This is a genomic window from Paraburkholderia bryophila (assembly GCF_013409255.1).
Lineage (GTDB): Bacteria > Pseudomonadota > Gammaproteobacteria > Burkholderiales > Burkholderiaceae > Paraburkholderia.
Genome location: NZ_JACCAS010000002.1, coordinates 1 through 230,686, shown reverse-complemented (window position 1 = coordinate 230,686; position 230,686 = coordinate 1). Strand labels below are relative to the sequence as shown.

The following is a 230,686-nucleotide window of genomic DNA, read 5'->3' as shown; positions in this document are numbered from 1 at the left end:
AGGGGAATCGCTTCCGGCAACGCAAACTGCTCGCCCGCGAGTCCGTTGACGAAGCGTCCGCCGCGAATCACGCCGCGCGCTTCGAGGCGTTGGAATACGCGCAGCAGATCTCGCCACGGCGGCAGCCAATCGGCCTCGCGTTCGAGCAGGCGCCAGAACACGATGCCATAGCGGCGCAGCAAGGTCATTGCGACATATTCGAGCACGTCGGGCGGCAATTGCCTGCGCCGCTCGGGCGCGGGTGCCGATGTTAACGCTGGCTCGGCGGCGGCCGCCGGGCGGCTGACCAGCGCCCAGCGGCCCGCATCGTCCATTCCTCCGATCAATGCGCTCGACCTCGCGCGCCGGTTGCTGGGGAACGCATTGCGTTTGGCCACCGGCTTCAGCAACGCGCGCAGGCCCGCGAAACTGTCCGAGTTCACGAGACCGGCGGCCACGAGTTCGCCTAATGCGTTCTCCAGTTCCATCCGCAAAACGCGGACTTCCGTCAGTACCTCGTCGAAGAACATCGCGCCATGTTGCGCCAGCGTGTCGTAGACGCTTTGCGCGCGCGCCGACAACGCCGGTTGCTTCGACGGATCGATCAACGCGTTCCACATGCGCACCTGGCCGCGTGGCAACAGCACGATCGGCGTGCTGCGAATCGGTCCCGCGCCGCTGCGTGCTCGGTCGCTCAGACGGGTCCAGACGATTTTGCCGGCCCGGCATAGTTCGTCGAGCGAAGTGTTCGAATAAGCTTTTACGCGGGCCGGCAGAATGTCGTCTTCCCATGCGCCCGCGGCGGCCTGGAAGCCTTCCATCTGGTCGAGCACCGCGGCGAGTGCGTCGCGGCCCTCGCTGCGCGTGTCCGGTGTCAGGTGCTGCCATGCGAACAGGAAGCGCATGAAGTCGTGCCGTTCCACCGGCTCGATTTCGCGGCGTAAGCGTTTCACCGTGTAGCGATGGATGCGTGCGAGCAGATGGCGTTCGCACCATTCCTCTATGTCGGCGTGAGGTGTAAAGCGGCCGCGCATCACGTAGCCTTCCGCTTCGAGGCGCGTCAGCGTCTGTTCGATCGATGCCGCCGGCAACGCCAGCGCCTGTGCAATCGTTTCGACAGGCAGTGGGCCGAAGCCGGTCAAGCGCGCGCGTAGAACGTCGAGCAGGGCGTCGTCGGCGCTCCAGGTTTCGGCGTAGCCTTTGGGCGCCACGAGCGGCGGCGCGTAGCGAGCGGCCGGGACGTCGGGGTAGAGCGCCTGAAAGCAGGTGAGGCGTTCGGCGGGCAGCCACAGTGCGACGTCTTCGCTGACCTGCAGGCGGGTCGCGCGGCCCGACCCGGCCAGCGCGGCGAGCCACGCGGGCCAGTGTTCGTGCGCCTGCGTCTCGGCCTCGGTGATGCAGGCGAGGCCTGTCAGCGCTTCGTGCATCTCGTCGGCGTTGCGCGCCTGCGGCCAGGCTTCGTCGCGCACGCTGTCGATCGCGTCGGCGTCGAGCGCGCCGAGGTCGTCGGCGCTGGCGGGATCGGTCCAGCGGCGATTCATCACCGCCTGCGTGCGACGTTCCTCGATCGGTGCGTCGTCCAGATACGCGTACGGTTTCGCGGTCAGGATTTCGGCGGCCAGCGGCGACGGTGCGGGCAAATCGCGCGCCACCAGTTGCACGTCTCCCTGTTCGATACGGCGCAGCAGCGCCAGCCAGGCGTCACTATCCATCGCGTCGTGCAGGCAGTCGTCGACGGTCTGGTCGACTAGCGGATGACGCGGCAGTTCGCGCTCGCCGACGATGTTCTCCAGACACGCCGCCTGCTCGGGAAACACGCTCGTGAGCAGGTCTTCGCTGCGCATGCGCTGTAATTGCGGCGCGGTTTTGCGGCCGCCGGTGTAACGCGGCAAACCGAGCGCGGTGGTCGCGTTCCAGCGCCAGCGCACGCCGAACAACGGCGCGTCGAGCAGCGCCTGAATCAGCAGATGCTCGGCGCTGTTCGAATGCAGATAGCGCCACACTTCGTCGAGCACGAACGAGTGGCTGCCGGTCAGCGACAGGACGATCGCGTCCTCGGTGGCGGCGGCCTGCAGTTCGAAGTTGAAGGTCCGGCAAAAACGCTTGCGCAGCGCGAGGCCCCATGCGCGGTTCACGCGGCTGCCGAACGGTGCGTGAATCACGAGTTGGGTGCCGCCGGATTCGTCGAAGAAACGCTCCATGACCAGCGTGTTTTGCGTCGGCAGCACACCGAGCGCGGCGCGGGCGCGGGCGAGATAGTCGACGATCTGGCGCGCGGCGGCTTCGTCGAGACCGAGGGTGTCGATGAGCCAGTCGATCGCTTGGTCGAGGCGTGCGGGGTGGGTTTCGGTTTCGGCCGTGGTTTCGGTTTTCGCGTCGAGCAAATGCCCGATCTGCTCTCTTAGCCGCGCCACGCCGAATGACAGTTCGTCGCTGCGCCCCGGTGCCTCGCCGAGCCAGAACGGAATATTCGGCGGCTGGCCTTGCGCGTCCTCGACCCGCACGCGGCCGCTCTCGATCCGCAGAATCCGGTACGACGCGTTGCCGAGCTGGAACACGTCGCCGGCCAGACTTTCAACCGCAAAGTCTTCGTTGACCGTGCCGATGTTGATCGCCTGCGGTTCGAGCACGACGGCGTAGTCGGCATTCTCGGGAATCGTGCCGCCCGAGGTCACGGCCACCAGCTTGCCGCCGCGCCGGCCGCGCAGCGTGCCGCTCACCACGTCGCGGTGGATATACGCGCCGCGCGGACCGTTGCGGCTTGTGTAGCCTTCGGCGAGCATGCGCAGCACGGCGTCGTATTGCTCGCGTTCGAGGTCCGCGTAGGGCGCGGCGCGCCGCACCATGTCGAACAGCGCGTCTTCGTCCCATTCGGCGCTGGAGACTTCCGCGACGATCTGCTGCGCGAGCACGTCGAGCGGCGCGCGCGGAATCCACAACGCGTCGAGTTCGCCGCGCTGCACGCAATCGAGCAGCGCCGCGCATTCGATCAGATCGTCGCGCGAGGCGGGAAACAGCCGCCCTTTGGGCATGCCGCCGACCTGGTGGCCCGAGCGTCCGACGCGTTGCAGGAACGGCGCGATCGCGCGCGGCGAACCCATCTGGCAGACCAGTTCGACATCGCCGATATCGATACCGAGTTCCAGCGACGCCGTCGCGATCAGCACGCGCAATTCGCCACGTTTGAGGCGCTGTTCGGCATCGAAACGATGTTCTTTCGCGAGGCTGCCGTGATGCGCGGCGACCGCGTCCTTGCCCAGACGCTCGGTCAGATGACGCGCGGCGCGTTCAGCCATGCGGCGCGTGTTGACGAAAACCAGCGTGGTGCGATGCATCGCCACCAGTTCAGCGAGACGGTCGTAGACGCGTTCCCACACTTCGTTCGACATGACCGCTTCCAGCGGCACTGGCGGGATTTCCAGCGCGAGATCGCGGGCGCGGATATGGCCGACGTCGATGATCGCGCAGTCGGCGGGCTCGCTGCTCGCGAGGCTCGCACCGCCCACCAGAAAGCGCGCGACCGCGCTGACCGGCTTCTGCGTGGCCGACAGGCCGATACGCGGCAAGCGACGCTGGCACAACGCGTCGAGCCGTTCGAGGCTGAGCGCGAGATGGCTGCCGCGCTTGCTGCCCGCGAGTGCGTGAATTTCATCGACGATGACCGTGCGCACGGTGGCGAGCATGCGGCGGCCGGAGTCGGAGCCGAGCAGCACGTAGAGCGATTCGGGTGTGGTCACCAGAATGTGCGGCGCGCGCTTTTTTAGCGCGTTGCGCTCTTGCTGGGTGGTGTCGCCGGTGCGCACGGCCGTGCGGATGTCGAGCGGCGGCAGGCCGAGCGCGGTGAGTTCTTCGGCGATGCCTTGTAACGGGGCTTGCAGGTTGATGCGGATGTCGTTGGAAAGGGCTTTCAGCGGCGAGATGTAGACCACCAGCGTTTCATCGGGCAGGGCGCCGCCGTTGGCGAGGCCTTGCTGGACCAGATCGTCGAGTGCCGAGAGGAAGGCGGTGAGGGTTTTGCCCGAGCCGGTCGGGGCGGCGACCAGTGTGGAGCGGCCGCTGCGGATTTGCGGCCATGCGGCGGTTTGGGCGTCGGTGGGCGCGGGGAAGGTTTTTTTGAACCAGTTGGAGACGGCGGGGTGGAAGGGGGTTAGAGCGGTTAGCGCGGTGGACGTGGTCGGGGTGGTCGACGTGGTCGATTCGGCCGTGGCCGTGCCCGCCGCTTTGCGCGACGCTTTGGAAGGGCGAGCCGCGTTTAGCGCGGCGGTGGGCTTTGTCTTTGCCGAAGTCATGGAGGCTTAGATGGGGGCGTGGGGGGCCATATCTAGAGGCGGGGTTTCGGGTCAGTCTGGCAGGTTTACGCGGGGTTTGCTGAGGGGGCGTGACGCGAATGACCGTGTGTGCGAGCGAGCCGGGTGGTCGATGCAATCAATTGCAATGAAGCGATTGCGGCACGAAATAAAAACCCCGCGCTAAGCGGGGCTCAATTGGGCAAGGAAGGGAGATATCTACGGCTGCCGGCGAAGGCCGATATTGCAAGTTGCTTCGATCTCGTCGGTGTCCCATCTCCCGCGTCGCATCGCTTCGGCGAGCATGCCCAAGGTAAGCGGCACGAGTTCTGGATCGCGGAATTTCTCCGAGAACACGCCGAGAACTGACTTGATCACGTCGAGGCTGTCCGGGCCAAAGTAGCGACGATACGGGAAACCACAGGCCATGACGTGGAAAGTCTCGGCCCATTTGTCGATAAATTCGACAGCATCAAGCCCAGTTAGCCGGAGGTCTTCTTCAAGCCTGCTAGCCGGTGTCAATTTAAGTGGACCGCCGAAAATCGGTCGCCCCAACTCTTTGCGGGCAAACGCTTCAAGTTGATCCCAAGTTTCATCGGCCATTTCAGAATATCCGGTCTTCGGGTTTTACCAGCCTGTTAAACATCATCACCGAGTGTCTCATGATAAGAAAGACATCGCGAGCCAGCACCACCACACCGATCACCGGAATCGCTCTCCCAACGAACGCCCCAAGACTTCTGGTCATCGCAATCCGAAGACCGCCGATTCCGGCACGGGTAATGGTAGGTAAACGGATTGCCACGTTGAAGGGGAGGAGTTGCCGCGCTGCTAGCGAAGCGACTGAAGTACCTGTCACCGCACCGCCAAGCTTCCCTGCAACGGGCACATCATTGTTACCCAGCAAGATAGCTGCCGCACTGGCAAGGTCATCGAGACCAAGTTGCTTTCGGGTTTCGTCCAAAGCCACGAAGACAAACAGGTCCACGGGGCGAAGGTTGGTATGGAGGCCATATCTGTAAATGTTGTGATTATCACTCATCGCATTCTCCGGCAGAAGGTCGCGATTTTAGCGGGCCAATTATTCCAATTTATGCGATTTCGATATTGGGATGACCGTTATGTGTGATGGGTGCTTGGTAAGCAGCGGGACGATATGGTGAATTTGTTGGTGAGGTTGTTTTTTCGGGTTTAGATGGCGCTTGTTAGTATTGATTTTAAAGAATTTTGACAATTAATCGTCGACCTCAACTTTGGCCGCAACGACGAATCTTTTTGTTGATTGAACGCCAGGTAAAGATTAGAGGCGACGAGAAATTTGCCTCGACAGATTGAACCAAATCTCGCCGCGTTCGTGACAACCTCTAACACCGAGCCCCTAGCCCCGATCCGCCCCCAGCCGACTTCTCTCAATTGCCGTAACCTCCATGCTTCACCCATCCACCCCTTCACGGCGGAGTCTTGGCAATGCGGTGTAATCGGTTAGTTCGCATCGGTGTGTTTGTTTCAGAAATACGAGTATCAGCCATCGTTGCTGCTGAACCGACTGTAGCCAGAGCTCGCTGAAGCTCCGAAGAATTCATCGCGTGGTCGGGGACACTGTCGAGGCTTCTCGGCAGAATTTCTCTCCCGCGTTGGCATACGGTCGGTGTGAGAGGCCGTTCGTAATATGGTCTGCGTCCCAACAAGCGACACAATTTGATCGGGGGAAATATGGAAGATGACGAATTTGTGCAGGCGGTTGTGAACCGCCCCGGGAATCGTGGAGGCTGGTTGGTTTAAGTTAATGCGGGTTCGGCGACCGGTGTTTCAAGTTGCCGATAGTAGTTTGCCTCAGCTTCAGCAGGCGGGATGTAGCCGAGGGGTGCCATCAATCGATGATGATTGAACCAGGCCACCCATTCCAGCGTTGCCAACTCGACGGACTCCCGTGTTTTCCAGTTGCGGCGATGAATCAGTTCGGCCTTGTACAAACCGTTGATTGTCTCGGCCAGTGCATTGTCGTAACTGTCGCCACGGCTACCAACCGAGGGCTCGATTTCTGCTTCGGCCAGTCGCTCGCTATAGCGAATGCTAACGTATTGCGAGCCTCTGTCGGAGTGATGTATCAACGTTCCATCGCCGCCTGGGCGCCGCGCACAAAGTGCCTGTTCAAGTGCATCCAGAACGAAGTCTGTAGTCATCGACGAACTGACGCGCCAACCGACGATCCGTCGGGCGAACACGTCGATCACGAAGGCCACGTAGAGCCAGCCCTGCCACGTCGATACATAGGTGAAATCAGAAACCCAGAGCTCGTTTGGCCGGTCCGCCCTGAACTGCCGGTTGACCCGATCCAGCGGGCGAGCGGCCGCCGCATCGGCAATCGTCGTGCGAGCACGTTTGCCTCGCATTACGCCACGCAAACCCAGTTGCTTCATCAGCCGTTCGACCGTGCAGCGAGCCACCGCGATATGCTCCCGGTTCATCTGCTTCCAGACTTTATCCGCTCCGTAGACACGCAGGTTGGCTTGCCAGACACGCTGGATCTCGGGCCGCAGGCGTTCATCGCGTATAGCGCGAGCGCAGCGGCGCGACGGATCGCGAAGCTGCGCAGCATGGCGCCGGTAGCCCGACGGGGCAATCCGCAAGACCTTGCAGATCGGCTCGACCCCGAAGGTGTCGCGATGCTGATCGATGAAGGCCTTCAGGACTTCAGGCGGCGGTCGAGCTCCGCCTGGGCGAAAAACGCGCTCGCCAGTTTCAGAATCTCGTTGGCGCGGCGCAGTTCCTTGACCTCGCGCTCCAGTGCTTTAAGACGTTCGCGTTCCGACGTGCTCACGCCCTCGCGCTCGCCACTATCGACTTCATCTCGTTTGACCCACCCCAGCAATGTCTGGCTCGTGCAGCCGATCTTCGGGGCGATGGATTCGATCGCTGCCCACTGTGACGGATACTCGCCCCGATGCTCTTGCACCATGCGCACTGCACGTTCCCGGACTTCAGCAGAAAATTTGTTCGACTTGTTCATGGCTCCATTCTCTCAAGAGTTGGAGCCTCCACCAAATCCGGGGCGGTTCAGTTGAGGCCTCGCAGAAGCATCAACAAAAAGTTCTCGCGGACGTGCTTAGGAAAGGGCCCTACGGGCAAAAGGTTGTCGGGAAGGCATCGCAGATGGCCTCAACATTCGCGGAGGACGACGGCCTGCACCCGACGCTTGATGTCGAGAATCGCGAGTGGCGATATACGCTCAAGCAAGGACTGCGGGCCGCGTGTGTTGGGCGCGAGGATGCCGCCGCTGTGCTAATCGTGATGTCGACTGTATATATCAGCCTGATCAACTTCTTCAATTCCTTGCATCTTAACAATCGCAAGGTTGACGAGCTTGAACTGACGAACATTACCTATAAGGACCCGGATAGAGATCTTGTGATTGAGCGCCGCCTTAAGGCGTTACGCACATTTGCGATTGGCCTCAAGGATGAGGATAACGCTTTGGATGACCGGATTGAAGCGTTGCTAAAGAGCATCGATGCATGGCTGGGAGACCATTGCCATGGATCGTGCTAAACCGAAGCAGCAGTGAGCGGCCACGGGCCGAAAATGAAATTCGGGGAAATAATGATGAAAAAAATACTACTTCTGACCATGCTGTTAGCCGGTTGTGCGAGCGTTTCGGATATCGACACCAGCAAGATTGACGCGAGCTGCGCCCAGTCCTGCACGTCTACCTATTCGGAGTGCCTCGGTAAGTTCACGCTGTTTCCATTGATTGCGCAGCACCAATGCACCGATGCCATGCATCTGTGCGCGGCCGCATGTCCTTCGAGGGGAGCTACAGCACCCGCCCCTCCTGTGAGCGCAACGCAGCGGCTTCAGGACCTGGCCGACCTTTATAAGCATGGTTTGATCACCAAGGAAGATTACGATGCGAAGCGCAGCGAAATTCTGAAAGGCATTTAGGCCAACACATGCGCTTGGGTTGTCTCCTTCCGATATCCCGAAGACGTGACAGGCAAAATAAATTGATTGCATTGAAGGCCGCCCTTGTCGTGGGCTTTTTTGTCTAGGTCCGCAACGCTCATCGTCACGTCAATTGGCATGGCATTTTTCGCCCGAATGACCTTGGTCATGCGGTCTGTCTCATCGGCCTCGCAGGTGGCAATTCTCATCGGAACGATCGAGCCGCCGCCGTTTTCTTCCTCTACCGACTTCTTGCATTTTGCATCGCGGCGCTTCTTCCACGCGGTGATTTTCTTTTCGAGTCCTGTCTTGCAGGTAGCGGGTTTCTCGTCCAACGCATCTTGTAGTTTCTGCTCGGCCACCACCTGATCGCGCCATGCGCAAAAGTTCAGACTGGTCTGGTTGGCGTCGCAGTTCGCCAGCATGCCCTGCACTTCACTTGCGGGTAATCCGCTTTGTTTCGAGATCACGTCAGCGGGGTCAGGGGCGGTGGCGAATGCCGATGAGCATACGACTGCCAACAGCACGGACGCGCGCTTCATTGCGCACCGTGCCTGAAGGGCTCCGCCTCTTTGCAGCGTCGACTGATGAGTCCGTTCACCTTGCGTGATGGCTGGCGCCTGCCATGTGCGTCCCGACGCTGTGCGCGGTAGTGTCGTGTGCCGATGTTGACGAGCGACATAACCAATCCGACGACGATCAGGCAGGCGAAGAAAATCACGACCCCGACGAGATCAAACATATCGTCAGGATTGTCGTACGCGTGGATGCCAGGCAGACGCAGCGCGAACCGGATGGACCCGGTCAACCATGGCCATTCGACAGGCAGATTGGCAATGTACCGGGCGAGCAGCACGCCTGGCACCAGCGTTGCTGCCACGTTTGCAATGTATCGAGCGATCCGCATCGCTTTATGGCTTCGCCAACTCCGCCAGACACGCATCCCTCACGTTTTGCAACGCCGGGTCATGCACGTCGCGCAACGCGGCTTTGGCGCGCCTGATGTACGCCGGAATATCTTTAACCGTGTCTTCGATGAACGGAGCAGAGCAGACGCGACGAACGCCAAGCACCGGCCCGTTATTCGGATCAATGGCCTTGAGTACCGCTTTGGGGTTCTTTGGAAGAGCGTACGCCAGCCCGATTCCAAGGTCTTCGGAATTTCCGCCGTCCGTCCCTTCGGCCAGCTTCGGCGCAAGCGCAACCCATGCCGTGTTACCGGAATCGATGCGAGTCAGGACGTTATCCCACTCTGACTCCGACATGCCGCTCACCGTAGCCTTTGCACCTTTGTCATCAAGCTGCTTTGCCAGAACGGACGCGTTGGGTTGAGCCGCAATTGTCGGCGCGGCCGAGCAAGCCAGTACGAGTGCCAATGTGAAACCAGAAGCGCGCTTCATTGGATGACCTCTAAGCGTCGGTCACCGCTCGACCATATACGGTGGCGAGTATGAACGCCCATGATGATGCATCCGTCAGATGCCTGTCCCGGATGAGCCGTGCTGTCGCCGTGGATTCGGAAAGCGCTTCGCCCGAAAGTATTCGTTCCCACCATGGGCGCGAGGTTGAGCGTGAAGCTCCCGGTGTGTGGCGAGCTGTGAGGCGCACCGATTTGCCAGCTACCGCGTGGGATCGGTCCGACGTTTTGAATTGACTGCATGGCCGGATTATTTTTACCGGACCTATCCGTGATTTTGTGGGCGAGGCATATCATGAAGGATGAAAATCATGGATATGCCGATCATGAAAAAGAAACGTACCGTCGCCTCCCAGGCAGCGGCCCGAGGGCCGCTGCCTGAGCTGCCTGAAGGTCTGCTTGATGAACTGGTGAAGGGTCCGATGACGCCTGTCCAGGTTCAGGACCTGATGCTGGCGTTCAACAAGGCCATCATCGAGCGCGCAATGGGCGCCGAGATGAACATGCATCTGGGCTACCCGCCGGGCCAGCCCAAGCCTGACGGCCAGGCCAACGAACGCAACGGCGCCAGCGGCAAGACAATCATCACCGAGCGCGGCCCCGTCAGGCTCGATCTGCCGCGCGATCGTGAGGGCAGTTTCGCGCCGATCCTGATTCCCAAACACGAGCGCCGTTTCACGGGCTTCGATGAGCGCATCATCGCCATGTACGCCCGCGGCATGAGCGTGCGCGAGATTCAGGCGTTTCTGGCTGAAAGCTATGGCACCGAGGTCTCACCCGACTTCATCAGCTCAGTCACTGACGAAGTGATGGCTGAAACGCTGGCCTGGCAAAACCGCCCGCTCGAGCCGATGTACCCGGTGGTGTTCTTCGACGCGCTACGCGTGAAGATCCGTGGCGACGGCGTGGTGAGCAACAAGGCCGTCTATCTGGCGCTGGGTATCCAGGCCGACGGCCAGCGCGACGTACTCGGCCTGTGGATTGAACAGACCGAGGGCGCGAAGTTCTGGCTCAAGGTGTTCAATGACCTCAAGACCCGCGGTTGCCAGGACATCCTGATCGCGGTGGTGGACGGTCTGAAAGGACTGGCCGAGGCGATCGGGACGGCGTACCCCCGCACGGCGGTGCAGACCTGCATCGTGCATCTGATCCGAAACAGTCTGGAGTACGCCAGCCACAAGGACCGCAAGGCGGTCGCCACGGCGCTGCGTCCGATCTATGCAGCCGCGAGCGAACAGGCTGCACAGCAGGCCTTGCAGGACTTCACTGAAGGACCCTGGGGAACGAAGTATCCGACCATCGTGCAATCCTGGCAGCGCGCCTGGGAACACGTCACACCGTTCTTCGTGTTTCCTCCGGAGATACGCCGGGTCGTGTACACAACAAACGCCATAGAGAGTCTGAACATGCAACTGCGCAAGATCATCAAGACCCGAGGCCACTTCCCCAACGACGAGGCCGCCATCAAGCTGCTGTGGCTGGCGCTACGTAACGTGCTGGCAAAGTCCGTGAGAGCGGCATTCGACTGGAAAGCGGCGATGAACCAGTTTGCTATCCTGTTTGGCGAGCGCTTCACGCTCGCACGTGGCTAGAAATCTTTAACCCGCCTCGCACACAAAAATGCGGACAGGTTCTTTTTACCGGTCGCAGCACCCGAGTAACCCGTTTCGACAGAGTCGCCATTAAACGAAAGTTTTCCGGTGCTTTGCTGAAATGTCCAAGGCATAAGGCCGACCCAAAAGCTGAAAACGCCAATTCTATATGAGGAATAGGGTTGATTTTATGCCTCGGGAATCTGATCCTGATGCCGTAGCAAAATTTTACATATGCACGTTCTAGCGTTGAATCCGCCGCCTGCCCTGATATCGCCAGGAATTAATTTAGTCGTTGTACGAACTCCTGCTTATGTCGTCAAAAGCCTCTGAGCCAGGAATACATCACGACTAATCCCACAGCCCCCGCTGTTTGTCAAAATCCCACACAATCGACAGCGCCAATGTTCGGCCGGTCATTGAACGTACCGGATGACCATTGCCGCCCCCCCAGCCGACTTCCCCCAATTGCAGTAACCTCTACGCCTCACCCATCCACCCCTTCACGATGGAGTCTCGGCAATGCGTTACAACCAGTTAGGCCGCACCGGTATTTTTGTTTCAGAACTATGTCTGGGCACGATGACTTTCGGCGGCGGCGAGGGCATCTGGAAGCAGATCGGCGATCTGCAGCAGGCCGACGCGGAGCGGCTGGTCGGCCGGTCGCTCGACGCGGGCATCAACTTCATCGACACGGCCGACGTCTACGCGGGCGGCCTGTCCGAACAGATCACCGGCCAGGCGCTGAAAAACCTCAAGGTGCCGCGCGACAAAGTCGTCGTGGCGACCAAAGTGTTCGGCCAGACCGACGAGTTTCCGAATGCGCGCGGCGCGTCGCGGTATCACATCATCGACGGTGTGAAGGCGAGCCTGAAACGCCTGCAACTCGATCACGTCGACCTGTACCAGATCCACGGTTTCGATCCGGCCACGCCGATCGAAGAAACCGTGCGCGCGCTCGACACGCTGGTTCAGCACGGCCACGTGCGCTATGTCGGGGTGTCGAACTGGGCCGCGTGGCAGATCGTCAAGGCGCTCGGTATCGCGGAGCGGCTTGGGCTCGCGCGTTTCGAATCGCTGCAGGCGTATTACACGCTGGCCGGGCGCGACCTCGAACGCGAACTCGTGCCGATGCTGCACAGCGAAGGTTTGGGCCTGATGGTGTGGAGTCCGCTCGCGGGCGGTTTGCTGAGCGGCAAATATGGACGTGAGCAGCAGGGCGAGACGGGCAGGCGTCGCACGACGTTCGATTTTCCGCCGGTCAACCGTGAGCGCGCGTACGACTGCATCGACGTGATGCGCGACATCGCGGAGGCCAAGCACGTATCGGTCGCGCAGATCGCGCTCGCGTGGTTGTTGCACCAGCGGGCGGTGACGTCGGTGATCGTCGGCGCTAAAAAAGTCGAGCAGCTCGACGACAACATCGCCGCGACCGCCGTCGCGTTGACCGCGGATGAACTGGCGAAGCTCGATCAGGTCAGCACGCTGCCGGCCGAGTATCCGGGCTGGATGCTGGAACGGCAGGGTGAGGCGCGTCGCAAGCAGTTGGAGGAGGCGCGGCACGCGGTGTAATCGCAGCGAAAGATGATCTGCACGGGGGGCGTTCAGAATGTGAAGATGCAGACGGAGCTATCTGCTTTGTTCGCAGGACATGTCTTGGTTCACCGGGCGAGCATCTGACGTTCGCTAGTCCATTTGACGGCACAAGCCCGCTCTGGCAGCGGGCTTTTTTGTCCTCACGGTTTGTTCGATAGCACGACGGGAGCTATTTATGACGGATTGCACGAACAATGATGCCGTCCCACCCAAAGACGATCCGCTGCTCGTCCATCCGGAAAACCGCGAAGCAATTATCGCTTGCTACAAAAGCGGTCTTTGCCGGCAATCCGGTTTCGTTAACTCTAAGGTCAAACTGTTTCGTCAATTCCGACTGGGTGTTGACTTCTTTAACGCTAAATCCCGTATTAGGTTTGCACATCTCCTTATCGAAGCTCATCGATGTCGGCGTAATTCTCATGGTCATGCCAAGAATTCGCTTCGCCTCGGGGATGCCGCCGGAAACATCGGCGTAGTCGACCACATCTGTCACGACCCAATTCCCGACGAAATCGCCGATCGCGGCGTGTGGCGTTTGCGCGGCACAGACGGACATCCAGGCGGTCAACGCGAGCATTGCACAGGAAAGCTTTCGAACGATCATTGTCCGACCTGCAGGAAGGGTGCGGATTCACGTTGACGGCGGTTTCTCAATCCTCCGCTCGCCCGCGCCGGGCCAACTCTTCGTCCGCTGCTATCGCGCGGCGTGATCATGACGTTGAGCATCATTTTCGCCGCAACGGCCTTCATGTTCCCTGTATTCGCGGGCGTTAGCGCGTCGACCGTATTCTGGCGCGACGAGTTATAGGCAAAAGACACTGCGGCATCGAACTGTGCCTGGGTCAACTCATGCTGTGTGACGACAGCTTTGACCGCTAGCTCTGCGTCACGAACCCGACTTTGAAGGACTGCGTTCGCCTGTTCGGGTAGAACTGTGCGCGCGAGTTCCTCCTGCGTACACGGTCCCAAATAAGCCAGCGTGCCAATGCCCCATGTGCAGTTTCCATGCTTCGGCGCGTCGTTGTAGTAGCGCATCACAACGCCTTCATTGAAGCGCAGAGCGCTGTAACCCGCCTGGCTCATGGTTTTGTCGGCATTCGCATTTGGAATGGCTGGATCCCGCGTATAACAAAAGTACGAGGAATATATCAAAGCGGGCGCCGCGTTGAAACACCGTTTGGCAAGTCGGCATTGTATTAATGCATTATGAATGCCAGCCTGCTGGGACGCCTCGACATTGCCATGCGTTGTAAATGCCCGGTGCCAGTACACCCCGTTTTCCGGCCGACGTCCGATGTTCTGAATACGCGCAGTGCGTTATCACATCATCGACATCGTCGGCCGTATCCGTCAGCCGTTACCGACCCGCATCCACCGCGTCGCTCGAATAAGCCGCGACCGCATCCATCGTCCGGGCCGAGTACACCATCGCCGCGCCGGCATTCATCGCCACTGCCACGCCCAGCGCTTCGGCGATTTCATCGCGCGTCGCGCCATGCTTCAGCGCTTCGGCCGTATGCACCGTAATACAACCGTCACAACGCAAGCTCACCGCGACAGCCAGCGAAATCAGCTCACGCGTTTTCGCGCCCAGCAGATCGCTTTTCTGACCGGCGCTCGACATCGTCTGATAGGCCCGGACGGTATCCGGCGACAGTTTGCCGATTTCGCCGATGCGGCCGAACAGTTCTTTGCGGTATTCGATCCAGTTCAACATGGCCATGCTCCTTCGTCTTTATTGCGCGTCGGCGGGTGCCGGCGTCGTGAGACAAAGTATTGCGCTGTACCGCGATATCCTGAATACTCGATTCGATCAACTTTTAGCGCGATCGTCTCATGGACATGCTCAGCCGATTGATCGACCTTGCCCGCCCGCAAGCCAGCCTCGATCTGCGTTGCCTGCTCTCGGGCGGCTTCGACATCGATCACGCGCCAATGGAGACGGGTATTGCGCCGTTTCATCTTGTGCTCGGGGGCGCTTGCCTGATCGAAACCACCGGCGGCGGGGAAGTGGCGCTGCGGCCGGGCGATTTCGTGCTGTTTCCGCGCGGTGCGGCGCATCGCGTGCGCAATGTGGCGCGGACCAGCGCCACGGCGCCGCTGACGCTAGGTCACGACGGCATGCTGCCCGTGCGACGCAACGACGGCAACGACGGCAACAATGGCGACACCGGCAACGCGCCCGCGGCGCAGCCCGACGTCGATCTCCTCTGCGGCCGCTTCGTCTACTCGCCGGGTTCATCCGCGTTACTGCTGAATGCGCTGCCCGATCCGTTCCACGTCTCGCTCGGCGGCGCGCAGGCGCTCGGGCCGTTGCAAACGGTGATCGCGCTGATGCGCGCCGAGGCGGAGCATCGTCAACCGGGCGCGCTGGCCATCGTCACCGCGCTGAGCCACGCGCTCTTCGCGATGGCCTTGCGCGTGCATGGCGAGCAGAACACGTCGACCTCCGGCGTGCTGACGCTGCTCGCTGACGCGCGTCTGGGCGCATCCGTACAAAGCATGTTGAGCGCGCCGGAGCGTGCATGGACCATCGCCGAACTGGGCGACCTCGCCGCGATGTCTCGGGCCACTTACGCGCGCCATTTCAACGAGCGCGCGGGCATGACGGTAATGGACTTTCTCACGCAGATCCGTATGACGATCGCGTGCGATCTGCTGTTGCGCACGCAGCGCAGCGCGGCGGAGATCGGCGAGATGGTGGGCTATCAATCGGAAGCCGCGTTTGGCAAGGCGTTTCAGCAAAGCGTCGGCGAGACGCCGGGGCGTTATCGGCGTCGGCCGCAGGAGGGTGATGCGGCGCAAAGTGAATGATTTAGTGCGAGGAGAGCGACGCACCGCAAAGCAAAAAAGCGGGTGAAAAGGCCGCCATTCCCCGCGAAGCGAACTTCCCTCACGTATTCCGCGGCTTCCCAAACCACCGCTGTTCAACCTTCGACATCAACCACGCCATCAACAACGCGCAGACCGTGCCCAAGGTCACCTCACCCAACCGCAGCAACGCCTTATCCCAGGGCGGCCCCATCCCCGGCACCAGCAGCATGATCGTCGCGGTGATCCCGCCCAGCCGCGCCGCGCTACCCACATTCAGAATCCAGCACACGACAATCGCGACGCCCACCGTCGCCGCATAAGCCGCGAAATAGCCGCCACCAAGCAGCGCTCCCGCCAACCCGCACACGCCACCCACCATCGCGCCAATGAACTGATCGCGCGACAGATTGCGCGTGTCGATATAGCTATGCTGGCTGACCGCGATCGCGGTGATTGCGGCCCAGAACGCCTGCTCGGTATGCAGCAGGCGGCCGATCCCGAACGCGAGACTCGCGCCGGCCACCGCCTGCACCGCCATGAAACCGCCTTCGATCAGCCGCTCGCCGAGCGGCAACGCCTTCAGAAAGGCAAACAGCGAGTTGGCTGCGCTCGCTCGCGCATTACGTGTCGATTCGTCGGGTAAGGTCATCGAAAGAGGAGGCCTTATTGCAGCATGAAGGTCTCGTATTCTAGCGATTCCAATTTACGATCGAGCAGGTAAAGGCTCGCCAGCACGACCACCAGCAGTGCGCTCGCGAAACCATAGCCGTAGAAAGCAGGATTGAGCGCGAGCGTCAGCGCCGTGAAAATCACGTTCAGCGCGACGAACCCCGCCACCAGACACAGCACGATCTTGCGTTTGTCGAGATAGAAGAACACGTTGATCGTGCCCATGAACACGACCTGCATGCTGGCGGCGATTACGTCGATATAAAGCAGCGGCAGATACAGCGTCGAAATTTTCAGCCACGACAGCAGCACGGTGCCGGCGGCGAACAGCACCATCGCGGCGATGGTCTGCACCTTGATGATTTCCCAGATGCCGTTGCGTAGCGCTTCCACCATCGCGTTGCGCATGCGTTCGATATGCTGCAGCGACGCACCTTCGCGCACCGCGTCGTAGAAGGCATCGTAGTACTCCACGAAGTCGGTTTCGATCCGCATCAGAAACACCGCCATGCCCGGAATGATCGCGAGATACGCGAGAAACACGGGAATGTCGTAAATGAGCGACGCTCGCAGTGGCCCGATCACCTGCTGGCCGGTACCGGGCGAGTACCAGAACATGAACTTGTCGACCCAGATCGCGAGGTTATAAAGCAGACCGGTGAGCATCAACGACGGATAACGGTACTGCTTCCAGAACATTTCGAACGAGATGAAATGATCGCTGCGGTAATCGCGGTAGATCAGCGAGAGCAGCCCGACCAGCAAGATCGTCTGGCCGGTCACGAAACCCGACAGCAATCCGGTCAGGCCGAAGCGGTTGAGCGCGAGAGCCGCGCCGGTGGTGAAGGTATAGCCGATAAAGAACACCACGATAATCGACACATACTGCTTCATGCCCGACAGAAAAATCGTCGCGATCCAGATGTTGCACATCACGACGAAGCCGGCCAGCATCAGCAACCGGTAGGCGACGGTCTGCTGCGGAAACAGCAGCACGATCGCCAGCGTGCCGAGCACCGCCGCCGCTACCGTCACGACGAACGCCACTGCGTGGTAGTTCGGCAGCACCAGGTCGTCGCGCTTTTCGAACAGACGGTCCGAGGTAAAACGCGTGTAGGCGAGTTGCAACGGACCGGTGAGGATCAGCGACAGCGAGATCAGATACGTCACCGAAACCTGAAACTGCGTGATGAGCCCAGTGGGCAAGACGAACGGCAGGCTCAGCACACCGATCAGCAGAATGCCGACGATCGACAGCACCCACGGTCCCGCGCCGATCAACCCGGCGTACGTATAAGCCTGCATCAGCCCCAGCAGCGTATCGCGGCGAAGCATCTTGCGCAGTTCGAACCCGATTCCGGCCATGGCGATCCGTTCCGTTTGCGTTAAGTGGGTGGGTGGTGGCTCAGTGCGACATCCGCGTCGTGTCAGCGCCGCTTCAGGACAGCGCCTGCTGAGGCGTCGGCTCCAGATCCGCCAGCGCGGTGAGCCGCGCATACAACTCGCGATACGAGCCGACCATCTGATCCTGCGTATAAAACCGCTCGACCCGTGCAATGCCCGCTTTTTGCGCCGCGTGCCAGTTGCGTTCGTCGAGCAGGTCGAGCGCCGCTTCGGCGAGTGCGCGCGGATCGGCGATCTGCACCACGCGGCCCGCCGTGCCGAGCGCCGCGTCCTCGCCGTCGAGTCCGTAGATCAACTGACGGCACGAGCCGACATCGGTCGTCACGGACGGCACGCCCGCCGCAAACCCTTCAAGCACGACGAGCGGCAGCGCTTCGGAAATCGAACTCAGCACGAGCACGCCGCATTTAGGCAGCAACTCGTCGATCTTCTGGAAGCCGAGAAACTTCACCTTGTCCTGCAAGCCGAGACTCTCGACCAACGCGCGGCATTCGTTCGCGTACGACTCGTCTTCGTCTTCCGGACCGGCGATCCAGGCTTCGGCCTCCGGCATCTGGCGCACCACGGTCAGCATCGCGCGAATGAAGGTCTTGATGTCCTTGATCGGCACCACGCGGCCGATCAGGCACAGCGTCTTCGGCACCTGCGCGCCGCGTTGCGCGCGCAGCGGCGCGAGCCGCGGCAGGTTCACGCCGTTGGGAATATTGGCGGTCTTGGATTCGGGTGCGCCGTCAACGATCTGACGTCGACGGTTACCCTCGTACAGCGCGATGATGTCCTCGGCGGCGTCGTAGCAAACGTGGCCCAGCGTTTCGAAGAAACGCACCCACAGGTCGCGGAAATAGCCGATCTGCGACACGTCGCGTTCGAAGATGCTGCGGTTGTCGCGAATCCATTGGCTCTGGAACAGATCGATCTTGCGTTCCTTCGTGTAGATGCCGTGTTCGGACACCAGCAGCGGACGGCCATGCCGGTAACGCAGCAACGCGCCGAGAAACCCCGCGTAGCCGGTCGAGACGGTATGGAACATCTTCACCTTGGGCAGTTCCTCGGCAATGCGGGCCAACTGCCACAGCGGCTTGTGCATGATGCGCACGGTCCAGAAATAGTCGACGAACGACGGGTCCGTGCAGAACTGCCGGTATTGATCGGTCAGGTAAGTCCACGATTCCTTCGAATACAGAAACGCTTCTTCACCGAGCGCGCCGCCGGGACGCAGATCGTCGAGCATGTCCCTGAGCATCCGGCCGGCGGCCTGGCGCATGGCGGGGTTGCGCAGCTTCTCGTGCATCTGGCCGGCCTGCATGAAGGCGGCGGGGTCGCCGGCCTGGCGGCGGATCATCGGCGGCGGCGCGAAGTCGTAGAGATAGTGATTCTCCAGGTGCACGACGTTGTCGGGCAACGCATACGACATCTTCGGATAGTCCTGTGGACGACTACCGAGAAAGCACAGCGCGAACGTGTACTCCGGGAACGCGCGAATGATCTGGTTGACCCAACTGGAGACGCCGCCGCTCACATACGGGAACGTGCCTTCGAGCAGCAGCGCGATGTCGGCGGAGGCCGCGCGCGGGAGGTTGGCCGGGGCGTGCGGGGTTTGCGCAGCGTGTGCAACGGTAGCGGTGGCGGTTTTGGGCGCGTTCATGTTGAGCGTCTCGGCGGGGCGTCCGGCGCGGACGGATGGTCGGGCATGGCACGGCGCATGGCGCCGCGGGCCGATGAGTCGGAGGAATTAGACGAGTTGGAAGCGTCGGGCGCGTTCGCGTCGGCGCCGGCCGCGCGCGGGTCGGAAGCGGCGCTCGCCTTACCCGCTTCACGCTCTTGCCAGAACGCCAGCACCGCATGCAGCGTCGAGCCACCCGCGTGACTGTCCATCTCGCGCAGCAATCGGCGTACGCGCGCGAAATCGCGCCGCAAATAAGCGGCTTCGGCGAGATACGGCAGCATCCGTTCGCGCGGAAAACCGCAGTCGATAGCGCGTTGCAGCATCGTGTCGGCGTTGTCGAGTTCGCGGCGGTCGAGCGCGAGGCGGCCGCGCAGACGCCAGAGCGAGGCGTCGTCGGGATCGGCGTCGAGCGCGGCGATGGCGAAGCCGTCGGCCTGATCGGCGGCGTTGCGATAGACGTCGCCGGTGACCAGGTGTTCGTAGATCAGTTCGCTGTATAGCTCGGCGAGAGTTTTGTTGGCGCGTCGCCGGTCGGTGTCGTTCAGCTCCGGATGCAGCTTGCGGTCGAGCTTGGGTCGTTCCACCAGAATCCGCTGCGTGAGGGCTTTCTCGCGATTGTCGAGAATCCCATACGCCAGCAGGCGGATGTCGTCGAGCGGGTCGGCCAGCATGCCTTGCAGCAAGGGGGAAACGGTGCGCGCGGGCATCGATTGCATGGCCAGCAGGGCGGTCATGCGAAACGCGGTGCCGGCGTCGGCATTCTGCAATTCCGCCTTCAGACGCGCGCCACGGCCGTACGACACGTTGCCGATCAGGTTGGCGGCGAATTCGGGCTCGTCGATCTGCGTGACCGGCAAGCGCTCGGCCGGACGCGGCAGGATTCTCGCGATGGCCAGCGCGCCGAGCGTGCAGGCCACGCCGCCGATCGGCAGCGCGAAGTTCAGGAACCACAGCGCGGCGAGTACGCTTTTGCGCGGCGCGCGGTAACGCTGCGGCAGCGCGCGTGCAATGCCGAGCGAGATCAGCAGGGCGGCCAGCGCCTGCATCAGCAGGCAGAGCAGCAGCGTGTGCGTGTTCAGGCGCGCGGCGTCACCGGCCGGTGCGTCGTCGGGGAGGCCGCCGAGCCATTGTGCGGACGTATCCGGCGCGCCGTGGGTGGCGATCAGGAAAACCGCGAGTTGCAACGCGACGCCGCCGAGCCCGGCGAGCAAAGCCAGCGCCGCGCCGACGCCTCCCGTCCCCCGCGCCGAATCCGCGTCAGGCTCGCGCATCGCAGCGCTCCAGCAAACGCCGCAATTCATTCACCGGATCCGCGTCGGCGATCAGCATCGCGTGCACGGCAATCCGGGCCGACTCAAAATCGACGCCATATTGCGCGCGCAAATTGTCTTCGATCCGCAGCAGATAACCATCGATCGAGCCTTCCCCCGACAGCGGCATCAACGTCAGAATCGCGCGCTGCGGCCCGTTGTTACGCGCCCATTGCACGTCGAGCGCGCGTCGCGTGCGCAGCACGTGGTCGTACCAGGTGGTGCTGGCCGTGCGCTCGTCGAACACCAGCGCAACCAGCGACGAGCGCACCTGCGTATCGCGATACAGATGCACGAGCCGCGCGTAATCGAGCGCGAAATCGTACGGACAATCGGGAAACGCCTGCAACATGTCGCGCGTCACGTCGGCATGTTGCACGCCATCCGCGTAGTAGTTGCACAGCACCAGCAGGAATTGCAGGTTGTCGCGCGTCAACGCGAGAAACGGCATGCGTTCGATCACCAGCAGGCCGACCGGTTGCTTCAGCGCGTCGATCAACGGCACGCAGGCGATATAGCGGCTTTGCGCGGCCTTTTGCTGGGATGCCGATTCGATATGCACCAGCGTGCGGACCTCGAGTGCTTCGCGCACCAACGGGTCGTCCGCGTCGAGCTCGAACGTGGTGCCGATCCACGCGGCGGCTTCGTGATGCGGATGGCCGTCGCGCCACGCGTAAAGACGCGCGCCTTCGAGCTGACAGGCTTGGGCCGCAGTGTCGAGAAACTGTTGCGCGCCGCGCAGATCCACCACGCCGAGCTGCGCGTTGCTGGGCTCCTGGGTCAGCGTCACCGCCCGCATTCGCGCCAGCGAATCGCGCAACGTGGCGGGGCGGCCTAGCAGATCCTGTTCGAGGCGCTCATGCGAGAGCCGCAGCAGAAACTGATTGCGCGTGAGGATCGAAAGCCGCTCGGCGAGGTAGTCGTTGGCCATGCGCGCCTGGCCGAGCCGCGTGATCCACACGTCGCCGAATTGTCCGCACAGCAGCGTGAACGCAAAGCCGCCGAAGAAGAAGCCGACCGGAAACGGCTGCGCCTCCATTCGCGGCTCGCTCAGCGCATGCGCGATCGAACCGAGCGACGACGGATCCGCGCCCGGATACAGCACGTACCACGCGCCGAGCAGAATCAGCCCGGAGAACGTCCCAGCAATCGATCCGTAACGCAACGCGAGCACGATCGGCACGCTCCAGATCCACACGAAGCCGACGTGAATCAGCAGCGGGTTGTGCGGCCGGAACAGCCAGCACAGGCCGATCGCGAGCAGCGTCGCGAGGACCGATTCGAACGAGGTGATGGCGCGGCGACGCATCGAGCCGCGCGGTGGCGCGATCAGCCGCGCCCACCACGAGCCCGCGCCGACGCTTTGCGCCTGGCGGCGCCTGAAGCGGGAGCGCGGCGCGAATGGATCCGGAGCACGCGTGTTCATGGCGAGGACTTCCTGATATCGGTTGAAAGACCACTGGCGTGAGCGCCGGGCCCGCGCGTTCGCTGTGAATGCTGCGAAGGCTCACGGGGGGGCAGGCGCGTCGGCATGATCTCGACTCAGCGCGCCAGCGGGCTCAGCAACTCGCGTTCGAGCTTCTGCGCAACGCCCGACACCGCGTCGCGGCTCCAGCCGGTGCGGCTGCCGGTGCCGGTCCAGACGACCTTGCCGCTCTGCACGTCGAGCACGTCGAGCGTGATGCCGACAGCCGGTTCGCCATCCACGCCGACCTTGTAGCGCCACTCGTTGACCGCGCCGCTCAGCGCATAGTGCGCGTTCTGCTGACGCGCCCAGTTCAGCGCGTTCTGCTGCGCGTCGGGCTTGGCCGGATCGAACAGCGTTTCGTCGTCGGCGCTGGTCGGATAGCGTGTCAGATTCGCGTAGCCATACGCACTCAACAGGCTTTGCGCGATCGATGCCGCTCGCTGTCCGGCTTGCGGCGTCTCGGTGTTGTTGGCGATCGGCAGGATCACCCACGTATCGCTCTTCGAGAACGCCGGCGCGGTGCTGCGGTCGATCACCGAGCAACCGCCCAGCGTTGCACCGAGCGCGGCGCCGAGCACGATCGACAGCATCGCGGCGCGCACGCGCGGCCGCTTCGTTTGAGCTTGTTTTGCTTGGTCCATCTTGCTCTCCAGTCAGACAGGCTTGATTCGCGAGGCAAGCCGCGGCTTGCCGACGTCTTCTAGTACAGCCACTGATACCGCGCGCCGATTTCCTTCACCGAGGTCGAGTGATTCGACGACGCCCCCTGATACAAGCCGTAGATCAGCATCTGATCGCCGCCGAACAGGCTCCCCACGAGGCCGGTCATCACCTGGCCCGACCAGCCCGCGCGCGAGTCGCGCAACGGACCGGCGGAGAACATCGGCCGCCAGCCTTTCGAGTAGTTCTCCGGCAGGTCGTCGCCGAAAGAAAGCAGCAGGCCACCCTGCGTGAAGGTTTGCGGCATGAAGGCCTGCGCGTTGAACGGAGTGCCGGCCGGCAGCAGGTTCTGCAGCGCGGCGCCGGGTGTGCCGTTGGCGCTGTACTGGCCGTGCGAGAACACCGCGCGGATGGTGTAGTCGGGATAGTCGGCCTTGATCTTGTAGCCGGCGTTCAATTCGACCAGATGGCCGTCGCCGAGCGACGAACGGTCCTGGCCGTGAAAACGGTCGTACTCGTAACGGCCGCCGCCGAACCAGTGCGAATCGAGCCGGTAGTTGAAGCCGACCGACGCCATGTCTTTCACACCGGCCACGGTCAGTTGCGTGGTTTCGGTGGCGGACTGGTTGTAGCCGGCGGCATACGTGAGCGTGAGTTTCGGGTTCACCGCGTAGGTACCTTCCACGCGCGCGGTCACGAAATCCTTCAACGCTTCGCGGCGGCCGACGATCACGTGTTCCTCGTCGTATTGCCCCTTGTGCGAATAGACGCCTTCGAGCAAGCGGTCATGATTCGGCGCGTTGGGCAGCGACCCGGCGTCGGTGCTCTGATCGCGTTGCCGGTAGCGCAATTGCAGCGCCTGCGACGGCGTCAGCCGCACGCCGCCCGTGATCGATTCTTCGCTGAAGCGCAACGGCCCCTGGTCGCTGTAACGCACCGACGGCGCGACCGCCTGCGCGTTGCTGAGCAGCCGGTCGTGCAACTGGCCGTGCATCACGCTGTCGTTGGGCAGGCTCGTGAGCGACTCGAACGCGGTGGTTTGCGCGTCGGCGTTGCGGCCGGTCAGCGTCTGCGCATCGACCTTGTTTTGCCGGGGAATCAGATCGGGCAGGGTGTCGAGCAGGCGCGACAGTTCGTTGACGTCGCCCTCGTTGATCGCCAGTTGCGCCTCGGCGTACACCGGCCGCGTGCTGCGTTGAATGTATTGTTTTTCCAGCCACGCGCGTTCCATGTCGGACGCGTCCTGCACCTGGGCCCACGAAATCGCCGCCTCGCGCGCGATAGCCGTATAAAGGCGCCGCTCTTTGCGGATCGCGTCCTGTTGCGCGGGCGGCAGCAGGCCGATGTCGCCGAGTTCGGAGGTCTGCGCCGACTGCGCGTCGGCCTGACTCGCCTGGTCCGCGCGCAGCATCTCGATCAGCACGGCGCGCGAGCGGTCGCCGTTGTCGAACAGCGCGGCCAGCGCGACGTAGCGGCCGCGCAAATCGTCCTGCTCGGCGGCGGGCAGCGCGTTGGCCTGGTTGGGATCGCGACGGCGTCGCGCGAGTTCGAGCCAGACGCTGCGGCGCAATTGCCACGCCTCGTCGATGCGGCTGTTCAACTCCAGCGCGTCCGCATAGGTCAGCCGCCACAGCGGACTCTGCGCGGCCTGCGCCGACTGCTTGTGCAGATATTGCAGCGCCGCGCGGCCGTCGCCGAGACGCATGGACGCCGCAGCGTAGGGCGCCCACAGTTGCGGGTCGTTTTCGGCGTCGCCGGCCTCGTTGCGCATCGCGTTGCGCAGTTCGGCGTCGGTGCCGCGGTCGGTCAGCATCCACAGATACGCGGCGCGCGCTTCGACGTTGTCGGGCGCGAGGCTGGCGGCGCGTTTGATGTCGCGCTCGGCGTCTTCCACCGAGCCGGTTTGCCGCTCGTATTCGGCACGCGCCAGCAGGAAGGTGGCCGACTGTTCGGCGGCGCTGCGGTCCTCGGGCGAGAGCGATGCAAGCAGCGCGCGAATCCTGCCCCACGCCCGCGCGCGCTGATAGTTGTAGAGCGCCTGCGAGAGAGCGCGCGGCGGCCCGCCATGGCGGTACGCGTATTCGGCGAGGCGGCCGGCGTCGAGCGGCGAATCGTTGTAGAAACCGGTCATGGCTTCGTAGTCGTCGGCGTCGGCCTTGCCGCCGGCAATCAGCGCGCGATAGCCCTGGTTCGCCTCGTGCGGATGCTGGACTGTGTTGGCGAGCAGCGCGTAGAAGCGCCAGAAATCGCCGTCGGTGTTCGGCGCGGCGGGCTTGGCTTCATTCATCGCGGCGAGCGCGGCGTCGAACTGGGTGCGCGTGTAGAGCAAGGTGGCGATTTTCAGGCCATAGGCGCTGTTTGGGCCGAACTCGCGTTCGAGGTCGCGCCAGGTGCGCAGCGCGAGATCGTCGTCGCCTTTGCGCTCGGCGATCAGCGCGTAACGCTCCATCACCGCGCGACGCTGCGCGCCGTGCATGCGCGCTTGCAGAAAGCGCAGCGCGCTGTCCGGGTCGGCGAGTTGTTCGTAGGAGAACACCACGGCGTCGATCAGCTTCAGATTGTCCGGTTGCTGTTCCGACTGATGCAACGTGACGGCCAGCACGGCGGCGTTGTCGTTCAGACCGGGCGCGAGGCGCGCGACCTGCTGCCAGGCGTTGGCGTCGCCGTTGGCCTGCGCCTGCGCGAGGTAGTTGCGCAGCGCCACCTGCGGTTGATGATTCCATTCCGCGACCTGCGCGAGACGGCCGCGCCACAGGGTGGATTGCGGGTCTTGGTCGAGCGCGGCCTGGGCAATGCGCTGTGCGTTGGCGACGTCGCCATTGGCGAGGAACACGCGGTAGGCGAGTTCGTTGTCGGATTCGGTGGGGGCGTTGGGGGGAGTTGGGGCGATGGCAGCTGTTGTCGCTGTCGTGGCGATTTTGATGAACCCGCCGCGCTGGTCGACTGGTGCGTTAGCGTTTCGCGGCGCACGCGCGTGCTTGTCGTTGCAGACTTCGGTCGTGTTTGCGCATGCATCGACGGACAGCACTGCGCTTTGCAAACCACGCGCCTGACGCGCGGGCCGATACCACGCGGCGCGTAACCAGACGCCCTGGGCATTGCGATATTCAGCAGGCGCACGATCGGCAAGCGCTGCAGGCCGCACTGAGCGCATCTCGCGCGGCATCACCGCCGACATCTTGAGCAGCCGCTTCACATACTGCTCGGCCAGATCGGGCCGGCCAGCCGCGAGCGCCAGATTGGCGAGATAGCGCAGCGTATCTGGATCGTCGGCCAAATCGCCGAGATGCGCGTTCGCCGCCTGAATCGCGGCGAGCGGATCGTTGCCCGCCTGCAGCGCCTTAACGCCCGCAAGGAAACGCGCGCGCCGCTGGTCCCGATCGTCGGCATGCTGTTGCGCCTCGAACCACGCATTCGCCGCCGCCGCATAGCGGCCGTTGCCGAGTTCGGTTTGCGCGAGGTCGACCAGCCAGCCGCTCGCATGCGCAGGATCGCGCTGGATCAGCTGCCGGTAATACCGTGCCGCGAGTTCGCTGTCGTTCAGTCCACGCGCCTGACGCGCCAGCAACGCAAGTTGCTCGTTGTCCCAGGTGTACGCGGCGGCCTCGTGCAGCAGCGCGTCGAGTTCGCGCAGTCGCGCCGCCCGCGCGGGATCGCCGGCCTTCAGCGCGTACAGCCGCTGCTGGGCGATCGACACGCGAATCGCCAGCGCGCCTTGCCGTGCGGCCGGATCGTGCGACTGCTGCAAGCGGTCGAGCACGCGCGACGCCTCCGCGATCCGCTGTCCCTTCAGATACTCGCGCGTGAGTTCGGACAGCACGTCGGGATTGTCGGGATCGATCCGCAGCCACGCTTGCAGATACGCGATCGTCAAACCGTCCGCGTTGGCGCCGCCCAGCAGCCGCGCTTCCAGCTTGTCGCGCGGATAGGCGAGCACCAGCATCAGCGCGATGAGCGCGCCGAGTACGAGGATCACGGCCGGCGAAAACAGCCGTTGCCGTTCAGGTGTCGCAGGCGACGTCGACATGCAATTGATGAGCGTCGTTGGAAAGAGGTCGGCGGCTCACACGGCAGGCGCCCGCATTCGCGAGGCGCCATTGCGGCGCGATCCGCGAGCGCAGATCGAACGAGAAACCGCCCGACGTGCGTTCGAAATGGTCGATACGGCCGTTCGCGTCGGCGAGATACGGCACGCGTCGTGCGCTGGCCGCGTCGATCACCGTGAAGCTTGCTTCGCCGCCGGTGAGATGCACATAGGTGCCGCCCGGACCGGGCAGATAGCCGGCCACGCCGGTCGCGCTCGACATGTCGGGCACTCGGCCGACGGGCAGCCGCACGGTGCGCAGTTGACCGGCGTCGCGCACCACCCAGCGTGCGCCGTCGCGTGCAATGCTCATGTCGAGAAAATCCAGCACCTTGCGGGCGTATTCGGAGGAGAACACCGGATTCACCGGCTGCCGCAACACTGTGTCGAAAATCTGCTGCAACGCCTGCACGGACGCGAACTTGGTGCCTGAGAACATGTGGTAGTAAATGTCCATCGGCTTGAAGCGGATCGGCTGGTCCGTCATCGCGAAGGTTTCGAGCACGCGCGTGAAGCCGTAGTACGGTCCATGCCACAGGTCGGTGTACAACTCCTCGTTCTGGTTCGGCGCGAACACCTGGAAGTAGCCGTCTTTCATCACGCCGAGCGGCGCGATCGCGGTCCAGCTCGGATAGCTCTTCGTGATCAGCGTGTCGCCGCCGTTCATGTTCAGCACACCGGCGTCATACGCGGCCTTGAGCACCGGCGCGGGCACCTGGCAGTCGCCGCTCCACAGCACCATGCGCACCGGCTTCGAGAGCGGTGTGATCTGTTTGTCGATATAGCCGATCGACCCACCGATCTCGCGGTCGATATTGAAGCGGTAGCCGGGAATGTCGATCGACAGGCCGGTGTTGTTGGTCTGGCTGCCGCCCTCGGTCGGCACGTCCTTGTCGTTCGAGATGCCGAGTCCGGTGACACGCATCCATTGCAACGGATGCGTGTAAGTGTGGGTTGCCACTTCCACGTTCGGCAGTTCGAAGATGCGCCGGCCGAGCAGCCGCAAATGCGCGGCGAAGGCTTTGTACGGCCCGTCGTCGCTGACTTCGCCTTCGATCAGCGAGACCGTGGTCGGCATGCCCGAATCGCGCAGCAGCCGGAACAGCACATCGCCGGAATACTGCGGCGACGCGTCGGTGTTCGGCGTGCCGTGGTCGCTGAATTCGGCGCGCGACGCGAAACCGTCGCCGTCGATATGCGACATCAGCAGACGGCGGCCGTTCTCCGTGGTGGTGTCGGGCACCGGCATGTCGGCGGGCAAGCGCAACGCCGCTTGCAGAAACGCGATCGGCTGCGTGACCCAGCGCGCCTGGTTGACCGCGCCCAGATCGAACACGCCGAACGGCCGCATCGCGTAGCCGCCCCATGGCGTGAGCGCCGCGCCGTCGATCACGAAGTTGCCCGAGCGCAGCCGCAGCAATGAACGGCTATGCGGGCCGACGCGCACGGCGGTGTAGTCGTGCGGGTCCGGGCGCGGTTTCATTTCGAAGCCCATCAGCTTCGGATCGAACGACTCGACGTCGAGTTTGCCGTTCGATGGCTGGCCCGGCACGACCTGCAAGTCGAGCTTTTGCGCGAGCGCCGGGTCGAGTTGCGCGCCGAACGACGTGAACACCGCGATCGGCAAGCCCGCGTCGATTTGCGCCGAGAGCCACGCGCGATATTCGGTGGCGCGCGGCACGTCGTTGTTCATCCACAGCACGATGCCGGCGTAGCGGTCGCGTAGATTGCCTTGCGGCAACGGCTCGCGCGCGTCGGCGTAATCGATCCGGTAGCCCAGATAGTTCAGCGGCATGGCCAGAAAGCGCACGCCGGGCGACACGTTCAGATCGGTTCGCGCCGGCGGGTCCTGGATCACGAGAATGCGGCGGCGCAGCGGCTCGACCGCGCCCGCGCCCACGGTGACGAGCGCGCCGTCGGTCACGTACGGCACGACGCCTTGCGCGCGGATTCTGCTGACGGCGTCCTGCGCGCAGGCGCGATCGGCGGGCGGGCAATAGTCGATCGAAATGACCGGCAGAGAGTATTGCTCGCGGATCGTCTTCGCCTCGCCCAGCAGCCAGTCGCGATCGGCTTGCGGGACTTCGGTATAGCGTTGCTGCGCCTGATTCCAGCTGCGATATAAAGACTCGAATGCGACCGCATAAGCGAGATCGTGAATTTGCGGCAGAATTTCGAAGCCGCGATTCAGGATCAATTTCGCATTGGGATAACGCTGTTTGATGGCGCGAATGACCGCCACCAGTCCGGCTTGTTGAGCGGCGCGATCGGCGTCGGTTTTGGCCACCAACTGCCATGAATCCAGTGTATCGAGAAAAAAGCCGCGATAGCCTTTGTTCCAGAGCGGCGCAATGACATGTTCCACATACCAGGCGGGCCAGCCCGGCTGACTTTGATCGACCACGCGCGAGGCCCAGGCTTCGTTGTGGCCCGCGAGCCAGGCTTTAGGCAACGCCGCGTAGTAGCTGCGCGAAGGGAGCACTTCGCCGACGCTCGCGTAAGCAAACCAGGTGGTGTGCGGCAGCGGGTGAGCCAGCGGGTTGAAACCGCTGTCGGGTTCGACCACCGCGGCATCGTAGGCGGACAGCAGTTCGACCGGCGGGTTCTTGCCGTAGTACAGCGCGAAGGAAGGCTGGCGCAGGGTTGCGGCTGAGGCCTTCGCAGCGGATGAGGTCTGGGACGCGAGCGCGCCCGGCTCTATCGCGGTGCCGGTATCCGTCGCGGCGTTTGCGGCGCCGCCATGCAACCCGACTGAAACCGTAACGAGCGCGAACAAGGCAAACCGCGATGCGAACCGCACGACGTGCGACGCCGCGCGTTCAGGCCGCGCGGACATCGGCTCACGTGCTGCTGGCCGAAGCCAAACCCTGGGCGAGTAACGCGAGCCACGTTGCGTCATTGATACGTGGCATTCGCCTGGAGCGGCAAATTGACCCGGTACGTTCGCATCGATGTTGTCGCGCTCTCGGCAATGAGTTAGCGGCTATCTTAGTTAAGAATGTTTAAAGCGACTAGACTCGATTTGGGGTTTTTTGCTTTCGTCCAATGCCGATTGGCGGTAATTATTTTCAAAAAATGCACGGCGCATTGGTAGTCGGATCGAGCGCCGATGCTTTAGTAATTTGTTTGAAATGCGGCGTGTGATCGGCAGGGCTTTGCCGGCCGCTACGCCTGCCGTTTGCATTGCGGCCGGGGCGTGTTCGCTTCGCTTCAGTGTCCAGCGTGATGCGCTCATCAAGTTTCGCGGCTGCGCAAGCGGTGATACCAGTTCATCAATGGCGTAGCCGATACACCATGAATCACTACAGAGGCTGCAATCACCGCGAGCGTTAGCGGCACGAGTCGCGTGACGTCGGCGGGGGCGCCGTTTTCGAGCGCATACGCGAGGTAGTAAAACGAGCCGATGCCGCGAATGCCGAACCAGCTCATCAGACGCCGTTGCGTGGGCGTCGCGCTCGAGCCGAGCAGCGACAGTTCCACGGCAGCCGGCCGTACGATCACGAACAGCGCGGCGCACAGCGCGACCGTTTGCCAGGTGAAGAGTCGCCCCGGCAGGTTGGCTAGCACGTTGCCGACCATCGCCATGACGGCCACTTCGGCAATGCGTTCGAGTTCGATCGTGAAGCCGAGCACCGACTCCGTCATATACGCGTGGGCTTTGTCGGGATGCGCGGCGGTGGCTTCGACGTCTTCGGAGTCGACCGTGCCGATCGCCTGGCGCGGCGAGATACCGCCGCTCGCGCGATGCTCGACGCGGCGCATCGCGACGCCCGCGGCGAACACGGCCAGGAACCCATACGTGTTCGCGAGTTGCGCGGCGCCGAACGACAACACGATCAGACCCAGCGCGAAAAAGCCTTCCAGTCCGAGCGCCTGCGCGTGACGTGTGCGCAACCAGGCGACCGCATGCGTGGTGGCCCAGCCGAGCCCGCCGCCGATCAGGATCGCGCCCGCCACGCCCCACACCATGCCGCCGACGAGCGCGAGATCCAGTAAGCCGGCCGCGTGCCCCGCCGGCGTGGCGCAGACCGCGAGTCCGAGCGCGGCGAAGGGCAGGGCAATGCCGTCGTTCAAGCCGCCTTCGCCGGAGAGCGCGAAGCGCAACAGGTCGTGATCGCCGGGGTTGTGGACTTGCACGTCGTGCGCGAGCACGGGATCGGTCGGCGCGAGGATCGCCGCGAGCAGCAAGGCCGGTCCCCAAGCTAATTGCAGAACGTAGACGCCGAATAGCGTCAGCAGCGGAATGGTCGCCAGCATCGCGACGAAGCCGAGCCGGAGCGGCACGGTCCAGAGTTTGTCGAATACGCCGAGCCGCAGGCGCAGACCGATGGCGAACAGCGAGACGAGCAGCGCGATTTCGGTGACGACACGCAGCACATGCGCGTCGGCGACCATATCGAGGCGCAACAGATCGAAGCCGGGCGGTCCTAGCAGGTAGCCGGTCAACAGGTAAAACATCGCGGCGCTGACGGGCAGCCGCTGCAGGGTCGTCGCCGCCACGCCCATAAAAACGAGCACCGCGCCGACGATGAGAAACCACAGTGTTTCGTGCATGAGCATCCGGTCGAGGTCGGCATGCGGGGAGTGCATGCCGACCGGTTGAAGAGGAGCGCGAGGCCGGACGCGTGGCGCTAGAACCTGCTGGCGGCGCGGCCTAGAGCTTCAACCCACCCGCTTCGGGCGCGTCCGACGATCCCGCCGGAATATCGCCGACGCCCAGGTCGTCGCGTGTGTCGTACGCACCGCGGCCCCAGTACGGTTCGCTGCCGTAGTACTGATGCACGGAGGTGGCCCAGGTCTGATCCGCCATGGCCGGCCAGTGATCCTTGTCGAATCCCGGCGCGTTCTTGACGCGCTCGGCGGTCATGTTCAGCGTGAAGCACTTCTGCTCGGTATCGAGCGTCAACGCGTGCCATGGAATGGCCATCAGCTTGTCGCCGATACCGAGAAAACCGCCGCTCGACAACACCGCGTACGCCACGCGGCCCGAGCCCACGTCGAGCATGATGTCCTTGATTTTGCCGATGTCTTCGCCGTCGCTGCTGAGCACCTTGTTGCCGTCGAGGGTGGCCGCAGCCATCACGTCCGGACCGGGACCGTCCGCGGTGGCGCTGCCTTTGCCGACGATGCGGGCGCCCTGGCCCTGGCCCTGGCTCATGCCGGCTTGCGTCTGTGTCTGGTTGAGCATGATGTAACTCCTCTACAGGTTGGATGTACTCAAGGTGCAGCAACCGGCGTTCCTCGGTTTCTCTGTTCCTCGGTTTCTTTCCTGCGCACCACGCGCGACTTCTTCAGCAAACTCGTCAGCGTATCGTCGACGCTATCGGCTACCGCCGCCTCGCGCGTCTTGCGGCCCTTCGCGCCGGCCTGACGCGCCAACCGCGCCGCACGTTTCTCCGCGTGCGCGAGCAACGCGGCAAACGCGATTTCATCCACACGCAGGCCACGGCGCGTCTGACCCGGCGGCAGCGTCTGCAACTCGTCCGCTTCAAATGCGCCGATCACCGCCGGATGAATGTAGCAACGCCGGCACACCGCCGGCGTGTTGCGCAACAATGCCGCCACGTCCTTGACGGTCGCCACCAGATGCCGGCGCGCTTGCGCCGCGTCGCCGCAGATCAATCGCCGCAACGCGGCCAGTGCATAGACACTGCCGGCCCACGTTCGATAGTCCCTGGCCGTGAAATCCGCGCCGCTCGCACGACGCAGATAGTCGTTGATATCGGCCGAACCGACCGTGCGGCGCGAGCCGTCGTCGTCGAGATACTGGAACAGGTCGTGGCCCGGCAGTTCCGCGCAGCGCCGCACGATCCGCTTGATGCGCGGATTGTTCACCGTGACGTCGTGCTCGATGCCGCTCTTGCCGCGAAACCTGAAACGCAATTGCCCGGCTTCGATTTTCATGTGCTTCTTGCGCAGCGTCGTCAAACCGTACGACTGGTTCTCGCGCGCGTATTCAACGCTGCCGATACGGATCAGCGTCGTGTCCAGCAACTGCACGATTGCGGCGATCACTTTGTCGCAGGGCATGCCCGGTAGCTTCAGATCGCGCGCCACACGGGCGCGGATCTTCGGCAGCGCGCGGCCGAACTCGGCCATGCGCTCGTATTTGTCGGCATCGCGTGTTTCACGCCAGCGCGGGTGATAGCGGTATTGCTTGCGGCCGCGTGCGTCACGGCCGGTCGCCTGGATGTGGCCGCGCGGGTCGGGGCAGATCCACACGTCTTCATAAGCCGGTGGAATCGCGAGTGCATTGATGCGTTTGATTTGCTCTTCGTCGTCGATACGCTTGCCCGCCACGTCGAAGTAGGTGAAGCCGTCCTTATCCTTACCGCGCTTGCGTGTGTAGCCGGGTTTGGAGTCGTCGGCGTGGCGCAGGCCTGGCGGCATGGGTGGCGGCGCGGCTTGGGTTGCGCTTTGCGCTGCGCTGTCGCGGAGACGCTCTGCGCGGCGCGGGTTCGAAGTGGGCGTGTCGGTCATGGTCGCAGGTAGAAGTTTCAAGCATGGGGCGCCGATGGGGCACTGAGTCGCCGATGCCTGCGCATCAAGCAAAGGCGGTGCCCGGCGCATGCTGCGGTGCACTGCGCGCACGCGAGCGGAACGGTCCTTGCGCAGACTCTCACTACGGACCTCAACACACGAAGGAGCACGCCATGAGCAGCACGCTAAACCCCGATGAAGAGCCGCAACAGGTGGTCAAACAAACGGCGGGCACGACCGGCGCGCTCGGTCCGAGCGATTCGTCCGACAGCGGCAGCGACGTCGCCGGCGCGAAGCGTCATGCGTTCGACGTCGATTCCGAACTGGACAACCACGCGCTCGAAACCGGCGACAGCGAACTCGGCAGCGATACGGATCGCGCAGGCACGGGCGAGCGCGCCGCGGCCGACGGCGACTCGACGCTCACCCCGGACCGCGATATCGAACCGGACCGCGTGATCGACCCTATCGACCCATTGGCCCGCGACGACGATGGTCTCGACGACGATCCGCACGGACTTTGATGCGCCACGGCGATATAGGCCACCGGCATAGGCACACCTTTTGCTGATATTCGGTGGTGTCGCGTGGCCACGCTGCGCGTCGGTGAACCCGTGGACCAGGGAGAAAATGTATGAAACTCCGGTATTCCCTACAAGTGATGACGACCGCGCTGGGGCTAGGCGTGGCGTCGATCGGCGCGGTGTACGCGCAAGCCAGCGACGCCCCGGCCAGCGATGCGCCGGTGGGCGGCACGCACCTCTCGCCGGCTGACCAGCAATTCGTGCAGGACGCGTCGCAAGCCGACGCCACCGAAATCGCCGCCAGCAGGATCGCGCTGAAGAATGCCAGCGATCCACATGTGAAGAAATTCGCGCAGCAGATGATCGTCGATCACACCAGGCTTTCGCATGGCATGGCGGCGCTGGTCGCGAAGAAGGGCTTCACGACGACGCCGTCCGCGGATGCCGCGCTGGTCGGCAAACTGCAAACGCTCAAGGGCAGCGCGTTCGATCAGGCGTACGTCGAGCAGATCGGGCTGGAAGCGCATCAGCGCGCGGTCGACCTGTTCCAGCAGGAAGCGCAGAGCGGCACCGACTCGCAACTGAAGGCCGCTGCCGCGCATGCGTTGCCGACCATCAAACATCATCTCGCGATGGCGCAGCAACTCGCCGGCGCCTTGAAGGGTTCGTCATGAACGCGATCCTGCCGCGTCCGGCCTATGAGGACTCCCTGATGCAGATCACTTTTTCCGACGACAAGCCGGCCTTCGACGGCGCGAATCTGGTGGTGCGCTTCATGGCGCGCGTGGACGGCGAAGCGGTGTCGTGCGCGATCACCGCCGAAGCGCTCGAAGATCATTTCGGCGCCGATTCCGCGCTCGAATCCGCGTTGATGTCCGCGTTCGACAAAGGCCGCCATCGCATCCGTTCGGTTTGCGCGGAAGCGCTCGACCTGAATGCCGGCGAAGGCGTAGTGTTGCATAGCGGACTGTTCAGAGTGGAAGGCATGGAACCGGATCGCGGCGCCACGGCGTAGCGCTGACGTTGTCGTGTGCCTGCTTGCGCGTCGGCTTGCACGTCTTGCAGCGCAGCAATGCATGGCCACGCAGTTCGCGAACGTCAATCAACGATGCAAGGAGGCCTTATGTCACTCATCGTCGCAGCACGTTTCACGACGTTTCCAACCGCGGAAGACGCGGCACAGAAGCTCTTCAACGCAGGTTTCGTCGAAGAAGACGTCACGCTGTTCTTCGTCAATCCGCGCGGCCAGCACGCGCGTTATCCGATTGGCGGCGACACCGCTACCGATCCGAGCGCGCGGGAGGCGCCGAAGGGCGCCGGGCTCGGCGTCACGATCGGTGCCGTGGTGGGCGCGGTGGTGGGCGTCGGTATTTTCGCGGCGTTCTCGGCACCGATTCTCGTGTCGCTGATCGCCGCCGGGGTCGGCGCTTATATCGGCTCGCTGGCCGGCGCCATGATGCGTATGCGGGGCGGGGGTGCGCCGGGTCATCGCTCGCCTTTCCACGAGGAAACACGCGATTCGGGCGTGCTCGTCGCGGTGCATGTGTCGCCGGACAATCAGTTCGACGCCGCGCGTGTGCTGCGCGAGGCGGGCGGGGTGGCGATCGAGCGGGCGAGCGGACGCTGGCAGCAGGGACGGTGGGCGGATTTCGATCCGTTGAAGCAACCCGAGCCGCTGAACGAGTTCACGGAGAGACACGCTTGATGCAGCGAATGTGAGCTGTTTCCGGCTTCGTTCTGGAAGCGTTGGATAGCAAACGGCCCGACAAATGTCGGGCCGTTTTGCGTTGATTTACCTGACGCTGACGCGCCGCATTCACACCCATATTCGCGGCGCATCATGCGACGGTACCGGCGCACGATCCACCTGACGATGGTCGCCGGTCGCTTCGCAGCCAGCGGGCACCAGACCTTCGTGCATCGCGCCGCACGACGCCGACATGTTTTGCATGCTAGCCGGCGTTGTTTCGTGCTGCACGAAATGTTCGCGAATCTGCATCACGGTCGCTGACGTGACGATTGCAATGGCAACCAGATATTCCGCGCGCCTGATTTTCATGGTGACACTCCCTGTCGTTTTTGCCTGCCTGTTGTTCTGAATTCCTTCGCGCGAATGGCCGGATGTTTTGTGTTGTCGGCGTCGTGCGGGCGCAGCTTATAAAGCAACCGTCGTGCCATTGAGGAAAGCGCCGTGCAGCGAGGCGTTCAGCGCATGCGTGACGAACGCGGCGCGCAACATTTACTTCGGTTGGCAAGATTGGCAGCGACCACGAAAGTTTCTTTCGCGCTGATTCGCCTGATCTTTCGCCTTTGCATGCCGGGCACGCGTCATGCGGATATCTCAACGAAGGCCGTCGCTGGCTCGCACCTGCCGGCTGACGGATTCCACGATCAACGAAACCCCTGGAGGTATTGCATGGCTACGAACGTTGTTTCCGTACTGAACGATCTGGTCGAAACGTCGAAGGACGGCGAGAAGGGCTTTCGCAAAGCGTCCGACGACGCGCACGACGCGCAGTTGAAGACGATGTTTCTATCGCGTGCCGAAGACTGCACGCGTGGCGCGCGTGAGTTGCAGGACGCCGTGCAGGCGTTGGGCGGCAAGCCCGACACGGGCGGCAGCATGAGCGGCGCGTTGCATCGCGGCTGGGTCGATCTGAAGTCGGCCGTCACGGACCGCAGCGACCACGACATCCTGGCCGATTGTGAAAAGGGCGAAGACGTCGCGAAGAAGCACTATCACGACGCGCTCGAAAAGGATTTGCCGGTGGACGTCCGCGCGATCGTCGAGCGGCAGTATCAGGGCGTGCTGCAGAACCATGACCGCGTGCGCGATCTGCGCGATCAGTACGCGGCGGCGAAGCGTTGATAGCGGGTGAATGGGCGGCCGCGCGTTAGTGGCTGCATGAAATGGTTGTATGAGCAGTTCAGCGGCCTGGTGCTTGTAAAAGCGCCAGGCCGTTGTGTGTGAGGCGTGGCGCTCCGCAATGATCGCATTGCGCATCGCAGCGAAAGTCGCACGCATAAAAAAAGCCGCTCCGTAGAGCGGCTTCGACACGAACGGGCCCGCAGCCCGCCGCAGGATCAGTCGTCCAGCAGCGACAGATCGCGCACCGCGCCCTTATCGGCCGACATCACCAGCTTGGCGTACGCCTTCAGCGCCGCGGACACCTTGCGCGGACGCGGATTCGCAGGCTTCCAGCCCTTCGCGTTCTGCACTTCGCGACGGCGCGCGAGTTCCTCATCGGACACCAGCACGTTGATCGTGCGGTTCGGAATGTCGATACGGATCTTGTCGCCGTTACGCACCAGGCCGATCGCACCGCCGGCTGCCGCCTCAGGCGAGCAGTGGCCGATCGACAGCCCCGAGGTGCCACCCGAAAAGCGGCCGTCGGTCAGCAGCGCGCAAGCCTTGCCCAACCCCTTCGACTTGATATAGCTCGTCGGGTAGAGCATTTCCTGCATGCCGGGACCGCCCTTGGGGCCTTCGTAGCGCACGATAACCACGTCGCCGGCCTTGACCTTGTCGTTGAGAATGTCCTCGACCGCTTCGTCTTGCGATTCGGTCACATGGGCCGTGCCCTCGAACACGTGAATGCTCTCGTCGACGCCCGCGGTCTTCACGACGCAACCGTCGAGCGCGATGTTGCCGGTCAGCACGCCGAGCCCGCCTTCTTTCGAGAACGCGTGTTCGTACGAACGGATGCAGCCTTCGGCACGGTCGAGATCCAGGCTCGGCCAACGCGTGTTCTGGCTGAACGCGATCTGCGTCGGAACACCGGCGGGGCCTGCCATGTAGAAGGTCCGCACGGCTTCGTCTTGCGTACGGACGATGTCCCACTGGTCCAGCGCATCTTTCAGCGTGGCGGTGTGCACGGTGGGCACGTCGGTGTGCAGCTTGCCCGCGCGGTCCAGCTCGCCCAGGATCGCCATGATGCCGCCCGCGCGATGCACGTCTTCGATGTGGTACTTGTTGGTGTTCGGCGCCACCTTGCACAACTGCGGCACGATGCGCGACAGGCGGTCGATGTCGGTCATCGTGAAGTCGATCTCCGCTTCGCGGGCAATCGCCAGCAAGTGCAGGATCGTGTTGGTCGAACCGCCCATGGCGATGTCCAGCGTCATGGCGTTTTCGAACGCCTTGAAGCCCACCGCGCGCGGCAGGATCGACGCGTTTTCTTCTTCGTAATACTGGCGTGCCAGTTCCACCACCTGGCGGCCGGCGCGCTTGAACAACTGCTCGCGGTCGGCGTGGGTTGCCACCACCGTGCCGTTACCCGGCAGCGACAGACCGAGCGCTTCGGTCAGGCAGTTCATCGAATTGGCCGTGAACATGCCCGAGCACGAGCCGCAGGTCGGGCAGGCGGAACGTTCCACTTCGGCGACGTCGGCGTCGGAATAGCTCGGGTCGGCGGCGATCACCATGGCGTCCACCAGGTCGAGCTTCTTGAACTCGATGGTACCGGTCTTCGGATTCGCGAGGCGCGTCTTGCCGGCTTCCATCGGGCCGCCCGAGACGAAGATCACCGGAATGTTGAGCCGCATGGCGGCCATCAGCATGCCCGGGGTGATCTTGTCGCAGTTCGAGATGCAGACCATGGCGTCGGCGCAGTGCGCATTGACCATGTATTCGACCGAGTCCGCGATGATGTCGCGGCTGGGCAGCGAATACAGCATGCCGTCGTGGCCCATGGCAATGCCGTCGTCGACGGCAATGGTGTTGAATTCTTTGGCGACGCCGCCCGCGGCTTCGATTTCGCGCGCGACGAGCTGGCCCAGGTCTTTCAGGTGCACGTGACCGGGCACGAACTGGGTGAACGAATTGACGACCGCGATGATCGGCTTGGAAAAGTCTTCGTCTTTCATGCCGGTGGCGCGCCACAGCGAGCGCGCCCCTGCCATGTTGCGGCCGGCGGTGGAGGTTTTGGAACGGTATGCGGGCATGGTGGTGGTTGAAAAGTAACGCGGAAAAGGTAGCGGGCCACGGGAGTAAAGGCCCCTCACGCGCCCGTGCGAACAGCCTTTTGAGCCGCGCTTCGGGCAAACTTTGTGATTATCCCACGCACCGCGAAAACGGCGCGGCAAAGAAAAAGCCGTTCGCGCAGGGCGAACGGCTCAGACTGCTGACCAACCCCACGTTTTTCGGAGCGTGGGGTTTTGTTTTTCAGGCAAAGCAAATCTGGCAGTGAAGCACGACGTGGCGGTTGAAACGGGCCAGAAGTGCAGCGATGAGCCACTGCAGGCGATTGCCGGGCCGCTGGCGCACGCATAAACACGCCCGCAGGCGTGCCACCAGCAGCGCGATCTTCTTGATGTTCTGCGCCGCAGCGCCGAGCAGGCACTGCTCGGCCACCTTGCGCAGCCCGCGCATCCTCGCGTAGCGATGCCCATGCAGCTGCTTGGCATCCGCGAAGCTGCGCTCCACCGTTTCCTTGCGCCGTTTGTAGATCGCCTTGCCCCAGTCGGTCAGGCGACGCGCATCGACGCGCTCCTTCGCGCGCTCCCATACGTGCCGGATGACCACCTTCACATGGTTTGCGCTCGTCGTGCATTGGCCGCGCGCCTCACAGGTGCCGCAGCGCGACGGATCGGACCTGAACTCCTGATAGCCCGCGCGGTTTGTCGTGCTGTAGCGCAGTACCTGCCCGCGTGGGCACGTGTATTCCTCGCGATACCGGCTGTATCTGAACTCGCGTTTGTAGAAGAACCCGGGCTTGTGATTCGGCGTGCGGTAGCCCATCACGCCCTCAATGCCGCGATCCTCCAGCCCCTGGCAGATTGCCGGCGTGAAGTAGCCCGCATCCAGCCCCACCGCCTGCACCTGGAAGCCAAAGCGTTCGCGCTGCCGGTCCAGCCGCGCCAGATACGGCTGGCTGTCGTGCACCGAGGCGGGTGTCACATGCGTGTCGGTGACGATTGAATAGCGCGCATCGACCGTGCGGTGATCCAGGTAGAAGAAGCCCGTGGGCTTGTCGTCGCGCACCATGTAGCCGCTGTCCGGGTCGGTGCGGCTGACCTTCGTTTCCTTGCGCTCCGGTGTGGCAGCCGACCTCGAGCCCTCATCGTCGTCGGGGCCTTTGCGTTCGTCGCGCCGCAGCGGCTTCTTATCGTGCGCTGCCCGGTCCGCATCGACCGCAGCGTCCAGCGCCGCCAGATAAGCCGAAGGCGCCTGTTCGAGCTGCACCAGATCAAACTTGCGCTTGTTGGCGTTCGCCTTCAGGTGGGTGCTGTCGGTGTAGAGCACCCGTCCCTCGACCATGCCGCGCCCGATCGCCTGCTGCACGATTGCGTCGAAGATCTCCTGGTAGACCGTCGTGTCGGTGAAGCGCCGTCGCCGGTTCTGCGAGAACGTCGAGGCGTCAGGCACCCGGTCCGTGAGCCGAAAGCGTGCAAACCACCGGTAGGCCACGTTGACCTGCACCTCGCGCATGAGCTGGCGCTCACTGCGTACCCCGAACAGGTAGCCGATGAACAGCAATTTGAACATCACCACCGGATCGAGCGCTGGGCGCCCGTTGTCCGCGCAATACAGGTGCGCCACCTTCTCACGGATGAATTCGAAATCCACCGCCGCGTCGATCTGGCGCAGCAGGTGGTCCTTCGGCACGAGTTCCTCGAGCGTCACCATCTCGAGTTCGTGCTGCATGGGCGTCGGTGTCTTCAGCATGCCCCAATTAAACGACAAAGCCCGACGCAAGGCCAGGCTTTGGGGGTACTTTGTCAGCAGTCTGAACCGTTCGCGCAGGGCGAACGGCTTGGCTGTGTTCCGCTGGAGCGCAGCGGGAAGGGACCGGTGCTAACCGGCGCCCGCCCGTCACATCGCCCAATCTTATTCGGCGGCGATCTTCAGATGGTTCTTCACGCTCGACACGCCCTTGACGGCTTCGACCACTTCGCCGGCCGCGGCCTTGTCGTCGGACGAAGGCACCGAGCCCGTGAGCCACACCACGCCCTTGCGGGTCTTCACGTGGATATGGGTCGACTTGACGTTCTTGGCCGCGAGCAGATCGGCCTTGGCCTTGGTGGTGATGGTGCCGTCGTCGACGTGCTGGCCGATGGTTTCCGACGCCGCCGACGGCGCCGAGGCGCTGGTCTGCGCCGTAGCGTTCAGTGCGAATGCGACACAAGCAATGCTACCTGCTGCCTTGAGAAATTGGATCGTCTTCATATGGTTTCTCCTTCGGGTGTTGATGAAAATGGCGGTCTTGTTGCCTGCGAACGATCGCGACCGAAGCCGCTGATGACTCGCGTGGGGTCGTTGCCGCTACGGTTCCGTCACGGCCCGTTATCGACACCGGACGAAGGTGCTTGCCTGGCGATTCGCTGCGTTGCCGCGTTCACTGCCACTGCAAAAACCGGCGTCCGTCCACATAGTGCTCATCCGCAAGGGGTGTGCCTGCATGTGGCCGTATCGGCCTGGTATCAGCCTGGGAACGCGGCAAAACCGTTACGGGGCGGATATTTCGGCTGAGGAATAGCGATGAATGGCGATGCAACGCGGTGTCAGGCAGGCTGCGCCGACAGGGTCCGGAATTTGCCGGGTGGTTGTAAAAAAGGCCGCGCGGCGCCTGCGCAATTGGCGGGCCTGAAAACGCAAACCATATAAAAAACAGCGTGTTGCGCGAGCTGGTACGACAGTTGCTCTAAGGAGGTCACGAACCATCTTTCGGCCACTAACGGGACCTCACTACAATGCCTTCCATCGAACTTCGCACAAGGCAGTCTCTCGCACTCACGCCGCGTCTTCAGCAATCGGTGCGACTGTTGCAGTTGTCGTCTCTCGAGTTTCAACAGGAGTTGCGCACGGCGCTCGATACCAATCCGTTCCTCGAGTACGACTCGTCGGAAACGGAAGACGTTGCGCTGGCAACCACCTCGCCGGGCGAGGACGCCGGCGCGCTGCCCTCGACCGACGCCGTCGCGAGCGCCGAACCCGACGCCATGCCCGCCGAAGCGGCCAGCGGCGACTCGATGGAAAGCGCGGGCCAGGACGACATGCCCGGCGACGCGGGCGACTTCGGCGGCGATTTCTCGGGCGACTACGGCAGCCGTAGCTCGGCCCGTCAGAACGGCGATTCCGACAGCAGCGATCCCGCCGAATGGGCGCGTTCGCAACCCACGTTGCGCGAGCAACTGCACGATGCGCTGCGGCTGTATCGCCTCGACGATCGCGATCGCGCGGTGGCCCGCTTCATCATCGAGGCGCTCGACGACGACGGCTATCTGCGTCAGGACCTCGCGGATCTCGCCGACAGCGTCGATCTCGAACCGGAACTGACCGAAGATGAATTGCTGGTGGCGCTGCGTCTCGTGCAATCGCTCGACCGTCCGGGTTTGGGCGCGCGTTCGCTGTCGGAGTGTCTGTCGCTGCAGGTGAATGCGTTGCCGGACGACACGCCGGGACGTGAGGTGGCGCGACAGATCGTCGATCATCATCTGGAACGTCTCGCGCGCCGCGAGCAGGCTGAATTGCAAAAGCAGATCGGCTGCAGCGCGGATGAATTGCGCGTGGCCTGCGCACTGGTGCGTAAGCTCGACCCGAAGCCGGGCAACTGCTACGGCCGTACCGAAGACAACTACGTGGTGCCGGACGTGATCGTGCGTCAGGTGCGCAACAAGTGGGCGGTGGCGATCAATCCGGCGGTGCAGCCGCGGGCGCGCATTCACCGCATGTATGCGGAGCTGTTCGCGCAGTCGGCTGGCGCGAGCCGTTCGCCGCTCGCGCAGCAATTGCAGGAAGCGCGCTGGCTGATCCGTAATGCGCAGCAGCGCTTCGACACGATTCAGCGCGTGGCGGAGTGCATCGTCGCGCATCAGAAAGCGTTCTTCCAGTACGGTGAAATTGCGTTGAAACCGATGGTGCTGCGCGATGTCGCCGACGAACTCGGTCTGCACGAGTCCACGATTTCGCGTGCCACGGGCAACAAATATATGGCCACGCCGCGCGGTATTTTCGAATTCAAGCATTTCTTCCCGCGCGAGCTCGGCACGGAAAGCGGTGGGACCTGTTCGGCCGCCGCGGTGCGGGCGCTGCTCAAGGAAATGATCGCTGCGGAAAACGCGCGCGATCCGCTGTCGGACGTCTCGCTCGCCAGGATGCTCGCCGATCAGGGCGTGCTGGTGGCGCGTCGTACGGTGGCGAAGTACCGGCATCTGATGAAGGTGCCGCCGGCGGAATTGCGTCGGCAGATGTGAGCGGTGCGGGACGCATTCGCGCACGTTGAGCGTTAGCGTCAGCGCCACCAGGCGGCGCGCGCTTCCCGCGCAAAGACTCTGCTGAACCGATGTAAAAAGAAGCGCCACGCGAACTGTCCGTTCGCGTGGCGCTTCTTCGTATCTGGACGTTTGCTGTTTGCCCCATTACATTGGCGGGTCCAGTAAAAACGGGGTGAACGCAATGAAGTACTCGAATCTGGTGGAGCGCTTGCAGGGCAGGCGCACGTCGGCGTGGGAGATTCATCGCACGGCGCAACAGGCGCTGGCCAACGGTGAAGACGTCATCGTGCTGAGCGTGGGCGACCCCGATTTCGCCACGCCCGCGCCGATCGTCGAGCGCGCGGTCGAGGCATTGCGCGGCGGCGACACGCACTACAGCGCGGTGTCCGGCCGCGAACCCGTGCGCGTGGCGATCGCCGAAGAACACGCGCGCATGACCGGCGTCGCGACCAATGCGGCCAACGTGATCCTGACCGCCGGCGCGCAGAACGGCGTGTTCGCCGCGTCGCTGTGCCTGCTGCAAGCCGGCGACGAAGTGATCGTCCCCGAGCCGATGTATCTGACCTACGAAGCCTGCGTGCGCGCGGCGGGCGCCACGCTGGTGGCCGTGCCGGTCGACGCGGCGCGCGCCTTTCATATCAACTGCGACGTGCTCGAAGCGGCGATCACGCCGCGCACCCGGGCCATTTTCTTCGCGACGCCGTGCAATCCCACCGGCGTGGTGATGCCGCGTGCCGATCTGGAACGCATCGCACGGCTCGCTTGCGAGCATGATCTGTGGGTGCTGTCCGACGAGGTGTATGCGGAGCTCACGTTCGAACGCGAGCATGTAAGCATCGGGGCGCTGCCCGGCATGGCGGAGCGCACGGTGACGCTCGGCAGTCTGTCGAAATCGCATGCCATGGCGGGCTGGCGCGTCGGCTGGGCGATTGGACCGACGGAGTTGATCGAGCATTGGGGGCGGCTTGCGCTCGCCATGCTCTATGGTTTGCCGGGCTTTATTCAGCAGGCCGCGTTGACGGCTTTGCAGCACAAGGCGCAAATCGCCGCTGAAATGCGCGAGATTTATCGGCGTCGCCGCGACGTGGTGTTCGAGCGCCTGCATCGCGTGCCGGGTTTGCGCTGTCTGCTGCCCGAAGCGGGCATGTTCATGATGGTCGACGTGAGCGGCACCGGCCTCGATACGGTCGATTTCACGTGGCAACTGTTTCGCGCGAAAGGCGTGTCGCTGCTCGACGCGAGCGCGTTCGGCGATACCGCGAATGGCTTCGTGCGGCTCGGTTTCGTGGTCGATGAAGTGCAGCTGATCGATGCGTGCGAGCGGATCGCGGCGTTTGTCGGCGGATTGAAGGCGGCGCACTAGGCCTCGAAGGCGGGTTCGGCGCGAACCGTGGACCGGTATAATTCAATGCTTCGACGCACTCGCATCAGGCCTCGCTCGCGCGGTGGCAGGGTGCGTTGAGTCCCGCCTTATAACCCGGCTCTCCCCACTGTTCCACCGCTGCCCATGCCATTTCGCCCGATCCAGTCTTTCACGCGCAAACGGCTTTCCGACGTGGTGTCCGACCAGATCAAGCAACTGATCTCGGACGGCACGCTGATGCCCGGCGACCGCTTGCCGGCCGAACGCGATCTGGCCACGCAACTCGGCGTCTCGCGGCCTTCACTGCGCGAAGCGCTGATCCGGCTCGAAGCGGACGGTTACATCGAAACCTCGGGGCGGGGCGGCTTCACGGTGGTCGACGTCACCGCGCCCATCATCTCCAAGCCGCTAGCCGAACTGCTCACGCAGAATCCGCGCACCAGTGCCGATATTCTGGAACTGCGCCAGGGGCTCGAAGCGATTTCCACGGTGTATGCGGCGGAGCGCGCCACGGCCGCCGATCAGCAAAAGATCACCCAGGCGTTCGAGGCATTGAAGGCCGGTTCGCAGTCGCAAGACCGCGTGAACCTCGCGGAACTGGATGCCGCGTTTCATCTCGCGATCGCGGACTCCACGCACAACATTGCGCTGGCGCATGTGATGCACGGCATCCATACGCTGATTCGCGAGGGCATGCGCCAATACCATCGGCTGATCGACTACGACGACGCGATGGAAAAGCAGTTGATGACCCAGCATCAGGCGATCTACGACGCCGTGATGGCGCGCGACGCGCAAAAAGCACGCAAGGCGGCCGAGCGTCATTTGACCTTTGTCCGCGAAATCTACAAGGACGACGCCGCGAATCCTGCGGCGAATGTCGTTTCGTAATCGCCGTTGAGGTAAGGCGGCCACGCCGCCTCGCACCCACCCAAGCCCATTCGCGGATTGACACCGCCCGCGGACCTCTTTATATTTCGTGGTCAGACCAACATTACCAAGCTGACCAACAGATCAAAACCCACGCCCCAAAACCCGCAGTCCGGTTCATCGGCATGATTCCGCAGTAAAGTAGGTGAATCGCCGGCTGCCGATTTTCTTTCAAAAAGCTTATGAAAGTCGCTCTGTTTATCCCGTGCTTTATCGACGCGTTCTATCCCGAAGTGGGCATCGCCACGCTCGAATTGCTCGAACGTTTCGGCATCGAGGTCGACTATCCGCAGGAGCAGACCTGCTGCGGGCAGCCCATGGCCAACAGCGGCGCGCATACCGACGCGGCCGGCGCCGAGCGCGTGTTCGCGCGCAACTTCGCGGGCTACGACTACATCGTCGGGCCGTCGGCGAGCTGCATCCACCATGTGCGCGAACATCTGACCGCGCTCGAACAGACCGACGAAGTGAAACAGGTCCGCGCCAACGCGTATGAACTCGTCGAGTTTCTGCACGACGTGGTCGGCGCGCGCGAGTTTCCGTGGGCCGAATTTCCGCATCGCGTGGGTTTGCACAATAGCTGCAGCGCGTTGCGGCATCTGAAGGAAGCGTCGATTTCCGAAGTGGCGGGCACGCCGTTCTCGAAGCCGCGCACGCTGCTGGAAGGCGTGAAGGGCATTGAATTCGTCAAGCCGGCGCGGCCCGACGAATGCTGCGGTTTCGGCGGCACGTTCTCGGTGACCGAGGAACCGGTATCGGTGCGCATGGGGCAGGACAAGGTCCGCGATCATCTGCAGGCGGGCGCCGAATACATCGTCTCGGGCGACATGTCGTGCCTGATGCATCAGCAAGGCTGCGCGGAGCGCATGAAGGCCGAGGCGCGCTTCATCCACATCGCGCAGGTGCTCAACGGAGCACGCCCATGAGCCGCGTCGATCACGCGAAAGCCGCCGGCGCTTTCATCAAGAAGACCGAGCACGTGGCGTTTCACGACAAGCGTCTGTGGGACTTGCGTGAGAAGCGCGACGCGCAGGCGCATGGCATCCCCGAATGGGAGACGATGCGCGAGCTGGCGTCGGGCATCAAGGAACACACGCTGTCGCATCTGTCCGGCTATCTGGAACAGTTCGCTGCGGCGGCCGAGGCGAACGGCGTGACCGTGCATTGGGCCGCGACCGCCGAAGAACACAACGCGCTGGTGCACCAGATCATGTCCGGGCGCGGCATGACCACGCTCGTCAAAAGCAAGTCAATGCTCACCGACGAATGCAAGATGCGCGAGTATCTGGAGCCGCGCGGCATCACGGTAATGGAGACGGACCTGGGCGAGCGCATCCAGCAGCTCGATCACCAGGACCCGAGTCACATGGTGGTCCCGGCGGTGCACAAGCTGCGTGCGGACGTCGCCGAACTGTTCGGCCGTACCATCGGCACCGATCCGAAGAACAGCGATATCCACTATCTGGCGGAAAGCCAGCGGATGAACACGCGGCCGTACTTCGTGCGCGAAAAAACCGCAGGCATGACCGGCTGTAATTTCGCGGTGGCGGAAACCGGCACCGTGGTGGTGTGTACGAACGAAGGCAATGCGGATCTGTCGGCGAACGTGCCGCCGCTGCATATTGCGTCGATCGGGATCGAAAAGCTGATTCCGAAAGTGGCCGATCTCGGCGTGTTTATCCGCATGCTGTCGCGCAGCGCGCTGGGTTCGCCGATCACGCAGTACACGTCGCATTTCCGCGCGCCGCGTCCAGGCACGGAGATGCATTTCATCCTCGTCGATCACGGCCGTTCGGAACGGCTCGCGATGGAAGACTTCTGGTACTCGCTCAAGTGCATTCGCTGCGGCGCCTGCATGAACACCTGTCCGGTGTACCGGCGCAGCGGCGGGCTCTCCTATGGCGGCACGTACTCGGGGCCGATTGGGGCGATCATCAATCCCACCTACGATCTGAAGCGCTATAGCGCGTTGCCGTTCGCGTCGACGTTGAACGGCAGTTGCACGAACGTGTGTCCGGTGAAGATCAATATTCACGAGCAGATTTACAAATGGCGCACGGTGATCGCCGAGCATCATGAAGTGCCGTTCGTGAAGCAGGAAGTGCTGAAAATGGCGGGGCGCTTGCTGGCGAGTCCGACCTTGTATCGTGCGACGGTGTCGTCGATGGGTAGCGCGTTGCGCGGGCTGCCGAATTTCGTGCTGTACAACCCGCTGAATATCTGGGGCAAGCAACGGGAGTTGCCGGAGGCGCCGAAGCTGACCTTCCACGCCTGGTACAAGAAGAATCGTGGAGCTAAAGATGGCAACGCGTGAGGCGTTTCTGGAGAAGGTTCGGCAAGCGCAACCGGCTGCGCGGCCGCGGCCCGAAGTGCCGTTGTTCGACTCGGTGGGTGGCGATCTGCGTGCGCGTTTTACCGCTGCGTTACAGGCGATGGGCGGGACTTGCGTGGAAGTCGCCTCCGCTGCCGACGTGAGCGCGTTGATCCGCGAGCGCTTCGGCGACGCGGCGTCGGTGGCGTCGGCTACGCCGGAAGTTGCGGGCACGCGTGCGTTGACAGCGGAGACCGAACCGGCGTCGCTGCAGGATATCGATGTCGGCGTGGTGCGGGCGCGTTTCGGCGTCGCCGAAACCGGCTCGGTGTGGTTCAGCGAACGTGAGTATGTGGTCAACGCGCTGGGCTATATCGTGCAGCATCTGATCGTGTTGCTCGACCCGGCGGAGTTGGTGGACGGCTTGCAGGACGTCTACCGGCGCGACGATTTCCGCGACGCGCGTTATGCGGCGCTTGTCACCGGACCCTCGGCGACGGCGGATATCGAAGGCGTGCTGATTCGCGGCGCGCAAGGGGTGCGCTCGCTGATGGTGGTGTGGGTGGCCGCGCGCTAGCACACGGCGCACGCGTAGTCAGGCACCCGGCAACGTGGGCTTCTTTCTGCTGCGACGCGGTTTCGGCTCGACGCCGATTCGCGGGTCGCGTGCGAGCACCAGCGCGGTCATGCCGTCGGCGACGGCTTCGAATGCCGGGTCGTCCTGCGCGATATAGAGCCATTTCCCCAGCACCGGATGCGGTTGCAAAGCGGGAAACTCGTCGATCAACGCCGCGTGACGATCGTGCGATGTGCAGATCAGCAGACCGTTCCATGGCTTGGTGCGATCGGCGGCGATCAGGCACAGCAGGCCGTCGAGATACGCGGCGTCGCTGCCGAACATCCGCTTGGTGATGTAGGTCGGATCGCGCTCGAAGGCATCGAATATCCAGACCAGCGAGTTGCGAACGGAAGAGGGCATGGCAGTGAGTTCCTGTCGATGAGTCTTGTGCGTATTTCAAGTCACAACACAGTATGGGTATTGCTGGCGGACCGCGCAAACCGCCCCAAGCAGCCTCGGCGCGCTCATCTCAAACCCACAGCCGGTACAACCAGAACGATTCATCTTCGGCAAAACGCTGCGCGAATTCGCCCGGCGAAAATCCGGTGATGCGTTTGGCCGTGCGGCTCAAATGGGCCTGATCGGCGAAGCCTTCGTCGAGGGCCAGCGCGGCCCAGTCGACGGATTCGCCTGCATCGTAACGGTCCCGCGCGTTGAAGAACACGCTTTCGGTCTTGACGAGCAATTGCCATTCACGCAGTGATCGTCCGCTATGCGCCTTGATCCGGCGTTCGACCTGGCGCGCGCTGTGCGTATTGCGCCATTCATGCGCCTGCAGGCCGAGACGTTCGACCCAATGACGGCCGATCTGCCGCAACGACGGCATGGCCGACGCGCGACCCTGCAACGCTTGCCAGTGTGTGGCCAGATGCTGCTGTAAGACCGCGAGCGTGGCCGCGTCGTCGGGGGCGTCGAGCAGCGCTTGCAGCAGCGGCTGCCAGAGCTCGCCGAGCACCGTTTGCGCGGGGACGCAGCGATCCTGCACGGCGGCCAGATCGAGCCCGAACAGCGACCGCGCGGTGTCGGCGGTGAAGCAGATCATGCAGCCACGGCCACCCGCAGGCGACCAACTGACGGTTGGCTGGGACTGGCTGCCCGACAGCATCACGGACGCACTAAACGGCTGCCATCGCGGCGCGTCGGCGGTGCGCTCCACGAGTCCGCCGTTCATATCCTGAAACGCCGACAGACTCACCAGCGGTGACGCCGGAAAATGCGTCAGACGTTGCGCGTCATTCAGTGCCAGGCCGCGCGTGTCGCGAGTGATAACCGCGACGATCGCGCCTTGCAAGACGGCGGGCGCAAGATGAATCCGCCCCTGCGCGGTGTCGCTCTCACGGGAGAGTCGCGTGGCGCGCGCGAACGGATCGGGGCAAGACGCCTGTTGCGGAAGCAAGTCGAGTGTCATGGCGGCAGAGTTTAAGTAAAACCGGTGCAGGTGTCAGCAATCGTCGCGCGTCACGGCGGGGCATTTACGTCGACAGCCGCGCGATGTCGTTTGCGTTCAAGACGAGGGCGGCGCGCTGGCCAACAATGCGCGACATGACCACCTCACCTTCCTCCCAGTGCCCCTTCCACGCGGATGAGCCGCCTCCGCCGCCGGTCCCTCACGCTCCCGGCGTCTGGCCGCCCGGGCCGTCCGTCGGCCTGACCGGCTGGGGCGCGTTGCGACGCATGTCGCGCGATCTGCTGGCGACGGTGGCCGAGTGGAGCCAAGCTTTCGGCGACGTCGTCTATCTGCGGATCTGGCCGGAGCATCAGCTTGTCGTCAGCGATCCGCAGTGGGTGCGTGAGCTGCTGGTCAATCACCATGACGAGCTGATCCGGTGGGAGCACGGCATGCGCGTTTTCGGGGAAGTGCACGGACACAGCGTGCTGATCGCCGAGGGCGACGCGTGGAAAGACAAGCGGCACACGTTGCAGCCGGGTTTCTCGCGGGCATCGGTGCATGCGTTCGTGCCGACCATGGTCGCGGCGGCCGGCGCGGCGTTCGCGCGTTGGCCGCAGAGCGAGGACGCGTGGCCGATCGAGAGCGCGATCACGTCGCTGGCCATGGACGTGATCATGCGGATGATGTTCTCGAGCGAGATCGGCAACGATGCGCGGCTGGCCGAGCAAGCCGCGCATAGATTGATCGTGTCGACTTATAGCAGCCTCTACTGGCCGATAAGTTCGCCGCGCTGGGTGCCGTGGAAGCGCGCCAAGCGGCAGGCGCAGGCGATGCTGGACGGCTTGATCGAACGTCATCTGCAAACGAGATTGCGCCTGGCGCGCGACGCGTGGCCGGACGATCTGTTGTCGCGTCTGCTGAAGCTGCATCTGTCCGACCCGGCGGCATGGCCGTTGCAGGCCGTCCACGACGAATGCATGACGACCTTCCTCGCGGGCCATGACACGAGCGCGGCTACGCTGACCTGGTGGGCATGGTGCATGGCCGCCAATCCGGCCGCGCAGACGGCCGCGCGCGACGAAGTCCGGCGAGTGCTGCAAGGCGCCGAACCCGACGCGGACGCGTTGGCGTGCTTGCCGTACCTGACCCAGGCATTGCAGGAAACGCTGCGGCTTTACCCGGCCGTGCCGGTGCTCAGCAGCCGCCGTTCGACGCAGCCGTTCACCCTTGGCCGCTGGCAATTGCCCGCCCGGACGATCTTCATGGTGCCGGTGCAATTGATGCATCACGACCCGCGCTGGTTTCCCGAGCCGCTGACGTTTCGCCCCGAGCGCTTCGGGCCGGACGCGCCGAAGTGGCCGCGCGGCGCCTATATGCCGTTCGGCGCGGGGCCGCGAGTGTGCCTCGGACAGCATCTGGCGATGACCGAGCTGACCGTGATCGCGGCGATGCTGTTGCAGCGCTTCGAGCTGAGCGTGCCGCAAGGAATGACGGCGCCGCGGCCCGTGCTGAACGTGTCGCTCAGGCCTGAAGAGCCGCTGCGCTTGCGGCTCAGCCAGATCGCCGGCTAACACGAAGGTAGTGAAACTGCGGTGGACTTTGCTATGATCACTGTATAAACATACAGGTATCGTGAAAGCACCTTGGCAACCGGCGCCCGGTCAGATCTGCGGTCTGACGTCCCTTACTATCTGCTGAACTTCGAGCGTGCGCTGGCGTGGCTGGCCGAGCGCTACGACGACCTGCTCGATGTCGAAGAGCAGGCGTTTCTGCGTGCTTTCGCGGGTTTGCCGCAGGCGTCGCGTGCGCTGTTGGTGCGCATGCTGATGCGCCAGGGCACGTTGTTCCGTGCAAGCCGGCTTGCTTACGACGAGATCGGCTGCCCGTTGCTCGCGGCCGAGCCGATGACGGCGCTCGGCTGGATCGATACCGAACCCGGGCTCACGCTTGAGAACCTGTTCGCGCTGACTACACGGCCCGAGTTGCTGGAGATTTTTGCGGAGGCGATTGCGCTGGTTCCTGGCGCGAAGGCGTTGCGTAAAGCCGATCTGCTGGAAACGTTGCGGCCGTTTTATGAGGGTGAGGGCGACTCCGAAGGCACCGCCGCAAACCCGACCGAACGTCCACTTTCCTCGTGGCACAGCGCCACCTCCGATCGCATCCTCCACGTCGCGATCGCGCCGCTCTGCGAGCGTCTGCGGCTGATGTTCTTCGGTAATTTGCAGCAAGACTGGTCGGAGTTCGTGCTCGCCGATCTCGGCGTGTTCCAGTACGAAAAGGTGCCGTTCGCGCCGTCATCGCGCGCATTCCAGCAGCGGGCCGACGTCGATGTCTATCTCGCGCTGCATGCGTGCCGTGAAGCACTGGACTGGCTGCCGGACGGCGACGCGGAGCCGGCGGCAATTGAAACGCTGGTCACTGCCGTCCGCGAAATTGCAACATCGAACGCGTGGCTCGAAACGCGTCGCGCGAAATTGCTGTTCCGGATCGGGCAGCATTGCGAGCGTCGGCAGAACTGGGCCGCCGCGCTCGCCGTTTACGCGGCTTGCGCATGGCCCGGCGCGCGTCACCGGCGGGTACGCTTGCTTGAACGCAGCGAGCGTTTCGGCGAAGCGTTCGCGCTGGCTGGCGAGGCCTGCGCCGCGCCGGAAAGCGAAGAAGAAGCGCAGCGTGTCGCGCGGATGATGCCGCGTCTGCGGCGCAAGCTCGGCGAGCCGATGGTTCGCGTGGCGGCGGCGCGTCCGGTGGAGCGCAGCACGCTGGCGTTGCCTAAACCTGACGACGCGCTACCGGTCGAATACGTCACGCGCGACCATCTCACCTGCGAAGCCGCGCCCGTGCATTACGTCGAGAATGCGCTGATCAACTCGCTATTCGGCTTGCTGTGTTGGGAACCGGTATTTGCCGCGTTGCCCGGCGCGTTTTTTCATCCGTTCCAGCGCGGTCCGGCCGATCTGCACGCGCCGGATTTTCAGGCGCGTCGTGCGGGGCAATTCGCGGCGTGTCTCGCGCAACTCGATAGCGGCGTTTATCGCGAGACGATTCTGCGGCATCTGCAGAGCAAGACGGGGTTGCAATCGCCGTTCGTGTTCTGGGGACTGCTGACGCCGGAACTGGTTGCGCTCGCACTCGACTGTCTGCCCGCCGCGCATCTGAAGCTGTGGTTCGAGCGTTTGTTGCGCGATATTCGTAGCAATCGTTCTGGGTTGCCGGATCTGATCCGTTTCTGGCCGGCCGAACGTCGCTATGAGTTGATCGAAGTGAAAGGACCGGGCGACCGTTTGCAAGACAACCAGATTCGCTGGCTCGCGTACTGCGTGGAGCACGGCATGCCGGTGCGCGTGGTCGATGTGCGTTGGGTGGGGGATGAAACCACCGCGACCGCCCTCAGCCTCCACACCACCGAGTCCCCCACATGACCTACGTTGTCGCCGTGCGGGCCATGTGCGAATTCACCGCGAAGCGCGGCGATCTCGACCTACGCTTCACGCCCGCGCCGACATCGCTCGAAGGCATGGCGGGCCACGTCGCGGTGGCCGGCCGTCGCGCGAGCGGCTACCAAACCGAAATCACGCTGACCGGCACGCATCGCGGCCTGACGGTGCGCGGCCGCGCCGACGGTTTCTATCCGCTGGCGAACCGGCTCGAAGAGATCAAGACGTATCGCGGCGACCTCACGCGAATGCCCGACAATCACCGCGCGCTGCATTGGGCGCAGGCGCGGGTGTACGGACATCTGTTGTGCCGCGCGCGCGGGCTTGCCATGCTAACGGTCGCGCTGGTGTACTTCGACATTGGCACTCAGAAAGAGACGCTGCTGGAGGAGTTCCATACCGCACGCGATCTGGAGATTTTCTTCGTCGAACAATGCGAGCGCTTTCTCGATTGGGCCGTGCAGGAAGAAGCGCATCGCGCCGCGCGCAATGCCGCGCTCGGCGCACTGCAGTTTCCGCACGGGCAATTTCGCAGTGGGCAGCGCGAGCTGGCGGTGTCGGTCTATCGCGCGGCGCGCGACGGTAAACCGTTGATGGCGCAAGCGCCCACCGGCATCGGCAAGACGCTTGCGACGATTTTTCCGCTGCTGAAAGCGTGCGCGGAGGATCAGATCGAGCGCATCTTTTTCCTCACTGCGAAGACGCCGGGCCGCGCGCTCGCGCTCGATGCCATCGACACGCTTCACCGCAGCGCAGCGGCGTCCAGCTCGTCCGGTTCAGCGCTGCCCTTGAGAACCCTCGAACTGGTCGCGCGCGACAAAGCCTGCGAGCATCCCGACAAAGCCTGCAACGGCGAGTCGTGCCCACTCGCGCTCGGCTTCTACGACCGGCTCGACGCGGCGCGCAGCGCAGCGCTGGCCGGCCCGAAGCTCGATCGTGCTGCGGTGCGTGAAGTCGCGCTCGCGCACGAGGTCTGTCCGTACTATCTGGCGCAGGAACTGGCGCGCTGGGCCGACGTGGTGGTCGGCGATTACAACTACTACTACGACAGCAGCGCGATGCTGTACGCGCTCACGCAGATCAATCAGTGGCGCGTCGGCGTGCTGGTGGACGAGGCGCACAATCTGCTCGACCGGGCGCGGCGCATGTACAGCGCGTCGCTCGATCAGGCGGCGTTGCGGCTCGCGCGTAAAACCGCGCCGGCCACGTTGCGCAAGCCGCTGGAGCGCCTGCAACGCGAGTGGAGCGCGCTCAAGCGTGCGCAGACCGAAACGTATCAGGTCTACGGTGAGGTCCCCAGCAAACTGCTGTTCGCCGCGCAAAAGCTGATCGGCGAAGTGACCGATCAACTCGCCGACGCGCCGCTTTCCATCGACGAAGCCTCGCTGCGGTTTTTCTTCGACGCCATGCATTTCGTCGCGCTGGCCGAACAGTTCGGCGAGCATTCCATTTTCGACATCACGATCAGTGACGATCGTTTCGCACCGCGCGATAAAACCGCTGCCACGCTGTGCGTGCGCAACGTGATTCCCGCGCCGTTTCTTGCGCAGCGCTACGCTGCCGCGCGCACCACGGTGATGTTCTCCGGCACGCTGAATCCGTATCACTTCTATCGCGATACGCTGGGTCTGCCAGAGTCGACGTCATGGCTCGATGTCGAGGGACCGTTTCGCGCGGAGCAATTACAGGTGCGCGTGGCCGGCAACGTGTCGACGCGCTGGCGCGACCGCGAGCGTTCGCTGATGCCGATCGTCGATCTGATCGCGCGGCAGTACGCGGCGCAGCCGGGCAACTATCTGGGCTTTCTGAGCAGCTTCGACTATCTGCAACGTGTGGTCGAGCTGATGCGCGAACGGCATCCCGACGTGCCGGTCTGGGCGCAGGAACCCGGCATGGACGAGGCCGCGCGCGACGCGTTCCTTGCGCGCTTTCGCACGCACCGTCAGGGCGTTGGCTTCGCGGTGCTCGGTGGGGCGTTTTCGGAAGGCGTCGATCTGGTCGGCCAGCAGTTGATCGGCGCGTTTATCGCGACGCTCGGCTTGCCGCAAATCAACGACGTCAACGAACAGATGCGTCGCACGATGGACGCGAAGTTCGGCAGCGGCTACGACTACATGTATCTGTATCCGGGCTTGCAAAAGGTGGTGCAGGCGGCGGGGCGCGTGATCCGCACGGAGCAGGATCAGGGCGTGGTGCATCTGATCGACGACCGCTACCGGCGAGCAGAGGTGCGGCGCTTACTGCCGCGCTGGTGGCAGGTGGATTGAACCCGCGATGCGAAAACGCCGGGCCCGCCCCGCAAGCGCATCCGGAAGCCAATTTCTTTACCTCCCACGTAATCGACCCGCGTCCGGCCGCCCGGCACAGTGACGCCATCGCATCACGAATTCCCATCCACGGACCACGAGGCCGCCATGAACGCAACCGCACCGCATCTCGCCGACGAACCGAACACCATCCGCGCGGCCGACAACACGCGTCTGTTCTACCGCGACTGGGGCCAAGGCACGCCGATCGTGTTTCTCTCAGGTTGGACGCTGAATTCGGACATGTGGGCGTATCAGATGGAACCGCTGGCGCGGCTGAACTGCCGCTGCATCGCTTACGATCGGCGCGGCCATGGCCGTTCGAGCGACCCGGGCCGCGGCTACGACTTCGATACCCTGGCCGACGATCTGAACAGCGTGTTGAGCACGCTCGATCTGCATGACGTCACGCTGGTCACGCATTCGATCGCCAGCGGCGAAGCGGTGCGCTATCTGACGCGGCACGGCTCGTCGCGGATCGCCCGGATTGCGTTCGTGGCGCCTGCGGCCACGCCGTATCTGCTGAAAACCGCCGACAACCCGAACGGTATCGACGGCGTGTTGTTCGAACAGGGCCGAGCCACGCTACGTCGCTCGTTTCCCGACTGGATCGAAGCGAATGCGGCGCCGTACTTCGGCGCGGGCGTGTCGCGCGCGCCGTGCGACTGGACGATCCGGATGATGCTGCAGACCTCGCATCAGGCCATGCTGGAACTCGCGCATCTGCAGACCATCACCGATTTCCGCGAGGAGTTGAAGCGGGTCGATGTGCCCTCGCTGGTGGTGCATGGCGAGCGCGACGTGTCGGCGCCGCTCGAATTGACCGGGCGGCCCACGGCGCGGCTGATCCCCGGCGCGTCACTCTACGTCTATGAAGACGCCGCCCACGGTCTTTACTTCACGCATGCGGAGAGGTTGAACCAGGATTTGCTGGCGTTCCTGGACCGTCGGCCGGCTTAGGGTCGACAGGCAACTGATCTTCTACGGGCGCATCGCCTTTGCGTGCGGCGGCATCGGCATCGGGGGCCTTCTTCAGGGCCTCAGCGGTCTCAGCAGCCTCAGCAGCCTCAGCAGCCTCAGCAGCCCCAGCAGCCTCCGCACCGGAAGACGGCTCATCCCGCCGCGCCGTCTTCGGCGCATCGCCCGCTTCAACCTGCGCGGGCACGCTCTCCGGGTCCCACGTCAGCAGATGGCGCTGCGGATTCGCGATCGCGATGCCCAGTTCGCTGAAGCGGTTCAGAATGCGTCGGTTGAATTCGCGCTGCACGCCCCAGCGCGCGCTGTCGCGGCACTGAATCTGGCCGGCCAGCGTGACCGCCGACCCATCCAGCCCATCGACGCCCCAGAAGCTGAAGTCGGACAGGATCCCGTCCTTGAATTTCTCGTCTTCACGCAGCGCGGCGCCGATTGCCTTGAGCGTATCGATCGCGAGATCGACGTCCTCGCCGAACACGATATTGACCTTCACCGCCGCGTTGCCGAGCCCGCGATTGGTGTTGTTGACCGTCGATACCGAACTGAACGGCACGGTGTACAGCGAGCCGTCGCCGCCGCGCAGCCGCACGGTGCGGATCGACAGATATTCGACCGTGCCGGACACGCCCGCGAGCGTGACCCAGTCGCCGACCTGCATCGCGTTTTCCATCAACAGAAAAATGCCGGTGATGAAATCCTGCACCAGTTTCTGCGAGCCGAAGCCAAGCGCCACGCCGAAGATGCTGGCGCCCGCCAGCAGCGGCCCGATGTTCACGCCGAGTTCGCTGAGGCCGGTGAGCACCACCACCAGCGCGATCACGCAGAACAGCGCGCTGCGCAGCATCGGCAGCAAGGTGCGCAGGCGCGCGGCGCGCACCAGGTCGCCGCTGGTGGTCCAGCGCTCCAGCCGCTGTTCGACCGACACGTTGACGCCTTCCCACACCAGCAGCGCGACGACCGCCGCGACGCCGATCGTTACCAGCGCCGACGCGAGCCGGTGGCCGATCGAGCCGGCGCGGAACAGATCGATCACGTCGACGCCCCACACCTGCAGCAGCGCGAGTACGGTAACCACGCCGATGATCCACGACACCACGCGCCGCAGCAGCGGGTAATAGCGGTAAGCGTGCCGATGCACGAGCGACCTGTCGGCGTCGTCCTGCACGTTGAAGAGCCGCGCCAACGCGCCGAAGATCACGATCGACGCCACCCGCGCGCCCACCAGTACCGCCAGCGAAATGCCGCCGAGATGCAGCAACTCGTGATAGCCGTTGCGCACGTCGAGCGCCCAGATGAACCACAGCGCCATCACGACGAACACGGAGAGCCACGCCCACATGTCGGCCAGCGCGTTGCCGAACATCGCGAGCGAGTCGCGCGCGGCAAAGCGCTGGCGGATCAGTTCGCCGACCGGTGTCGCGCATTGCAGGATCAGGATCGAGATCATCACGTGGCCGGCGAGCGCGACCACCTTCATCAGCGCAAGATGCGCCGCGTCGTTCAGGCCGAGCGACTGCGCGATCTCCGCGATCGCCGAACCGGCCGCCACCACGCTGACGATCCGGACGATCCAGTGCTGCATGAAGGCGGCCCACGCATCGCTCATGCGCAACAGACGCAGACGCGGCGCGCCCGGCTGCAGGAAAAAGCCGCTGACGATCACGATCACGCGGCTGAGTACGTAGAGGTCGATCAGCGAATCGAGCGCGCGATCTTGCGGCGTGCCGTCGTCGGTGACGATCGACATCAGTCCGCTGGCCGCGCCGACGAACACCGCGAGCGGGATGAAGCGCAGCACCAGCGTCAACAGTCCGCGCGGCAGACGCTGCAGCAGCGTCCAGTGATGCACGGCGCGTTGTTTGCCTTGCGCTTCGTCGAGCTTGCCTTGGGCTGATGGCGCGGTGGCGGGACTCGCCGTCGCGGCCGCCGCGCCGGCTTTGGCCTCATCGTCCGTTACCGGCATGACGGGCAGCGGCGGCGCGGCGTTCGGCGCGTCAGCGGGTTGCGGCGTTACGTCGACCGGCAGGCCGGCTTGCGGCGAATCGTCTTCCGTGCCGAGTTCGCGGCGGGCGGCGAGCGCTTTATAAGCGCGGCGCAACAGACGTCGCGCGAGCCATTCGATCACGAGCGCCGGCACCAGCGCGGCCAGCAGCGACCACGCGACGTGACCCAGCACGGCGCGCGCTTGTGGGCTGGTCAGTTGCCAGTTCCACCATGCGCGCACCGACGTCGTATCGAGCAACGCAGCGACCGACGCGCGCAGGGATTCGCCGAGATGGATCGCCCAATGCGCGCCCTGGCGAGCCAGTTGCGACGCCAGTCCGTTGGACTGGAACGCGGTCGGGACGAGGGCGGCGGCGCTGGCCGCCGCCGGGGCCGAGGCAGCGGATGCGCTGGACGCCGCAGGTGGTGCGCTGAGCGCGCCGGCGGCGGCGATGGCTTGCAGCGTGTCGGCGACTTGCGCACGGCGCTTGGGGTCGTTGAGGACGGCGAGCGCCTGGCGGGCCTGCTCGGGCGTCAGCGTGACGCCGGCACCGGAGGCCGACGAGGCGGGCGCGGGTTGCGCCGCGGCGGCAAAGGCCGGCGACGCACCGACGATGAAAAGGAGGACCAACCAGACGAGTAGTAATTTGCGCATAGGGTGTAAGGCGGGGTTCCAGGTGCGGACGGCTGGGCCGGGACGCGTGGACCGGTTCGGCGGCGTGACCTTGAACCGACACGGTTCAGGTCATACAAGTTCCTCGCGGCGGGTGTCGTTGGCCGCCTCGGGCAAGCTGGGCGGGCGTCGACGCCGGGCGGGCGACAAGCGGTAGCCGACAGGCTAGCACGGGCAGCAAAAAACCTGCCTGTCGGACGGCGCAGGGGTGGTCGACGGTCTTGGGGCTTTGGCGCGCAGAGGGGCGCGCGCGATATGCGGGGACGGTGCGCGCCGTCTCCGCATACCGCGTTTAGCCGCTTGCCTCTTTACTGCGGCGCGACCCCGAACGTGCCGTCGACTACTTCGGTAAAGGTTCGCTCTTCACGCAGAATGAAGCGCCGGGTCTGCGCGAACTGGAAATTGTCGCGTGCCTCGGGATCGGCGCGCAGCCTGGCTCGGTAGGCTTCGTAAGCGGCGAGGCTGTCGAACGCGATCAAGCCCCATGCGATGTCGTTGGTGCCCTCGTGCGGCAGGAAATAGCCGACCAGATGACCGCCGCAGCGCGGAATTATGCGGCCCCAGTTGCGCGCGTATTCGTCGAAGGCGTCGCGTTGGAACGGATCGATCTGGTAACGGATGAAGCAGGTGATCGTCATGGTGAAGCTCCCGGTGGAGTGAGGGGCGTGTGGACTGCCATGACGTGAGTATGGAGATCGGCGCGGGGGCGACGTTTCAGGGTGTTGTGAAGTGTCGAACGCGGGGGTTTGCGGCGGGTTGGTAAGTGCTATGGCGCTGCGTTGCGCCGGCCAACGAGCACTACGCCGAGATCAGTGCCACGGACGCGCTAAGGCTTGCGCTGCGTGCGCTGGATGGTCGTCGCAGCCAACGCTGCGCCGATCAGTGCGCACAATGCCGACATCAGTGCCACGGCTCGTAATGCGGCGCCTAGCGCGTCGGCTTGCGCTGCTGCCACGACGGTTCGGGGAGGCGCGCCCAGCGCGCCGGTCTGCGTTTGTGCCGAGGGGGCTTGCGGACCCGAGTCCGAAATCGAAGCCTTGCCCGCCGCAGGCACAGACCCGGACGACCCATCGCCCGCCTCTCCGCCACTCCGCGCAAGACTAGCCGCCTCGCGCTCCGCTCGCGGCACATGCAACGCATCGAGCCGAGCATCGAGCGCGGCATCGTGCGACCACACGAACACGATCCCCAGCACCGCGATCGCCAGCAAGCTCGCGACCCGCGCCACCGCGTTGTTGATCCCCGACGCGACGCCAGTGCGTGCCGCCGGGACCGAGGTCATCACGGTCGTTGTCAACGGTGCGACGGTGATCGTCATGCCGAGGCCAAGCACCGTCAGCGCGGGGAAAAACCCACGCCAGTACTCGCCGCGCACCCACGGCAACGCAATCATCGCGAAACCGGCTGCGGCGATCACCGGGCCCACGGTCAGCAAGGCCCGCGCACCATAACGGCTCGTCAGACCGCCGGTAAAGCGCGACAACAGGCCGATCGTCACCGGCACCGGCAGCAACGCCGCGCCGGCCTGGGTCGCGCTGTAGCCATAAGCGCGGATCAGCGTGAACGGCAGGAAAAACAGCGCACCGCCGAGCCCGAAGTAAACCAGCAGCGTGACAAGGTTGGCGCCGACGAAATCGCGTGAACGGAACACGTCGAGCGGCATCATCGGATTCGACGTTCTCGCTTCAAGCGCGATGAATGCGCCCATCACCAGCAAGCCGCCGACTATCGCGGCCAGCACCCAGCGGTCGCCGAAACCGTGCACCGACGCGAGCGTCAGGCCATAGGTCAGCGCGGCAAGCCCGACGGTCGCGGTGGCCGCGCCCAGCCAGTCGAGTTTCATCGCCGTAGACGCAGGAACTCGCGCCGCGCTGTCGGCCGGCTCCTCCGCAGCGGCATCGTCCTGTCGGCTGTCCGGCACGGCGATCACCGCCAACGCAACCGTCGCGCACGCAATCGGCACGTTCAGGAAAAAGATCGCCCGCCACGAAAACGCATCCACTAGCCAGCCGCCTGAGACCGGTCCGAGCGCCGACGTGATCGCGCCGACGCCCGCCCACGTGCCGATCGCCTGACCGCGTTCGCGATCGTCGAACACCGTGCCGATGATCGCCAGGCTGCTCGGCACCAGCAGCGCCGCGCCCACGCCTTGCACGGCGCGCGCCGCGATCAGCGCGGCGGCGCCGGGCGCGAGGCCGCAACCGATCGACGCCAGCGTGAACAGCACGATGCCGGTGATAAACACCGTGCGCCGGCCGAGTTTGTCGCCGAGCGAGCCGCCCACCAGCACCAGCGCGCCGAGAAACAGCAGATACGCGTCGACGACCCATTGAATCGCCGCTACGCTCGTGCCCAGTTCGGTCTGGATCGACGGTAACGCGACGTTGACCACGGAACCATCGATGAACGCCATGCTGGAGCCGAGGATGGTCGCGGCCAGCGCGAGTTTCTTACGTCGGCAGGGCGAGCCGGCGCTGAGCGATTGAGCGCGGATGGTCAGCGCGTCGCACGGACTGGCTTGGGCGGGAAGCGTGGAGGAGGGACGGCGCTCGAGCGCCGGAATCTGCTGATCGGCCAAGTCCGCACCGGGTTGGATGAACGGCTTTCAGCATAGCAACGCCGGCGGGCATCGGAAAGGCGCGAATGACAAGCAGGCGAAGACGGGCGGGCGCGGCAGGCAGATGAGATAGGCAGGCGAGGCCGGCGAAACAAACAGACGAGACAAACAGACGAGACAAACAGACGAGACAACCGCAGCCGTCAATCAAAAAAAGCGGCCCTTCAAGGCCCGCCCGCACTCAAACCATCGAACTCGTCTGCCGCTCGGCCTCGTCGTCGGCATCCGCACCGCCCGCACCCGACGCGCGCCCGGCCGCCGGTTCCTGATGCAACCGGTTCGCATGCATCAGCCGATACAGCGTGGCCCGCGAAATACCGAGTTCGGCCGCCGCTTCGGACAGCTTGTAGCCATGCCGCTGCAGCGCATGTTCGATCGCGTCTTTCTCGGCCTTGCTGCGGATTTCGGCGAGCGTCACCGCCGGGCCGTTGTCCGCTTCCGGCAAGCCGAGATCGCTCGCCGTGATGAAACGGCCTTCGCTCATCACGACCGCGCGACGCACGCAATTGATCAGCTCGCGCACGTTGCCCGGCCACGGATAGTTCGACATCGCGACGATCGCGTCGCTGGAGAGCCCGCGCAGTTTGCGCGCGCCGTCCTGCTTGTACATGCTGAGCGCGTAATTGGCGAGCAGCTTGATGTCGCCGCCGCGCTCGCGCAGCGGCGGTTCGATCAGACGCAGCACGCATAAGCGGTGATACAGGTCGGAGCGGAAGCGGCCGTCTTCGACCGCTTTGTCGAGATCCACGTGGGTCGCCGAAATGACCCGCACGTCGACATGAATCGGGCCGTTGCCGCCCAGCCGTTCAATGGTGCCTTCCTGCAGGAAGCGCAACAGCACCGCCTGGCATTCATGCGGCATATCGCCGATTTCGTCGAGAAACAGGGTGCCGTCGTGCGCGCCTTCGATCCGGCCGATCTTGCGCTGCAATGCGCCGGTGAACGCGCCGCGCTCGTGGCCGAACAGTTCGGCTTGCAGCAGGCTCGGCGGAATCGCCGCGCAATTGATCGCGACGAACGCGCGCCCCGCGCGCGGCGAGCGATCGTGAATGGCCCGCGCGGTGAGTTCCTTGCCGGTGCCCGATTCACCGGCCACGAAGACCGGGGCGTCGGTCACGCCGCATTTGTCGATGCGCCGGTACAACTGCTGCATCGCTTCGCATTGTCCGACCATGCCGTGCCGGCCGAGCGACGGCTCGGGGACGACCTGGGTATGCCGCAGACTGGAGAGGCCGTGCGCATGGCCGAGCGCGAACACGAGCCGGTCGTTCAGCCACGGCCTGGTCACGAAGTCGAAGCAATAGTCGAGGATGAAGCGGCTGACCAGTTCGTTTTCCGCCTGGCCCGGCGCAATCTGGGCGACCCAATTGGTTTCGACGCGCCGCATGCACGAGGCCAGCGCGGACAGATGCTGCGACGTGCAGTCGCCGGGCAGTTCGACGAGCCCGACCTTGATGTTGCCGCGCTCGATCAGCCGTTCGGCGATCGCCGTGCTTTTAGCATGCACAGCTTGCCAGCCGGACGCCGCGAGGAAATCCGCGAGCTTGTGATCCGGCGTATTGGACACGTACAGAACGGTGCGTTCAGTGTCGACAGGCGTGCTGGTAGTCATGTTCCCCCCGGTTCGATGCTGCTCTCAGGACTGCAGTTCAACGTACTGGACAGACCGGCAACACGCACCGGTCTTCGGCCAACTGAGCCAGCCGGTCCGTTTTCACGAACTCGACCTGGGTTTCGCCGCCGCTTGCGGTTTCTCTAACCGAGTAACCGGGCGATGACGGATTCACGATGGCGGCAACGGCGGGGGCATGAACAGGCGGCGCGAGCCGCGAGGTGCTACATATCGGACAGATGGCAGAACAGCAGTTCACTGCTGAAACCCGCCAGACGTTTTCATCCCCGAACGACAACCGTTTGTTACCTCGTTGGCCTGATACAGGCGCTCTAGGTGGCGCATGGCTTAACCATAAGCGAAACCGCCTGGGAGCGCCATACAAACAAATCTGGATTCAGAGGCTAACCCACACGGCGCGCGCCGCGCTGGCCGTTCAAAAATCATCGGTCAATCCCGGCAATGCGGGGGATCCCACATACCGGCGTATTCCGCCATTTCGTCATCCTGAAACACATGCGACGTTCGTCATGCGTCGCGTCTCAAGCTTGCGACAACTTGGGCATGTCGCGACGAGCGCTGCTTTGTGCTCCTTCGTGCCCCGAAGCAGCGGCACATTTGACCGGCACGCGACGTAATCCCTTGGCTGCAAGGCGTCTCTGTGGACGATCGGTAAGACTCGCCGCAGGCACATCTTTCCTGAGCGGGTCGGCGGCCGGTTGCGGCGCGTGTCGAATCCGAAACAACAGGTGCGCTCAGGAGGGGGCTAATACGGTGCAATGCAGCAAAAATCACGGTGCCATCAGGGTTTGAGGGCACATGGCATAGCCGTTGCAATAGATGGCTCATACAGAAAGAATGCGTTGCCGCCCGGTTCGCAACGGGGAAGCAGAGTCCACAAGAGACCGGCGGCAAACACAGACTTCGTAGGCACGGTCGGGGAAGCGAATGTGACTTACGAGGGTGCGGCGGGGCCAAAAGAAGCGGATGTCAAAAAAAACGGCGCGAATGATCGGTACGGGGTACCGGTCATTCGCTGACCGGACAACGTGACGCGTTGACCTCGCCACTTTTTCCGTCCGAGATGACGGAGTTGAAGCGCAGGCAACGACGACACGTACCGAGTTCGCGCAGTCGGCGAACCAGCGACGCAAAGAAGTAGCGGCGGGGAAAGCAGCGCACGGTGAGGACCGGCCGGCGCGACGAAGCGGGGAGCCAGGGCCCGAGTCTCCTTAGAGAGACCAGAGTACGAGGTGAGCTGGGCGCCGTGTCCGCGTGGTGGCGGACACGGTTCCTGGTGAAGATCAACAGGCAGTCGCGCAGCAGCAGTCGTGCAGCGGATCATCACTCGGGGGTTGTCATGAAAACACAGACTAGCAAGCCGGTCGCCGCAGCGCGGCTGGATCGTGGGATCACCGGACGGACCGACGCCTTGTCATGGCGGCGGCTGCAGGACGCGCCGCGTGCGTTGTTCGCCGCGCCGCCGCCGGATCTGTTGACGCTCGTGATCGCGGACCAGATCAAGCGCCGGGCGCAGGTGGAAATTCAGCGCGACGCCTTGCGCGAGGCGCTCTACGACATGCCGGTGCGGCCCGAGCGACGCGAAGAACGTGGCACGGACGTCTATCCATCCGACGCCGACGAAGAATAAACCCGACCCGAACGTCGATCGTGATCGACACGGCCTCGCCGGCCGAACGGCCCAAGAACGGCGGAGACTCGACATGATCGACATTTTGCTGATTTCGTCCAGCGCGCAACGCGCGTCGCAGATTGCCGCGCGCCTTGAAGAAAGCGCTGTGCCGCATCGGCTGCGGATTGTTTACGGCACCGCGCGGCAATTGCTTTTGCACGTACGCGCCTTCCGGAGCGCGGATCTGCTGGTCGTCGACGACATCGATCTGAATGTCCGCGAACTGGAAGGCGTGGAAGAGGCGTTGGCCTGCACGCCGGCGCTGCATTGCATGCTGGTGACGCCGGAGCCGTCGACCGCGCTGCTCGGCGCGGCGATGCGCGTGGGCGTGCGGCATGTGTTCGCGTGGCCGCTCGAAACCGGCGAGATCACCGGCGCGCTCGCACAGATTCACGCCCGCAAAACCGCCCGCAGCCGCCGTGCCGGACGGATCGTTTCGCTGGCGTCATCGAAGGGCGGCAGCGGCACGACGCTGATCGCCGTGAATCTCGCGTATTCGCTGGCCGCCGCGCGCAACCGGCGCGTGCTGCTGATCGACCTGAGCCAGCAATTCGCCGACGCGAGCCTGCTGCTCGCCGATAAACCGCCGCCTACCACGCTCGCCGATCTGTGTTCGCAGATCGGCCGGCTCGACGCGGCCTTGCTCGACTCCTGCCTGATGCACGTGCATGCGAATCTCGACGTGCTGGCGGGCGCCGGCGATCCGTTGAAGGCTGCCGAATTGTTGCCCTCGCAACTGGAGCGGATTCTTCTGCTGGTGCGCGAGCGTTACGACGCGGTGCTGATCGACGTCGGCCAAAGCCTCAATCCGCTGACGATCCATGCGCTCAATCGCAGCGACTCGATCTGCATGGTGGTGCGGCAAAATCCGCTGTACCTGCATGGCGGACGGCGCATGCTCGATATTTTTCGCGAGCTGGGCTATCCGGCGAGCAAGGTGCGGGTGGTCGTGAACCAGTACGACAAGAACGCGCAGATCAATCTGCAGACCCTCGAAAAAACGCTCGGCGCGAAGGTCGCGCATCAGCTTCCCCGCGACGAACAGTTGACCAACGAGGCGCTGAGTCGTGGCGTGCCGGTGGTGACGTCGGCGCGCGATAGTGCGCTGGCGCAGGGCATCAGGTTGCTCGCCGACATGCTGTGGCCGCCGTTCGTCGAACGTCGCAAGGGTGTGCTTGGGCGGTTGTTCTCGACACGACCGAGTATCCCACCGCAGTTGAAGCCGGGGCATTGAGCGGGGCGCTAGCTGCGACGACGCCCAGCGATTCCGCACGAGGTGTCGCGGCGGTGTATGGTAAAAAGACCACCACCCGCCCGATCACTATCGAGAGCGCCTTCGGGCGCCGCATCGTCCATGCACAACGTTAGCCACGGTCTCAACGACATCGCGTCGATCCTGTCGAATCCGATCCTCAACACGGATTCGTACAAGGCCTCGCATTACCTGCAATATCCGCCCGAAGCGTCGGCGATGTTCTCGTACATCGAGTCGCGCGGCGGACGCTATGGCCGCACGCTGTTCTTCGGCTTGCAGATGCTGATCAAGGAGTATTTGTGCCGGCCGATCACCCCGGCGATGATCGATCAGGCCAAGGCCTTTTTCACCGCGCACGGCGAGCCGTTCAACGAAGCCGGCTGGCGCTATATCGTCGAGCAATTCGGCGGCTATCTGCCGGTGCGAATTCGCGCGGTGCCGGAGGGATCGGTCGTGCCGACTCACAACGTGCTGGTCACGGTGGAATGCGACGATCCGCAGGTGTTCTGGCTGGCCTCGTATCTGGAGACCATGCTGCTGCGCGTCTGGTATCCGATCACGGTGGCAACGCAAAGCTGGCATTTGCGCCAGACGATCCGCGCCGCGCTGGAACAGAGCAGCGACGATCTCACGCAATTGCCGTTCAAGCTGCACGATTTCGGCGCGCGCGGCGTGTCGAGTGCGGAGTCGGCCGCGATTGGCGGCGCCGCGCATCTGGTCAGTTTCATGGGCTCGGATACGGTGCTCGGCGTGGTCGCGGCGAACCACTACTACAACGAAACCATGGCGGCGTTTTCGGTGCCGGCGGCGGAGCACAGCACGATCACGTCATGGGGCCGCGAGCGCGAAACCGACGCGTTCCGCAACATGCTCGCGCAGTTCGGCAAGCCGGGCGCGATCGTTTCGGTGGTGTCCGACTCCTACGATCTGTTCGCCGCGCTCGACGTGTGGGGCACCGAGTTGAAACAGGCAGTGCTCGATTCCGGCGGCATGCTGGTGATCCGGCCGGACTCCGGCGATCCGCAGACTATCGTGTTGCAAACCTTGCGCGCGCTCGATGCGTCGTTCGGTTCGACATTGAATGGCAAAGGAAGGCGCGTGCTCGACAACGTCCGCGTGATTCAGGGCGATGGTGTGAATCCGGAATCGATCGCGGCCATTCTTGCGGCGATGGACGAAGCCGGTTTCGCGGCGGACAACATCGTGTTCGGCATGGGCGGCGCGCTGTTGCAGCAGATCAATCGCGACACGCAGCGTTTCGCGATGAAGTGCTCGGCGATCCGTCTCGGCGACGACTGGCACGACGTGCTCAAGGATCCGGTCACGGATGCCGGCAAGCGCTCGATGAAAGGGCGCCTCACGCTGCTGCGAAATCGCCACACTGGCGAGTATCGAACCACGACGCTGCCGCTCGAGTGGGATGAGCGTACCGCTGAAAGCGATTGGGACGACGCGCTGGTGACGGTGTTCGATTCCGGCAAGCTGCTGATCGACGTCTCGCTCACCGATATTCGCCACCGCGCTCACGCGCACGAAGGCTAATTAAGCGGCGGCGCCTGGCAGCCAAACCGTCACGCCTGCCGCTCGCACGTCGATCTGGCAGGGCGCGCCTTCACGCAGGTGCGCATCTTCGCTGGCCAGGTCGAAATGAACACCGCCGAAATTCACGCGGAGATAGCGCTCGCCGCGACGCAACTCGACCGTTTCGACCACGCCGTTGTGCTCGCCGTCCGGTGAAATCGTCACCGCGTGCGACGAGACCCGCCACATCACGTGTTGTCCGGCCTGCAGATCGCGTCCGCTTGCGCCCGTGCCGATCGTCATCGAGAGGCCCGGAGCGATTTCGACTTGCGCTGGACCCGTCATCACGCCTTCGCCGATGTTGTGCAAACCGAGCAGGCCGGCTACCCGCATCGAGGCTGGCCGTTCGAATACGGCATCGATAAAGCCGGCCTGCAGCACGCGCCCCTGTTCGACTACGAGCACTTCGTCGGCCAGCAACGCGGCTTCGTCAGGATCATGCGTGACGATGATCGTCACCGCGGCGATCTCGCGCTGCAATGTGCGCAGCGATTGCTGCAGACGGCGCCGTCGTGGCGTGTCCAGCGCGGCGAACGGTTCGTCGAACAGCAGCAGTTCGCTATGCCGCGTCAGCGCTCGCGCCAATGCCACCCGTTGGCGCTGGCCGAACGACAACTGATGCGGCAGACGCGCGACCAGTTGCGCGAGACCCAGATGCTCCAGCCAGTAACGCGCGCTCGCGGCGTCGGCATCGACGGGAAAGCTCAGTTGCCGCGCCACGCTCATGTGCGGAAACAGGCCGTAGTCTTGCGGCATGTAGCCGATCTGACGACGCTCGGGCGGCAGCGTGTGTAGTTGCTTTTCACCGAGTTGCACCGTGCTCGTTGTGTTGGAGTCGAGGCCTGCGATCAGTCGCAGCGCGAGCGATTTGCCTGAGCCCGATGGCCCGATGATCGCGAGGCGGCGCGTGGCGGGTGTCCACGCAATGTCGAGATCGAATGCACCGAGTTGGCGTCGCAGATGAAACGCGAGGCGCTGGTCTTCAGCCTCGCCACGGCTCGCCGCCGCCGGCTCGGCGATGGGTTCCAGCGCGTCGTCGCCATTTTCGGTTTGTTCCAGCGCCGCTTTTTGCCGAAGGCTGTAAATCGACAAGGCCGCACAGAGAATCGCGATGGCCAGCGTGGGCAGCAGCAACGGCATCATCGCGGGCAGCCCCTGGCCGCCGAATACGACGTACGTGTAGACCGGCAACGAATACGGGTGATAAGCGACCATCACGGTCGCGCCGAATTCGCCGAACGCGCGCAGCCACGCGAGCGCGAGCCCGGCGCGGATAGCCGGCCACGCGACCGGCAACATGACACGGAAAAAACGGCTGCCGGCGCGATGGCCGAGCGTCGCGGCGACGTCGTCGAGGACCGGATCGACGGCGGCGAACGCGGACTTCGCGGCGATGATCAGGAAGGGCGCCGCGACGAAGGTTTCCGCCAGCACGATGCCGGTGAACGAGTCCGTCAGCATGCCGCCGGTGAAGCGGCCCACCAGGCTATACGGCCCCAGCAGAAACAGCAGCAACACACCGCTGGTGAGCGGCGGCAGCGCTAGCGGCAACTGCACGACGAAGCCGAGCAGCGCCACCTTGCGCGAGTTCGAACGCGCCAGAAAATAGCCGAGCGGCACGCCGCCCAGCAGAATCACGAGCGAGGCCACGCTGGCGCTCGCCGCCGACACGCCGACCGCCGACCACGTGGCCGTCCAGTCGACGTTCGCCCAATCGGCCGCGCCAAGCTGCGGCACGCTGGCGATAAACGGCGCGCACAGATAGACGGCCAGCAGCGCCGCCAGCCACAGCAGCGGCCGTGCGCTCGAACGGCTCACCGCGTTACGGCGCGTTGGCGTCGATCACGGCTTGCACCGAAGGCGGCATGGCCTGAACGTTGCCGCTCACGGTCGGTTTGACGACGTCCACGCCATGTTGCTTGAGCAGCGCACGGCCTTTCTCGCTCAGCAGGAAGTCGACGAAGCTGCTCGCGCCGTTACGGTTCGGCGCGTCAGTGAGAATGGTCAGCGTGTAGCTGGCCTTGGCCTGCAATTCCGGCGCCGGACGGATCGCCGGAATCTTCAGGTCGGACGTCTCGGTCGAATAGAAAAAGCCGGCGTCGAGCTGACCCGATTGCAGGCGGCCCACCAGCGTTTCCTCAGGCAAAACCTGGGCGGGATTTTCCGCCGCGCCGAGCGTCTTCTCGACCAGGTCCGGCTGATGGTAGAGCTCGGCGGCCTTCGTCACCATGTCGACGGTGAATGCGCCCTTCGGATCGAGCTTCGGATCGGTGCGGCCGATGCGGATGCCCGGCTCCTGCAGCACCTGGTCCCAACGCTTGCTCTTGAACTGCGCGGCGAACTTGCTCTGCGGGTTGTAGCCGATCATCAGCGGCGATTCGGCGAAATTCACGTACCACGTGACGTGATCGCCGTTCGCTTCGCCCATCAGGCTCGCGTTCACCTTCGGGCTTGCGCTGATGAAAACGTCGCCGCGACGCAGCTTGCCTTTGATTTCGTTGGCGATCTTGTTCGAGCCCGCCGCATAGCCGCGGAACTGCTGGCCGGTCGCTTTCTCGAACGCGGGGCCGATGCTGCGCTCCATCAGATTGACGAGCGAACCCGCGTACAGCACGTTGACCGTGTTGCTGTCGTCGGCGAAGGCGGGCGCGGCCGTCACGATGCCGGTGACCACGACGAGTGGAGCGACGAGAGAAGCGAGTAGCTTGCGAATCATGCGATAACCCCGATACGTTATTAAGAGCGCTATATTACGACGCCATCGTGTCGTGTTGCACGGATGGCGTCATCCCGCGCGACGTCAATTCAGCGGAAAAGTGCGTACGTAGCTGGTGCCGCCGCTGGCGGTCGCGCGGTCGATCGCGTACAGCAGGCCGCGCGGCGCGTCCACGGCGACGCCGCGGGCGTCCTGAAAGTCGTTTGCAAGCACGCCGATCGTGCCGTCCGGCGCGATCCGGCACAGGCCGGTGGTGTTGCACTTGGTGTACAGCGTGCCGTGCGCGTCGACGGTCATCAGGTCGGGGCTATTGATCTGCACGAATGCGCCGCTGGCCGCCACCGCTTGCGAGCTGGCAAGCAACGCGCTGAGGCTGGCTTTGACGATGTCGTTATTCGCCTGGTCCGACACGTACACGTTGTCGCCGGACACCGCGATACCGACCGGCTTGCCGAGTCCGGTCAGCAGATCGCGTTCAACCGCCGTGTGAGCGTTCGGATCGTAGGTGATCAGGCTCAGCGCGCCTTGCGGCGGATTGCTGCCGCTCTTGATGAACCACGTGGACAGCAGACGGTTCGAGCCGATCGAAATCAGGCCGAGGCGGCGGCGCGTCGGATCGGGACCGGTCAGTGCCGCGATCGTATCGGCGCCGGTGATGCTGAACACCGCGCTTGCCGTGCCGAAGCCGAAGCGCTCGATCATCAGCGCGCCTGCGTCGGCGAAGCTCAGTTGGCTCAGGCTGTTCGACTGACCGGCGACGGTCGGCACGTTGGCGTAATGCGCGAACGCGTGGGCGTCGGGCGAGGAGAGCACGCTGCTGGTCTGATGACGCCGCCGGTCGGCTGATATGCCCGGCGATATAGTGCCTATGGACGAAGTTTCGGCGCGGTTTAATGCGCAAGCCATCGTCGCCGCGTAATATACACACGGACATAACGAATGAACAAGCCGCCAGGCTGCCGATGCTGGAGATAAGCGCGAATGGACAGTGTGAACGTGAGTGCCGCGCCGGCTGTGGACGGCGCGCTGGTTTTGAACGGACGATTCCAGCGTCCGTTGCAGCTCAGCATTGAGCAACTGAGGCAGTACGACAGCGTGCTGGCCACGCCGTTCGATCTGCGCTGCTATACGACGAACCGGTTTATTCGCAGCGTCGAGCCGTATCGTGGCGTGCGTCTGACGACGCTGATCACCGAGGCGGGTTTGCCGAATGCGGTGCCGGGTGAGTTCAAGCGGACGGTGTTTGTCGCGGTCGGGCAAGACGGGTATGTCGTGACGTTTTCGTGGCACGAGCTGTTTAACACGCCGGTTGGCGAGACCGTGCTGGTGGCTTACGAATGCGGCGGCCGTGCGCTGGATGCCGAGGAGGGGGCGCCGATTCTGTTTTCTGGTTCGGATATTCTGCCGGCGCCGCGGCATGTTAAAAGGCTTGCGCGGATCGAGGCGCAGGTTTTGACGGCTTCGGCTTAGGTTTAGGTTGTTTGGGCGAAGGCGGGCGATAGGGGGCACGCTGCAGGCGTAACATGGTCCGCTCTTCTTTCGCGTGTCGATACCATGTCTGACAATCCGCTGGCTGGTGTTGCCGCACCTGATTCGCTCGATGCGCGCGTCGCCGCACGCACGACCGCCTGGCTTTCACTCGCCACCCACGCCGCCTCGCCCGACACGCAACTATTCGCCAAGCTGATCGCCGCGCGCGACGCGCGCAACGAACTTTCGCTGCTCGGTCTGCAGCAGCCGGCATGGCGCGCGCTTCTGGCAAGACATTTCACGCGCGCATCGGCCTCTGCGCTGCCGCTCCCAGTCAATGCAATCGACCAGATCGACTTCGTCCGCACGCTTCACACGTTGTTGCTCGCGCACGCAAACGCTTCCGTCGAGCCGGCCGACGCCGATTGCCTCGCAGCGATCATCGCGCATGCCTGTTTGCGCCCAGATCACCTGTGGCGCGACCTCGGCCTGCGCGGCCGCGACGACGTCACATGGATGCTGACGCGCTACTTCCCGACACTGGTCGAACGCAACGTCGCAAACCTGCGGTGGAAGAAATTCCTGGCTGAACAACGCGCGCTTTCGCTGGGGCTAACGCCTGGCCCGGCACCCGGTTGCCCGGGCTGCGAAGACTACGGACATTGCTTTCCAAACCTCGGCTAGCCACCGTCCCACCTGGATGGCAGTGCGAGGCGGTTCGTGTATGCTTTCGCGCATGGCCGACATTGCAAAAACCAAACCCGCACCCGCGAAAAAATCCGCGAAGGTGCGCCCCGAAGTGCGCTTCAGAATGCGTATCCGTACCGGAGGCGCCGTGGCGCTCGGGCCGGGCAAAGTCGAACTGCTCGAAGCCGTACGCGAGTTCGGTTCGATCTCGGCGGCGGCGCGCAGTCTCGACATGTCGTACCGGCGCGCGTGGCTGCTCATCGACGAACTGAACCGCTCGCTGAAGTCGCCCGCCACGCATTCGGAACAGGGCGGTCAAAGCGGCGGCGGCTGCACGCTGACGCCGGTCGGCGAGACGATCGTCCGTTTGTATCGGGACGTCGAAGTGGAAGCCGAGCGAAGCTGCGCGAAGCAGATCGCCGAGTTGACGCGCTTGATTCGTTCGTGAGTTGAGGGTGTGCGACCAGCGGACCTCGGTACGGCCGACTTTCTAGCCGTAGGCTGCCGGACCGCGGATCTCCGAAGCGCAATCCGCAGAACTCGCCGCGCCCGACTCGCCCGACTCGCCCTTCAACCATGCCGCAAGCAAAACGCCGAAGGCGGCGGACTGCCCAGTTGTGCGACATGCTCAGGATGCAGCCGCGCCATCAACTCCACGAAGCTCGCCACGCTCGCCGTGCGCAATGGGTGATAGTCGATCTGATGACGTTCGCAGACGCGTTTGAGCGTGTTCATCGAATCATGGTCGATGCAGTCCACTGGAAACACCACAATATCCGCGCCCGGCAACGCGGCCGCAAGCAGGCCTTTGCGATCTTCCAACCCGCCGTCATGCACCAGCAGTTCACCACCGGCCGCATCCACGAGACGCTTTAGCGCGGTGTTCGAGCCCGGTCTGCCGCCCACATAAACGATCCGCTTGCCTTGCACGCTGTCGAGACTCGCCCGGCGCGCGCTGGTTCCCTGCGTGGCGTCGGCGGCGTCGACTGTTGCGCGTTCCAGCGCGTCGCATTCGCTTTGCACCAGCTTGAGCAGCGCGAGCGCCTGATCGTGGCTCCTGCGCAGCGCCTGTGCGGCGTCCTGTTCCTGCAGCACGCGTTGCTCGGCGGCCTCGCGGCGGCTGGTGTGCAAAGCCACGCGCTGATCGGCGTCGCTCAGCCGCTCGCGCAAGTGTTGCGCCTCGGCGGCGAGATCGGCTGCGTCGGTGGGAATCTGACGGGCGACGTTCGCGCTGAGTTGCGCGATCTGCTCGTTCAACGCGGCGATCGATGCATCGCGCTGTGCGCCCAATTCGTTCAATCGGCTTTGCTGACGTTCGATTTTCTCTTTCAGCGCGGCGTTTTCTTCTTCCAGCGCAACCAGCCGGCGAATATCCGCGCGGTTCGCCGCACCGACCAGATGCGACAGCATGTGCAGGTCGCCGAATGCTTTCTGGCGCACGGGCATCGTTGCGTGCCGATGCGTCATCAACGCCCAGTACGCCGGCGGGATGTCGCCGTTTTTCAACGCCTCGTCCCACAGTTTCAGCAACTCGACGTCGTCGCCGGCCTGGTCGAAGCGGCGGATCGCCGCCGCATAGTGCTCGTCGAGCGACTTGTGCAGCGCCTTGGCGCAGGCGCCGCCTTCAATCGCGAGTTCCACCGCGGCGTGATGAATCTCGAGGTCGCTAGCGTCGCGGCGATCGAGGTTCGTGAATTTGGGGACCAGCTTGCGCAGTTCCTGCGTGCTCAGACAGGTGCCGATGATCGAGCAATGCAGATGACCGTCGAGTTCGGCGAGGCGCGCGCGTCGCTGGGTGCCCGGCCTAGGCTGCGGCGCGTTGCCCGGCGTGCAGCATGCGTTGGTGGTGGCGTGCATGCCGGCGTTGGCAAGGTCGTCGCCGGACAGTTTCAGACGCGAAGGCTGGGCGAGGCGAAACGGGGGCGTGTGCATGAGGTCCTCGAATCCGGTTCGGGGTCAGTCGTGCTCGACGTGAACGTGACACGTGCGCGGCGGGTTTGCCGCGCACGCGCGGGCCACGATGTATTCGCGAAGATATAACGGTGAGCGAAAGGGAACGTTCATCTGCGTCACTAGCCAATCAGTCGTTGGAGCCGACGAGACTGGGTTCCGTATGCGCGTCGCGCTGAACGGCCGCCACACTGCGGCTGCGGCGGCCCGTGGCGCGCGTGCCGGCGCTTGACGCGAAGTTAGCCGTGACAGGCCCATGCTGTTCGAGAACATGGCCAACGCACAGGCCGATAAAAACGGTATCGAGCCTTTCAAGCTCCGCCACGACTTTGCGCAACGCGGCCAGATCGTTGCTGAACACGTCCGAGAAAATCGCGTCGCGCAGTTGTTCGGCCGAACGGGCTTCCTCGATGGCGGCCTTCAGGTCGTGCAGACGCGCGAATCCCGCTGCCCGGGCCCGCTCGGCGAGGATCGACAGCAACTGGTTCAGCGAATGCGAGCCCGACGTGCCGACCGACGCGAAGTTGAGCGGGTCGTTGGTCAACATCAGCACGAAGCGCTGCACGCTGCCGTACAGGCGCCGGTAAGCATCGACGACGTCGCGGATCGATTCGGCGCGGCCGCGCTCGGACGCCGATTTCACCGCGACGATCGTCGACGAAATCTCGTTCGCAAAGCGTTGGCGGCTATTTGCCGGGTCGGACGGAGTGGATCGGCTGCGCACCGCTAAAGGCTCCTGCTGGCTGGTTGGGCTTCAAGGGTCGGCGGGGCGATGGGCCAGGCTGGAGAACCAGCAGCCACGCGGCATAAAGCCGACCGTGATATTCGACAGGATATAACGAAAGGCCGCCAGGGTGTTGATCGGAACGAGCGTTCGGTTTGGGTTTGGACGGCGGTTATGCCGCGCTATAGCCTTGGTTGTGCGGCGTTTATGGCTTGGTTATGGCTTGGTTATGGCTTCGTTATGCCCAGGTTATGCCGCGTTCGTGCCTCAGTCACGCCGTCCCTATCCCTTGCGCGCGAAGTCGAGAAACGCTTTCACCGCCGCCGTTTTTTCATACTTCCGGTAGGCAATCGCGATTTCCGACGCGATCGCCTTGCCGGCGATGTCGCGGTACACGACACCGGGCAGCACGACGCATTCGGCCAGCGTCTGCGGCACCACCGCGACTTTGCCGCCCAGCGACACGCAGGCCAGCACGGACGCGAGCGTGCCGGGCCGGGGCCCGAGGCGAGGTGAGAAGCGCCCGCGCCGCGCCACTTCGAAGGTGGGCGCCTCCTGTTCCGGCAGCACGAACCACTGGTCGTGCAGTTGCGCGGGTTTGACGGTTTCCGACGCGGCCAGCGGGGAGTCCGCGGGAATGGCCAGCACGAACCGGTCGTGATGCACGGTGGCGGCCTGAATGCCGTCGGCGAGCGGCATCGGCGGACGGACATAGGCGGCGTCGAGCAGACCGTCGTGCAGCATGGCGGCGACGGCGTCCATCGGCACCTCGCGAATCGAAATCTCGATGCCGGGATGCGTGTCGCGAAAGCCGCCGACCGACCGTTGCAGCACGCCCGCATAAACCGCCGACGCCACATAGCCGACTTCGATCCGCCCTAATTCGCCGCGCTCGGCGAGCAGCGCGCGCTCTTCGCCGCGAGCGAGGTGGTCGAGCGCGGTGAGCGCCTCGACGAGGTACGCGTTGCCGGCGGCGCTCAGCGCCACCGAGCGTTTGGTGCGATGAAAGAGGCGCACGCCGAGCAGGCGTTCGGCTTCCTGGATCAGCTTGGTCAGCGACGGCGCGGCGATGCCCAGTTCGTCTGCGGCGCGCGAGAAATGCAGCTGTTTTGCGACGCAAACGAAGGCATGGATATGGCGGAGTTCGAGTTGGCGCATGGGCGCTTGTATTTCACTTAAGGCTAATTATTTTGCGATTCTATGCCAATGACAGGAAATACAGACATCGCTACGATGAGGTGACTTTCTTTCCCCTTTCTTTCCCCGCTCTTTCCCGTTAGACACAGCATTCATGCCACCTGACTCCGCCCACGCCACAACTCCCGCGCCCGCGCCCACGGCTACGCCCGCACCCGCGCCGGCCGCCAACCCCGCCTTCATCCTCGCCACCGCCTCCGCGACCTGCGCGCTGATCGTGCTCGACACCAACGTCGTCGCCGTCTCGCTGCCGTCGATCGCGCGCTCGTTCCACGCGAGTTTCGCCGACGTCGAATGGGTCGTCAGCGCCTATATGGTCGCGTTCGCCTCGTGTTTGCTGCCCGCGGGCGGTCTGGCCGACCGCGTCGGCCGCAAGAAGATGCTGTTGCTCGGGCTCGCCGTGTTCTTTCTGGCGTCGCTCGGTTGTGGCGTGGCGCCGTCCGCGCTGTTGCTGAACCTCGCGCGCGCGGTCAAGGGCGTGGGCGCCGCGATGCTGCTCACCGCGGCGCTCGCGGTGATCGCGAATACCTTCCAAGAAGGACCGGCGCGCGTGCGCGCATGGGCGGTGTGGGGCACCTGCATGGGACTCGCGACCACCATCGCGCCGCTGGTCGGCGGCGTGATCACGCAATGGCTAGGCTGGCGCTGGATCTTTCTGCTGAACCTGCCGGTGTGCGCGGTACTGGCGTGGTGCGCGTCGCGCGCGATCGTCGAATCGCGCAATCCGCAGCGCGGTCCGCTCGACGTCGCCGGCGGCTTGCTGTTCGGGCTGGCGCTGTCGCTCGGCATCTGGGCCTTGATCGAGGTGCCCGCCGACGGCCTCGCGAGCTGGCCCACCGTCGCCAGGCTCGCAGGCTGCGCGCTGCTGCTTGGCTGGTTCGTCCAGTTGCAGCGCGTGCGGGCGCACGCCATGGTCGATCTCGCGCTGTTCCGGCAGCCGCGCTTCGTCGCCGCCGTGCTCGCGATGTTCGGTTACGCCGCCTGCGCGCAGGTCATGATGACGTTCCTGCCGCTGTATCTGCAGAACGCGTTCGGGTTGTCGGCGGTGGCGGCGGGCGTCGGCATGCTGCCGTTCGCGCTGGCCATGGTGGTCGGGCCGTACATCGGCGCAGCGCTCGGCAAGCGGTTTTCGGCGATGACGCTACTGTCGGCCGGCTTGTTGCTGATCGCGCTGGGCAATCTGCTGACGGCGCTGGTGGCCGGTGACGAACGCTACGCGCGGGTCGCGCTCGGCATGATCGTCACGGGATTGGGCGCCGGGATACTGAACGGCGATACCCAGAAAGCGATCATGGCGTGCGTGCCGCCGGAGCGAACCGGCATGGCGTCCGGCATCAGTACGACCACGCGTTTCACCGCGATCGTGACCTCGGTCGGCGTGCTCGGCGCGGTGCTCGCGGCCCGCACCCACACGGCTTTCGTCGCCAATGCGCCGCTCACGCCCGACGTCAAGGCCGCGCTCGACGCCGGCTTCATGTCCCGCGTGCTGGCAGGCGACACGGCGCAAGCCACCGCGTCGATGTCATCGGCACTGCGACTGACGTTGATATCGGCCGCGCACGCGAGCTTTGCCAGCGGCTTTGCCGCCGCGCTCGGGCTGGCCGGGCTCGCCGCCGCGGCGATTGCCGCCGGCGTCTGGCTGCTGGGTGGCCGGGCCGAAGCGGCGCGGCTACGTGGGATGGTGTCGAACGGCTAGAGCGCGGCTGGGCTATCCAGCCCGCGCCGTTTTCCGATATTGTGTGCTGCGTGCTCGCGCCCGAATGACCGCGCAGCACTTCCGGACCCAAGGTTCTTCGCTAACCCCGGCAACGCAGAATACGAAAAAAAATGAGCCAAACCAACAACGCATTGATCGAGCGGTTTTACACGGCCTTCCAGCAGCGCGACGCCGAAGCCATGGCCGCCTGCTATACCGACGACGTGGTCTTCAGCGATCCCGTGTTCGGCGAATTGCGCGGGGACGAAGCGCGCGACATGTGGCGCATGCTGGTGGCGCGTGCGCAGAACTTCTCGCTGACGTTCGACAACGTCGACTCGGACGAGCGTAACGGCCGCGCCCACTGGGTCGCCCGCTACCTGTTCAGTCAGACGGGCCGCGAGGTGGTCAACCGGATCGACGCGCGTTTCGTGTTTCGCGACGGCCGCATCGCCGAACATCGCGACAGTTTCGATTTGTGGCTCTGGTCGCGTCAGGCATTGGGCGTCAAAGGGATGCTGCTCGGCTGGTCGCCGCTGGTGAAGCGCGCCATCCGCGCACAAGCGAAAAAAGGTCTGGCGCTTTATCGCGGCCGACAGTTGCAGAGCTGACCGTCCGCCGCCGCCCATCCGACCTCCCGCTTGCCATGCGCCGGCGAGTTGATACAGTATTTCGTCACGCCGACGAAACGAGGGGATGTCATGCCAGTAGTGGATTCCGCCTGGGAAGAGTGGCTCAGCAGCAATGTGGCGCGCGGCTGCAGCGTGGATTCGATGATCGATTCGATGGTGCAGGCCGGTTTCGCTGCCGACGCCGCGCGCGCGGCCGTCCACAAGGCGTTCGGCCAGGAAGCGCAGGACGTCGGCGCGGCGTCGCTCGCCGCGACCGAGGCCGTGCTCGCCAAAACCGCGCCGCGCACCTATCACTACGATGATTCGCCGGTCGCCGCCGGCAACGTGATCCGCGCCCACGACCGCGACGTGCGCGTGCTGATGCGCTGCGAACGGCCGCAAGTGATCGTGTTCGCCGACGTGCTGTCGCCCGAAGAGTGCGAGGAGATGATCGAGCGTTCGCGGCATCGGCTGAAACGCTCCACAATCGTCAATCCGGACACCGGCAAGGAGGATGTGATCCGCAACCGCACCAGCGAGGGCATCTGGTATCAGCGCGGCGAGGACGCGTTCATCGAGAAGCTGGACCGCCGCATCTCCAGCCTGATGAACTGGCCGGTCGAAAACGGCGAAGGGCTGCAGATTCTGCACTACGGCGTGACCGGTGAATACCGTCCGCATTTCGACTACTTCCCACCCGATCAACCCGGCAGTGCGGTGCATACCGCGCAGGGCGGCCAGCGCGTGTCGACCTTGGTGATCTATCTGAACGACGTGCCCGACGGTGGCGAAACGATCTTCCCGGAAGCGGGCTTGTCGGTCGCGGCCAACCAGGGCGGCGCGGTGTACTTCCGCTATATGAACGGCCAGCGCCAGCTCGATCCGCTGACCTTGCACGGCGGCTCGCCCGTGCTCGGCGGCGACAAATGGATCATGACGAAGTGGATGCGCGAACGCGCCTACGGCTGACGCCGCGCTATTCGGCTCGTTATTCGACGCGTTATTCGACCGTCTGGCCGACCGTGATGGTGGCGGCGTCGGTCGAGCCGGCGAGCAGTTGCTTCAAGGCGGCGCGTCCGCTCGTGTAACCCATCCGCAGGATCATCAGGCCGATCGCGGCGCCGGCCACGTGGTCGAGCACCGGCACACCGGCCAGACTGCCGGCCAGTCCCAACGTCGCGACCAACGCCGACACCGCATCCACGCGAGCGTGATAGGCGCTTGCCAGCAGCATCGCCGAACCGGTGCGGCGGGCTTCGGCGCGCAGGTAGCGAAACAGCGTTTCCTTGGCGATCGTGACGAAGCCGCTGATGGCGAGCGCGCCGATATGCATGGCGGTGCTGTCGGTTAGCGTCGACGTCTGCGCGACGCTGTTCCACAGCATTTCGATGGCCGTGACGCTCAGCACGGTGGCGATGAAGAGCGACGCCAGCGCCTGCTCGACGCCGTTGCCGGCGGCGTGCGGGGTGGTGCCGCGCTGTCGCGTGGTGAGGTAGAGCACGACCAGCACGACGCTGTCGGCGGCGAGATCGCTCAGCGTGTGGATGCCGTCGGCAAACAGTCCGTCCGAATGCGCCGTCACGCCGATGGCAATTTGCATCGCGCAGAGGAACGCGTTGAGCAGCGCGCTCGTGGAGGCGGCCTTAAACAAGGTGCCCGCCGAGAAAGGCATGGCTGCGGCAGTCGCGCTCGAAAAGCTGGGACATTGGGTGGGGACCGTTTTTCTGTTGTCGCAGCAAAGTACCGGGCGAACGTGGCACGGCGATGACAGCGGTCCGACGGCGCTCAGTCCGTCTTGTAGATAGCCGGGTTATGCAACTCCATATAACGCTCCGGATTCGCGAGCCCGGTAAAACCATGCGGCGCGTACACGTGATGCGCGTCGCTCGTGACCAGCACGATGCGTCGCAAACCGGCGAGCGAGGGGCTCGCGAAAATGTGCTTCAGCAACGCGGACGCGACGCCCTTGCCGCGATACTCCGGCAACACGAAAACGTCGCACAGGTACGCGAAAGTGGCTTGGTCCGTAACAAGACGCACGAACGCGATCTGGCGGCCGTCGAGATAGCCGCCGAAACATAGCGAGCCCGCGACGGCGCGCTCGAACGTGTCGCGCGGCATGCCCTTGGCCCACGGGGTCTGCTGCGTCAGGAAGGTGTAAATCATCTCGATGTCGAGATCGGCCTTGTTGCTCGAGATGGTCAAATCGTTCGCTTGCACCGCGTGTCTCCTCCTGTTTATCGACGCTTCAAAAGGATACGGCGGTGCTGCGTTTCGCACACCGCCGTATCGGGTCACTGTCTCAGGCCGTGACGTGTAACGCCTCCGCCGTCAACCCTTCGCGGGATCTTCATTGCCGCGCGAGCCGCCGCCGATGCTTTGCCCGGCGTTATGCGGCAGGCCCCAGTAGCCGATCACGGACACCAGCGTCAGCACGCCGGCGAGCAGAAACGCGAGGCGGAAATCGTCGAGCGTGAACACGCGGCCGGTCGTCTCGCCGTTGAAGAATGCCGCCGCCCGCAGCGACACCGCGCCGAACGCGATGCCCAGGCCGATGGTCATCTGCGCCGCGGCGCTCCACAGCGTGCTGGCCGCGCTCATCTGCGGTTGCGCGACGTCGGCATAGGCGAGGGTGGCGAGCGTGGAAAATTGCATGGAGCGCGCCACGCCGTAGACGAACACGACGGTCAGCACCAGCGGGAGCGGCACGTTCGGCGTCAGCAGTCCGCAGGCGATGATGAACAGGCCCGCCACCGTCACATCGACGATCGACACCATGCGGAAGCCGTAGCGCTGCAGAATCCGCGTGGTCAGCGCCTTCATGCCGAGATTGCCGAGCGCGCTCGCGAGCAGCAAGAGCCCTGACTTGAACGCGGACAAACCGAAGCCGACCTGGAACAGCAGCGGCATCAGATACGGCACCGCGCCGATGCCGATCCGCGTGAACGAGCCGGTCACGACAGTCACGGAAAAGGTCGGAATTTTCAGCGTGGACACGTCGATCAGCGGATGCGGATGACGCTTCGCATGCTGAAACGCCACCACGCCCATCAGCAAGCCGAACAGCACGACCGCGCCGGCGACCCACGGATTCTCGCCGGGCTGGCTCGCCAGTTCCGCGCCGTACAGAATCGCGGTGAGCGTTGTGCCGCTGAGCAGCAGGCCGACCACGTCGAGCGGCTTGCGCTCCGTGCCGCGCAGGTTCGGCACCAGGGCGAGCACCACCGCCATGACCGCAATGCCCACCGGCACGTTGAGCAGAAAGATCCAGCGCCACGACGCATAGGTCGTGATGAAGCCGCCAACCGGCGGTCCGATCACCGGCGCGGCGATCGCCGGCCACGTGATGGTGGAAATCGCCTGCATCATGCGGCTTTTTTCGGTGCTGCGGACCACGATCAGACGGCCCACCGGCACCATCATCGCGCCGCCGATACCCTGCAGCAGACGCGCCGCGGTGAATTCCGCGACGTTCTGCGACAGCCCGCACAACACCGAAGCCACCGTGAACACACCGATCGCGCTGAAGAACACCGTGCGCGACCCGCAGCGATCGGCGACCCAGCCGCTCACCGGGATAAAGATCGCCAGCGCCAGCATGTAGGCCGTCATGCCGAGACTGAGGCTGTTGGGACCGACGCCGAACGAGTGCGCCATCTGCGGCAGCGCGGTGGCGATCACCGTGGTGTCGAGATACTCCATGAAGAAGGTCGCCGCGACGATGTACGGCAGCCAGCCAATGTGCGAATTGCGTGCGCTGCCTGCGGTCATTGTCCGATCCTCGTTGCCGGCGTGTGGGATACGAGGGCGCGTACGACGAGTGGGCGGCTGGCGCGATTCTCAACAGGCTTCATGTTCTTGCAACTACCTTTCGAAAGCGGGTTTCCGGCATGCGGATATAGACGCGCAAGGAGATTGCGGCCTAGACGGTGACGTGCCGGTAGAAATAGGGCGCGTGGCCGCTAGCCCTGAATCGTAACGCAACCGACCCGCCTGTATCGCCGGGGATTGCCGTCATAACGGCGGATGGCCGGCCGACCGCAACCGTGCGACGGCCCTTCGTCTCCCGGTGACCTCTCCGCCTCAGTCCTTCGCGGCGTACTCGCGATCCAGCTTGTCGTACAGCGGCTTGTTGACGAGGCGCTGACGTTCGCTGAACGGCGCGACCAGCGTGGCGTCCTCGTCGAGACGGCCGTTGCTTTTCAGCGTGCCGAGCGCGCGCTGCATGCCAAGTACCGCGCCCTGCAGCGCCGCGTTTGCGTACAGCACGATGCCGTAGCCGAGTTTCGCCAGCGCTTCACGCGACTGCACCGGCGTCTTGCCGCCGATCACGATGTTGATCAGTTGCGGCGTGTCGAACAGCCCCGGCAGTCGTTCGATGTCGGCCAGCGATTCGGTCGCCTCGATAAACAGAATGTCGGCGCCGGCTTCGATGAAGCGATGACCGCGCTCGATCGCGTCTTCGATACCGTGGACCGCAGCCGCGTCGGTGCGCGCCATGATCTGTAGATTGCCGTCTTCGCGAGCGTCGACGGCCGCGCGGATCTTGCCGACCATCTCGCTCGCGCTGACCACTTCCTTGCCGGCAAAGTGGCCGCACTTCTTCGGCATGATCTGGTCTTCGAACTGGATCACGTCGGCGCCGCTGCGTTCGAGCACGCGCACGGTCTGGCGCACGTTCAGCGCATTGCCGAAACCGGTATCGGCGTCGACGATCAGCGGCAGCGCGACCGCGTCGCGAATCCGCGCGGTGTGCTCGGCGACTTCCGCGAGACCGATGAAACCGAGGTCGGGCAGGCCCAACGACATGTTGGTGACGCCCGCGCCGGTAATGTAGATCGCCTCGAAACCGGCGTCCTCGATGACGCGCGCGCTCATCGCATTGAAAGCGCCGGGCACGAGCAGGCCTTGGCGTTCGTTGACTTTGGCGCGGAACGCGGCGCGGCGGATGGCGGAAGTGGTCATGACGGTGTGTCTCCAGTTGGAAAGAGGATTAAACGAAGCTGGACGTAAGTTTGCAGGAACCATGCCATTGGCGCGCTTTTAAAGCTTTGTACTAAATAATCAGTGACTTAGACGCAATGCGAGGCGTGCGGCGGTTCGTGGCACAATGCATGCACCGTTCCATGAAACGTTTCATGGAACGTTCCATATTTGAAGCGGAGTGCCGTGGTGTCTACTTTCACGTCGTCCCTGGCGGCGCCGCAGGCGGGCCGGCCGGGCGTTGCACTGGTCAGTATCAGCCGGTTGCAATCGCTTTGCGAGACCGTCGCGCCGCGCTACGCCGAGCGCGCGCGATTCTTTTCGGTACGCGAGGGCTACGGCGCGGCCGTCACGGCCTTGCAGGCCTATGTGGACGCGGGCGCCGTCGACGTCGTGCTAGCTGCCGGGTCGAACGGCGCGTATCTGCGCGACAACCTGAACGTGCCGGTCGTGATGGTGAAGGTGAACGGCTTCGACGTGCTGAGCGCGATCACCCGCGCCACTACGACGTGGCCCGGCGCGCAGATCGGCCTGGTGTTGCACGAGACGATCTCGCACGAACTGGCGGACCTGAGCGCGTGGCTGAAAGTCGGCCTGAAGCAGCGCGCCTACCAGTCGATCGACGAAGTGCGGCTCGCCGTCGCCAATCTGGCCGCCGAGGGCTGCAGCGTGATCATCGGTCCCGGCATGGCCTGCGACGTCGCGCAGCAGGTGGGCCTGGCCAGTGTGTTTCTGTACTCGCTGGGCGCGGTCGAAGAAGCATTCGAGCGCTCGGTGGAACTGGCGCGCGTGAGCCGGCAAAAGGAAGCGAAGCGCGAGCGGCTGAATACGATCGTCGGCCATCTGCGCGACGGCGTGGCCGCCTTCGACGAAGCCGGCCAGCTCGAAGCGGTCAACCCGGCCATGCTCGATCTGCTGGGCTTCGATGCCCCGAAAGACATGCTGCTGGCCGGCCGCGAACGGGACGTGGCTGCGCAGGTGTCGCAGGCCGTCGGGCCGTTGTTGCGCGAAATGCTCGAACAGGGCCAGCCGATCGAGGAGCGTGTCGAGCAGATCGGCGGCCGGGCGCTGATCGTCAACTGTGTGCCGGTCGTGGAGCAGGGCGTGCGTTCCGGGTCGGTCGTGACGCTGCAGGATGCGCTGGTCGCGCAGCGCATCGACCGCTCGCTGCGCACCAGTCAGCGGCCGAGGCATCAGGTAGCGCGGCATTATCTGGGCGATCTGGTCGGCGATTCGGCGGCGCTCGAGCGGGTGCGGCGGCTGGCTCGCGCGGGCGCGGCGCACGACGCCACCGTGTTGCTCACCGGCGAAAGCGGCACCGGCAAGGAGCTGGTTGCGCAGGGCATTCACAACGCGAGCCGACGGCGCGGCAATCCGTTCGTCGCGTTCAATTGCGCGGCGTTGCCCGAGGGGCTGATCGAAAGCGAACTGTTTGGGCACGAGGAGGGCGCGTTCACCGGCGCGCGACGCGGCGGCAAGCCCGGCCTGTTCGAAATCGCGCATACCGGCACGATGTTTCTCGACGAAATCGGTGAAATGCCGGCCGCGCTGCAAAGCCGGCTGCTGCGTGTGCTGCAGGAGCGCGAGGTGATGAAACTCGGCGCCGGGCGCGCCACGCCGGTCGATGTGCGGGTGATTGCCGCGACCCATCGCGATCTGCATGCGCTGGTCGAGCAGGGCGTGTTTCGCGCGGATCTGTACTTTCGACTCAACCTGCTTCAGATAGCATTGCCGCCGCTGCGCGCACGGCGCGGTGATATCGCCCAACTGGCGCGGCACTTGTTAAGCCGCAGCGCGCTCCAATATGGTTTGTCGGACGCCGCGCTGGACCGGGTGCTGGCCTTTCTCGCCCCGTTGTTCGACGGCTACGCGTGGCCCGGCAACGTGCGGGAGCTGGAAAATCTGCTGGCGCGCGCCGCGATTTATCTCGGCGACGCCGCGATGGCGGCCACGGCCGCATCGCAAGGCGGCGAGGATTGGCAGGCGGTGTTCCCCGAATTCGGGCGGATGAAGCGGGCATCGACAGCGGATCTTGTTCAGCACGATCCTCAACCCACCGCCGACAAGGCCCGCGCCGCACCAACCCGCGAAGACGTCATGCGCGCCCTCGACGAATCGGGCGGTAACCGCGCCGCGGCAAGCCGGGCGCTGGGAATTGGCCGCACCACCCTGTGGCGCTTGATGAAAGGCTGATCCGACGCAATAGCCTGCGGCGGCGCAACAAATAGTATAAAACTATCGTAATTATTGAAACACTTCACTTTACCTATTAAGCGTCGTCTGACATACTGACTCCACTTTCCAACCACTCCGAAAGAGGACTCAGTAAATGCCGATCATCAACAGTCAAGTTAAACCGTTCAAGGCACAGGCTTTTCACAATGGCGATTTCAAGACCGTCACGGAAGAAAGCCTGAAGGGCAAGTGGTCGGTGTTCGTTTTCTATCCGGCTGACTTCACGTTTGTTTGCCCGACCGAACTGGGTGACCTGGCCGACCGTTACGACGAATTCAAGAAGCTGGGCGTTGAAATCTACAGCGTGTCGACCGACACGCACTTCACGCACAAGGCATGGCACGACACGTCGGACACGATCCAGAAGATCAAGTACCCCATGATCGCTGACCCGACGCTGGCGATCTCGCGCAACTTCGACGTGCTGATCGAAGAAGAAGGCCTGGCACTGCGCGGCACGTTCGTGATCAACCCGGAAGGCGAGATCAAGCTGTGCGAAGTGCACGACAACGGCATCGGCCGTGACGCAGGCGAACTGCTGCGCAAGGTGCAAGCTGCACAATACGTCGCGGCTCACCCGGGTGAAGTGTGCCCCGCCAAGTGGACGCCGGGCGCTGAAACGCTGACGCCGTCGCTGGACCTGATCGGCAAGATCTAAGGTCTCCAGACCGCTCGTAGCAACCGCAACAAGCGCCTCACGGCGTGTCACCGTGCGGACCGTTGAATACGACGGTTCGCGCGTCCCCGGGCCGCACCTGTCCTTTCCGGATGCGTGCGGCGCCGGGAACCCAATACCCATCGCCACGGAATCGAATCGCCATGCTTGATGCCAATCTCAAGACTCAGTTGAAAACGTACCTCGAAAAGGTTAGTAACCCTATCGAGATCGTCGCGTCGCTCGACGACAGCGCAAAATCGCAAGAGCTGCTGGCATTGCTGAACGATATCGCGACGCTGTCGGAACGCGTCACCGTGATCGAGCGTCGCGGCGACAGCGAACGCAAGCCGTCGTTCTCGATCGGCAACCCGGGCAAGGAAACGGGCATCCGTTTCGCCGGTATTCCGATGGGGCATGAATTCACGTCGCTCGTGCTGGCGCTACTGCAAGTCGGCGGCCATCCGGTCAAACTCGAGGATTCGGTGATCGAACAGATCCGCAATCTCGACGGCGACTATCAATTCGAAACGTATTTTTCGCTGTCATGCCAGAACTGCCCGGAAGTCGTCCAGGCGCTGAACGTGATGGCGTTGATCAACCCGCGCATTCGCCACGTGGCGATCGACGGTGCGTTGTTCCAGAACGAGGTCGAAGCGCGCCAGATCATGGCGGTACCGACCATGTTCATGAACGGCGAAGTGTTCGGCCAGGGCCGCAGCGGCGTGAAGGAAATTCTCGCCAGGCTCGACACCAATGCCGGTGCGCGGGCCGCGAAGGAACTGGAAAAGAAGCCGGTGTTCGATACGCTGATCGTCGGCGGCGGGCCGGCGGGTGCGGCAGCGGCGATCTACTCGGCGCGCAAGGGTATCGTGACCGGCGTCGTGGCGGAACGCTTCGGCGGCCAGGTGCTCGATACGCTGTCCATCGAAAATTTCGTCTCCGTCACGGAAACCGAAGGGCCGAAGTTCGCCACGGCGCTCGAACAGCACGTCAAGACGTATGAAGTCGACATCATGGACGTGCAGCGCGCCGAAGCGCTGATCCCGGGCCGCATCAACGAAGTGCGCCTGGCCAACGGCGCCGTGCTGAAGGCGAAGACCATCATTCTGGCCACCGGCGCGCGCTGGCGCGAAATCAACGTGCCGGGCGAGCGCGAGTATCGCAATCACGGCGTGGCGTACTGCCCGCATTGCGATGGCCCGCTGTTCAAGGGCAAGCGCGTCGCGGTGATCGGCGGCGGCAATTCGGGTGTCGAAGCGGCTATCGACCTCGCGGGGATCGTGCGTGAAGTGACGCTGTTCGAATTCGGCGCCACGCTGCGCGCGGACGAAGTGTTGCAACGCAAGCTGCGCAGCCTGGCCAACGTGACCATCGTCACGCAGGCACAGACCACGGAAATTACCGGCGACGGCAAGAAGGTCAACGGTCTGGTCTATAAAGACCTGCGTTCGGACGAAGTGAAGACGATCGAACTGGAAGGCGTGTTCGTGCAGATCGGTCTCGTGCCGAACACCGAGTGGCTGAAGGGCACGGTGGAGTTGTCGAAGCACGGCGAGATCGTTGTCGACGCTCGCGGCGCGACGTCGGTGCCGGGCGTGTTCGCGGCCGGCGACGTCACCACGGTGCCGTTCAAGCAGATCGTGATTGCAGTGGGCGAGGGCGCGAAGGCATCGCTGAGCGCTTTTGATCACCTGATCCGCAATAGCGAAGAGCTTGAGGCGGTGAGCGAGGCTGAGGCCGACGCTACGGTCTGAGGGGGGGATGTGGTTGGGTGAGTAGTGTGCGGCGGCCTTCGGGCCGCCGTTTTTGTTTGGGCTCGGAAGATTCGAGCCTGGCGACAAAAGCGTTGCCGCAAACCAGCCCATTCCCTCTCCGCCGAACGACCGTTTCATTCACCCGCTCGACCCCGCGCCAACAAGCCTCATCTGCCGCTGCCCTGTTTGGAGACTCCCACCTGGCTCAATTCCTTGGCGATCCCACGCTCCAGGCCATATAAATCTGGAAGTCGGAAAACGTCCTACCGACCTATGCGCCGGCCATCATCGAGCCATGCGCGGATAAGGGCGACATAAAACAAGGAGGGAGACAATGGCAACATCGCAAGCGGCCCCCGCGCGGTGGGTCGACAGCAAACGCTATCTGTGGCTGCTCGGCGCGCTCACGATCACCTTGCCGCTGCATGCCGCGAATCTGGCGTTGCAAACCGGTTGGCACATTTTCTGGTGGTTCGGTCCGATATTCGTGTTCGGCATCATCCCGCTGCTCGACTATCTGATCGGCGACGATCCCAGCAACCCGCCCGAAGACGTCGTCCCGACACTGGAGCGCGAGCGCTATTACCGGCGGGTCGTTTATCTCGCCACGTTCATCGAATACGTGTCGTTCTTCGGCGCGGTGTGGATTGTCGGGACGCACGCCTTGAAGTGGTACGACTATCTCGGCTTCGCGCTGTCGCTGGGCGCGGCGACCGGCGTGTCGATCAACACCGCGCACGAACTCGGCCACAAAACCGATCGTTTCGAGCGCTGGCTCGCCAAGATCACACTGGCGCCGGTCTGCTATGGGCACTTCTTCGTCGAACATAATCGCGGTCATCACGTGCGGGTGGCGACGCCGCTCGATCCGGCCAGCGCACGCTATGGCGAATCGTTTTGGGCCTTCCTGCCGCGCACGGTGTTCGGCAGCATCGCGTCCGCGTGGCGGCTTGAAAAACACCGCCTCGAACGTCTCGGCAAATCGCCGTGGACGTGGCGCAATGAAGTCCTGCATTCGTGGGCGATGACCGTCGTGCTGTGGGGTGGACTGATCGCACTGTTCGGCAAGACGATCGTTCCGTTCCTGCTGATCCAGGCCGTGTACGGCGCGTCGCTGCTTGAAGTAGTGAATTATCTGGAGCACTACGGCCTGGGCCGCAAGCAGCTCGCGAGCGGCCGTTACGAGCGCTGCCAGCCGCAGCACTCGTGGAACAGCAACCGTATCGTGACCAATCTGTTTCTGTACCAGTTGCAGCGTCACGCCGATCATCACGCGAATCCGACGCGCTCGTATCAGGCACTGCGCCACTTCGACGGCGCGCCGCAATTGCCGTCCGGCTATGCCACGATGATCATCTTCGCGTACGTACCGCCTTTGTGGTTCCGTGTGATGAACCCACGCGTCGTCGCGCATTATCACGGCCACATGGCGCAGTCGAATATTCGTCCTGCGATCCGCGATCGGGTGCTGGCGCAATTCGCGGGCTAGTTCGAGACGAAAAAGCCGCCCGGCGTGGTTGGCATGAGACCGTATCCCTACCACTGGTAGCCCAAACCAACCCCGTAGGTATAGCCGGCCGACGCGCCGCTCACGCCGCCTTTCAGCTTGACGTTTTCCGTCAGGCGCGCGGTGAAGCCGAGCGCAACCGCGCTATAGCCCTGGTAGGTACCGCCGCCCACCCCAACCGCAATCGTCTTGCCCGCGTCGACTTCGGGAATCATCGTCAGCGCCGTGGCGGCGGCGATGCCTGCGTAAGCGGTGCGGGCCACGCTGTTCACGCTCGCCTGGACATTGCCTAGCTGCGACATGTTCACCGCGTCGGTCGGGTTCACACCGGGAGCGAGATTGCTGATGGTCCTCTCGTTACCCGGCGAACCGACCGACACCGTATTCGGCGCGCTGGCGACCGAGCCGGCTCCCAGTGCCACCGAATTGGCCGCCGACACAACCGCGTTGGCGCCGATCGCTGTTGAGTTCACGCCGCTGGCCTGCGAGCCGGAGCCCATGGCGACGGCGTTGGTGCCGCTGGCCTGCGAGTTGGAACCCGCTGCAATAGCGTTGGTGCCGCTGGCCTGCGAGTTGGAACCCGCTGCAATAGCGTTGGCGCCGCTGGCCTGCGAGTTGCCGCCGATCGACACCGATTCGCTGCCCGACGCATTCGCCGCGTTACCGGTCGAATTCACCGCGACGTATTTCGAATTCGCAGCCATTTGCGTCAGTTCCGTGAACTGGTTGTTGATTGAACCCACTTCGGATTCGAGCGAAAACAATTGGCTGCCGTTGACCGCGTCGGTGCTGGTCGACGTCAGCGCGCCTGCCGCGACGTTGGTCAGCGCCACGGCGGAAGTCGCGCCGACACCGCCTAGCGTGACGCTCGTATGCGCGGCATCGTCGTACTGCACCGCATTAATGGCCGTCCCGGCAATCGACTGCAACTGGCTCACGTTCACCGCATCCGTCGGCGCGGTGCCGGCAGCGACGCCGGTGAGCTGACGTGCGCCCGCGGTGCCGGAGAAGTCGACGGTCGTGCCGCCCGTGCTCGCGCCGACGGTGATCGCGCCGTTGCCCGGCGCGCCGCCCACTTGTTGCACCAGCCCGATCGTACCGCTGGCGATTCCCGTGGACAGCGCCGTCACGTTGCTGGTCGCCGTGATCAACCCCGTCGACAGCGAAGCGACGTTGCTGTTGGTCGTGGTGAGTCCGGTGGATAGCGAGGCGACATTGCTGCCGGTCGTGCTCAGGCTCGTCGACAACGAAGCCACATTGCTGTTCGTGGTGATCAGGCCGGTGGACAGGGAGGCGACGTTGCTGCTGGTGGTGCTCAGGCTCGTCGACAGCGCTACTACGTTGTTGTTGGTCGTGTTGAGACCGGTGGACAGTGAGGCCACATTGCTATTGGTCGTGCTCAGGCCGGTCGACAGCGAGGTGGTCACCGTGTCGAACTGGCTTGCTACCGAGTACAACTGGCTGCCGTTGATGGCGTCCGTGCTGGTCGACGTGATCCTGCCGGCCGCCACATTCGTGATCTGCCGCTCGGCGCCGGGTGCGCCGACGCTGACGACGCTAGTCGGCGTCGTGCCCGCGAAGGGGCCGAAGATCGTCGAGCCGACCGTCGCGCTGCTGGTCGGATTGGCTGCGGCTGTAACGGAACCCGAGCCCAGCGCCACGGCATTCGCCATGCTGGCGGTGGCCCCGGTGCCGAAAGCGATCGCGTTGGCGGCGCTGGCATTCGCACTGACGCCGATCGCCGTGGAAGCCTGGCCGCTCGCCATGGAAGCGGTCAGATCCTGCTGGCTGATGTCCGTGCTCGCGCCGCTGCCGATGGCAATCGCGCCGACGTTGGTCGCCTGCACCGAATTGCCGACCGCCACCGCGTTGGTCGACGTCGCCATCGTCACGTTGCCGAGGGCGACCGAGCCGTCGCCGGACGCGGTGCCCTGACGGCCGATGCCGATGGCCGTGTTGCCGGAAACCGACTCGATCGTGCCGATCGCCACTGCCGAGCGGCCGCTGGCCAGGTTGCCTACGCCGGCCGCGAACGTATAGCCACCGCTCGCATTGTTGCTGTTGCCTATCGCGAAGTCTGAATATTGGCCTGTACCGGTCTGGTTGTTGAAGCCGACAGCCGTGCTGCCCTGCAACGCTAAGTTGCCCTGACCAACGGCCACCCCCGTGGGCATAATGTACTGTGTCGTGCCATCTGACGGAAAGGTCACCGCCGGGACAACGGCACCCGCAAGGCGACTCGCTATACCTTGTTGGGTGGTGGAGGCTTGCGCATTTGTGCCTGCGCCGACGGCCACGGAGCCATCGGTCGTGGCCTGCGCACCCTGTCCGATCGCGATCGACGACACACCACCGGCCACGCTGGATTGTCCCAACGCCAGCGAGCCGGCTCCGGCCGCCGTAGCGCTCATTCCCAGCGCGACCGCGCCCACATCGAAAGAGGCTGCCTGCGTGCCAATGGCAATGCCTGACGTCGCGCCGGCTGCAACCGATGCCGACGTGCCGACGGCAAACGACTGGTCGCCAAGCGCTGCCGCGCCGCCTGTTCCGGTGCCATTGCCACCGCCCAAAGCGATCGCGCTGACGCCCGCCGCGGTGGCATTGTTGCCGAATGCGGAAGCGCCGAGATTCGTGGCGACCGCGGTCGATCCCACCGCGGTGGCGCTGTCCGCCGAGGCCGTCGCGCTTGGTCCGATGGCAAACGAATAGGTCGCGCTTGCCGTGGTATTCCAGCCGATCGCGATCGATTGCGAGCCGGACGCCGTTGTCGTGGTCGTGCCGAGCGGAGCGCCGTCAGGCTCGTTGCCGCCAATCGCGATCGCTGCCGGACCCGAGGCCGAACCCATACCGGTCGAGTATTGCGCGTGCGCGGCATTGACGCCGACGCACGCAATCAGGGCGACTGCCGCGGTGGTCTTTGAAATGGCAGCCCGATTCGGCTTGCCGCGTACGGAGGATATCTCGGATGTCGCTACCCAGGCACCGAGGGCTTCGTTCCAGATGGATTGATAAGATTTATTCACGATATAAATTTCCGCCTGAATTTTCGTCCGGGAAAACATTTATAACTGCACGGATTAAGTATTGGCGCGACTTAAGGTTTTGTCACGTTGGCATAAGTCGTATTGGTCGCATTGGTCGTAAGACGTATGTCCGATTTACTGCTGGTCGAGCGTGGTCGATAATGGCATCGTCATAAGTTTAAAAAGATATTTTGAGGAAGCGGGCGCAGGGCGACTCAAGGTGAAAATCGCCCGGGCCGATAGCCTTTCGTCAGCGCCGGGTTGAGCGGATACGCTCGTCGGCATCAATTTCATTGGCTTGCCGAATGTCCTGTGGGATGCCGGCAAATGAGGTCTTTCGACGCTGGAATTTTCTGCTCCGATCGAGACCCCGAACAGAATGGAGAAGAAACATGCGTCTGAGTAACTGGATCGTGGTGCTTGCCTGCGCTTATATGGAATACACCACCTGGGAAGAGAGAAGCGTCTATCGACGTACCGTCGGTTATGACTCCGTCGTCTGGTGCTGAGCGGTTTCCTTCTGCACTGAAGGCGGTCGCCGACTGAGCCGTCGACCGCCGCCGCATGCCATTTCATCAAGCCTGGCGGAAAACCTGCCGTACCTTCCAGCTGTTCTCCTCACGACATTATTCTCCCTGGTTCGAACTGGAGTGCGCGGATATTTTTATGGCTCTGCTTCGGATTTATTTATATGAATATTAATTTTTTAATTTAATTAAATGAGTGTTCAATTTTAATCCGGCGCTCCAGATGGTTTTAGCTGGGGTCGCCGTGTCTGGGGGCGGTTGTTATCGCTCCCGCCGGACAGGTCCGCATATCAAAGATTCAGAAGCGCCAGAAATCCATGTAGTCACCAGGCCATCAGGTTCATTTCGCTTTTGATAAATAAGCCCAAGTCGGGACGATTTCGATCGATCTTGCTGATTCCTCGGGGGAAACCTGCGTTCAACGATATATAGGGACAACAATGAGTTATTGGAAACTGTTTGGCGTTGCATCTGCAACGGCGTTGGTCTCACTGAGTTCACATGGCGCGCAAACCAAGGCAACCATCACGGTGGCGGGTCTGCAATACAAGCTGTGCGGACAGGAGAACGGTAATTGCTCGTTCCTCGGTACGGGCTCGGTGGTGTTCGGTGCGGTTCCGCCTAATTCGCCATCGGTCATGCTGACGGCGCCGCAGACCTTCAGTAATGGCGTCGGCTGCTATGTCGGCGCGGTTTCGCAGACAGATCCCGCCTATGGTTACGGCAAGTCATGCTGGGTGAGGGCAGTCGCCGCTACGCCGACGCCTACCCCGACGCCGGCACCTACCCCGGCTCCGACTCCCACGCCTACGCCGACTCCCACGCCGGCACCGGCACCGGCTCCTGCGCCCGCACCGGCTCCAGCCCCTGCTCCGACGCCTACGCCTACGCCTACCCCTACCCCTACCCCTACCCCTACCCCGACACCAACGCCAACGCCCACCCCGTCGCCCACCCCAGGCAGCGCCACGCTTTCCTGCAGCACGCCGACGCAAACCGCGGGCGGCACCGCCAACGGCGTGATCAGCGCCGACACGCCGACCACCGACGGCATGCGCATTTTCCAGAACAACGCAGCATTCAAGCTCGCGATCACGACGAACGTCCCGAGCGCGGACACGGTCGTCTGGTCCGTCGCAGACTCGAACGGTGCGATCAAATCGCAAGGCAGCTTCGCGGTTAAAACCGGCGTGCAAACCAGCACGATTCCGTGTACGTCGACGTGGTCAGGCTACGGCGCGCTCACCGCGACGCTGCGCTCGAACGGCGGCACGTTACCGAGCAGCGGTACGCGTCCCACGGGCATCGCAACGTTCGGCGTGTTGCCGAACCTGAGCTCGGCACTGGGCACCGTTACGTACGCTCATCAGGATCAGCATCGCTTCGGCATGCAGGGTTTCAACGACAACATCGCCGCGTTGCATGATCTGGGCATTACGTGGACGATCGACGATCGCGAGCAATCGGCCATGGAACCCAATGGTCCGAACACGTACACGCCGAGCGTGAGCGACCTCGATCCGTTCTACAAGGCAAATCCGGATCAGATGCGCATCGTGCGTCTCGACGGTATCCCTGCATGGGACTCGAAGACCGGCCAGTTCAACGACAGCTACTACGCGCCGTCGAACATGACCGAGTTCCAGGGCTTCATGGCCAAGGTCGGCACCGACACGAGCCAGATCCGCGCGGCGAACTATCCGAACCAGCAGAGCAACTACTATCAGGTGACGTGGGAACCGAGCCTCGGCTGGGCGGATAGCGACGCAAATTTCGTCGCCATGTACAAAGCGGCGTATCAAGGCATTCACTCGACGGATCCGAATGCTGTCGTGATGGGCACCGCGAACCCGTTCGCGTCGAACTGCGACACGTGTACCACCGGCTATCTGCAGAAGTACGGCGCGCTGGGTCTGTGGAATTACATCGATGCAGTTGCCACGCACGGCTACTGGAATGCGGGCACCTATCCGGCGCATCCGCCCGAGTTGCAGGACTCGGACCCGAGCACGGCGAATCAGGCCAACGCGCTCGACAATCAGATGACGCAACTGCGCGCAGTGATGCAGGCGGGCAAGCCGAACATGAAGCTCTTCTTCACCGAAGCCGGCGTGAGCTACGATCCGGGTCTCAACTATGGTCCTACCGTACCGTCGCAGAACCAGTTGTTTGCGCAAGCAGCAGTGGGCGTGCGGGCACACATCATCGTGCTGGGTGGCGGCGCGCAACTGACGACGCTGTTCTACGGTCCCGACTATCCGGGTGAAGTGGGTTACGGTACGTTCTTCGACCTGAACGACGCGCAAGGTGCGTTCGGTGCGACGAACCTGTCGCCGAAGCCGGAAGCCATGGTGTTCGCAACGATGACGCGCGCACTCGACGGTACGAATACGTTGGGTCGTGTGAACGGCACGCCGCAAGGCACCTACGCTTACTCGTTCCAGCAACTCGGCAATGGCAAGGTCGTGACCGCGGCGTGGGCGCACAGCAATGCACAATGGCCGACGAGCGCCGGCGTATATAGCCAGAGCTACTCGACCAGCTACAAGCTGACGGTGGACAATGCCGGTACATCGGGCAATGTGACGGACATCGACGGTTACGGCAACATGACCACGCTGCCCTACACCAACGGCCAGGTCACGCTGACGCTCACCGAAGTACCACAGTACATCGTGTCGGGCAACGCAACGGTCGCCAAGGCCAATTCGACTGTTCCGGTCGGATACACGGGGCAATAAGCGCCTGACTCTGTCGACTCGTCGCTCGCGAGGGAGCGGGTAGCGAGTCGACGGCGTTAAAGCGCGGCAGTGGATTTCTGCTGGACGGATTTACCGGCCAGGAGATGGTTGATCGCCGCCCTCAATCTGCTGTTGGGCACGGGCTTGTGCAGCATCGGAAGCTCGCTGGCCCGTGCCTCGGACAGGCGATCGGCGGCGGTGTCGCCGGTCACCAGCATGGCAGGGATCGCCTCGTTGTATTCGGTGCGAAGCTTTTCGATTGCTTCAATGCCGTTTTCCCCTGCGCGCAGGCGCAGGTCGCAAATCAGAAGGGCTGGCTTCGTCGTATAACTGGCGAGCAGTTGAATGGCCTCATCCGCCGAACCGGTGGCGAGCACCTCGTAACCCCAATCGATCAGCAAAGCCGACATCCCTGCACGAATCGCCTTCTCGTCGTCGATGACAACCACGAGGCCTGTCGAGTGCATCGCTTGTGTCTCTTCAACCGTTTCAGCGACCGGCGCGGCGGCTTCGGCCGCTCGTGGAAGCGTGATTTCGAAACACGAGCCTCGATCGCGTTCCGAGCGCAGATGCACATCACATTCCAGCAGTTCGGCCACGCGCCGCACAATCGCAAGGCCCAGACCCAAGCCCTTCTCGCGATCCCGTTCGGGATTGTCGACCTGGTAAAACTCGCCAAACACGAGACTCTGCTGATCGGCCGGAATGCCCTGACCGGTGTCCCAAACCTGGAGGGCGACAGATGAACCCCGGCGCCGGCACCCGACAATAATTCTCCCGGCGTTGGTATAGCGCACGGCATTGGAAATCAGATTGCGCGCAATGCGTTCGACGAGCGTCGGATCGGAGGCGACGATCACCCGACAACGCAAGTACGAGAGTTTCAGACCCTTGATCGCGGCTTCTCTCCGGTAGTCGTCGCAGACACGGCTGAGCACCGCATCGAGCGCGAACGGCTGGCGGCGTACCTCGACGATGCCGGCATCGAGTTTGGAAATGTCGAGCAGCGCGGCGAAGAGTCGGTCCATGGCGTCCGCGGAGGATTCGATCTGATCGAGCAGACGTTGTCCTTTCGGGTTCATCGGGACGCTGCGCAGCGCGCCGATAAACAGACTGAGTGCATGCACAGGCTGACGCAGATCATGGCTGGCGGCCGCGAGAAACCGGGATTTGGTGAGGCTCGCTTCTTCGGCCAGTTCCTTCTGATGTCTCAAGTCGACGGCGAGCCGCGCCACGAGCTGCCGTTCGTGCTCCGCCGCCAGTTCGGCCGCGCGTTGCCTGCGGTGGGTCCGTATGCTCATCACCGTGATCCAGGCCGCCATGTTGAGCAGCGCGCCCAGATGTTCCGCACCCTCCGTCCATCGGTTCCATGGCAGGACGTTGCGGGACAGTGCCGTGGTGATCGTCACACCGGCCGTATAGCACACGCCACCGGCAATCGCCCAGTTCCACAGCGGATCTCCATCCAGCGCGCGGCGAATGATAAATGGCACGGGAAGCAGCAGGGGGAGCGTGGCGATGGCCCAGATGATCTCCCCTTTGGTGGCGATATTGAGCGCGAACAGGACGGTCAGCAACGCGAACAGCACGGCAATCGATCGCAACAACAAACTGAGTCGGGGATTGCGCTCGTGCAGATCGAGAACGCCGTCGACAAACAGAAAACAACTGATGGCGCGAATCATCAGGCAGTAGCGCGCAACGAAGTTAGCCTGAAGGAAGTTCGAATTCGGCCACAGATGCTGGTTTGCCAGGCCGTAGTATGACGCCGTGTAAAGCGCGCTGGTCGCCGCAAACAGCGCGAACCACAAGCAAACCGGATCGCGCTTGAGTGCCGCGATAAAGAGCGAAAACATGACGAAACTGAGCGTCACGCCGAGCATCAGGCTTTGCCAGGACTGCGTGAACGATTCCTCTCCGATCAGGGCGTCGGTTCGCGCGATCGACACGGGCAAATAGATGGCGACCGGGAAGTACTTGTGGATGCGAATCAGCAGTTCGTATTGCTGGCCGGACTGCAGTGCCAGTGGAAAGACCGGATGATGAAACGGTATCGAACGCTCGGCGAATGATTGCCGCAGGCGGAACGGCACGTGTTGCACGACTTGCCCATGCTTCACGACGTACACGTCGATTTCGTCCAGAAGCAGAAAGTCGAAGTTCAGCCGCCAGTCGACCGGTGCATTTTTTGACAAGGCGATATTGGCGCGAAGCCATACCGTGTCCGCGTGTATGCCGAGGTTGGAATGGGGCGCATGGATGACTTTAAACTGGTCCTGTTTCGCGAGGACCTCGTTGACCGTAAAGGAGTGGGTGGGATCGGAAAGGAGAGTCCAGTAGGGCCACAGGTCGATCGAATCTCTGCTTCGATCGAGCAGTACCACGTCGTGGTCTGGCGCGTTCTGATCTTGTGCGTTCGTCTGCGTGACGATGCCGAAGAATAGCGCGAGGCCAAGCAATACCAGGGTAATGCATGAGTGAATCCGGTGGCGGACCCATGTCGGCAAACGGTCAGCCGATCTTCTCCACGGCGAATGGCGTTTCGTGCGACGGACTGCCGAGGTCGTCATAGTTGCACCTGGAACGGGACTACCGCTTCGGAGAACGTGAAATTGCACCGTTATTTCGCGATACTTTTAGTCATATTAGTCTGGCCCGGACCGGACGGGTAGTTCGGTAAAGCACGGGTCCAATGGTTCAGTGAGGCATCGGACTATCCGCGACGAACAGGTCGATATCGTCCGCCTTACGAACGCCTGACTGCATGAGGGCTGTGATTAATTGTATCCGTTTTGAATAGCCGTCGGCCTGCCCGTGGTCGACTTCCGACGCCGGGTTCGTTACGAAGCGAACGTAGTGCTATGACTGATCGCGCCCGGCGATGGGTCCCATCGGGAAGCGACCAGTCTGTAGCGCACCGGCGGTCCTGCCGCGGCATCTAGACTTCGGTGCCTGACGCAAATTGTTCGTTCAACCCGGCGGAAATGAGTCTCGTGATAACCGCTCTCATTTTGCCGTTGGGAACAGGCTTGTGGAGTAACACGAATCCGCTCGCATGAGCATCGATTAGCTGATCGGCGCCCGTATCCCCGGTGATCAGCATGGCGGGAATCTGCTCGTTATATTCGGCGCGCAGAATTTCGATGACTTCGATTCCGTTCTCGCCTCGCAGGCGCAAATCGCAGATCAGCAGGTCCGGCCGCTCCATGCGGGCGGCCAAAGCCTTGATGGCTTCGTCGGCTGAGGCGGCAGTTAGAACGTCATAGCCCCAACCGGTCAGCAAGCTCGACATCCCTTCCCGGATAGCGCGTTCGTCGTCGACGACGACCACGAAACCGGTCGAGGACAGGATATGGGTTTCGACGGCCGGCACCATCAGAGACGTCGCGGCACGGGTGGACCGCGCAAGCGACACCTCGAAACAGGACCCGTGCCCAGATTTCGACTGCAGAACCAGTTTGCATGCCAGCAGGTCGGCCAGGCGACGGACAATCGCGAGGCCGAGACCAAGACCCTTCTCGCGATCCCGTTCGGGATTTCCGATCTGGTAGTACTCCTGGAATATGTGACTCTGTTCATGAGGCGGAATCCCGCGACCGGTGTCCCACACCTGCATGGCGATGTGTGAGCCCCTGCGCCGACACCCCACGACGATCCGGCCGCGGTCGGTATAGCGTACGGCATTGGAGACCAGATTACGCGCGATCCGCTCCACCAGCGTCGGGTCAGAATCGACGATCGCGCGACAGGGCATGCATGAGAGAGTGAGGCCTTTGTTCGTCGCCTCGCCCGCAAAGTCGCGGCAGACACGATCCAGAATCGGGCCGATTGCAAATGGACGGCAATTCGCCGCAACGACGCCGGCATCGAGTCGGGAAATGTCGATGAGCGCGGCGAAGAGATTATCCAGCGCATTGGTCGATTCGTCGATTCGCTCGACCAGGCGTTGACCCTCCAGTGGCATCGGAACGAGACTGAGTGCGCCGACGAACAGACCCAGCGCGTGCACCGGCTGCCGCAGATCATGACTGGCCGCCGCAAGGAAATTGGATTTGGCGCGGTTGGCCTGCTCGGCGATTTCCTTCTGGCGCATCAACTCGGTCGCCATCTGCTCTGTTTTGATGCGCAACCCAATGCTTTGCCTGAGTGCGCTGTTTGCCAGAATGCCGAGGCAACACAGCACGCCGATGTAGAGCAGCACCATGGGCGACGTGGCCTGTTGTACTTTGTCGGCGGAAGCCAGGCTGACGAAGGTGTACGGCAATGTCGACGTCAGGACGAACGTGAAGAGCGTGGGGAGAAACGGATTGAACGCGGGAATGGAGCCGGCGGCGACACCCCCCGCCGCGAGAACCATCAAAGAGGCGATTTCAAAGCCGCCACCGGTTGCCAGATTGATCGACGCCCAGCCCCATCCGCATCCTTCAGCAAGACTGATGATTGTGAAAAGGGCAGCCCAGTAACGCCACCGTGCACGGGCGGATTCAGAGCGTCGGTAGAAATAGAACAGCACGATATGGCTACACGCGCAGGCGACGATGTAGCCGACCCAGCAGAAGCCGACCATCGGAGTCAGATAACCGAGATGGGCAATGATGAGCGCCAGCATGACTGCAAAGAGTGCAGCGGCGAGTACAGCCACGGTCACGAATCTGAACATGATCTCGATCTGTTCGGCAGCAATACGTTCCCGCGAAGAAACTGCATCTTCATGCAAGGAATCTCGATTGGTCGGCGTCGTGACCATTTTTTATGACAGTGAGGGTCTGCATAACTTGCGTTTCAGAGCGTCGCTCCCTGATTCCCGCAAGATCAGCGTGAAGAGGTTGAGGGCAAATCGACGTTTATCTCACCCAGCCTTCACCAATACATTATTCCCGAGTAGTCCGCTTAAAATTGTCAATCATCGTCAATGTTAATGAAGTATCCGCAGACATCTATCGTCTGGCATATTCAAGATGACGAAATAAACAGGACTGGCGGGAAGGTTGAGCCTTGATCTGGCCGTCGAGCCGTCGGGGCGATCCGTACTCGAAGACCGCTATCAATCCGATAAAAATGCCACATAGGGACCTGCGCCGCCTCCTTGCGAGACTGAATTGGCCAGCCCGAAGTAGACGTGGCGCCCAAAGAAGAACGGCATGCCGAGATCAAACAGATTGGGAATAGAGTAGGCGATATCGTTAAAGGCATAGTTCGCCGACGCCAACAGATCGCTGGCGTTGGCGATATTGAAATTGATGGTCGTGCTAGCTGAATTCAGGCCGGAGAGGGTGACCGATTGCGCCAGCGTATTGGTTGGGGCATAGAAGCCGGCACTGTTGACAGGAACGGCCGTGTTCTGCAGATACATGCTGGGTGAGCCAGTGTCGAACGAAGCGCTGGATGGAAACGTTACACCGAGGTAAGTTGCATTGAACTCACCATACCCGTTGGTTGGCAGAATAGTCGCACTTTGACCTGCAAGCGTGTTGTTCGGCTGCGTATCGATCCCGAAGATCAGCGTACCCGATGCCGATAGCGCACCGCCAGCCGCGACGGGAGGTAGCTCCACCAGTACGCCGTTGTTGTCGACGGGGAAGAACTGGACCGGGTTGCCGACCTGCTGACTCACCGCCAGGCTTGTGGTCGTGCAGCCTGCCGCGCCGCAGGAGTAGTAAAAGCCGGCGACATTGCCGTTCGCGCACGCGGTCCCGCAGTCGCGCGGATTGACGGAAACGCCCAGTATGCCGTTGGCCCCCAGTATCAGCGCCGCGGAATAGGCAATGTTCATTTGACAATCGGCGGGCGCGGTCGCGGCCAGCGTGGCATCGCCCATCACCTGAATGGGGACGTTCTGCGCAACCTCGCCCGATAGCAGCACATCCACCTGACGTACGGTGCCCCATGCATAGCCGCTGGCAAAGACGGCGCATTCGGCAAGCGTATTGCCGGTGGGCGGCAGGCTCTGTTTCGGCAAGGTCGACAACGTCGAGGTCGGCAGAGCCGACGCAAAAATGCGCAATCCGGAGGATCCGGTGTCCAGCACGACTCTAGGAATCGTTGCGCAGTTGGCGGTCGCATCGGTGCCGGGTGTGCAGACAGTGACATCGACCATCGGAAAGTTGCGCGTACCCGATACCGCCGATGAAACGAGAACCGGAATGGCATTGCTTGCGGTATTGGCCGCCGGAAGCAGCGAGGGAGGCGGTTGGCTTACGGTGGTTCCTGAAGACGCCGTAGCGGAGCTAGCCGCAGCCGGACTTACGGCGACTGTGTTGCCGCTCGATGGCGTCGACGAAGATCCGCCACCGCCGCCACCGCATGCCGCGAGCCAGATCATCAGGCCGCCGGCAAGGGAACACGAGAGAATTCGCACGATGCATCTCCTGGCTATCGCAGGTCGGCCGGACTTATTCCTTGCGGCAGGGCCTGAGGCAGATAGGCGATCCCGGCAAAGGCGCCCATATGTCCACCTGTATGGACGACCAGCCCGGCCTGCTCGATAGCCGCCGGACCATAACCGCCATGCGCCGCATGGGCGGCGGACAGGCCCTGAAGGTAGGTCGAAAAGTAGTTGCCGAGCAACGTGGAGAGAGGCGCCATCCGCGGCCCGGTCCATACGATGGCGAACACGGTGCCGCTGTGCGCCACATATTCCCGGACGACCGTGCCCGATGGCAGCCTGGTTTCACTGACCGTGTATGACGTCGAGCCCGGCGCGGTAGCGTCGATCTGATTCATGCTGCTGTTGTTACCGTCCATGAGCCATGTGGGAGTACTCCCGAGTTCTGCGTGTGCTGAAGCGACCAGCGATAGGACCATGGCGAATGCGGCACTGCAACGTGTGAGGATTCCCATCGATGCCTCCGTTTCTCAAAGCATGATCGGCGCGGGTGAGGTCAAGACGTTTTGCGGTCACGGCGCGCCTTGATTCGATCGCTCGCTCAAGCGGGCAATCTGAGGGAAGCGTCCGGGCATCTTTCCCGGGTAATCGGGACGACCGCTTTCGGCGCCGCCTTTTGTTCCTGTATCGCGGGGCAGGGGCGCGTCTTTGTTTTTCCGACGCGCGCCGGTGGCGGCAAACAGGCGCAACACAGCACGTTGCGCTGCGGATCGTATCGGTGCGCTACGAATTTGCCCCGGCAACGGCAACATTGCGTTAGCTGCAGAATGCCCGCGTCGAAGAAACGCACTAGCGTCCACGCTCTTGTCATATCCAGCGCCGGGCTCACGCCGTCTTCCCCGCAATGATCGAGGTAGAGCCGGTAGCCTTTCGTGAGCGCGTCGAGATGCGAGCAGCCCGTTTCAGTTTTCAGGTAAAGATAGATGTTGTAAAACAGCGAGGCATGGATGTTCGCCCGCCAGGTCATGTACCTATCGGCCGAGTAGGGCAACATGCCCTTTGGCGGCGCGATGCCTTTGACCTCGTGGTACAGCCGGATCAAGCGGACGCGTGGCAGCGAGAGCTCGGACTCCAGCACTTGCAGGCGGGCGCCGAGTTCAATCAGGGCGATAGCGCTGAATATCTCGTGCGCGTCTTTTATCAAGCTTCGCTTTTCCATCATAGCCAACTCCCTGTCAAACGGCCTCGCGGGAAGACTGGACATCGCCAGATTCCCCGTTCGCATGAGGCGGATTACGTTATGAGGCTCGATGCGCTGACCAATCTGTTTGATCCGGAAAAGTACGCCCGAATTAAAAACGGCAGTTCGTCTTTACGCGATTAAAAATGTAGATTGGTTGTTAGTGAGCGTACCTCACGGAATCGGAAAGTAAATGAGACATATGACGGTAGAGGTCTTAAGACTCAGGCGGAGAAAGCAGACTCGACGGTCCCGCGACATATCGCGTAGTAAGGTCTCGTTTCTGCGTTGTTTCGCTCGATGTAACAAGAATTGACGTTTCCTGACGTTGCTAGCGAGTAGACTGAATTTAGCTCCTACTTCCCCGGTAGCGAGCTTTTTTAACGGCCGCCGGACAGCGTCTGGCGGTCTTTTTGTGAACGGTGAATCGACCAGGTTCTCGAGCATCAATCATCGTGCTGGCGGGCTTTTCGATGTCGAAGTCCATCGAGCTTCGTACTGCCGTTATTCACATTTCGGGGAATTCTTCAGGGTCGGAATTGCCGGCTTCGCACGCCATCCGGCGTCGCTACAAAACGACTAAAGAGATGAATTTCCCGTGCCGTTAGAGCACCTGTATTTCGAGAAGAGTGGGCTGGAATGACGGGCGCTGAATCGCTAAGGAATACTTCCTGGTTAAAAGAATTCGATAGAACTGTCAGGCCGTATCGTTAGATTGAGTCCAGATGTTTTATTTCAAAGAGGCTGGGCAAAGAAAGGCATTCCTGACCGCAGGGTTGCCTCGTCAATTGTGGGAATTTCATACAGGCGAACACTCGCATGAAGCCAAAGAGCCTTTATGTCACGCTCAGCGCATTGATGATTGGACTCGTCGCGCTGGTCTACAGCGTCCTGTTGTTGCAGGAACAATCGCGCGGCAACACGATGCTGCTTCGGCAGGCCGCTGAGCAGGCACAGTACGTCGGACGCGAAGCCGCGGCAGCGGTCGAGTCCGAACTGCGTCCCGCGCGCGTCGACGTGGCCCTGCTTGCGTCCAGCGTACTCGGCCGCGTGTCGACCCAGGCTGAGCGTCTTCGCACGTTGCCCGTGCTGGCGGAAGCCTTGCGTAGCAACACGTCGGTATCCGCTATCTATTTCGCCACGACGTCCGGTTCATTCATGTTGCTGCGCCGACTGAACAGTGCATTGGCGCGCGAAAACATGGGCGCTCCGCCCGGAGCCGCTTTCGGCTTGCAGAGTGTCAACCGGGACACCGGCGTGGCGGTGGGGGCCTATAGTTATTTCGATGCGGACATGCGGGAAATCGAGCGTCGCGAGATGCCCGACTACGACTTCGATCCTCGCTCCCGTAACTGGTTCGAACTGGCCAGGCACGCAGGCGACGGCGTCGCGGTGCAGTCCCAGCCGTATCTGTTCTTTACGACGGGCGAACCCGGGGTCACGCTGGCGGAGGCCCGCTCGGATATCGTCGTGGGCGCGGACGTGAGTCTGGAGACCCTCAGTCAGTTGCTGTCGCAGACCAATATCAGCGCCTCGGCGGAATTGCTGATCGCCACGAACGGTGGTGAACTCCTTGCCCAATCGAAGGGCAAGGATGTCTCCCCGGCAAGTCGATTCCGCGTCCTGCCTACCGTCGACGCGGCCGCATCGCCATTGATGAAAGTACTCTGGCATCGGCGTGACGGGCAGGGGCAGCTTGAACCGGTGCAGTCGGTCGCCGGCCGGGAATGGGTGGCGCACTCAGTGACGTTGGCCGCGGATGCACGCAAGAACAGCGCGCCGCTGACGCTGCTGATCGCCGCACCGCGCGACGAGCTGCAGGCGTCGGAGATTAAAAGCCGCCGTCATGGGTTTTATATTTCTCTCGGTCTCATGCTGTCGATGTTGCCGCTGGTGCACTGGCTCGCCAATCGCATTGCGCAGCCGCTGCGCAACCTCGCACAGCAGGCGGAGGCGATCACGCATTTCAATTTCGACGGCACCGATCCTCAACGCAGCCTGATTCGGGAAGTGGACCGGCTCGCCACTGCAATGACGACCATGAAGCACACGTTGCATCGCTTCCTTGAGATCAGCAGTTCGCTGAATGCCGAGCACGATTTCGATACGCTAATGGATCGGATCCTCCGGGAGACCATGCATATCTCGGCTGCCAGCGGCGGCGCGGTGCATCTGCTGTCGCGCGACGGCAGCCAGCTCGAGCCTGCCGCATTGCGCTTGCACGGTCAGGCCGCGATCGCCGAGGGCCCCACGTGGGACGTCGACGTGCCGCATCCCGTCGCGGCGCCGGTCCGCGCGCTGCGCACGGACTCCGTCGTCGAAATGGAACTGGCGCGGGACGATGCGACCAATCTCGCTATCTTCGGATCGGTGTTCAGCAGTCTGGGCGCGACACGGTTACGGTTATTGTCCATGCCGTTGAAGAATCGCCAGATGGAGATCATTGGCACATTGACACTCAGTTTCCCGATAGGCGCCGGCACCGAAATCCAGCCGCTCACCTCCGAGCTGATCGATCTGATTCGCGCACTGTCGGGCACCGCCGCGTTGGCGATCGACAATCATCTGCTGTTGCGTACCTCCAGGAATCTTCTGGCGAGCTTCATTCAGCTCATTGCCGGCGCCATCGACGCAAAGAGTCCGTACACGGGTGGGCATTGCCAGCGTGTGCCGGATCTGGTCAAGATGCTCGCGCGCGCGACCTGCGACGCGAAGGAAGGTCCGTTCGCCGATTTCACGATGGACGCGGATCAGTGGGAAACACTGCACATCGCCGCGTGGTTGCACGATTGCGGCAAGGTCACCACACCCGACTACGTCGTCGACAAGGCCACCAAACTGGAGACGATCTATAACCGCATTCACGAGATTCGCACCCGCTTCGAGGTACTGAAACGAGATGCGTTGATCGAGCGCCTGGAGGCAAGACTGGGTGCGGAAGGGACCGGCCATGCCCGGGCGGAGTCGGTCGACGCCCACACCCGACTGGACGAAGAATTTGCGTTCATCGCCGCGTGCAACCACGGCGGGGAATACATGAGCCCGGAGCATCAGGTTCGCCTGCGGGAAATCGCGCAAACACGCTGGTGGCGCACGCTGGACAACCGTCTCGGACTTTCGGCGGAAGAGCGGCAGCGGATGGGCAGTGCGCCGGCGCCGCTGCCGGCCCACGAGCTGTTGTTGTCGGACCGGCCCGAGCATATCTTGCCGCGCCCGCCTGGCGAGCGTCTGGTTCCGGGTAATCGTTGGGGTTTCAACATTTCGCAACCGGAGCACCTGTACAACCGCGGCGAATTGCACAATCTGTCGGTTTCACGGGGCACGCTGACGAGCGAGGAGCGGTACAAGATCAACGAGCACATGGTGCAGACGATCAAGATGCTGGGTGAGCTTCCATTTCCCAAGCATCTTCAGGCCGTTCCGGAAATAGCGGGCGGTCATCATGAGCAGATCTGCGGCAAAGGTTATCCGAGAGGGTTGACTGGAGCGCAGATGAGTCCGCAGGCTCGCATGATGGCGGTTGCCGATGTATTCGAGGCGCTAACCGCGGAGGACCGACCTTACAAGCCGGGAAAAACGCTGTCGGAAGCACTCGAAATCATGCGCCGCATGACGTTGGACAAGCACCTGGATGCCGAGCTCTACGAACTCTTTCTGCGTTCAGGCGTGTGCATGGAATATGCGCGACGCCATATGAAATCCGATTCGATAGACGTTGACGACGTGCTGCGCTATTCCGTGCGCAGTGAACCCGTCTGTTCGTGACGGGGAGGCGGGAGAACCTGAGAGACAATTATTATTGTTAAGCATTGTGACACGCGGTGTGTTTATTTAAGATTGTGCCGCTAACACAAATAGCAGAGTGTTAATCGCGGTCTCAGAGCAAAGACGAGGTTGAACCGGTCGATGTTCTCTTCAGAAAGCGGAACGACGCAATGCCGGTAGTGCGATCCTGATCCTGATCGTTACTGAGGTTTCTTAACGTTGTAGTACGGCTTCTTTCGCTCTTTTTGTACTGAAATCGGCTTTCACTATTTCCTCGGTAGTGGCGGCCGCTTCGCCGGCCGTCGGAGCGCTCCGACGGTCTCTTTGTACACAGCTCTCGAGCAACCTGTTCGAGACACGAATGAACCACGTTTCGCGGCAGGGCGCCATGTCAATCAAATTGAAGCTTCGCATCCTGATGCTGATTTCGGTGATGACCCTGAGCATCAGCATCGGCGTGACAGCGGTGGGATTTGACGCCGTTCACCGCACGCAGAGCGCCGCTCGTGTTGGCGACATGCAGGTACGCGGCCTGATGGAAATCAAGGCAAGCGCTTTCGCCACCGTCCTGGACGATCAGGCAAACAGGCTTCACGCGGAGATGGGCGCCTTCAAACTCTAGCGCTCGAAGATCGAAGGTCGGCAGAGTACTTACGGCAATTCATTCGAGGTAACCGTACCGTGGAATTAATGGACGGATTTGCATCTCCTGTGCGCCGCACATTCAGCCGACCGCGGCTAGGCATGACCGGACCGCGTATCCTTTTCTGCTGGGGGCTGGCGGTCGCGCTGTGCATGTCCGGAATTTGCGCGGCGATACTCTTTGAAGCCCGGCTCGATGCATCCAATCACGCGGCCGACACTTCACACAATCTGGCACTGCTGGTCGAGCGCGATATCGGTCGCAACATCGAACTGTACGACCTGTCGATTCAGGCGGTTGTCGAGGGTCTGCGCGATCCGGAGGTGCGCAATCTGTCGGTGCATCTGCAGAGACAGGCTCTCTTCGATCGGGCGGCGACTGCGCGATATCTGGAAGCAATGGTCGTGATCGATGCGTCGGGCCGGGTCGTACTCGACGCCGCGAGCGACACGCCACGTGCCGGCAACTTCGCCGAATCCCCTTTTTTCACGGCGCATCGGGACAACCCCCGCCTCGGCCTCTACGTCAGCAACCCGTATCACTCGAAGTTCGGTGACGGACCGCTGAGTATTGCGCTAAGCCGTCGCATCTCGAACCCCGATGGCTCGTTCGCCGGCATTGTCCTGATCGAAATCGACCTGAACTATTTCCGCGCGCTGCTGGGTGGCTTGTCGCTCGGCCCGCATGGCTCGATATCCGTGGTGAGCCGGAACGGTATCGTGATCATGCGCCAGCCTTTTAGCTCGGCGTTTGTGGGTATGGACATTAGTCGGGCGGCCACGGTGCGCCATTTCCAAACCACGTCCGAAGGTATCTTCACGGCGACCGCATCGCTCGACGGCGTGCGTCGGCAATACGCTTTTACAAACTTCCCGGACCTCCCGTTGATCGTGATGGTGGCGCAGGCAGAAGAGGACATCTACGCGCAATGGCGGGATCGGGCGATCCGGATGGGCTCGGCGATGGCGGTGTTCAGTGCGGTCTTTGTCGGCGTGTCTGTCTGGCTCGGGGTGCAGCAACGCGACCGCATGCGGGCGGAATCCGAATTGCGGACGCTGGCGCGAACGGATGAACTCACCGGACTAAAAAACCGCCGCACGCTTTTCGAGGTACTCGACCACGAGTGGCGCAGAGCGCGCCGCACAAGAAGTCCGTTCTCTCTGCTTTTTATCGATATCGATAGCTTTAAAGCCTACAACGACACGTACGGGCACCAGGCCGGAGACGATGCACTCGCGGCTGTCGCGCGATGTATTGCAGGCAGTGTTTTGCGTCCCTGCGACAGTGCCGCGCGCTACGGCGGTGAAGAGTTCGTGGTTGTGCTGCCGGATACGGATGAGACGGGCTCATTGACGGTAGCCGAAAAAATCCGCGGATGCGTCAGCGACATGGGCATCGCGCACGCCGCGAGCATATATGGGCACGTCACGGTGAGTATTGGCGCTGCAACGAGAATGGCGGACCACCGCACCGAAGCCCACGTCGTCCTGCAAACGGCGGATCAGGCGCTTTATCGGGCCAAACACGCGGGTAGAAATCGCGTCGCCGTACTCGGGGAGGCGGCATCCGAGTGTCTTTAACCCGGCGCGGGCTCCGATCATGGGTACCCGGCCGATGGAACGTTAAATAGTGTTTTCTCGGCGCGATTCACCCGATTCACATGTTATAAATTGAGGATACCTCTGCGGTTCTATCGATCTCTCCCTTTCTTCTGAAATCTTTCAATACGGATAACGTAATGAATAAACTTTTGACTTCTTCGTTGCTGATTGGCACGACGTTGCTGGCTGCCTGCTCGAGCGGCTCGGGTCCCATGTTCAACGCCTATTCGGTGGATACCGGCGGCGGAGAGAAGACCTTCCGGGTCGAGTGTCGCGGCGTGTTCGAAGGCACGCAGACGTGCCAGAAAGAGGCCGAGAAAATCTGCGGCAACAAACCCGTACATGTTCTCGAAAAAATCGACGCGCTGCACGCGGCTGACGACAGTCGCTCCGATCCGCGCGTGATGACCTTCAACTGCGGCGCGCCGGCTGCTCCCGATGCGATGACGCCGCCTCCGGAACCTGTCGCTATCGCTGCCGAACCGAAGGTTCTGCGGCTTGCGGGCGATGCCAATTTCAATGTCGACGGTGCGACGCTGAACGCAGCGGCAATCGCCAAGCTCGACGCGCTGCTGAGCGCGAGCGCGAATGTGGCATTCAAGACCGTGAAGGTGACCGGCTATACGGATTCGACGGGCTCGGCGAGCCACAACCTGAAGCTGTCTACCGCCCGTTCTACTGCGGTCATGCGATACCTCGAGGGCCACGGTTTGCATGCCGACAAGTATGAGATGCGTGGCCTGGCGTCGGCCGATCCGGTAGCCTCGAATGCGACGGCGAGCGGACGCGCGCAGAACCGCCGCGTGGAAATCCGGCTGGACACGGAGTAACGGCAATTGCCGGCGCGTCGTTCCCGACGTGCCGGCAAACATCGACAAGCATCAACAAGTATCAACAAGCCGCAATGGCTTCCGCGAGCGTCGCCTTCGGCCTCGCCAGAAAGTAACCTTGCAAGTGGATGTTTTCATGGCGACTGAGCCATTCCAATTGCGCTGCAGTCTCCACGCCTTCCACCACGATCGTCATGCCGAGCTTGTTGAGCAGATCGAGAACGCCGTTCATCAACGTGCAGGCGCGCTCCGAATCCGGTAGCCGGGTCAGGAATCCGCGCGCCACCTTGATCGTGTCGGCAGGGATCGACGCCAATGCGGCGAGAGACGAATAGCCCGAGCCGAAATCGTCGAGTGCGATGCGAACGCCGAGTTGTTTGAGCGGGTGGGTGAATTGCTGAAGCGAAAGCAGTTTCGATACATCTTCGGATTCGAGCAACTCGAGTTCGAGCAGCGACGAATCGATACCGTATTGGGCCGTCAATTCAGCAATGTCGCCGCTCAATGTGTCGCCAAGCAGTTCGGAAGGCTGAATGTTGACGGCGACGCGCGGCAGGACCTGACCCGCTCGCTGGGCCTCACTGAGTTGCCGACACGCCGATTCCAGCACGAAGCGGCTCGCTTCGCGCGCCACCTCGTGGTTGTCGAACGCGGAGATGAAACTCCCGGGCAACAGCAATCCGTATTGCGGATGCCGCCAACGCAACAAACATTCGACACCCGTCAACCTGCGTGTTTCCGCATGAACGATAGGCTGGTAGACGACGTGGAACTCCGCGGCACGTAATCCATCCAGGATTTTCGAGGACAGCGTGTCTTCAGTGCGTTGCGACGTGGTCGGCTCGTCGTCGATTTCGACGGTGGGCACGCGTGAAGCAGCATTTCTGACGTAATTCACGTCGCATTCCTTTCGACTGTTTGAGGAAGCCGCTGGGCCTCAGGGCCGTTGGCGGAGCGTATTCGCGTTCTCGTCGGCTTCCACGGGTAATGTCAAATGAATAAGCTCGCCGACTGAACATTTTTCCGTTTCAAGCATAAATCCGGTGTGGATCGGCGATTGTCAATTAAGTGCAAATCGTACTTATCAATCTTCAAGGATTGTGAACTCGAATGAGCGTGAAAGCGTGGGCGAGTAGTTTGAAAGCTTTTTGAATGCTTCGTTGGCATTTATTTTTGATTAAAGCATGAGGCGGAGAAAATCGTTGGTTTTTCGGTTTGGCTGATTCATCTGATGGTTAATTCCCTGGACCAATCCAGTGGAAAAGCGATCTGGCGATCTTTTAATTTTCCGGTCTGGCTTCAGGAAACCATTGCCCACATTGGCTTCCAGGCTGATCCCGGTTCGCAGGCCCAATGTGACATAAAAATGTAAGAATTCACGACGTCACAATATTTAACAAAGGTCGCAGGGTCAATTTGCATTGTTTATCAGTATCCGTCGTAGTCAAACCATAGAATCCGTTCATCCGAAATTAAGCGCATTGAGTTTCGTGTCTTCAAAGAAAGTTTGATGTTCTTTATGAAGAATGCCAGAGAGGCAATTTAGCAGTGCGCGCTCCCTGACTTTAATCTCCTGGAATTTTAAAAATGAACAAATCATATAAATCTATTTGGAACGAAGCTCTTGGCGCGTGGGTTGCTGCTTCGGAAATCTCTTCTGCGCGCGGTAAGCCCAGCAAGTCCCGCACGGTGAAGGCGATGCATATGGCCGCTCTGGTTGCGATGGCGGTTGTCGGGAACTCGGCGCATGCACAGGCTGTAGCAGGGGGAACCGCGTCGGGCACGGGGGCGGTTGCAGTCGGTTCGACTGCGGACGCTAACGGTTACGGTTCTACGGCGATTGGGCAGTTGGCCACGGCATCGGCGTCGGGCGGCTACGCGACCGCGATCGGCAATCAGGCGACTTCCAGTGGTTACAACGGCACCGCCATTGGTAACGGGGCGGTGACGACGGGCAATACCTCATCGGCTATCGGTAGTCAGTCCAAGGCATTTAATAGTTATTCGACGGCACTGGGGTCGCAGGCGACCAGTTCGGGCGCCACCGCGTCCGCGATCGGTACGCAGGCGGTCGCATCGGGTACTAACGCGTCGGCCATCGGTACTCAGGCCAGCGCTTCCGGAACCGGGTCGACCGCGGTCGGTCTCGACTCGACGTCCGCCGGCACGCAGTCGCTTGCCATCGGCGCTTCTGCGTCGGTAGCGGCGGCCGCGACGTCGGCGATTGCCATCGGCACGCAGGCCACCTCTTCCGATGTCAACGCGGTTGCGTTGGGAACGAGCGCTACGGCGAGCGCCGCCGGCGCGTTGGCGTTGGGACAATCGAGCACGGCGGGCGGTGTATCGTCGATCGCGATCGGGCAGAGCGCGCAGGCCACGACCAATGGTTCCGTGGCAATCGGCGCAGGCACAATTGCGCAAACCTCCACCACCCAACAAGGTGTAACGGGTCGCCTTGCGGGTGCGATTGGCGTGGGGGTGATCTTTCCAGATGGCACGACACAATACATTACGCCCACGGGTTTGGCCGTCGGCCAGGGGAATGTAGCGCTGCAGGGCAGCACGGCCATCGGCTTTGATAACCAGACCGGCGCCGGCCAGTTCGCGGACGTCGCGATAGGCAACAGCAACGATGCGAGCGGTGGCGATACGTTCGCGGCCGGCTTGGGCAACCTGGCCAGCGGCCGCTCGGCGGTGGCCATCGGCACGATCGAGTCGGTTTCCGGCAACACGGCCATCGGCATTGGCCGTCAGGGCACCGCGTCCGGCGACGGCTCGGTTGCCCTCGGCAACGTGACCATGGCGACGTCGACCAATGCGCTGGCGGTCGGCAATTCGGTGCAGGCGACCAACGTCGGTGCGATCGCTATCGGCAGCGGCGCGAGCACGGACGTCACCCAGCAGGATCTGACCGCGTCCATGGCGAGCGGCCAGGCTTCCACTGCGATCGGCGTCAGCGCGACTGCCAGCGCCACCAATGCGATCGCCTTCGGCACCGGCGCCATCGCCAGCCTGGCGAATTCCGTGGCGCTGGGCTCGGGTTCGGTGACGGCTGCAGCTAATCCGACCAGCAGCGCGACGGTCGGCTCGCTGACCTTCGGCACGTTCGCGGGCGCTACGCCGACCAGCGTCGTCAGCGTCGGCGCACCTGGCGCCGAGCGGCAGATCACGAATGTGGCGGCCGGCAGGATCACGTCGACCAGCACGGACGCCATCAACGGCAGCCAGTTGTTTACAGTGGCGAGCCAACTCAACACGGTGAATAACTCGTTGTCGACCGGCTTGAGCTCGTTGTCGACCTCGACCTCGACGGGCATCAGTTCGTTGTCCACGGGGGTCAGCTCGCTGTCGACCGGTCTGAGCACGACCAACAGCAAGGTGACCAGCTTGTCGACCTCGACGTCGACGGGCATCAGCTCCCTGTCCACCGGTGTCAGCTCCTTGTCCACGGGTGTCAGCTCGCTGTCGACGGGTCTGAGCACGACCAACAGCACGGTGACCAGCCTGTCGACCTCGACCTCGACCGGCATTAGTTCGTTGTCCACAGGTGTCAGCTCGCTGTCGACGGGTCTGAGCACGACCAACAGCACGGTGACCAGCCTGTCGACCTCGACCTCGACCGGCATTAGTTCGTTGTCCACGGGCGTCAGCTCGCTGTCGACCGGTCTGAGCACGACCAACAGCAAGGTGACCAGCTTGTCGACCTCGACGTCGACGGGCATCAGCTCCTTGTCCACGGGTGTCAGCTCGCTGTCGACGGGTCTGAGCACGACCAACAGCACGGTGACCAGCCTGTCCACGTCGACGTCGACGGGCATCAGCTCCTTGTCCACGGGGGTCAGCTCGCTGTCGACCGGCCTGAGCACGACCAACAGCAACGTCGGCAGCCTGTCCACCTCGGCCTCGACGGGCCTGAGCTCGCTGTCGACCTCGACCTCGACTGGTGTCAGCTCCTTGTCCACGGGCGTCAGCTCGCTGTCGACGGGTCTGAGCACGACCAACAGCAACGTCGGCAGCCTGTCCACCTCGGCCTCGACGGGCCTGAGCTCGCTGTCGACCTCGACCTCGACTGGTGTCAGCTCCTTGTCCACGGGCGTCAGCTCGCTGTCGACGGGTCTGAGCACGACTAACAGCACGGTGAACAGCCTGTCGACCTCGACCTCGACCGGCGTCAGCTCCCTGTCCACTGGTCTGAGCACGACCAACAGCACGGCGACCAGCTTGTCGACCTCCACGTCGACCGGCATCAGCTCCTTGTCCACGGGCGTCAGTTCCCTGTCCACCGGTGTCAGCTCGCTCTCGACGGGTCTGAGCACGACCAACAGCACGGTGAACAGTCTGTCCACGTCGACCTCGACGGGCATCAGCTCCTTGTCCACGGGCGTTGGCTCGCTGTCGACCGGCCTGAGCACAACCAACAGCAACGTCGCGTCGCTGTCCACGGGTGTCGCCAATTCGGTGCAGTACGACAATTCGCAGCATACGAGCGTGACGCTCGGTGGCGTGGGTTCGACCACCCCGGTGGCGCTCCAGAACGTCGCAGCCGGCGTGAATCCGACCGATGCGGTGAACTTCGGGCAGTTGACCTCGCTGTCGACGTCGACGTCGACCGGCGTCAGCTCGCTGTCGACCGGCCTGAGCACGACCAACAGCAACGTCGGCAGTTTGTCGACCTCGGTCTCGACGGGCGTCAGCTCGCTGTCCACCGGTCTGAGCGCGACTAACAGCACGGTGAACAACCTGTCGACCTCGACCTCGACCGGCGTGAGCTCCTTGTCCACGGGCGTCAGCTCGCTGTCGACCGGCCTGAGCACGACCAACAGCAACGTCGGCAGCCTGTCCACCTCGACCTCGACGGGCCTGAGCTCGCTGTCGACCTCGACCTCGACGGGTGTCAGCTCCTTGTCGACGGGCGTCAGCTCGCTCTCGACGGGTCTGAGCACGACCAACAGCACGGTGAACAGTCTGTCCACGTCGACCTCGACCGGCGTGAGCTCCTTGTCCACGAGCGTCAGCTCGCTGTCTACCGGCCTGAGCACGACCAACAGCAACGTCGCTTCGCTGTCCACGGGTGTCGCCAATTCGGTGCAGTACGACAATTCGCAGCACACGAGCGTGACGCTCGGTGGCGTGGGTTCGACCACCCCGGTGGCGCTCCAGAACGTCGCAGCCGGCGTGAATCCGACCGATGCGGTGAACGTCGGGCAACTGACCTCGCTGTCGACGTCGACCTCGACCGGTATTAGCTCGCTGTCCACGGGCGTTAGCTCGCTCTCGACCGGCCTGAGCACGACCAACAGCAACGTCGGCAGTCTGTCGACCTCGGTCTCGACGGGCGTCAGCTCGCTGTCCACCGGTCTGAGCACGACCAACAGCACGGTGAACAGTCTGTCCACGTCGACCTCGACCGGCCTGAGCTCGCTGTCGACCTCGGCGTCGACCGGCATCAGCTCCTTGTCCACGGGCGTCAGTTCGTTGTCGACGGGGCTGAGCACGACCAACAGCACGGTGACCAGCCTGTCGACCTCGACCTCGACCGGCCTCAGCTCGCTGTCCACCGGCGTCAGCTCGCTGTCGACCGGCCTGAGCACGACCAACAGCAACGTCGACAGCCTGTCCACCTCGACCTCGACGGGCATCAGTTCCTTGTCCACGGGCGTCAGCTCGCTCTCGACCGGCCTGAGCACGACTAACAGCAACGTCGCGTCGCTGTCCACGGGTGTCGCCAATTCGGTGCAGTACGACAATTCGCAGCACACGAGCGTGACGCTCGATGGCGTGGGTTCGACCACCCCGGTGGCGCTCCAGAACGTCGCGGCCGGTGTGAATCCGACCGATGCGGTGAACGTCGGGCAGCTGACCTCGCTGTCGACGTCGACCTCGACCGGTCTCAGCTCGCTGTCCACGGGCGTCAGCTCGCTCTCGACCGGCCTGAGCACGACCAACAGCACCGTCGGCAGTCTGTCCACGTCGGTCTCGACGGGCGTCAGCTCGCTGTCGACCGGTCTGAGCACGACGAACAGCACGGTGAGCAGCTTGTCCACCTCGACCTCGACCGGCCTGAGCTCGCTGTCCACGGGCGTCAGCTCACTGTCGACCGGTCTGAGCACGACCAACAGCACGGTGACCAGCTTGTCCACGTCGGCCTCGACGGGCGTCAGCTCGCTCTCGACCGGCCTGAGCACGACCAACAGCAATGTCGCGTCGCTGTCCACCTCGACCTCGACGGGTCTGAGCTCGCTGTCGACCTCGACGTCGACCGGTATCAGCTCGCTGTCCACTGGCCTGAGCACGACCAACAGCATGGTGACCAGCTTGTCGACCTCGACCTCGACCGGCCTGAGCTCGCTGTCCACGGGTTTGAGCACGACCAACAGCACGGTAAGCAGCCTGTCCACGTCGACCTCGACGGGAGTCAGCTCTTTGTCCACCGGCCTGAGCACGACCAACAGCAACGTCGCTTCGCTGTCCACGGGTCTCAGCAACGCGGTGCAGTACGACAATTCGCAGCACACGAGCGTGACGCTCGGCGGCGCGGGTTCGACCACCCCGGTGGCGCTCCAGAACGTAGCCGCCGGCGTGAATCCGACCGATGCGGTGAACTTCGGGCAGTTGACCTCGCTGTCGACGTCGACCTCGACCGGCATCAGCTCGCTGTCCACCGGCCTGAGCACGACCAATAGCACGGTGGGCGCTCTCTCGACGTCGACCTCCACGGGCCTGAGCTCGTTGTCGACCGGATTGACCACGACCAACAGCAACGTCGCTTCGCTGTCGACCGGCCTGATCACGACCAACAGCAATGTGGCCTCGCTGTCCACCGGCCTCAATACGACCAACAGCAACGTCGCTTCGCTGTCCACCGGATTGAACACGGCGACCAGCAACGTGAGCTCGCTGTCCACGGGGATCGCCAACGGCACGATTGGGCTGGTGCAGCAAGTGGGCGGTGCGCCGGGCAACGGCGCGATCACCGTCGGCGCCAGCACGGGTGGCACGACCGTCGACTTCACCGGTACCTCGGGCGCACGCCAGCTCTCCGGCGTCGCCGCCGGCACCGCGCCGACCGATGCGGTCAACGTGAGCCAGTTGCAGTCGGTGGCCTCGGTGGCCGACAACGCGGTGCAATACGACAATGCCGCGCATACGAGCGTCACGCTCGGCGGCGTCGGCGCGACTTCCGCGGTGGCGCTCACCAACATCGCGGCAGGCGCGCTGACGGCGACCAGCACCGATGCAGTCAACGGCAGCCAGTTGTTCGCACTCGAGACCGCGCTGGGTTCGATCAGCACGGCGTTCACCAACCTGTCGCAATCGACGGGCGGCACGAGCGACACCACCAACACGAAATACGTGGCGGTGAATTCGACCGGTACTGCGGCGAGCGCGTCGGGCACCGAATCGGTGTCGATCGGCGGCAACTCGCAGGCAAGCGGCACCAACACCGTCGCGGTAGGCTCCGGCTCGCAAGCCACGGGGATGAACTCCACGGCGATCGGCGCGAATGCAGTCGTCTCGGCAAGTAATTCGGTGGCGCTCGGCGCCGGTTCGGTTGCCAGTGCGCCGAATACGGTGTCGGTCGGCTCGCCGGGTAACGAACGGACCATCAGCAACCTCGCGCCGGGTGTGAACCCCACGGACGCAGTAAATGTTGCGCAATTGCAGGGCCTTCAGCAGAATGTGAACAGCATTGCTCGCAACGCTTACTCAGGGGTGGCAATGGCGGGTGCGCTGGCCGGGCTGCCGCAGGTGGAGCAGGGCAAGACGTTCCAGCTCAGCGCCGGGGTCGGCAACTACGCGGGGTACACGGCTCTCGCCATTGGCGGTAGCGCGCGTATCACGCAGAACACCATCGTCAAGATGGGCGTGAGCGCCACGAGCGGCGGTAACGGTGTGCTGGTTAACGCCGGGGTCGGTTACTCGTGGTAATGCGTTCCGGGGCCGCACGCGCGGAACGTTAGAACCGCCACCTTTTCACGGTGGTGAACAGGCGGACCCTTTCGATGATCGGGATCCGCCTGATTGCTTGGTGACCAGACATGCGCATCGGGATTTCCATCGTCTCCCATGAAGGTCAGAATATCTGGCAGAACGGCTTGGGGCAGAACGTCATTTTTCTCGCTGAGCTGTTTCAACGGCTGCCGTTCGTGCAGTCCGTTCTGCTGATCGACGTGGGCGATCAATTCGCCATGCCGCCTCAGGTCGATCTGAGCTCGCAAAATCTGCGCGTCGTGCCGATTCGCGAGGCGACCGACGAAGTCGACGTGGTCGTCGAAATGGGCGGCGCCCTCGACATTCAGTGGCTCGACCTCATGCGTGCCCGCGGCAAGAAAGTGGTTTTCTACTGCTGCGGTCAGCCGTTCGTCGGTCTTGCCGAACCCGTCGTTTTCAACAAGCCGACCCACGCGGCGCGGCCGGACCGTTGCGACGAAGTGTGGCTGCTCCCGAAAGACGCCACGTTCGCGCCGATGATGCGAACGCTGCATCGTTGCGAAGTCCACGAAGCGCCGTTTATCTGGCATCCGTATTTCATCGCGCGGCGTGCACAGGAAATCTCGCAGTTGACCGGCGCGCATTACGGTTACGCGCCGCGTGCCTTGACGGCAGAAGGCGAGCGCGCCGGCCTGCGGGTGGCGATCTTCGAGCCGAACATTTCAGTGGTCAAGACGTCCAGCATTCCGATGCTGGTTTGCGACGAAGCTTATCGGGCCGATCGTGCCGCCGTGTCGACGATGCACGTGCTCAATACGCTGCACATGAAAGACCATCCCACCATGCTTCACTTCGCCAATTCACTGGACCTCGTGCGCGACCACAAGGCGGTGTTCCTCGGGCGCCACGACATTGCCGGTTTCATGGTGCAGCATGCGGACGCCGTGGTGTCGCATCAGTGGCAGAACGATCAAAACTACAGTTACATGGATGCGCTCTACGGCGACTATCCGCTGATTCACAATTCCCCGTGGCTTGAGAGTGCGGGTTACTACTATCCCGGCTTCGACGCGCGGCAGGGCGCGGCGCAACTTCGGCGCGCCGCGCTCGAACATGACGACGGCCTCGACGATTACCGCGTCCGCACGCGGCACGTGTTCGACGCGGTCGACCCGTTCGGCCAGCACAATCTCGACGCCTACGCCGCGCGCTTGCTTCACCTGTGCCGTGACGCGAAATTTGCCGGCCACGCCGCGAGCTGCCCATGAGCGCCGAACAAAACCCGGCGTCCCGCCCCGCCAAACTGCGCGTCGGCGTCTCGATCTTCGTTCGCAAGGGCGAACAGTCGGTGTGGGAAAACGGCATCTACCAGAACTGCATCTTTCTCGTGATGCTGTTGATGCGCTCGCCTATCGTCGAGGCCACTTATCTGGTGGCGGGCGGCGGCGATGGTGAACCCGCCGACGCGAAGCATTTCCTGGCCGATTCGCCGGTGCCGCTGATCGACATGAACGAAGCCGCGGCGACGCTCGACGTGATGATCGAAATGAGCGCGCAGTTGGGACGCGAATGGGTGGTGGCGTTTCGCGAGCGCGGCGGCAAGATCGTGTCGATGCGGGTCGGCAACGACTACGCAATCGACATCGAGCGGATGGTGTTCGACAAGTCGCATGGACTCTTGATCACCGGCGCGCCCTATCATGAGATATGGACGTTGCCTGAGTACGAGACGACCTGTGTGCCTTATTTCCAGAGCACCTTCCGCTGCCCGGTGCGCGTTGTGCCGCATCTGTGGAGTCCGCTGGTGCTGGAACGCGAGGCGGCGCGCTTGCCGGAAGGCGTGAGCTTCGGCTATCGCCCGGGGCGCAAACGCTGGCGCGTGGGCATTTTCGAACCGAACATCTGCATGGTGAAGACGAGCTTCATTCCGTTGCTTACCTGTGAAGCGGCGCACCGTGCCGATCCGGACGTGCTCGAACACGTGTGGGCTTACAACACGTTCCATCTGAAAGAGCATGTGGGCTTCAACGGTTTTGCCCACAGCCTGAATATCGTGCAGCACGGTCTGACTTCGTTCGAGGGACGCTTTCCGTTCTGCCGGGTCGTGGCCGCGGATGTCGATGTGGTGGTCAGCCACCATTGGGAAAATGCGCAGAATTACGTCTATTACGAAGCACTGTACGGCGGCTATCCGCTGATTCACAACTCGCACCTGATCGACGCATGCGGTTATCGCTATCATGACTTCGATTGCGAAGCGGGCGGCCGTGCATTGCTGCAGGCGTATGCCGAACACGACGCGAATTTCGACGCGTACCAACGCGATGCGCGAGCGTTTCTCACACAACTTGATCCAGAGAGTGAGACCAATGTGCAAATCTATAGCCAGGCCATTGCGGCGCTTTATGAAAATGTCTGATCGACGAAAACTGATGCCGCTCGCCGCGTTGATTCTGTCCGCGGGCGCGTTCGCGCAGGGCGTGTTGGCCCCTCGAACGGAAACGGCGCCGCGTAACGCACTCGTGACGGCCGCGACATCGGTCGGCGTCAAACAATGTCTGCCGGCGCTCACCGCGCTGTCCGCGCTAGGTGTGCAGGGCGCCACCAATAACGACGTGCTGTTCGACTGGGACCGCGCCCGCGCGGGCAACAGCACGGTTTTCTCGCTGATCGGACTGGATCTGCCGAACGGCAGCGCCGCCATGTCGATCACCGGCGTGCCGGAGATGGACGGTTCGTGTTCGGTGTCGGCGGAGCGCATCTCGGTCGCGCCCGTAACGTGTCCGACGCTGGCGCACAAGGAGCTGGCGGGCTATCAGGCCACCCGGCTGCTGGCTCACATGATGGTCTATACGGACGCGAAAGATCCGGGCTCGTCGGTGTCGCTGATCGATCAGCAGGGAAGCTGTCTCGTGATTCGCCGCTACGTGAAATTCTCAGCGGGTGTGGCGGCGCGTTGATGACGCGACCCCTCGCGCAAACCATTCGAACGCGGACTGTTAAACCATGAGCCAGGGATTACGTATCGGCATCACGATCGGCCTGCATCACGAGGCCGAGACGCTATGGAACAACGGCATCAAGCAGAACGCCGCTTTTCTCGCGGAGGCGCTGCGCCATTGCCCGAAAGTGGCCGGCGTGGTGCTGGTCAACACGACGCAGGTGCCGATCACCGCGGCGTTGCCGTGGGACCAGACGCGTTATCCCACGCTGTCTTTCGATGCCGCAAAAGACAGCGTGGATGTCCTGATCGAACTCGGCGGGCAGATCGACGAGGCGCAAACCACGTACCTCAAGCAGCGTGACGTGCGGCTGGTCTCGTACTGCTGTGGTTTCGAGTATGTCCACGCAATGGAATCGATTCTGTTCAGCAAGCCGATGTGGGGCGAGAACCTGTTCGTGAACCAGCGCTACGACGATCTCTGGATCATTCCGCAAGTAGCCAATATCAGCCGCTCGTACCTGGAGGTGTTGCGGCGCTTGACCGGGCACGTCGTGCCGTTTGTCTGGAGCCCGATGTTTCTCGACGAACGGGTCAAGGACCTTCCGGATGCGGGCGAATACCGGGCGCATGACGGTGCCAGGCGTCTGAGCGTGATGGAGCCGAACCTCAATGTCGTGAAGTTCTGCCTCTATCCGGCGCTGATTGCGGAGTCGGCGTACCGTCGGCGACCGGACAGCATCGCGATGCTGCAGGTGACCAACGCGGATCGGATCGCGCGCGAGAGCCCGGAGTTCATCGCCCTGATGAACCAGCTCGATATCGTGCGGGCGCACAAGGCGGTTTTTCTCGGGCGTCATGAAACGCCGGCCTTTCTGGCGCAGAGCACGGACATCGTCGTTTCTCATCAGTGGGAGAACCCGCTCAACTACTTCTATCTCGAGGTGTGCTGGCAGGGTTACGCGCTGGTGCACAACGCGCATCTTTGCGCCGACCTCGGCTACTACTACCGCGAGCACGACGTGGAAGAGGGGGCCCGCCGTCTGATCGAAGCGATCGAGACACACGACGCGCACGCCTCGTGGTATCGCGAACGGCAGCGCACGGAGATTGCACGCTATCTGCCGGCGAACCGGCAACTCGTCGCGACCTATGACGCGTTGCTCGTCGATCTCATGGCGCGGCCGGTCCGCTAGCGGCCGCATGGTCGCCGAACCTTTTTTCGATCCCGCATTCGATCCGGTATGACTGTCTCCGATACCCTGTTTTCGCGCATCCGCCGGCTCCTCACGCAAGGTGACCTGATTGCGGCGTCCCGTGAGATTGCCGCGTGGAGGGACATGCAGCCTGAGGACGCGGGCGCGCTGACGGCGCACGCCTGTCTGCTGCGTTTGCGTGGCCACTATCGTGAAGCGGGCGCGACGCTCGCGCGTTCGCTGGCGATCACCCGGGCATTCGCGCCGAGTGCCGTCGAGATGGCGCGGCTCGCGCGTCATGACGGCTTACCGGCGCGCGCGCACGAGTGGTACGAGGACGCCCACCGCCTTGCGCCCGACGACGACGTCTGGCTGGACGAATGGGTCGAGCTGCTGTGGGAGATGCAGCGCATGGACGAAGCCGTGCAGGTCGCGACGTGGCTATGCGAGGCGCGGCCCGATTCCGCGAAAAGCTGGTTTTTGCTCGGGCTGAGTCAGCAGAAAAAGAACGCGCATACCGCGGCGCTGGAGGCCTACCAGCGCGCCATGACGCTCGACGCGAGCTATCCCGTCCTGCGCAATAACCTCGCCGCGGTGCATTACTCGCTGGGCGAGCTCAAGCTGTCGTTGCGTATCTGCGAAGAGGCGATTCGCGCCGACCCGGGCAGCAGTTTGCCGTGGACCAATGCATCGAACGCATGGCTGGCGTTGCGGGAGCCGGGCAACGCGCTGATCGCGGCCGAGCGGGCCTGCGCGTTGACACCGGCGTATGTGCCGGCGTTGATGGTGCTGAACAATGCACTGAAGGAATTGCAGCGTTGGGACGACGCCTTCGCGGTGGTGCAGCGCGCCGCGCGCGTTGCACCCGAGGACCAGGCCGTCAAATGGTCGATCGCGATGTTGCAACTGCTGCGTGGCGACGATGAGAACGGTTGGCAGAATCACGAGGCGCGTTGGGCCGGTTCGCCCGAATTGCGGAACACGCCGTCTTTTCTCGAGGACCGCCGATGGCGCGGCGAGGATCTCGCAGGCAAGACGCTGCTCGTGTGGGGCGAGCAAGGATTCGGCGACGCATTCCAATTCGTTCGCTTCGTGCCGTGGATCGCGCAACGAATGCGCGACGTCGGCGGCACGGTGATTTACTGCTGCTTCGCCAAACAATTGCCGTTGTTCGAGCGCATGCTGAAACCGCACGGCGTCCGTGTCGTGCCGCACGATTCGAAGCGTCTGCCCGAATTCAATGTTCATTTGCCGGTCGGCAGTCTGCCGCTCATGCTTGGCGTGCGAGTCGAGACCCAAGCTGCGCCGCTGCGTTACCTCGAGCCCGATTCGTCGTGCGTGGCGCGATGGGGTAAGAAGTTGCCGCAGGACGGCAGGCTCAAGGTCGGACTCGTGTGGAGCGGCAGTCGCACGCACCAGCGCAACCCGTTGCGCTCAGTGCCGCCCGCTTTATATGCCGAGACGTTCGCGGATCTGCCTGGGATCGAATTCCATAGCCTGCAGATCGACGGCGCGGACGAACTCGCGGCGATGTCGTCACAAGGGCTCACGGTCGTGGACCACACCGCGGAACTGACTTCGTTCGACGAGACCGCGGCGTTGATCTGCAATCTCGATCTCGTGATTACCGTCTGCACTTCGCTTGCCCATCTGGCCGGCGCGCTCGGCACGGCGACGTGGCTGCTTCTCGACGTCAATCCTCACTGGGTGTGGATGCTGAAACGCTCGGACAGCCCCTGGTATCCCGCTTTGACGCTCTATCGGCAAGAGGACTATATGGAGTGGTCTCCCGTGCTGCAGCGGGTACGCGCGGATCTGTTGAATCTGCGGCCATGAGGCCATGAGGCGAGCGATTCGCTGCGGGCACGATCTTGGGGGCTACACCGGCCCGACAGCCTCGACGTTCACTATGACGACAACGGTTCCATGATTATTTCTTCCTTGATTGCGTCGAGCCTGTAGCCGTAGCCGTACAGGCAGGAGAGCCGATATCCGCTGTTCGGGCGTAGCCCGAGTTTGGAGCGGACGCGGGTGACGTGAGTGTCCATCGTACGCGACGGGATGTCGTTGGTCTGGCTCCAGACCGCTTCGCTGATGTGCGCGCGCGAAACCGGCTGACCGATGTTGCGGAACAGCAGAAGCGCGAGGGCAAATTCCTTTTGGGTGACCGGTCTGTTTTTACCGTTCACGTGAACCTGCTGCAATTCCAGATTGAACTCGATCTCTCCGAACATGGCTTTGGTCGTGGCCGGGCTCACGGCATAAGCTCGCCGGAGCAGTGTTTCGACGCGTGCGCTCAGTATCGGCATCGCCACCGGTTTGACGAGATAGTCGTCCGCCCCCATGTTCAAGATCGATACGATGTCGCTCTCACGGCTGCGGCTGGTGACGAACAGGACCGGCAGCCACTTCGTCACGTTTTGCCGTAACCATCGCAGGACCTCTTCGCCCGACATGCCGGGCACCACCCATTCGAGGATCAGCAGGTCAAAGGTCTCCCGGCGCAACCGTCTAACCAGTTGGTCGCCCGCCGCGAAGAAATGGCAGATGTGGCCGGATGTCGTCAGCGCCTCGTTCAGTCGATTGGCCTGATCGACATCGGCTTCGAGAATGGCAATTCTCATGCGTACCTCCGCTCCTCGGTTTTTATCCGAACCGAGCTAACACGTCTTTGACTGCAGCTAATCACGCACTCGATGCCGGGGAACTGAGGCACGTCGAAGCGGGCATCGGGATTCCCTCTCACAGGGGACCGGCGGAACATTGGGGTGGTCACCGCGCCATCTGTTGGGAATAAGACGGGTTGGGAGACAGGCGAAGTTCGAGATTGGAAATAAGCTGCCTGCAAAGCTCGCGACTCCATGGCGTAAGGTCGCTGTCGGATAAGGTGACAAGCGATTCCAGTGTCTTGTAAAGACGTTGCAGTGCGGCATCGGAAAAACCCGTTATCGGCCAGGTGTGTAATAGATAGGTCAATGGAAGCAGGGCTTTCTGATTGCAGAGTTCATTGAATAGTTGCAGGCAACCGAGGTCGATTTCCGGCGCATTGAGAAGACTGAATTTATGGTCATGGTTCATGACAATTCCCCCTGATAACTATGTTGAATGTGACAATAAAACTGCTTCTCAAGCGACCACTGCGTCAGATGCTTTCCGGCTGAGCCGACCGGCCATTTTTTATTGAAAAATAATTCAACAAATGACTGGGAAAAGGCGTTTCGCGCGGCACTTGTGGCCAAGCATCCACGATAAAAAGCTATCGGTAAATTGGACCTAGGTCCCGGGACGTCCTATGTTCCGTGGGGCCGCGCAGGGACCGTACGCTTTGTGCCGCTCCTCGCGTCATGGTTTTCCGCCATTGCTTTGGCAATGCGAAGTCTCAAATTCGAGATTCCTTGCTAATAGCCGCTGACCCTCACCGGTGTTGAAGTTGTTTTTTCATCAAATACAACTAGACTTAGGCACTGTATTTGTGGATTTTTTTGCGTATGGCCGGCGTCGCCGGATGAGACTAAAGTCTGCAGACGTCTTAAGACCATAGGACCCCCCTCTTAGCCTACTGGCCCCTTGCCGTCAACGAGGTTTTCGCGTCATAGTCGTCCCTATGAAAATATTAGTCATCGACGATCATCCGGTCCTTAGGGATGGAATTTCCGCGTTGCTCGTGCAGGACGACGCGGATATCGCTGTGCTGCAGGCCGGCAGCGGCGCTGAGGCAATGGAAATCATCAATGCGCACGACGATCTCGACGTCGTGGTGCTTGATTTGAGGTTGCCCGACATGAGCGGCTTGCAGGCGCTGGCGGAGTTCGTGAAAATCCGCCCGGAGCTGCCGGTCATCATACTTTCGTCATCCGAAGATCCTCATGATGCACGCGAGGCATTCGCTCACGGCGCGCTGGGTTATGTGCCCAAATCGTCCAGTCGGTACGCGTTGCTTTCCGCCATCAAACTCGTGCTCAACGGCGATCTCTATGTGCCGACGCTCATGCTCGACGCGGGCGCGGAGGCACGGGCGGCAACGCTCAGCCAGCAAGGCGAAGGCGGCATGTTTTTGACTCATCGGCAGATCGAGGTCTTGCGGCTCGTCAGCATCGGCCGGCCCAACAAGACAATCGCCAGCGAACTGGGTCTGTCGGAAAAAACGGTCAAGGCGCATATCACTGCGATCTTCAAGGTTCTGAAAGTGGTCAACCGCACACAGGCAGCAGCGGCCGGCCGTAAGGCCGGGCTGATCTAGTCGCGCGAAAGCTGTGCGGCCGTTTCGCTGGAAATGAGATTGGTAATCGCCGCTCTCAATTTGCCGTTGGGCACCGGCTTGTAGAGCAGCACGAAGCCACTTGTTCTAGCACCCATCAGACGCCCCGCACCCATGTCGCCCGTAATCAGCATGGCGGGAATGTTCTCGTTGTATTCCGCACGCAGCCGGTTGATCGCGTCGATACCGCTTTCGCCGTCGGGAAGACGCAAGTCGCAAATCAGCAGGGCCGGCCGAACGGTAATGGCGGAAAGAAGCAGGACCGCCTCGTCGGCGGAACTGGCCACGACGACCTCGTAGCCCCATCCGGTCAGCAGGCTGGACATGCCCGCGCGAATCTCCCGCTCGTCGTCGACGACCACCACCAGTCCGGTTGTCAGGCTCGCACCCGGTTCCTCGACCGCGATGTCGAGCGCACTCGTGGTGCCGTCCGACAGCGTGATCGACACTTCGAAACACGACCCCCGACCCGGCTCGGAGCGCAATGCCATTTCGCATCCCAGAAGATCCGTCAGGCGGCGCACGATCGCGAGGCCAAGTCCGAGCCCCTTTTCCCGATCCCGTTCGGGATTGCCGAGCTGGTAGTACTCCTGGAACACGCGTTCATGTTTGTCACGAGGAATCCCGCGACCGGTATCCCAGACTTGCAACGCGACGTGGGCGTTTCTGCGCCGGCAGCCCACGACGATTCGTCCAGAATCCGTGTAGCGCACGGCATTGGCCACCAGATTGCGGGCGATACGTTCGATCAGCGTCGGGTCGGAATCGACGATCGCGTTGCAGGGCACGTAGCGCAGCGTGATGCCTTTCGCCAAGGCCTCGCTCGCGTAGTCGAGACAGACGCGAGCGAGAATCGAACCGATTGCAAACGGTCGTCGATTCACCGCGATGACGCCGGCATCGAGCCGCGAGATATCGAGCAACGCGTCGAACAGACTGTCCATCGCGGTGGTGGAGGTGTCGATTTGCTCGACCAGACGCTCCGCATTGTCCGGTAACGGTATCTGCCGGAGCGCACCCACGAACAGGCCCAACGCGTGCACGGGCTGTCTCAGGTCGTGACTGGCCGCGGCGAGAAAGCTGGATTTCGCGCGGCTCGCTTTTTCGGCAATGACCCGCTGGCGCTTCAGGTCCGCCGCCAGTTCCTCGGTTCTGATCTTCAGCACGATGCGTTGCTTGTATGCGCGGTTTGCCAGCAACCCCAGCACGCCAATCACGCAGGCAAAGAGCATGGCCAGCGGACCGGCGACGCGTTGCAAGTCGTTAGCCGATTTCAGGCTGGCAAGCGTGAAGGGCGTCATCGCGGGCAGGAACAGCGCGAGAAACGCAGGGAGGTAAGGGCTATAGGTGGGGATTGAACCTGCCGCAAGACCGAGCGTCGCGATGACCGTCAGGCTCGCGATTTCAAAACCGCCGCGGGTTGCCAGCCCGAGCGTTGCCCAGCCCCAGCCGATGCCTTCGGCAAGACTGATCGCGGTGAACCACATGGCCCAGAATCGCCAGCGGCTGTGGGACGTCGCGGAGTGTCCATAGCACCACGAAAGCAGAATATGACTGGCTGTACAGATGCCGATATAGGCAATCCAGCCAATCCCCGTCGCAAGGTTCAGGTAGCCCAGACGTTGAATCGAGTAAATCAGCGTGAGCGCGAGAAGCATCCCGGCAAGGACGGTGACGGTCACTGAGCCGAACAGCGCTTCGACCTGTTCGGCGCCCATGCGCTCGTTTGGCGGTGACGTTTTTTTTGCTGGTGATTTCCTGACGACAACTGTCATGGGCAAGTCTTAATGTTGCGTTCTGAAGTCTATGGAGCAAGAGCCGCGCGCTGCCGCGGCGTCCCACGACGCTACCGGGTTTTCAGGCGCTCGTTCGCGCAGATCAAAGCATGGACAGGTGCGACGGCGCATTGCGCATCGTGCAGCGTCACGATTTCCGCGAGGATGCGACAGGCCTCGTCATCGAACCACCAGTCGCCTGTTTTGTCGGCCGTGGCGCGACAATGAAGCAGTACTCTTTCGGCCTCTTCGAACAGGTTGTCCCGGGAACCTCCATATCCCGCTTCGTGCAGAAAGCGCGCAATGCAATAAGCCTGACAGATGCCGTTGAACTGGTGTTCCCCAGCAACCCCGGAGCGCAACGTTTCGAGCGAGAGATGGTTCTCAAGCGAAACTTGCCTGGCCATGACTACGTTCATTGGCAGAAGCATCGCTTTTGTTTGAGCGCGCTTCGTGTGATTCGCAAAGGAACGATCCGCTATCTTTCTTCTGTTTGCCATATTGGTGTGGCTCATCGGCAATGGGCGCGTGCACGCAACATACGGCACGATATTTTCTCGAACGACCTTATCATCGGGTCGAATTCGATATCGTCAAACATTGTCAAAAAAAGAGAAGAGTAGGGTAGCTGCGGATAAAGCCGTATTTCCCCCGAAAAGAGACCATTGGATGACTTGTTATCGAATCCCGTTTAGAGAGGTTGCATTGCGATCGGAGCGTGGGGGGAAGCGTCAGGCGTCGCATTGATTGCGTGCGTTCGCGACTGTCATTCGGTCCATTCCTGTTGCCGTTTACCCGATAAGACGAGGGCGAGCAATTCGCGGCAGGTGTGGCGTCACAATCGTTAAAAGTCATGTTCGGGGTTCGGTGCTAGCCTGTTTGAACCCATTGAATTTTGAACACCGACAACTGCCTTTCGATCGGCGAAGACGGCATTGACAAAGCGAGTATCTCAACGTGAAGACTACCCTGTGCTTGCCCGTTATACCGGACTGCCCATCCTGCTCAGAAACCGTGTCCGCTGAAGAGATCGAAACGGTCTTTCTCTACCGATTCGGCGCCGCCAATCCAATGTGGCGGCTATGTCGCGAGAGCATGGCCATTGAAATTCTCGACGTGTACGGAAATTCAAATGTTGTTGTCCCACTCGGCGCGCAATGCATCGAGCGGATTCAGGCGCTCGGCGAGACGCTGTCGGCTTGCGTGCTGGTACTCGATATCCTGGGCGTTGCCATGCAGGTTCGCCTGAATGGCCGTAGAGGGCGTAATGGAGAATGGAATGGCATCGTCGTGCCGCGCCGTCTCGTCGGCGACGATGGCCGCGCGGCAAGAGAACTCGACGCGGTAAAGCGAGGCCAGGCATTACGCGTTTCCGCCTGATCCGAATCCGGGTTTCGTCCGCCCATCAGGTTCTGTCAATCGGACTTCTGTGATAAATCCTGAACCTGATTGAATGGCATTTTTCGTTCACAAAGCATGACATTTGATCTCTCGAATTTTTCACTGCTTCACATTTAAAAAAGTTCGCAAAGCGTAGCATTCGTCATCTCTAAAAAAATTGATGACGCAACGGCGCTTTCCTCATTGGACAGTCGCTTCGATCATCCCCCCGCTTACATTTCCCGCAAACGTAATCCGCCATTTCTCGCAATGGCTCGTTGCTTATGCCTGATGTGGAATCGAAACCAAAGTCCTGGCAAATCCGGCTGGGAGGAAGACCCGCGACCCACTACGTCCATTGCAAGGAGAAGTGATATGAACAAGAGTTTTAAATCGATCTGGAATGGCGCGTTGGGCAGCTATGTTGCCGTGGCCGAAAATTCAATGACGCGGGGAAAAGGCCGCAACGTCGTGAAGCGTATTGCGGCGGCTGCCGGTGTTTCCCATTCGCCTCTGTTTGAAATTGGCGGAAGACGTATCAATCCCGGCATCAGAACCGCATGCGCGGCGGTCGTGGCCAATCTTGCATTCCTGCCATTACCCGTTTTTGCCAATTGCGTGACGAGCGGCATTACCACGACCTGCGACACGACCGCGCCATCGCCGTGGACGTCGACGGTCGGCACCGGCGCGTCGACGGCTTCGGGGTATACCGTGGTAGTTCAACCCAATGCGCAGATGGTGCTGGGCGATGCGCCGGCGATCTCGCTGGGGGATAACGCCAACATCACGGTGAACTCAGGCGCGCTGGTGCAGAACAAGGCGAAGACCGGTGGCACGGGGTTATACGACACCGGTTCCAATACCATCGAGTTCAACAATAACGGCATGCTGCTCGTACAGGCGGGGGCCACTGTCATTTCGACGGGCAAGGAAACCGATGCAGAGGCGGTGAACCCCCAAGGTACTGGCAATACGATCATCAATAACGGCACCATTCAGGGCACCAACTCAGCGGCTATCTATTTCCAGAATCTCACGGGACTGAACACCGTTATTAACAACGCCACTGGCGTGATCGAGGCGCCGGCCAACGTGATCGGCGCGTACGGCAATGGTGCGGTCGACTTTACCAACCGCGGCCTGGTGATCGGTAATCTGGTTTTCGCGGGCGGCGACGATACGCTGCATCTCTACACGGGGTCGGTGATCACCGGCAATTTCGATGGCGGCGGCGGCAATAACGTGCTCACGCTCAACGGCACGGGCACCGGCACGTTACCTGGCGATATCGCGAACTTTCAGACGCTGATCAAGCAGGATAGCGGGACATGGACGCTGACGGGCGCGCTTTCCGGCGTGAATACCGCTGAAGTCCAGCAGGGCATTCTCGCGCTGACCGGCAACAACTCGGGGTACACGGGCACGATGACCGTCGATGCTGCGGGCACGCTGCAGGCGCCGGCGCAGAGTCTGCCGCCGCTGGTCACGGACAATGGCCTGGTTCAGTTCACGCAAAACGTCGACGGCACCTATGCGGGTCTTATATCGGGCAGCGGCGCCGTCGAGAAAGACGGCGCGGGCACACTGACACTCGCACCCAGCGCGACGGGCGGCAATACGTACTCGGGCGGCACGGTGCTGAACCAGGGCGTGCTGTCCATCGCCGCCGACAGCGCGATCGGTGCGTCGACGGGTGGCGTGACCTTCAACGGCGGCACGCTCCAACTGGGTAGCAGTTTCAATCTGGCCGGCACGCGGCCGATAGCGATCGAATCCGGCGGCGGCACGATCGACACGCAGGGCTTCCAGTCGACCATTACGCAAAACATTACCGGCGTCGGCGCGTTGACGAAGCTCGGCGCGGGCACGCTGGTGCTGGACGGGGCGAATACCTACAGCGGCGGCACTACCGTCAGCGCGGGCGCACTGGGTGTCGGCGATGCGTCCAATCCTGGCGCATCGATCGCGGGCGGCGGTCCGGTTTCGGTTGCGTCGGGCGCGACGCTCGGCGGCTACGGCAGCGTGACCGGCGACGTGACGAACAACGGCACGATCAGCGTCGCGAATGCGTTCTCGCAGTTTGCCGGCGGACCGAACGGCAACTTCACGATCAACGGACAGCTGGTCAATGCGGGTATCGCGCAGATCGGCGGTGGCCAGACGGCCGGCAATACGTTGACCGTCGGCAGCTATGTCGGCAAGAACGCGACCATCGGTTTGAATACCTACCTGGCGAGCGACAACGCGCCCTCGGACAAGCTGATCGTGAACGGCGGCAGCGCCACCGGGGCGACATCGTTGCAGGTGACCAACGTGGGTGGCCCAGGCGGCGTCACTGTATCGAATGGCATTCAGGTCGTGCAGGCGATCAATGGCGCGACAACCAGCGCGGGCGCCTTTACGCTCGCCGGCGGCACCATCAAGGCCGGCGCTTACGAATACTATCTGGCGCAGGGCGGCGTGACGGCCGGCACGTCGCAGGACTGGTATCTGCGAAATACGGTTGCACCGACGCCGACGCCGACGCCGACGCCGACGCCGACGCCGACGCCGACGCCGACGCCGACGCCGACGCCGACGCCGACGCCGACGCCGACGCCGACGCCAACGCCAACGCCAACGCCAACGCCAACGCCAACGCCAACGCCAACGCCGACGCCAACGCCAACGCCGACGCCGCCACCGCAGCAACGCTTGACGACGTCGCCGCCGCTGCCGACAGCGGCAGACGGCACGCCATCGCTGCCCACCGCAGGAACCAATCCGACGCCTTTGTATCGGCCCGAAGTATCGCTTTACGCGGAGATGCCCAGCGTCGCCCGCGAGCTCGGCATGTTGCAGGTCGACAACTTCCATGATCGCCAGGGCGAGCAGTCGTTGCTCACGGAAAACGGCAATCTGCCGGCCGCATGGGGGCGCGTATGGGGTGGACACAGCGTGCTTTCACAGGGCGGTGAAGTGAACCCGGCATTCGACGGCTCGGTCGTCGGCATGCAAGCCGGTCAGGATGTCTACGCGAACACGACTGCCAGCGGCCAGCGCAACCATTACGGCTTTTTCGTCGGCTTCGCACGTGCGACCGGCGACGTCAGCGGGTTCGCGGTCGGCGTGCCGAACGCCGACGTCGGCCACCTCGCCATCAACGCGTACAGCCTGGGCGGCTACTGGACCCACGTCGGCCCGAGCGGCTGGTATACCGACGCGGTGGTGATGGCCAGTTCGCTCGTCATCGACCCTTCGTCGAGCGACGGCATCAGCACGTCGACGCATGGCAACGCGTTGACGGGTTCGATCGAAGGCGGTCTGCCGTTTGCGATCGGCTACGGACTGACGCTGGAACCGCAAGCCCAGTTGATCTGGCAGCATCTGTCGATCAACGACTTCAACGACGGCGTGTCGAACGTGGCGTTCAACAGCGGTAACACGTTCGTCGGCCGGATCGGCGTCAGACTCACCGGCGCGTACGACGCAGCCGGCAAGACGTGGCAACCGTACCTGCGGCTGAACCTGCTGCGCTCGTTCGGCGCCAGCGACACCACGACCTTCGCCGGCGTGACGCCGATCGGTACTTCGGTCGGACAGACGAATGGACAGGTCGGTGCGGGCCTTGTCGCGAAACTGACAAAGCAGGGTAGCGCGTTCGCCACGGTCAGCTACACCGCCAACCTCGGTGGTGAGCATCAACGTACGGTTGCGGGCAACGTGGGAGTGCGGTGGGCGTGGTGATATGAACGGCGGGATCACGCCGGCCAGCTCCGATTCATGGAGCGGCGGCGTGATTCGAAACCGTCATTAACAAAAAGCGAACCAGCTCAAGCCCACAACGCCGACGTTTCGATGTTCCGCAAATCGAACACCAGCACTTCGGCATCGTGACCTTGCGTGAAGGTCAGCGACTTTTCATCGCGCACTCGCGCACCATCGCCTTCGCTGAACTCGACACCGTTCACCGTCACGCTGCCGCGCGCCACGTGAACATACGCATAACGCTCGCTGCCCAACTCGAGCTTTGCCGTTTCGTCGCCGTCGAACAAACCGGCATAGACCCGCGCATCCTGCTGCAACTCCAGCGAACCGTCTGCGCCATCCGGCGACATCACGAGCCGCAACACCCCGCGCTTATCTTCCGCGCTGAAGTGGCGTTGCTGGTAACGCGGCGCCGCACCGTTCTTCGACGGAGCGATCCAGATCTGCATGAAGTGCACCGGATCGGTCTTCGAATGGTTGTATTCGCTGTGCGCGACGCCGGTTCCCGCGCTCATCAACTGGATGTCGCCGGGCACGATCACCGAACCGGTGCCCATCGTGTCCTTGTGTTCCAGCGCGCCTTCCAGCACGTACGAAAAGATCTCCATGTCGCGGTGCGGGTGCTTGCCGAAACCTTGAGCCGGCGCGACACGGTCGTCGTTGATCACGAGCAGGTCCGAAAAGCCGTTCTGCTTCGGATCGTGGTAGCTCGCAAAGGAAAACGTATGACGCGAACTAAGCCAGCCGTGCTCCGCGCGGCCGCGTTGATTGGCGTGTCTGATATCGAGCATTGTTGTTCTCCTTGGGTTGTGCGATCCGGCCAGATGTTTGTCCGCGATCCATGAACAGGAGTGTAGGTCAATCTGGATAGCTATAATCACGGTGAAATAGGAAACACTGTCACTATGGAGTAGACAATAAAATGCAGCTCGACGACATGCGGATTTTCGTCGCCACGGTGGACGCGCGTAACTTCACGGCGGCGGCCCACCGTCTGTCGCTGTCGAAGCAGTTCGTGAGCCGCCGCGTGATGGCGCTGGAGGAAACGCTCGGTGTGCAATTGCTGATCCGCAATACACGCAAGCTGGCCGTAACCGAGCTCGGTCAGGAGTTTTACGAGCGCGCTACGCGCATTCTGGGTGAAGTCGACGACGCCGAGCAGGCCATGTCGCGGCAGCGCGCCGGCCCGCGCGGGCTCTTGCGGGTGAGTGCGCCGATGTCGTTCGGCATGATGCATCTGTCGCCGCTGCTGGCGCTGTTTCTGCGTGAGCACGACGAGGTGCGCTTCGACATGGAACTGAGCGACCGTACCGTCGACGTAATCGGCGAAGGCTTCGACATGGCGATCCGGATCGGCACGCTGGCCGATTCCACGCTGATCGCGCAGAAACTGGCCGATATCCGGCTGGTCGCGTGTTGCAGTCCGGGCTATGTACGGCGCCGTGGCGCGCCGGCCGTGCCCGCCGATCTGGCGCGGCACGCGTGCCTCTTTTACGGGCACGGCGGGGCCGTGAGCTGGGAGTTCGAGGTAGGCGGCGCGCTGAAAAGCGTCGAGGTACACGGGCCGCTGCGCGCCAATAACGGCGACCTGATTCGCGATGCGGCGGTGGCCGGGCTCGGCATTGTGCGGCTACCGGACTTTATCGTCGCCGACGCGCTCAAAAGCGGTTTGCTGGTCACCGTGCTCGACGAATTCCTGCCCGCCGCGACCAGCGTTTATGCGGTGTATCCGCAGCATCGGCAAAGCTCCCCCGCGATCCGGACGTTCGTCGAGTTCCTGAGGGAGCATTTGCGCCAGCGCCTCGCGGCGTGAGCCTAGCCGTTGCGGAAGATAAAGCTGTAGCCGTTCAGCGCCGGCACACCGCCCAGGTGCGCGTACAGCACGCGCGAGCCGGCCGGAAACTCGCCGTTGCGGACCATCTCGATCATGCCGTGCATCGATTTACCCTCATACACCGGATCGGTCAGCACGCCTTCCAGACGCGCGCATAGGCGGATCGCCTCGAGCGTCCCGTCGTTCGGCAGGCCGTATTCCGGGCCGCCGAAACGCTCGTCGAGTACCACGTCCGCAGCGGTAATGTCGCGTTCCAGGCCGACCTGTTCCGCGGTCCGCTTCGCGATCCGGGTGATCTGCTCGCGCGTCTGCGCGGGTTTCGCGGAGGCGTCGATGCCGATCACACGCTCGGCGCGGCCGTCGGCGGCGAAGCCCACGATCATGCCGGCCTGCGTGCTGCCCGTCACCGAGCACACCACGATGTAGTCGAACTTGAAACCCAGTTCGGCTTCCTGCTGCCGGACTTCTTCGGCGAAACCGACGAAACCGAGCCCGCCCAGCGGATGGTCCGAGCAGCCGGCCGGAATCGCATACGGTTTGCCGCCGGCGGCGCGCACGCTCTCGAGCGCGTCCTCCCAGCTCTGGCGAAAGCCGATGTCGAAGCCATCCGCAACCAGACGCACGTCCGCGCCGAGAATGCGCGACATCTGGATGTTGCCGACGCGGTCGTACACGGCGTCCGAATAGTTGACCCAGTTCTCCTGCACCAGCACGCACTTCATGCCGAGGTGTGCCGCGACCGCCGCCACCTGGCGCGTCTGGTTCGACTGAATTCCGCCGATCGACACCAGCGTGTCGCATCCCTGCGCCAGTGCTTCGGGAATCAGATATTCGAGCTTGCGCGTCTTGTTGCCGCCGAACGCGAAACCGCTGTTGCAGTCTTCGCGCTTCGCATACAGATGCACTTTGCCGCCGAGGTGGTCGCTCAGCCGTTTGAGCGGCTGAATCGGCGTCGGCCCGAAAGTGAGCGGGTAACGAGGGAATCGTTGCAGGTTCATGGCAGCTCCGTTGTCGGTGGTGTCGAGGCGGCCGGCAACCCGGCGCGTCGAAACACATGGTAGGGAAAACCGTCAGAAATGAGCTTGCGAAATAAATGGCTTCGGCTTACTTTTAAAACGGTCTATCAAAATTGAACGTAATAAAAATCTGTCAATTAACCTATGAGCACAACAAAAGTTCGTCGAACTGCAACAGCGGTCGACCCCGCTACCGTCCAGACCGATCCCCTGCAAGCGCTCGACCGTATCGATCGCGCGATCCTGCGGCAGTTGCAGACCGACGCGTCGATTTCGAACGTCGCACTCGCGGCCAAAGTGAAGCTGAGCGCGCCGGCCTGCCTGCGGCGGGTCGAGCGGCTCAAGGAGTCGGGGCTGATCCGTGGCGTGGTCGCGCTGATCGACCCGAAGGCGGCGGGCGCGGGGATGCTGGTGATCATCGGCGTGGTGCTGGACCGGTCCACGCCGGAATCCTTCGCCGAGTTCGAGAAAGCGGCGCAGAAGGTGGCCGGTTGCATGGAATGCCACGTCGTGACCGGCGAATTCGACTATTTCATGACGGTCCGCACGCGCGACAGCGACAGCTTCAACCGTCTGCACGCGGAACAGTTGCTGTATCTGCCGGGCGTCCGGCAGATCCGCTCGTTCATGGTGCTGAAGGAAATTCTCTCGACCACGAAATTTCCGCTGTAAGCGCCGCCTGACAAAAAAGACGAGCATGCTGTCATAAAACCCGATCTCGCACGACCAAGCATCGAGACCACTCGCGGACGGCGCGACCCGCGCTGCAACGGGTGAACGGCACGGACTTTCCGGGGCGAACATCATGACTTGCAACAGACGGACATTCTTCAGGTTTATCGGCGCGGCGTCGCTGGCCGGCGGCGCGGCTTCGATGTGGAACGTGACGCGCGCGGCGGACAGCGGCGCGGCGGCGGCCTACGAGGTGTCGCACAGCGACGCCGAATGGCACAAGATGCTGAACGACGCGCAATACCGGATCCTGCGCGATGCGGGCACCGAGCGCCCGTTCAGCAGCCCGCTGAACGACGAGCACCACGCCGGCACGTTCGGCTGCGCGGGCTGCAGGCTGCCGCTGTTTTCATCGAAGACCAAGTTCGATAGCGGCACCGGCTGGCCGAGCTTCTACCAGCCGCTCGACCGCGCGGTCATCACGCGTACGGACAAGTCATTCGGCATGACGCGCGACGAGGTGCTGTGCCGTCGCTGTGGCAGCCACCTCGGCCACGTGTTCGACGACGGCCCCAAACCGACCGGTCTGCGCTATTGCATGAACGGTCTTGCGTTGACCTTTACGCCCGCATCGAACGGTGTGAGCTGAGCGGATCAGGACGGACATCATGAACTTCGAGACACGCATCACGAAAGGCCGACCCGCGCGCTCGCGGCTGACCGCCATTTCGCTCTCGGTCGGCTTTGGCGCGCTGGCTTTGTTGCTGGCGCAACGAATGGCGTTTTCGTCGGAGACGGCGGTGGTCATTGCGCCGCCCGCGCTCGACGAACCGATCTCGGCCGCCACCGCGCACGAGGAAACCGCGGTGTTCGCGGGCGGCTGCTTCTGGGGCGTGCAGGGCGTGTTCCAGCACGTGCGCGGCGTCACCCGGGCGGTGTCGGGTTACTCGGGCGGTCAGCGCGACACTGCGCAGTACGAGACGGTCAGCGGCGGCGAGACGGGCCATGCGGAATCGGTGCAGGTCACCTTCGACCCGAGCAAGGTGACCTATGGCCAGTTGCTGCAGGTGTATTTCTCGGTGATTCAGGACCCGACCGAGTTGAACCGGCAGGGGCCCGACAGCGGCACGCAATACCGCTCGGCGGTGTTTCCGCTGAACGACACGCAACGGCGCGTCGCGCAGAGCTATATCGCGCAACTCGACAAGGCCCATGCGTATCCGGCGCCGATCGTCACCCGGACGGAGGCGTTCAAGGGCTTTTATCCGGCCGAGTTCTATCACCAGAACTATCTGACCTTGCACCCGAACTCCGCGTATATCGCGATCAACGATATGCCGAAGGTCGCCAATCTGAAGCGGCTGTTCCCGAATCTCTATCGCGACAAAGCCGTGCTCGTGGACGCGGCGCAGTAACGTAGGGCACCTTCACGCAGCTTCACGCACCTTTCCTGTCCGTCCGGCGCCGCAACGGTGGCGCCGGACGTCTTTTTGCGCGCGCTCTCCATCGCTTCCTGCCTGCCCCCATCCCACTTGAGGCGGCTCTCCACACGCCAGGCCCGCAATTTGCACAAGCGTTCCCGTCGGCAAATCTTTCGCACGTCTTTGCTCGGACAAAAGCCCGTTTTACAGGGCTTAATGCAATCGAGCAGCGCGTCTTGCCGGATAGTGCGTGTCGTTAGCTGAAAAAATTACATGCCGCTCGTAGCAACGCGGCGGTCGCCTGAGGTCCACAGGTCACCGCGCACCTCGGGCGAGAACATAACCCTCTTCGCGATACGCGAGAATCGGAGGCTTCTGGTGTTGAACAGCCGTAGAAAGCGGATTGGCAAGCTCCGCAATAAACAAACAAGCATCGCGGCGACGTCTCTGGTGGCCGTGACCCTCGGCGGCATTGTCTTCCTGCCGGGCTCGGCGATGGCGCAAACGCCTTCGCCATTGAACGAATGGCAATACTCGGTCGGCATTCCGCTGCAGAAGATGTGGCAGCCGACTATCCCCGACTGGCAAGTGCGCCTCGGTTTGGCCTCCTCGTTCCAGCCGCGCTACGAAGGTTCGGATCGCTATCACGTAATGGGCGGCCCGAGCGTCGACGTGCGTTACAAGGACCTGTTCTTCCTGTCGAGCGGTGAAGGCTTCGGGGTCAATTTCGCGCAGGGAGAAAACTGGCGCGCCAGTCTGGCCGCCGTCTACGATCTCGGCCGACGCGCTCACGACGATCCGCAGGAGCTTAACGGCCTCGGCAATATCAACGCGGCGCCGGGCGTCAAACTGGCCGGCGAATACGTGATCTCGAAAGATTTCCCGCTCGTGCTGCGCGCTGACGTGCGGCGCTATTTCGGCGGCTCGAACGGTTGGACCGGCGACTTCGGCGCGTATATGCCCATGCCGGGCAGCACGAAGAAGTTCTTCTGGTTCGCCGGGCCGAACGTGTCGCTGGCGGACTCCACGTATATGAATAGCTGGTTCGGCGTGAATCAGAATCAGGCGGCGAAATCGCAGTACTCGCAATATCACGCGAGCGCGGGCTTCAAGTCGGTGGGCTTCGGCATCAGCGCGGTGTGGCTGTTCGACAAGCACTGGTTCGCGACCGCGGATGGCGCGTTCGAACAACTGGTGGGCAGTGCGGGCAATAGTCCGATCACGCACCGCAAAGCGAATGGCGTCGCGGATATTTCGATCAACTATCGCTTCTGACGCGGTGTCTTTACACGTTTCAACCTGAAGGGCGCGGCGGCGTACCGAGCGCCATTTTCTCGAAGTACGCCGCGTTCTTCGTCCACCCGCCAACGCGACGCTCGGTCGCGGGAATATCGCTTGCTGCCTTCTCTCCATGCGTGAGACCGGATTCCCCCCGGCACGCCCGAACGCAAGGAGCAGATCCCCATGGCTGGTAAAACGAGTACGCACAAGCCCGCACCGAAAAACGCGCCGTCGAGCGATCCGAAATCGCAAGACCTCGAACAGTTTCGAGCGAGTCCGCAAGGCGAGGCGCTGAGAACCAATCAGGGCGTCAAGATCGCCGACAATCAGAACACGCTGCGCGCGGGTCCGCGCGGGCCGTCGTTGCTGGAAGACTTCATCATGCGTGAGAAGATCACGCACTTCGACCACGAACGCATTCCGGAGCGCATCGTGCACGCGCGCGGCTCGGCCGCGCACGGCGTGTTTCAGGTCTACGAGTCGATGCGCGAGCTCACCAAGGCCGCATTCCTGCAGGATCCCGGCGTGCAGACGCCGGTGTACGTGCGTTTCTCCACGGTGCAAGGCCCGCGCGGTTCCGCCGATACGGTGCGCGACGTGCGCGGTTTCGCGGTGAAGTTCTACACGCAGGAAGGCAATTACGATCTGGTCGGCAACAACATGCCGGTGTTCTTCATTCAGGACGCGATCAAGTTTCCCGACTTCGTACACGCCGTAAAGCCGGAAGCGCCGAATGAAATGCCGACCGGCGGCTCCGCGCACGACACCTTCTGGGACTTCGTGTCGCTCGTGCCCGAATCCGCGCATATGGTCTTGTGGACCATGTCGGACCGCGCGATTCCGCGCAGCCTGCGCACCATGGAAGGCTTCGGCATTCACACGTTCCGCTTCGTCAATGCGCAAGGCAAAAGCCGCTTCGTCAAATTTCACTGGCGGCCGGTGCTGGGCTCGTACTCGTTGCTGTGGGACGAAGCGCAGAAACTCGCGGGCAAGGACCCGGATTTTCATCGGCGGGATTTGTGGGAAGCGATTGAGCGTGGTGCTTTCCCCGAGTTCGAACTCGGCGTGCAGATCGTCGAGGAAGAAGACGAGCACAACTTCGACTTCGATCTGCTCGATCCGACCAAGCTGATTCCCGAAGAAATGGTGCCCGTGAAGATCGTCGGCAAGATGACGCTCAATCGCAACCCGGATAACTTTTTCGCCGAGACGGAACAGGTGGCGTTCCATCCGGGGCATGTCGTGCCGGGCATCGATTTCTCGAACGACCCGCTGTTGCAGGGGCGCTTGTTCTCGTACACGGATACGCAGATCAGCCGGCTAGGTGGGCCCAACTTTCACGAGATTCCGATCAACCGGCCGGTGTGTCCGTTCATCAACAATCAGCGCGACGCGATGCATCGCCAGACGATCCACGTCGGGCAGGCTTCGTACGAACCGAATTCGTTAAGTGGCGGCTGGCCGAAGGAAACTGATCCGGCGCCGAGCGACGGTGGTTTCGAAAGTTATCAGGAGCGGGTGGAGGGCACCAAGATTCGCGTGCGCAGTGAATCGTTCGCCGATCATTTTTCGCAGGCCGCGCTGTTTTACAACAGCATGTCGCAGCCCGAGAAGGACCACATTGCCGCCGCGTATCAGTTCGAACTCGGCAAAGTCACCAAGCCCGAGATTCGTGCGCGCGTGGTGAACGAGATTCTCGCGAACTTCGACGCGGGGCTCGCGGCGACCGTCGCGGAAGGTTTGGGCTTGCCCACGCCTAAGAAGGGTACGGCGAAGCTGACGGGTCCCAAGGATTCCCCGGCATTGAGTCTGCTGAACCGGGTGAAACCCGGCATCAAGACCCGCAAGATCGCGTTGCTGGCCGCGCCCGGTTCCGACGGCGCAGCGCTCAAAAAACTGCAGCAGGCGCTGCAGGACGAAGGCGCAACACCCATGCTGATCGCCCCGACGCTCGCACCGATCGACGGCATGGCGCCCGACGCGACGATCGCCGGCTTGCCGTCGATCATGTTCGACGCAGTCATCGTGGCAGGCGGCGAGGAGGGCGCGAAGCGGCTCGCGCAATCGGGCGACGCGCGGCATTTCGTGCTCGAGGCGTTCAAGCATCTGAAGGCGATCGCGGCGCTCGGCGCGGGGCGTGACGTGCTCGCCGCCGCGCAGTTGCCGGACAATGCCGACGGTGTCGCCACCGGCGACGACAAACAGGCTGCCGACGTACTGAAGGCGTTCATCGCGGTGGCGGAACAGCATCGCGTGTGGTCGCGCGCGGCGCTGGCGGAGACGGTGCCGGCGTAGGCGCATTCCATCGTCGTTCGCATGCCTTGCACGGCCGACCCGCGTCGGCCGTGCAAACTTGCGTGGATCGGCAACAGCCCCGCCCAGCAAGCCTGCGCCGTCGTATAACGTCTCAAAAATGGGGCCTGTCCTGTATGATGACGCGGGTCATCGAACGACACACCGCTCCACGCGAAAAATCCGAAAAATATGCCGAATCGACTCGATTCGCCAAGCCGCAGACAGAAAAAATGACCGCATCTCAGGCCGTCGACCAGAATCGTTTTCGCAGCATCATTCGCCGTAACATTGCGCTGCCTTTAGGCGTCGGCCTGGTCACGATGGCGGTGTTCGTGGGGCTGATCGCGTACCTGGTGTCCACCATGAACTGGGCCGAGCATTCCGAACGCGTGATCGGCCAGGCCAACGAAATGCTGCGCCTCGCCGTGGATCGCGAATCGTCCATGCGCGGTTTCCTGATTACGGGCGACGAGAGTTTCCTCGTGCCTTATGAAACCGGCGGGCCGAAGTTCAAGACGCAGATCGAAATGCTGCAGCAGATGGTGTCGGACAATCCGCCGCAGGTCGTCAAGCTCAAGGAGATCGAGGCAATTCAGCAGCGCTGGTCCCGCTATGCCGAAGAGATGATCGACGCGCGCCGCCGCAACCAGAACTATGAAGCCGCGGTGGCGAGCGGTCGCGGCAAAATCGAATTCGATGAAACGCGCCGCGAATTCGGCGATTTTCTCGACGTCGAGTTGCGCCTGCGCCAGGAACGAGGCGACGCGACCCGGCGCGTCACCACCTCGCTGGTGAGCGTATTCCTGCTGTTCAGTCTGAGTGTGAGTGCGCTGCTTGCGTGGATGGGCCGCCGCGAATTGTTGAGCCTGTCTTCGACTTACGACGGCGTCTTGCGGCAGCAGACCGAACAGACCGAGATGTTGCAGGAGCAGGTGTGGTTACGCTCGGGGCAGCGCTTGCTGGCCGAGAAGGTGGTCGGTCAGACAACCCCGCAACTGGTGGGTCGCGCGGTGCTCGACTTTCTCGCCCAGTATCTGGACGCCGCCGTCGGCGCGCTCTACATTCGCGACCGGCAGCACGGCACGCTGCGCCGCATCGCCGCGTATGGGTTCAGCCGCGAAAGCGAGCAGGGCAGCGCGCGCAATTTCGAAGAGGGCGAAACGCTGATCGGTCAGGCGGCCGCCGCGCGCCGCACGCTGGTCTTGCGCGACCTGCCGGACAATTACGTGCAGGTCGTGTCGGCCACCGGCAAGAGCGCGCCAAAAAATCTTCTCATCATGCCGATCGTCAACGACGGGCAGGTGAACGGCGTCATCGAACTGGGCTTTATTCGCGAGTTGACCGTGCGCGATCAGGAGTTCATGGAGCTGATCGGCAACGCGCTGGGCGACTTCGTCGAAGCCGCGTTGTATCGCGAACGGTTGCAGGACGCGTTGGCCGAAACGCAGCAACTGAACGAAGAGTTGCAGGTGCAGCAGGAAGAGTTGCGCGTCTCGAACGAGGGCCTCGAAGAGCGCGGCCGCGCGTTGATGGAATCGCAAGTGCGGCTCGAAGCGCAGCAGGCCGAACTCGAACAGACCAACGTGCAGCTCGAAGAATACGCGCAGCGTCTCGAACGGCAGAAGTCGGATCTGTTGCGCGCACAGGACGACCTCGCGGCCAACGCGGAACGCCTCGAACAGTCGAGCCGTTACAAGTCCGAGTTTCTCGCCAACATGTCGCACGAACTGCGCACGCCGCTGAACAGTTCGCTGATTCTCGCCAAGCTGCTGCAGCAGAACCGCACCGGCAATCTGAGCGACGAGCAGGTGCGCTATGCGGAAACGATTCATGCGTCGAATAGCGATCTGCTGGTGCTGATCAACGACATTCTCGATCTGTCGAAGGTCGAAGCCGGTCAGGTCACGGTCGAACTCGAAACGGTGTCGATCGACGCGACGCTGCAGTCGCTGGAAGAAATGTTCAAGCCGTTGGCGGCCGCCAAACAATTGCGGCTCCACTTCGAACGTGCGCCGGGTACGCCCGATACCTTTGTCACCGACGGTCAGCGCGTCACGCAGATTCTGCGCAATCTGCTGTCGAACGCGGTGAAGTTCACCGAGCGGGGCGAAGTGGCGTTGTCGATCGCGTCGTCGCCGAACAACCTGCTGCGTATCGACGTGCGCGATTCCGGCATTGGCATTGCGGCGGACAAGCTGGAGATGATCTTCGAAGCGTTCCAGCAGGCCGACGGTTCCACCAGCCGACAATACGGCGGTAGCGGTCTTGGGCTGTCGATCTCGCGTGAATTCTCGCGTTTGCTGGGCGGCCGGATCACCGTGTCCAGCGAAGTCGGTAAGGGCAGTGTGTTCACGCTGTGGCTGCCGGTCGATGCCGAGGCGGCGCTGGCGGATGGCCATCACGCACCGACGCCGATGCCGGCATTCACGCCTGCCCATGCTGTCGCGCCGACGGCGGCCGTGGCGGCCCTGACGACCACCCGGGCGGAAGCCGAAGCGCCGCTCGTGCGCACGCCGTCGAGCTTCAATCAGACGGCCGTCATTACGCCCGCCAACGGCCTGAGCGTCGGCGACACGCCCGAAACGGCCGGCGGCGCGATCGCCGACGACCGCGACAACCGCACGCGTGCCGGCCGCCTGATCGTTGCTGTCGAAGACGATCTCGCGTTCGCCGAAATCCTGCGCGACCTCACGCACGAACTCGACTTCGATTTCGTCCACGCCAGCAGTGCGGCGAGCGGCCTCGCGCTGGTGCGCGACATGCGCCCGGCGGCGGTGCTGCTCGACGTCGGTTTGCCGGACCGCTCCGGCCTGACCGTGCTGGAGTGGCTGAAGAACGATCCGCTCACGCGTCACATTCCGATTCACATCGTCTCGGCCACCGACCACGCCGACAAGGCGCTGCATCTCGGCGCGATCGGCTACACGCTCAAGCCGACCGCGCGCAGCACGATGGAGGCCGCCATCCGCCGTCTGGAAGCGCGTCTGCAGCAGCGCATCAAACGCGTGCTGGTGATCGAGGACGACGGCCCGATGCGCGAAAGCATCCGCGCGTTGCTGCAAAGCGAGAACACCGAGATCGTCGCGGTCGCCACGCTCGCCGAAGCGCTGGACTATCTGACGAAGTTCAGCTTCGACTGCGTGGTGACCGATCTCGCGCTGCCCGACGGCACCGGCTACGATCTGCTGGAACAGCTCGCCGCGAACACCGCGCATGCGGCGCTGCCGGTGATCGTCTACACGGGCCGCATGCTGTCCGACGAGGAAGAGCACCGCCTGCGTCGCTATTCGAAGTCGATCATCATCAAGGGCGCGAAATCGCCCGAGCGTCTGCTCGACGAAGTCACGCTGTTCCTGCACAGCGTGGAGTCCTCGCTGGCGCCGGAACAGCAGCGCATGCTGCGCACCGTGCGGCAGCGCGACAACGCGTTCGAAGGCCGCACGATTCTGCTGGCCGAAGACGACGTCCGCAATATTTTCGCGCTCTCGCACGTGCTGGAGCCGCTCGGTGCGAAACTGCAGATTGCGCGCAACGGACGCGAGGCGCTCGAGGCGCTGGAGAACGGCCCCGAAGTGCATCTGATCCTGATGGACATCATGATGCCGGAGATGGACGGACTGACCGCGATGGGCGAGATTCGACGTAACGCGCGCTTCGCGCATCTGCCGATCATTGCGCTGACGGCCAAGGCCATGGCGAACGACCGCACTCGCTGTCTCGAAGCCGGTGCGGACGACTATGTGTCCAAGCCGATCGACGTGGACAAGCTGGTCGCGCTGTGTCGCGTCTGGCTGCGTCAACGGTAATCGCGGCAAGCCGATAAACCAGTCTGAACGGATGAGCCTGAACGAATGAGTGGGTCTGAATTCGACGCGCCGCAACGCATCAGCGATTTCGACATCGAGTTGAAATTGCTGCTGGAGGCGATTTACCTCAAATACCAGCACGACTTTCGCCACTACGCGATGTCGTCGCTGCGCCGCCGTCTTTCGCAGGCGCTCGAGGAATTCGGCCTGAAGACGCTGTCGCAGTTGCAGGATCGCATCATGCGTCACGGCGACGAATTCTCGCGGCTGTTCCAGTACCTGACGGTGCAGGTCAGCGACATGTTTCGCGATCCCGCCTATTTTCTGGCGCTGCGTGAACATGTGCTGCCGCGTTTGCGCACCTATCCGTCGATCAAGGTGTGGGTGGCGGGGTGCAGCACCGGCGAGGAACTCTGGTCGCTGAAAATCCTGTTCGACGAAGAGGGGTTGACCGAGCGCACGCTGTTCTACGCGACCGACATCAATCCGGATGCGCTCGCGCGCGCCGAGTCCGGCATCTACGCGCTCGACCGGATTCGGGGCTTTACGCAAAACTATCTGGCGGCGGGCGGCAAGCGTTCGTTGTCCGATTACTATCACGCCGCGTATGGCGGCGCGCGCTTTGCCGGCTCGCTGAAAGATCGCGTGGTGTTCGCGGACCACAGCCTCTCGACCGACGAAGTCTTTCTTGAAGCGCACCTCGTGTCGTGCCGCAACGTGCTGATCTATTTCGATCGCGGCCTGCAGGATCGCGCGCTCGGGCTGTTCGAAAACGCGCTCGTGCGGCGTGGTTTTCTCGGCCTGGGCAGCAAGGAAAGTTTGCGTTTCTCCCGTCATTACGAAGCGTTCGACGAGTTTCGTTCGAGCGAACGCATTTATCAGAAGCGCTAGGCCGCCATGTCAGGCTCAATCGTTCAGCCACCTACTGCCGCCACCCAGCCGGGTGCGGCCGAGTCACGCGCGTATGAGCTCGTGGTGATCGGCGGCTCGGCGGGCGGCATCGAAGTGCTGAACGTGCTGCTCGGCGCCTTGCCGGCGGACTTCGCGGCGGCGGTGATGATCGTCACGCATCTGCCGCCCGATTCGCCGAGCTATCTGGTGCCCGCGTTCGCACACCGCTGCGCGTTGCCGGTGCTCGAACCCGATGCCGGCGAGCGGATTCTGCCGGGCCGCGTGCACGTTGCGCCGCCCGGTTATCACATGCTGGTCGAAGTCGATCGCACGGTGGCGCTCTCCACCGATGCCGCGGTGCGCTTTTCGCGGCCTTCGATCGACGTGTTGTTCGAGTCGGCGGCGGCGGTGTGCGGCGCAGGTCTGCTGGCGATTCTGCTGTCCGGTGCCAATGACGACGGCGCGCAAGGTTTGAAGCGTGTGCGCGCGTTTGGCGGCACGACCTGGGTACAGGCGCCGGACACCGCCAGCTCGCCCGAAATGCCGCGCGCCGCAATCGAAACCGGCGTGGCCGATTACATTTACACTCCCGAAACTATGGCCCTGCGACTTGCCGCATTGCCGGCCTCTCTCTGACCCGATGCCATGACGAACTCACCTGTGAACATTCTGATCGTCGACGACATCGTCCACAACATCACCGCGCTCGAAGCGTTGCTGGCGCGGCCGGACGTGAACGTGCTGGTGGCGGATTCGGGCACCGCCGCGCTCGACCTGCTGCTCAAGCACGAGGTCGCGCTGGCGATTCTCGACGTCAACATGCCCGGCATGAACGGCTTCGAACTCGCGGCGTTGATGCGCGGCAGTCCGCGCACGTCGCATGTGCCGATCATCTTTCTGACGGCGACCGCGCAGGATGCGTCGCGCACGTTCCGCGGCTACGAGGCCGGCGCGGTCGACTTCCTCTATAAGCCGTTCGATCCGCGCATCCTTCAATCGAAGGTCGATGTGTTCGTGCAGCTCGAACAGCAGAAACGCCAGCTCGCTGCGCAGCTCGTCACGACGCGGCAAATGCTCGAAGCCAACGAAATGCTGATGGCGGTGCTGAGCCACGATTTGCGCACGCCGCTCGGCGCGGTGCTGGCATCGGCGGAGTATCTGATGCGCACCGCGGCCGACGAACAGTCGATTACCGTCGCGACGCGCGTGAAGAACAGTTCGCTGCGCATGGCGCGGATGGTCGATCAACTGCTCAACCTGGCACGTCTGCAGGGTGGGCGGCTACCGTTGCAGCCGCGTTCGATCGAACTGGCGACGCTGTGCCGCTCGGTGATCGACGAGTTTGCTTCACGCGAGAACGGCAAGCGCATTGTGTTTGCGAGCAGCGGCAATACGAGCGGCGCGTGGGATACGGATCTGGTGTGGCAAGCCGTGTCGAATCTGGTCAGCAACGCGCTGCATCACGGCGCGGCGGGCGGCGATATTAGCGTCGAGGTGGACGGCGAGGCGGTCGATTCCGTGCGTCTGAAAGTCGCCAATCGCGGCACGATTCCGACCGAGGTGTTTCCGCATCTGTTCAAGGCGTTCGGACCGAACACCAGCGGCGCACGGTCGCGTGAAGGCCTGGGGCTCGGCCTGCATATCGTGCAGGAGATTGCGCGGATGCACGGCGGCAACGTCAGCGTGAATTCGGATGAAGCGATGGGCACGGTGTTCACGATCGAACTGCCGCGCATGGTGACGTTGCAGCGTGGGTCGTTTACGCGCAAGTGATGCATCAGTCATGCGCGTTCCCCAAAATCGTCACGTCCAGCCGCCTGTCTCAGCGCCCGCATCGCCCGCGCCGGCCGCCACCGATGCGTTGCAGGATCCGGCCTTGCTGCGCCGCCTGCTGCGCGCCAAAGACCGCATGGACGCCGCCTCGCACGAGGCCTGGCCCGTCAAGCGTCTGGCCGAGGTCAGCGGCGTTTCCGACGCTCATTTCGCGCGCTCCTTCAAGCGAGCCTTCGGCGTTCCGCCGCATCGGTATCTGTTGACGCGGCGCATCGAGCAGGCCACCACGTTGCTGCGCGACACCGATCTCAGCATTACGTCTATCGCCTTTGCCACCGGCTGGGAGAGCCTCGGCACCTTCGGCCGTATCTTTCGCGACATCACCGGTAGCAGTCCCGGCGCCATGCGCGTCGAACTGCGGGCCGGCATGCCTCAACTCGAACGCGTGCCGGCCTGCGTGCTGAAGGCCGCGCAACGCCCGGATCTCAACATCGCAGTTTTGGAGAAGCGCCGCCGCGTGGCCGACGATACAGTCCCGTCATCAACCAGGGAGGTGTCATGAATCAAGGTGTCAATGTGGTGGGCTTGTATGTCGACAACCAGGACGAAGCACTGACGTTCTACGTCGATAAGCTCGGCTTCAAGGTCCATACGGACGTGCGCAATGGGTCGTATCGATGGCTCACGGTGCAGCATCCGGATCAGCCTTCGTTCCAGCTCGGGCTGTCCGTACCCGGTCCGCCGATTCACGATGAAGCCACCGCGCAAACGCTGCGGGCGATGGTCGCGAAAGGCGCGATGCCGCCGCTGGTGCTATCCGTGGATGACTGTCGTGCCAGCTATGCGAAGCTCAAGGCCTGCGGTGTGGAGTTCACCCAGGAACCGGTGGAGCGGTTCGGTAGCGTGGATGCAGGCTTCCGCGATCCGGCCGGGAATGGCTGGAAGATGATTCAGGCGCCGGCAGGTTCGAAGTAGTCAAGCCTGTGTGACGGGTGCAAGTGATGCCGCTCCGGCATTACTTGCACCAGGTCTCCGCCCAATTGCTTAGCGGCCGTAACGCCAACCGTAACGCCACGCCAGCCTCGGTCAGACAGTACCCCTGGCCTTCATGATCGATGAGCCCCGCTTCGCGCAATTCCTTGAGCCGGGTATTGAGCAGACTGGGATTGGTCTCGGCCGCTTCCTGCAACGCGCGAAACGTCAGCGGCTCGCCCCGCAGTTCCCAGAGAATGCGTAATGCCGCCCGTCGCCCGAGCAGATCGAGCGCGACCATGATGGGGCGGCCTGTCGTCGACCCGCGTACTGGCTGACCAGCTTTAGGTATCTTCATGCTTTACTTTTCATAGCAACGTGTCTAGGATTTGCTATTGAAAATATAGCACAAGGAGGTCACATGCCTGCCCGTATCACGCCCGTTGAGCCGCCGTTCCCGCCAGCCATCCATGAGGCGCTGGAGAAGATCATGCCGCCAGGCGTTCCGCCGCTGGGTCTCTTCACCACGATCGCGCGCGACCCGCGGACCCCGCAATGAGTTGGCGAGATATCTAACGGTTGTTACTACGGAAGGAGCGTTTCGATGATCACTGTCATCACTTCGTTCAGGTTGTCAGAGCCGATCACCCGTGAAGAGGCACGGAGTCTTTTTCTGAGTAAGGCATCGACATATAGAGGCGTGCCCGGCCTTCTGCGTAAGTGTTATGTGCTGTCGGAAGACGGAAGCGCCGCCGGTGGCGTCTATCTCTGGCGCTCGCGCGCCGAAGCGGAGAAGATGTACACCGAGCACTGGAAAGTACTAGCGCAGGAGACATTCGGCGCGGTTCCTTCGGTCACGTACTTTGAGAGCCCTGTCGTGGTCGATAACGTGATGGACCAGATTCTCTCTGATGAATAGGTCGCGGAGCAAAGCGCGACTATCTGAACCCCAAACCCGGAGCCTCTTAATGGCAGTTGGACATGTCGAAGCCATCTTGTTCGACTTCGATCTCACATTGGCCGACTCGGCCAGCGGAATCGTGGAATGTACGCGGTACGCACTACGAGCAATGGGATTCGCGGAAGTCGAGAGCGGGCGGATCCACTCCGTTATTGGTCTGCCGTTACAGGCAATGTTCCGAACGTTGACGGGAAACGGAGAGGCAGAACGCGCCGACGAATTCGCACGTCTGTTTGTCGAGCGGGCCGATGAAGTCATGGTGTCATCGACTCGAATCTATCCGGAAGTTCCCGATCTATTTGAACGGTTGCGCGCCGAGGGCATCAAGGTGGCGATCGTGTCGAGTAAGTTTCGCTACCGCATCGAGGCGATTCTGAATGTCGCCCGGTTGCGCCCGCTGGTGGACGTGATTGTCGGTGCGGAGGACGTGCAGCGTCACAAACCCCACCCCGATGCGATTGTGCTGGCATTGACGCAATTGCGCGTGGCAGCCGCTTCAGCCGTGTACGTGGGTGACCATCCTGTCGATGCCGACGCGGCGCGGGCTGCCGGCGTGAGCTTTATTGGCGTGTTGAGCGGCACGATGTCGGGCGAGCGTTGGTCCGCGAGAGGCGAGCGGTGCGTCGCGAAACATATCGGAGAACTGATCCCGTTGGTACGCTGATACCAAGGGGCGGAGAGAGAAGAGGCGGCTGAGGAAGGCCACGAGCGTTCTCGCCCATGCACGATTCGCGCGGACCGCGCCCTCAGTTCAGCGTCTGTTCCTCGGGACGCAACGTCAAGACTCGCACGCCGTTCTGGGTCACGGCCACGGTGTGCTCGAATTGCGCGGACAGTTGCCCGTCGCACGTGACGACCGTCCAGCCATCTTCTTCGGTTCGAACGGTGTGCCGCCCCTGGTTAAGCATCGGTTCGATGGTGAACACCATGCCTTCCCGCAACAACAATCCCGTCCGCGGCTTTCCCCAATGCAGTACTTGCGGGTCCTCGTGCATTTCGCGCCCGATGCCATGCCCGCAATATTCCCTCACGACCGAATAGCCGTTTCGCCGCGCGTGGCGCTCGATCGCATGCCCGATATCGCCCAGTCTGGCGCCCGGACGAACGGCCTTGATTCCGTTCCACATCGCTTCATAAGTCACTTGCACGAGTCGTTCGGCTAGTGGGGACACCTCGCCGACAAGGTAGGTTTTGCTCGAGTCGGCGATATAGCCGTTCTTCTCTAACGTGATGTCGAAATTAACGATATCCCCGCTTTGCAATACGTCCGTTGTGGAGGGAACGCCATGGCAAACCACACTGTTGCGCGAGGAATTAAGTGCGTAGGCGTAGTCGTATTGCCCTTTGCTGGCAGGGCGTGCGTTCAGGTCATTCACGATCAGGCTGTCGACGAGATCGTTGACCTGCATGGTCGACATGCCGATCAAATTCAACCGGTCCAGATGGCCAAATACTTCCGCGAGCAACTTGCCTGACTCCGCCATCAAGGCGATTTCTTCCGGCCGCTTGGTCATGCGGCAGCCATCCTGGCGGTTGGCTCCACGACGCCCGCCGCGCGCAATTCTCTAGCAATGATCTCGTTGAAACTTTGCGTCGGATTCATTTCGCATAACATGCCGATCCTGATCCAGAATGCTGCCTGCGCGTTGATCGACCGACACGAAACCGTGCTCGCCTTGCGGATCTGATCGTGCAGATCGTCGTCAATGTTCACAATACCCATACCATTCCCTCGATATACGAAACGTATACAGATCATATATTCAAGGCGAGCCGCAGTGCAAGTGATCTTTGCTGCCTGATACGTGAGCGCTGGCTGTCGAACTTCATTACGCGAGTGAGACGACAGCATTCTTTTTTATCAGTAGAATGCTGCAGACGCAAAAGTCAGTGCTGTTCCGAAACGGGCCCTCAGGCCCACCAGGCTAACGAGTCTCGTTGAACCGCGATGCCAGTTGTGCACGTGCAGTCGCGAGGTCACGCGGATAAGTCAAATGCATACTTTGTCTGGCCGATGCAGTTCGGGAGGAAGTGGTGTGTTGCCCAGAAAAAACGGGCTGCCGTGGCGGCAACTGAAATACCGATGGCGACGCTTCGTCACCTGAACCGAGGAACCATCGACGCTGAACCGGGCCGCCTACTGGCCTGGGTATGGCACCAGATTTCAAACCAACTTCTTGTGGTACTTACCTGGCCGCCATACTGTGTATTCCAAAACGCAAATCGATCCGGTAGTGAGCTTCCTCAACTCGCAGGGTGAGCAGGTGCGAGGCACGATCATCAATCTCCAGCGGAAGTCCCTGGTGATGGAGGTCTATAACCCGTACTCGATCGTTCAGGTCAGCGAGGTGCTGAACGATCTGTCGGTCAAGATGGGCGTGGAACTCGCCTATTCGGGCAAGGCGGTCGTGATCAGCATGGTCAATACCGGCCTGACCGCCATTGTCTCGGTCACGCTGATCGCCGAGTGGCGCGAACTGAGTGGCGGCACGCTGGAAGCGCGCACGGTGGGGGAAGAAGCCCGCCGGTTCGTGCAGGGCTGGGCCGAGCGTTTCCAGATCCGCCCCGAGTACCAGATCGCGGTCAACCATATCCGCGCTTTTCTGTCGGACATGTCGCGCTGGGTCGAACAGGCGGACCTGGCGGACACCATGCCGAAAGAAGGCAAAACCCTGCGCGCGGACTACTTCCTCGAACTGGCATCGCCGCTGATGGAAAAGACCAAGTCCTACTTCGACGAATTCGAAGGCGAGGCTCGCCTGGTCGACGAAGAACTGGCGCCGGCACACCGCGCCTTTGCGCAGGCTGCGCTACATCCGCTGCTGCTGCGCTCGCCGTTCGTGTTCCGCACCTTCACGAAGCCGTTGGGCTACGCCGGTGACTATCAGATGGTCAACCAGATGCTCGACGATCCCCGTCAGGGTCCGAGCACCTATTTCCAGATCGTCAACGCGGCCTTCCTGCAGACAGCCGTGGCACGCGCGCACCGCAATCGCGTCGAACTGCTGGTGAACTACCTGACCCGCCTCGCCAATGAAGCGCGCGCCGCGGGGCGGCCGTTCAAAGTGCTGAACGTGGGTTGCGGCCCGGCTCAGGAAATCCAGCGCTTCATCCATGAATACGACGAACCGGAATGGCTGACGTTCGAACTGCTCGACTTCAGTCAGGAGACGCTGGACTGGACGCGCGAGCGCCTGGGGTCCATCGCGCAGAAAATGGGCAAGCGCATGACCATCAGCTTCACGCATGATTCGGTTCATCATCTGCTCAAGCGCCGGATGGATGCGGACGCACCGGACGTCCGCGAATTCGACGCGGTCTATTGCGCCGGTCTGTTCGACTATTTGTCGGACAAGGTCTGTGCGCGGCTGAACCAGCATTTCGCCAGCCGCACCCGGCGGGGCGGCCACCTGCTGGTCACCAATGTTCACGCCGACAACCCGGAGCGCTTCAGCATGGAGCACGTGCTGGAGTGGTACCTGATCTACCGCAACGAGGCACAGATGGCCGAAATCATGCCGGAAGACTGCGGCGAGCCGCGTCTGTACACGGACGTAACCGGCGTGAATGTGTTTGCTGAGGTGATCGTCGGCCAGCTACAAGTAGCCTGAGATGACAACGTCCCTGGTTGAGCTGCATTCGAACTATCGTGAAGAGTTGCGCGACTACCGCTTGCTTTGCAGCAAGGCCGGCGGTCTGACCGTGATCCTGCTGGTGCTGATGGGCGTGGCGCTCGACTACGTCGTGTATCCGTCGGAGCAGAAGTACTTTGCGACGGTTCGGGTGCTGACCAGCGTGGCCATCGGCTTGGCCTTGCTCTCGCTTTACACGAAGATGGGTCGGCGCCACGTGCAGGTGATCACCTTCTTCTGGCTGCTGCTGCCGCAGGCCATGATCTCCTGGATGATTTATTTCACGCAGGGCGAGGAGTCGCTGTTCTATGCCGGACTCAGCCTGACGATCTTCGCGGTGGGGATCCTGTTTCCCTCCGGCTACTGGCAGACGCTCGCGTTCGGCCTGGCTACGGTCTGCCTCTATTACATCGCCTGCACGGCGCATCCGGGCGGCATACTCAACCCAAGCAAGTTTCAGTTCCAGCTCATCCTGATCTTCTTCTGCGCGTTGGCCAGCTCCATTTACACCTACTTCAACGAGAAGGGCCGCTTCCAGCTTTTCCGACTAAAGGATGAGGTGGCGCACAAGAACGAGCAACTCGCCCGCACCAATGAAAGTCTCGCGAAGATCAAGGGCCAGTTGTTGCAGCAGGAGAAGATGGCGGCAATCGGTACGTTGTCCGCGGGGCTGCTCCACGAGGTCAACAACCCGGTCAACTTCTGCCTGATGGCGATCGAAGTCGCGATGGAAGAACCGCAGGTCAAAGACAGCCCGTCGCTGCAGGAATGCCTGACGGATGCCCGGCAGGGCATGCACCGCATCCAGCATATCGTGTCGGACCTGAAGACCTTTGCGTACCGCAAGCCCGGAGCGACGGCCGACGACGTGCCGTTCCTGTTCGAGAAGGCGCTCGATTCGTCGATCCGGCTGAGCGCGCATGAGTTGCGCGGCGTGACGATTACGCGCGAGCTGCCCCTCGACACCCTGGTGCTGGGCGACGAAGCCGCAGTGATCGGCGTGCTCATCAACCTGTTCTCGAATGCCGCGCTGGCCATGCACAAGGCCGGCACCGTATCGCCGCAGGTTCATGTCGAGGCGCAATGGCAAGACGAGCGGTTGCACCTGAAGGTGCGCGACAACGGCCCGGGGATCGCCGCGGAGAATCTGGCGCGGGTGTTTGAGCCATTCTTCACGACCCGCGAAGTCGGCCAGGGCCTCGGCCTTGGTCTGTCCATCAGCTATGCGGTGGTGGAGCGGCACGGCGGCACACTGTTTGCGGAAAGCGAGTTGGGCAAGTGGACGGCGTTCAACTTCGATCTGCCGCGTGCCGAGTGATGCCGACATGACCGAGACCCAGCAAGCACGGCAGATTGTCGTCTATGCCGATGACGAGGAATTGGCTCGCAAGTACTTCGCGCGCGCGGCCGGCAGCGACTATGAGGTGCTGCTCGCGAGCGACGCGGACGAAGCCCTGTCGATCCTGAGCCGCGAAGGGGCACGGGTGGCGATCCTCGTGACCGACTTTCGCATGCCGGGCCGGCACGGCGGCGACCTGTTGCGACAGGTGTCGCAGGCGTATCCGCATATCGTGCGGATCCTCGTGACCGCCTACGCGGATAAGGACGCGCTACTGGAAGCGGACAATGCTGGCGAGGTGTTTCGAGTCCTGGAGAAGCCGCTAGGCCTGAGTACGGTCCGCGAGATGCTGGCAGCAGCGACAGCGGCTTCGGCATTGCGCCCGAAGTGATACCGCGCTTGCTGGTCGACTCAGTGATCACGAACGCCGGCGTGAGCGGTATTGGCATCGGCATGATTTTCTGCAACCGCGTTATGCAGTCCTTCGGCGGGAGTATCAGGATCGCATCCGCGTCCAGCGCCGGCCCGACCGTGACGCTGGCATTCCAAAATTTCAAGGATCGAATCCACAGGAGTTACCAATGAGCAATACGATTGCCAACCAGACACCGCCCCCGGCGATTCTGTTCGTTGATGACGAAGCCACCGCGGTCAAGTACTTCGAGCGCGCCATCGGCGCGATCGCGCCGGTCGTGACGGGCGCCTCCGTGGAAGACGGCAAGGCAATGCTGGACGCGCATGCCGACAGTCTGGCCGTGCTGGTGTCCGACCAGCGTATGCCGGGCGAACACGGCAACGAACTGCTGCGCTATGCGCGCGAACGCTATCCGCACATCGTCCGGATCCTGACGACGGCCTATTCGGAGCTGGACCAGACCGTCGAGGCCGTCAATCAAGGGCAAATCCATCGCTATATCAAGAAGCCGTGGGACATCACGGCGCTGCGTATGGAAATGAAGCAGGCGCTGGAGCTGGCGGGACTGCGCAAGGAACGCGACCAGCTCGTGCGCGAGAAGCTGAGCGTGCTGCAGACGCAGACCCTGGCCACCCGCATCGGCATCGTGCACACGCTGTGCGCCAGCCTGATCGGCCCGGGCCGCTTCCAGCCGATGGAAACCTACCTGGCCGGTACCGACCTGGCCGGTACGCGCAATGCCGAGCCGGACTGGCAACGTATGGACTACGCCGACCTGGTGCGTGCCGAGAGCGAATGCGGCGGCAGCTTCGGCCACGCGGTCAGCCTGCGCCTGGCGGAACTGCGCACGCAGCATGCGGGGCGTAGCGCGGCCGATGCGCTGCAGGTCTTCACCGACGTCCTCGGCGCCACAGTGCGCGGCGGTGGCGATGCGCTGATCTGGACTTCGCCGACCACGCTCAACGAGTTCCTCACGCGGCCGGTGGGTCAGGCCGTATCGGCCGAGCACGCTGCATGGCTGGCCTGCCTGCTGTGGCTGGAAGAGGCCGGCGGCGCGCTGCAGTTTGTGCGTGAAGGTGATGCGATCGTTTGCCGTGCCGGCACACGCAATGCCAGTTTTGCGGCCGACCGTTTGGCAGTCTGGATCGAGCGGTTTCTGGAACCGACGTTCGGGTAGGTGGGGAGGGCGGAGCAGAGAGGCGGCGTGATACGGCGAATGCGGACAGGTTGAGAAAGATCATCGTCATGAAATCTGCTTTCAGCGTTCCGCTGGCATGCGCCGCCAGGCGATGGTCCGTTCCCGCTCGTCGTCATCAATCACGGTAAGGCAGACGGCAACCCCGTCATGCAGCAGGACGACTCCTTCTATTTTCAGGCGATCGAATTCGCACGGCGCGGGTACGCGGTGGTGGTGCCGACGCGCGAAGGATTCGGCTCGTCCGGAGGCACCTACTTCCGCGCGAACTGCAACCTCACCGAGGGCGCTCGCCACTGGGCCAATAGCGTTCAGGCCGCGATCGGCAAGGAGGCGCAAGCTAAAGCGACAAAGGTTTGCGAAGAAAGAGGCGGAGTCGGGTGCCAACTTTATGCACTCGGCAACGTTCTGGTCTACAAAGGGCCGTTTGCGGCGGCGGGAAAGACCGTTGCCGCACCGTCTGCGAATAGCCCGTAGAGCGCTACGTTCGCGATGGGGTTTTCCTGGTTCGCGCGCCCGCAGCCCCTGACGCCACAGCGCGAAGTATCCGGCGGAACGTGGGGCACTCCATATGACTCGGCGCAGGGCACGCGGCGGCATGCCGTAGTCCGTCGCGCATGATGCTCAGCTTGCGGATCGTCCTGTCCAGTTCCTCGGCTTTGGCCGCGAGCATCCGACGATCGATGTTCGGCGGTCCCGCCGGCGCGAACATTGCCGCGATGTCGTCCAGCGAGAAACTCGCGGCGCGTCCCAGCGCGATCAATGCGAGCCGGTCCAGCACGCTGGGATCGAAGAGACGGCGCAATCCTCTGCGACCGTTCGATGCAATCAGCCCCTTTTCCTCGTAGAACCGCAACGTCGATGCGGGAACGCCGGAGCGTTGCACCACTTCGCCGATATCTAGCTTGATCATCGCTTGACCTCAAGTCGACTTGAACCTGCATAGTTTAGCTTCCGCTCCCCGCGACAAGCCAAGCCAAGGACAAGGATCATGGACAACACGCAGCACACTGGCAACGCACAAACGGCACTTTGGAATGGCAGTTCCGGGCGCGCATGGATCGCCGCGCAGGCGGTACTCGATCAAATGTTCCAGCCTTTCGAAGACTTGCTTGTCGACATGATGGGCGTCGGCGCCGGGCTTCGGGTGCTCGACGTCGGCTGTGGCACGGGCAGTACGACGCTGGCGGCGGCACGACGGCTTGGCGTGAAAGGCCATTGCATCGGAGTCGATGTCTCGGTGCCGATGATTGCCGTTGCCCAGGGGCGTGCCGAACGGGCGAACTCGACGGCTAGCTTTATCTGTGCCGATGCGCAGACTCATGCCTTCGAGCCGGCAAGCTTCGACAGGATCATGTCGCGTTTCGGCGTCATGTTTTTCGATGACCCGGCGTTGGCCTTCGCGAATCTGGGGCGCGCGGCAAGGGACGGCGCCGAAATGCATTGCATCGCCTGGCGCAGCCCGGTGGACAATCCGTTCATGACGACCGCCGAGCGTGCCGCCGCGTCTCTGTTGCCTGACTTGCCCACCCGCCGACCCGACGCGCCGGGGCAGTTCTCTTTCGCGGATCGGCAGCGGGTTGCTTCTATCCTCGACGCGAGCGGCTGGGTGGACGTAGATATCCAATCGATCGATATAGCCTGCACGCTGCTCGAGCAGGAATTGGTCGGCTACTTCAGTCGGCTCGGCCCTCTCGGCATGATGCTTCAGGGAGAGATGGATGAGCCGACGCGCACGCAAGTCATCGAGTCTGTTCGCGCTGCTTTTGATCCGTATGTCCACGGAACCGAAGTTCGTTACACCGCGGCCTGCTGGATGATCAGCGCGCGCGCGTCGTCTGTGTTGGCTCGTCGAAGCGGGCAGGGAACGTCCACGCAATGAACACTCCGATGAGCGTCAAGCTGGCGGTCATCAGCCGGTCGACGGCTGGCTTGTGAAAACCGCCAGTTGAGCCGCGAAAGCGCGCTTGTACGCGGTCCTCGCCTCGCCACGGGCGACAGTGTGCCGGACACGCAATCCGGCGCATACCTGTTCGACGTTCGAGATCGGGCTAGATCGACATTCCTGAACGACTTCTTTCTTAAATGTCGGCTTCTTTTCACATTAGACTATTGAATTGTGGACCTTCGTGAAACTTGAAGACCAAAGCGGGAACGACTTGTGATCAGCCAACTTATCAAACGCGACGGCAAGCGAGTGTTCTTCGCTGTGCTCGCAACCCTCTCATTCGCGACGTGCGCTCATGCGCAAAGCAGCACCTCCGGCCCAATCGCGACAGTCTCAGGCGAACTGCAATTCGAGCGCAATGACCGGAATGTCGTTGCGATGCTCGACCAGAAAACGTTCGATCGTTTCGAGGCGAACACACTCGCCCATTACGACGATACCGGCAACGCAAACGACACGGTCACTCGCATGCTCGTGCAGACCGATGCCGGTCCGGTGCTGTACGATTTTCGACGCCGTCCGCCGCTCGTGCAACGCTCGGGCCGGCGCATGACGGTCAAACGCGTGTTCTGGCAAGGCGACGAAGTCGTCATGCAAGGATCGCAAGGCTGGTTCCGATTCGTGGGCGGCGAGTTGACGAGGCTTCAGTCTTCGTCGACCACGTACCACTGATCGCTTTGGCGTTACGCGCATCCTTCGAGGCGCGTCAGGTTCCTCCGTCCGTCGATCGGGTAACCCTTTCCCACGCGTCGAATTCCGCGCCAAGCAACGAGAGCTTTTCCCGAACCAGGCTGAGCGCATCACTGCCCAGCAGAAGATGCGCTGGCGGCTCATCGCTTTCGATAACGGACAACATGGCGCGCGCGGCTTTCACAGGATCCCCGAGTTGTTTGCCGCTTTTCTCTTCCCGCCCTTTTCTGATGGGGTCGAACAACGCATCGTAGTCGGGAATCGAACGCGGCGTTCGAACCATCGAACGACCAGCCCATGCCGTGCGAAAAGAGCCTGGCGCCACGGCGGTTACGTGAATGCCGAACGGCTTGAGTTCTTTGCCGAGGACTTCGGAGATGCCCTCCAATGCGAATTTGCTGCCGCAGTAGTAGGCGATGCCCGGCATGGTGATAAAGCCGCCCATCGAGGTGATGTTGAGAATGTGTCCGCGTCTGCGCTCGCGCATGTACGGCAACACGCTCTTCATGACGGCGACAGCGCCGAACACGTTCACGTCGAATTGGCGACGCATATCGGCAAGCGACGACTCTTCCATCACACCCTCGTGACCGTAACCGGCGTTGTTCACCAGCACGTCCAGCGGCCCCACGTTGGCCTCAATTTCGCTGACGACCTCTTCGATGGAATCGAAATCGGTAACGTCGAGTACCCGACCGAATGCGTTCGCCGGGTTGAGCGATTCGAAGCTCTGTTTCGCCTGCTCGCTTCGTACCGTGCCGACGACTCGATACCCTGCGGCGAGCGCTTCTTCGGCCAATGCGCGGCCGAAGCCACTACTGACGCCGGTGATAAGGATGGTTCTATTCGAAGACATTGCAACACTCCTGGGCTGGTTTGAGAGTTGCATGTTATTCTGGGTTTCCCCTGAAAATCAGCCCAGATTCTCGGTTTTTATTGCCTATTTCTATGAGTAAAGCAGTGGGTCAGGAGCGCGTCGGCCGAGCTGTTTCCAGCGCCGGCGCACATGAACAGCGCCGCATGGTGGCGTTGCTGACTGCGCTGGCGCCGCAGGAAGGCTACAACCTGACCGCGTTGCGCGATGTGCGTATTCTGCGTTCGGACCGGGCGCTATCTCGCACGCCGGTGCTTTACGATCCCGGCATCGTGATCGTGTGTCAGGGTAGAAAGCGCGGGTACCTGGGTGACCAGGTCTACGTGTATGACGAGCAGCACTATCTCGCCGTCGCGGTCCCGGTGCCCTTCACCATGGAGACCGACGCAACGCCCGAGTCGCCGCTACTGGCTCTCTACCTGCATCTGGATTTTCAGGTGGCGGCCGAGCTCATGATTCAGATCGACCGTCATGGGTTGCCGCCGTCGGGCGACGTGCCGCAGCCCATGATGTCGAGCCCGATGGATGCGGCCATGCGAGCCTCTGTACTGCGTTTTCTGGAGGCAATGAGCCAGCCGCTCGACGCCGCCATCCTCGGGCCGGCACTGATGCGTGAATTGTATTTCCGGGTGTTGAGCGGCGGACAAGGCAACGCAATGCGTGCGGCTTTGTCGATGCAAGGGCAATTCGGCAAGATTGGCCGAGCGCTTGAACGTATCCACGCGACCTATGCCGAGCCGCTCGACCTGCCCAGCCTCGCAAGCCAGGCCGGAATGAGCGTAGCGACGTTTCACAGCCACTTCAAAACCGTCACGTCGACCTCGCCGATGCAGTACGTGAAGTCCACCCGATTACATCAGGCTCGTTTGCTCATGGTGCGCCAGGACATGACTGCGGAGGCGGCATGCCATGCTGTGGGCTATACGAGTGCCTCTCAATTCAATCGCGAGTTCAAGCGACTCTTTGGTCGAACGCCTGCCGCGGAGACGAAACACCTTCGCCAGAGCTTTGCGCTGCCTCCCGCTTTTCCAGAGGCAAAGTTTGTTTCGTCGCATTGAGATGTAGCGTGCAATGCTGTTCGATAGCGTGAGGACATTAGTCGGTACGAGCGCTTCTCGCGATAGCCGCCACGACTGCATCGCCCATCTCGCTCGTGCCGACCCGGCGTGTGCCTTCGGAATAGATATCTGCCGTACGTAATCCCGATGCAAGCACGTCCCTGACCGCGGATTCAATGCGGTTGGCGGCGGTGGTCTGCTTCAGCGAGAAACGCAACATCATGGCGGCGGAGAGTATCGTCGCCAACGGATTTGCGATGCCCTTACCCGCGATGTCCGGCGCGCTGCCGTGGCTGGGTTCGTAGAGGCCCCGGTGGCTTGCACTCAGGCTGGCCGACGGCAGCATGCCGATGGAGCCCGTGAGCATGGCGGCTTCGTCGCTGAGAATATCGCCGAACAGGTTGCCGGTAACAATCACGTCGAATTTTTTAGGCGCCTTGACCAGTTGCATCGCCGCATTGTCGATGTACATGTGATCCAGTTCGACATCGGGGTATTGTTTGCCGACCTCGGTCATGATGTCCCGCCAGAACTGGGAGGTTTCCAGCACATTGGCCTTGTCGACGCTGGTGACTCGTTTGGCTCGCTGCTGGGCGGACTGGAAGGCGACGTGGGCAATGCGCTCGACCTCGGGGCGCGAGTAGCGCATGGTGTCGAAGCCTTCTTCCGTGCCGGGGAAAGGGCCGTCCACCGCGGTGCGGCGTCCACGAGGTTGTCCGAAATAGACGTCGCCGGTCGCGTCGCGGATGATCAGTATGTCGAGACCCGAGATCAGTTCGGGCTTGAGGCTTGAAGCGTCCGCCAGTTGCTCAAAGCAGATCGCGGGCCGGAGATTGGCGAACAGTCCCAGGTGCTTGCGCAGTCCGAGGATCGCCTGCTCGGGGCGAAGCGGGCGATCCAACTGGTCGTATCGCCAGTCTCCTACGGCGCCGAACAGCACGGCGTCGGCCTCTTTGGCCAGCTTCAGTGTAGTTTGCGGCAGGGGATGGCCGTGTGCCGCGTAGGCGACGCCACCGGCCAATGCGAATTCGGTTTCAAATTTCAGGTCCAGGGCATTCAGCACCTTGATGGCTTCAGCGACGATTTCAGTTCCGATGCCGTCGCCCGGCAAGACCGCGATTTTCATAGGGGATTTTCTCTGTTCGTGGTCCATGCCTGTCGACGCGGACCTGTCTGGATGGGTTACACATTGTTCATCCTCTATCAAACCGGTACAAGGCAACTATCGATCCCGGTATAAGTAGTGCCGTGATAGACACGATCGCAATCAAGTTCTTCCACTGCATGCCGTTAACTTCGGCTAAGGAAAAAACTCACCACGACTCACTGACATGACGGTCGCAAAACGGCTTTATCTCTTCTCGCGGCCAGATCTGCTCTGATAAAAATGAAAACCTCCATGAGAATGCTCGGCGCGCTGTTGATGTTTTCAACGGCCGCGGCCTATGGCCTTGATATGTCCGGTGCACCGCCTGAACCGGCGTCGTCGATATCGGACTCGTCACCTCAGCACGCGGCGACAGTGGGCGGAACCACGCAGAGCGTGGCGCAGTTTCGCGGCAATCTGATGGCGGCCGGAATCGATCCGGACTCCGGGCAGGGGAAGGTGTTGATGCGCTGGCTTGCGAAATTCTCCAGCGATCCCGCGTGGAAGGCTGCTTTGGCGCAGCAGGCTGGCGACCAGAAGAAATTCTGGTCGGCGCCTCTTTCGGCGGACGATCGGCTGCGAATGCTGCAGTTGCTCAAAGACATGGCCATGGACTCGCAGAAAGACTGTCATCTGCCGTCGATGGCGGGCTCTGACTTCATCGGTTTCGCAAAGACGGCGTCGCCTCGCATCATCGAGGACGTGATGGAGATTCTGGAAATCTCGATCAATAGCGGGAAATCGCAGCATCCGCAGGATCAATATAGCGTGACGGATCTTCTCGACGCGGACGCACAGTTGAATGCGACGCCGCCCGTCGCGCCAGGAACGCAGGGCTATCCACCGGGCGCATGCGGCATCCTCGCATTCTCGGTCGATGCAATCGCCGGTTTACCTGAGCCCGTGCGGCAGCGTGCGTCGTTCGAATTTATCCGCATGATGAGCGGGCAAAAGGCGGCATTCGAGACCGTGCTCGATAACCCGTCGGCCTATCTCGACGACGCGTTCGACGAGCGTCAATTGCCCGAGACGCTTCGCCGTCACTTGCCTGCGGACGGCAGCCGTCCATTGCCGTATTCGCGTTTGACTTTCGAAGCCGACTGGGTGAACAAGAAAACGCCCGCCGACAAAGTGGCGTTCAATAATGTTTTTATCAATCGGCGCAATAACGGTGTGATTGCCGATGTCGCCAATGCAGACAGGTGGTCGGCTTTCACGTTGAGCTACGGTATCGCTGTCTTGCGCACGCAAGTCGTGGTGAAAGGCACCGATTTGACTCAACGGAGCACGATCGAGGACGAGGCGGCGATGCCCGCGGCGGACCACGAGCTTGTGCCGGGGCAAAGCCTTGAACTCGCCGTGCCGCAACCTTCGCAGAAGGGCGTGAAGTCGAGGCGCTGCGAGATCGGCCAGGCAGTGCCCGCGTCGACGATCTTCCCTTCGCTGACGGGCACGGCGATCGGTCTGCAGTGTACGGACACCAAGGCTCGCGGCAAGAATGAGAGTTGGCATTCTGTGTGGCTGACCGACTACAACATTGCCTGGACCCAGTCTATTGACGACGAAGACGGGCGAACCGAGGTCGTGATTCGAAACGTCACGATTGAGGGTGCGCCGCAGTGAAGGCAGATGGGTTCCAGCTAGGAGAGGCAGATCGTGAAAGTCACCATTGCGTACCTACAGGAACCGCCATTCGGTTGGACAGGCTCGGACGGGACGGCGATAGGCGCCGATCTTGATCTGGCCGATGCAGTCCTTCGCGCGATCGGCGTGACCCGGATCGAGCATTGCCTGACGACGTTTAGCGAGTTGTTAGCCGGCGTTGAGGCCGGTCGCTGGGATATGAATGTGCCGCTATTCGTCACGCCTGATCGAGCCGCCAAGGTTGCATTCAGTCTGCTGGTTTGGGCGATTGGCGATGGTTTTCTGGTCGTACGCAAGTACTGCGCTGGGCAATCGGATACTCGTGGAGCAGATCGGAAGCGCTGTCGAGGCGGTCGATCACGAAACTGGAAGTGCCGGGCAACTCCGTCTATATCTCGGCTCGTCCGGGCATCGCGCGCGGATGGCGAGATTCGGTCTTACAGCGAAAGAGATCGATCCTGCACTGGAGCATCGGTCTGTATGAGGCCGTCACGCGCGACACTTGTTGCAAGACCGTTGCGTGAGCGGTCAAGCACGCACCGTGCTACGAGCGTGCCGCCTCATTGAAAGAACAAAAGCAGGCTTCGACTTCTTCCGCAGTCAACCGCATCAACCTCTACTCGAACCATGCACGCAGCAGCCTGGCCTCCCTCGAAAACGCACTGAAAGCCTGAGTCGATGCAGTCATGCATCCACGTTGGCGTTCGCTCCGGACTCTGTGAACAGCAGTCCGGTGATGTCGCTCGAATCGACTGATTGCATCCCGATTCGCGCGACTGCATTTTCACGAGACCACAACATGCGTATTCTCAATACGATGGCGGCGCGCGCCATCCCGTTCGTCCCTCGTTCGCTGATCCGTAAGATTTCGCGTCGTTATATCGCGGGCGAAACGCTCGACGATGCCTGTGCACGCATCCAGTCGCTCGACGCGGCAGGCTTCCGGACAACCGTCGATGTCCTGGGCGAGTCGGCATCCTCGTTCGACCAGGCGGAGTCGATGACCCGCGATTATCTCGATCTCGTCGACGCACTCGGCGCAAACAATATGCGCACGGAGCTGTCGATAAAATTAACCGCGCTGGGGCTGCATCTCGACGAAGACGCCTGCATGAAGCGCGTCTCAACCATTCTGCGGGCGGCCGCGCCATACGGCATCAGCGCGTGCATCGACATGGAAGACGTCAGTTGCACCCAGAAAACGCTCGACGCGTTCCTCCGTCTCGAAGCCGATGGGTATCCGGTTGGGATCGCACTGCAGGCGTATCTGACACGGACGAACGAGGACATGGTCCCGTTGCAGGCACGCAAGAGCCGTCTGCGCATCTGCAAAGGAATCTACGCGGAGGCAAACGAGCATCTCGTCGACGGTGCGTCGAAAGACCGTGCCGCGATCAACGCTCACTTCGTCCGTCACGTTTCGAGCGCGATCGAGGCAGGATCGTTCGTCGGCATTGCAACGCACGACGCCCAATTGATCGATGCGCTGATCGACTGACGGCGAATTTACAGCGATAGACGAGGGCAGTAAGAGCGAGCGGGTGATGATCGGCCTCGGCAGCGGAGCGAGCGATCTCAAGGCCCACGTGACGGTGTCGTCGGTGACAGCGGGACACTCGACAGTCATGCTGGCGTTTGATCTCGATTCGACGAGCGGGAAAAAGCCCGGCGCGATCTCGTCTCTCGGCACCGGTTCGCTAGCGGTGGGCGCGGCCGAGAAAGCGGTGGGGGACAGAAAGTCGACGGTGGACGCCGATGCAACCCACATGGCGAAACTGGTCGCGAAGCAAGTCGAAAGTTTGATGGGAGAGCAGCCGGCGCCTGCTGGCCCAGCCGCGCAAGTGGATGCACTCGCCCGGTCGGACGCTCTGCAAGCTGATCTCGCAGCGCTACTCGCCGGGTAATCGAAGAGCAAACGCTAACCTGGCCCGCTATCGGCGGTTGATGAAATGACTTCGAGGCGTGCCTAACGCAACTCATGCATTCCGACCTACAGTTCTATACCCGCTTCTCGCAGTCGCGCACGCAAAGCCGGATGTCGGTCTTCGGCCAGGTCGAGGAGACGTGATCCAACCTCGGGAGTGGACAGGATCGAGCGCTGCTCGACGCCAGGTTTTGTCCACGATGAAGTCGGGTCGCCGATCCAGTTTCTCAATGCGTACCGTATGTCTGCATCACTGCTCCCAGTCGGTGCATGAAGTTCCGTGATAAGCGCAATGCATACAAGACTGTCCCATTTATCTCTTGCGCAGACTGCCAATGCTGCGTGACGGTCCTGACGTTGGACGAGCATTGTTTCAATCAGGTCCAGGGAGACAAATGCTCCGCAAGCGCATAGATGAACCCCCACTTTGCGGATCTTTCGGGACGGGTCGAGCAGCGCACGCGACGCGATCTCGTCCTTGATCGACGGAGAGACCTTAGCCTGCAGCGCGATGGCGTGAGCACGAATTGCCGCCCGTGCGTCGCTGGCATACCTTGCTAGCATCGGGCCGACTTCCGGCGCACGATACTCCACGAGGAGGGAAAGACCGGCGCGGATTTGTCTCGTAGTCAATTCACCCGAATCGAGCAGTGTGCTGCAGCCACCAGGAACATCGTGACCCCGTTCGACGAGCAATCTGGCCGCGGCGGACCGCAAGCTACCTTGTGAATCGAATAGGGTGCGCCACAGGAAGGGTTCGAAACCGGCGCTACTTTGATCTTTTGAAATGAGATTAAAAGCGGCAAAACGTATCGATCCAAACGGGGACGCGGCAGCAAGGTCGATACATAGCGTACGCTCTGAAACCGGTACGCGATCCAGCTGCGTCATAGCGTGTTGTGCAAGTACTATGTCGCCCGAGCGTAGGCCGAGCTTTGTCGACTCGGTAACCGATAGAAGTTGATGGTCCACCGCCACCATAAACGCGGCGCGCTTCAGCCGAAAATCGGTGCCGCCCATTGCCGCGATAATCGCTGCGGCGCCGCCGGCTTCCACGAGTCGCTGTTCAAAGTCGAATAACCAGGACCTATGGTCCGTCCGCATGGCCGCCATGAGGCGGCGCAGTCGCGGGATGAGCAACACGAAGTGCTCGGCGGGAACGGTTGCGAGGAGCGTAAGCAGCGCGTTCGTGGCAGCTCGTCGAACCTCGGGCACCCAATCGTTCACGCGTTTTGTTATCGACTCCAGAAACGAACTGCCGCCGAGCTCGACCGCCCGGCTAATCGCCGCTTCTCTGACGTAGCCCGAATAGTGCGAAATGCACAGCGCAACTAGTTCGTTGTCGGTGCTGCCCATAATGGTCTCAATCGCCGTGCGAAGGGGCATTGATCCGCCCGGCACTATATAGACCTGATGTGCAGGCACCGTCGAAGGCGACCGGGTCCCGAAAATCTTCGCGATGAGGTTCATGGGTTTTTATCCGATTCGACTGAAGTCGCGGCCCGCGATTTTTGTTATTTGTTGAGGAGAAGTTGAATGATGCCCGATTGCGAAGGACCCGCGTAGGTGGGCTTGAAAGTTTTTTCAGAGCCTGGTTTCGATACGCGCGACGACCGCCGATCGAGACGCCTCGTCACTCAGTGTGACGTCGTGGCTGTCGTTTTGGGTGCGGAGCTGCGGCGAGCGAAAATGTCGATGTACTTCACGCAAGTGCCGTCGTCGGTGAATTTGACCATCGCGAGATTTTTGCTCGTCGCAAGGCCGGAGTACTCGCCTTTGACCTCGCCGAGCCGGTCGACCTGATCGCCGAACGCTTCCGTGAACCCATCGATACAGAATCGAAGTTAGCCACATCGCCGTCCGACATGAAGACAAAGTGCCGTAGCGGAAACGGCGAATGTGCGCTTCAGGGAAGTGAACGACATGCGGCAAGAGCCTTGAGCAATTAAAGCCTGTTTTACGGCAGGCTTTCAGTAAACTTGACGGTGAAGATGCGTCATTCTGTGATGAGTCAGATGCGGGCGAGAAACATTGCCGCGTCGCTGTTATTGTCGCATGGCTCGGTACCGGCTAAATTCGACAGTTCGACATCGGTGCGTAAATCGTCGACAGTAAGCATTGCCTGCTTCACATCGACCAATGTTGTTAATCCGGAACGAACGGAGCCATGCCAATGCGTGCGGAAATACGTCAGGCGACTTACCAGGATGCCGAAGCAATCGCAACAGTTCATGTGATCTCGTGGCAAGCGGCTTATCAGGGGATCATGCCGGAACAGTTTCTGAAAGAACTTTCCGTCGAAGCGCGTGCTGCTACCTGGCAGAAATCCCTCACTACGGGGAAACTCAGTGTGTCGGTGGCGTACATCGGTGAAACAATCGCGGGCTGGATAGCCTTTGGCGCGTGTAGGGATGTAGATAAGGATGCTTCGTGGGCGGAAGTGGAAGCGCTGTATGTGTCGCCCGAATTCTGGCGTCACGGCATTGGAGAACGCTTAAGCGATTCCGCGCGTCAACTGTTACGCGCTGCCGGGTATTCGAATGTTGCGCTCTGGGTATTGTCAGAAAATCGTCGTGCTACAGCATTCTATGAAGGAATCGGCTTCGCTCGTGATGATGCCAGCAAGGTTATTCAAATTGGTGGAGTTTCACTGACGGAAATTCGATACTGCTGCTCGTTACGAGGCTAATCGGTAGCGACCGCTCGCAGAATCTGCAAGCGTAGGTCGCAGCGCAGGTCGGTCGACCGGTCCACACGGCGTCTCAGATCGTTTCTATGGAAGGACAGGTCAGCGGGCAGGTAGGGTGACAAGCCGTTACGCTGTTTTGGCTGCGGTCACTGTTATTTCAACAAGCCAGCCAGGCTCGACCAATCCAACGACTTGCGAGCGCGTGCGAGTGGGTAGGTTCGGTTGTGTTTGCGAGCCGAAATACTCGAGATAGACACTCGAAAAGCCTTCGTAGTCGGGTTTGCCGTTGTTAGCGGGATCGCCGACAAAGATCGCCTGCACAGCCACAACGTCGCCCAACGTATAGCCCTTGTTGCCGAGGATGTCGGCAATCTGATCCAATACGTTTCTCGTTTGGGTTCGTGTATCGCCAAAGTGGGCTACCGTGTGAGGCTCTGCGTTGAAGTTCGACGGCAATGCCCCGACGCCACTCAACACGATATATTTCGCGCCTGCGGGGATTTCGATAGCTTCCGAAAATTCTCTCGCCCACGCTTCCTTCATGGAGCCAGGGGTTTCATGCCGGACAATGCCACTGCTCATGTCGTTCTCCATATTTGACAGAGGGACTGCGGTGTTCATGAACATAACACCGTTGCTCGTAAGTTGTAAGAAAGCATTTACCAGGAACTCTGGAGGGGTACCGGATGCTTCACGACGCGGGCTCACAGACTGGCCATCTGGACGCGAAGACTCGAGAACTTATCGCCCTCGCAGTTGCCGTCACGACCCGATGCGACAGTTAGGGAAGGTCTGCAAAAGTCCTGGCATTGACGTCTGGGTGAACTATCCTGGGAGATAGGAAAATTTAAGGGGTTCGTCGATGACACAACTTGGTCTTGGTCTGGATCTCTCAACGAAACGCACACGCAAGCGGGAATTTCTCGATGAGATGAGGCGCGTTGTGCCATGGTCGAGATTGATTGCGTTGATCGAACCGCATTATCCGAAGGGTAAGACTGGCCGGCCGCCGTTCCCGATTGCGACGATGCTGCAGATTCATTTCATGCAGCAGTGGTTTAGTCTGTCAGACCCGGCGATGGAAGAGGCGCTTTATGACGTACCGTTGTATCGCGACTTTGCGGGGCTGGATGAGGGTATGACGCGTTTGCCGGACGAGAGCACGATTCTCCGGTTCCGTCACCTGCTCGAAACGCACGGGCTGGCTGCACAGATGCTCACGCTGGTCAATGAGATCCTGAGCGAGAAAGGCCTGTTGCTCAAATCGGGGTCGGCTGTCGACGCTACCTTGATTCCGGCACCGAGTTCGACGAAGAACGGCTCTGGTACACGGGACCCGGAAATGCACCAGACGAAGAAGGGAAATCAATGGTACTTCGGGATGAAAGCGCACGTCGGCGTTGACGCTGAGTCTGGCCTGGTTCACACCGTCATCGGTACAGCCGCTAACGTTCACGACATCAACGCAGCCGAAGCGTTGTTGCATGGCCAGGAAACGGATGTGTACGCTGACGCCGGATATCAGGGAATCGAAAAGCGTTGCGAGGCTGACGCAGTACGCTGGCATATCGCGATGAGACCGGGCAGGCGCAGACAACTGGACCTGAGCGATCGTCTGGACGCGATATACGATCAGATCGAACGCCTGAAGGCTGGCATCCGCGCCAAGGTCGAACATCCGTTCCGCGTCCTCAAGCAGCAGTTTGGCTACACGAAGACCCGGTACCGGGGTTTGATGAAAAACACTGCCCAGATCACGACATTGTTTGCTCTGGGCAACCTGTGGATGGCACGCAAGGCTTTGCGGAAAGCTTGAAACGGTCGGGAATTGATACAGCGAGTTTCGGCAAACGGGGGCCGTCGACGGTTCAAAAGCCGGCTGATAAACCTGCCAGCTGATTCTCGTGTTGATACGACCCAAGCGGCAAAAAGGTCAGCGCTCTGAAACGGGTTATGCAGACCTTCCTTAGATCGCGAATCATGCAAAGAAGGCGATCGACCTTGGTGCTACAGAAGCCGAAATGGCGGAAGCGCTCGGCGTGGCGGTTACCATGAATGCGGGAGCGGCTCTCGCATTTGCTGGACGGACAATGGACTCATTCCGTGATTTGTCGGGCGGCAGTTGAGTTCGCGCGCTGCTGATTGCGGTCTTGCTGGGCTCGGGGTTGGATGCCGTTAGCATGAGGCGGAAACGGGCCGAGGCTGTGTGAAAACGCACTCATCGCCTAAACTGAATCAACGCATTGAGACCGGGTGACTCATGAAGCGATTCGTTGAAGGCGATGACCGCAAGCAGGTCGCGCTGCTTCCCGAATGTGTCGATGACTACATCGGACAGGACAATCCGGTCAGAATCGTAGACGTCTTCGTCGACGAACTGGATCTTGCTGAACTTGGTTTCAACGGCACCACTCCTGCAGTCACGGGTCGGCCGTCCTACCACCCGGGCGTGATGCTCAAGGTCTACATCTACGGGTATCTGAACCGTGTCCCATCCAGCCGGCGTCTCGAGCGCGAATGCCAGCGCAATGTCGAGATGATGTGGCTGACGGGACGTCTGTCGCCGGACTTCAAGACGATCGCAGACTTTCGCCGCGACAACGGCGTAGCCATTCGCAACGTATGCCGGCGCTTCGTCGAACTGTGTCGCGGACTGAAGCTGCTATCCGCAGACACGGTGGCAATTGATGGCAGCAAGTTCAAGGCTGTGAACAGCCGTGACAGGAACTACACGGCAGGTAAGATCGACAAGCGTCAGCAGCAGATCGAGGAAAGCGTTCAGCGATATCTCGACGCGATTGAAACCGCGGACCGGATCAGTCCGACGGGTTTCGATGTGAAGACGGTGGACCTGTACGGGAAGATCGCCCGCTTGCGCCAGCAGATGCGTGAACTCGATAAGATCAGGAAGCAGTTGAAGAAGCAACCGGATAAACAGTTGTCGCTGACAGATCCGGATTCACGTTCGATGACCAGTGGTGGCAAAAATACTGGAACGGTTGGCTACAACGTGCAAGCTGCCGTGGACACGAGGCATCACCTGATCGTCGAACATGAGGTGACCAATGTCGGAAACGATCATGGGCAACTCAGCAAGATGGCATTGCTGGCGAAGAACGCGATGAGCAGGCCGAGGCTGAAGGTGCTGGCAGATCGAGGCTACTTTAGCGGCCCTGAGATCCACGCGTGCGAGCTGGCCGGCATCAAGGCGTATGTCCCGAAACCACTTACTTCGGCATCAAGGAAGAAAGGGCTCTTTACCAAACGCGACTTTGTCTACATCGCGAAGCACGATGAATATCGATGTCCTGCCGGCGAGCGCGCAATCCGTCGATTCACGACCGTCGAGCATGACATGACGCTGCAGGTGTACTGGCCCAGCGCCTGCCCGCGTTGCCATCTCAAGGAACGATGTTCACCCAGCAACTACCGCCGTATCCGACGATGGGAGCACGAACATATACTGGAAACCATGCAGCGTCGGCTGGACCGGAAGCCCGATGCAATGACCATTCGAAGAAGTACCGTCGAGCATGTCTTCGGTACGCTCAAGCACTGGATGGGTTCCACCCATTTCCTGACCCGCACGTTGGGACGGGTGAGCACGGAGATGAGCCTTCAGGTATTGGCCTACAACCTCAAGCGGGTCATGAACATACTTGGGGTCGAGCGGACGATGAAGGCCATAAGAATGGCTGGAAGCTGAGGTTCTCAGGAGCCTTCTTGTAGTTCACGACGTTAGCGATCTTGTCCGACCTACCAAAACACGGTCACCCCGTCCGGCGAGCTCGCCTTCTCCGCAAAAAAACAGTTTCCACACAGCCTCGGCCATGAGCCGTCCGTCGCGATATTTCACCCGCTGGCAGCTTGCAGCTGCACAGCGGCCGAGGGCACGCAGCCAGATCAAGGCCGACCGAGTGCCATCGGAGAACAATTCCAAGGATGGACTCGGTAGAACTGCTGCTCATCGAGGAGCGCGTTGCATCGGCCGCTCAGCGGCAGATATGTTGCGCGGATAGATGAGCAACCAATAGAAAAACTGCCAAACCGTACACCGGCAACATAGCGCGGCCTCGCGACATGAAACGGCGCGAAGACGTGCCACGATCAGCGAACACTTTGAAGTATTGGAATATCAAACCGATCAGGGCGAACGCTGTCGCAAACGCATATCCGACGAGCACTAGCCCAATGCTATCTCCGAGTGCGTCTTTGAGACTACTCAGTGCGGGTTCACATCCGATCCAGAAGATCCCGCCGAGCAGCAGTACTGCGAATACCAGCGAGAAACCCAGCGTTGCTCGATCTTTCCACATAAAAGAACTTTTTCGACGCATCTGGCGCATCAATACCGGAACAGACCCCGCACATGGAATACGTCGTCGTCATTTTCCACGCGGCGTACCGGGCCCTGTCAGCCATAACCGCTCTCGTCGTCCGGCAAGACAAACTAACTCTTGAGTAACGCATCGTCCTCGAGCGTGTCCGCGGGGACGGCGTCGCCAGTGCGAGGCCACACGATCTCCACGTGTGCGTCCCAGTGACGCAGCTCCGTTACGCGACCGTCCTGGAAGACGAATTCGAACGTGACGTCGGGAAAATCGTTGCTACGAAATTGCAGCCCTTTGAGCGGCTTGAGAACCTCGCCGGGATCGCCCGGAGCGGAGAGCAAGATATCGCCGTCCCGATTCAGGCTAATGCCGATCTTCATGCCGAGAGGCGTCTCGTAGGTCCCGACCAGCTTGGCGAGCACGTCTGCTTCAGGGCGCGTAGCTAGACGAACAAACACGGCTTCGATCTGATCAAGCTGCATCGCCGCACGGTCGATGTCGCCGAGCGTGCTCGTCAGGAACGAAGCCGACCATGCACCTTTTGCTTCGTCGTCGGGGGTGTCGAAGCGGTCGTAATGGAAATGGTTCAGAGGCAGGTCGATATGTCGGAAACCGAACTGAAGCTGCGTGCCGTCCATGGTGATATTCATTTTGCCGTACGCCGGATGCTCGTACGAGCCGACGTAATCGGCGAGATCGTGCGACGGGCGCGTATTCGGAACCGCTCGCGGCACGGAGCGTTCTCGCGCCTCGCGCATCGTGGCCTTGGCCTTTATGCAAAAGTCGCGGAATCGCGCCGTCCAGTCGGTCGCTTCCAGGCCAAGCGCGCGACTATAGATGTCGAAGCCAATCGCATTGCTCAGCGGTGCGCAATGGTCGCCGATCACGAACACAGATACGCCGATCTTCTCGTTCGACAGATAGGAAACCTGCGAATGAAACGCGCGCAGGTTGCCGCCATGACTCGTCAACAGATGGCCGCGAAACACCGATGTCATGCGTCCCATGCCGTAAACACCGTTCAAGTCGGTGTCGAAACCGAGCAGGTCGCTCATGCCGGTTGGCCATGGCAAGCCGGGAACGAGCGTCGCTTTCAGAACGCTCGCGGGAATCAGTTGCTTGCCGTCGATCACGCCGTCGTTCATCAGCATGATCGACCAGCGCGCGATGTCCTCCAGACTCGTGACGATGCTGCCTGCAGGGCTACGCTCGTCGTCCTTTGGCGCGGGCAGTTGCCAGAACTCGTCGCTATCGCGTCGTTCGGAGAAGGGTAATGCGTAGTCCCCTTGACCGTCGGCCTTAGCACCGCCATACGTGAACAGCGTTCGTTGCATGCCAAGCGGTGTCAAAATCTCGTCGCGCACGAATTGATCCCACGGTTTGCCGCTCATCAACTCGATGATATGGCCAACCGCTTCGTACATCATGTTGTTGTAGATCATCCGCGAACGGAGTGGCGCCACCGGCTTCATGAAGCGGATACGCTCGAACAGCTCTTTTGTCGAATAATCCGAGTCGTCCCAGATCATGTCATAGCGCGGCACACCCGTTTTGTGCCCGAGCATGTCGCGCAACGTAACTGCAGCATCGAGCGAAGGGTCGTAAAACCGCAGACTGGGCACTGCATGACGAATCGGCTCATCGAAACTCAGCAGGCCACGTTCGACCAGCAAACCTGCGGCGATAGCCGTGAACAGTTTTGTGTTCGACGCGATAGGAAAGAGCGTCGAGGGGGTAAACGAAAGTAAGTTTGCGGCGTCGCGATAACCGTAGCCGCGCGTCAGTACTATCTGATCGTTTCTGACAACGCTCACGCCGATTCCCGGCGCATGCCAGTCACGTATTAAGGCTTCCATGTACTCATCGAATTTTCCCAAATCCAAATCGCGCGAATCGCTCGGCATTGAATTCCCTTTGAGTGGAGAGTGGAGAGTGGAGAGTGGAGAGTGAAGCGTCAAAATACGGACTGTTTTCGCCCGTGGGCGATAGCGTGGAACCCTGTCTCAGCGGAATCGCTACTGCCGTCGGTCATGATGTTCTTCGCCCTCCAGCGGCACTTCGTTGCCCGGCTGACGTTCGGGGCGACGAAGTGCGAGGGCGACGACCTATTCGTGCAACCACGTGTCGATCTGAACCACGACGTAGTCCGCTATGAGTTTTTGCAGGTGAGTCGTCGGATGATAAGCGTCAGCGAACATGTAGAGGTTGTCAGCATGGGGGGAGACATACGTCGAGCGTGAGCAGAAGAGCGCGCTGGTGTCGTCGGCTTGAAATGCCGGGGGCAGGTTTGCCGGCGCGCATGCTACGTTGGTGCCGATGCTGCCGTCGAAGCGAAAACCAAGTTGGCGATAGTTCTCTGATACTTCATCAATGAACGTGAACGCGTCGATCCGCAGCACGGCCGACGATGAAGGAAGAGCGTCATCGAGCGCGGTGTTGAATACCCGCGCCAGACGCCGAAGCACTTTTGAAGAGCCCGGCAGTTGCTGATCGAGAAGGTTCGCGATTGGCGCCTTGCTGATGTCCGGTACGTTTTGTACAACGATATGTGTGGCACCGTGCTGCTGCACGTTGTGCACCAATTCCGCAAATTGTTGCGCTGCCTGTCTCAGCGAAGGTAGCACTGCCTGCAAAGAGGCGGCCGGCTCGCCGCCGTTCGCGACCATTCCCGCCCATGCGCCATAGGCATCCTGAACGTCGTTCGCACCGCCTTGCATCAGTACGAGTTGCTTGCCGGTGAAGCGTGTATGCGACTGAAGATAGGCGGCCACCTGTGAAGTCAGTGGAGTCTGTAACTCGCCGGTGTCGCCCGTTGCATCGCCGGGGTTCGGCGGCCCAGCGACTCGGGCGCCCCCTTGGGCGTAGCCCAATCCTTCCGGATGAACGACGCTCGGTTGCCCGAAGCCGCCCGTCAACGCGGGCGTGAGGCCCGACCCATAATGTTCCGCGATAACCTGGACGGAGATAGCACCCGGATTAGTGGTGTAGGCGCCGCCGCCGAATTGTCGAGCGTACGCGTAGGTGCCAACGTCCGAAAGACTGTCCCCGAACGAAACAACCTGCATGAGGCTTCGTTGCGGATTGGCAGAGTCGGCCGATGCGCTCGACGAATGGGACAAACCGATGACACTGCATGTCAACGCAAGGAACGCGAAACGACGGACTGTCTGCATGGGGCACTCCGGGGTAGTGTGGTGTATCGAAGAATAACCTTGTTGCGCGCTAACTGTCTGCGATAGGCGAGTTCATGTCGCTTCAGCGTGTCGACGTCGGCCGACTTGCAGCCGCAGTTGATTGAACTGCGTTTCAAAGTTCTGAACGCGCAAATGCCGAGACAAGATATTCGATGAACACTCTAACCCTCATCGGTACTCGACGGCCCGCCGGATAGACAAGGTGGATAGGCACTCGCTCGGGTTGCAACTCTGGCAGCAACACCTTGATCTCGCCGGACCGGATCTCTTCCGCCATGAGCCAGAACGGCGCCTGAGCAATGCCAAGGCCGCAAAGCACGGCAGCGCGAATATGCTCCGCATCTCCCGTCAGCAGCGAGCCGTGCGGCACATAGGAGACAAGCTCCCTGCCGACCTTGAGCGACCAGGGGTAGCGCTCGCGGCCTTTCGCGAAGACGATGCAGGTGTGACCATCAAGGTCCGCAAAGCGCGTCGGAACTCCGTGAGCCGCAAGATAACCAGGGCTCGCCGCGAGCACGAAGTCCGTCTCGGACAGCTTTCGCGCGGTGAGGGACGAATCCACCAGTCGCCCGTGGCGGACCGCCAGATCGACGCCGTCGCCGACGAGGTCGACATGCCGCTCCGATACCGATAATTCGATCGCGACGTCTGGATACTGACGAAAAAACTCCGGTAGCAGCGGTGTAATGCAAAGCCGACCATGCGCCGGAGCCGTATTGACCCGCACCACGCCTCGTGGCGACTGCTGGCGGTCCCCGACGGACGACTCGAGTGCGTCGAAGTCGTCCACCAGTTGCCTGGCCGATTCGTAGAAGGTTTGTCCTGCGTCCGTGATCACGACCTGGCGCGAGGTCCGCAAAACGAGTTGAGCACCAAGATGCCGTTCCAGCGCGCCGATCTGCTTGCTAACCGCAGGCTGTCCAATCCCTTCCTCGCGCCCCACGGCGGAAAAGCTGCCGCATTCGACGAGGCGTACAAACAGGCGAATCGCGTTTACTCGGTCCATATGGGCTATGCGTATCAATTCCAGAATGGAATGGATGGTATGCCCTGACACAGCGTTTCGGCAATCAATGAAGTTGCTTATGGTACGGGCGGTGCAATCACCGACACCTAAACCAAAGGAGCTGAACGATGAAAGCGATTTGTGTAACGCCTGGCCGGGAGCTTGAGGTTCGTGACATCCCAACCCCGAACGAGCCTGCGCCGGGTCATGTGCTGATCGACATGGATGCTTCGGCGATCAACCATGGCGACAAGACTTTCCTGAGGATGCCCACAGCGGCCGGCAACGCGCTCGCGCTGGGTCGGCATGACGTATGGGGTGCGTCGGGGGCTGGGCGCGTGGTCGCGGTGGGCTCGGGCGTCCCCGTGGAATATACGGGCAGGCAGGTGGCGGTATACCGGTCTCTCGACAGAAGCCCGGCGAGTGTCGGGCTTTGGTGCGAACAGGCTCATGTACCTTATACGACCTGTCTGATCTTGCCCGACCATGTACGTGCGCGCGACTATTGTGGCTCGCTCGTCAACGTCATGACGGCCTACGCCTTTCTCGAAGAGATCGCTAACGCGGGTCACAAGGGCGTCATCGTCACGGCGGGGAATTCGGCCACCGGCTATGCGCTTGCTTCGCTCGCGCGCAGCAGAAACGTACCGGCGATCTTCCTGGTGCGCACCGCCGCAGCGCGGGACGCGATGTGCCGTTTGGGCGTGGAGCATGTCATCGTCACCACCGAGGGCTTCACCGACACGCTCGCTCGGCTGTCCACCGAACTGGGGACGACGGCGGTATTCGATGGCGTCGGCGGCGACTTGATAACAGGAATTGCCCCGAGCTTGCCGATGAATTCGACGATCTATTTCTATGGCTTTTTGGGCGGCGCTGCGCCGGTTTCTATCCCGTCCGTACTGTTCATGATGAAGAACCTGAGCATGAGGCGGTTCAGCAATTTCGAAAGCCGGACGGTGAAGGAACCGGCGAAGCTTGCTGCCGCGCTGAAAACGCTTGAGGGTGTGATCGACGATCCCATGTTCATGACCAGAACCGGCAAGGAATTCCATTACGATCAGATCGAACTCGCCATGGCTTACGGGTCGCCGGATGGTGCGAAGGCTGTCCTCGTAAAGTAGGTCGTCCGCAGACTCGCGGCAACTTCGCCGCATGCCGCTATCGCCGAATTGCCGTCGCCTACGATTCCGGGTCGGCTTCCTTGAATAGTTTGCCAAATAGAAAACCATCATGATATAGTTTTCCACATGGAAAACTATTCTACATCGCTCAACGGCGTGTTCCATGCATTGGCCGACCCCACCCGGCGATCAGTGATTGCGAGGCTCGGCAGCGGCCCTGCATCGATCAAAGAGCTTGCAGAACCATTCGGTTTGGGGTTGCCTTCGTTTTTGAAGCACATCAAGGTTCTCGAAAGCAGCGGCCTCATTGCATCAGAGAAGGTAGGGCGAGTGCGAACGTGCAAACTAAGACGTGGGAACTTGACCGCTGCCGAAAAGTGGTTCGACGAGCAACGCGCAGTCTGGGAAAGCCGATATGAAAATCTCGATCACCTATTAACTACCCTGAAAGGCGAAAAAGATGAAAGCTGACGTTCGATTTGACTTCCTTGTCGACAAGGAGAACAACACCATTACGATCAAAAGAGAGTTTGCTGCCAAACGACAACTGGTTTGGGACTGCCACACGAAAAGTGAACTTCTCGATCAGTGGTTTGCGCCTAGACCTTTAACCACGAAAACCAGGTTTATGGATTTCAGTGAGGGAGGGCATTGGCACTATGCGATGGTTGAACCCAATGGCCAGGAATACTGGGGCCGTATGGACTATCAAACCATTCAACCCATCGACAATTACACCTCGCTCGACGGCTTTTGCGATGACACCGGCGCACTGAATCCAGAGTTGCCCAGATCTAAGTGGCATGTCTCCTTCTCGGATGTTGCGACGCATACCCTTGTAGAAACGGTCGTTTCCTACACGTCGTCTGAAGCACTCCAACAAGTCATTCAGATGGGACTGAAGGAAGGTCTGACCTCGACTTTGGAACGCCTCGACGAACTTCTTTTAACCCTCAACTGAGAATTGAAAGAACCCGATCCGATGCCCACGCCAAAACACAATCCTAAGGTTGATGCCTATGCCGAAAAGGCCGAAGACTTTGCGAAACCCGTCTTCGCTCGCCTGCGCGCTCTCATCCACGCAACATGCCCAGAGGTAATTGAGGAGGTCAAATGGGGGATTCCGCATTTTGACTACAAAGGCGACATGATGTGCATTTTCGCGGCTTACAAGAAGCACTGCTCCTTCACGTTCTATAAGGATGCACTGATGGGTGATGCGCGTCTCAAGGCCAATGCCGGCATTCCAGCCGCCAAGCGTTTTATGGGTAAGCTGACTAGCGTTGCAGATCTACCGCCAGACCGGGAGCTTAAATCCTGGATCAAGGAATCTATGGCACTCAATGAGCAAGGCCTGAAACTCCCGGTACGAGAATCCAGGACTCCCAAAGAAGTCGGAATGCCTGCGGCATTCGCCGAAAAGCTCCAGGCGAACCCGAAGATCATAAAGATTTTCGAGAGCAAATCGGCATCATTTCAAAAGGAATACAACGTTTGGATTGGTGACGCGAAGACTGAGGCAACGCGCGATAAGCGCATCGAAGAGGCGATTGCCTGGATCGCGGAGGGCAAGGGACGTTTTTGGAAATATGCGAAGTAGTGACCGCCTGTTTGCAGGCGTTAGCGGCGCTCGCGAACGGCGGCAATGGCGGACAATCGACGCTGCAGCGCAGATCGCTGACAATCAACGACATCCCGTAATCGAGAGAGCGCAATGGATCACGAAGAACTCCTTCAGCTTTCCCGGCAGCTTTCACCCGCCGACGTATGTGCACAACTGCTCGCCCTAAGCGTGGTCGAATATAGCTATACACCGAGTTCAAAGATTACCCTCGAACTCAGCGATGCCGAAGGAAAGCTGACAGACACGGGGCGGGGAATGAGACTGACGCCGGATAAGGGAGACGCGCTCGCGCATGCCGAGCGGGCACTTACCGGCTTCTACCCATGCATTCCTTCAAATCCAGAATTTGACGCAATTCTTCGCGAGTTGGCCTGGGGCGAACGCGGTTCACCAGGGCCGTCGGTCGCCAACTTTGCCTGCTGTTCATTCGAGTTCACCAGTATGAGAGATGGCGAGGTTTGGTCGCAAAGTTACAGCTACGGGACACCTTCCGGCCCGGCGGTGACGCTCGGCTTGACGAAAATGACCGGCACCGTCATTGACTTCAAAACCATCGAGCCAATCAAGCATGCCGTTGTCGCGACGCTCGTAGAGGCACTGCGTTCTCGTATTCAAGGGCTTTCCATAGTTCTTCGATCTCATGGCAGGAGTCAGTAGCCGGCCAAAAGAAGTTGTTAGAATTGGCGACCATCTTCGCGTGGCGTATCCTGATGAACCGCAGTTATGACACGGACTAATCAGAGAGCATTCAATGCCTTTTGAATCGAATCAGATACTGTTCGAGGTGGATCGTTATTGTGCTATCGAACTTGTTTCCGATGACCTGACGGTCATTCAGAAATTTTTAGAGGACAACCCCGCTTACTTCCTGACAGCAGACGGTTCCCCGCCGGCAAATACACAAGCCAAAGAGGAGTTTGAAAGTGAACTGCCAGAAGGGTGGGTGTTCACTAGCAAACGTGCGATTGGGTTTGTCGATGCGAACAAAGTGTTGACCGCCTTTGCTACAACGGTGTCGGATCTCTTCGTTGACGGTGTCTGGCACATTGGACTATTCATCCTGTCGACCGACAAGTACGGCCAAGGTGTAGCGCGTCGCCTGTACGACGGCCTTGAAGATTGGCTCAAGGCATCAGGAGCGAAGTGGTTGCGCCTTGGTGTCATTGTCGGCAACGCGCGAGCGGAACGCTTTTGGGAACGGAATGGCTACCTTGAAGCACGCCGTCGGTATGGGATCACGATGAAAAATGCCACCAATACCGTGCGCGTTATGATCAAGCCGATCGGTGAAGCCGGATTGAGCGAATACCTGCGTCTCGTTAGTCGGGATCGCCCCGACACCCCATAACGGCTGGTCGATCCAACGCACGATGAAATACACGCAAGGATGCGGATGAACAGACGAAAGAGGTTGACCTTTTGGGGCGCTGACGAAAACGATGACAGTTTGCCGCGCGCCGTTATGGAAGGCCGAAAGACCGTCACGGCCGATACGGTCGCAGAGTATTACAAACCGTACGGCGAGTACGGCGACGGCAGTTATGCACCGGGTGACATCATCGAGGTCTACGATTTAAAGCATAGGCTTCGCTGCATCATCAAAGCGACCAAAGTGTATCCGATCCAATTCGGCGAGATTCCGGAGGAGGTCTGGCGTGGTGAAACATTCTCCAGTGCCGAGGAATTTCGGGAGGTCCATATTCGGTGCATGCCCCACGAAGACCTGCATGATCATTTCGAACTGGTGACTCTGCATTTTGAATTGATAGAGGTCGTAGCGCGTGAAGTCCCTGATTGATGTCGAAAATGCGAGGCCATGAAGATAGTCGGTGGTCCTGCAATTAAGCCGTGGTTTTCGACTGCTGAGCGTCTGCTTTCGGGGCTGCTCCATGGGCGTCGCTATGGCGGGAATTGCATTTCATTTGAAAGATACCAACAAGCCTGTTGACGAACTCGTATCTGCGCTTTTCGAGCGCCCGTGTCGAGAAATCGCGCCGCCGAACCGGCGTGAGTTCGACATTCGCCGTCCGTCGGACGTGATGGTGGAGGTCTTTGACGACGTGTGCTTCGTCTACAGCAACGAGCTTGTATGGGGCATTCTGGACAACCCGGAAGAAGCCGACACCCGTCATATTTTCGCTACGCTGAATCGGCCGGAGCTTATCCTGGGATTCTGCAACTACGACTCCGGCGGCAGCTACGGATACGCGTTTATCGAAAACGGCATCATGACGCGATCCCGTCTGGAGACAGTTGAGGCCCCTGGTCGCGCGCCCCTTCAGGAGTACGGGCTGCCCAAGGAGTTCGAAACTCGTTGGCTGTCTGCGCCGTCCTACCTTGAAGAGGACGAAGGAGCGCTCCCAGAAGAGCGTGTCCGAATCTACTACCTCCCGGCCGAGAATCTCCAGGTGGCCGAGTTTTCACTGACTTCGCGGATGCTTTACGAGGCGTTGGTTATCAGTTTCGGTGTTTGCCCGTGGGACACGGACGCAAAATCAAATTCCCGGTTCCTTAGATTGGAAACGAAACCGGTTGAGAACATCCCGTCGACTTTTCCTCAAAGCGCGAGCGACGTCGAACAGTCCGCAGCCATATCGGATGAATCGATCGCCGCGCCCAAGAAAGGTGGGATCTGGTCAAGCATTGCTTCAATTTTTGGCCGATCGAAATAGCCGTCCATGCTTGACCGAAAACGGCAACGCTAGTCGGACAATCCAATCTCCAACGCACTCTGTCCACGAACACTCCCCGTCTCGTCGTAGACAACAAGCTCAAACCCTTCGTCTGCTGTGGGCGGCACGAAATGACGAGTGATCAATTCATACTGCGCTTCAGACGTCTGGAACGGATGCTCGCCTGACGCGTTCCTCGCCCTCAAGCGAGATTTGCAGATCTCGTCGCTCACTTCCAGATAGTGAAGCCGATGCTCACAGCCGACGGCTCGCGCCAAAGAATGTCCCCATTCACGCGTGTCGGTCGTGTTGAACGGGAAGTCCAATACCACGGATACTCCCGCCGAAAGAAGCGACTGAATGTGCTCGGTGAGGACCGTCTTCAAGCGTGCCGCGCAGCGCACATAGTCTGCCAGCGTATGAATCTCGTCCGGATAAAGACGTGCGATCCATACGTCTTCGCTGATCAGAACTGTTCGTTGAGCATCTGCCAGGCGAGCCGTGAGCGTGGACTTGCCCGACGCAATTTTGCCGCAGACCATATGGAGAGCGGTCGCATTGCAAAAGCCAACTGCAGTGACCAACGTGTTCTTACTCGTCATTTCGTGGCGCTCCGATTAGCGCCCAGAAAGCAAAAACCCGCCTTCTGGGCGGGTTGTGATTGCGTATTGTCAACTCAATAGCTATCCCGCCGAGACTTTCGCGGCGGTAATAATCGAGTTGATGTGGGACGGGTTCATACGCCAAATCCTAATACAGTGAGCGAGATAGAACAAGTGCCGTTCGCTCGAAATGGTCCACTCACCAGGCGTGACCCCACACGGCCGGAGGGCGGCTAAAGCCTCGCCCGCAGCTATCGCAGCGTCGCCTGAAAGAACTGCACGACATCGGCATTGAATCGTTCATGGAACGCCGCACGGTCGAAGCCCGGCAAGCTATTGCAGATGTCCGGCATCTTCCGGGACAGCCGCGTATCGCAGGGTGGCAGGAAATCGTAATGGCCTGCATCAGGAACCACACGATATTCAGGTACCTCAGGCAGATCGGCGCGTACTGCCTCCTCATAATACGGATGTGGCTGATGACGATCGTCGGCAGCTCGCCAGAGTTGGATCGGGGCGCGCACGCTGCTGAGCCCTGCGCGGTCGAAGCTGAAGCCGAACGCGGGCGCGGCGACGACAAGGGCCTTAATGCGCGGGTCGTGGACCCAGGCGCTGGCAGAAACCTCCGGGATCGAATGGAGATCGACACCGGCCTGTTTCAAGGCCGTGCACAGGTCGTGCTCAGGATGAGCCTCGCAATACGGGGCAATCTTCGAAAGAGTCGGGATGCCGCCAGCGGCCACGAGCACGGTGAAGCCACCGTTAGAAAAGCCGAATGCGCCGACGCGGCCCGCGTCCAGCCGCTCATGCCAACGCCAGTCGTCGAGCATGTAGTCCAACAAACGGTGAAGCTGCGCGGGACGGCGCCACAACTGCAACACGCGGCTCTGGTCATCGAACGTGTCGCCGGCGTGGCTGACGGCCGCCACCACGAAGCCCGCGTGAGCCAAGGCTAGCGCCGTGTCGTAATGGCTGCCGTACCATCCTCCGCCGCCATGCGAGATCAGCACCAGCGGCAGGCCATGGCCGGCGACCGGCGCGTCCAGCGCCACCGTCTGGTTGACATCGCCCAGAGCATGTGGCGACGCGGTCGCATCACTCGGATACCAGACCCCTGCCGTTAGCGGCGACTCCGCGCCGTTCGCTATCTTGATCTCCTCGAAGCCGACATCGGCGGCATGGGCCGGTGTGGCAAGCAGAGCAAAGAGCATGACGATCAAGGCCATCAATCTCACGGCGGTCTCCTTTGTTATCGCTGCGCTAATCGAAGGCCAATGGGCAATCACCTCGCCATCGTAATTCAGCGCACACGCGGCGCGGCGGCTAACAGGCTGCGCAGAAACACCATGATCATGTATCCGATCGGCACTTCGGACAGCATCGACCGCTGCAACGCGAGGCCTTGCGAAAGTCCCATGAAAGACGTGGCCAATACCATCGGCGATTCCGGCGGCACCTTTTTCAGTCTGGCGAAAATCTGCCCGATGCAATAGGCGAGGCCATCGCGGTGAGCATCCAGCAGTGCCTGCACTGCGGCTGCAACAGCAGGACTGCGGCGTCCCATCAGCTTGAATTCAACGCCCAGCACGGACCACTCGGGCTCGGCATCGAGTGTTCGCGCCCACACTTCCAACGCGCTCAGGATGTCCTCCGCAGACGCCGCGGGATCACTCAGCGTGCGGGCAATATCGGTCACTTGCGCCTTCGACCGCTCTCGCATCAGTTCGACAAACAGCTCTTCTTTGCTCGCGAAATTCGAATAGAACGCGCCCTGCGTATAACCGGCCTCGGTCGCGATATCTCTCAGCGACGTGGCGCCGAAACCTCGGTCGACAAACAGACGCTTCGCCGCAGCAAGCAAATGTGTCCGCGTCTGCAATCGACTTTCTTCGCGGCTCAGCCGCTGGGGTTTGGTCGCCGTGTTCATGGCCGCAAGGATATCAGTTGATATTTAAAATTCAACTCGCTAGTATTACGTTTGCGTTTCATATCTCACTTGATATGTGAACGAAGTCAATCGCAAAGACCGGGAACGCGGTGCAACGACCTGGTCATGTACTACGGAAACAAAGTATGAGCAGCAGGGTAAAGACGTTGAAGCAGCAACTCGCGCAACTCGATGAGCGGCTCCTGATTGCGTGGCAGCAGGAACAGAAAGCGGCGATCGAACATGTCCGGCAGGTCATGAACTTCTTCAACCTGGTGCCTAACCAGTTACGTGTGGACCGGCGCGGCACGTATAAGACCAGGCCGCTTCGGATGAAGTATCGGGACCCCGTCAGCGGTGCGACCTGGAGTGGCCGTGGCCGTGCGCCGTCATGGATCAGGAACCGGCGCTACGAGGACTTTCTGGTCAAGCAGTCCGACGACGCGGGATCGGACTAGGGGCGTGTGACTGTGCGGCGCCGGCTGCCGGCGCCGCACAGTCACACGCCGGGTCTCAGCGTTATCTTGAACGACCGGGGCGCTTGACCGCTTTCGTCCAGCGGCATGGGATCGGACCGCTTGACCGCTTCAAGTGCTGCCCGGTCCCACGCCGGGTCGCCGCTCGAACGGACAATTTTCACCGACTCCAGGTTGCCTGAAGGAGCGCAATGGACCTCGACCACCGTTTCGAGTCGGCTCGCCTTGCCATCCCAGACGATGTTGGGACGGATGCGTCGCCGCAGCATCTCCGGATAGTCGAACACCGGAGGCGCAGCGACGGGCTGTCGGGCGGCCTGCGCCATCGCGTTGAGATTGTTCAGCGTCGTCAGCAGGACAGCGGCGGAACGTCGCTGGGTTTCCAACTCCGAAAGCGTGACCCAGTCGCGCGCCGGTTGCGGCGTTTTGTCGAAAGCATGCCGGTATAAACGCGTGGCTTTGCACCACGCGGCAGGCGAAAGCTCCGCCTGTTTGCCGCTCATCAGAAGGCCGAGATCTTCCGTCTCGTCGGGATCGCGTTTCAGCGCCTCCGAAATGGACGCCGAGAGTGCCAGTTGACCTTGCAACCGCTGGCCGGGCGTGATCTGTGGCAGCGGCGTGCTCTGGGTGGCTTGCTTGAGCAGGTCGTAGATCGTATCCAGCTGAGCTTGAAGCTCTGCGTCGCTCTCGGTGCTCATTGACAGGTAGCGCGACGAGATCATTTGCAGATTCTTGAGGCCGCCGCAATCCGGCGGCGCGTTGTCCAGCGCCTGTGTCGTGAAACGCGCCAGCCGTTCACGGTCGTCCCGCGAGATTCTCGCCATCGCGTCCAGCACGCCAAGCGCACGCGACAACGCAAACGGGCCCGCGTTAGCCGGGTTGTTATTGGACGTGAAGTAGTTCTTGATGTCCGGATCAGCCGCGAGTTTTTTGGCCCAGTCGTCGAAGAGTTTCGCCTTGGACGAGCCGGACGTGATGCCGAACCTGGCCAGCGTGCTGGTATCGAGCGGCTTGCTGAATTCAAACGGGAGGGCCGCGGCCAGAAGCGCAGGCGGGGGCGCGCTCATGGGAAAAGACGGTACAGGGCGGCCACCCGCGGCGCCCGGATTGAGTGCGGCCGCCGCCAGGTTCGGGGCGGCGCGCGTTGCGTTGGCGTTCGACTGCGGCAGATTGAAGATGAAGTTCGTTTCAACCGCGACCGGCTTGCCGTCCATACCGGGAAAAGGTCGGCACTGTGCTCGCCGGGATGCCTGCAGGGCGAGATTGTCGAAGGCGGCATTGCCCGACGACTGTTCCACTACCGCATCGCTGATCTGTCCGCGCTCATCGATCGATACCCGAACCGCGACGTCCGGACGAGGTGCGTGTTCCACAGTCGAACCCGCGGATTTCAGATCGTCGATAGACAGCGCATAGGTGCAGGGAATGCTCTGCGCCGGTACATACGACGGCGCCGATGTCGTATTTGCCTCCGCTGTAACCGTGCCCATCATGCAGGCGATAACGACGAATGCTTTCGCTGCGCAGATACGTGGCAGTGAAGTCTTGCCGCGGAATGGATGCGTTGTTTTCATTTATCTTTCGGAGGGGACATCACGCTATTGCCGACCGGCAGCAAGCCAGTACGTCAGCCCTGAAACGGCACCCGCAATCGCGAATACGGGGGCGTTCGAATGCGCCTGTTGCCAGAAGTCCGGCGGTGGCAAAGGATAGCGAGAATCGGGGTACCACGTCCATCCGGATGTTGCGGAGATAAACGGCGCGACGGCGCGACGGCGAGAAGCGCGAGCCCGCACGCATGGGGAAACGGTTGAACGATCGCGGTGGAAGGCGCGCTCGTTCTACTCGCGCTTAAGCTTGCCATCAATCACATGCCGGAGCGACAGCGGATTCTCATCCTGCAACGCCGGCGGCAGAAGCGCCAAGGGCAGGTTCTCATAACAGATCGGGCGCAGGAAACGCTCTATCGCGTCGGCTAAACGTCCCACCGCACGCGTAGGGCAATGCCGAGGCGAGAACGGCACGCACCCGCCGTTCGGTGGCCGGGTCGACCGAGGCCGGCGGCAGTGCTTCCAGCGCGTCGATAACCTGGCTGACGCGCGCGCAACATTCGTGAACCAGACCGGCATCGAGCAGCGTTTCCGCGAGACTGGGCGCGAGTTCAACCCCGGTCTGTACATCGCCGCGTTGGGAGAACGCCCAGTCGAAAACGCTGCGCGCCTCATCCAGCCATTGTTGAGATTCGGCGTCTGCGTCTGTATCGGGAGCAACGTTGCCGATGGCACGCGCCGGCCGCGAGCGCGACAGGTAGCTCGCAAGGCGTTTCGCCATCAGCTTGCGCTCGGCCTCGGCCGCCAGTTTTTCCAGCGCGTAGGCGCGCGCGGATTCGGAAAGCCGATACCGGATCACGCGTCCGTCGGACTCGAGATTGACTAGCGATTTCGCCACCAGATCGCAAATGCCGTTGATCGCGTCGGCCGCCGGGTAATCGTCGCCACACACCACCGCGCACAGGGCATTCAACGTAAAGGTGCCGCTGAATGCGGCGAGCCGTCTGAACAGAAGCCGATTGCCATGACCGAGTATCGAGAAGCTCCAGTCGAAGGTTGCGCGTAGCGTTTGATGGCGCGGCAGGGCGTTCCGGTAGCCACCGGTCAGCAGTTCCATGCGGTCGTTCAGATGGCTAAGTACGCCGTCCAGACCGAGGGCGGAAACGCTGGCCGCCGCCAGTTCGATTGCTAAAGGAATGCCGTCCAGCCGACGGCAGATTTCGGCGATCAGGCGGAGCTCAACACGGCTCGCGCCTATTTCGAGTTGCATCAGATTGACGCGACCCAGAAAGAGGCTGACCGCCGAACACCGCAGAATCTCGTCATCGGTCGCGTCCGCGGCGGGCACCTCGAGCGGCTCGACCCTGTACACCTTCTCCGGCATCACGCGAAGCGGTTCACGGCTCGTCACAAGCACACGTAGCAGGTCGTTTTGCGCCACAACGGTATCGACGATCCGCGAGACGATTTCAATCACATGCTCCGCGTTATCCAGCACAAGAAGCATCCGCTTGCCGGAGAGCGCGGCGGCGAGGCGCGGTATATCGATTGCGATATCGGCCGGGCGCAGCCCACACGCTTGAGCGATCTCGGACAGAACCGCTTCATCGGTCGTAGCCGCTGCGAGTTCGGAGAAACACACGCCATCGGCATAGTCGGCTGCGGCCTGTCGTGCCACTTCGATGGCCAGCGTGGTCTTGCCGATGCCGCCGGCGCCGGCCAACGTCAACACCTTCGTTTCTTCGAGCAGCCTGCGAAGCCGCTGAACGATCGCGTCGCGGCCAGTCACGCTGCTTTCAGGCGACGGCACGCTGCGGTCGACCCGACGTGGCGATACGTTCGCGGGGGCTTCTACCGTGACGGGGCGCATGAGCAACTGGTAACCGCGCCCGGGGATCGTGACGATCAGGCGGCGGTCCCCGCCCAACGCTTTACGCAAGGTCGACAGATGCACCTGGAGGTTGTTTTCCTGTACGACGGAATCCTGCCAGACGGCACGCATCAACTCGTCTTTCGAAACAAGCCGTCCAGCCGACGACGCAAGCGTGAGGAGAATATCGAAGGCACGGGAACCGACCTGCAACAGCTTGCCCTCATGCAGTACGGTGCGTCCGATAGGATCGATCTGCAGGCGCTCCAACTCGATCATGGGATGGTCCGACTTCGATGTGAATTTCAGCACGGCTGTCAGCACGGCAGTCAGCACGGCGGCGAAACGGCGTGCGCGACTGGCCGAGTGCTTCTCGCCTCTCCCAGAGAGGCGTTGCGTAAAAATGACTGCCGTGGGCGGACCATATCAAAACGAAACCGTCTTCTCTTGTACGGCATTGACCCGTTTTGTAAGAACGCGAACGCGCGAGGCGCTGACGTTGTTCGTCCCGGCCTGATTCGAAACTCGGAAGATCGTTGTAGAGAACGGCCGACTCCGTTCAGAGATCGGCCCGCGCCGGAAGCGCGTGTCGCAGAAGCGCCGCTTAACGGGCGGCTAGCCCGTTTGGCCTTTGATGGACTTGCGCCATGAGCCAGGCGCCGAGCCTGTCGCGCGAAAAAATATGCGGTTGAAGTGGCTATGATCGGTGAAACCGCACGCCAGGGCGATGTGCGACAGTGACTGCGTCGTATGCGTGAGTAAAGCCTTAGCCGCCTCGATGCGCCTTTGCGTCAGCCACCGGTGAGGCGTGGTTCCGGTCGACGTTTTGAACGCACGGCAAAAATAAGCCGGCGAAACATCGCATGCGGTCGCGAGATCGAAAATGGACAGACCCCCTTCAAGCGCCTCGTCGATCATGGCCTTGGCGAGTTGTTCCTGCCAGGGCGCGAGGCCGCCGGTTTTGCGGGCATCCACGAGACGGACCTGTCCGTATGTCTGCGCGAGGTGACTGTGAAGCGCGAGCATGAGCCCGTCGACGAACAGGCGCGGCGTATCGGGTGTGGCGAGCGCGGGCAGCAGAAGGGCGCCGATCGACTGGACCACAGTATCCTGTGTGCCGTGCGGGATGGCCAGCTCACGAATGACTGGCGAGTCTTCCGCGTCGGCGATTCTGCGCAACGAGCTCTCGGGCAGATAGAACTGCAGCGTATCGAATGCGGTTGGCAGAAAGGCTGTGGGCCGCGCGGCAAGATCGACAACCGAGATGTCGCCGCGCCGATAAGCGGGGACCGGCTCAGGCCTGCCGTCGAACCAGAGTTCATGCGTCGCTACGTCCTGAAACTGAAGGCACAGGACAAACGCGTTTTCGCTGGGAATGGGATCGGTCAGATTCACGGCGCCTGCCTCGGCGACGATGCGCGTGATCGTGACGTCCGGCGTATCCAGTATCGAACTTCTCAGGGCGGGCGCGGGGGGAAGACCGAAATATTCGGCGGCGTGGTGCCCGTAACCTTCAGTCATGACTCGTTTCTCAATGAGGCGCGCTCCGCGCGTGCGGGGCGGCGATACTTTACCCGACATAGCGCTTTGGCGGCGTGTCTGCCGATCGGTAGTGCGCGGCTCAGTTCTTCCTGTTCGGTGTGCGCGGACGCGCCGAACCACACCGCAGGAGGCGCCAGTTGCGAGGCGTCGTGCCGGCCAGTTGTACGAAAGCCTTGTTCAGATGACTCTGACTGGAGAAGCCGCACGCGATCGCGATCTGGTCGAGCTTCAATTCGCCAAGCGCGAGCAGATGTTTGACGCGTTCAACACGCTGCAGCAGTAGCCAACGCCGCACGGAGAGTCCGGTCGTCCGTTTGAGTGCGCGCGAGAACTGGGCGGGCGCGACGCCTGATGCCGCCGCCAGCTCGGCGACCGACATGCCGGTGTCCAGGTGAGCATGGATATGGTCGAGAACGCGTTGCCGCTCCTGTGCGGTCAAGCCGGGCTCGATGGCGCCCGAATACCGGTCGCTCTCTACGGAAGCGGGACGATACGCATGCACGGCGAGCAACAATCCGCGCATCATGCCGACAGTGTGGGCGTGAGGATTGGCCAGTGAATCGTGCAGCAGCGCACTTAGCCGCGTGCATACCGCGTCGTCCGAACGTAGTCGTTCGATCAGCGTCTCGAGATCGCGTACGGTGGCGGGATCGGGCTGCCAGTGACGCTCCATGGCGTCGATTCGCGTGAGCAGCGACGACACGAGTGCTGCATCCGGGGACGAAGTAACAGGATTCACGATTGAGCCGACAGTTTTGCTTGATGTGCTACGTGTGATCGGATCGGTAGATCGGGACTTTCTACGGCGTCGGGTCTTTCTACGACGAGCCGAGTCTAGCATGGGCATAAAGCCCATTTCGAGCGGGTAAATCGCAGACTCGGCCACCTCCCGCTGCGCGAACCCAATCACGCCCCCCGCAACCCATCGCGCAGATGCAAGCCCATCGCCGCGCCGAAGAACCCCAACGCGACCATGCACACTCCCGGCCAGCCCCAATGCGCGAGCGCTGGCCCGGCGATCGTCGCACCGATCGCGCTGCCGATAAAAAACAGCCCCGTAAACAGCCCGTTGACACGCCCGCGCGATTCCGGCGCGAGCAGATTGATCGCGCGCCGACCGAGCGCCTGATCGGCGATCACGCCACCGTCGATAAAGAACGCCGCAATAGCCAGCATCGCAATCGACCCACCGCGCGACACGCCCGGCATCAACGCGAATGCCGCCAGCACCGCCGCCGTCATCGCGACCAGATGCGCGACGAGCGTGGCGCGCCTCGACCAGCCGCGATCGCCGGCGCGGCCCGCCAGCGGCGCGATGAACACGCTGCCGCCACCCGCCAGCGCGAACAGCGCGACCGCGTTGCTGCCGAGTCCGAGCGGAGCATGCGTCAAGACGATCGCGACGCTACTCCAGAACACGTTGAAGCCGGCCATCAGCAGGCCTTGATACAGCGCACGTCGGCGCAGCACCGGTTCCTGCGCGATCAACCGTCTCATCGACGCCAGCAGCGTCGCATACGACGGCGCACCGGCCGGCCGAACGTCCGGTAGACGCGGCACCACGGCCAGTGCGACGGCGGCGAGCACCAGCGAATCGGCCGCGAAGAAAGCGCGCCAACCTGCCACGCCGCCGATCAGACTGGCCAGCGGCCGCGACAACAGAATGCCGAGCATCAGGCCGCTCATCACATTGCCGACCACCTTGCCGCGCGAAGCCGGCGGCGCCAGCGAAGCGGCTGCAGGCACCAGCATCTGCACCACACTCGACGTTACGCCGACCGCGAACGACGCCGCCAGAAACACCGGCGCGAACGGCGCGACGGCGGCCAGCGCGAGACAGGCGATCTGCGCGAGCAAGGTCGCGGCGATCAACGGCCGATTGGGCAGCCGGTCGATCAGCGGCACCAGGCCGACGAGCCCCACGGCGTACCCGAGCAGCGTCAACGCGGTGACGAGCGTGGTCCACGCGCCGAGATGCAACGACGCGTCCAGCGGACCGATCAGCGTCTGCGATGCGTAGAGCGGCAACACGGCGACCGCGACCATCGCGGCGAAGCGGGCGGTGGGCACGCTCTGTTCCGGCGGCACGGCGGTACGGCTTTGGGTCTGAGCCGGGCGCGCGGGCTGGCATTCGATCGCGGATGAATCCATAGTCGGTCTCGCAGCAAGGGAAGGTGCAGAGGATGCTACTCTCACGTCCGGCAAACACAATTCGCACCAAGCGGGATACATCCTCACGATAATCGGGAGAATCGACCATGGACGCACTGCGCGATCTGGAAACCCTGGTGGCGATCGTCGAAGAAGGCAGTTTGACGAGCGCCGCCCGTCGGCTCGGCCGCTCATTGCAGGCCGTGAGCCGCTCGCTGCAAATGCTCGAACGCGCGCACGGCTCGACGCTGATCGTGCGCACCACCCGCACCTCGCAGCCGAGTGCGGCGGGCATGCGCTTTTACGAACGCGTCAAAGGCGCGCTGAGCGAACTGGAGCTGGCGCGCACCGAGCTGGCCGAAGAAGCGCACCAGCTCAGCGGCCGGCTGCACGTCAACGCGCCCACGCTGTTCGGCCCGAAATTCATCGCGCCGCTCGCGGCGGAGTTTTTGCAGCGTCATCGGCAACTGACGTTGTCGCTGGATCTGAGCGACGACTATCGCGATCCCGCCGAGACCGGCGCGGACGTGACGATCCGGATCGGCGAAACGCCGGATTCGCGTCTGATCGCGCGGCGGATCGGCACGCTGCGGCGCGTGGTGTTCGCCGCGCCCGCGTATCTCGCGGAGCACGGCCGGCCGGCTCATCCGCGCGACCTGCTCAAACATGAATGCGTGGTGCGAACCGGCGGGCCGCATCCGGGACGCTGGCTCCTCAGCGCGCCAGGAGGCGACGAGATCGCGGTGACCGTGTCGGGCCGCTTCGACAGCAATCAGGTCGCGGCGGTGAACGCTGGCGTGCTCGGCGGGATGGGTATTGGCGTGGCCGCCTACTGGCAGATTCAGGAGTGGGTCGAGGCGGGCAGCGTGGAAGTGCTATTGCCGGATTTCCAGCTTGCGCCGCTGCCGCTGCACGCGATGTGGGTGAAAACGCGGCGCCTGCCGCAGAGAACGCGCTTGCTGGTGGATTTTCTGGCGGTCAAGCTGTGGCAGCTTTAGGCTCGGGCTGCTGCTGCCGCCTTCACGGTGAAAGGCCGCGCCGATAGCCGCTGTGCTACGCTTGCCGGATCCCTGTCTACGCCGCACGAGCCGAATCTCATCATGCGTTCCTGGCGCCTCGCCGCACCGCACGGAAGCGGACAACTCAGCACGTTGCGTGCAACCGATCTCGTCATGGCGATCTCGCAAGCCGACCCGGATGCGCTCGCCGCCAGCATGCTGAAGATCGTCGGCGATACGCTGCCGGTTTCGCAGTGCACCGTGTTCGCCTACGAATTCGACGCCAAACCGCGCACCGTGTCGGCGGCGGATCATCGCGGGGGGCGCTTTCTGCGCGATGTCGCGGATCGCTACGCTACGCATTTCTACGCGCTGGACGGCAATCGCACCATCATCGAACGCTCGCCGGACCGGCATTCGCGCGACGCGCTCGTGCTGCATCAGCAACAAAGCGCCGAGATCGAAAACGAAGCCTATCGGGCCGCCTGCTACGCGCAGCCGAACGTGTCCGACCGCTTATCGTTGCTCGTGCAACCGATGGAACACGTGTGGCTGTCGATCAATCTGTATCGCGATAGCGCTTATGGCGTGTTTCAGCCGGGCGAACTGGAGCAGGTAGAACGCGTTGCGCCGCTTTTCGCGCACGCGGCGAAAAGCCATTACGCGCTGAACGGCCAGCATCAGCAAGGTTCAGCGGCCGCGATGCTCGCACGCGTGCGGCGCGTGTGCCCGGCGCTGACGTCGCGTGAACTGGATGTGTTGCGCGGCACGCTCGAAGGCGCCACCGCTGCGGAGATCGCGCTGCAAATGGGCATCAAACCGGCCAGCGTGATCACGTACCAGAAGCGTGCGTATGCGCGGCTCGGCATTTCGAGTCAGCGGCAGTTGTTTGCGCTGTGTCTGCTACCTGAGCGTCTGTAATCAACTGCGTTTGGCTCGCGCTTCCGCTTGCGTCTCACGGTCCCAACGTTTCAACCAAGGCACGATGAAATCCGCGAAACCATCGGCGGGCGGCGACAACGCGCGCTCCGTGGCGCGATACACGCACACCTCGCGGATCGTTTCCGGATCGACGATACGCTTCATCACCAGCCCGAACGTGCGCGCGAGCGGCGCGACATACGCTGGCGCGAGCGTCACCGCCAGCCCTTGCGACGCCAGCCCGAACGCCGTGGTGACGTTGTCCACCACATCCATCGGAATGATGCGTGCCTCCGGCGGCAGATTGGCCAGCATCTGCCCGACCGCGCGCTCGTGATCGCGGCCGGTGGCGACGATCGGCACGTCGCGCAAATGCTGCCATTGCACCCTGCGCCGCGCGTTCAGCGGATGCGTCGGTGCGCACCACATGACCCACGGGCTCGCGAACGCCGGATCGCAGCGCACCCGCGTGCCGCTTTGCCGGTCGGGTCCGATCGCGAGATCCACGTCGCCGCTTTCGACGCGCTCCACCAGTTGCTCGACCACGGTGTCGTAAATGCGCACGACCACTTTCGGTTTGTCGCGCGCGTAGTCGGCGATGGCGGCGGGCAGCGCTGTAGCCGCCAGCACCAGCGGCGCACCGACCCGCACGATACCGGCGGCGCGGTTGCGGATGTCGTCGGCGGTTTGGGCGGCGGCGCGCACGTGCCGCAACACCGATTCCGCCGACGATAAAAAGTCCTGCCCCGCGCTCGACAGATCGACGCGCCGCGTGGTGCGGTCGAACAGGCGAAAGCCGAGTTCGGTTTCCAGTTCGGCCAGCAACTGGCTGACCGCCGACGAGGTCAGCCCGAGCCGTTCCGCCGCCGCGCCGATGCTGTGCAAATCGACGATGGCGAGAAACGCTTCGAACTGGCGGAGGGTGGCGCGGGTGAGTGGCATGTGTCGATTCTAAAGAAAAACTTACGAATCGTGAAAAATCGATTGATTGTGCGCAGCGCGCCGGTAGCTGAGACTTCTCCTGATCGACGTAAGCCGCCAAAGCCGCTTAGACTTCCGTCTCGCTCCGCATACAAGGAATTGCCATGTTCGACCATATTCCCGCCTATCCCGGCGACCCCATCCTGAGCCTGAATGAGGACTTTCAACTTGACCCGCGGACCAACAAGGTCAATCTGAGTATCGGCATTTATTTCGACGACGCCGGCAAGCTGCCGGTCATGGGCGCGGTGCGCCGCGCCGAAACCGCGTTGCTCGACGCCATCGGCCCGCGTTCCTATCTGCCGATGTCGGGCCTGCCGCTCTATCGCGACGGCGCGCAGGCGCTGGTTTTCGGTGCTGACAGCGAGGCGCGCGCCGCAGGCCGGATCGCGACGCTGCAGACCATTGGCGGTTCGGGCGCGCTCAAGGTCGGCGCCGATTTCCTGAAACGCTATTTTCCGGGCGCGCAGATCTGGATCAGCGATCCGAGCTGGGAAAACCATCGGGTCGTCTTCGAAGGCGCAGGACTCACGGTCAACACCTATCCGTATTACGACGAGCAAACCGGCGGCTTGCGTTTTGCCGACATGCTCGACACCATCGGCCGCTTGCCGGAAGGCAGCATCGTGCTGCTGCATGCGTGCTGCCACAACCCGACCGGCGTTGATCTGAGCCCGGCGCAATGGGCCGAACTGGTGCCGGTGTTGCTGCGCCGCAAACTGATTGCGTTTGTCGATATGGCCTATCAGGGTTTCGGCGCGGGTCTCGAAGAAGACGCCGCCTGTGTGCGCCTGCTGGCCGATGCGGACGTGCCGCTGATCGCCGCGAATTCGTTCTCGAAGAATTTCTCGCTGTACGGCGAACGGGTCGGCGCGTTGAGCGTGGTGTGCCGCAGCGCGGAAGAGGCGGGTCGCGTGCTCGGGCAATTGAGTTCCACGGTGCGCGCGAACTACAGCAATCCGCCGACGCACGGCGCGCGGCTGGTCGCCAACGTGCTCGCGGATGCGTCGTTGCGCGCCTCGTGGGAAGCCGAACTCGCCACCATGCGCGAGCGGATTCTGGCAATGCGCGGCACGATCCACAGCGGACTCGCCGGCCGTGTCGATGAAGTGATGCGCGCGCGTTACGTCGCGCAACGCGGCATGTTCACTTACACGGGCTTGAGCGAGAGCCAGGTCGAACGTCTGCGCAGCGAGTACGCGGTGTATGTGCTGCGCTCGGGACGCATGTGCGTGGCGGGGCTGAATGCACGCAACGCGGAGTATGTGGCGTCGTCGATCGCGGCCGTGGTGTCGGGCGCGTAACGGTCACGTATTACCCGAGCAGAAGCGGAAATAGAAACGCAAGCTGAAGTACAAGCCGAACCCATAAGCCAAAACGATAACCCCGGAGATCCTCATGACCACCCTCGAAATGGAAGCGGCAAGCGTGCCGAAGACCACCGCGATGCATCCCGACGAATGGCAGGCGCGCGTGCAACTGGCGGCGTGCTATCGCATCTTCGACATGCTCGGCTGGACCGAGATGATCTACAACCACATCACGTTGCGGGTCCCAGCGAGCGTAAGCGGTGGCGAGCGGCATTTCCTGATCAATCCGTTCGGCTTGCACTACAGCGAGGTGACGGCGAGCAATCTCGTGAAGATCGACGCACAAGGACGCGTGCTCGATCACTCGCCGTATCCGGTGAATCCGGCCGGGTTCGTCGTGCATGCGGCGATTCATGAAGGTTTGCCCGACGCGCATTGCGTGATGCACACGCACACCACGGCGGGTGTCGCCGTGGCGTGTCTGGAAGAGGGCTTGCAGCAAACCAACTTCTATAGCGCGCAATTGCACGACCGTGTCGCGTATCACGACTTCGAGGGCATCACGGTGCATGCGGAAGAGGGGCCGCGGCTGCTCGACCATATCGGCAATAAACAGGCGGTGATTCTGCGCAATCATGGCTTGCTGGCGTGGGGCCATACGCTGCCGCAAACTTTCGCGATGCTGTGGACACTCAATCGCGCCTGCGAGATCCAGATGGCGACCTTTTCGATGGGCCGCGCGCGGCCGATTCCGGAAGAGGTCGCGATCCGCTGCTCGCGCGACGCGCTACAGTTCGACCCGCGTCACGGCGCGGGGCAGGACGTGTTCGACGCGCTGGTGCGAAAGGTCGACCGCATCGACGCGAGCTACAAGGAATAACGCGGGAATAACGCGGAATAACGCGGAATAACGCGGAATAACGCCGCATTGACGCGAGCACAAACAAGGATTCAACCGATGAAAGTAGCAATTTACGGCGCAGGCGCGATCGGCGGCTGGATGGGTGTGAAGCTCGTGCAGGCCGGTCATGACGTGAGCGTGGTGGCGCGCGGCGCGACGCTGACGGCCCTGCAGCAGCACGGCCTGCGTTTGATCCAAGGCGGCGAAACACACGCCGTGAAGGTCACGGCCAGCGACAAACCGGCCGATCTCGGCGCGCAGGATCTCGTCGTGGTGGCGGTCAAGGGCCCGGCCATGGCGTCGGTGGCCGCGCGCATCGCGCCGCTGCTGAGCGGGCAAACCATCGTGCTGACAGCCATGAACGGCGTGCCGTGGTGGTTCTGCGATGGGCTCGGCGAGGATTTCGCGGGCAAGCGGCTGAAGTCGATCGATCCCGACGGCGCGATTGCCGCCGCGATTCCGAGCGCGCAGACGGTGGGCTGCGTGGTGCACGCCAGTTGCCTGATCGATTCGCCGGGTGTGATCCGCCATCATCAGGGCAATGGCTTGATTATCGGCGAGGCGTCGGGTCACGCGAGCGAGCGTGTCGCGGCGCTGACGGCCACACTCGCGGCGGCCGGCTTCAACGCGTCGGCGTCGGAGCAGATTCAGCGCGACGTCTGGTACAAGCTGTGGGGCAACATGACGATGAACCCGATCAGCGCGTTCACCGGCGCCACCACCGACCGGATTCTCAGCGACGAACTGGTGCGTAATTTCGTCACGAGCATCATGCTGGAGGCAAAGGAAATCGGCGCGCGCTTCGGTATTCCGATCGCACAGGCGCCGGCCGACCGGCATGAGGTCACGCTGAAACTCGGCGCGATGAAAACGTCCATGCTGCAGGACGTGCAGGCGGGCAAGGCGGTCGAACTCGACGCGCTGGTCGCCGCGGTGCGCGAGTTGGGTCAACTGACCGATGTGCCGACGCCGTACACGGATGCGTTGCTCGGTCTCGCGCGTTTGCATGCGAGCACGTTGGGGTTGTATCCGAGGCAGTAATACGGCTGCAGAAACGAAAAGCCGCCGCGCTGAAAATGCGCGGCGGCTTTTTGCGTTTCACGACGTTAAAGCGGACGAAGCGGGCAAGCGAGCCGCTTCGATCAACGCCAACGCCCGCTGCGGGTCGTCGAGTTCGGTCATGCACAGCAGCGTGAGACGAGCGAGATACAGCGACGCGTGCGCTTCGCCTTCGGTCGTGAGGGTTTTGCAGAGCGTAGTGTAGACGAGGTCGAGATCGCTATCGGTCATGATGGGTCTCCTGTTTTAGTTGGCCAGCGCGGCGGTCAATGCGCGCAGCGTTTCGGCCGCGTTGCCGTTGCGCCAGCGGGCGAGCACATGACCGTCGGGCCGGATCAGATAGACCGTGCCTGGCGTGGCATCGAGCAGGTCGTGCAAGCGGCCGGTGTGATCGCGTACCTGCAGTGCCGTTGTACTTGCCGCGTCGCTCGTAAGCAGTGTGATCACGTTGAACGGAATGCCTCGGGCTGCGAGCGTGTTTTTCATCTGCTGCCACTTGCCGTCGCCTTGGTCGCCATGGCCGCTTTCCGGATCAGCGCCGAAGCGCAAAGCTGTAAAGCAAGGCCCAAGCAAATCCGTCAGATGAATGTCGACGTCAACACCGTCGCCGTTGCGCTTTTTGAGCCGGCATTCGGGCAGCACACTGCCCGGCGCGGGACCCGTGCTAAACGCGCTCATCGCCTCTGACGTAACGTGATTCAGCGGCGACTGCGCGTACGCGATGGCATGCGTCTGCCGTGGATTGATCAGCGGCCGCACGGCGGCATGCTGCGTGGCGAGTCCGAGCACCGCGTTGCGCATCAGATCGAACGCGAACGAAGGCGGCGCCATGAATTCGGTGCTTTTCATGCCATAGCTGAGATTCTCGCGCGCCGCGAACACGCGTTCGTCGCTGTAGCTGTCCAGCAGACGCGGCGCGGCTATACCGTTGATCACGCAACCGAGTTTCCAGCCGAGATTGTCGGCGTCGTCGATTCCTGAGTTGGCGCCGCGCACGCCGAAGATCGGCACCAGATGGGCGGCGTCGCCCGCGAACAGCACGCAGCCGTGGCGATAGCGTTCCAGCGTCAACGCGTTGGCCTTGTAGACGGTGATCCAGATCGGCGACCAGTCGCCCGTTTCACCCATCGAATCGAGCACGCTCTGTACGCGCGGCATCACGTTGTCCGGTTGAATGGCGGCGTCCGGGTCTTCGTCGTCGCGAAGCTGGTAGTCGATGCGCCAGACGTTGTCCGGCTGCTTATGCACCAGCACCGTCGAACCGGGATTGGACGGTGGATCGAAATACGCGAGGCGTTCGGTGGCGCGCGAGCTATTCAGTTCGATATCGACGATCACATAGCGGCCTTCGTAAGTGGTGCCCGTCAGCTTGAGGCCGAGCGCCTCGCGAATCTTGCTGCGGCCGCCGTCGCAGGCGACGACCCAGTCCGCGTCCATTTGCCATGCGGTGTCGCCGGTGCGCAGATCGAGGGTGGCGCCGCTTGCGCCGTTGTGGCCGTCGCGTTGTTCAATGCCTGTCACGCGCGTTTGCCAGCGGATATCGATCAGATCCTCGTGCCGTTCCACCTCGTCGAGCAGCAGCTGTTCAATCTGATATTGCGCGATGTTGATCATCGGCGGCAGCGATTGCTCGTCGTCCTGATGCATCGCGAAGCGGAACACTTCTGCGTCGCGGTAGAAGCTGCGGCCGCCGGTCCAGGGCAAGCCTTTCTGCAGGAAACCGGGCAGCACGCCAAGCCGCTTGAATATCTCCAGACTACGCCGCGAAATACAGATCGCGCGGCTGCCCGTGCAGACGCTGTCGTCGGCTTCGATCAGCACCGAGCGCACACCCTGGCGGGCCAGCGCGAGCGCGAGCGTCAGGCCCACCGGCCCACCGCCGACAATCGCCACGGCGCGCCGCGCCGGGTCGCGACCGTCGATTAGCGGCGGTGGCGTGCCTTCATAGTGGCGCGGCGAAAACGGATAGGGTTTGAAGCTGCGGCTCATGCGTGTCTCCTGATCCTCAAGGCTAGGGATTGCCCGCCGGGGCCGCTGATGGGCTCTTGGTTCGAAGCGGGGCGAATCGATAGTTGAGTATGAAGGAGGGCGTGTGTAGTGCTGTCCTCATTTTGGGTACAAAAAAACCGCGGGCCACTTACGCGACTCGCGGTTTCTCATTCGTTCAACCCATTCGACCTAACTCACGCCGACAATCAATCCGCCCCGCCCACATGCGAAGCCTGCCGCGTATGCTGCGTGCTCGACGCCGCCTGGCATTCCTCGATCATGGCGCGGAACGTCGGCGCAGCATGCGAAGCGCCGGTCGCACCTGTCTCCGGCGTGCCTTCCGGCGCGCCGCCTACACCGACCACCAGCGTCGCGCGTGGCCGCCATTCGCGCGTGCGCCGCAACATATTGCGCAGATACGGCGGCGACTCCGGCGCGTCGAGCGAGACGATGCAGATGATCGGCGCCTCCTTGAAGCTCGGTTCGTCGGCGCGCGCGCTGCGGTAGCCCGAGTGCGTGGCCATCATCGGCGCGAGGCCGTAGCGGCCGAGTAACTGCACCGCGACGGCGGTCGTGACTTCGTCGAATGCGCCGCGGCCCGGCACGCACAGCACAGAGGTCTTCTGCGCGTTCACGCGCAACTGCGGATGCGCTGCAATGTGGCTGTCGTGCCGCTCGGAAAGATCCGCCGACACCGACGCCAGCAACGCACCGGCTGCGTCGGCCGGGTCGGGGCGCGACATGCGATCCGGTAATCCGTCGGCGATTTCCAGGTTCTCGACGATATCGACCAGCGCGTCGTTGATCCGCTGCAACTGGTCCGGCATCAGCACGCCGCGCATCGCGTCGTTGCGGGCGAGCTTGAGGCCTTCGAGCGCGACCTTGTCGTAGTAATCGATCAGCGACATCTCGCGCAGCAAGCGTTCCGCCTGCACGATCGCTTCGTGTGGATCGTCCGCGAGCAGCCGTTGATAAAAGTTCTGCGCCGGCGTGAGCGCGGGCTGGTCGCCGAGCAGCACGGTGAGGAAATTCAGCCGGTCGGCGTAACGCCCGAGCGTGACCACGCACAACGTGAGCGGCGTCGATAGCACGAGGCCAATCGGCCCCCACAGCCAGCTCCAGAAAATCGCTGCCACCACCACCGCGAGCGGCGACAGTCCCGAGCGATGGCCGTACAGCAGCGGCTCGGCGATCTGCCCGGCCACGACATCGACGACGATGAACAGGATCAGCGTATAGACCGCCATGGTCCATTGCGGCTGAATCGCGGCGGCGAGAAACACCGCGAGGATCGCCGCGATCCAGATGCCGATATACGGCACGAAGCGCAGCAGCGCGGCGACCACGCCGAACAGCAGCGCGCCCGGCACGCCGATGATCGCCAGCCCGATCGCGATCGTGCCTCCCGCGCTGAGGTTCACACCCAGTTGCGCGACGAAGTAGCGGCTCAGCCGCCCGGCGGCGTCGTTGATCGCGGTGGTGGTGCGGTGCAGATCGCGTGAGCCGAACAGGCTGATCAGCCGGTCGCGCAGATCCTCGCGCTGCAGCAGGATAAAGATCGTCACCACCAGCACGATGAAGGTGGTTTCGATCGGCGCGATAGCCGGCGACAGCGCGCGTTGCGCGAGCTGCATCGGCGTGGGCGAGGGCTCGTGGACTTCGACCGGGGTCGGCACCGGCGGCGCGTTGCGCGCGGCGCGTCCGGTGAGACGCGGCGGGCTCGGCTTGGTCGGCGCGACCCGTTGCAACGTCGCGGCGGCGCGGCTCATCAGCGAATCGGCGCGGCCGACCGTTTTCTCCTGCACCGTTTCGATCTTCTGTTCGATCGCCACCTGGTACTGCGGCAGATCGCCGGCAAGTTGCACCAGTTGCGCCGTGATCAGCCCGCCGGCCCCGAGCAGGGTGGCGAGGGCGAACAGCACCGCGATAAAAATCGACGGCAGATGGCCCATATGCAGCCGTCGCAACATTTGCACGAGTGGGGCGAGCAGGAAGCTGAGCAGCACCGACAGCGTGATCGGAATCAGCACCTCGCGCGCGAAGTAAAGTCCGCACACCACCACCACGCCGGTGATCACGGACGCGAGGCCATGCAGACTGGGCGTGCCCGGCGGGTAAACGCGGTTCGGCCGCCCCTGCGGCGGCGGTAACGATATTTTCATGAGCACACTTTCCGGTTGAGGAGCGCTGTCGTTTTGTGGTTTTGCGCGGGGCCGCGTGTGGACACAACGAGGTCGTGCAGGCAAAACGGCAGAGCAAACCTTATGCCCGGATTGTAGGCGCTTTGGTGGGGTGGCGGCCGGTCGGGGGCGTGGGCCTTTGCAGCGTGGCGGATCCGATGACCCCGTGGCCCGGCGATTGAGCGTGCCGGCGCGCGCCAGTCGCTCAGCGCAGGAGTCGCCCGTTTCAGTAACGCTCGAAAGCAGCCTGCAACGCTTCCCGGTCGCTGGTTTGTGTCAGCGCCAACGTCAGCAGCAGTCGCGCTTTCTGCGGCGCCTGGTCGTCGACCGTGAGCCAGCCGAATTCGTCGTCGGGTTGCGCGCCGTTGTGCAGGACAACGCCGCTGCCCGTGCGCGATGCGCGAACCACGTGGACACCGCGTCTTGCCGCCACCCGCAACGGATTGATCAGATGACCGGCCACGTTGCCGTTGCCGGTCCCGGCATAGATCAGCCCACGCGCGTTCGCGGTGATCGCGTCGAGCGTGTCGGCGTCGAGCGCGCCGTACGCATAGACGATATCGACCTTGGGCAAAGTGTCGAGCGCATCGATCGACCAGGGTGTGTCGAGCGTATGGGCGCGCGCCGGCCGACGGTAGTAGCGCGGCACGCCCTCGATCACCACTCCTAGCGCACCGTACGGCGAGCAGAACGCGTCGAGCTTGAAACTGTTGCCTTTGACGACATCGCGCGCCGTGTGGATCTCATTGTTGGCCACCACCAGCGTACCGAGTCCGCGCGACGACGCATGCGCGGCGACCGCCAGCGCATCGTATAAATTCAGCGCCGCGTCCGAACTCATCGCCGAAGGCGGTCGCATCGAACCGACCACCACCACCGGTTTCGCGCTCTTGAGCGTCAGGTGCAGGAAGTAGGCCGTTTCCTCGATCGTATCGGTACCGTGCGTGACCACCACGCCATCGACGTCGTCTCGCGCGAGCAGTTCGGCGACGCGGCGGCCGATCGCCAGCAGATGCGCGTTGTTGAAATTTTCGGAGCCGGTCTGCAGCAACTGTTCCGCGCGCAGATTCGCCAGTTTGGCCGCCTCGGGAATCGTGCCGAGAATCTCGTCGATGCCGAGCACGGAGCACAGGTACGAGGACGTATTGACGCTGGCTTTGCCCTGGCCGGCGATGGTGCCGCCTGTGCCGATCACCACGAGATTGGCTTTTGCTGTCATGCGGGTTCGATCAGGTTGGGAGTACAAGGCCTGACTGTACGGCGCGTCTCGGGTCGAGGCATTGCATCGATCTGCCGGAAAGTAGAAGAAACGCGGCAGATACTCAGCGCGCAGTGATGTGAGGCGTGGGCCGCGGCCCCGGAAAACTCAGGCCGTGACAGCGCCGCGCGAGGTGCGCAGCTTGCCGGGTGTCACGCCGTACGCCTCGCGAAATACGCGGATGAAATGCGCCGAATCCGCGAAGCCGCATTCGTAGGCGATGTCGGTGATCTTGCGCGCCGTGTTGACGAGCATCCAGCGTGCGTAGCGCAGCCGCATCCGGCGATAGAACTCATTGGGCGACGCATCCATCTCGGCCAGGAATGCGCGTTCGAGATTGCGCACGCTGGTGCCGATCATCTTCGCGATGACCGCGATGTTCAGCGGCGCTTCCAGGTTCTCTTCCATGAGCAGCACCGCGTGACGCACGGTTGCATCCTCGACCGACAGATAGCCCAACGCGGCGCGCCGCTCGACGAACGATGAGCCGCCCTGACGGCTGACCGTCATCTGATGAATCACCTTCGACGCGCGGTCCGGCCCGCAATGCAGACTGATCAGCCGCGCGGCCAGCTCGACCACGGAAATGCCGCCCGCGCAGGTGATGCGGTCGCCGTCGATCAGATAGTCGGCGTGCGTGACGACGCGCAGCGCCGGAAACATGCGCTTGTAGTCGTCGAGATGAAAGCTGTGCACGCAGGCAACGCGATCTTCCAGCAGACCGGCACGCGCCAGCACGAAGCTGCCGGTACACATGCCGACTAGTGGAATGCCCACCTGAGCGGCCCGTTGCAGATAGTCCCAGTAGCGCCGGTCGACCTGATCCAGATGCGGCAGCAGTCCGCCGATCACGACCACGTAGTCGAATTGCGCGACGTCCGGAAACGCCGACTGCACCTGCACGGGGATGCCGCAACTCGCTTCGACCGCTTCGGCCTGCACCCCGACGATCGTCCAGAGGCAGCGCAACTGGCGGCTCTGGTCGCCACGGTCCGCGGCATGGCGCAGCGCGTCGCACAAGCCGGCGAGCGACAGCATCGGAAAGCGCGGCCACAGCAGAATGGCGACGCTCAACTCCGCATCCGAGCGGCTCGGGCGAGTCTGCGGAGTGCGCGGCAACGTGTCCAGTTGCTCGACCAGCGCATGAGCCGTCGGCCCGGCGGGCACGGAAACAGAGGGAGCGGAGCGGGCAGTCGGCATGCGCGAACTCGAGGGCGGTGTGCCGATTATACGGTGACGTGCCGCGAATTCGCGTTCTTCCTGCCTGACGCAATTCTTCTATTTTTCGGCAGATCGGTGCAATGCCGGCGCATTCTGGCTGCATAAATTTGGAACCGCTGACAAACGACGCGGTGCCGCGAAAGGCAAGCGATCAAGCGAAGGCAGCAGGACCGGCTGTATGCAGTAGCGTGCGGCCTGTGTATCCAATCGGCGATCGACGAACGGCCAACGGCGCTGCCGGATCGTCGCGGCGAACCACCACTCACTACTATTCGGGTGAAGCATGAGCAAACGTACAGCCTTGGGTCGCGGCATGGCGACTGTCGGCATTCTGGGGAGCCTCGCGGTGGCTGCCGTGGGCGTCGCCCGTGCCGACGAGATGGTGAAGATCGGCGAGGCCGCGCCCGTCACCGGGCCGGCCTCGTATCTGGGGAAGGACACGGAAAACGGCGCGCGTCTGGCGATCGAGGAAGCCAATCAGGCGGGCCTCGTGATCGCCGGCAAGAAGGTGACGCTGGTGTTCGACGCGCAGGACGATGCGGGCGATCCGCGTCAGGCGACCCAGGTTGCGCAGAAGCTGGTGGATGACAAAGTGGTCGCGGTGGTCGGACACATGCAGTCCGGTTCGACTATTCCCGCGTCGAAGATCTACAACGACGCTGGCGTCGTGCAGGTGTCGCCGTCCGCGACCAACCCCGCCTACACGCTGCAGGGATTCAAGACCGCCTACCGCGTGGTCGCCACCGACGCGCAGCAGGGTCCGACGCTCGCCGACTACGCGGCGAAAACGCTGAAGGTGAAGACGGTGGCGATCGTCGACGATTCGACCGCGTACGGCCAGGGGTTGGCGGTCGAGTTCGAGAAGCAGGCGAAGGCGAACGGCATCACGGTGTTGTCGCACGACGCGAGCACCGACAAGGCCGTCGATTTCCGCGCGATTCTCACGAAGATCAAGGGCGAGAGGCCCGACGCGATCATGTACGGTGGACTCGACGGCACCGGCGGTCCGTTCGCGAAGCAGGCGAAGCAACTTGGTATCGCGGTGAAAGTGCTGGCCGGCGACGGACTGTGCGCGGACGATCTCGCCAAGCTCGCGGGCGACGCCGCCGATAACGTGATCTGCTCGATTGCCGGCGCACCGTTGCTGAAAATGGCCGACGGTCCGGCTTTCGTCGAACGTTACAGGAAGCGCTTCGGCTACGCGCCGGTGCTGAATTCGCCGTTCGCGTACGACGCGGTCGGCGTGATCGTCGCGGCAATGAAGCGCGCGCAATCGACCGACTCCGCGAAGATCCTCGCCGCGATGCCGGCGACCGATTACCAGGGCGTGCTGGGCGAAACGCAGTTCGATTCGAAAGGTGATCTGCGGCATGGCGTGATTTCGCTGTACAAATACGTCGGCGGGAAACAGGCGTTGCTGGGTGTGGTGGAGAAGTAGGCGTCTCCCTCAAACCTTCACGCTGTAATCCGCGACCTTGATTCGCGCGTTGATGATCTTGCGTTCCGCGAGCCAGTCGGCGGCGCGTTGGAACTGTGCGATGAACGCGGCGTCGTCGGGTTCGTGGAATTGATTCACGCGCTTCAGGCTCGTCAGATAGTCGCGCACCTGATCCGGATATTTGGCCTGCCGCTGCACCAGTTGTTCGGATTCGGCCGGATGCGCCGACTGCCACGCGCCTTCGACGAAGTACCCGTCGATCACCGCGCGGACCAGTTCGGCATTCTCTTCGGTGAATTTGCGGCGCGACACGAGCGAGCTGTAATCGATCAGGAAATCGAGGTCGCGTCCTTCGTTGAAAATGTCTTTGGCGTTGTTGGCGTAGCGTGAGATATCCACGGCCGGGGACCACATCGACCACGCGTCGACTACGCCTTGCGCAAACGCCGGCGCGGCATCGGGCGGATTCAGATAGACGAACTCGACCTTGCTGCGGTCGACGCGATGCTTTTCCAGCGCGGCGATCAGCAGGAATTCACCGAGTCCCGAGCGGTTGACCGCGACCTTGCGGCCTGCAAGATCGGCCACCGAATTGATACCGCTCGATTTCTTCACGATGATCGCGGTCGAACGCGGCGAATAGATATCGAACGCATTGAACACAAGCGGCGAGCCGGCCAGCATGGCGGCGAGTGCCGGCGTCGTCGAGCCCCAGAAACCGAAGTCGGCGCTGCCGCCCACGACGGCCTGAATCGACGGCGCATGGTTCGGGAACGGTCCGACCCATTCGACTTTGATCCCTTTGGCCGCGAGCGTTTTGTCGAACACACCGCGCTGCCGGGCGATGTCCGGCAGGCTGCCGTATCCCCAGCCGACGCGAACCGTATCGGTGTTGCGGGTGAGCTTGCGCGGCTCGGCGGCGCGAGCCGGAAACAGACCACCGGCGGCGGCGCCGGCCAGCAGGCCACCCGCCGCGCGCAATAGTTGGCGGCGGCTCAGCGGAGAATCGTTCATTCTTGTCAGGTCCTTGGAGTCAGGCAGAAAAGCGTTCAGTGAGACTGAACGCCGAGTGCTTCGAGCAGAATCGGCCGCAGTGCCTGCGGCGTGGTGTTCTTGGGTTGGAAGGAAGCCGCAATGCGTCCCGCGCGCATCACCAGAATCGTGTCGGCGAGCGTGAGCGCTTCGTCCACGTCGTGCGTCACGAGCAGCACGCCGGGGTGATGACGCGCGACGAGTTCCTTGACGAGTCCGTGCATCTTGATTCGCGTGAGGGCGTCGAGCGCTGCGAACGGTTCGTCGAGCAGCAGCAAGGCGGGATCGCGCACGAGGCCACGCGCCAGCGCCACGCGTTGCGCCTGACCGCCGGACAGGTTGCGCGGCCAGTCGTCTTCCCGGCCGGACAGACCGACTTCGGCCAACGCGCGCGCTGCCCCGGCGCGGCCGACCGTCGTTTCATGACCGAGCGCGACGTTTTCCCATAGCGTCGCCCATGGCAATAGCCGGTGCTCCTGGAACACTACGGAAGGACGTTCGGGCGCGCGAATCTGGCCGGCGTCGGGCCGATCAAGACCGGCCAGCGCACGCAACAGGGTGGTCTTGCCACAGCCGCTTTCGCCGAGCAGCGCGATAAATTCACCTTTGCGGATGTCGAGATCCAGCGCATCGATCACGACACGGCTGCCGTAGCGGCGCTCCAGGCCGCGCACCGAGACGGCGAGCGGCGACCGGCTCACGGGTTGCTCGGTGAAAGCCGGAAGCGCGGCATCCAGCGGGTGGGCGAGCGTGACGGTCATTGCTGCGCTCCCCGCGCGTAATTCGCGTGCCATGAGAGGTAATGCGCTTCGAGCAGCCGCACCAGCGCGTCCGCCACGACACCGATGATCGCGTAGATGACGATGGTCAGCAGAATGACATTGGTCTGGAGGAATTCGCGGGCATCCATCGCCAGAAAGCCGATGCCTTTCGTCGTCGCGAGCGTTTCGGCGATAACGAGCGCGAGCCACGCGTGAGCCAGTGCATAACGCACGCCCGTCAGGATCGACGGCATTGCGCCTGGCAGAACGATCCGTCGCACGACTGCGGTCCAGTCGAGGCCGATCACCTTCGCGAGCTCCATCAGCTTTGGATCGATCTGGCGAATCCCGAGCATGGTGTTGATATACATCGGAAACAGCACCGCGAGCGCGACCAGAAAGATTTTTGCCACCTCGCCGACACCGAACCAGACGATGACGAGCGGCAGCATCGCGAGAAAAGGGACCGCGCGCACCATCTGGACCGAGCGATCCAGCAGCGCCTGCGCCAGCGGCGAGAAGCCGACCAGCACGCCGAGCGCGAGTCCGATGGTGCCGCCGATTGCAAAGCCCGTAGCCGCACGCAACAGCGAGACGCCGAGGTGAACGAAGAGCTCGCCGCTCCTGGCCAGCTCCAGCGCGGTGGCCGCGACGCTGCTCGGGGCGGGCAGAACCTGAGGGGCGATCAGTCCGAGTTGGGCGGCGACTTGCCAAAGCACCAGCACCAGCGCGGGGACCAGCCACGAAAGCCACCGGTAGAGCGTGCCTTTTGAAATCCCGAGGTAGAACCGGGTCGAAGCAACATAGCCGTTGCGGGAATACGTGACGTCAGCCATGCCGATTCCAGATTAGCGAGGAAAAAGGACTGCTCCGGGAAGGAGTCAGCACAGGTCGAACCACCTCAGGGCGAATGCGTGTTGCCCAGCGATCCGGATAGCGAACCGATCTGCAAAGGACGCTGCCTCGCGAAGGCGAGTTGGTTATTAAAGACCGGCGGATAGGGCGGCGACAAACACTCATTTATGCTTTGCTTTTTAGTTATGGCGCATAGCTTGCCGTTGGCGATTGCTGCCGGGTGATGAGCCGTTCGTTGCAGTGAGGGCGATGTCTCTGTCAGCGGACTTCGCAACGGGTTCATCGGTGCTGGCACAATCGGATGAATTCTTCTTCGATCCGCTTGGGAACCCTCATGTCAGACGCCGTCGCGCGCCCGGTCCGTATCGGCCCGTTGTTCTCGCTGTTGCCCTTCCTGCGGCCCTATGCCGGGCGCTGGGCACTGGCGTTTCTGGCGCTGGTGACGTCGGCGGGCGCCACCCTGCTGTTGCCCGTGGCGTTCAAATATCTGATCGACCATGGGTTCGCCGCGGGCGATCGCACGCATATCGATCGTTATTTCCTCGCGCTGTTTGGCGTGTCGCTGGTGCTCGCCGGCGCCACGGCGCTGCGGTTTTACCTCGTGTCGTGGCTGGGCGAGCGGGTCACGGCCGACTTGCGGCGCGCGGTCTACGACCATGTGCTCGAGATGAGCCCGCAATTCTTCGAGACCACGCAGACCGGAGAGGTGCTGTCGAGGCTCACGACGGACACCACGTTGATCCAGACCGTGGTGGGGACCAGCCTGTCGCTGGGCTTGCGCAACTTCTTTCTGCTGACCGGCGGCGTGGCGATGCTGGCTGTTACCAGTCCGGTGCTGTCCGGCTACATCATCGTGACGCTGATCGTGGTGGTGGCGCCGATCGTTATTTTCGGTCGACGCGTGCGGCGGCTCTCGCGTGCCAGCCAGGACAAGGTGGCGAACGCCAGCGCGCTGGCGGGCGAGGTGCTCAATGCGATGCCGACCGTGCAGTCGTACACGCAGGGCCCCTACGAGGCGCGGCGCTTTGCCGGGGCGGTGGAGACGGCCTTCGAGACGGCCCTGGCGCGGATTCGGGCGCGCGCGTGGTTGACCGCGGTCGTGATCGTGCTGGTGTTCACGGCGATCGTGTTCGTGTTGTGGCTCGGCGCGCAAGCCGTGCTGGCCGGGCGGATGACGGCGGGGCAATTGTCCCAGTTCATTCTTTACGCGGTGTTCACCGCTGGCGCGGTTGGCGCTGTCGCCGAAGTGTGGGGCGATCTGCAACGGGCGGCCGGCGCGACCGAACGTCTGCTGCAATTGCTGGCGGCACGCTCGCCAGTGGTGGAGGCGCAGACGACGGTTCCATTGCCTGCGCGTGGCGACGGTATCCGGTTTGAGAACATCGGCTTTTCGTATCCGTCGCGTCCGGGCGTTGCCGCGCTTTCCGGCCTTTCGCTCGATGTCCGCGCCGGCGAGCATGTTGCGTTGGTTGGACCCTCCGGCGCCGGCAAAACCACGCTGTTTCAACTGCTGCTGCGCTTTTACGATCCGCAGACCGGCAGCATTCTGATCAACGGAGTCCCAACGCAACAGGTGCCGCTCGTCGAGTTGCGCAGGGCCATCGGGGTCGTGCTGCAGGAGTCGGTGATCTTTTCGGGGAGCGTGCTCGACAACATCCGCTACGGGGCGCCCGACGCGACGCTCGCGGAAGTGCGGCGCGCGGCTGACATGGCTGCGGCGGCGGGTTTCATCGAAGAGCTGCCGGAAGGCTACGACACGTTTCTCGGCGAACGTGGCGTGCGATTGTCGGGTGGACAGCGTCAACGTATTGCGATCGCGCGTGCGATTCTGAAGAATCCGCCGATCTTGCTGCTGGACGAAGCGACCAGTGCGCTCGACGCCGCGAGCGAGAGGCTTGTGCAGACGGCGCTGGATAATGCCGCGCAGAACCGCACGACACTGGTTATCGCGCATCGTCTCGCGACCGTCCAGCAGGCGGACCGGATTATCGTGCTTGAGCAAGGGCGTATCGTCGCGCAGGGACGGCATGCTGATCTTCTGCTTAGCTCGCCGCTTTATGCACAGCTTGCTGCGTTGCAGTTTGGTGAGCATCAGGGGCAAGGCGGGGTGATGCGCGATCAGGTTGGTTTTGCGTGAGGGGACGATGTCGCCGGGTGGATGCGTGTGAGTTGCCGACAATCGGATGATAAGAACTTTTTTGAGGGCTAAGGTGCATGCCGTTTTTCGATAACGAAAGCTATATGAGCCGGCTGCGGAAAAAGGTTGGCAACGATCTGATTTTGAGTCCCTCTGTTGCGGCGGTGATTCATAACGAGGAAGGAGAACTGCTTCTTCAGGAAAAGTCCTCGGGTGAAGCGTGGAGTCTGCCGGCGGGTGGAATTGAATTGGGAGAGAGCCCGCAGGAAGCCATCATTCGAGAGGTCATGGAGGAGACGGGATATGCCGTTCGCATTCATGCAATTCTCGGTGTTTTTGGTGGGCAGGCGTTTCGATATACCTACCCTAGCGGCGACCACGTTGAGTATGTCGTGACGCTATTTCAATGCAAGATCTTTGGTGGTTCTGGCGTACCTATCGATTCCGAAACGAAGTCCATTCGGTATTTCAAAAGAAATAAAATGCCGGAACTGGCGCTGCCGTATCCGAAAGACGACCTGTTTCGCATATTCTGAGAATCTCGACGTGTGGGCTCGCTCGCGGTTTGATTGAGCTTTCGGACCCGGCTATTTACGGACACTCGACAAGTGGCCCTGAAATGCCGACAATTCGATCCGGTCAGATAAATCGACGAAGTTCTCGGAGCAATTCGGAAACTCATAGCGCATATATGACGCCGGCATGGTTCCATTCAGGAACTCGGTGAGACGCACCTGTACCGTTGATTACATGCTCGGTTCGGCGGGTGAGCTTTCTTTCACAGGTTGAAATCCAGATGACAAAAAGTACGCTGCATTCGATTTGTGGTTTAACAGGGTCTGCTGTGTTTAGCCTCGCCGGTCTCTGGATTGCTTCGGGGGCAGCGCCGGAGTATGCGTCGCTTTTTGATCGTGCTGGCGGAGTGACGCTCGCCGTTTTCTTTGTTTGGGTGGCATGTACCTATGTTGTCAAGCTCCGGGGGGATTGGGGGTCGTGGGTGCGGGTGAAGTGATTTTTTGTGGAGACATGTTGCGCGCCGGTCCGGATGAGGGCCATGGCGCCAGGCGGAGCAAAAGAGAAAAAAGCGCATGGATCAACTTGACGAAAAGCTTATCAAAACGGAGCGCTTGATCCTGCTTCCGCTGAAGGCCAACCATGCCGAAAAAATGTTCCCCGGATTGAGTGACGTGTCCAGCTACGATTTCACGCCGGATTCACCCTACCAGGACGTGGCGGCTTTAGAGGAACGATATCGACGTTTGGAAAGCCGTCGATCGCCGGATGGCCAGGAGGCGTGGCTCAACTGGGTAATTAGCTCGACAGCGACGCGGGAATTTCTGGGTTACGTACAATTTACGGTCAAGCCCGTTGAGCAGCGTGCACTTGTCGCCTATTTCGTGTTCGCGGCGCATCGCCAACAGGGGATTGCAAGCGAGGCGATTCGTGCATCGATGGCGGAAGTCGTCGCAAGTTTTCGACTGGCTCGCGTGGACGCAGAAATCGACACCCGGAATGCCGCTTCAATCGCGTTGATCGAGAAGCTCGGTTTCTCGCGAACCCGGTTAGTACCTCACGCCGACGAGTTCAAAGGTGCAGTTAGTGATGAATATCACTATTCGTACACTGTGCCCAGAGGTGGCGGGGTAGGCCACCAGCGTGAGACGTGGAGGTAACCATGACCTCCTTCCGGTTACAGCGGTTTTGGCAAACTGACTTTAACCCTGTCGCCTGTCAAGGCGGCGATGGAATGCCCGCTGGATGTTTTTCGATTGCCTTCTTCGCACATATTTAGCTGATCTGCACGATGAATACCACACCGCTGTCTGACTCTAGCGCCGGTGCGATTGGATTGCGCCCGATGGTCGAGGGTGTTGTCGATAGGCGAGCGCTGTTTGCGCTCTACAAGGTGTCGCTTCACGAACATATCGATCAGACATTCGGCTGGGACGAGAACTTCCAGCAAGACCGATTCAACCAGTCGTATCGTGATCCTGAGTTCATTGCGGTCACGCTGGGTTCGGCAGACGTGGGGTATGTTGCGCTAAAGGATGACGTCGGAGAAGTTCACCTGTCGCTGTTGCTTCTGCAGCCAGAATATCGCAGTCGAGGGATCGGTCGAGAGGTCATGCGAACGTTAATGTCAGACGCGTCCAGGTCGAGTCGGCCGTTGATGTTGTCATGTTTTTTGTGCAATCAAGGGGCGATGCGTTTTTATGAGGGGCTGGGTTTCCGCGCTGTGGAAACCGACGAGCATTTTATAACGTATCGGTTTTGCGCCTTCGGTTGAGCGGTTGGAGCGTCTGCTTTGGAGAGGGTGGGTGAATAGGGAGGCGAACCGGGAGGCTTGCGTAAAGTGACTTGTCGCGACTGATGATGGAGGTCCATGTCATATCAGCACGAGCTGAACGGCCGTTTAAATTGGCAGCCGCCGTTGACATGCCATTGGATCGACGATCCGCTTAGGGCCGGCTACGGTCTGACGGGACGGGCAACTTGCGGCCAGCAAGGGACATTCGACTGCGGTGGCTAAATGGGCGACAATTCCCGGCCTCTTAGGCGTGCCGCGTATCCGGCAGAAAAACTCAACCAGTTCTAAATGCATTTGAGAGTCGCATGTCCATTTATCGAAAGCTGGCGTTGTATAGTGATCAAGACTCTCCACCTAATGAAGAGATGGATGCGCGTCTCCTACGGTTGATCGGACGACCACAGCCGAAGATTGGATATATCCCCGCGACAAGCGATCCCGAGCGTATTTATTTCCGGCGTAAAGCTGACTATTACGCTCGGATTGGTGCGAATTTGGTCGTGTGCGTAGACCCCAGTCAGGACACATCGGAAGCGGAATGGTCGACTCTGCTGTCGTGCGATGCGATCCACCTTTCTGGCGGCAATACGTTCTCATTCTTGTCGTGGCTTCAGCGACGCAGTGCACTGCCGCTCCTGACTCGGTATGTATCCGAAGGAGGGGTGCTGATCGGTGTAAGCGCGGGCGCTATCTTAATGACACCAAGCGTCAATTCAGCGTTGCTGTGCGGCGATGCTCGTGACGAACAGTTGATGGACGAAGCAGGACTCGGCCTCGTTGATTTCCACGTTTGGCCGCATTTCAATGCTGAAAGCGTTACTCAGGAGCAGTCGAAGCTGTCCTGTACGATCCCGGAACTCTATGCTTGCCCTGATGGTTCGGGGATTGTCGTCGACGGTAAGGAAGTCGAGCTATTCGGACAGGTCCATCGTTACGATTTAGGAGTAGTTCGTCCTACTCCGTTCGAGGATTGAAGTCGTCCCGATTTTTCGCACGAACTGTGCCGGTGGCACATGTTCGGCCTGTGAGCGTCCGCTTCCAGGAAGACCGAACGTTACCTCAGGGTCGAGTTCTGCCGACTGAAGCCTTGCAAGAATCAAGCTCCGTATGCGCATCGCATAAGGCGACACCCGGCCAGTTTGAGACATTCGACACAAACACCTCGATCGTCGACAATCTGGATCGGATTGGCTGCGGCCGTTGACATGGCGCGGTAAGAAACACGCCGCTTTGGCGGCGAAACGAACGCCTCAGGATGAAACCTTGCTGCACGCTCGTCTCGCCCAATAATCCAAACCGCATGCAAAAGCTGGTTTTTCCTCACGACGATCGTTCGACGAGGATGCCCGCAGCGACAACCACGAGCCTACGATGCGAAAAGCTTGCGTATTTATAGCTTCGGCAATAACTGCTTCAGGGGCAATCGCCGCTCCATCATCCTCTGTTTTTTTCGGCTTGGAATATTCAGTTTTTGTTCATGCGGCAGTTCACCCCGGGGCGCTGGTCTCTGGCGGTATTCTTCGGCCGCCGCTGTATGCACAAGCGCAAGCGTGTTTTGAAAGGCCCGCAGCGGAAGAGTTGATCCGTTCTAGTGTAAGACCGTCCACAGACACGTTGCTAACTCGGTCGCCTATTCCTGAGAGGTACGGATTTTGGCACACGTGGCTGCGATCAAAGTGTTCGCTTGTCGTTAACTCCGACCAAAGCAGCGATTGAACAGCAATCAACAAGGCGCACGAAGCGTGTGAAGAGGCTAATGCACGCGACCGTAAGTCGGCAATCGCAGATATCCACCCAAATGACAGAACGCATACGGCGAGTATTGCTGATTGACGGGCCAGTGACCGCTCTGGAGTCTGCCGAGAGACCGCAACGGGTCGGCTCCGGCCGACCGCTTCGAGCAGCAGTCGGCCAGTTCCTGCCGTTCGACATCGGTGCCTACATCGTCGACAATCGAACCTCTATTCGGCCGCCCCCGCGCGGTTAGGATCGGATGCGAAAATTGACACTTTCAAATCAAATGACACGCTCGCCGCAAAAACTGTTTGTTGCCATGATTTTCGTGATTGCGGCGAGTTCCGTCGAAGCCTTTACCTGTCCGGCAGACGACGATGGCCCACCGGTGGTTTGCAGTAAAGAAGATGTTCGGCGGTCGGATTCCGAACTGGCCAACGGCGTGGAAACGCTGCTTTCCGTCTTTAGCGACAGCCAGCGTCAAACTCTGATTGACGGGCAGGTGAGATGGCTGAAGCTTCGCGACGAAGCGTGTGCGTGGGGTGGGAAGGACGCCGCTGACTTCAACGAATGCAGAGTTCGCGTTAACAACGAACGTACTGAAGAACTCAGCGACCTTGCGGAAATCCAGCACAAGACCATCTCTGGCGGGCGGCCCCCGGTTGATCTGGAGGCGGTTCTGGATAAGCCGGTAGACCTAGCAGCCTACGGCCGCGAGACGCAACTCGGTCAACTGTCCTTCGGATCTGATCTCGAGGGGGCGCGCATACCGAATACGTGTCGAGAGCTCTACACACTCTCGGCGGGCGACTGGCACTATACCGCCGACACAATCGGCGCCAACGCCACTGGGAATGCATATAACGCCTGCAGCGAGCTGATTTTCTCCGCTCAAAGGCGTGAATCGGCGGTATTCTCCAACGTCGATTTCCAGGATGTGACTCTGCTTGCCGAGGAGTTGCTTTGCTACGCCCTTCGATGTGGCGACGGTTACACCCTGTATGGTCGCCCCGACCAGTCGTTCAGGTCGTTGAGCACGCAAAAGAAGCTGAAGATCGTTTCGGGCAAGTTGCCGGCATGGGGTAACAGTGCCTGTGCAGGTGCGCTGGTTGTTTCCCCCCCGTTCTTCTGTATTGACGGATACAACGTCTGAACCGCCCCGGATTTGGTGGAGGCTCCAACTCTTGAGAGAATGGAGCCATGAACAAGTCGAACAAATTTTCTGCTGAAGTCCGGGAACGTGCAGTGCGCATGGTGCAAGAGCATCGGGGCGAGTATCCGTCACAGTGGGCAGCGATCGAATCCATCGCCCCGAAGATCGGCTGCACGAGCCAGACATTGCTGGGGTGGGTCAAACGAGATGAAGTCGATAGTGGCGAGCGCGAGGGCGTGAGCACGTCGGAACGCGAACGTCTTAAAGCACTGGAGCGCGAGGTCAAGGAACTGCGCCGCGCCAACGAGATTCTGAAACTGGCGAGCGCGTTTTTCGCCCAGGCGGAGCTCGACCGCCGCCTGAAGTCCTGAAGGCCTTCATCGATCAGCATCGCGACACCTTCGGGGTCGAGCCGATCTGCAAGGTCTTGCGGATTGCCCCGTCGGGCTACCGGCGCCATGCTGCGCAGCTTCGCGATCCGTCGCGCCGCTGCGCTCGCGCTATACGCGATGAACGCCTGCGGCCCGAGATCCAGCGTGTCTGGCAAGCCAACCTGCGTGTCTACGGAGCGGATAAAGTCTGGAAGCAGATGAACCGGGAGCATATCGCGGTGGCTCGCTGCACGGTCGAACGGCTGATGAAGCAACTGGGTTTGCGTGGCGTAATGCGAGGCAAACGTGCTCGCACGACGATTGCCGATGCGGCGGCCGCTCGCCCGCTGGATCGGGTCAACCGGCAGTTCAGGGCGGACCGGCCAAACGAGCTCTGGGTTTCTGATTTCACCTATGTATCGACGTGGCAGGGCTGGCTCTACGTGGCCTTCGTGATCGACGTGTTCGCCCGACGGATCGTCGGTTGGCGCGTCAGTTCGTCGATGACTACAGACTTCGTTCTGGATGCACTTGAACAGGCACTTTGTGCGCGGCGCCCAGGCGGCGATGGAACGTTGATACATCACTCCGACAGAGGCTCGCAATACGTTAGCATTCGCTATAGCGAGCGACTGGCCGAAGCAGAAATCGAGCCCTCGGTTGGTAGCCGTGGCGACAGTTACGACAATGCACTGGCCGAGACAATCAACGGTTTGTACAAGGCCGAACTGATTCATCGCCGCAACTGGAAAACACGGGAGTCCGTCGAGTTGGCAACGCTGGAATGGGTGGCCTGGTTCAATCATCATCGATTGATGGCACCCCTCGGCTACATCCCGCCTGCTGAAGCTGAGGCAAACTACTATCGGCAACTTGAAACACCGGTCGCCGAACCCGCATTAACTTAAACCAACCAGCCTCCACGATTCCCGGGGCGGTTCAGTCCGTTATCAGATTTCGGACGCAGGTGACTTCACGGGCAGGGGGCGACGCGAAGCATTAATGAGCGTGCTTTTCTTTCCGTCAGAAGGCACGGAACGTCTGTCCGGCATGTTCCTGGCCTCGTACGATCCAGTTACAAAGTCAATTCGCGTAGAGAAAATCGATCAAGAAAGTCACGTCAAGGTCCGCATGCGTGGTCTCTAGACCGTCAGGTTCAACGCCACTAAAGCGCGGGGCAGCTTGTCGCCTTGAACGGTGACGAAAAAAGCTAGTCCCTGGCGATGCTAGTTTTCAGCGACCGCTTTGGGATGGTGTGACAGTCCCTTATGGATCGCGTTCTGTCGATCGCACGTCTCCGATAACCCATGCCTCGCATGCTGATTGCATAGACAGTGGTCGGCCATGAGCAGTCGTTCGACATCTGCGCAGAAATCGCTAACAATCAGGCTCATAGTCGAACTGCAAACCGCAATTAAATTACGAATGCATCGGAATTTTTCAACGCTTCGGACCTTAGACGTGAGCAAATTCAAAAGCGATCTCTACGATATTTGCGACTCTGTCGCTAACGAGTTCTCCGGTTGGAAATTTTCTTCTGGTCAATTCAAGAACAAGTCTTTGAAACATTCCGATTTGATCGTGCATCCAGGTTTCGGATTCGAACGAGGTACGACACCACTGCAACCCGGTGTGACTTTAAACAACAAGCGCGCGATGAAGTTGTCAAAGGAATTGTTTGGGGCGGTCCGGGAGACATCGATCGTCAATCTCCAGGTGATCGCGCACACGCTGGTTCACACGCCAGCGCATCTGCGGCTTGGTGCCCTGATCGTTGAGGAAAAAGACGCGTTCCTCACGGCGGCGAAGACCACACCGGCTGTCGAGGAGATCACTTTGGACATTTCTGAAGCATATCCTGTCCTTGTTGCGATGATGAAGGACGGTATCGCTTTCATTGAAACCCACTATGACTTGGGAAGCGAAGAGGCGCTCTTGAAGGCACTCCCACCTGTCTACACAACGCGACACGAAAATTCGCCATACGATCAGATGGAGCTACAGAAAGGTGTCCAAGTATGCCTCGCTCACACCTTGCTCGGGGATTTCGAGTTTGTCGAAAGCTATCTAAGTGATGAGTTCAGAACCATCTTTCCGAAACGTACTGATGAACTGAAGAAGATTGTCGACGCACTGCCGCGATTAAAGAAGCTTTATCGTGAGAACGGGTCGGTAATTTAGTGACTTGAGGTTCTGGACGCGGTCGGCATTACCCGCTGGAACTCCTTGCAGGGTTTCCGCCTCGCGCCGCGGCGTCAGTGTATCGACGCCGTAGATTTAGCGGGAGCCGGTTACCTGCGAGCGAACAATACGGACCGTTGTCCGCGAATGTCCGCTAACAACGAAGCTGAAGGTCCCTTCAGGGTCGGGTATCGCCCGTCTGCCGTTGGCGCAGACTATCTCTCCCTTCAACTGAAAGGAGAATCGTCATGGAAGCAACTATCAGCAGCGGTGTGCCGCGCATGCCGTGGAACAAAGACAAGTTAACCGGACAGAAGTCGCCGCTGAAGCTTAAGGAAATCTGGGCCATTCGAATCCGCCTGCAACTGGGGGCGAAAACCCGTGATCTTGCGATGTTCAATCTGGCGATCGACAGCAAGCTACGAGCGTGTGACCTGACGAAATTGCGGGTGCGCGATGTCTGCCTGGGCACGCGCGTAGCGCCCCGAGCGACTGTGATGCAACAGAAGACGCAGCGGCCGGTCCAGTTCGAGATCACCGAGCAAACGCGGGATAGCGTAGAAAGCTGGATGAGGGTAGCGGCACTGTCTCCTTCGGACTTTCTGTTCCCGGGGCGCATTCACGCTTCACCCCACCTTTCGACCCGCCAGTACGCGAGGATCGTCCATCGTTGGATTAAATCGATCGGGCTCGACGACACCGCCTACGGCACCCACACGATGCGTCGAACGAAAGCATCATTGATCTACCGCCGTACTAAAAACCTCCGGGCTGTACAGTTGCTGCTGGGCCACACCAAACTTGAAAGCACAGTCAGATACCTCGGCATCGAAGTCGACGACGCGCTGGAAATGGCCGAACAGACAGAGGTTTGAGCGGTAAATCGCCGGACGGAAAGTAGTCGCTGTCCGGCCGAGGCTGTGTGAAAACGCACTCATCGCCTAAACTGAATCAACGCATTGAACCGCCCCGGGAATCGTGGAGGCTGGTTGGTTTAAGTTAATGCGGGTTCGGCGACCGGTGTTTCAAGTTGCCGATAGTAGTTTGCCTCAGCTTCAGCAGGCGGGATGTAGCCGAGGGGTGCCATCAATCGATGATGATTGAACCAGGCCACCCATTCCAGCGTTGCCAACTCGACGGACTCCCGTGTTTTCCAGTTGCGGCGATGAATCAGTTCGGCCTTGTACAAACCGTTGATTGTCTCGGCCAGTGCATTGTCGTAACTGTCGCCACGGCTACCAACCGAGGGCTCGATTTCTGCTTCGGCCAGTCGCTCGCTATAGCGAATGCTAACGTATTGCGAGCCTCTGTCGGAGTGATGTATCAACGTTCCATCGCCGCCTGGGCGCCGCGCACAAAGTGCCTGTTCAAGTGCATCCAGAACGAAGTCTGTAGTCATCGACGAACTGACGCGCCAACCGACGATCCGTCGGGCGAACACGTCGATCACGAAGGCCACGTAGAGCCAGCCCTGCCACGTCGATACATAGGTGAAATCAGAAACCCAGAGCTCGTTTGGCCGGTCCGCCCTGAACTGCCGGTTGACCCGATCCAGCGGGCGAGCGGCCGCCGCATCGGCAATCGTCGTGCGAGCACGTTTGCCTCGCATTACGCCACGCAAACCCAGTTGCTTCATCAGCCGTTCGACCGTGCAGCGAGCCACCGCGATATGCTCCCGGTTCATCTGCTTCCAGACTTTATCCGCTCCGTAGACACGCAGGTTGGCTTGCCAGACACGCTGGATCTCGGGCCGCAGGCGTTCATCGCGTATAGCGCGAGCGCAGCGGCGCGACGGATCGCGAAGCTGCGCAGCATGGCGCCGGTAGCCCGACGGGGCAATCCGCAAGACCTTGCAGATCGGCTCGACCCCGAAGGTGTCGCGATGCTGATCGATGAAGGCCTTCAGGACTTCAGGCGGCGGTCGAGCTCCGCCTGGGCGAAAAACGCGCTCGCCAGTTTCAGAATCTCGTTGGCGCGGCGCAGTTCCTTGACCTCGCGCTCCAGTGCTTTAAGACGTTCGCGTTCCGACGTGCTCACGCCCTCGCGCTCGCCACTATCGACTTCATCTCGTTTGACCCACCCCAGCAATGTCTGGCTCGTGCAGCCGATCTTCGGGGCGATGGATTCGATCGCTGCCCACTGTGACGGATACTCGCCCCGATGCTCTTGCACCATGCGCACTGCACGTTCCCGGACTTCAGCAGAAAATTTGTTCGACTTGTTCATGGCTCCATTCTCTCAAGAGTTGGAGCCTCCACCAAATCCGGGGCGGTTCACATTGAGACCGGGTGACTCATGAAGCGATTCGTTGAAGGCGATGACCGCAAGCAGGTCGCGCTGCTTCCCGAATGTGTCGATGACTACATCGGACAGGACAATCCGGTCAGAATCGTAGACGTCTTCGTCGACGAACTGGATCTTGCTGAACTTGGTTTCAACGGCACCACTCCTGCAGTCACGGGTCGGCCGTCCTACCACCCGGGCGTGATGCTCAAGGTCTACATCTACGGGTATCTGAACCGTGTCCCATCCAGCCGGCGTCTCGAGCGCGAATGCCAGCGCAATGTCGAGATGATGTGGCTGACGGGACGTCTGTCGCCGGACTTCAAGACGATCGCAGACTTTCGCCGCGACAACGGCGTAGCCATTCGCAACGTATGCCGGCGCTTCGTCGAACTGTGTCGCGGACTGAAGCTGCTATCCGCAGACACGGTGGCAATTGATGGCAGCAAGTTCAAGGCTGTGAACAGCCGTGACAGGAACTACACGGCAGGTAAGATCGACAAGCGTCAGCAGCAGATCGAGGAAAGCGTTCAGCGATATCTCGACGCGATTGAAACCGCGGACCGGATCAGTCCGACGGGTTTCGATGTGAAGACGGTGGACCTGTACGGGAAGATCGCCCGCTTGCGCCAGCAGATGCGTGAACTCGATAAGATCAGGAAGCAGTTGAAGAAGCAACCGGATAAACAGTTGTCGCTGACAGATCCGGATTCACGTTCGATGACCAGTGGTGGCAAAAATACTGGAACGGTTGGCTACAACGTGCAAGCTGCCGTGGACACGAGGCATCACCTGATCGTCGAACATGAGGTGACCAATGTCGGAAACGATCATGGGCAACTCAGCAAGATGGCATTGCTGGCGAAGAACGCGATGAGCAGGCCGAGGCTGAAGGTGCTGGCAGATCGAGGCTACTTTAGCGGCCCTGAGATCCACGCGTGCGAGCTGGCCGGCATCAAGGCGTATGTCCCGAAACCACTTACTTTGGCATCAAGGAAGAAAGGGCTCTTTACCAAACGCGACTTTGTCTACATCGCGAAGCACGATGAATATCGATGTCCTGCCGGCGAGCGCGCAATCCGTCGATTCACGACCGTCGAGCATGACATGACGCTGCAGGTGTACTGGCCCAGCGCCTGCCCGCGTTGCCATCTCAAGGAACGATGTTCACCCAGCAACTACCGCCGTATCCGACGATGGGAGCACGAACATATACTGGAAACCATGCAGCGTCGGCTGGACCGGAAGCCCGATGCAATGACCATTCGAAGAAGTACCGTCGAGCATGTCTTCGGTACGCTCAAGCACTGGATGGGTTCCACCCATTTCCTGACCCGCACGTTGGGACGGGTGAGCACGGAGATGAGCCTTCAGGTATTGGCCTACAACCTCAAGCGGGTCATGAACATACTTGGGGTCGAGCGGACGATGAAGGCCATAAGAATGGCTGGAAGCTGAGGTTCTCAGGAGCCTTCTTGTAGTTCACGACGTTAGCGATCTTGTCCGACCTACCAAAACACGGTCACCCCGTCCGGCGAGCTCGCCTTCTCCGCAAAAAAACAGTTTCCACACAGCCTCGGCCAGTTTCGGACGTTCGACACATCTGCCTAAATCGTTGACGATCAGCGAGATATTGATCGAGTGCACCATTTGATCTGGAGCGATATGAGCCCTAGACGCATACACGAGCTGTTTCGCGACCGATGCCCATCAGTCGATTTCGCCAAATGCGATTGGGAAAACGTATTATCGAACGAGCATGTCGACGAGGATTTGCTTATGGCAATGCTGTCAACACTCGATACTGATGATGTTTTGACTTACGTTAATAGAGCAGCGGGCGCGTCTTTAGGCCTCACGGGAGCGGCCGAATTCGTCCGTGAGCATCTCGGAAAAAATAACATTTATGTAGCACGTCGAGACTTCGCGCGCTTAGTCATAGTGGCTCAAAACGGCGTAGCGACCGTGTGGCCATCAAGCTAAGGCCGAGTTCGGGCCAGTTTGAGACATTCGACAGGGCTGCCCGGATCGTCGACAATCCCTTTCACTGCACTCAAGGAAGAGGAATAAGAGTGAATCGATTGAGACCTGATGAGCCGCTGCCACCGCAAATGCAGGGTCGCTGGATGGGTGCTGATGATCCGCTTTCAGAGCTAGTTGTGAATGGAGGCACGATTACCTGTTTCGGATCGGTTGTGAAGTATGACCACAAGGTCATAATCGAGAAGGACGGGGCTTTGACCGTCAGCCTTGGCGTCGACGATGATTCGCGTATAGACGACTTTCAGCGGGAGAATATCACTGGCCTCGTCATTACACCCGAAGGCCACTTCGTTGTCTATAACGTGAAATTTGGGCTGGAATTTGTGCGTCCGACTCCTTGATTGGCCAACGTCCGCGGCCGGCCACTCCGGTACGCAGAGGGCTGCCACATCAGGCGCCGGTCGGCCATGACCGGCCGGTCGCCCGCGTTTTCATCCGGACGGTTGAACGTCGCTTCTGCCACGTTTACCGGACGGACGTTCAGTCGGTCATAGCACTTAACAAGGGCTACGCGGGCCAATGGCGGCATGAGATCCACCGGGCCAGATGTCCCAACTTAAGTCAGCGAGTCAAGGCAAACGCGGCAAGCGCAACCATGACGGTAACAGCGCCACCGATTCGCGTCGCAATCTGCGCGAACGGCATCAATTCCATCCGGTCGGCAGCGGTCAGAATCGCGACGTCGCCCGTTCCACCCAGTCCGCTATGCGTCGCGTTGACGATCGCGGCTTCGACCGGATACATGCCAACCAGTTTGCCGACCACGAAACCCGTTACTACCAGCGTCAGCACCGTCGATACGGCGGTAAGGATATTGACCCAGTGAAAGGCGGTGACGATCTCGCCCCAAGGCGTCATCGCGACGCTGATAGCGAACATCAGCGGATACGTGACGGCGGTCGAAAAGAAACCGTACATGAAGCGTGCGCCGCTGCGCACACGCGGCGATACGACCTGGAACAGTTGTGCCGCGACAACCAGAATCAGCATCACGACCGGCGCCGGCCAGTCGAATAGCTGATGGCAGAGCACGCCGAGCAGATACAGCGCGATTGCCGTCGCACCCGCTCCCGCGACGGAACTCACGTCGAATTCGAACGATTGAGGCTTTTCGTGGATCGCGGCATCGTCGGCGTGGTCCGCGACGGTCAGGCGGCCGTTGCCGGTCCAATCCGGCTTTCGCGTGCCGAGATAGCTCAGCAAACCCGCGCAGCAGATAGCAGCGATATTGCCGAGCATCACGGCAGACAGCACCTGGGCAAACAACGGTCCCTGCTCGACCCCCATGATCTGCGCATAACCCGCCGACAACGGCAGCGCGCCTTCGCCGACTCCTCCCGCCATGATCGGTACCACGACCATGAACAGCGCATGCCGGACGTCCATGCCGAGCGCGACGCCCGTGCCGGTCCCAACGCACGCGGCTGCAACGGAACCCGCTGCGACCGGAATGAAGATGCGCACGAAACCTTTGATCAGGGTCTGGCGGTCCATGCTGAGCACACTGCCGACAATGATCGCGGCGATGAAAAGATAGAGGAAGTTCGAGGTCTTCGTGAAATCGGTGACGGCTTTCACCACGGGCATCGGCATCAGCTTGTAGTACACCAGCATCGACGGAATAAACGCCGCGAAGATCGACGTCGCGCCGATGTGGCGAATCCACGGAATGCGTTTTGCAAGTTCTGCACAGGTGAAGCCGCCGACCGCGACGAGCGCGATGCCAGTCGGCAGATCCGAGGCCAACTTGCCGTGCAGCGTCATCACGGCAAGCACCGCGAGCAACACAAAATAGACCGGCAGCGGCAACGAACCGATGCGCGCGTCGAAGATCGCCCACCAGCGGTCTTTCAACGTAGCACGACCGGAGGTGGGTGCCGTGTCTGGCTCGCGAACTGCATGCTGGGTGGTGGCTGGTTTCATCAAATCATCTCCGTTCATGTCTTATGCCTGTGTCGAATACCGGTCGTTAAACCAGCAGCAGCAACGCGACGCCGTAAACGAGTGCGCCCACCACGAAGGTCATCACGGTGAAGCCGAGCACCCGCTGTACGCCGATGCCGGCCATCGCCACGACCGGCGCGGCCCAGAAGGGTTGCAACATGTTCGACACCTGTTCGCCCATCGCCACGGCCATCGTGGTCGCCGGCACCGACGCATGCAATGCGACCGCAGCGGGTACGACGAACGGCCCTTGCACGGCCCAGTGACCGCCGCCGCTCGGAATGAAGAACGTGACGATCAGCGAGCACACGTAGCTCCAGAACGGCAGCGTGTGGGCATTCGAAATGGCGATGAAGAAATGCGAGATGACGTCCGGCAATCCGGTCGCGTCCATCATCCCCATGATTCCGCCATAGAGCGGGTACTGAAGCATCATCGAACCGGTCTGCTTCGCCGCATTCTTTACGGCGTCGGCATAGGCGAGTGGGTAGCCATGCAGGATCACGCCCGCAATGAACATCACGAAGATCACCGCGTTCACGCCCGAAAACGGCAGATTCTCAATGTGCGCGAGTACCAGAAAGGCGATCCCCGCCGCGCCGATGAACGCACTGCCGAGCCATGAATATTCGATCCAGCGCGCAAAGCTGAGCTTGCCGGTGGGGCGTTCGCGCGGCGGCGCATCGGGATGCTTCTGTGTGTCGAGCAAGACCGCATCTTCGTCGGACGGCTTGAGCCACGCGAATACGAACGGCATCGCGATCAGCATGATGATCGTTGGGACAAGGTTGAAGCTGGTAAAGACAGTCGTGCTGAACGGCAGCACCTGGCCCGTCAGCTTTTGCACAACGTTCATCGAGCTTCCCGGCGTGGACTGCGCAAGCGCGATCGAGCTCGAAATGCCGCTCGCCCACACCACCCAGCCGGAGAAACCCGCCGCGACGATCCACGCGAAGTCCACTTTCATCCGCTTCGCGACTTCACGCGCCAGCAATGCGCTGACGACGAGACCCAGGCCCCAATTGCAGAACGAGGCGATCGCGACGAGTACAAACGTCAACCCTGCGGCCTGCACAGGCGTGCGCGCGACCGACACCAGCGCCTTGAACATGCGCTGCACGAGTGGGGCATGCGCGAAAGCGTGGCCTGTCACCAGCACCAGCGTGATTTGGAACGCGAACGTGAGGATGTCGAAGAAGCCCTTGTACCAGCCGCCGATAAGACGCGACGCCGACGCATGCGGCGCAAACACCGCCGACAGCACCGCCACCAGGACGGTGATCAGTATCGCTAGCACGAACGGGTCGGGGATGGTCCGTTCAAAAAACCGGATGGTCGCGTCGGTGAAGCGGGTCTTGCGTACGGTTGGAGCAGCGGCTGCGGGTTTCATCATGTGTCTCCGAAAGATCTTGTGCAGGTTGCGCGTTCTAGGCACGCTTGAATGTCCTGGACTCAGCTTGTTTGGGCCGGCTCCGCCTGAGCGGGGAAGTCGTACAGCGTCGCCGCGTTGTCGACCAGAATGCGCTCGCGGATCGCGTCGTCGCCAGCCCATGTCCCGAGCAGGTCGAAGAGGCGCGCGTCGTCCGGCTTGTGGGACTCGGTGACGTGCGGCCAGTCGCTTCCCCACACGACGCGTTCGGGCAACGCGTCGATCCACGCCCGCGCAGTCGATGCAGTGTCTGCATAGTCATTCGCGACGCCCACCGTCGAGTCGAGATACGGCCCGGACAGCTTGACCCATACCTGGCCTGACTCTGCGAGACGCCTTACGATCCCGAATGTGGGATGCGCCGCGCCGTCGGGCATCGGCAGGCGCCCCAGATGATCGACTACGATTGCGCATGGCAAACGAGCCAGCATGGCCTTATGCTCGATGATCTGCGCAGCGGTCCAGTGCAGTTGTATATGCCAGCCGAGTTCGGCGATACGTCGCGCAAGCGGTTCGACCATTCCGAACGTGACGGCCGCATTGGCTGATGTGTAAAGCGTGAAACGAATACCGCGAATGCCGCCGTCGTGAAGTGCGGCGAGTTGCGCATCCGTGACCTCCGGCGTCAGAACCGCGACGCCGCGCGTCCGGTCGCGGCCAAGTTGCTCGATCGCGTCGAGCGTGACGCGGTTGTCGGTGCCGTAGTTGCGCGGCGTCACGACGACAGTGCGTTGCGTGCCAATTCTGCGTTGAACGTCAAGATAGTCGGTGACGCTCGCGGGCCCGGGAAAGTTCGTGTGATTCGCGCCGTCCGCGAGAAACCGGGGGTCATAGATGTGCATGTGCGAATCGCACGCACCCGTCGGCGCCAGCCGCCGTGGCGACTGCATGTCGTCGTTGCGTTGTCGTGTGTCCATCGTCGTCTCCTTTTTGTACTCTGTACCGCGTGGCTTTCGCGTTCACGCACCATCCATCGCCACGCCTACAGCACCGCGCGCTTTGCACGCAGAGTGGCGATCTGATCGTCGCTCCAGCCCGCGTCGCGGAGCACGGCATCCGAATGCTGACCGAATGCAGGTGCTGCCAGTGGCGTCGGACCGGTCGTATTGCCAAAGCGTATCGGCTGCCGGAAACCGCGGTAAGGTCCAACGCCCGGATACTCGTAAGTCGCGACCATGTCTTCGGCCAGAACCTGCGGATCATCGAACATGTCTTCGATGCTGCGCGCGGCGGCGCAAGGCACCGCGTCGCCGAACAGCGCTTCCCACTCGAGCGCGCTGCGTGCCGCGAGGGCCTCGTGCAATTGCGGCACGATTTCGTCGCAATGCAGCGCACGCTTACGGACCGAGTCGTACCGGTCGTTGCTCGCGAGCGCATTGAGGCCGGTTTTCTCGCATAGCGCCTGCCAGAAATGCGGCGTATTGGCGGAGATATACAGGTAGCCTTCGCGGGTCGGATGAATGCCGGTAATGCCGCCCGAGCGCATATCGCGGCCGACATCCTTCGGTTCGCCCTCCGCCCAGATCATGCGCGCGGACTGCATTGTCAGCGCACTGCGCAGCAGCGACACGCCGACGTACTGTCCCGCGCCGTTGCGCTCGCGATCGAACAGCGCCGACGACACACCCGCCGCGACCAGCGCCGCCGCGTAATAATCGACCACTGAGCCGTATAGAATCTCCGGCGGTCCGCCACGCTTGCCCTGCAGCGTGCACATGCCGCTCATCGTTTGCAGCACCTGGTCGTAACCGGCCTTGTCCTTGCTCGGACCGCTGTCGCCGTAGCCGGTGACCGCGCAATAGATCAGGCGAGGATTGACCTCCCGGAGTTGCTCGTACGCGATGCCCAGACGTGCCGGCACGTTGGGACGGAAGTTGTGCACGAGCACATCGGCAGTCTTGACGAGGCGCATCAGCACGTCGAGCGCTTCAGGCTGCTTCAGATCCAGCACGAGACCGCGCTTTCCGCGGTTCACACCGAGAAACGCGCGGCTTTCCGCTTCGAGCGTGGACGGATATTTGCGCAGGTTGTCGCCGGTCGGCGGTTCGATCTTGATAACTTCGGCGCCCTGATCCGCGAGCAGCGTGCAGCCGTACGGACCGGCAATGTACGCGCTCAGGTCCAGCACGCGAATCCCCGCCAACGGGCCTGTTGCGCCGGCCTCGGCGGTGTGGGACGAACATTCCATGATTGACTCCATCGATATCAGATTGGGGGCGTGGCGAGGGTCACGCGCTCAGTGGCCGCTCAGCAGTCCGAGTCGCGCGGCATCGCGAACCAGTGCGCGCGCCCGTTCGACAAAGGGGGGATCGATCATCCTGCCGTCCACGACATAGGCGCCGACGCCGTTCGCATCGGCCTCTCTGGCCGCTTCGACGACGCGCAGCGCGTGTGCGATTTCGTCGTCGGAAGGGCGGAAAACTTCGTTCGCGAGGGCGATCTGGCTGGGATGGATGCAACTCTTGCCAAGAAAGCCCATCGCGCGGGCGAGTGCTGCTTCAGCGCGAAAACCCGCTTCGTCCTTGATATTGGCGAATGCCGAGTCGTATGCGAACACGCCCGCAACGCCTGCCGCCAACCGCACGCCGAACATGGCCTGCTGAATCGCAGCGGGTTCGCGGCGTGCAATGCCGAGCGGTTCGAACAGATCACCAAGGCCCAGTTGCAGACCGGCGACGCGCGGGTGCGC

Annotated in this window: 191 protein-coding genes, 6 pseudogenes and 3 other annotated features (1 of these 200 cut by a window edge); of the genes and pseudogenes, 106 read left to right on the top strand and 91 right to left on the bottom strand. The window is 62.0% G+C overall.

From position 1 onward, the window contains the following. The 4 genes from GGD40_RS22310 to GGD40_RS22295 form a co-directional block, all read right to left on the bottom strand. Positions 1 to 4,268, bottom strand: partial view of a DEAD/DEAH box helicase gene (locus tag GGD40_RS22310; RefSeq protein ID WP_179745120.1) — the 5' portion only. Its footprint begins 250 nt before the window's first position; the window shows 4,268 of its 4,518 coding nt (coding positions 1-4,268); the start codon lies at positions 4,266 to 4,268; the stop codon falls past the left edge of the window. Positions 4,269 to 4,484: 216 nt separating this feature from the next. Then, a complete protein-coding gene (locus GGD40_RS22305; RefSeq protein WP_179712930.1) occupies positions 4,485 to 4,868 on the bottom strand; it encodes a DUF1493 family protein in 384 nt (127 codons plus the stop codon). 1 nt (position 4,869) lies between these two features. Beyond that, complete coding sequence (locus tag GGD40_RS22300; RefSeq protein WP_179712932.1) at positions 4,870 to 5,307, bottom strand: STM2901 family protein; 438 nt, start codon at positions 5,305 to 5,307, stop codon at positions 4,870 to 4,872. Positions 5,308 to 6,043: 736 nt separating this feature from the next. Then, positions 6,044 to 7,275, bottom strand: a protein-coding gene (locus GGD40_RS22295) for an IS3 family transposase (protein WP_179703322.1) whose coding sequence is annotated in 2 segments (ribosomal slippage) — positions 6,044 to 6,987 and positions 6,987 to 7,275 — 1,233 coding nt in all. Because the reading frame shifts where the segments join, the coding sequence is not laid out codon by codon here. Beyond that, positions 6,881 to 6,997: a sequence feature (AL1L pseudoknot), on the bottom strand. (Overlaps the previous gene by 117 nt.) Positions 7,276 to 7,418: 143 nt before the next feature. Here GGD40_RS22295 and GGD40_RS22290 point away from each other — a divergent pair. Together GGD40_RS22290 and GGD40_RS22285 are read left to right on the top strand one after the other, a co-directional pair. After that, entirely contained in the window at positions 7,419 to 7,814 is a 396-nt protein-coding gene (locus GGD40_RS22290; RefSeq protein WP_179745119.1) for a hypothetical protein, read from the top strand. Positions 7,815 to 7,847: 33 nt separating this feature from the next. Then, positions 7,848 to 8,207 (top strand): SHOCT domain-containing protein, encoded by a 360-nt coding sequence (locus GGD40_RS22285; protein ID WP_179745118.1) that lies wholly within the window; start codon positions 7,848 to 7,850, stop codon positions 8,205 to 8,207. On the opposite strand, the gene GGD40_RS22280 is transcribed toward GGD40_RS22285, so the two are convergent. From GGD40_RS22280 to GGD40_RS22265, 4 genes are read right to left on the bottom strand one after another with little or no spacing between them, the layout of a single operon-like run. Next, positions 8,204 to 8,749 carry a lysozyme inhibitor LprI family protein gene (locus GGD40_RS22280; RefSeq protein WP_179712940.1) on the bottom strand — a complete coding sequence of 182 codons (546 nt, stop codon included), beginning with the start codon at positions 8,747 to 8,749 and terminating at the stop codon, positions 8,204 to 8,206. The two genes, GGD40_RS22285 and GGD40_RS22280, sit on opposite strands and share 4 nt — an antisense overlap. Continuing rightward, positions 8,746 to 9,087 (bottom strand): hypothetical protein, encoded by a 342-nt coding sequence (locus tag GGD40_RS22275; RefSeq protein ID WP_179745117.1) that lies wholly within the window; start codon positions 9,085 to 9,087, stop codon positions 8,746 to 8,748. Before GGD40_RS22275 ends, GGD40_RS22280 begins: the two co-directional genes overlap by 4 nt. Before the next feature lie 31 nt (positions 9,088 to 9,118). Beyond that, on the bottom strand, positions 9,119 to 9,607 hold the full coding sequence (locus tag GGD40_RS22270) for a hypothetical protein (protein ID WP_179745116.1): 489 nt from the start codon (positions 9,605 to 9,607) through the stop codon (positions 9,119 to 9,121). Continuing rightward, the gene (locus GGD40_RS22265; RefSeq protein ID WP_179745115.1) at positions 9,604 to 9,921 is read right to left on the bottom strand and encodes a tlde1 domain-containing protein; all 318 of its coding nucleotides are present in this window, start codon (positions 9,919 to 9,921) and stop codon (positions 9,604 to 9,606) included. The genes GGD40_RS22270 and GGD40_RS22265 overlap by 4 nt, the downstream gene beginning before the upstream one ends. Before the next feature lie 20 nt (positions 9,922 to 9,941). On the opposite strand from GGD40_RS22265, the gene GGD40_RS22260 reads away from it, so the two are divergent. Next, entirely contained in the window at positions 9,942 to 11,216 is a 1,275-nt protein-coding gene (locus GGD40_RS22260) for an IS256 family transposase (RefSeq protein ID WP_373565319.1), read from the top strand. A 522-nt stretch (positions 11,217 to 11,738) separates the two neighbouring features. Next, positions 11,739 to 12,788 (top strand): aldo/keto reductase, encoded by a 1,050-nt coding sequence (locus GGD40_RS22255; protein WP_179745114.1) that lies wholly within the window; start codon positions 11,739 to 11,741, stop codon positions 12,786 to 12,788. Positions 12,789 to 12,981: 193 nt separating this feature from the next. On the opposite strand, the gene GGD40_RS22250 is transcribed toward GGD40_RS22255, so the two are convergent. From GGD40_RS22250 to GGD40_RS22240, 3 genes are all read right to left on the bottom strand, one after another. Further along, positions 12,982 to 13,416, bottom strand: coding sequence for a hypothetical protein (locus GGD40_RS22250; protein WP_179712949.1), 435 nt, complete (start codon positions 13,414 to 13,416; stop codon positions 12,982 to 12,984). Beyond that, on the bottom strand, positions 13,413 to 13,895 hold the full coding sequence (locus GGD40_RS22245; RefSeq protein ID WP_179745113.1) for a glycoside hydrolase family protein: 483 nt from the start codon (positions 13,893 to 13,895) through the stop codon (positions 13,413 to 13,415). Before GGD40_RS22245 ends, GGD40_RS22250 begins: the two co-directional genes overlap by 4 nt. Positions 13,896 to 14,169: 274 nt before the next feature. Further along, on the bottom strand, positions 14,170 to 14,529 hold the full coding sequence (locus GGD40_RS22240; RefSeq protein WP_179712953.1) for a carboxymuconolactone decarboxylase family protein: 360 nt from the start codon (positions 14,527 to 14,529) through the stop codon (positions 14,170 to 14,172). A 119-nt stretch (positions 14,530 to 14,648) separates the two neighbouring features. Here GGD40_RS22240 and GGD40_RS22235 point away from each other — a divergent pair, with 119 nt between their 5' ends. Continuing rightward, positions 14,649 to 15,626: an AraC family transcriptional regulator gene (locus GGD40_RS22235; RefSeq protein ID WP_179745112.1), complete on the top strand. Its 978-nt coding sequence runs from the start codon at positions 14,649 to 14,651 to the stop codon at positions 15,624 to 15,626. Between the two features lie 79 nt (positions 15,627 to 15,705). Here the strand turns inward: GGD40_RS22235 and GGD40_RS22230 are convergent, their stop codons facing one another. The 12 genes from GGD40_RS22230 to GGD40_RS22175 form a co-directional block, all read right to left on the bottom strand. Then, entirely contained in the window at positions 15,706 to 16,275 is a 570-nt protein-coding gene (locus GGD40_RS22230; protein WP_179712957.1) for an FUSC family protein, read from the bottom strand. A 14-nt stretch (positions 16,276 to 16,289) separates the two neighbouring features. Beyond that, positions 16,290 to 17,660, bottom strand: a complete 1,371-nt coding sequence (gene pelG, locus GGD40_RS22225) for an exopolysaccharide Pel transporter PelG (protein WP_179745111.1) — start codon at positions 17,658 to 17,660, stop codon at positions 16,290 to 16,292. A 73-nt stretch (positions 17,661 to 17,733) separates the two neighbouring features. Continuing rightward, positions 17,734 to 19,344 carry a GT4 family glycosyltransferase PelF gene (pelF, locus tag GGD40_RS22220; protein WP_179745110.1) on the bottom strand — a complete coding sequence of 537 codons (1,611 nt, stop codon included), beginning with the start codon at positions 19,342 to 19,344 and terminating at the stop codon, positions 17,734 to 17,736. Further along, positions 19,341 to 20,636, bottom strand: coding sequence for a sugar ABC transporter permease (locus GGD40_RS22215; RefSeq protein ID WP_257030547.1), 1,296 nt, complete (start codon positions 20,634 to 20,636; stop codon positions 19,341 to 19,343). Before GGD40_RS22215 ends, pelF begins: the two co-directional genes overlap by 4 nt. Next, complete coding sequence (locus GGD40_RS22210; RefSeq protein WP_179745109.1) at positions 20,623 to 22,101, bottom strand: PelD GGDEF domain-containing protein; 1,479 nt, start codon at positions 22,099 to 22,101, stop codon at positions 20,623 to 20,625. The genes GGD40_RS22215 and GGD40_RS22210 overlap by 14 nt, the downstream gene beginning before the upstream one ends. A 116-nt stretch (positions 22,102 to 22,217) precedes the next feature. Next, complete coding sequence (locus GGD40_RS22205) at positions 22,218 to 22,733, bottom strand: penicillin-binding protein activator LpoB (RefSeq protein WP_257030690.1); 516 nt, start codon at positions 22,731 to 22,733, stop codon at positions 22,218 to 22,220. A 110-nt stretch (positions 22,734 to 22,843) separates the two neighbouring features. Then, positions 22,844 to 26,830 carry a tetratricopeptide repeat protein gene (locus tag GGD40_RS22200; protein ID WP_179745107.1) on the bottom strand — a complete coding sequence of 1,329 codons (3,987 nt, stop codon included), beginning with the start codon at positions 26,828 to 26,830 and terminating at the stop codon, positions 22,844 to 22,846. Then, positions 26,805 to 29,723 carry a bifunctional glycoside hydrolase 114/ polysaccharide deacetylase family protein gene (locus GGD40_RS22195; RefSeq protein ID WP_179745106.1) on the bottom strand — a complete coding sequence of 973 codons (2,919 nt, stop codon included), beginning with the start codon at positions 29,721 to 29,723 and terminating at the stop codon, positions 26,805 to 26,807. The genes GGD40_RS22200 and GGD40_RS22195 overlap by 26 nt, the downstream gene beginning before the upstream one ends. A 156-nt stretch (positions 29,724 to 29,879) precedes the next feature. Beyond that, positions 29,880 to 30,122, bottom strand: a complete 243-nt coding sequence (locus GGD40_RS22190) for a hypothetical protein (RefSeq protein WP_179745105.1) — start codon at positions 30,120 to 30,122, stop codon at positions 29,880 to 29,882. Further along, positions 30,122 to 31,441, bottom strand: coding sequence for a cation:proton antiporter (locus GGD40_RS22185; RefSeq protein WP_179745104.1), 1,320 nt, complete (start codon positions 31,439 to 31,441; stop codon positions 30,122 to 30,124). The genes GGD40_RS22190 and GGD40_RS22185 overlap by 1 nt, the downstream gene beginning before the upstream one ends. A gap of 100 nt (positions 31,442 to 31,541) precedes the next feature. Beyond that, positions 31,542 to 32,075: a PRC-barrel domain-containing protein gene (locus tag GGD40_RS22180; RefSeq protein WP_179745103.1), complete on the bottom strand. Its 534-nt coding sequence runs from the start codon at positions 32,073 to 32,075 to the stop codon at positions 31,542 to 31,544. Between the two features lie 29 nt (positions 32,076 to 32,104). Then, complete coding sequence (locus GGD40_RS22175; RefSeq protein ID WP_179747006.1) at positions 32,105 to 33,367, bottom strand: DNA topoisomerase IB; 1,263 nt, start codon at positions 33,365 to 33,367, stop codon at positions 32,105 to 32,107. Between the two features lie 173 nt (positions 33,368 to 33,540). Between GGD40_RS22175 and GGD40_RS22170 the strand changes: the two genes are divergently transcribed. From GGD40_RS22170 to GGD40_RS22155, 4 genes are all read left to right on the top strand, one after another. After that, positions 33,541 to 33,891, top strand: coding sequence for a chemotaxis protein (locus GGD40_RS22170; protein ID WP_179712961.1), 351 nt, complete (start codon positions 33,541 to 33,543; stop codon positions 33,889 to 33,891). A 110-nt stretch (positions 33,892 to 34,001) separates the two neighbouring features. After that, complete coding sequence (locus tag GGD40_RS22165; RefSeq protein ID WP_179712963.1) at positions 34,002 to 34,565, top strand: DUF4142 domain-containing protein; 564 nt, start codon at positions 34,002 to 34,004, stop codon at positions 34,563 to 34,565. After that, positions 34,562 to 34,906, top strand: a complete 345-nt coding sequence (locus GGD40_RS22160; RefSeq protein ID WP_179745102.1) for a DUF1488 family protein — start codon at positions 34,562 to 34,564, stop codon at positions 34,904 to 34,906. Before GGD40_RS22165 ends, GGD40_RS22160 begins: the two co-directional genes overlap by 4 nt. A 108-nt stretch (positions 34,907 to 35,014) precedes the next feature. Further along, entirely contained in the window at positions 35,015 to 35,596 is a 582-nt protein-coding gene (locus GGD40_RS22155) for a hypothetical protein (protein ID WP_179745101.1), read from the top strand. 111 nt (positions 35,597 to 35,707) lie between these two features. Here the strand turns inward: GGD40_RS22155 and GGD40_RS22150 are convergent, their stop codons facing one another. Beyond that, positions 35,708 to 35,950 (bottom strand): hypothetical protein, encoded by a 243-nt coding sequence (locus GGD40_RS22150; RefSeq protein ID WP_179745100.1) that lies wholly within the window; start codon positions 35,948 to 35,950, stop codon positions 35,708 to 35,710. 357 nt (positions 35,951 to 36,307) lie between these two features. Between GGD40_RS22150 and GGD40_RS22145 the strand changes: the two genes are divergently transcribed. Then, positions 36,308 to 36,760, top strand: coding sequence for a ferritin-like domain-containing protein (locus tag GGD40_RS22145; RefSeq protein WP_035557824.1), 453 nt, complete (start codon positions 36,308 to 36,310; stop codon positions 36,758 to 36,760). 215 nt (positions 36,761 to 36,975) lie between these two features. Here GGD40_RS22145 and ilvD read toward each other — a convergent pair whose 3' ends face one another. From ilvD to GGD40_RS22130, 3 genes are all read right to left on the bottom strand, one after another. Continuing rightward, positions 36,976 to 38,835, bottom strand: a complete 1,860-nt coding sequence (ilvD, locus tag GGD40_RS22140) for a dihydroxy-acid dehydratase (RefSeq protein WP_179745099.1) — start codon at positions 38,833 to 38,835, stop codon at positions 36,976 to 36,978. 220 nt (positions 38,836 to 39,055) lie between these two features. Next, entirely contained in the window at positions 39,056 to 40,558 is a 1,503-nt protein-coding gene (locus GGD40_RS22135; protein ID WP_179707906.1) for an IS1182 family transposase, read from the bottom strand. A gap of 162 nt (positions 40,559 to 40,720) precedes the next feature. After that, on the bottom strand, positions 40,721 to 41,059 hold the full coding sequence (locus GGD40_RS22130; protein WP_134964825.1) for a BON domain-containing protein: 339 nt from the start codon (positions 41,057 to 41,059) through the stop codon (positions 40,721 to 40,723). 524 nt (positions 41,060 to 41,583) lie between these two features. Between GGD40_RS22130 and GGD40_RS22125 the strand changes: the two genes are divergently transcribed. The 6 genes from GGD40_RS22125 to GGD40_RS22100 all read left to right on the top strand — a co-directional run bounded on the left by GGD40_RS22125 (position 41,584) and on the right by GGD40_RS22100 (position 48,288). After that, the gene (locus tag GGD40_RS22125; protein ID WP_179745098.1) at positions 41,584 to 43,086 is read left to right on the top strand and encodes an RNA polymerase factor sigma-54; all 1,503 of its coding nucleotides are present in this window, start codon (positions 41,584 to 41,586) and stop codon (positions 43,084 to 43,086) included. 202 nt (positions 43,087 to 43,288) lie between these two features. Then, positions 43,289 to 44,470 carry a pyridoxal phosphate-dependent aminotransferase gene (locus GGD40_RS22120; protein WP_179745097.1) on the top strand — a complete coding sequence of 394 codons (1,182 nt, stop codon included), beginning with the start codon at positions 43,289 to 43,291 and terminating at the stop codon, positions 44,468 to 44,470. A gap of 144 nt (positions 44,471 to 44,614) precedes the next feature. Then, the gene (locus tag GGD40_RS22115) at positions 44,615 to 45,361 is read left to right on the top strand and encodes a FadR/GntR family transcriptional regulator (RefSeq protein WP_179712973.1); all 747 of its coding nucleotides are present in this window, start codon (positions 44,615 to 44,617) and stop codon (positions 45,359 to 45,361) included. 221 nt (positions 45,362 to 45,582) lie between these two features. After that, entirely contained in the window at positions 45,583 to 46,326 is a 744-nt protein-coding gene (locus GGD40_RS22110) for a (Fe-S)-binding protein (RefSeq protein WP_179745096.1), read from the top strand. Next, positions 46,323 to 47,714 carry a lactate utilization protein B gene (locus GGD40_RS22105; RefSeq protein ID WP_179712977.1) on the top strand — a complete coding sequence of 464 codons (1,392 nt, stop codon included), beginning with the start codon at positions 46,323 to 46,325 and terminating at the stop codon, positions 47,712 to 47,714. The genes GGD40_RS22110 and GGD40_RS22105 overlap by 4 nt, the downstream gene beginning before the upstream one ends. After that, complete coding sequence (locus tag GGD40_RS22100) at positions 47,701 to 48,288, top strand: LutC/YkgG family protein (protein ID WP_179712979.1); 588 nt, start codon at positions 47,701 to 47,703, stop codon at positions 48,286 to 48,288. The genes GGD40_RS22105 and GGD40_RS22100 overlap by 14 nt, the downstream gene beginning before the upstream one ends. Before the next feature lie 18 nt (positions 48,289 to 48,306). Here GGD40_RS22100 and GGD40_RS22095 read toward each other — a convergent pair whose 3' ends face one another. Beyond that, positions 48,307 to 48,690 carry a hypothetical protein gene (locus tag GGD40_RS22095; protein WP_179745095.1) on the bottom strand — a complete coding sequence of 128 codons (384 nt, stop codon included), beginning with the start codon at positions 48,688 to 48,690 and terminating at the stop codon, positions 48,307 to 48,309. A 109-nt stretch (positions 48,691 to 48,799) separates the two neighbouring features. After that, the gene (locus GGD40_RS22090) at positions 48,800 to 49,738 is read right to left on the bottom strand and encodes a helix-turn-helix domain-containing protein (RefSeq protein WP_179745094.1); all 939 of its coding nucleotides are present in this window, start codon (positions 49,736 to 49,738) and stop codon (positions 48,800 to 48,802) included. Between the two features lie 134 nt (positions 49,739 to 49,872). Here GGD40_RS22090 and GGD40_RS22085 point away from each other — a divergent pair, with 134 nt between their 5' ends. From GGD40_RS22085 to GGD40_RS22070, 4 genes are all read left to right on the top strand, one after another. After that, entirely contained in the window at positions 49,873 to 51,291 is a 1,419-nt protein-coding gene (locus GGD40_RS22085; RefSeq protein WP_179745093.1) for a cytochrome P450, read from the top strand. A 72-nt stretch (positions 51,292 to 51,363) separates the two neighbouring features. Next, positions 51,364 to 53,139: a VRR-NUC domain-containing protein gene (locus tag GGD40_RS22080; protein WP_179745092.1), complete on the top strand. Its 1,776-nt coding sequence runs from the start codon at positions 51,364 to 51,366 to the stop codon at positions 53,137 to 53,139. Continuing rightward, positions 53,136 to 55,421 carry an ATP-dependent DNA helicase gene (locus GGD40_RS22075; protein ID WP_179745091.1) on the top strand — a complete coding sequence of 762 codons (2,286 nt, stop codon included), beginning with the start codon at positions 53,136 to 53,138 and terminating at the stop codon, positions 55,419 to 55,421. The genes GGD40_RS22080 and GGD40_RS22075 overlap by 4 nt, the downstream gene beginning before the upstream one ends. 147 nt (positions 55,422 to 55,568) lie before the next feature. Then, the gene (locus tag GGD40_RS22070; RefSeq protein WP_179745090.1) at positions 55,569 to 56,420 is read left to right on the top strand and encodes an alpha/beta fold hydrolase; all 852 of its coding nucleotides are present in this window, start codon (positions 55,569 to 55,571) and stop codon (positions 56,418 to 56,420) included. Here the strand turns inward: GGD40_RS22070 and GGD40_RS22065 are convergent. The 4 genes from GGD40_RS22065 to GGD40_RS22050 form a co-directional block, all read right to left on the bottom strand. After that, a complete protein-coding gene (locus tag GGD40_RS22065; RefSeq protein ID WP_179745089.1) occupies positions 56,359 to 59,073 on the bottom strand; it encodes a mechanosensitive ion channel family protein in 2,715 nt (904 codons plus the stop codon). The genes GGD40_RS22070 and GGD40_RS22065 overlap by 62 nt on opposite strands. Before the next feature lie 326 nt (positions 59,074 to 59,399). After that, positions 59,400 to 59,729 carry an NIPSNAP family protein gene (locus tag GGD40_RS22060; RefSeq protein WP_179713003.1) on the bottom strand — a complete coding sequence of 110 codons (330 nt, stop codon included), beginning with the start codon at positions 59,727 to 59,729 and terminating at the stop codon, positions 59,400 to 59,402. 188 nt (positions 59,730 to 59,917) lie between these two features. Next, complete coding sequence (locus GGD40_RS22055; RefSeq protein ID WP_179745088.1) at positions 59,918 to 61,669, bottom strand: MFS transporter; 1,752 nt, start codon at positions 61,667 to 61,669, stop codon at positions 59,918 to 59,920. A 220-nt stretch (positions 61,670 to 61,889) separates the two neighbouring features. Next, complete coding sequence (locus GGD40_RS22050) at positions 61,890 to 63,320, bottom strand: sigma-54-dependent transcriptional regulator (protein WP_179745087.1); 1,431 nt, start codon at positions 63,318 to 63,320, stop codon at positions 61,890 to 61,892. Between the two features lie 1,360 nt (positions 63,321 to 64,680). Between GGD40_RS22050 and GGD40_RS22045 the strand changes: the two genes are divergently transcribed. The 3 genes from GGD40_RS22045 (at position 64,681) to GGD40_RS22035 (ending at position 67,810) form a co-directional block, all read left to right on the top strand. Next, positions 64,681 to 64,971 (top strand): hypothetical protein, encoded by a 291-nt coding sequence (locus GGD40_RS22045; RefSeq protein WP_179745086.1) that lies wholly within the window; start codon positions 64,681 to 64,683, stop codon positions 64,969 to 64,971. A 73-nt stretch (positions 64,972 to 65,044) separates the two neighbouring features. Continuing rightward, entirely contained in the window at positions 65,045 to 66,247 is a 1,203-nt protein-coding gene (locus GGD40_RS22040) for an AAA family ATPase (protein ID WP_179745085.1), read from the top strand. 120 nt (positions 66,248 to 66,367) lie between these two features. Then, positions 66,368 to 67,810 (top strand): nicotinate phosphoribosyltransferase, encoded by a 1,443-nt coding sequence (locus GGD40_RS22035; RefSeq protein WP_179713011.1) that lies wholly within the window; start codon positions 66,368 to 66,370, stop codon positions 67,808 to 67,810. Here GGD40_RS22035 and GGD40_RS22030 read toward each other — a convergent pair whose 3' ends face one another. The 3 genes from GGD40_RS22030 to GGD40_RS22020 form a co-directional block, all read right to left on the bottom strand. Continuing rightward, the gene (locus GGD40_RS22030; protein ID WP_179745084.1) at positions 67,811 to 69,667 is read right to left on the bottom strand and encodes an ABC transporter ATP-binding protein/permease; all 1,857 of its coding nucleotides are present in this window, start codon (positions 69,665 to 69,667) and stop codon (positions 67,811 to 67,813) included. Between the two features lie 4 nt (positions 69,668 to 69,671). Continuing rightward, positions 69,672 to 70,565, bottom strand: coding sequence for an extracellular solute-binding protein (locus GGD40_RS22025; protein WP_179745083.1), 894 nt, complete (start codon positions 70,563 to 70,565; stop codon positions 69,672 to 69,674). Positions 70,566 to 70,649: 84 nt separating this feature from the next. Next, the gene (locus tag GGD40_RS22020; protein WP_257030546.1) at positions 70,650 to 71,378 is read right to left on the bottom strand and encodes a hypothetical protein; all 729 of its coding nucleotides are present in this window, start codon (positions 71,376 to 71,378) and stop codon (positions 70,650 to 70,652) included. Between the two features lie 168 nt (positions 71,379 to 71,546). On the opposite strand from GGD40_RS22020, the gene GGD40_RS22015 reads away from it, so the two are divergent. From GGD40_RS22015 to GGD40_RS22005, 3 genes are all read left to right on the top strand, one after another. Then, the gene (locus GGD40_RS22015) at positions 71,547 to 72,035 is read left to right on the top strand and encodes a molybdopterin-dependent oxidoreductase (protein ID WP_179745082.1); all 489 of its coding nucleotides are present in this window, start codon (positions 71,547 to 71,549) and stop codon (positions 72,033 to 72,035) included. An 84-nt stretch (positions 72,036 to 72,119) separates the two neighbouring features. Continuing rightward, a complete protein-coding gene (locus tag GGD40_RS22010; RefSeq protein ID WP_179713032.1) occupies positions 72,120 to 72,719 on the top strand; it encodes a nitrogen fixation protein NifQ in 600 nt (199 codons plus the stop codon). 40 nt (positions 72,720 to 72,759) lie between these two features. After that, positions 72,760 to 73,170 (top strand): winged helix-turn-helix domain-containing protein, encoded by a 411-nt coding sequence (locus GGD40_RS22005; protein WP_373565343.1) that lies wholly within the window; start codon positions 72,760 to 72,762, stop codon positions 73,168 to 73,170. Positions 73,171 to 73,292: 122 nt separating this feature from the next. Here the strand turns inward: GGD40_RS22005 and GGD40_RS22000 are convergent, their stop codons facing one another. The 3 genes from GGD40_RS22000 to GGD40_RS21990 form a co-directional block, all read right to left on the bottom strand. Continuing rightward, positions 73,293 to 74,654 (bottom strand): DUF2325 domain-containing protein, encoded by a 1,362-nt coding sequence (locus tag GGD40_RS22000; RefSeq protein WP_179745081.1) that lies wholly within the window; start codon positions 74,652 to 74,654, stop codon positions 73,293 to 73,295. Between the two features lie 148 nt (positions 74,655 to 74,802). Beyond that, complete coding sequence (locus GGD40_RS21995; RefSeq protein WP_179745080.1) at positions 74,803 to 75,396, bottom strand: hypothetical protein; 594 nt, start codon at positions 75,394 to 75,396, stop codon at positions 74,803 to 74,805. A gap of 282 nt (positions 75,397 to 75,678) precedes the next feature. Then, complete coding sequence (locus GGD40_RS21990; RefSeq protein ID WP_179745079.1) at positions 75,679 to 76,554, bottom strand: LysR family transcriptional regulator; 876 nt, start codon at positions 76,552 to 76,554, stop codon at positions 75,679 to 75,681. Positions 76,555 to 76,687: 133 nt separating this feature from the next. Between GGD40_RS21990 and GGD40_RS21985 the strand changes: the two genes are divergently transcribed. The 3 genes from GGD40_RS21985 (at position 76,688) to GGD40_RS21975 (ending at position 79,869) form a co-directional block, all read left to right on the top strand. Then, positions 76,688 to 78,289 (top strand): MFS transporter, encoded by a 1,602-nt coding sequence (locus GGD40_RS21985; protein ID WP_179745078.1) that lies wholly within the window; start codon positions 76,688 to 76,690, stop codon positions 78,287 to 78,289. A gap of 131 nt (positions 78,290 to 78,420) precedes the next feature. Continuing rightward, a complete protein-coding gene (locus GGD40_RS21980) occupies positions 78,421 to 78,900 on the top strand; it encodes a nuclear transport factor 2 family protein (protein WP_179745077.1) in 480 nt (159 codons plus the stop codon). Between the two features lie 90 nt (positions 78,901 to 78,990). Beyond that, positions 78,991 to 79,869, top strand: a complete 879-nt coding sequence (locus GGD40_RS21975; protein WP_179713044.1) for a 2OG-Fe(II) oxygenase — start codon at positions 78,991 to 78,993, stop codon at positions 79,867 to 79,869. Between the two features lie 31 nt (positions 79,870 to 79,900). Here GGD40_RS21975 and GGD40_RS21970 read toward each other — a convergent pair whose 3' ends face one another. The 4 genes from GGD40_RS21970 to GGD40_RS21955 all read right to left on the bottom strand — a co-directional run bounded on the left by GGD40_RS21970 (position 79,901) and on the right by GGD40_RS21955 (position 83,865). Further along, complete coding sequence (locus GGD40_RS21970) at positions 79,901 to 80,572, bottom strand: cation diffusion facilitator family transporter (protein WP_257030545.1); 672 nt, start codon at positions 80,570 to 80,572, stop codon at positions 79,901 to 79,903. Between the two features lie 113 nt (positions 80,573 to 80,685). Continuing rightward, on the bottom strand, positions 80,686 to 81,120 hold the full coding sequence (locus GGD40_RS21965) for a GNAT family N-acetyltransferase (protein WP_179745075.1): 435 nt from the start codon (positions 81,118 to 81,120) through the stop codon (positions 80,686 to 80,688). A 111-nt stretch (positions 81,121 to 81,231) separates the two neighbouring features. Continuing rightward, positions 81,232 to 82,671, bottom strand: coding sequence for an MFS transporter (locus tag GGD40_RS21960; protein WP_179745074.1), 1,440 nt, complete (start codon positions 82,669 to 82,671; stop codon positions 81,232 to 81,234). Positions 82,672 to 82,983: 312 nt separating this feature from the next. Then, positions 82,984 to 83,865, bottom strand: coding sequence for an isocitrate lyase/PEP mutase family protein (locus GGD40_RS21955; protein WP_179745073.1), 882 nt, complete (start codon positions 83,863 to 83,865; stop codon positions 82,984 to 82,986). 207 nt (positions 83,866 to 84,072) lie between these two features. Here GGD40_RS21955 and prpR point away from each other — a divergent pair, with 207 nt between their 5' ends. The 4 genes from prpR to GGD40_RS21935 all read left to right on the top strand — a co-directional run bounded on the left by prpR (position 84,073) and on the right by GGD40_RS21935 (position 90,019). Then, the gene (gene prpR, locus GGD40_RS21950) at positions 84,073 to 86,076 is read left to right on the top strand and encodes a propionate catabolism operon regulatory protein PrpR (RefSeq protein WP_179713054.1); all 2,004 of its coding nucleotides are present in this window, start codon (positions 84,073 to 84,075) and stop codon (positions 86,074 to 86,076) included. Positions 86,077 to 86,212: 136 nt separating this feature from the next. Continuing rightward, positions 86,213 to 86,776: an alkyl hydroperoxide reductase subunit C gene (gene ahpC, locus GGD40_RS21945; RefSeq protein WP_035557742.1), complete on the top strand. Its 564-nt coding sequence runs from the start codon at positions 86,213 to 86,215 to the stop codon at positions 86,774 to 86,776. Positions 86,777 to 86,937: 161 nt separating this feature from the next. Next, the gene (gene ahpF, locus GGD40_RS21940; RefSeq protein WP_179745072.1) at positions 86,938 to 88,530 is read left to right on the top strand and encodes an alkyl hydroperoxide reductase subunit F; all 1,593 of its coding nucleotides are present in this window, start codon (positions 86,938 to 86,940) and stop codon (positions 88,528 to 88,530) included. 334 nt (positions 88,531 to 88,864) lie between these two features. Next, complete coding sequence (locus tag GGD40_RS21935; protein ID WP_179745071.1) at positions 88,865 to 90,019, top strand: alkane 1-monooxygenase; 1,155 nt, start codon at positions 88,865 to 88,867, stop codon at positions 90,017 to 90,019. Between the two features lie 47 nt (positions 90,020 to 90,066). On the opposite strand, the gene GGD40_RS21930 is transcribed toward GGD40_RS21935, so the two are convergent. Beyond that, the gene (locus GGD40_RS21930; RefSeq protein WP_179745070.1) at positions 90,067 to 93,060 is read right to left on the bottom strand and encodes a YadA-like family protein; all 2,994 of its coding nucleotides are present in this window, start codon (positions 93,058 to 93,060) and stop codon (positions 90,067 to 90,069) included. Between the two features lie 967 nt (positions 93,061 to 94,027). On the opposite strand from GGD40_RS21930, the gene GGD40_RS21925 reads away from it, so the two are divergent. Beyond that, positions 94,028 to 96,328 carry a hypothetical protein gene (locus tag GGD40_RS21925; RefSeq protein ID WP_179745069.1) on the top strand — a complete coding sequence of 767 codons (2,301 nt, stop codon included), beginning with the start codon at positions 94,028 to 94,030 and terminating at the stop codon, positions 96,326 to 96,328. Positions 96,329 to 96,384: 56 nt separating this feature from the next. On the opposite strand, the gene GGD40_RS21920 is transcribed toward GGD40_RS21925, so the two are convergent. The 5 genes from GGD40_RS21920 to flhC form a co-directional block, all read right to left on the bottom strand. Next, a complete protein-coding gene (locus GGD40_RS21920) occupies positions 96,385 to 98,898 on the bottom strand; it encodes a hybrid sensor histidine kinase/response regulator (RefSeq protein WP_179745068.1) in 2,514 nt (837 codons plus the stop codon). Positions 98,899 to 99,266: 368 nt separating this feature from the next. Beyond that, positions 99,267 to 101,045, bottom strand: coding sequence for a hybrid sensor histidine kinase/response regulator (locus GGD40_RS21915; RefSeq protein ID WP_257030543.1), 1,779 nt, complete (start codon positions 101,043 to 101,045; stop codon positions 99,267 to 99,269). Positions 101,046 to 101,372: 327 nt separating this feature from the next. Continuing rightward, entirely contained in the window at positions 101,373 to 102,686 is a 1,314-nt protein-coding gene (locus tag GGD40_RS21910) for a DUF3443 family protein (protein WP_179745066.1), read from the bottom strand. 14 nt (positions 102,687 to 102,700) lie between these two features. Further along, the gene (locus GGD40_RS21905) at positions 102,701 to 103,132 is read right to left on the bottom strand and encodes a DUF2844 domain-containing protein (protein ID WP_257030687.1); all 432 of its coding nucleotides are present in this window, start codon (positions 103,130 to 103,132) and stop codon (positions 102,701 to 102,703) included. 122 nt (positions 103,133 to 103,254) lie between these two features. Further along, the gene (flhC, locus tag GGD40_RS21900; protein WP_179747005.1) at positions 103,255 to 103,872 is read right to left on the bottom strand and encodes a flagellar transcriptional regulator FlhC; all 618 of its coding nucleotides are present in this window, start codon (positions 103,870 to 103,872) and stop codon (positions 103,255 to 103,257) included. Positions 103,873 to 104,712: 840 nt separating this feature from the next. Here flhC and GGD40_RS21895 point away from each other — a divergent pair. The 4 genes from GGD40_RS21895 (at position 104,713) to GGD40_RS21880 (ending at position 110,732) form a co-directional block, all read left to right on the top strand. After that, positions 104,713 to 107,658 (top strand): HD domain-containing phosphohydrolase, encoded by a 2,946-nt coding sequence (locus tag GGD40_RS21895; RefSeq protein ID WP_179745064.1) that lies wholly within the window; start codon positions 104,713 to 104,715, stop codon positions 107,656 to 107,658. A gap of 361 nt (positions 107,659 to 108,019) precedes the next feature. Continuing rightward, on the top strand, positions 108,020 to 108,280 hold the full coding sequence (locus tag GGD40_RS21890) for a hypothetical protein (RefSeq protein WP_179745063.1): 261 nt from the start codon (positions 108,020 to 108,022) through the stop codon (positions 108,278 to 108,280). Between the two features lie 122 nt (positions 108,281 to 108,402). After that, positions 108,403 to 109,881 (top strand): GGDEF domain-containing protein, encoded by a 1,479-nt coding sequence (locus GGD40_RS21885; RefSeq protein WP_179745062.1) that lies wholly within the window; start codon positions 108,403 to 108,405, stop codon positions 109,879 to 109,881. Between the two features lie 158 nt (positions 109,882 to 110,039). Continuing rightward, positions 110,040 to 110,732, top strand: a complete 693-nt coding sequence (locus GGD40_RS21880; protein WP_179745061.1) for an OmpA family protein — start codon at positions 110,040 to 110,042, stop codon at positions 110,730 to 110,732. 61 nt (positions 110,733 to 110,793) lie between these two features. Here the strand turns inward: GGD40_RS21880 and GGD40_RS21875 are convergent, their stop codons facing one another. After that, complete coding sequence (locus GGD40_RS21875; protein ID WP_179745060.1) at positions 110,794 to 111,630, bottom strand: EAL domain-containing protein; 837 nt, start codon at positions 111,628 to 111,630, stop codon at positions 110,794 to 110,796. A 689-nt stretch (positions 111,631 to 112,319) separates the two neighbouring features. Here GGD40_RS21875 and GGD40_RS37510 point away from each other — a divergent pair. The 7 genes and pseudogenes from GGD40_RS37510 to GGD40_RS21845 form a co-directional block, all read left to right on the top strand. Then, positions 112,320 to 113,105 (top strand): annotated as a pseudogene (locus GGD40_RS37510) (ESPR-type extended signal peptide-containing protein); the annotation flags it as partial. A gap of 321 nt (positions 113,106 to 113,426) precedes the next feature. Then, complete coding sequence (locus GGD40_RS37390) at positions 113,427 to 118,661, top strand: YadA-like family protein (RefSeq protein WP_445013586.1); 5,235 nt, start codon at positions 113,427 to 113,429, stop codon at positions 118,659 to 118,661. A gap of 110 nt (positions 118,662 to 118,771) precedes the next feature. Next, positions 118,772 to 119,932 carry a DUF2827 domain-containing protein gene (locus tag GGD40_RS21865; protein WP_179745058.1) on the top strand — a complete coding sequence of 387 codons (1,161 nt, stop codon included), beginning with the start codon at positions 118,772 to 118,774 and terminating at the stop codon, positions 119,930 to 119,932. Next, a complete protein-coding gene (locus GGD40_RS21860; RefSeq protein ID WP_179745057.1) occupies positions 119,929 to 121,083 on the top strand; it encodes a DUF2827 domain-containing protein in 1,155 nt (384 codons plus the stop codon). The genes GGD40_RS21865 and GGD40_RS21860 overlap by 4 nt, the downstream gene beginning before the upstream one ends. Further along, positions 121,076 to 121,624: a hypothetical protein gene (locus GGD40_RS21855; RefSeq protein WP_257030542.1), complete on the top strand. Its 549-nt coding sequence runs from the start codon at positions 121,076 to 121,078 to the stop codon at positions 121,622 to 121,624. Before GGD40_RS21860 ends, GGD40_RS21855 begins: the two co-directional genes overlap by 8 nt. A 46-nt stretch (positions 121,625 to 121,670) precedes the next feature. Continuing rightward, positions 121,671 to 122,801: a DUF2827 domain-containing protein gene (locus GGD40_RS21850; RefSeq protein WP_179745056.1), complete on the top strand. Its 1,131-nt coding sequence runs from the start codon at positions 121,671 to 121,673 to the stop codon at positions 122,799 to 122,801. A gap of 48 nt (positions 122,802 to 122,849) precedes the next feature. Beyond that, positions 122,850 to 124,637: a tetratricopeptide repeat protein gene (locus GGD40_RS21845; protein WP_179745055.1), complete on the top strand. Its 1,788-nt coding sequence runs from the start codon at positions 122,850 to 122,852 to the stop codon at positions 124,635 to 124,637. Between the two features lie 71 nt (positions 124,638 to 124,708). Here GGD40_RS21845 and GGD40_RS21840 read toward each other — a convergent pair whose 3' ends face one another. Then, the gene (locus tag GGD40_RS21840; protein ID WP_179745054.1) at positions 124,709 to 125,425 is read right to left on the bottom strand and encodes a response regulator transcription factor; all 717 of its coding nucleotides are present in this window, start codon (positions 125,423 to 125,425) and stop codon (positions 124,709 to 124,711) included. A 148-nt stretch (positions 125,426 to 125,573) separates the two neighbouring features. After that, the gene (locus GGD40_RS21835) at positions 125,574 to 125,879 is read right to left on the bottom strand and encodes a hypothetical protein (protein ID WP_179713101.1); all 306 of its coding nucleotides are present in this window, start codon (positions 125,877 to 125,879) and stop codon (positions 125,574 to 125,576) included. A gap of 526 nt (positions 125,880 to 126,405) precedes the next feature. On the opposite strand from GGD40_RS21835, the gene GGD40_RS21830 reads away from it, so the two are divergent. Continuing rightward, the gene (locus GGD40_RS21830) at positions 126,406 to 127,041 is read left to right on the top strand and encodes a response regulator (RefSeq protein WP_179713103.1); all 636 of its coding nucleotides are present in this window, start codon (positions 126,406 to 126,408) and stop codon (positions 127,039 to 127,041) included. On the opposite strand, the gene GGD40_RS21825 is transcribed toward GGD40_RS21830, so the two are convergent. Together GGD40_RS21825 and GGD40_RS21820 are read right to left on the bottom strand one after the other, a co-directional pair. Next, entirely contained in the window at positions 127,038 to 128,777 is a 1,740-nt protein-coding gene (locus GGD40_RS21825; RefSeq protein WP_179745053.1) for an ATP-binding response regulator, read from the bottom strand. The genes GGD40_RS21830 and GGD40_RS21825 overlap by 4 nt on opposite strands. Positions 128,778 to 128,905: 128 nt before the next feature. Continuing rightward, entirely contained in the window at positions 128,906 to 129,349 is a 444-nt protein-coding gene (locus GGD40_RS21820; protein WP_179745052.1) for a Fis family transcriptional regulator, read from the bottom strand. A gap of 442 nt (positions 129,350 to 129,791) precedes the next feature. Here GGD40_RS21820 and GGD40_RS21815 point away from each other — a divergent pair, with 442 nt between their 5' ends. Together GGD40_RS21815 and GGD40_RS21805 are read left to right on the top strand one after the other, a co-directional pair. Next, positions 129,792 to 130,214 carry a hypothetical protein gene (locus GGD40_RS21815; RefSeq protein WP_179745051.1) on the top strand — a complete coding sequence of 141 codons (423 nt, stop codon included), beginning with the start codon at positions 129,792 to 129,794 and terminating at the stop codon, positions 130,212 to 130,214. Positions 130,215 to 130,589: 375 nt separating this feature from the next. Then, entirely contained in the window at positions 130,590 to 133,943 is a 3,354-nt protein-coding gene (locus tag GGD40_RS21805; protein WP_179745050.1) for an autotransporter outer membrane beta-barrel domain-containing protein, read from the top strand. Between the two features lie 86 nt (positions 133,944 to 134,029). Here the strand turns inward: GGD40_RS21805 and GGD40_RS21800 are convergent, their stop codons facing one another. Next, positions 134,030 to 134,755 (bottom strand): pirin family protein, encoded by a 726-nt coding sequence (locus GGD40_RS21800; RefSeq protein WP_179745049.1) that lies wholly within the window; start codon positions 134,753 to 134,755, stop codon positions 134,030 to 134,032. Between the two features lie 131 nt (positions 134,756 to 134,886). Here GGD40_RS21800 and GGD40_RS21795 point away from each other — a divergent pair, with 131 nt between their 5' ends. Next, complete coding sequence (locus tag GGD40_RS21795) at positions 134,887 to 135,777, top strand: LysR family transcriptional regulator (protein WP_179745048.1); 891 nt, start codon at positions 134,887 to 134,889, stop codon at positions 135,775 to 135,777. Positions 135,778 to 135,779: 2 nt separating this feature from the next. Here GGD40_RS21795 and GGD40_RS21790 read toward each other — a convergent pair whose 3' ends face one another. Beyond that, a complete protein-coding gene (locus GGD40_RS21790) occupies positions 135,780 to 136,796 on the bottom strand; it encodes a 1-aminocyclopropane-1-carboxylate deaminase (protein WP_179713113.1) in 1,017 nt (338 codons plus the stop codon). A gap of 162 nt (positions 136,797 to 136,958) precedes the next feature. Between GGD40_RS21790 and GGD40_RS21785 the strand changes: the two genes are divergently transcribed. From GGD40_RS21785 to GGD40_RS21735, 11 genes are all read left to right on the top strand, one after another. Then, positions 136,959 to 137,486 (top strand): Lrp/AsnC family transcriptional regulator, encoded by a 528-nt coding sequence (locus GGD40_RS21785; RefSeq protein ID WP_179713116.1) that lies wholly within the window; start codon positions 136,959 to 136,961, stop codon positions 137,484 to 137,486. A gap of 133 nt (positions 137,487 to 137,619) precedes the next feature. Beyond that, positions 137,620 to 138,135 carry a peptide-methionine (R)-S-oxide reductase MsrB gene (gene msrB / locus GGD40_RS21780; protein WP_179713118.1) on the top strand — a complete coding sequence of 172 codons (516 nt, stop codon included), beginning with the start codon at positions 137,620 to 137,622 and terminating at the stop codon, positions 138,133 to 138,135. A 19-nt stretch (positions 138,136 to 138,154) separates the two neighbouring features. Further along, the gene (gene msrA, locus GGD40_RS21775; RefSeq protein WP_179745047.1) at positions 138,155 to 138,901 is read left to right on the top strand and encodes a peptide-methionine (S)-S-oxide reductase MsrA; all 747 of its coding nucleotides are present in this window, start codon (positions 138,155 to 138,157) and stop codon (positions 138,899 to 138,901) included. Between the two features lie 384 nt (positions 138,902 to 139,285). Further along, on the top strand, positions 139,286 to 140,182 hold the full coding sequence (locus tag GGD40_RS21770; RefSeq protein WP_179713122.1) for a MipA/OmpV family protein: 897 nt from the start codon (positions 139,286 to 139,288) through the stop codon (positions 140,180 to 140,182). 189 nt (positions 140,183 to 140,371) lie between these two features. Beyond that, positions 140,372 to 142,483, top strand: a complete 2,112-nt coding sequence (katE, locus tag GGD40_RS21765) for a catalase HPII (protein ID WP_179745046.1) — start codon at positions 140,372 to 140,374, stop codon at positions 142,481 to 142,483. Positions 142,484 to 142,713: 230 nt separating this feature from the next. Further along, entirely contained in the window at positions 142,714 to 146,289 is a 3,576-nt protein-coding gene (locus GGD40_RS21760) for a response regulator (protein WP_179745045.1), read from the top strand. A gap of 45 nt (positions 146,290 to 146,334) precedes the next feature. Then, positions 146,335 to 147,180: a CheR family methyltransferase gene (locus GGD40_RS21755; protein WP_179745044.1), complete on the top strand. Its 846-nt coding sequence runs from the start codon at positions 146,335 to 146,337 to the stop codon at positions 147,178 to 147,180. A gap of 6 nt (positions 147,181 to 147,186) precedes the next feature. Then, entirely contained in the window at positions 147,187 to 147,816 is a 630-nt protein-coding gene (locus GGD40_RS21750) for a chemotaxis protein CheB (protein WP_179713130.1), read from the top strand. A gap of 9 nt (positions 147,817 to 147,825) precedes the next feature. Then, positions 147,826 to 148,953, top strand: a complete 1,128-nt coding sequence (locus tag GGD40_RS21745; protein WP_179745043.1) for a hybrid sensor histidine kinase/response regulator — start codon at positions 147,826 to 147,828, stop codon at positions 148,951 to 148,953. A 10-nt stretch (positions 148,954 to 148,963) separates the two neighbouring features. Next, the gene (locus tag GGD40_RS21740; protein ID WP_179745042.1) at positions 148,964 to 149,515 is read left to right on the top strand and encodes a helix-turn-helix domain-containing protein; all 552 of its coding nucleotides are present in this window, start codon (positions 148,964 to 148,966) and stop codon (positions 149,513 to 149,515) included. Next, on the top strand, positions 149,512 to 149,928 hold the full coding sequence (locus GGD40_RS21735) for a VOC family protein (protein ID WP_179713136.1): 417 nt from the start codon (positions 149,512 to 149,514) through the stop codon (positions 149,926 to 149,928). Before GGD40_RS21740 ends, GGD40_RS21735 begins: the two co-directional genes overlap by 4 nt. A gap of 40 nt (positions 149,929 to 149,968) precedes the next feature. Here GGD40_RS21735 and GGD40_RS21730 read toward each other — a convergent pair whose 3' ends face one another. Beyond that, positions 149,969 to 150,283 carry a winged helix-turn-helix transcriptional regulator gene (locus tag GGD40_RS21730; protein WP_179713138.1) on the bottom strand — a complete coding sequence of 105 codons (315 nt, stop codon included), beginning with the start codon at positions 150,281 to 150,283 and terminating at the stop codon, positions 149,969 to 149,971. A gap of 63 nt (positions 150,284 to 150,346) precedes the next feature. Here GGD40_RS21730 and GGD40_RS21725 point away from each other — a divergent pair, with 63 nt between their 5' ends. The 3 genes from GGD40_RS21725 to GGD40_RS21715 are packed head-to-tail and all read left to right on the top strand — an operon-like array spanning position 150,347 to position 151,550. Further along, complete coding sequence (locus GGD40_RS21725) at positions 150,347 to 150,484, top strand: hypothetical protein (RefSeq protein WP_179745041.1); 138 nt, start codon at positions 150,347 to 150,349, stop codon at positions 150,482 to 150,484. Positions 150,485 to 150,529: 45 nt separating this feature from the next. Further along, complete coding sequence (locus GGD40_RS21720) at positions 150,530 to 150,844, top strand: YdhR family protein (RefSeq protein WP_179713148.1); 315 nt, start codon at positions 150,530 to 150,532, stop codon at positions 150,842 to 150,844. A gap of 49 nt (positions 150,845 to 150,893) precedes the next feature. Continuing rightward, positions 150,894 to 151,550, top strand: a complete 657-nt coding sequence (locus GGD40_RS21715) for an HAD family hydrolase (RefSeq protein ID WP_179745040.1) — start codon at positions 150,894 to 150,896, stop codon at positions 151,548 to 151,550. A gap of 82 nt (positions 151,551 to 151,632) precedes the next feature. Here the strand turns inward: GGD40_RS21715 and map are convergent, their stop codons facing one another. Then, positions 151,633 to 152,400 (bottom strand): type I methionyl aminopeptidase, encoded by a 768-nt coding sequence (gene map, locus GGD40_RS21710; RefSeq protein ID WP_179745039.1) that lies wholly within the window; start codon positions 152,398 to 152,400, stop codon positions 151,633 to 151,635. Continuing rightward, positions 152,397 to 152,609 (bottom strand): ParD-like family protein, encoded by a 213-nt coding sequence (locus GGD40_RS21705; RefSeq protein ID WP_179713154.1) that lies wholly within the window; start codon positions 152,607 to 152,609, stop codon positions 152,397 to 152,399. The genes map and GGD40_RS21705 overlap by 4 nt, the downstream gene beginning before the upstream one ends. Positions 152,610 to 153,090: 481 nt before the next feature. On the opposite strand from GGD40_RS21705, the gene GGD40_RS21700 reads away from it, so the two are divergent. From GGD40_RS21700 to GGD40_RS21680, 5 genes and pseudogenes are all read left to right on the top strand, one after another. Then, a complete protein-coding gene (locus GGD40_RS21700; protein WP_179745038.1) occupies positions 153,091 to 154,497 on the top strand; it encodes a class I SAM-dependent methyltransferase in 1,407 nt (468 codons plus the stop codon). A 1-nt stretch (position 154,498) separates the two neighbouring features. Further along, positions 154,499 to 155,836 carry a sensor histidine kinase gene (locus tag GGD40_RS21695; RefSeq protein ID WP_179745037.1) on the top strand — a complete coding sequence of 446 codons (1,338 nt, stop codon included), beginning with the start codon at positions 154,499 to 154,501 and terminating at the stop codon, positions 155,834 to 155,836. Between the two features lie 7 nt (positions 155,837 to 155,843). Beyond that, a pseudogene (locus tag GGD40_RS37505) lies at positions 155,844 to 156,218 on the top strand (response regulator); the annotation flags it as partial. Positions 156,219 to 156,438: 220 nt separating this feature from the next. Beyond that, complete coding sequence (locus tag GGD40_RS21685) at positions 156,439 to 157,449, top strand: response regulator (RefSeq protein ID WP_179745036.1); 1,011 nt, start codon at positions 156,439 to 156,441, stop codon at positions 157,447 to 157,449. Positions 157,450 to 157,617: 168 nt separating this feature from the next. After that, positions 157,618 to 157,944 carry a hypothetical protein gene (locus GGD40_RS21680; RefSeq protein ID WP_179745035.1) on the top strand — a complete coding sequence of 109 codons (327 nt, stop codon included), beginning with the start codon at positions 157,618 to 157,620 and terminating at the stop codon, positions 157,942 to 157,944. A gap of 4 nt (positions 157,945 to 157,948) precedes the next feature. Here the strand turns inward: GGD40_RS21680 and GGD40_RS21675 are convergent, their stop codons facing one another. Continuing rightward, positions 157,949 to 158,380 (bottom strand): helix-turn-helix domain-containing protein, encoded by a 432-nt coding sequence (locus tag GGD40_RS21675; RefSeq protein ID WP_179745034.1) that lies wholly within the window; start codon positions 158,378 to 158,380, stop codon positions 157,949 to 157,951. 78 nt (positions 158,381 to 158,458) lie between these two features. On the opposite strand from GGD40_RS21675, the gene GGD40_RS21670 reads away from it, so the two are divergent. Together GGD40_RS21670 and GGD40_RS21665 are read left to right on the top strand one after the other, a co-directional pair. Then, positions 158,459 to 159,349 (top strand): class I SAM-dependent methyltransferase, encoded by an 891-nt coding sequence (locus GGD40_RS21670; RefSeq protein ID WP_179745033.1) that lies wholly within the window; start codon positions 158,459 to 158,461, stop codon positions 159,347 to 159,349. A 294-nt stretch (positions 159,350 to 159,643) separates the two neighbouring features. Further along, positions 159,644 to 160,087: a hypothetical protein gene (locus tag GGD40_RS21665; protein WP_373565413.1), complete on the top strand. Its 444-nt coding sequence runs from the start codon at positions 159,644 to 159,646 to the stop codon at positions 160,085 to 160,087. A 34-nt stretch (positions 160,088 to 160,121) separates the two neighbouring features. Here GGD40_RS21665 and GGD40_RS21660 read toward each other — a convergent pair whose 3' ends face one another. Beyond that, positions 160,122 to 160,961, bottom strand: coding sequence for an oxidoreductase (locus GGD40_RS21660; RefSeq protein WP_179747003.1), 840 nt, complete (start codon positions 160,959 to 160,961; stop codon positions 160,122 to 160,124). A 164-nt stretch (positions 160,962 to 161,125) separates the two neighbouring features. Between GGD40_RS21660 and GGD40_RS21655 the strand changes: the two genes are divergently transcribed. After that, the gene (locus tag GGD40_RS21655; RefSeq protein WP_179714010.1) at positions 161,126 to 162,037 is read left to right on the top strand and encodes an AraC family transcriptional regulator; all 912 of its coding nucleotides are present in this window, start codon (positions 161,126 to 161,128) and stop codon (positions 162,035 to 162,037) included. A gap of 37 nt (positions 162,038 to 162,074) precedes the next feature. On the opposite strand, the gene leuB is transcribed toward GGD40_RS21655, so the two are convergent. Then, positions 162,075 to 163,163 carry a 3-isopropylmalate dehydrogenase gene (gene leuB / locus GGD40_RS21650; protein WP_179745032.1) on the bottom strand — a complete coding sequence of 363 codons (1,089 nt, stop codon included), beginning with the start codon at positions 163,161 to 163,163 and terminating at the stop codon, positions 162,075 to 162,077. Positions 163,164 to 163,436: 273 nt separating this feature from the next. Between leuB and GGD40_RS21645 the strand changes: the two genes are divergently transcribed. The 4 genes and pseudogenes from GGD40_RS21645 to GGD40_RS21630 all read left to right on the top strand — a co-directional run. Further along, a complete protein-coding gene (locus GGD40_RS21645; protein WP_179745031.1) occupies positions 163,437 to 164,807 on the top strand; it encodes a hypothetical protein in 1,371 nt (456 codons plus the stop codon). Positions 164,808 to 164,840: 33 nt separating this feature from the next. Next, a pseudogene (locus tag GGD40_RS21640) lies at positions 164,841 to 165,312 on the top strand (transporter substrate-binding domain-containing protein). A 315-nt stretch (positions 165,313 to 165,627) separates the two neighbouring features. Next, positions 165,628 to 166,326: a proline dehydrogenase family protein gene (locus tag GGD40_RS21635; RefSeq protein ID WP_257030539.1), complete on the top strand. Its 699-nt coding sequence runs from the start codon at positions 165,628 to 165,630 to the stop codon at positions 166,324 to 166,326. 13 nt (positions 166,327 to 166,339) lie between these two features. Further along, positions 166,340 to 166,732 (top strand): annotated as a pseudogene (locus tag GGD40_RS21630) (DUF4410 domain-containing protein); the annotation flags it as partial. 86 nt (positions 166,733 to 166,818) lie between these two features. Here the strand turns inward: GGD40_RS21630 and GGD40_RS21625 are convergent. Next, the gene (locus GGD40_RS21625; protein ID WP_179745030.1) at positions 166,819 to 168,222 is read right to left on the bottom strand and encodes a hypothetical protein; all 1,404 of its coding nucleotides are present in this window, start codon (positions 168,220 to 168,222) and stop codon (positions 166,819 to 166,821) included. Positions 168,223 to 168,919: 697 nt separating this feature from the next. Between GGD40_RS21625 and GGD40_RS21620 the strand changes: the two genes are divergently transcribed. Then, the gene (locus GGD40_RS21620) at positions 168,920 to 169,441 is read left to right on the top strand and encodes a GNAT family N-acetyltransferase (RefSeq protein WP_179713189.1); all 522 of its coding nucleotides are present in this window, start codon (positions 168,920 to 168,922) and stop codon (positions 169,439 to 169,441) included. A gap of 126 nt (positions 169,442 to 169,567) precedes the next feature. Here the strand turns inward: GGD40_RS21620 and GGD40_RS21615 are convergent, their stop codons facing one another. Then, the gene (locus GGD40_RS21615) at positions 169,568 to 170,062 is read right to left on the bottom strand and encodes a RidA family protein (protein WP_257030538.1); all 495 of its coding nucleotides are present in this window, start codon (positions 170,060 to 170,062) and stop codon (positions 169,568 to 169,570) included. Between the two features lie 38 nt (positions 170,063 to 170,100). On the opposite strand from GGD40_RS21615, the pseudogene GGD40_RS21610 reads away from it, so the two are divergent. From GGD40_RS21610 to GGD40_RS21600, 3 genes and pseudogenes are all read left to right on the top strand, one after another. Continuing rightward, a pseudogene (locus GGD40_RS21610) lies at positions 170,101 to 170,220 on the top strand (carboxymuconolactone decarboxylase family protein); the annotation flags it as partial. 83 nt (positions 170,221 to 170,303) lie between these two features. Beyond that, positions 170,304 to 171,257 (top strand): IS5 family transposase, encoded by a 954-nt coding sequence (locus tag GGD40_RS21605; RefSeq protein WP_179745028.1) that lies wholly within the window; start codon positions 170,304 to 170,306, stop codon positions 171,255 to 171,257. A gap of 444 nt (positions 171,258 to 171,701) precedes the next feature. After that, positions 171,702 to 173,147, top strand: a complete 1,446-nt coding sequence (locus GGD40_RS21600; protein WP_179745027.1) for an IS1182 family transposase — start codon at positions 171,702 to 171,704, stop codon at positions 173,145 to 173,147. A gap of 286 nt (positions 173,148 to 173,433) precedes the next feature. On the opposite strand, the gene GGD40_RS21595 is transcribed toward GGD40_RS21600, so the two are convergent. Together GGD40_RS21595 and GGD40_RS21590 are read right to left on the bottom strand one after the other, a co-directional pair. Further along, on the bottom strand, positions 173,434 to 173,757 hold the full coding sequence (locus tag GGD40_RS21595) for a hypothetical protein (protein WP_179745026.1): 324 nt from the start codon (positions 173,755 to 173,757) through the stop codon (positions 173,434 to 173,436). Between the two features lie 134 nt (positions 173,758 to 173,891). Beyond that, positions 173,892 to 175,676 carry a serine hydrolase gene (locus GGD40_RS21590; protein WP_179745025.1) on the bottom strand — a complete coding sequence of 595 codons (1,785 nt, stop codon included), beginning with the start codon at positions 175,674 to 175,676 and terminating at the stop codon, positions 173,892 to 173,894. A 75-nt stretch (positions 175,677 to 175,751) separates the two neighbouring features. On the opposite strand from GGD40_RS21590, the pseudogene GGD40_RS21585 reads away from it, so the two are divergent. Beyond that, positions 175,752 to 175,862, top strand: a pseudogene (locus tag GGD40_RS21585) (carbohydrate ABC transporter permease); the annotation flags it as partial. 15 nt (positions 175,863 to 175,877) lie between these two features. Here the strand turns inward: GGD40_RS21585 and GGD40_RS21580 are convergent. Both GGD40_RS21580 and GGD40_RS21575 read right to left on the bottom strand, forming a co-directional pair. Next, positions 175,878 to 176,945, bottom strand: a complete 1,068-nt coding sequence (locus tag GGD40_RS21580; protein ID WP_179745024.1) for an SGNH/GDSL hydrolase family protein — start codon at positions 176,943 to 176,945, stop codon at positions 175,878 to 175,880. A gap of 133 nt (positions 176,946 to 177,078) precedes the next feature. Further along, positions 177,079 to 177,972, bottom strand: coding sequence for a LysR family transcriptional regulator (locus tag GGD40_RS21575; RefSeq protein ID WP_179713195.1), 894 nt, complete (start codon positions 177,970 to 177,972; stop codon positions 177,079 to 177,081). A gap of 128 nt (positions 177,973 to 178,100) precedes the next feature. On the opposite strand from GGD40_RS21575, the gene GGD40_RS21570 reads away from it, so the two are divergent. The 8 genes from GGD40_RS21570 (at position 178,101) to GGD40_RS21535 (ending at position 183,392) form a co-directional block, all read left to right on the top strand. Beyond that, positions 178,101 to 179,096 carry an alcohol dehydrogenase catalytic domain-containing protein gene (locus tag GGD40_RS21570; RefSeq protein ID WP_179713197.1) on the top strand — a complete coding sequence of 332 codons (996 nt, stop codon included), beginning with the start codon at positions 178,101 to 178,103 and terminating at the stop codon, positions 179,094 to 179,096. 126 nt (positions 179,097 to 179,222) lie between these two features. Beyond that, positions 179,223 to 179,567, top strand: coding sequence for an ArsR/SmtB family transcription factor (locus GGD40_RS21565; protein ID WP_179745023.1), 345 nt, complete (start codon positions 179,223 to 179,225; stop codon positions 179,565 to 179,567). Next, the gene (locus tag GGD40_RS21560; protein WP_179745022.1) at positions 179,557 to 180,057 is read left to right on the top strand and encodes an SRPBCC family protein; all 501 of its coding nucleotides are present in this window, start codon (positions 179,557 to 179,559) and stop codon (positions 180,055 to 180,057) included. The genes GGD40_RS21565 and GGD40_RS21560 overlap by 11 nt, the downstream gene beginning before the upstream one ends. 3 nt (positions 180,058 to 180,060) lie before the next feature. Next, positions 180,061 to 180,696, top strand: a complete 636-nt coding sequence (locus tag GGD40_RS21555; RefSeq protein WP_218901275.1) for a YdeI/OmpD-associated family protein — start codon at positions 180,061 to 180,063, stop codon at positions 180,694 to 180,696. A 114-nt stretch (positions 180,697 to 180,810) separates the two neighbouring features. Beyond that, complete coding sequence (locus GGD40_RS21550) at positions 180,811 to 181,377, top strand: hypothetical protein (protein ID WP_179745021.1); 567 nt, start codon at positions 180,811 to 180,813, stop codon at positions 181,375 to 181,377. 94 nt (positions 181,378 to 181,471) lie between these two features. Continuing rightward, a complete protein-coding gene (locus GGD40_RS21545) occupies positions 181,472 to 182,068 on the top strand; it encodes a GNAT family N-acetyltransferase (RefSeq protein WP_179745020.1) in 597 nt (198 codons plus the stop codon). A gap of 45 nt (positions 182,069 to 182,113) precedes the next feature. Beyond that, the gene (locus GGD40_RS21540; RefSeq protein WP_257030537.1) at positions 182,114 to 182,518 is read left to right on the top strand and encodes an ASCH domain-containing protein; all 405 of its coding nucleotides are present in this window, start codon (positions 182,114 to 182,116) and stop codon (positions 182,516 to 182,518) included. 91 nt (positions 182,519 to 182,609) lie between these two features. After that, positions 182,610 to 183,392, top strand: a complete 783-nt coding sequence (locus GGD40_RS21535; RefSeq protein WP_179745019.1) for a hypothetical protein — start codon at positions 182,610 to 182,612, stop codon at positions 183,390 to 183,392. A gap of 29 nt (positions 183,393 to 183,421) precedes the next feature. Here GGD40_RS21535 and GGD40_RS21530 read toward each other — a convergent pair whose 3' ends face one another. From GGD40_RS21530 to GGD40_RS21520, 3 genes are all read right to left on the bottom strand, one after another. Further along, complete coding sequence (locus tag GGD40_RS21530; protein WP_179745018.1) at positions 183,422 to 183,994, bottom strand: AAA family ATPase; 573 nt, start codon at positions 183,992 to 183,994, stop codon at positions 183,422 to 183,424. A gap of 251 nt (positions 183,995 to 184,245) precedes the next feature. Next, positions 184,246 to 185,220: an alpha/beta hydrolase family protein gene (locus GGD40_RS21525; RefSeq protein ID WP_179746999.1), complete on the bottom strand. Its 975-nt coding sequence runs from the start codon at positions 185,218 to 185,220 to the stop codon at positions 184,246 to 184,248. A 74-nt stretch (positions 185,221 to 185,294) separates the two neighbouring features. Continuing rightward, positions 185,295 to 185,873: a TetR/AcrR family transcriptional regulator gene (locus GGD40_RS21520; RefSeq protein WP_257030536.1), complete on the bottom strand. Its 579-nt coding sequence runs from the start codon at positions 185,871 to 185,873 to the stop codon at positions 185,295 to 185,297. A 194-nt stretch (positions 185,874 to 186,067) separates the two neighbouring features. On the opposite strand from GGD40_RS21520, the gene GGD40_RS21515 reads away from it, so the two are divergent. Beyond that, a complete protein-coding gene (locus GGD40_RS21515) occupies positions 186,068 to 186,379 on the top strand; it encodes an H-NS histone family protein (RefSeq protein ID WP_179745017.1) in 312 nt (103 codons plus the stop codon). A 41-nt stretch (positions 186,380 to 186,420) separates the two neighbouring features. Here the strand turns inward: GGD40_RS21515 and GGD40_RS21510 are convergent, their stop codons facing one another. From GGD40_RS21510 to GGD40_RS21490, 5 genes are all read right to left on the bottom strand, one after another. Further along, positions 186,421 to 187,971: a TonB family protein gene (locus tag GGD40_RS21510; protein WP_179745016.1), complete on the bottom strand. Its 1,551-nt coding sequence runs from the start codon at positions 187,969 to 187,971 to the stop codon at positions 186,421 to 186,423. Between the two features lie 361 nt (positions 187,972 to 188,332). Continuing rightward, the gene (locus tag GGD40_RS21505) at positions 188,333 to 190,096 is read right to left on the bottom strand and encodes an ATP-binding protein (protein ID WP_179745015.1); all 1,764 of its coding nucleotides are present in this window, start codon (positions 190,094 to 190,096) and stop codon (positions 188,333 to 188,335) included. A gap of 336 nt (positions 190,097 to 190,432) precedes the next feature. Then, positions 190,433 to 191,338, bottom strand: coding sequence for a helix-turn-helix domain-containing protein (locus tag GGD40_RS21500; RefSeq protein WP_179745014.1), 906 nt, complete (start codon positions 191,336 to 191,338; stop codon positions 190,433 to 190,435). Between the two features lie 100 nt (positions 191,339 to 191,438). Then, the gene (locus GGD40_RS37385; protein WP_179745013.1) at positions 191,439 to 192,098 is read right to left on the bottom strand and encodes a helix-turn-helix domain-containing protein; all 660 of its coding nucleotides are present in this window, start codon (positions 192,096 to 192,098) and stop codon (positions 191,439 to 191,441) included. 167 nt (positions 192,099 to 192,265) lie between these two features. Beyond that, positions 192,266 to 193,510 (bottom strand): MFS transporter, encoded by a 1,245-nt coding sequence (locus GGD40_RS21490; RefSeq protein WP_179745012.1) that lies wholly within the window; start codon positions 193,508 to 193,510, stop codon positions 192,266 to 192,268. Between the two features lie 107 nt (positions 193,511 to 193,617). Here GGD40_RS21490 and GGD40_RS21485 point away from each other — a divergent pair, with 107 nt between their 5' ends. Next, on the top strand, positions 193,618 to 194,508 hold the full coding sequence (locus GGD40_RS21485; RefSeq protein ID WP_179745011.1) for a LysR family transcriptional regulator: 891 nt from the start codon (positions 193,618 to 193,620) through the stop codon (positions 194,506 to 194,508). Between the two features lie 102 nt (positions 194,509 to 194,610). Then, on the top strand, positions 194,611 to 195,429 hold the full coding sequence (locus GGD40_RS21480; protein ID WP_179745010.1) for a helix-turn-helix transcriptional regulator: 819 nt from the start codon (positions 194,611 to 194,613) through the stop codon (positions 195,427 to 195,429). Here GGD40_RS21480 and GGD40_RS21475 read toward each other — a convergent pair whose 3' ends face one another. After that, on the bottom strand, positions 195,430 to 196,371 hold the full coding sequence (locus GGD40_RS21475) for a LysR family transcriptional regulator (protein WP_035557628.1): 942 nt from the start codon (positions 196,369 to 196,371) through the stop codon (positions 195,430 to 195,432). Positions 196,372 to 196,514: 143 nt separating this feature from the next. On the opposite strand from GGD40_RS21475, the gene GGD40_RS21470 reads away from it, so the two are divergent. From GGD40_RS21470 to GGD40_RS21460, 3 genes are all read left to right on the top strand, one after another. After that, positions 196,515 to 197,714, top strand: coding sequence for an amino acid aminotransferase (locus GGD40_RS21470; RefSeq protein ID WP_179713227.1), 1,200 nt, complete (start codon positions 196,515 to 196,517; stop codon positions 197,712 to 197,714). 94 nt (positions 197,715 to 197,808) lie between these two features. Beyond that, the gene (locus GGD40_RS21465; protein WP_179713229.1) at positions 197,809 to 198,600 is read left to right on the top strand and encodes a class II aldolase/adducin family protein; all 792 of its coding nucleotides are present in this window, start codon (positions 197,809 to 197,811) and stop codon (positions 198,598 to 198,600) included. Between the two features lie 78 nt (positions 198,601 to 198,678). Beyond that, positions 198,679 to 199,662 carry a 2-dehydropantoate 2-reductase gene (locus GGD40_RS21460; protein ID WP_179745009.1) on the top strand — a complete coding sequence of 328 codons (984 nt, stop codon included), beginning with the start codon at positions 198,679 to 198,681 and terminating at the stop codon, positions 199,660 to 199,662. A 57-nt stretch (positions 199,663 to 199,719) separates the two neighbouring features. Here GGD40_RS21460 and GGD40_RS21455 read toward each other — a convergent pair whose 3' ends face one another. From GGD40_RS21455 to GGD40_RS21435, 5 genes are all read right to left on the bottom strand, one after another. Further along, positions 199,720 to 199,911, bottom strand: coding sequence for a hypothetical protein (locus GGD40_RS21455; RefSeq protein WP_179745008.1), 192 nt, complete (start codon positions 199,909 to 199,911; stop codon positions 199,720 to 199,722). A gap of 15 nt (positions 199,912 to 199,926) precedes the next feature. Next, positions 199,927 to 201,669, bottom strand: coding sequence for an FAD-dependent oxidoreductase (locus tag GGD40_RS21450; protein WP_179745007.1), 1,743 nt, complete (start codon positions 201,667 to 201,669; stop codon positions 199,927 to 199,929). A 206-nt stretch (positions 201,670 to 201,875) separates the two neighbouring features. Continuing rightward, positions 201,876 to 203,831, bottom strand: a complete 1,956-nt coding sequence (locus GGD40_RS21445; RefSeq protein ID WP_179713237.1) for an AI-2E family transporter — start codon at positions 203,829 to 203,831, stop codon at positions 201,876 to 201,878. A 244-nt stretch (positions 203,832 to 204,075) separates the two neighbouring features. Further along, positions 204,076 to 205,068: an asparaginase gene (locus tag GGD40_RS21440; protein ID WP_179713239.1), complete on the bottom strand. Its 993-nt coding sequence runs from the start codon at positions 205,066 to 205,068 to the stop codon at positions 204,076 to 204,078. Between the two features lie 147 nt (positions 205,069 to 205,215). After that, positions 205,216 to 206,307 (bottom strand): GlxA family transcriptional regulator, encoded by a 1,092-nt coding sequence (locus GGD40_RS21435; RefSeq protein WP_179745006.1) that lies wholly within the window; start codon positions 206,305 to 206,307, stop codon positions 205,216 to 205,218. Positions 206,308 to 206,641: 334 nt separating this feature from the next. Here GGD40_RS21435 and GGD40_RS21430 point away from each other — a divergent pair, with 334 nt between their 5' ends. Then, positions 206,642 to 207,766 carry a branched-chain amino acid ABC transporter substrate-binding protein gene (locus GGD40_RS21430; protein WP_179746998.1) on the top strand — a complete coding sequence of 375 codons (1,125 nt, stop codon included), beginning with the start codon at positions 206,642 to 206,644 and terminating at the stop codon, positions 207,764 to 207,766. 9 nt (positions 207,767 to 207,775) lie between these two features. Here the strand turns inward: GGD40_RS21430 and GGD40_RS21425 are convergent, their stop codons facing one another. Genes GGD40_RS21425 through GGD40_RS21415 form a run of 3 tightly spaced genes read right to left on the bottom strand, consistent with a single transcriptional unit; the run spans position 207,776 to position 210,395 of the window. Next, positions 207,776 to 208,780 (bottom strand): NrtA/SsuA/CpmA family ABC transporter substrate-binding protein, encoded by a 1,005-nt coding sequence (locus tag GGD40_RS21425; protein WP_179745005.1) that lies wholly within the window; start codon positions 208,778 to 208,780, stop codon positions 207,776 to 207,778. A 35-nt stretch (positions 208,781 to 208,815) separates the two neighbouring features. Further along, entirely contained in the window at positions 208,816 to 209,559 is a 744-nt protein-coding gene (locus GGD40_RS21420) for an ABC transporter ATP-binding protein (protein ID WP_179745004.1), read from the bottom strand. After that, a complete protein-coding gene (locus GGD40_RS21415) occupies positions 209,556 to 210,395 on the bottom strand; it encodes an ABC transporter permease subunit (RefSeq protein ID WP_179745003.1) in 840 nt (279 codons plus the stop codon). Before GGD40_RS21415 ends, GGD40_RS21420 begins: the two co-directional genes overlap by 4 nt. Positions 210,396 to 210,748: 353 nt before the next feature. Here GGD40_RS21415 and GGD40_RS21410 point away from each other — a divergent pair, with 353 nt between their 5' ends. The 9 genes from GGD40_RS21410 to GGD40_RS21370 all read left to right on the top strand — a co-directional run bounded on the left by GGD40_RS21410 (position 210,749) and on the right by GGD40_RS21370 (position 221,173). Further along, entirely contained in the window at positions 210,749 to 212,551 is a 1,803-nt protein-coding gene (locus GGD40_RS21410) for an ABC transporter transmembrane domain-containing protein (protein WP_179745002.1), read from the top strand. A 77-nt stretch (positions 212,552 to 212,628) separates the two neighbouring features. Further along, complete coding sequence (locus GGD40_RS21405) at positions 212,629 to 213,087, top strand: NUDIX domain-containing protein (protein ID WP_257030535.1); 459 nt, start codon at positions 212,629 to 212,631, stop codon at positions 213,085 to 213,087. A gap of 552 nt (positions 213,088 to 213,639) precedes the next feature. Then, positions 213,640 to 214,224, top strand: coding sequence for a GNAT family N-acetyltransferase (locus GGD40_RS21400; protein WP_179745001.1), 585 nt, complete (start codon positions 213,640 to 213,642; stop codon positions 214,222 to 214,224). Between the two features lie 131 nt (positions 214,225 to 214,355). Continuing rightward, the gene (locus GGD40_RS21395; protein ID WP_179745000.1) at positions 214,356 to 214,838 is read left to right on the top strand and encodes a GNAT family N-acetyltransferase; all 483 of its coding nucleotides are present in this window, start codon (positions 214,356 to 214,358) and stop codon (positions 214,836 to 214,838) included. A 326-nt stretch (positions 214,839 to 215,164) separates the two neighbouring features. Continuing rightward, positions 215,165 to 215,833, top strand: coding sequence for a Type 1 glutamine amidotransferase-like domain-containing protein (locus GGD40_RS21390; protein ID WP_179744999.1), 669 nt, complete (start codon positions 215,165 to 215,167; stop codon positions 215,831 to 215,833). A 1,019-nt stretch (positions 215,834 to 216,852) separates the two neighbouring features. After that, complete coding sequence (locus GGD40_RS21385; protein WP_179744998.1) at positions 216,853 to 217,746, top strand: lysozyme inhibitor LprI family protein; 894 nt, start codon at positions 216,853 to 216,855, stop codon at positions 217,744 to 217,746. A gap of 47 nt (positions 217,747 to 217,793) precedes the next feature. Continuing rightward, a protein-coding gene (locus GGD40_RS21380; RefSeq protein WP_179703322.1) for an IS3 family transposase occupies positions 217,794 to 219,025 on the top strand; the annotation gives its coding sequence in 2 pieces (ribosomal slippage) (positions 217,794 to 218,082 and positions 218,082 to 219,025; 1,233 coding nt in all). Continuing rightward, positions 218,072 to 218,188 (top strand) — a sequence feature (AL1L pseudoknot). Its footprint overlaps the gene before it by 117 nt. A gap of 553 nt (positions 219,026 to 219,578) precedes the next feature. Further along, on the top strand, positions 219,579 to 220,298 hold the full coding sequence (locus tag GGD40_RS21375) for a hypothetical protein (protein WP_179744997.1): 720 nt from the start codon (positions 219,579 to 219,581) through the stop codon (positions 220,296 to 220,298). A gap of 248 nt (positions 220,299 to 220,546) precedes the next feature. Further along, on the top strand, positions 220,547 to 221,173 hold the full coding sequence (locus GGD40_RS21370; RefSeq protein ID WP_179744996.1) for a tyrosine-type recombinase/integrase: 627 nt from the start codon (positions 220,547 to 220,549) through the stop codon (positions 221,171 to 221,173). A gap of 119 nt (positions 221,174 to 221,292) precedes the next feature. On the opposite strand, the gene GGD40_RS21365 is transcribed toward GGD40_RS21370, so the two are convergent. Further along, positions 221,293 to 222,524, bottom strand: a protein-coding gene (locus tag GGD40_RS21365) for an IS3 family transposase (protein ID WP_179703322.1) whose coding sequence is annotated in 2 segments (ribosomal slippage) — positions 221,293 to 222,236 and positions 222,236 to 222,524 — 1,233 coding nt in all. Because the reading frame shifts where the segments join, the coding sequence is not laid out codon by codon here. After that, positions 222,130 to 222,246: a sequence feature (AL1L pseudoknot), on the bottom strand. It overlaps the preceding gene by 117 nt. Positions 222,525 to 222,593: 69 nt before the next feature. Between GGD40_RS21365 and GGD40_RS21360 the strand changes: the two genes are divergently transcribed. Further along, positions 222,594 to 224,039: an IS1182 family transposase gene (locus tag GGD40_RS21360; RefSeq protein WP_179744995.1), complete on the top strand. Its 1,446-nt coding sequence runs from the start codon at positions 222,594 to 222,596 to the stop codon at positions 224,037 to 224,039. Positions 224,040 to 224,653: 614 nt separating this feature from the next. Beyond that, positions 224,654 to 224,965, top strand: a complete 312-nt coding sequence (locus GGD40_RS21355; RefSeq protein WP_218901272.1) for a hypothetical protein — start codon at positions 224,654 to 224,656, stop codon at positions 224,963 to 224,965. A 220-nt stretch (positions 224,966 to 225,185) separates the two neighbouring features. Here the strand turns inward: GGD40_RS21355 and GGD40_RS21350 are convergent, their stop codons facing one another. From GGD40_RS21350 to GGD40_RS21330, 5 genes are all read right to left on the bottom strand, one after another. After that, positions 225,186 to 226,547 carry a 2-hydroxycarboxylate transporter family protein gene (locus tag GGD40_RS21350; RefSeq protein ID WP_179744994.1) on the bottom strand — a complete coding sequence of 454 codons (1,362 nt, stop codon included), beginning with the start codon at positions 226,545 to 226,547 and terminating at the stop codon, positions 225,186 to 225,188. Between the two features lie 46 nt (positions 226,548 to 226,593). After that, on the bottom strand, positions 226,594 to 227,961 hold the full coding sequence (locus tag GGD40_RS21345; RefSeq protein WP_257030534.1) for a short-chain fatty acid transporter: 1,368 nt from the start codon (positions 227,959 to 227,961) through the stop codon (positions 226,594 to 226,596). 59 nt (positions 227,962 to 228,020) lie between these two features. Next, entirely contained in the window at positions 228,021 to 228,914 is an 894-nt protein-coding gene (locus tag GGD40_RS21340; protein ID WP_257030533.1) for an amidohydrolase family protein, read from the bottom strand. A gap of 65 nt (positions 228,915 to 228,979) precedes the next feature. Next, positions 228,980 to 230,185 (bottom strand): CaiB/BaiF CoA transferase family protein, encoded by a 1,206-nt coding sequence (locus tag GGD40_RS21335; protein ID WP_179744993.1) that lies wholly within the window; start codon positions 230,183 to 230,185, stop codon positions 228,980 to 228,982. A 48-nt stretch (positions 230,186 to 230,233) separates the two neighbouring features. Continuing rightward, a partial coding sequence (locus GGD40_RS21330) for an HpcH/HpaI aldolase/citrate lyase family protein (protein WP_179744992.1) occupies positions 230,234 to 230,686 on the bottom strand: 453 nt, incomplete at its 5' end.

Coding starts and splice junctions, on each gene's coding strand:
- GGD40_RS22305 (WP_179712930.1), bottom strand. CDS start 4,868: ATGGCCGATGAAACTTGGGATCAACTTGAAGCGTTTGCCCGCAAAGAG.
- GGD40_RS22300 (WP_179712932.1), bottom strand. CDS start 5,307: ATGAGTGATAATCACAACATTTACAGATATGGCCTCCATACCAACCTT.
- GGD40_RS22290 (WP_179745119.1), top strand. CDS start 7,419: ATGGCCTCAACATTCGCGGAGGACGACGGCCTGCACCCGACGCTTGAT.
- GGD40_RS22285 (WP_179745118.1), top strand. CDS start 7,848: ATGAAATTCGGGGAAATAATGATGAAAAAAATACTACTTCTGACCATG.
- GGD40_RS22280 (WP_179712940.1), bottom strand. CDS start 8,749: ATGAAGCGCGCGTCCGTGCTGTTGGCAGTCGTATGCTCATCGGCATTC.
- GGD40_RS22270 (WP_179745116.1), bottom strand. CDS start 9,607: ATGAAGCGCGCTTCTGGTTTCACATTGGCACTCGTACTGGCTTGCTCG.
- GGD40_RS22265 (WP_179745115.1), bottom strand. CDS start 9,921: ATGATATGCCTCGCCCACAAAATCACGGATAGGTCCGGTAAAAATAAT.
- GGD40_RS22260 (WP_373565319.1), top strand. CDS start 9,942: ATGCCGATCATGAAAAAGAAACGTACCGTCGCCTCCCAGGCAGCGGCC.
- GGD40_RS22255 (WP_179745114.1), top strand. CDS start 11,739: ATGCGTTACAACCAGTTAGGCCGCACCGGTATTTTTGTTTCAGAACTA.
- GGD40_RS22250 (WP_179712949.1), bottom strand. CDS start 13,416: ATGATCGTTCGAAAGCTTTCCTGTGCAATGCTCGCGTTGACCGCCTGG.
- GGD40_RS22245 (WP_179745113.1), bottom strand. CDS start 13,895: ATGAGCCAGGCGGGTTACAGCGCTCTGCGCTTCAATGAAGGCGTTGTG.
- GGD40_RS22240 (WP_179712953.1), bottom strand. CDS start 14,529: ATGTTGAACTGGATCGAATACCGCAAAGAACTGTTCGGCCGCATCGGC.
- GGD40_RS22235 (WP_179745112.1), top strand. CDS start 14,649: ATGGACATGCTCAGCCGATTGATCGACCTTGCCCGCCCGCAAGCCAGC.
- GGD40_RS22230 (WP_179712957.1), bottom strand. CDS start 16,275: ATGACCTTACCCGACGAATCGACACGTAATGCGCGAGCGAGCGCAGCC.
- pelG (WP_179745111.1), bottom strand. CDS start 17,660: ATGGCCGGAATCGGGTTCGAACTGCGCAAGATGCTTCGCCGCGATACG.
- pelF (WP_179745110.1), bottom strand. CDS start 19,344: ATGAACGCGCCCAAAACCGCCACCGCTACCGTTGCACACGCTGCGCAA.
- GGD40_RS22215 (WP_257030547.1), bottom strand. CDS start 20,636: ATGCGCGAGCCTGACGCGGATTCGGCGCGGGGGACGGGAGGCGTCGGC.
- GGD40_RS22210 (WP_179745109.1), bottom strand. CDS start 22,101: ATGAACACGCGTGCTCCGGATCCATTCGCGCCGCGCTCCCGCTTCAGG.
- GGD40_RS22205 (WP_257030690.1), bottom strand. CDS start 22,733: ATGCTGTCGATCGTGCTCGGCGCCGCGCTCGGTGCAACGCTGGGCGGT.
- GGD40_RS22200 (WP_179745107.1), bottom strand. CDS start 26,830: ATGTCGACGTCGCCTGCGACACCTGAACGGCAACGGCTGTTTTCGCCG.
- GGD40_RS22195 (WP_179745106.1), bottom strand. CDS start 29,723: ATGTCCGCGCGGCCTGAACGCGCGGCGTCGCACGTCGTGCGGTTCGCA.
- GGD40_RS22190 (WP_179745105.1), bottom strand. CDS start 30,122: ATGAGCGCATCACGCTGGACACTGAAGCGAAGCGAACACGCCCCGGCC.
- GGD40_RS22185 (WP_179745104.1), bottom strand. CDS start 31,441: ATGCACGAAACACTGTGGTTTCTCATCGTCGGCGCGGTGCTCGTTTTT.
- GGD40_RS22180 (WP_179745103.1), bottom strand. CDS start 32,075: ATGCTCAACCAGACACAGACGCAAGCCGGCATGAGCCAGGGCCAGGGC.
- GGD40_RS22175 (WP_179747006.1), bottom strand. CDS start 33,367: ATGACCGACACGCCCACTTCGAACCCGCGCCGCGCAGAGCGTCTCCGC.
- GGD40_RS22170 (WP_179712961.1), top strand. CDS start 33,541: ATGAGCAGCACGCTAAACCCCGATGAAGAGCCGCAACAGGTGGTCAAA.
- GGD40_RS22165 (WP_179712963.1), top strand. CDS start 34,002: ATGAAACTCCGGTATTCCCTACAAGTGATGACGACCGCGCTGGGGCTA.
- GGD40_RS22160 (WP_179745102.1), top strand. CDS start 34,562: ATGAACGCGATCCTGCCGCGTCCGGCCTATGAGGACTCCCTGATGCAG.
- GGD40_RS22155 (WP_179745101.1), top strand. CDS start 35,015: ATGTCACTCATCGTCGCAGCACGTTTCACGACGTTTCCAACCGCGGAA.
- GGD40_RS22150 (WP_179745100.1), bottom strand. CDS start 35,950: ATGAAAATCAGGCGCGCGGAATATCTGGTTGCCATTGCAATCGTCACG.
- GGD40_RS22145 (WP_035557824.1), top strand. CDS start 36,308: ATGGCTACGAACGTTGTTTCCGTACTGAACGATCTGGTCGAAACGTCG.
- ilvD (WP_179745099.1), bottom strand. CDS start 38,835: ATGCCCGCATACCGTTCCAAAACCTCCACCGCCGGCCGCAACATGGCA.
- GGD40_RS22135 (WP_179707906.1), bottom strand. CDS start 40,558: ATGCTGAAGACACCGACGCCCATGCAGCACGAACTCGAGATGGTGACG.
- GGD40_RS22130 (WP_134964825.1), bottom strand. CDS start 41,059: ATGAAGACGATCCAATTTCTCAAGGCAGCAGGTAGCATTGCTTGTGTC.
- GGD40_RS22125 (WP_179745098.1), top strand. CDS start 41,584: ATGCCTTCCATCGAACTTCGCACAAGGCAGTCTCTCGCACTCACGCCG.
- GGD40_RS22120 (WP_179745097.1), top strand. CDS start 43,289: ATGAAGTACTCGAATCTGGTGGAGCGCTTGCAGGGCAGGCGCACGTCG.
- GGD40_RS22115 (WP_179712973.1), top strand. CDS start 44,615: ATGCCATTTCGCCCGATCCAGTCTTTCACGCGCAAACGGCTTTCCGAC.
- GGD40_RS22110 (WP_179745096.1), top strand. CDS start 45,583: ATGAAAGTCGCTCTGTTTATCCCGTGCTTTATCGACGCGTTCTATCCC.
- GGD40_RS22105 (WP_179712977.1), top strand. CDS start 46,323: ATGAGCCGCGTCGATCACGCGAAAGCCGCCGGCGCTTTCATCAAGAAG.
- GGD40_RS22100 (WP_179712979.1), top strand. CDS start 47,701: ATGGCAACGCGTGAGGCGTTTCTGGAGAAGGTTCGGCAAGCGCAACCG.
- GGD40_RS22095 (WP_179745095.1), bottom strand. CDS start 48,690: ATGCCCTCTTCCGTTCGCAACTCGCTGGTCTGGATATTCGATGCCTTC.
- GGD40_RS22090 (WP_179745094.1), bottom strand. CDS start 49,738: ATGACACTCGACTTGCTTCCGCAACAGGCGTCTTGCCCCGATCCGTTC.
- GGD40_RS22085 (WP_179745093.1), top strand. CDS start 49,873: ATGACCACCTCACCTTCCTCCCAGTGCCCCTTCCACGCGGATGAGCCG.
- GGD40_RS22075 (WP_179745091.1), top strand. CDS start 53,136: ATGACCTACGTTGTCGCCGTGCGGGCCATGTGCGAATTCACCGCGAAG.
- GGD40_RS22070 (WP_179745090.1), top strand. CDS start 55,569: ATGAACGCAACCGCACCGCATCTCGCCGACGAACCGAACACCATCCGC.
- GGD40_RS22065 (WP_179745089.1), bottom strand. CDS start 59,073: ATGCGCAAATTACTACTCGTCTGGTTGGTCCTCCTTTTCATCGTCGGT.
- GGD40_RS22060 (WP_179713003.1), bottom strand. CDS start 59,729: ATGACGATCACCTGCTTCATCCGTTACCAGATCGATCCGTTCCAACGC.
- GGD40_RS22050 (WP_179745087.1), bottom strand. CDS start 63,320: ATGACTACCAGCACGCCTGTCGACACTGAACGCACCGTTCTGTACGTG.
- GGD40_RS22045 (WP_179745086.1), top strand. CDS start 64,681: ATGAAAACACAGACTAGCAAGCCGGTCGCCGCAGCGCGGCTGGATCGT.
- GGD40_RS22040 (WP_179745085.1), top strand. CDS start 65,045: ATGATCGACATTTTGCTGATTTCGTCCAGCGCGCAACGCGCGTCGCAG.
- GGD40_RS22035 (WP_179713011.1), top strand. CDS start 66,368: ATGCACAACGTTAGCCACGGTCTCAACGACATCGCGTCGATCCTGTCG.
- GGD40_RS22025 (WP_179745083.1), bottom strand. CDS start 70,565: ATGATTCGCAAGCTACTCGCTTCTCTCGTCGCTCCACTCGTCGTGGTC.
- GGD40_RS22015 (WP_179745082.1), top strand. CDS start 71,547: ATGGACAGTGTGAACGTGAGTGCCGCGCCGGCTGTGGACGGCGCGCTG.
- GGD40_RS22010 (WP_179713032.1), top strand. CDS start 72,120: ATGTCTGACAATCCGCTGGCTGGTGTTGCCGCACCTGATTCGCTCGAT.
- GGD40_RS22005 (WP_373565343.1), top strand. CDS start 72,760: ATGCTTTCGCGCATGGCCGACATTGCAAAAACCAAACCCGCACCCGCG.
- GGD40_RS22000 (WP_179745081.1), bottom strand. CDS start 74,654: ATGCACACGCCCCCGTTTCGCCTCGCCCAGCCTTCGCGTCTGAAACTG.
- GGD40_RS21990 (WP_179745079.1), bottom strand. CDS start 76,554: ATGCGCCAACTCGAACTCCGCCATATCCATGCCTTCGTTTGCGTCGCA.
- GGD40_RS21985 (WP_179745078.1), top strand. CDS start 76,688: ATGCCACCTGACTCCGCCCACGCCACAACTCCCGCGCCCGCGCCCACG.
- GGD40_RS21980 (WP_179745077.1), top strand. CDS start 78,421: ATGAGCCAAACCAACAACGCATTGATCGAGCGGTTTTACACGGCCTTC.
- GGD40_RS21975 (WP_179713044.1), top strand. CDS start 78,991: ATGCCAGTAGTGGATTCCGCCTGGGAAGAGTGGCTCAGCAGCAATGTG.
- GGD40_RS21970 (WP_257030545.1), bottom strand. CDS start 80,572: ATGCCTTTCTCGGCGGGCACCTTGTTTAAGGCCGCCTCCACGAGCGCG.
- GGD40_RS21960 (WP_179745074.1), bottom strand. CDS start 82,671: ATGACCGCAGGCAGCGCACGCAATTCGCACATTGGCTGGCTGCCGTAC.
- GGD40_RS21955 (WP_179745073.1), bottom strand. CDS start 83,865: ATGACCACTTCCGCCATCCGCCGCGCCGCGTTCCGCGCCAAAGTCAAC.
- ahpC (WP_035557742.1), top strand. CDS start 86,213: ATGCCGATCATCAACAGTCAAGTTAAACCGTTCAAGGCACAGGCTTTT.
- ahpF (WP_179745072.1), top strand. CDS start 86,938: ATGCTTGATGCCAATCTCAAGACTCAGTTGAAAACGTACCTCGAAAAG.
- GGD40_RS21935 (WP_179745071.1), top strand. CDS start 88,865: ATGGCAACATCGCAAGCGGCCCCCGCGCGGTGGGTCGACAGCAAACGC.
- GGD40_RS21925 (WP_179745069.1), top strand. CDS start 94,028: ATGAGTTATTGGAAACTGTTTGGCGTTGCATCTGCAACGGCGTTGGTC.
- GGD40_RS21920 (WP_179745068.1), bottom strand. CDS start 98,898: ATGACGACCTCGGCAGTCCGTCGCACGAAACGCCATTCGCCGTGGAGA.
- GGD40_RS21905 (WP_257030687.1), bottom strand. CDS start 103,132: ATGGTCCTATCGCTGGTCGCTTCAGCACACGCAGAACTCGGGAGTACT.
- flhC (WP_179747005.1), bottom strand. CDS start 103,872: ATGGAAAAGCGAAGCTTGATAAAAGACGCGCACGAGATATTCAGCGCT.
- GGD40_RS21895 (WP_179745064.1), top strand. CDS start 104,713: ATGAAGCCAAAGAGCCTTTATGTCACGCTCAGCGCATTGATGATTGGA.
- GGD40_RS21890 (WP_179745063.1), top strand. CDS start 108,020: ATGAACCACGTTTCGCGGCAGGGCGCCATGTCAATCAAATTGAAGCTT.
- GGD40_RS21885 (WP_179745062.1), top strand. CDS start 108,403: ATGACCGGACCGCGTATCCTTTTCTGCTGGGGGCTGGCGGTCGCGCTG.
- GGD40_RS21880 (WP_179745061.1), top strand. CDS start 110,040: ATGAATAAACTTTTGACTTCTTCGTTGCTGATTGGCACGACGTTGCTG.
- GGD40_RS21865 (WP_179745058.1), top strand. CDS start 118,772: ATGCGCATCGGGATTTCCATCGTCTCCCATGAAGGTCAGAATATCTGG.
- GGD40_RS21860 (WP_179745057.1), top strand. CDS start 119,929: ATGAGCGCCGAACAAAACCCGGCGTCCCGCCCCGCCAAACTGCGCGTC.
- GGD40_RS21855 (WP_257030542.1), top strand. CDS start 121,076: ATGTCTGATCGACGAAAACTGATGCCGCTCGCCGCGTTGATTCTGTCC.
- GGD40_RS21850 (WP_179745056.1), top strand. CDS start 121,671: ATGAGCCAGGGATTACGTATCGGCATCACGATCGGCCTGCATCACGAG.
- GGD40_RS21845 (WP_179745055.1), top strand. CDS start 122,850: ATGACTGTCTCCGATACCCTGTTTTCGCGCATCCGCCGGCTCCTCACG.
- GGD40_RS21840 (WP_179745054.1), bottom strand. CDS start 125,425: ATGAGAATTGCCATTCTCGAAGCCGATGTCGATCAGGCCAATCGACTG.
- GGD40_RS21835 (WP_179713101.1), bottom strand. CDS start 125,879: ATGAACCATGACCATAAATTCAGTCTTCTCAATGCGCCGGAAATCGAC.
- GGD40_RS21830 (WP_179713103.1), top strand. CDS start 126,406: ATGAAAATATTAGTCATCGACGATCATCCGGTCCTTAGGGATGGAATT.
- GGD40_RS21825 (WP_179745053.1), bottom strand. CDS start 128,777: ATGGGCGCCGAACAGGTCGAAGCGCTGTTCGGCTCAGTGACCGTCACC.
- GGD40_RS21820 (WP_179745052.1), bottom strand. CDS start 129,349: ATGAGCCACACCAATATGGCAAACAGAAGAAAGATAGCGGATCGTTCC.
- GGD40_RS21805 (WP_179745050.1), top strand. CDS start 130,590: ATGAACAAGAGTTTTAAATCGATCTGGAATGGCGCGTTGGGCAGCTAT.
- GGD40_RS21800 (WP_179745049.1), bottom strand. CDS start 134,755: ATGCTCGATATCAGACACGCCAATCAACGCGGCCGCGCGGAGCACGGC.
- GGD40_RS21795 (WP_179745048.1), top strand. CDS start 134,887: ATGCAGCTCGACGACATGCGGATTTTCGTCGCCACGGTGGACGCGCGT.
- GGD40_RS21790 (WP_179713113.1), bottom strand. CDS start 136,796: ATGAACCTGCAACGATTCCCTCGTTACCCGCTCACTTTCGGGCCGACG.
- GGD40_RS21785 (WP_179713116.1), top strand. CDS start 136,959: ATGAGCACAACAAAAGTTCGTCGAACTGCAACAGCGGTCGACCCCGCT.
- msrB (WP_179713118.1), top strand. CDS start 137,620: ATGACTTGCAACAGACGGACATTCTTCAGGTTTATCGGCGCGGCGTCG.
- msrA (WP_179745047.1), top strand. CDS start 138,155: ATGAACTTCGAGACACGCATCACGAAAGGCCGACCCGCGCGCTCGCGG.
- katE (WP_179745046.1), top strand. CDS start 140,372: ATGGCTGGTAAAACGAGTACGCACAAGCCCGCACCGAAAAACGCGCCG.
- GGD40_RS21760 (WP_179745045.1), top strand. CDS start 142,714: ATGACCGCATCTCAGGCCGTCGACCAGAATCGTTTTCGCAGCATCATT.
- GGD40_RS21755 (WP_179745044.1), top strand. CDS start 146,335: ATGAGTGGGTCTGAATTCGACGCGCCGCAACGCATCAGCGATTTCGAC.
- GGD40_RS21750 (WP_179713130.1), top strand. CDS start 147,187: ATGTCAGGCTCAATCGTTCAGCCACCTACTGCCGCCACCCAGCCGGGT.
- GGD40_RS21745 (WP_179745043.1), top strand. CDS start 147,826: ATGACGAACTCACCTGTGAACATTCTGATCGTCGACGACATCGTCCAC.
- GGD40_RS21740 (WP_179745042.1), top strand. CDS start 148,964: ATGCGCGTTCCCCAAAATCGTCACGTCCAGCCGCCTGTCTCAGCGCCC.
- GGD40_RS21735 (WP_179713136.1), top strand. CDS start 149,512: ATGAATCAAGGTGTCAATGTGGTGGGCTTGTATGTCGACAACCAGGAC.
- GGD40_RS21730 (WP_179713138.1), bottom strand. CDS start 150,283: ATGAAGATACCTAAAGCTGGTCAGCCAGTACGCGGGTCGACGACAGGC.
- GGD40_RS21725 (WP_179745041.1), top strand. CDS start 150,347: ATGCCTGCCCGTATCACGCCCGTTGAGCCGCCGTTCCCGCCAGCCATC.
- GGD40_RS21720 (WP_179713148.1), top strand. CDS start 150,530: ATGATCACTGTCATCACTTCGTTCAGGTTGTCAGAGCCGATCACCCGT.
- GGD40_RS21715 (WP_179745040.1), top strand. CDS start 150,894: ATGGCAGTTGGACATGTCGAAGCCATCTTGTTCGACTTCGATCTCACA.
- map (WP_179745039.1), bottom strand. CDS start 152,400: ATGACCAAGCGGCCGGAAGAAATCGCCTTGATGGCGGAGTCAGGCAAG.
- GGD40_RS21705 (WP_179713154.1), bottom strand. CDS start 152,609: ATGGGTATTGTGAACATTGACGACGATCTGCACGATCAGATCCGCAAG.
- GGD40_RS21695 (WP_179745037.1), top strand. CDS start 154,499: ATGACAACGTCCCTGGTTGAGCTGCATTCGAACTATCGTGAAGAGTTG.
- GGD40_RS21685 (WP_179745036.1), top strand. CDS start 156,439: ATGAGCAATACGATTGCCAACCAGACACCGCCCCCGGCGATTCTGTTC.
- GGD40_RS21680 (WP_179745035.1), top strand. CDS start 157,618: ATGCAGCAGGACGACTCCTTCTATTTTCAGGCGATCGAATTCGCACGG.
- GGD40_RS21675 (WP_179745034.1), bottom strand. CDS start 158,380: ATGATCAAGCTAGATATCGGCGAAGTGGTGCAACGCTCCGGCGTTCCC.
- GGD40_RS21670 (WP_179745033.1), top strand. CDS start 158,459: ATGGACAACACGCAGCACACTGGCAACGCACAAACGGCACTTTGGAAT.
- GGD40_RS21660 (WP_179747003.1), bottom strand. CDS start 160,961: ATGTCTTCGAATAGAACCATCCTTATCACCGGCGTCAGTAGTGGCTTC.
- GGD40_RS21655 (WP_179714010.1), top strand. CDS start 161,126: ATGGTGGCGTTGCTGACTGCGCTGGCGCCGCAGGAAGGCTACAACCTG.
- leuB (WP_179745032.1), bottom strand. CDS start 163,163: ATGAAAATCGCGGTCTTGCCGGGCGACGGCATCGGAACTGAAATCGTC.
- GGD40_RS21645 (WP_179745031.1), top strand. CDS start 163,437: ATGAGAATGCTCGGCGCGCTGTTGATGTTTTCAACGGCCGCGGCCTAT.
- GGD40_RS21635 (WP_257030539.1), top strand. CDS start 165,628: ATGCGTATTCTCAATACGATGGCGGCGCGCGCCATCCCGTTCGTCCCT.
- GGD40_RS21625 (WP_179745030.1), bottom strand. CDS start 168,222: ATGAACCTCATCGCGAAGATTTTCGGGACCCGGTCGCCTTCGACGGTG.
- GGD40_RS21620 (WP_179713189.1), top strand. CDS start 168,920: ATGCCAATGCGTGCGGAAATACGTCAGGCGACTTACCAGGATGCCGAA.
- GGD40_RS21615 (WP_257030538.1), bottom strand. CDS start 170,062: ATGAACACCGCAGTCCCTCTGTCAAATATGGAGAACGACATGAGCAGT.
- GGD40_RS21605 (WP_179745028.1), top strand. CDS start 170,304: ATGACACAACTTGGTCTTGGTCTGGATCTCTCAACGAAACGCACACGC.
- GGD40_RS21600 (WP_179745027.1), top strand. CDS start 171,702: ATGAAGCGATTCGTTGAAGGCGATGACCGCAAGCAGGTCGCGCTGCTT.
- GGD40_RS21595 (WP_179745026.1), bottom strand. CDS start 173,757: ATGTGGAAAGATCGAGCAACGCTGGGTTTCTCGCTGGTATTCGCAGTA.
- GGD40_RS21590 (WP_179745025.1), bottom strand. CDS start 175,676: ATGCCGAGCGATTCGCGCGATTTGGATTTGGGAAAATTCGATGAGTAC.
- GGD40_RS21580 (WP_179745024.1), bottom strand. CDS start 176,945: ATGCAGACAGTCCGTCGTTTCGCGTTCCTTGCGTTGACATGCAGTGTC.
- GGD40_RS21575 (WP_179713195.1), bottom strand. CDS start 177,972: ATGGACCGAGTAAACGCGATTCGCCTGTTTGTACGCCTCGTCGAATGC.
- GGD40_RS21570 (WP_179713197.1), top strand. CDS start 178,101: ATGAAAGCGATTTGTGTAACGCCTGGCCGGGAGCTTGAGGTTCGTGAC.
- GGD40_RS21565 (WP_179745023.1), top strand. CDS start 179,223: ATGGAAAACTATTCTACATCGCTCAACGGCGTGTTCCATGCATTGGCC.
- GGD40_RS21560 (WP_179745022.1), top strand. CDS start 179,557: ATGAAAGCTGACGTTCGATTTGACTTCCTTGTCGACAAGGAGAACAAC.
- GGD40_RS21550 (WP_179745021.1), top strand. CDS start 180,811: ATGGATCACGAAGAACTCCTTCAGCTTTCCCGGCAGCTTTCACCCGCC.
- GGD40_RS21545 (WP_179745020.1), top strand. CDS start 181,472: ATGCCTTTTGAATCGAATCAGATACTGTTCGAGGTGGATCGTTATTGT.
- GGD40_RS21540 (WP_257030537.1), top strand. CDS start 182,114: ATGAACAGACGAAAGAGGTTGACCTTTTGGGGCGCTGACGAAAACGAT.
- GGD40_RS21535 (WP_179745019.1), top strand. CDS start 182,610: ATGGGCGTCGCTATGGCGGGAATTGCATTTCATTTGAAAGATACCAAC.
- GGD40_RS21530 (WP_179745018.1), bottom strand. CDS start 183,994: ATGACGAGTAAGAACACGTTGGTCACTGCAGTTGGCTTTTGCAATGCG.
- GGD40_RS21525 (WP_179746999.1), bottom strand. CDS start 185,220: ATGGCCTTGATCGTCATGCTCTTTGCTCTGCTTGCCACACCGGCCCAT.
- GGD40_RS21515 (WP_179745017.1), top strand. CDS start 186,068: ATGAGCAGCAGGGTAAAGACGTTGAAGCAGCAACTCGCGCAACTCGAT.
- GGD40_RS21510 (WP_179745016.1), bottom strand. CDS start 187,971: ATGAAAACAACGCATCCATTCCGCGGCAAGACTTCACTGCCACGTATC.
- GGD40_RS21505 (WP_179745015.1), bottom strand. CDS start 190,096: ATGATCGAGTTGGAGCGCCTGCAGATCGATCCTATCGGACGCACCGTA.
- GGD40_RS21500 (WP_179745014.1), bottom strand. CDS start 191,338: ATGACTGAAGGTTACGGGCACCACGCCGCCGAATATTTCGGTCTTCCC.
- GGD40_RS21490 (WP_179745012.1), bottom strand. CDS start 193,510: ATGGATTCATCCGCGATCGAATGCCAGCCCGCGCGCCCGGCTCAGACC.
- GGD40_RS21485 (WP_179745011.1), top strand. CDS start 193,618: ATGGACGCACTGCGCGATCTGGAAACCCTGGTGGCGATCGTCGAAGAA.
- GGD40_RS21480 (WP_179745010.1), top strand. CDS start 194,611: ATGCGTTCCTGGCGCCTCGCCGCACCGCACGGAAGCGGACAACTCAGC.
- GGD40_RS21475 (WP_035557628.1), bottom strand. CDS start 196,371: ATGCCACTCACCCGCGCCACCCTCCGCCAGTTCGAAGCGTTTCTCGCC.
- GGD40_RS21470 (WP_179713227.1), top strand. CDS start 196,515: ATGTTCGACCATATTCCCGCCTATCCCGGCGACCCCATCCTGAGCCTG.
- GGD40_RS21465 (WP_179713229.1), top strand. CDS start 197,809: ATGACCACCCTCGAAATGGAAGCGGCAAGCGTGCCGAAGACCACCGCG.
- GGD40_RS21460 (WP_179745009.1), top strand. CDS start 198,679: ATGAAAGTAGCAATTTACGGCGCAGGCGCGATCGGCGGCTGGATGGGT.
- GGD40_RS21455 (WP_179745008.1), bottom strand. CDS start 199,911: ATGACCGATAGCGATCTCGACCTCGTCTACACTACGCTCTGCAAAACC.
- GGD40_RS21450 (WP_179745007.1), bottom strand. CDS start 201,669: ATGAGCCGCAGCTTCAAACCCTATCCGTTTTCGCCGCGCCACTATGAA.
- GGD40_RS21445 (WP_179713237.1), bottom strand. CDS start 203,831: ATGAAAATATCGTTACCGCCGCCGCAGGGGCGGCCGAACCGCGTTTAC.
- GGD40_RS21440 (WP_179713239.1), bottom strand. CDS start 205,068: ATGACAGCAAAAGCCAATCTCGTGGTGATCGGCACAGGCGGCACCATC.
- GGD40_RS21435 (WP_179745006.1), bottom strand. CDS start 206,307: ATGCCGACTGCCCGCTCCGCTCCCTCTGTTTCCGTGCCCGCCGGGCCG.
- GGD40_RS21430 (WP_179746998.1), top strand. CDS start 206,642: ATGGCGACTGTCGGCATTCTGGGGAGCCTCGCGGTGGCTGCCGTGGGC.
- GGD40_RS21425 (WP_179745005.1), bottom strand. CDS start 208,780: ATGAACGATTCTCCGCTGAGCCGCCGCCAACTATTGCGCGCGGCGGGT.
- GGD40_RS21420 (WP_179745004.1), bottom strand. CDS start 209,559: ATGACCGTCACGCTCGCCCACCCGCTGGATGCCGCGCTTCCGGCTTTC.
- GGD40_RS21415 (WP_179745003.1), bottom strand. CDS start 210,395: ATGGCTGACGTCACGTATTCCCGCAACGGCTATGTTGCTTCGACCCGG.
- GGD40_RS21410 (WP_179745002.1), top strand. CDS start 210,749: ATGTCAGACGCCGTCGCGCGCCCGGTCCGTATCGGCCCGTTGTTCTCG.
- GGD40_RS21405 (WP_257030535.1), top strand. CDS start 212,629: ATGCCGTTTTTCGATAACGAAAGCTATATGAGCCGGCTGCGGAAAAAG.
- GGD40_RS21400 (WP_179745001.1), top strand. CDS start 213,640: ATGGATCAACTTGACGAAAAGCTTATCAAAACGGAGCGCTTGATCCTG.
- GGD40_RS21395 (WP_179745000.1), top strand. CDS start 214,356: ATGAATACCACACCGCTGTCTGACTCTAGCGCCGGTGCGATTGGATTG.
- GGD40_RS21390 (WP_179744999.1), top strand. CDS start 215,165: ATGTCCATTTATCGAAAGCTGGCGTTGTATAGTGATCAAGACTCTCCA.
- GGD40_RS21385 (WP_179744998.1), top strand. CDS start 216,853: ATGCGAAAATTGACACTTTCAAATCAAATGACACGCTCGCCGCAAAAA.
- GGD40_RS21370 (WP_179744996.1), top strand. CDS start 220,547: ATGGAAGCAACTATCAGCAGCGGTGTGCCGCGCATGCCGTGGAACAAA.
- GGD40_RS21360 (WP_179744995.1), top strand. CDS start 222,594: ATGAAGCGATTCGTTGAAGGCGATGACCGCAAGCAGGTCGCGCTGCTT.
- GGD40_RS21350 (WP_179744994.1), bottom strand. CDS start 226,547: ATGAAACCAGCCACCACCCAGCATGCAGTTCGCGAGCCAGACACGGCA.
- GGD40_RS21345 (WP_257030534.1), bottom strand. CDS start 227,961: ATGATGAAACCCGCAGCCGCTGCTCCAACCGTACGCAAGACCCGCTTC.
- GGD40_RS21340 (WP_257030533.1), bottom strand. CDS start 228,914: ATGGACACACGACAACGCAACGACGACATGCAGTCGCCACGGCGGCTG.
- GGD40_RS21335 (WP_179744993.1), bottom strand. CDS start 230,185: ATGGAATGTTCGTCCCACACCGCCGAGGCCGGCGCAACAGGCCCGTTG.